Source organism: Amycolatopsis sp. WAC 04197, assembly GCF_003947475.1.
GTDB classification, from domain to species: Bacteria; Actinomycetota; Actinomycetes; order Mycobacteriales; family Pseudonocardiaceae; genus Amycolatopsis; species Amycolatopsis japonica.
On the sequence record NZ_QHJK01000008.1, the window covers coordinates 511,481 to 674,962 of the forward strand.

Below are 163,482 nucleotides of genomic sequence, written 5' to 3' on the forward strand. Positions count from 1 at the left end.
TCGCGATGCCGGAACAGCTGGACACCGGTGTAGATCAGCAGCAGCCCGAACAGCAGGAACATGAAGGAGAACAAGGAAAGCAGCGTCGCGCCGAGGGCGATGAAGATCGCGCGCATGATCAGGGCGACGACGATGCCGAACGTGAGCACCTTGTGCTGGTGTTCCTCGGGGACCGCGAAGGTGCTCATGATGATCACGAAGACGAAGAGGTTGTCGACCGACAGGCTCTTCTCCACGATGTAGCCCGCGAAGTACTGCTGCCCGAAGTCACCGCCGTGCGCCAGCGTCAGCCAGACACCGAACGCCACCGCGACCAGGATGTAGCCGATCGACCAGGCCACCGCCTCGCCGAAGCCGACCTTGTGCGGCCGCACGGCCGCGAGGATGAGATCGAGCGCCAGGAGCCCGAGCACCAGCCCGATCGTGACGATCCAGGTGAGGGCATCGATCTGGAGCATCCGGACCCTGTCTTTCCTTCGACGGCAGGTGCCCAGATCTTAAGTGCGACTCCCCCGCTCCGCATTCGCATGACCCGGCGCCGCGTCCAGCAACGCGGCGAGCACGGTCTTGAGCAACGGATGATCCGCGCTCCCCCGCCGGACGGCGGCGAACACCCGGCGCAGCGGCGGTTCGCCGCGCAACGGGACGGCCACCGCACCGGGAACCGCCGTGAAAGCATTACGCGGCACCAAGGCCACCCCCTCGCCGGCGGCGACCAGGGTGGTGATCGCGTGGAAATCGTCGGAGACGTGCCGGATCTCCGGATTGGCGCAGACGATCATCAGCACGTCGCGGCAGGGATTCCCGGGTTTCGGCGCGATCCACTCGTCGTCGGCGAGATCGTCGATGTCCACTTCGGACGCCCCGGCGAGCCGGTGCGCGGTGGGCAGCACGACGTCGAAGGGCTCCACGTACAACGGGAACCGGGTGAGCCTGCTTTCATCCGTCCGTGGCGAGAGCCGGTACTCCTCGGTGATCGCCAGATCGACCTCGCCGTCGAGCAGCAACGGGATGCTCGCGTGCCCCTCGACGTCCTGCACCTGCATGGTGACCCCGGGCGAACCGGCACGCAGTGAAGCGATCGCGGGCGCCACGACCATCGTGATCGCGGAGGCGAAACTCGCCAGCCGCACCATGCCCTGGACACCGGAATCGAGCGCAGCGAGGGTCGCCTGCGCCCGTTCCAGTTCGGCGGCGACGGCGTTGGCGTGCACCACCATCAATTCACCCGCCGGGGTCAGCGAGACCCGCCTGCCCCGGCGGCGAAGCAGCTGCTGGCCGCACTCGGCTTCGAGGGCGGCCAGCTGCTGGGAGACCGCGGACGGCGTCAGGTGCAGCGCCTGACCCGCCGCCGTCACGGTCCCGTGGTCGGCGAGGGCCCGCAGCACGCGCAGCCGTCGCGGATCGATCATTCGTCCATCATGGACCTTGCCGTCACGAACGCGTCGACGGCCCGGTTGACGTCCTCGGTCGAATGCGCGGCCGACATCTGCGTCCGGATCCGCGCCTTACCGTGCGGCACCACCGGGTACGAGAAGCCGATCACGTAGATGCCCTGGTCGAGCAGCAGATCCGCCATCTTTCCGGCCTTAGCGGCGTCGCCGATCATCACCGGGATGATGGGGTGCTCACCCGGAAGCAGATCGAAACCGGCCTCGGTCATCCGGCGCCGGAACAGCTCGGTGTTGGCGCGCAGCTTGCCCAGCAGGTCGCTGGAGGAGTCCAGCAGTTCCAGCGTGGCGAGCGCGGCCGCCGTGATCGACGGCGCCAGCGAGTTCGAGAACAGGTACGGCCGCGAGCGCTGGCGCAGCATCTCGACGATCTCCGCGCGGCCCGAGGTGTAGCCGCCGCTCGCGCCGCCGAGTGCCTTGCCGAGCGTGCCCGTCAGTACGTCGACCTTGTCCTGCACGCCGAACAGCTCGGGCGTCCCGCGACCGGTCGGACCGGTGAAACCGACGGCGTGCGAGTCGTCCACCATCACCAGCGCGTCGTAGCGCTCGGCCAGCTCGCAGATCTCGTCGAGCGGGGCTAGGTAGCCGTCCATCGAGAACACGCCGTCGGTGGCGATCATCCGGTACCGCGCGCCTGACGCCTCCTTCAGCCTGGCCTCCAGATCCGCGACGTCACGGTTGCGGTAGCGCATCCGCTTCGCCTTGCAGAGCCGGACGCCGTCGATGATCGACGCGTGGTTGAGCTCGTCGGAGATGATGACGTCCTGATCGGTCAGCAGCGTCTCGAACAGCCCGGCGTTGGCGTCGAAACAGGAGCTGTAGAGGATCGTGTCCTCGGTGCCGAGGAACTCCGACAGCTTCGCCTCGAGTTCCTTGTGCGGCTGCTGGGTCCCGCAGATGAACCGCACCGACGCCATACCGAAGCCCCAGCGGTCCAGCGCCTCTTGCGCGGCCTTGATCAACTTGGGGTGGTCGGCGAGGCCGAGGTAGTTGTTGGCGCAGAAGTTGAGGACGTCGCCGTCGCCGACGCTGACCGAAGCCCGTTGCGGTCCCTGGATCACCCGCTCGCCCTTGTACAGCCCGGCTTCCCGGATCTCGGCGAGCCCGGCCTTGAGGTCGTCGCGCATCGCGCCGTACATCAGTTCTCCGTCCAGTCCAGAATGACCTTGCCGCAGCGGCCTTCCCTGGCCGTCGCGAACGCCTTCTCGTATTCGGTGTAGCCGAACCGGTGGGTGATCACCGGCGAGATGTCCAGCCCGGCCTGCAGCAGGACGGACATCGAGTACCACGTCTCGAACATCTCGCGCCCGTAGATCCCCTTGAGCTGTATCATCTTCAGCACCACGGACGCGATGTCGACCGACACGTCGGAAGCGGGAAGGCCGAGCAGCGCGACGCGCCCACCGTGGGACATGTTCGCGATCATGTCGCGCAGCGCCTCGGGCCGCCCGCTCATCTCCATGCCGACGTCGAAGCCCTCGGCCATGCCGAGCTTCTGCTGCGCGTCGGCGATGGTCGCGGAGGAGACGTCCAGCGCGAGGTCGACGCCGACCTCGCGGGCCAGTTCCAGGCGGTGCTCGCTGACGTCGGTGACGACGACGTTGCGCGCGCCCGCGTGCCGCGCGATGGCGGCGGCCATGATGCCGATCGGGCCGGCGCCGGTGACCAGCACGTCCTCGCCGATGACGGGGAAGGACAGCGCGGTGTGCACGGCGTTGCCGAGCGGGTCGAAGATGGCGGCGATGTCGAGGTCGACCTTGGTGCGGTGCACCCAGGCGTTCATCTCGGGCAGCACGGCGTACTGCGCGAAGGCACCGTCGGTGTGCACGCCGAGGCCCTTGGTCCTGGCGCACAGGTGACGCCGCCCGGCCTTGCAGTTGCGGCAGCTTCCGCAGACGAGATGTCCCTCGCCGCTGACCAGGTCGCCCACCTTGACCGTGGTCACCGACCGGCCGATCTCAACCACCTCGCCGACGAACTCGTGCCCGATGACCAGCGGCGCGGCGATGGTGCGCGACGCCCAGTCGTCCCAGGAGTCGATGTGCAGATCGGTACCGCAGATCCCGGCGCGCAGCACGCGGACGGCGACGTCGCCGGGGCCGACCGCGGGGTCCGGAACGTCGGTGAGTTCCAGCCCGGGTGCTCGGTCGGCTTTGACCAATGCCTTCATGGCGCGAAGTCTGGCCCGCCCGTGCTGTTCAGTCCATCGCGAGTTTCTGAAATCCCTCGTTAGCGTGTCTTCACAAGGAGCCCGGGACCCGGACCGACACGAAGTCCGGCCGCGGCACCACCTCGAAACCGATCGATTCGTAGAGCCGGATGGCCGAGGTGTTCGTCGCCGCCGCGTGCATCATCGGGTGTTCGCCGCGGGCGCGGATCCCCGCCGCCACCGCGCGGATGAGCCGGGTCGCCAGTCCTTGGCCGCGGTACGCCGGATCGGTGCAGACTGCGCTGATCTCGGTCCAGCCGGGTGGGTGCATCCGCTCCCCCGCCATCGCGATCAGTTCGCCGTCGCGCCGGATTCCCAGATATGTCCCCAATTCGATGGTCCGCTTCCGGAACGGCCCCGGTTTGGTCCGCTCGACGAGGTCGAGCATCTCCGGGACGTCGTCGGGCCCCAGCACGACCGCTTCGGGATCTTCGGCGGCTTCGAGCGCGACGTCGACCAGCCGGACTCCGGCGATCCTGCCGAGGACTTCCCAGTCGGCCGGTACGGGCAGCGCGTTGTGGACGGTGACCGTCTGGCCAGGGCCCGCCAGCGCGGCGACGTCGGCCCACACGCCTTCGTCCGGCTCAGGGGGCAGGGCGAAGAACGGCGCGACGTCGACCTGGTAGCGCAGGACCTGGCCGGAGCGCTCCGCGAAATGGGCGTGCGGGCCGGTCAGCGAAGCCCAGGCCGGGTCGTCGAAAGGGGTGACCATGACCGCTCCGACACCGGCGGACCGGCTTTCATTCCCGCTCCCACATCCTGAGCGGTCAGCCGCCCGGTACGAGCAGCGGCGAATGCGGGTCGAGTTCGATCCCGCGTTCCCGGAGTGTGTCGTCGATGACCCGCCAGATCCACCGCACCAGCTGGCTCGCGAGCTCCGGGAGCTCGAGGCCGCCCGGATTCTCCAGCCAGCGCGCGGCACTGGCGTCGACGAGGCCGACCAGCCCGAAGGCGAGCGGTTCGGCGATCCGGCCGTCCAGGTCGAAGGTGGCGAGGTAGTGCTCGAACAGGATGGTGAGCTGCCTGGCGATCGCCGTTTTGACGTCGGTGATGGCGTCGCCGCGCCGCCCGGCCTGGGAATGCCGGGCGAGGTAGCGGTAGAGGTTCCCGTATTCGGCGAGCCAGCCGGTGTGCGCGCCCACCGCGACGGTGATCAGCTGCATCGGCGTCCCGCTCGGGTCCCACAGCGGGGCCAGTTCGGCGGTGATGAGGCGGACGGCGCGGTCGGCGATCGAGCGCTGCAGGTCGGCGGCGTCGTCGAAGTGCTTGTACACCCGGGTTCTGGCCACCCCCGCCTCGTCGGCGATCTGTTCGGTGGAGACCTCCGGACCGTGCTCGGCGATGGCGCGCAGCGCCGCGTCGACGAATTCCCGTCGACGGCGCTCCCGCTGTCCCGCCCAGCGCGCCGCCCGGCCGTCCGGCCGCGGCGCGTCGGCTTCAGGCGTCATCCCCCGGAGTTTATCGGTGGCCGGGTTACCGGTACACTGCCGTACCCGTTACTTCGGGAGACCGCGATGAGGAATGACGTCGACGACACCACAGCGGACGCCACGCTGCTCGACGCCTTCCGCGCCGGTGACATCGCCGCCGGCGAGACACTTTTCCGGCGCCACGCCGAGCCGCTCCGCCGCATCGCCGCCGGCTGGGTCGCCGACCCCGCCGAACGGGACGACCTCGTGGCCGAAGCCTTCGTGCGGGTTCTGAGCGTCATCCGCGACGGCGGCGGGCCGCGCGAAAACCTCCGCCCCTACCTCGCGGTCACCATCCGGAATCTGGCCGCCAAGTGGAGCCGTCACCACAAACGGGTCGAGCTGTACGGCACGACCCCGGCGGTCGAAGAGGCCACCGGAGTCGTGGGCGCGGAGGAACTCGTCATCCTCCGGTCGAACGCCCGGCTGGCGTGGACGGCGTACTGCGCGCTGCCCGGCCGCTGGCGGACCGTGCTGTGGCGGACCGAAGCCGAGGGCGATTCCCCGAAGGTGGTGGCGCCGCTGCTGGGCGTGTCGCCCAACGGCGCCTCCGTCCTCGCCTTGCGTGCCCGCGAAGGGCTGCGCCAGGCCTTCCTTCAAGCGCAGGTCCCCGAGGCGGGAGCGCCGTGCTGCCAGGAAGCGCGGCGCCGGATGGGCGCGTGGCTGCGCGGCGGCGTGCCGGGCCGCCGCGCGGATCTGATCGCCGAGCATCTGGCGGGCTGCGAACCCTGCCGGACCGTCGCCACCCGGCTCGACGAGGTCAACCGCGAGATGCCGCCGGGCGTCCGCGCCGTCCCCGCCTGAGGTCAGCCGGGTACCGGAGCGGCCTCCCCCGCGATCCTCAACGCCTCCACCAATTCCCGATACAGCGTGTCCGTGGCGAGCAGGTGCTCGTGGCTTCCGCTCGCCCGGACGCGGCCCGCCTCCATCACCACGATGGTGTCCGCGTCGATCACGGTGGACAGCCGGTGCGCCACGGTGACCACGGCACCTTCGCGGGCCAGCCGCCGGATGCAGTCGTGGATCGCGCTCTCGGTCCGGCCGTCGACCTGCGCGGTCGCCTCGTCCAGCAGCACCACGTCCGGCGTGCGCAGGATCGCCCTGGCCAGCGCGATCCGCTGGCGTTCCCCGCCGGACACCGACGTCGACGAAAGCGGCGTGTCCAGACCGTCGTCGAGTGCGGCGATCTTGTCGCTCAACCGGACCTCTTCGAGAGCCCGCCGCACTTCGTCCTCGGTCGCGTCCGGATGGGTGAAGAGCAGGTTCTCCCGGATCGTCCCCGGCACGATCGGCGTCTCCTGCTCGACGTAGGCCAGCCGGGACCGCACGTCCGCGTACGGCAGGTCCGCGTACTCGCGACCGTCCAACAGCAAGGAACCCGATTGCGGCCGCACGAACCGCATGATCAGCGACAGCATCGTGGTCTTGCCCGCGCCGGACGGCCCGACGATCGCCGTGTGCCCGCGTCGCGGGATCGCCAGCGAAACGTCGCGCAGCGCCGGGTCGCCGCCGTAGCCCGCGGTCACGCCGCGCAGTTCCAGCACCGGACCGTCGTGGTCACCCTCGGACTCCGTCTTGGCGGGCGCCCGGTCCTCTTCCACCTCCAGCGTGTCCATCTCCCGGATCCGCCCGGCCGCGGCGATCCCCGCCTGCAGCGCGGTCATGTTCTGGCTCAGTTCGGTGATCGGCTCCATCAACGCGAACGCGTACAACAGGAACGCGATGAGGCTCGACACTTCGAGCAAACCCGCCTCGACCCGCCAGGCGCCGAGGCCGAGGATCACCAGGATCGCGCCCTGGATCCCCGTCCAGGCCACCACCCAGGCGACGGCTTCCCGCCGCACCGCGCGGACGCCGTGCGCCGTGGCGGCTTCCGCGTCGACCAGGATCCGGTCGGCCTGCCGGGTTTCGGCACGGCTCGCCTTCACCGTGCGGATCGCCCGCAGCGCGCCCTCGAGGACGCCGCCGAGACGGCCCAAACGGTCTTGCGCCTTCTCCTGTTCCTTCGCGATCGCGGGCATGAGCCAGGCGAACAACGCGACGACGACGAGCACGGCGGCCACGGTCGTCGCCAGCAGCACCGGGTCGAGCACGCTCATCAGCACCAGAGTGCCGGCGAGCATCACCACGCCGTTGATCAAGCCGATTACGCTGGACGACGCCGCCTCGCGCAACAGCACCGTGTCCGAGGTGGCGCGGGTGACCAGCTCCCCCGCCGGCCGCTTCGTGATCGCCGGGATCGTCGCACGGAAGAACCGCCGCACCATCGATTCCCGCACCTTCAGCACCACCCGCTCGCCGATCGTGCCGAGCAGGACCCACTCCGCCAGCCAGATCACCGCGCCCACCAGCATCAGGCCGAGCAACGCCAGCACCGGCCCGGCCAGCGACGCCGACGAGCCGAGTGAATCCAGTACCCACTTCGTGACCATGGGTGAGGCGAGGCCGGTCGCCGAACCGAGCAGGGCGAGGACCAGGCCGATCGCGAGTGCCCCCTTGTGCGGTCGCGCGAACGACCACAGCACCTTCAATCGTGGAGTCTTCATGGTTCTTAATGGAACACGCGTGTTCTAAAATCGTCAACCGAGTTCCATATCGGGAGCGAGGTACGGTACCGCCATGAGTGAGGGTGTGGTCACCGAGACGGGTGTCCGGGCGAGGACCCGGCGCGCGATCCTGGACGCGGCCATCGAGACGTTGACCAAGCAACCGAGCGCGACGCTGGCGGATATCGCGGCGGCGGCGAACGTCGGGCGCACCACGGTGCACCGGTACTTCGCGGAGCGATCGGACCTCATCGACGCGATCAGCCACGACGCCCTCGACAAGATCTCCCGGAGCACCGAACGGGCCCGGCTCGACGACGGTCCGGCGCCGGACGCGCTGGCGCGGCTGTGCCAGGAGTACTTCGAACACGGCGACGTCTTCCAGTTGCTGTTCACCATGCCGGATCTGGTGACGCGGCCCGAATGGGCGGAGGAGAGCGACGACGACCGTCGCCTGCTGCGGCTCGTCGAACGCGGGCACGCCGAGGGCTCGATCGATCCGGCGATGACGAAGGAATGGTTGCTGCAACTGCTCTGGAGCCTGCTCTACACGGCATGGGAGCTGGTGCGGGAGAAGACACCGAAGCACGAGGCGCTCACGTTGTGCCTGCGCAGCCTGGAAAAGGTCATCGCGGTCGGCTGAAGTCCTCCGAAGTGATGACGCGGACTCGCGCCACTTCGAAGATCCTGGCCCGGTGACAGAAAAAACCGGCACCCGACCGGGTGCCGCCTGGGGAATCCTCTTCGGCGGGCTCGCGGTGTTCGCGGCCGCGCCCGTACTGCTGCTGGCCACCGGGCACGACGTGATCAAGCCGTCCGCGGATTCGGCCAAGGAGCTTTCCCTCGCGGGCGCCCTGGTCCCCGCGCTCGCCGGGATCCTACTGATCCACGGGATCCCGCTCCACGCGCCGAAACTGCTCCCCGAGGTGACCGACCGGCGCGGGCTGGGCAGACAGGCGACGGCCCTGGCGCTCATCGCGTTCGTGTGGCCGCTGGCGTTGTACCTGTTGTCGGCGGCGGGACAGCAAGCACTGGTCCGCGACATCTGGGCGCTCGCCAAACCGCTGGTTTTCCTGGCGCTGCCGGTGATTCTGCTTCGAGCGCTGCCCGCCCGGGATTCCTTCCGGCTCACGTGGCGGCCCCGGGAGACCTGGCAGTGGCTCGCGCCGGTCCCGGCGGTGCTCGTGTTCGGCTGGCTCTACGTCCTCGGCCCGCTCGCACCGCCGCTGCCCACTTCGGAGGACTACCCGGACCCGGTGTACCTGGCGGTCGGCGCGACGCTGACCTTCTTCACCGCGAACGTCCTCGAAGAGGTGTTCTTCCGCGGCATGCTGCAGACCCGACTGGAGGCGCTTTTCGGGCGGTGGCCCGGGATCCTGCTGTCGGCACTGCTGTTCGCGTGGCTGCATCTGCCGACGCACGGACAGGGATCACTGCCGCTCACCCTGGGCGCGATCGTCGCCTTCCAAGGGTTCTTCGGCCTGTTCACCGGCTACCTGTGGTCGCGCTACCGCAACCTGTGGGCGCCGATCGCCGCGCACACCGCGATGAACACGCTGCCGCTGCTGTTGATGTGACGCGCGGCGGGTCGTGAGTGGCGATTCGGATTGGGCAGCTGAAGCCGAAGTACATGAAAGCCCCCTTCCTGTACATAGGCGCAAGGATGGGGGCCTTCATGTACTTGGGAAGGTGTGAAGGTCGAATTTCCTCGGCTGAGCCGAGAGAAGGGCCTTCACGCGCGGATTCGTCCGTGTTTACCCACCTGTGGGTTCGGTGGACGAGTGCGCCCAATGTGGCATTGGGGACACTGAGCGTCTCCGATGCCACATTGGGCGCACCGACTGAGGCCTGCGTTGTCTCGGCGCCGGATGGAGCAGCGCCCCTGGGAAGGCTTGGTAGCAGGTAGAAAATGAAGGCCTCCTTGAGCGTCCATCCATGCCCCCGCCACCACCCTCAACGGAGGCGCTTCGCGCCGCAGCGCTGATTCAAGTCCCTCAAGGATGCCTTCACGGACAGCGAGGTCAGGCGCCGATGGTCGCCGCGTCGATGACGAACCGGTAGCGGACGTCGCTGTTCTCGACCCGGTCGTAGGCCACGTTCACCTGGTCGGCCGAGATCGTCTCGATCTCCGCGCCAATCCCGTGCTCGGCGCAGAAGTCGAGCATCTCCTGCGTCTCGGCGATCCCGCCGATCATCGAACCGGCGAGCACCTTGTTCCCGCCCAGCAGCGAGAAGGCGTTGTAGGACAGCGGTTCGCCGGGCGCGCCGACGTTCACCATCGCGCCGCCGACCCGAAGCATGCCGAGGTAGGAGTCAACGGGCAGCGTCGCCGAAACGGTGTTGAGGATCAGGTCGAAGCGGCCGCGTAGCGCCTTGAACGTCGACGCGTCGCCGGTCGCGAAGTAGTCCTTCGCGCCCAGCTTCAGGCCGTCTTCCTGCTTCTTCAGGCTCTGGCTGAGCACGGTGACCTCAGCGCCCATCGCGACCGCGATCTTGACCGCCATGTGCCCGAGCCCGCCGAGTCCGACGACGGCGACCTTCTTGCCCGGCCCCGCTCCCCAGCGGTTCAGCGGGGAGTAGGTGGTGATGCCCGCGCACAGCAGCGGGGCGGCGACGTCGAGGCCGATGCCTTCCGGGATGCGGCAGACGAAAGCGTCCTTCACGACGATCTGGCGGCTGTACCCGCCGTAGGTGTTCTCGCCGTCGAAACCGACTCCGTTGTACGTTTGGATGTTGCCCTTGACGCAGAACTGCTCGGTACCCGCGAGGCAGTACTCGCACTCGCCACAGGAATCGACCATGCAGCCGACCCCGACCCGGTCGCCGACCTGGTACTTCGTCACGTCGGAGCCGACCGCGGCGACGACGCCGGCGATCTCGTGACCGGGCACCATCGGGAAGATCGCGCTGCCCCAGTCCTCCTTCACCTGGTGGATGTCGCTGTGGCAGATCCCCGCGTACGCGATGTCGATCAGCACGTCGTCCGGACGCAGGTCGCGACGCTCGATCGTCGTCGGCGACAGGGCGGCACCCGGGGACGGCGCGGCGATGGCGTGCGTGGTCGTCGTCATGAAACCCTCCGAGAAACAGTGAGACCATGTAAGAGGTCACTTACAACCAGCGTAAGAGGGCTCTTACATATTCCGCGACCGGGACGGTGTGATCCACGACATGGGCGGCAAGTACCATCACGGCGACCTTCGCGCCGAACTCGTCCGGGTCTCCCTCGACCTGATCGCCGAACAAGGGCTCGGCGCGTTCTCCGTCGCCGAGGTCGCCAGGCGCGCGAAGGTCAGCCCCGGGGCGCCCTATCGGCACTTCCCGGACAAGGAAAGCCTGCTGGCCGCGATCGCCGCGAAGGTCGCCTGCCAGCTGGCGGACAGGGTGCACGACGCCATCGAGGCCGAAAGCGAACCGGTCGCCGCGCTCGCCGCGGCCGCCGGCGCCTACACGGGGTACCTGATCGAACGCCGGGCCGGGATGAACATCATCTACTCGGACGGGTTGCAAGGCCCGGAGCACGCAGCGCTACACGAGCAGACCCGGCGCCTGACCGACCAGTTCGTCATGCTCTGCCTCACCGTCGCCGACCGGCCGGAGGACGGGCTCGAACTGATGGAGCAGTTGTTCACCCAGGCCCACGGGTACGGCACGTTCTACCTCGACGGAGTGTTCACGAAACAGGGCTACTCCAAGGAGGTCGTCGTCCGGAAGTCGGTCGAGGCCGCTCGCGCCGCCATCGAGGGACGCACGAAAAGATGAGGTGAACCGCGGTGATCAGTTCCGGGAGCGCTTCACGCGCACGCGCGGGAGTGCTTCCGGACAGCCGCCGTCGCACCGGATGTGCGCCCAGACGATCTTCCCGCCGCGCACCGGCTCGCGCCGGACACCCCATTGCACGGCCACCCCGTCGACGACGAGAAGGCCGCGCCCGCGGGGATCCTCGAACTGCGAGCACCGCGCCCGCGGCTGTTCGACGCTGACATCCGCGACCTCGATGCGGACAGCACAGGGCGACACGCCACGCCACAGCTGGATGTGGCGTGCGCCACCCCCGTGCACATAAGCGTTGGCGACGAGCTCCGTCGCCGCCAGCAGGACGTCGTCGCGGTGTCCCTCGCCGAGATCGGGAAGGCATCTGACCACCCAGGCGCGCATGTCCGGCAACGCCCGTGGCGTCGTGGCCCGCAGGTCGAGCACCCAGGTTCCCGGCACCGGATGCTCCGCGATGTTGATCATGGAGCCACCCTTCCCCTCGCGCGCGACCTCCTTGCTGAAGTCGCACAACCGGGTTACCCAGAACACCCACTGATCAACCCGTGTCGAACGCGACACGGGCGTCAGCGCACCGCGATACCCTCCAGCACCGTCTTGACCACTGCTTTCACCGCGGGCGACGTGGCCACCCGCGGGCCATGCGGGAGCAGCGCGGTGAGCACCGATTCGTGACAGACGCCGACCAGCATCGACGCCGCCGCGTCGACATCGCCGTCCAGCCTGCCGAGTTCCTTCTCCGCGCGCAGATATCCGGCGAGGCGATCGCGCCAGGTCTCACCGTCCCCGGCCAGCTCGCCGAACCGCGCGAGCACGGCGGGGCGGGCGAGCAGCCCGGCGAAGGCGGGCAGGATCTCCTTGTGCAGAGCCAACCCGTACGCCAGCTGGGCGCGGAGATTGGCTTCGACCGTGGCCGAACCGGGCGCGGGCAGCTCGCCGAGCCCCGCTTCGACCCGCCGCACGTGTTCCGCCAGCGCGTCGGCCAGCAACTCCTCCTTGTCGGTGAAGTGGTTGTACAGCACGCCGTCGGCGACCCCGGCCGCCCGCGCGATGGCCCGGACCGTGAGTTCCGCGGTGCCGTTGGCGGAGATCAGGTCCGCGGCCGTGCCGATCAGATGCTCGCGCAGGCTCCGGCCGTCTTCGGTGTCGCGCAGTGCCGCCGCTTTCCTCGGTGCCATCAGGATTTCGCCTTGACCAGCCACGCGGCACCGCGCAGCCGCACACCGCCCGGTCCGGCAAAGGGCCGCAGCGCGGCCGAAAGCGCTTCTCGCGCGCCGTTCGCCGCTTCTTCGCCGGCCAGACCGAGGTGGTACCTGACCGGACCCCAGTCCGCGATGAACCCGGCGGCGTCGGCCACGTCGCTCCCCCAGACCTGATCGGCCTCGACGCGGGTGGCCGTGACCTCGCGGAATCCGGCGTCCGTCAGCACCGAGCGAGCCCGTTCGGGATCGGCGAACGCCGTCGGGCCGGTACCGTCCTCCCCGGTCGGGGTCGGCAGGAACGGTGACAGCGCACCGAAAACGGTGCCGAGATCGGTTCCGGCGAGTGCGGTCATGCACAGGAACGCGAGCCTGCCGCCCGGCTTCAGCGCCCTGCGCACATTCGTGAAGGCGGCGACCGGATCCGCGAAGAACGTCACCGCGAACCGGCTGAGCGCGACGTCGAAAACCCCTTCCCCCAGCGGAAATACCTGGACGTCGCCCTGCTCGAACCGCACGTTCGCCACACCCTCGGCCTCCGCGCGGGCCCGCGCCGTGGCGAGCATCGGCGCGGACAGGTCGATCCCGGTCGCCTCCCCGAGCGGGGCGCGGACGGCGGCGAGCCGGGTGACCTGCCCGTTTCCACAGCCGATGTCGAGCACCCGGTCCCGCTCGCCGATTCCGGCGGCGTCGAACAGGAACTCGTTGAACCCGCTGTTCACCGCGTCGTAGCGCCCGTCGTGCTCGGCCCAGTGCCGTCCCTCGTAGCCGTTCCACGCCTCGGACTGCGCGGTGTTGACGATGCCGGACATCGCAGAACCTCCTCCGTTATGAACACACGTTCATGAACACGTGTTCATACTGATCGAGGTCCGGTCTCGCCGTCAAGCGGTGACGGTGAATTCGGCGGTGCGGACCTTGCCCTCGTGCTGGAAATCGAGGAACAGCCGGTAAGTCCCCGCCGTCGGGAACCCGGCGAAGAACGTCACCTCGGGACCCGCCGCGGTCCGGCCGTCGCCGGGTTCGCCGTCGGGGTGGACGTGCAGGTACGCGAGGTCGCCACCGCGCAGCGCGACCAAATGCCCATACGCACCCAGATACGGCTGGAGATCGGTGACCGCACGGCCGTCCTTGGTGACGGTGAGGGTCACCTTCGACGGCATTCCCGGCGCGAGTTCGCCGTCGAGGTGGACCCGGTAGCCGTCGACCTCCGCGACGCGCGAAGTCCGGTATTCGACGGGGCGGAAGTCCCCGCCGGCGAAGAGATCGACCCCCAAGGTGATCCCCTCGCCGCCGCTGGGCTTGAAATCGGCGAACACGCGGTAGACCCCGGCGTCGGCGATGGTCAGCGGGACCGACCAAGTGCCGTCGTCGCCGAGTTCGGGGTGGATGTGCTGGAAGCCCGCGGTGTCACGGCGGACGACGATGAGGTGCAGCCGCTTTTCGTGCTCGACGTCGTAGGCGGTCACCGGCTTGCCGTCGGCGCCAAGGATTCGGAAGGTGAAGGGCGCCGTCGTTCCGGGGATGAGCTTCGTGGTGGTGGGCGCCAGGGTGTAGCCACCTTGGGCCGACGCGAGACCGGCGGGTTCGTGGCCATGCGTTCCGTGGTGCATCGTCATGTTCATGAGCTCACCATACATACCCCCCAGGGGTACCAGACCGCGATGCTCGTCACATACCCCTGAGGGGTAGCCGCAGTTCCCGTCCGGGCAAGGACCGCCGCCGGTCCGTCACCAGGATCATCGCCAGGGTCCCGATTCCCAGCCACACCACGAGCTGCACGATCCCCGACGTCAGTCCGTCCGTCCCGGTCAGCAGCGACCGCAGCGCCACCAAGGCGCCGTTGGTCGGCAGGATCCCCAGCACGGTCCCGAAAAAGCCAGGCACGGTCGAGACCAGCGAAGCGCCGACTGTGAGCACGAGGATCGCCAGGGCGGCGAAGCGGCCAGGACGTTTGAAGATCGCCACCAGCGCCTGGTTGACGACGGTGAACGTCCCCGCCGCGAGCACGAGCACCACCAGCAGCGTCACCGCCTTGCCGAAGCTCAGGCCGAGGAACGCCCAGAACACGCCGGTCAGGATCAGGGCGGTCAGCACCGCCAGCGTCGCGCCGGGGACGGCCGCGGCGAGGATGATCCGCCAACTCGGTTCGCGGGTGGTGAGCACGCTCGGCGGCACCGCCCGGATCACCTGGTACGTCGCCAGCGCGCAGCCCCACAGCGCCAGCACCAGGATCAGCGCCACCGCGCCTTCACCGAACGATCCCGAGCCCGCCGTGTCGGCGATCGCGGGGGTGGCGGCGACCTGTTTGAGGTGGTCGCGTTCGGCCTGGGTGTAGTCGGGCACCTTGCCCCGGCCCTCGTTGAGGCCCTTGGCCAGTTCCGAGGCGCCGGATTCGGCGCGCTCGGCGCCATCGGCGGCGGAACGGGCGCCGGTGGCGAGTTCACCCGCACCGGTGGACAGCGTCGTCGCGCCGCCGGCGAGTTGCCCGGAGCCGTCGGCGAGCTGTCGTGCCCCCGAGTCGGCGGCCTTGACCCCGGCGTCGAGTTTCCGCGCGCCGTCGGCCGCCGTACCGATGCCGCCCGCGAGTTCCTTCGACTTGTCCGCGAGCTGCTTGTTCCCGTCGGCGACCTTCTGCGAGCCCGCCGAAAGGTCTTGCACCGCCTTCTTCGTCTGGACGACGGCGTCGCGGATTTCGGCGCGTTTGCCGTCGAGGATCGCGGCGTCGGCCGTGAGCTTCTCCGAAGCGGCCTTGAGATCGGCGCAGAACTTCGTGTCCTGATCGCATTTTTGGGCCAACTCCGCGAACTTGCGAGCCGAGTCGCCCGCCGACGGCAGCGCGTCGATGATCCGCACGACCTTGTCCGCCAGCGGCGAGATCTTGTCGGACAGCTGCTTGTTGCCGTTCGCGACCTGCTGTGCCCCGTCGGCCAGTTCCCTGGTCAGCCGGGGCAGCTGCGCGGTGTCCTTCTCCGCCTGCGTCAGCCCCGACGACAACTGACCGGAACCGGTGGCGAGCTGCCCGGTGCCGTTCGCGAGTTTGCGCGCGCCGTCCGCCAGCTGCCCGGCGGCGCCGCTGAGTTTTCCCGCCCCACCGGCGAGTTCTCCCGCGCCCGCGGCCAGTTTCCCGGTCCCGTCGGACAACTGCCGCAGTCCGACCACGAGCTGGTCGCTGCCGTCGGCCGCCTGCACCAGCTGCTGGTGGATCGAGGAGAACCCGACGTACAGATTGTCCACATAGGTCTCGACGATCTGCCGGTTCAGCGCGGTGAGCGTCGCGTTCGCGACCTCGCGGCTCGCCACCGGATCGACCAGACCGGTACGCTGTGACGTCTCGACGCGCATGATCGCCTGCTTCGCGTCGAGCGGCTTACCCGACGTCGACGTGGCCTGCGCGGAGAAGTCCCGCGGAATCGTCACGACGGCCGAATACGTGCCGTCGGAAATGCCCTCCTTCGCGTCCTCGGCATCGGTGAGCACCCACGTGTACGCGGAATCCTCGCCGTGCACGAGGTTTCCGGCCAGTTCCCGGCCGAGCGGGATCAGCTGCCCGTTCACCGTCACCGGCTCGTCGTCGTTGACCACGGCGGCCTTGGCCGCGCCGTGGTTGTCCTCGGGCGACCAGAACGCCCACGCCAGCCCGAGCGCGACGATCACCGGCACGAGCACGATCCCGACCCAGGTCTTCCAGGTCAGCGGTCCGATGGCGGTCGCGCGGGCGGAACCGGTGAAGAAGCGGGACATCAGCGGACCTCGGCGGGGACGGGGGCGGGTGTCATGGCGAGACCCGCGACGGCGGTGGTGGGCACCAGATCCCGCACGATGGCGAGGCTCTGGCAGGACACGGCGAAGGTCGCGGCCCGGCTCGCGAACGAGGCTCGCAACCCCGCGCGCTGGGCGGTGTTGACGACGGTGTCCAGGTCGTCGAGGAAGACGAGCGCGACACCGTCGTCGAGTGCGCGGCGGACCTCGCCTGCCGGGTCGTCGGTCTCCTTGCAGGCGACGAAGGCGACGTTCCGCCGGACGGCGTGCGCGTGCTGCGGCAGCACCCGGCCGAGAACCTTCAGATCACCGCGGACGTTCGGCACCCGGCCGGCGAGCGCGTAGAGCAGCGCGCTCTTGCCCGCCGGGCCGGAACCGTGCACGGCGAGGATCTCGCCCGGGCCGAGATGCAGTTCGACGTCGCGGAAGATGGTGCGGCCCCGGTCGTCGTCGACCCGGAGACCGGCGGCACTGATCACCTCGGGCGAACCCGGCGCGGGCCAGTCGGCGAGCCGGAGTTCGTGGACGAGGCCGTCGCCCTCGGCGTCGAACACCGGGAGTTTGCGGTCCAGCCACGGCGGCAGGCCCCAGGCGCGCGGGCCCAGCAGCGCGAGGATCGCCGGGACGAGCGTCATCCGCACCAGGAAGGCGTCCACGAACACCCCGACCGCGAGACTGAACGCGATCGGTTTGATCGTGGCGCTGCCGTCGGGCACGAAGGCGGCGAACACGCCCAGCATGATCACCGCCGCCGCTGTCACGACCCTCGACGCGGACACGAAGCCCGTCTCGATCGCCTTGTGCGCGTCGCCGTGATGGACGTAGTCCTCCCGGATCCGGGACACGAGGAACACCTCGTAATCCATGGCCAGTCCGAAAAGGACACCCATCAGGATGATCGGCAGGAAGCTGATCACGCTGCCGGTGCGGGTGACGCCCAGCGCGTCCGCCAGATGTCCCTGCCCGAACACGAACGACGTCGCGCCGAACGCCGCACCGATCGACAGCAGGTAGCCGAAGGTGGCTTTGAGCGGCACGAGGATCGAACGGAACACCATCGCCAGCAACACCAACGAGAGCCCGACGACCAGGATGCCGAACGGCAGCAGCGCGTCGCCGAGCTGCGTGGACACGTCGATGCCGACGGCGGTGAACCCGGTGACCGCGGTCTGCACGCCGTACCGGTCCTTGAATTGTCCTTCCATGGACCGCAGCCGTTCGACCAGGTCGTCGGTCGCCTCGTCGAAGGCGCCGGTCGTCGGCACGACCTGGATGATCGCGGTGTCGCCCTTGGGGTTCGGCGTCGCGAGCGGGACGACGGCGACGCCGGGCACCTCGCGGATGTCGTCGGCGATGCCGTTGGTGATCCCGACCGGGTCGGTGGTCGACAGGATGTCCGCGGTGACGACGAGCGGGCCGTTGAAGCCGGGCCCGAAGTGCTCGGCGACGGCGTCGTAAGCGACCCGGGCCGGAGTGCCGTCCTCGTCGGTTCCGTTGTCCGGCAAGGCGAGCCGGAGATCCAGCGCGGGAACCGACGCGATCGCCAGCACCCCGACGATCAGCGCGATCGTGACCCACGGGGACTTCGTGGCGAGCCGGACCCAGCGGAGGCTGAACCGCGTCTTCTTCTTGGTCTTCCGTGCCTTTCGCGGCTTCTTGGGCCGCAGCCGTTCGCCGGCGAACGCCAGCAGCGCGGGGATGAGGGTGATGGCCACGATCACCGCGACCGCGACGCCGCCCGCCGCCGCGATACCCATCGTCGTCAGGAACGGGATCCCGGCGACGAACAGGCCCAGCAGCGCGATCACCACGGTGAGCCCGGCGAAGATGACCGCGGATCCGGCGGTGGCGGTCGCCCTGGCGATGGACTCCTCGACCTCGAGTCCTTCGGCGAGCTGATCCCGGTGGCGGGACAGGAGGAAGAGCGCGTAGTCGATGCCGACGGCCAGCCCGAGCATGACCGCGAGCATCGGCGCCGTGGAGGACACCGTCGCCACCGACGTCGCCGCGTAGACCAGCGCCACCGAGACGCCGACACCGAGGATCGCCGTCAGCAAAGGCATTCCCGCGGCGATGAACGAACCGAACACCATCAGCAGCACCACGAGCGCGATGACGAGGCCGATCCCCTCGGTGGGGCTGAGCTTCGGCACCTTGTCCGAGAACGCGTCGCCGCCGGTGAGCACCTCGGTGCCGTGGCCGATCCGGTTCTCCAGGTCCTGCGCGATGCCGGCGAGCGCGGTCCGGGTCGACGGCTGGATGTCGGCCAGTCCGACGTCGAGCTGGACGGTGACCAGCGCGGCGCGGCCGTCCTTGGACACCGCGTCGTGCACGGCCGGGTCGAAGGGATTGACCACCGTCGAGACCTGCGGTGATCCGGTGAGCTCCGGGACCACGGCGGAGACGGAGTCGCGCACAGCGGCGGAATCGGCCCGCTGCCCTTCGGGGACGAGCACCACCAGCTGCGCCGACGTCCCGCTCACCTGCGGGAAGACGCGCCCGAGGTGATCGAGCGCCTCCTGGGACTCCGAGCCGGGGATCGCGAACGTGTCGTCGGTGCCCTGGCCGAACAGCAGCGCCGCGCCGCCGGAGACACACAGCACGACCAGCCACAACGCGGTGACCAGTACGCGTCCGCGGGCGGCCAGCCTGCCGAGGCGGTAGAGGAATGACGACACGATCGGCTCCCGGCACTCGTTGGATACATGGCGTATCGTAATACACGCTGTATCCGATTCACGATGTATCCTGTCCCACAGCCGGGTGAACCGAGCCGATGCGAAAGAATGGCGAGATGACCGAGGAGCGGGGCGCCACCATGACCAGGCGCCGGGCGGACACCCGCCGACGGCTGATCGACGCGGCGTACGAGGCCTTCTCCGAACGCGGCATCCGGGACACCCCGGTCGAGCTGATCTGCGAACGCGCCGGCTTCACCCGTGGCGCCTTCTACTCGAACTTCAGCTCGAAGGAAGACCTCTTCCTCGCCCTGTTCCAGGAGGAGAACGCGATCCGGCTCGAGCGGTTCCGCGAGGCCACCGAGAGCGTGCTCGGCGACACCGTCGTCGGCGCGCACGAAGACCTCTCCCCCACGCTCGGACGGATCGCCGAACTGTTCATGGTCGCGCTCAACGCGGACAAGGACTGGTACCTGCTGTGCGCGGAATTCCGCACGCAGGGCCTGCGGCAGCCGGAGCTCCGCGACCGGATCGGCGCCGCGTTCCGGTATTTCCACACCGAATTGGGCGCGATCCTGGTCGGCACCCTGGACCGGATCGGCCGGAAGCTGACGATCTCGGCGGACGACGCGGTGCTCGTCCTCGTCGCCCTGTACGAACAAGGACTGCAGAACTATCTGCTGGCAGGCGGCGAACTCCCCGCCGACGGCCGGTTCGTCAGCGAACTGATCCCGAAGGTGATGGCGTCGCTCATCGTCCCGGTGCACTGACCCGTCAGCACCGGGGCGGAAGCCATCCGGGCGTGGTCACGACGCGCTCGGGAGCCACGGGCATCTGCGCGGTCTTCGACCCGAAGACGAAGCCGACGAGCCCGCCGGGACAGACACGCACCGCGCCGGGCCCGTCCTGGGTCCCGGATTCGCGCCAGGCGACCGGATCCAGCCCGACCCGCCACACCTTCCAGAACGACGTTCCGTCCCGATGACCGGTGCACGGATCGCCCTCGGGCAGGCCTTCGACGCGGCAGACGTAGCGGGAATCGCCGTACGGCCCCGATCCGTCCCCCAGTCGCACCGCGAGCCCGGAGCGTTCGAGCGCCGTCCGCGCGTCACCGGGTGAGCCGGCCACGCATCGCACGAGCACGCTGACCGCGACGGTCACCCCTTCCATTCCTTCGCAGGCACCCGTTCGCGCGACGGGGTCCACGGCGGGAAAGAGGGCCACCAAGCTGAGGAGCGCGGTCAAGATCGACATCTTCGAATGCTAAGGGTGTTCACTCGGATGCGCACAGTGAATCTTTACGAAATATAGACGCGGCCCACGCTTGCACATTCTTCGACACAGGAAAAAGATGTGTTCTTCTCGCGCGCACCACTCCATCGGGTGCGGCTCTTCGAAAGGTTCAGAGCGTGACGCGCAGGCGCCTTGTCGCATTCGTCGTTCCCCTCGCCCTCGCCGGATTCCTGCTCACCGCGGGCGGCACCGCCCACTCACGGCAGCCGTCACAGAGCCCGGTCGACATTTCCCCCGGCGCGATCAGGTTCGACCCGGCCCTGCCGAAACCGGACATCTCCTACGGGCACTCGCACCTGGACCTCGAATACATTCGAAAGGACGCGTCGGACGCCGACGGATGCAGTACGAGGAATCACGAAGAAACCGAAGAGGCCATCGTCAGGCCGGGCACCGGGCACGTCACACTCGCCGGGGTCCGCTACGAACTCGAACAGTTCCATTTCCACACGCCGTCCGAACACCGTTTCCTCGGCCGCACCGATCCGCTGGAAATGCATTTCGTGCACCGCAGCGCCGCCGGGAAACTGCTGGTGATCGGCGTGCCGCTGCGCTCGGGCGCCGCGTCGCCGGTGGATCGCGTCCTGGCGAAGCTCGCCCCGGAATGCGGCGAAACGGTGACGTTGGAGGACTTCGACCTCGCCACGCTGCTGCCCCGCGATCGGAGCACGCTGCGGTACGACGGCTCGCTCACGACGGCCCCGTTCACCGAAGGGGTGCAGTGGTTCCTGATGTTCGAGCAGACCGTTTCGCCGTCGACGATCGCGCGGTTCCAGGGCCTGTTCGGTGCGGGCAACGCCCGCGCGCCGCAGCCTCTCAACGGGCGGCGGCTGACCGTGGTGCCGCAGTTCTGAGGCCACCGGCGTTTCATCGGGATTTCATGGCTCCGCCCTACGGTTCCGGGCACGGATCCGCGACCGCGGACCGGTGGTCCACGAGGAGACGTGCATGAGCCCGGCGAGCCGGACCCCGTACAACATGGCGACGCCCCGGGACGACGCGCCGAGCCCCGGGCGACGGGACGGGGTCGTCGGACCGGGCTGGAGCTGGGCGGCGTTCTTCACCCCGTGGGCCGACGGCCGCCCGTCGCCGAGGTACCGGTGGACGCTGTTCGACACCGCCGCCGACGCCGTCGAAGACCTCCGTCGTTGTCTCGACGACGGCGCCGTCGGCCGGCGCGGCGCCCTCTGCTCCTCCGTGCTCCGCAAACGCGGCGCACCAAGGGAATTGGTGCTGTGCGACGCCGCGGAGTGGGCTTACGCCGTCCACGAGGTCCGCGCCGGCGTGCACCTGGCCGACGCCGCCGACACCTACTTCGCGCGCTGGCGGACGAGCATGGCGGGGCACCGGTTCACGATCGTCAACGCCGGAGTACCGACTGTTTGGTGAGCTCCAGCCCCTCCAGCGCGAGAGTGCGCTGAGCGGGATCGCCGTCGGGTCCGATGGTGGTGAGCACCCACTCGAAATGCTCCCTCGCCGCCACCGGGTCACCCGCCGCGAGATGGGTACGGCCGAGCCGGTTGCGGATCTCGGACTCCATCCCGACGATGGTCTCTTCGGTGACCGCGGTCAGCGCCCGCCGCTGGAGTTCGAACGCGGCGTCCAGATTCCCCAGTTCCAGTTCCGCGGCGCCCAGCCGGGCGAGACTGGTCGCGGTCAGAAGGCCGTCCGTGGTCTCCTCGGCGAGTTCGACGGACCGCCGGAGGTCGAGCGCGGCTTCGGCGAACCTGCCGGTTTCGAGCCGGACCGTGCCGCTGTGGCACAGCACCCTGGCCACCATCCCGGGACTGCCGATCTCCTCCCCCAGCGCCTGGGCGCGGCCGAGGTGGCCGAGCGCTTCTTCGTGCTCCCCCCGCATGTACGCGAGATAACCGAGCGCGGACAGCGATCTCTCGGCGAGCCACCTGTCCCCCACCTCGTCGGCGAGGACCATCACCCGCCGCATGCCGGGGATCGCCAGATCGTGCCGTCCCGCGATCAGATCCACCATGGTCAACCCGCCCAGTGCCCGCGCCTCCACACCGCGATCCCCGGAGGCCTGGCCCGCCCGCAGCGCGTCGTCGAACCAGCCGCGCGCCCGGTCCAGCTGCCCTTGCATGGCGTAGGCGTAGCCGAGGCAGAACCGCAGCGACGAGACGAGACGTTCGTCCTCGGCCCGTTCCGCCAGCGGGAGCGCGATCTGCAACGCCGTCCGGCATTCGTGGTACCGCTGCTGACGCGCGAGATAGTCGACCAGTCCCTCGGCGACCGCGCACGCGAGGTCGTCCAGCCCGGCTTCGGCCGCTTGCGACACCACCTCCGGCAGTTCGCCGACGGCGTCGAGCCAGGCGGAAGCGTCACGCTGGCCGGTGAAAGGACCGCCCGTCTCCAGCGGGAACCGCGCGACACCCCATTCGCTCGCCCGTCGAGCGGCGCCGAGATACAAGCCGTACACGCGTTTTCGTGCCGCTTCGGCGGCCTCCTCGGGCATCTCCCCGGCGAGTCGCCGGGCGTAGACCGCCACCAGGTCGTGCAGCCGGTAACGGCCGCTCGCCGGCTCCTGCACGAGGCTCGCGTCGACCAGGCTCTCCAGCCGCCGCTCGGCTTCGGCGGGCGAGCAGTCCAGCAGCGCGGAGACCGAGAGCCGGTCGAACTCGGCGGTCGGCGACAGGCCGAGCACGCTGAACGCGTCCTGCTCGGCGGGGCGCAGCTGTTCGTACGACAGGCGCAGTGCCACCTCGACACTGCGGTCCTCGGCGGTCAGCTCGCCGAGCCTGCGCTCGTCGTCCGACATCCGGTCCACCAGATCCTTGAACGTCCACATCGGACGGTTCTGCAGGCGGGCGCCCGCGATCCGCAGCGCGAGCGGCAAACGCCCGCACAGCCCGGCGAGCGCACGCACGGCGAACCGCTCACCCTCCGCCCTCGGCGCCCCGACGATCCGGCCGAGCAGCCGTTCCGCCGCTTCGATACCCAGCGCGCCAAGGGAAACGCGGCGATCGGCGTCCAAACCGGACAGACGGCGACGGCTGGTCACCAGCACCCGGCTGCCCGGTCCGGACGGCAGCAAGGGCCGCACCTGCCCGGCGGACTCGGCGTTGTCGAGTACCAGCAGCAACCGCAGCTGCGCGGTCGCCGCCCGCCACGACGCGGAGAGTTCGTCGAGATCGTCGGGCATGAGCCCGTCTTCGACCCCGACCGCGCGCAGCAGCCGCCGCAGCGCGCGCTCCGGCGTCACCGGCTCACGACCTTCGGTGTAGCCGTGGAGGTCCACGAACAACGCACCGTCCGGATAGGACTCGCGGAGCCGGTGGGCCGCGCGCACCGCGAGCGTGGTCTTCCCTGCTCCCGGGACGCCGTCGACGGTGTCGACCGAAACCGACTCCGGATCGCCGTCCGCCACGAGCAGCGCCAGTTCCCGGTCCCTGCCGACGAGTTCGCCGTTGGTGGCGGGCAGTTCGTTGCGGATCCGGCGAGCGGGCTCCCGGCGCGGGGCGACACCGAGCAGCGCTTCGTCCCCGCGCAGCACCGCCTCCTGTACCTGCCGCAGCTCCTCACCCGGCTCGACGCCGAGTTGCTCCACCAGCCGCTCGCGGACGTCGGTGAACACCTCCAGCGCCTCCGCCTGCCGCCCGCCGCCGTAGAGCGCCCGCATCAGCAACGCGGCCAGCGGCTCGCTCGGCGGATCGGCGGAGACCAGCGCCGAGAGTTCGCCGATCACCTCGTCGAACCGTCCGAGTTTCAGCTGGGCCTTCAGTTTCCGGCGCAGCAACAGCAGTTTGCGTTCCTCCAGCCGTCGCCGCTCGCCCTGGACGAACGCGCCGGGCAGTCCCGTCAGCGGCTCGCCGTGGAACAGCCGGAGCGCGTCGGCGAAGGTGTCCACCGCGGCGACGAGGTCGCCCGCTTCCTCGGCGGCGGCCGCGACGGCGGCGACCTCCTCCAGCCGGATCACGTCGAGACGCACCCCACCACCGGCGAACCGGTAGCCGCCGCGATCGGACACGATCACCGAGTCCCGCGGCTTCGTCCCCGACGTGTCCAGGCATTGCCGCAGCCGCCGGACGTACACCGGCAGCACGTTCGACTCCGGCGGTTTCTCCCAGAGCCCATCGGTGAGTTCGTAATGGCTGACGGTCACGTCCGGGCGCAGCAGCAGCGCGGCGAGAACGGCCTGCTGGCGGACCGGACCGAGGTCCAGCCGGGTCTCGCCGTGCCAGGCCCGCAACGGGCCGAGCACTTCGAACCGCAGTTTCGATTCCGACATGATCCCCCCTTCGTCCCGCACTAGCCCGGCACCACGATCCCGTGATCGAACGCGTACACGATCGCCGCCGCCCGGTCCCGCAACTCGAGTTTGGTGAAGATCCGGCCGATATGGCTTTTCACGGTCACCTCCGAAATCACGAGGGTCGCGGCGATCTCCGCGTTGGTCAGCCCCCGGCCGATCGCCCTGAGCACGTCCTGTTCCCTCGGTGTCAGCAGTTCCGGCGAGCGCCCGCCGCTGCCGTTCCCGGCGGCCTGCCGATAGGCGGCGAGCACCCGCCCGGTGACGCCGGGGTCCAGCCAGGCGTCACCCGCGGCGACCGCCCGCACGGCCCGGATCAGGTCTTCGGCGGGGGAATCCTTGAGCACATAACCCGCCGCGCCCGCCCGCAGCGCGTCGGCCAAGAGGTTGTCGTCGTCGAAGGTGGTCAGCGCGAGCACCGGCGGATGCCCGCTGGTCCGCCGCAGCCGCCTCGTGGCCTCGACGCCGCCGACGTTCTTCATCCGCAGGTCCATCACGATGACGTCGACCTCGTGCGCGGCCAGCGCCGCGGGCACCTCCGCGCCGTCGCCGCACTCCCCTGCGATGACGAACCCGTCGCGCCGCCGCAGGATGCGCCGCAGCCCGGACCGGACCAGCTCCTGGTCGTCGACCAGCAGCACCTGGATCTCGGCGGCGCTCACGGCTTGACCCCCGGCACGGTGACGCGCACGATCCACTGCCTGCCGCTGGGCCCTGCGCTGAGATCGGCACCGAGCTGCGCCGCCCGGACGGCCATCCCGGCCAGTCCCGAGCCGTCCTCGGCCGCGCGGCGGACGGTCGCGGGGAGGGTGTTGCTGACGACGAGGTTCAGCCCGGAACGGCCGGCGTCCAGCCGGACCTCCGCGGTCGCGCCGGGGGCGTGCTTGACGACGTTGACAAGTGATTCCTGCACGATCCGGTAGAGGCCCAATCCTTCCGAGGCGCCTACCCGGCCGAGGTCGCCTTCCTGTGTATAGCGCACCGCCAGTCCGGCGCTGCGGGTGCGTTCCACCAGCGTCGCGATGTCTTCCACGCCCGGTAGCGGGGCGCTGCCCGACGGGGAGTCGGCCAGTAAGCCGACCGTGCGGCGGATGTCGGCCATCGCCGCCCGTCCCACCTGCTCGGCTTCGGTCAGCGCTTCGATCGCCTCGTCGACGTCGCGGTCCTGCTGGAGCGCGTGCCGGGCACCGGTCAGGTGCAGCAGGGTGATGCTGAGCGAATGACCGACGACGTCGTGCACCTCACGCGCGATCCGCTGGCGTTCGGCGAGCAGCGCCTTGTCGCGCGAGACGTCGCGTGCGCCGCGTTCGGCGTCGAGCGCCCGGGTGTACCAGCGGACCACGAGCCCACCACAGAGGCCGAGCAGGACCGCGACCATGTACACGGGCCCGCCGATCAGCCCGCCCCAGATCCCCGCCACGACCAGGACCAGTTCACCCGCGGCGGTCACGAGGGCGATCCCCAGCGGCGTCCGCAGGATACTGCCCGCCTCGGTGGCCGCCATCAGAAGCAGCAACGGCGCGAAATCCGGAAGCACCGGCTCGATGAGCAGGATCGCGGCCGCGACGATCAGCGCGGCCATCCGCACCCACGGCACGACCCAATCGGTGGTGGCCCAGATCAGCGGTCTGACGATCACGACCAGCCCGGCCAGCGCCACCGGGCCCGGCGGCAGCAGGGCGTCTCGCTGGACCAGGGCGACCACCGCGAACACCGCGCTCACCAGGGTGGAACTCACCGGCACCCACCACGGCAGGGTCAGCCCGGCCCGGGCGAGGCTGACCTGCACCCGTGCCCGCAACCGGTCCCGCAAGATCTCCAGCACGGACATCAGCCTAGGAAGTCGCGGTGGGCGAGTCATCGTGCGGCGGTCGGCACCCGTCTCCGCCCACGGTAGGAGGCAGAGACCGATGAAATCCCGATGAAACCTCCGAGGGCCGCGGGTCGAGGTCGTGAGTGCCAATGCGTGTTCTAACCCGACTCGCCACTCACGACCACCGCAGCTGACGCGGTGAAGGACGCTTTACGGGTCCCTACTGGCGGTCACGCGAGTCGTCCGGACGATCACGCGAAAGGGCCGACCAGCCACAACGGCTTCGCCGCGCTCATTCCCGGCTGAGCGCGACCCAGTTCAGTTTCTCCTGTTCTCGTTTCGGCAGGCCCGCGACGACGAGGTCGTAGGAGTCCTCGATCAGCTCCCGGACGAAGTCGTCGGTCAGCGAACCGTCCAGTTCGACGGTGTTCCAGTGTCGTTTGTTCAGGTGGTAGCCGGGGATGATCGCCGGATGCTCGGCACGCAACCGGACGGCCAGGTCGGGCTCGCATTTGAGGCTGATCCGCAGCGGTTCCGCCTTGAGCGGACCGAGCGCGAACACCTTGCCCGAGACCTTGTACACGTTGATGTCCTCGCCGAACGGGAACTCCTCCCGGGCGCCGGGGAAGCCGAGGCAGATCTTCCGGAGGGCGGCTGGCTTCATGGCGTTCAGGCTAATCGCGACCACCGACAGAAACCTGTCCCGTCCGGGCCGTTGACCGCCTGTCGGTGATTCACTGACGATGGGTGGAGCCGACTGGGTGGAGGCGAAACCGACATGCGCGTGAAACAGCTCGCCGTAGCGGGAATCCTGGTGCTGGGTGTGGTGCCCGGGGTCGCAGCGGCGGCCCCGCCGTCCGGAGTGGAAAGTGCCGCCCCGAGCGGCTGGGTGGGCACCTGGGCGGCGGCCCCCGCGGCCGGGGTGGCCGGGACCGATAACGGCTACCCGAACTTCTCGATCCGCAACATCGTGCACACCAGCGTCGGCGGGCACGAGGTGCGTGTGCGGCTGTCCAACGCCTTCGGCCGGACCCCGGTCCTGTTCGGCCGGGTGACCGTCGCGGTCGCCGCCGGCCCGGACACGCCGCAGGCCGTGCCGGGCACGATGCGCACGCTGACCTTCGGCGGGGATCGCGAGGTCACCGTGCCGCCGGGCGCCGACGTCCTCAGCGACGGCGCGGCGCTGACGGTGCCGAGGGACGGCGATCTCCTGGTCACCACGTACACGCCGACGCCGTCGGGTCCGGTCACCTACCACCCGCTGGCCATGCAGAACTCGTACTTCACCCGGAACGGCGACAAGGCGGCCGACGAGTCGGCGGCGTCGTTCCCGGAGAAGACCGCGGTCTGGCACTACGTGTCCGGTGTGGATGTCCGGGGCCGCGGCCTGCGGGGCAGTGTCGTGGCGATCGGCGACTCGATCACCGACGGGGCGAACTCGACCTGGGGCGCGAACCTGCGCTGGCCCGATCAGCTCGCCGACAAGATCAGCGCGAGGACGGGTGTGCTCAACGCCGGGATCAGCGGGAACCGGCTGCTGCTCGACGGCGGCAACTACGGTGTCAACGCGCTGGCCCGGCTGGACCGGGACGTGCTCAGCCAGTCCGGCGTGCGGTCCGCGATCGTGTTCGAGGGCATCAACGACATCCAGCAGACCCCGCACCAGGCCGATCCGAACAAGATCATCTCGGCGTTGAAGCAGATCGCGAGCCGGGCGCACGACCGCGGTCTGCGCGTGCTGGGCGCGACGATCACGCCGTGGAAGGGCTGGGGTTCGTACACGCCGCAACTCGAGGAGACCCGGCAGGCGGTGAACCGGTTCATCCGGACGAGCCGGCTCTTCGACGGCTACATCGACTTCGACGCGGTGATCCGCGATCCCGCCGACCCGCAGCGGATGAAACCCGAGTACGACTCCGGTGATCACCTCCACCCCGGCGACAAGGGCTTCACCGCCATGGCGGACGCGGTCCCGCTGCCCGGGCTCCGCTGACCGTCAAGGGCTGCGCCAGGCGGTTCGGTGGGGCACGATGAACTGATGGCGAGCAGCGACAGCGGGATCCGGGAGACGGCGCGGCTGGTCCGGTTCGCCGAACACGAGGCACGTGCCGAAATCCTCCGGGCGCGGCTCGCCGATCTCCACGGGACCATCCGGCTGGCGAAGCGCACGTCGAACCTGTTCCGGGCACGGAAGGCGACCAGCACACCGGGGTTGGACGTCTCGGGATTCACGCACGTGCTCGACGTCGATCCCTTGGCGCGCACGGCCGACGTCGAAGGCATGGTCACCTACGAGCAACTGGTGGACGCGACCCTGCCGCACGGGCTGATGCCGTTGGTCGTGCCGCAGCTCAAGACGATCACGCTCGGCGGCGCGGTCACCGGCCTCGGCATCGAGTCGTCCTCGTTCCGCAACGGGCTCGTGCACGAGTCGGTACTGGAGATGGAGATCCTCACCGGCGACGGCAGGATCGTCGTCGCCAGGCCGGACAACGAGCACAGCGATCTGTTCCACGGCTTCCCGAACTCGTACGGGACGCTCGGCTACGCGTTGCGGCTGAAGATCGAGTTGGAGCCGGTCAAGCCGTACGTCCGGCTCGATCACGTGCGATACGAAGACACCGAGGAGTACTTCGCGGCGCTCGGCGAGGCATGCCGAAGCGGGTCGGCGGATTTCGTGGACGGAACGGTCTTCGGGCCGGGCGAGCAGTATCTGACGCTGGGCACTTTCACCTCCTCGGCACCGGTGACCAGCGATTACACCTGGCTCGACATCTACTACAAGTCGATCCGCTCCCGCGAGACCGACCATCTGAGCGTCCGGGACTACCTGTGGCGCTGGGACACGGACTGGTTCTGGTGCTCGCGGGCGTTCGGCGTGCAGCACCGGCTCCCCCGGCTGTTGCTGGGCAGGCGGCTGCTGCGGTCGTCGGTCTATTGGAAGGTCGTGGCGCTCGACCGCCGGTTCGGGATCGCCGCGAAACTGCTCAAGCTCCGTCGTCTTCCCCCGGAAGAGACCATCGTCCAGGACATCGAAGTACCGCTCTCGCGGGCCGCGGAGTTCCTGGACTTCTTCCGCCGCGAGATCCCGATCAGCCCGGTGTGGATCTGCCCGCTGAAGCAGCGGCCGGGCGGCGCGAACTCGCCGCTGTACGAAATGGACCCCGAGACGCTGTACGTCAACTTCGGGTTCTGGTCCGCCGTGCCACTGGACCCCGGCGAGGCGCCGGATACGCACAATCGGCTGATCGAGGCCGAAGTGACCCGGCTCGGCGGGCGGAAATCGCTGTACTCCGACAGTTTCTATGCCGAAGAGGAGTTCTGGCGGCTGTACAACGGCGACGCCTACCGGAAACTGAAGACGGCCTACGACCCCGACGGCCGCTTGCTCGACCTGTACGCGAAATGCGTGCGGCGGCGGTGATCGGGCCAGGGAAGAAGAGAGACGATCATGGCTGAGACGACCACCGTCGGGAAGATTTTCGAGCGGTTGCTCGGCCCGAGCGCCGAAGTGTCCATCACCGCCTACGACGGCAGCACGAGCGGCCCGGCGGACGCGCCGGTGTCGATCCAGGTGCGGTCGCCGTTGGCGCTGACGTATCTGATGTCGTCCCCTGGCGATCTCGGGCTCGCCCGTGCCTACGTCGCCGGCGCGCTCGACGTGGACGGCGATCTCTACTCGGCGTTGCGCGCGCTCGTGGCCCAGGTCGATCAGCTCAGCGCCGCGGACCGGTTGTGGCTGCTGCGCGAACTCGGACCGAGGCATCTGCGCCGTGTCGCCCCGCCCGCCGAAGAACTGCCGAGCCGCGCCAAGCGCGTCTTCGACGGGCTACGGCACTCGAAAGCACGCGACAGCAACGCGATCTCGAACCACTACGACGTCTCGAACCGGTTCTACGAACTGGTGCTCGGCCCGTCGATGGCCTACACCTGTGCCGCGTATCCGTCCGAAGGCGCGTCGCTGGAAGAGGCGCAGGCGCACAAATTCGACCTGGTGTGCCGGAAACTCGGGCTCCGGCCCGGCATGCGGCTGCTGGACGTCGGCTGCGGCTGGGGCGGGATGGTCGAGCACGCCGTCCAGAACTACGGCGTCGAGGCGCTGGGCGTCACCCTTTCGCGCGAGCAGGCGCAATGGGCGCAGAAGGACATCGTGACCAAGGGGCTCGCGGACCGCGCCGAGGTGCGGCACCTCGACTATCGCGACGTCACCGAAACGGACTTCGACGCGGTCTCGTCGATCGGGCTCACCGAGCACATCGGCGCGCGCAACCTGCCGTCGTACTTCCGTTTCCTCGCCGGGAAACTGAAGCCGCACGGGCGGCTGCTGAACCACTGCATCACCAACCCGGACACCTCCGTCCCGCACCGGTCACGCGGGTTCATCGACCGGTACGTCTTCCCCGACGGCGAACTGGAATCCGTCGGCGAGATCGTCACCGCGATGCACGACAGCGGGTTGGAGGTGCGGCATTCGGAGAACCTCCGCGAGCATTACGCCACCACCCTCGGCGCCTGGTGCGCCAACCTCGACGCGAACTGGGACGAAGCCGTCGCCGAAGCGGGTGCCGGCCGGAGCCGCGTCTGGGCGCTGTACATGGCCGCGTGCCGCCTCGCCTTCGAACGACGGGAAATCGAACTGCACCAGGTTCTCGGGGTGAAGGTCGGCCCGGACGGCGACGCGGGCATGCCGCTACGGCCGGACTGGGGCGTTTAGAGGACTCAATGCCGGAAGGCTTCGGCGAGCCACCACGAGCCGCCGTCGTCGGCGATCTTGGCGTCGACGACGAGCGGCGCGTCCCGTGGGCCGTCGAGCCAGTCCTCGACGGCGGCGAGATCCTCGACCGACCGCACGGTGACCCCGGCGCAGCCGAAACCGCGTCCGATCGCCGCGATGTCGGTGTCGGGAAACCGGACCGTCGTCATGTCCGCGGCGCCGAAATGGTGGATCTCGGCGCCGTACGCCGCGTCGTTGTAGACGATGACGACGAGCGGGATCCGTAGTCGTACGGCGGTTTCCAGCTCGGAGAGGGCCATGTGGAACCCGCCGTCGCCGACCCCGAGCACCGGCAGGCGCTCCGGCCGGGCCAGCGCCGCGCCGATCGCCGTCCCGAGGCCCAGTCCGATGCTTTGGAACGCCTGGGTGAAGCAGAAGCCGTTCTCGTCGGGCACGGACAGGTACGCGCTCGGGTAGCCCATGAAGTTGCCGGAGTCGATCGAGACCACCCGTTCGGCGGGCAGGATCTCGTCGAGGCGGCGGCTGAGCGTACGCGGATCGATCCTCCCGCCGCCGGATAGGTCGTTATACGGGACGTCGTTCCATCGGGTGGTTTCGGGAACTTCGCGGCTCCTGTGGTGGCCACGCCTCACGAGTTCGGCGTGCACGTCCGCGGCCGTGCCGGCGACGTCGCCGACGACGCCCAGGTCGATCGGCCGGTGCGCGCCGAGCGCCGCCTGGTCGACGTCGACCTGGACCAGGCGGGCGTCCTGGCCGAGCAGCGTGCCGTGCCGGGTGGTCCACATGTTCAGCGCGCATCCCCAGCCGATCACGAGGTCGGCGTCCCTGATGAGATCCGCCGCCCGCGGCGACGAAAAGCCACCCGAGATCCCGATCGAGAAGGGATCGTCGTGGAAAAGGCCGTGCGCCACCGCCGAAGTCGCCAGCAGCGCGCCGGAGACCTCCGCGAGTTCCCTAAGAGGCGTGGCGCTCCCCCGTGCGCCGCGGCCGGCGATGAACACCGACCGCCGCGCTTCGACGAGGAGATCGGCCAGTTTCACGATCGCGTCGGCACTCGGGCGGATCGACGCCGGGCCGGGGATTTCCGGAACCGTGACCGCTTCGGGCGCTTCCTGCGCTTGGACGTCGAGCGGAAGGTTGAGCAGGACAGTCCGTCGCTGCTGCACCGCCGTCCGATAGGCACGGACGGTGTCGGCGACCGCGGTCCGCGCGCCGTGCACCCGCTCGGATACAGCGCCGACGGCGCCCGCGAGCGCGTCCTGATCGACCCGGAAGTTCGACAGCACCGCGGACGCCGCGGTATCCCCGGCCAAGACGATCATCGGGGTCCGACTCTTGGCCGCCTCGGTGATTCCGGTGAGCGCGTTGGTCAGTCCACAGCCCTGATGGAGACTCAGTACCGAGACCTGGCCACTCATCCGGGCGAACGCGTCGGCCATACTCGCCGCGCCGCCCTCGTGCCGCGCGGCGACGAACCGCACCCCACCCGCCCGCAACCCGTTGGTCGCCTCGAAATTGCCGCTGCCCACCACCCCGAACGCGGCACCCACACCGAGTTCCGCGAGCGTGCGGCCGACCAGCTCGGCGACGTTCATACCCGCTCGACCAGCGCGTAGACCCTGGCGGGACTGCCGGAACCACCGACGATCGGGAGCGGGCTGACGACCAGCAGCGAGCCGGTGGCCGGCAGACTCGCCAGGTTCTGCAACTGGGTCAGGCCGTGTTTTCCGGCACCCAGAAGGAGTTCGTGGCACGGGAAGGCCGGTTCTAGCGAGAGGGCCTGCCCCGCGTCGGTGCCGACGGTCTCCACCCCGAACCCGGTGATCGGCGCCTCCTCCGCGAGCCAGCGAGCGCATTCCCCCGAAACACCCGGGGTGTGCGGGCCGTTCTCGTCGTTGTTGAGGAAGGCTTCCTGATCGTGCGAGCGAGCGTCCCAGCCCGTGCGGTAGAGCAGCCAGCCGCCATCGGGCAGTGGCCCGTTCACGCGCTCCCACTCACGGATGTCTTCTATGGACAGCAGGTAGTCCGGATCTTCGGCCGCGCGGGCGGACGCGTCGAGGACCACGGCCGGGGCGACCAGCGTGCGCAACGGCACCTCGGAGACGTCGTGGCCGTCCTTTCCCGACACCCAGTGCACGGGGACGTCGAGATGGGTCCCCGTGTGCTCGCCGGTGTGGATGTTGTTCCAGTACCAGCGCGGGCCGCGTTCGTCGTACCGGCTGATCTCCTCCAGGCCGAACGGGATCGTGTTCGCGAACGGCTCCGGCAACTGGAGGATCGGGGTGCTCGCGCTCAGCGGGGCGGTGAGGTCGACGACCTCGATCGCACCCGTGGTGATCGCGGAGTTCAGCTGGGCCAACAACGACATGCGTGCCTCCCGGGGATGACTGCGGCGTCTCGGCCACCTTAGGCGGATTTCGGGTTTGATGGTTGGCTGGGACGTCGCCGATACGCTGAGGAGGAGATCGATGGTCGAGGTGGCACTGCGGTCGGTCGAGGACCGCGACCTGGACACCTTGTACGAGCTGATGCGTGACCCCGAATCGGTCAGGATGGCCGCGTTCGTCGCGAGGGACCCCGACGATCGCGAAGCGTTCGACCGCCACATGGCGAAGTTGAGGACTTCTCCGGACCTCATCGTGCGTGCAGTGACCGGTGATGGCCGCTTCCTCGGCACCATCGGCAGATTCTTCATGGAAGGCGACGCCGAAATCACCTACTGGATCGACCGTGCCGTTTGGGGGCAAGGAATCGCGAGCCGAGCCCTCGCTCTGTTCCTGGAGACGGTCGAGGTCCGGCCTTTGTACGCCCGCGCCGCCAGCGACAATCTCGGGTCGCTTCGGGTGCTGGAGAAGGCTGGCTTCAGTGTCGTTGGGACCGAAGTCGCGTACGCGGCCGCTCGGGGTGGTGAGATCGAGGAAACCATTCTGCGCCTTGATCTTTGAGGGGTCGGCGGCCTGACGAGACTGCGCGTTGCTAAAGCCACTTTCGCAACGTTCAAGGTTGCGAAAGTGGCTTTCGCAACATGCCCTCCGAAAACTTCCCGAATCAGGTCAAGAATCTATTTCACATTCGCACACTTGTTCGATATGCGATATTCTTGTGGGGTGTCCGGACAACGTATCCTCGAACCGCCGCAGGAGCTGTGGCGTGCCGGTGCGCGGGAGCTCGCGCACGGTGTGGTGGAGCGGTTGTCGGTGGCACGGCAGGCGTTGGCGGAGGTCGGGCAGTTCCTGGTCGAGATCGAATCCCGCGGTCCGATGGAACTGTTCGGGCACGGCTCGACCGCGGGCTGGTTCGCTGAGACCGCGCGGATCAGCCCGAAAGAAGCCGGTGACTCGGTGGCCCGCGCTCTGGCTGTGAACGAGAGCCGGAATCTGGACGGCACGCCCGCCCCGGCGTTCGCCCCCATCGCCGGGGCCGCCGCCGCGGAGGGCGACCTGGGACATCAGCAGCTGGACCCGATCCTCGCGGTGCTGAAGAAAATCCCGGCCGAGGTCTCAGCCGACGACCGGACCGGCGCCGAGCAGATCCTGGTGACCTTGGCCCGTCACGCCGGACCGCAAGAGATCACCAACGTCGGCGCCGACCTCTTGGCCCATCTCGACCCCGACGGAAACGAACCCAAAGACGAAGACCTGAAACCGCCCTCGCGCGAGGTGCATCTGCACAAGCGTGACGACGGGTGGTGGCGGCTCAACGGCCTCCTCGACCCCGAGTTCGGGGCCCGCGCCAACGCCCTGTTCGAAACCTGGGGACAACGAAGACCCGTCGACGAGGACGGCAACCGCGACCCGCGTACCCCGGGCGAACGCAACGGCGACGCACTCTTTGACGCGATCCACTACGCGATGACCAACGACAAAGCCCCCACCCTCTCCGGAGACCGCACCACCGTCGTCGTCACCATCCCGCTGGAGACTTTGACCTCCGGGCTCGGGGCGGCCTGCGTGGACGGGGTCGCGCAGATCACGGCCCGGCATGCCCGGATGCTGGCCTGCGACGCCAAAATCATCCCCGCCCTCCTCGGCAGCGAGAGCGAACCCCTCGACATCGGCCGCGCCGCCCGCAGCGTCACCCCCGCTCAACGCCGGGCCTTGAACCTGCGCGACCACGGATGCGCGTTCCCCGGCTGCCGACGAAGACCGAAGCACTGCGAAGCCCACCATGTTCTGCCGTGGGGGCAGTTCGGCGACACCGATCTGAACAACCTCTGCCTACTCTGCCGCTACCACCACATGGTCATCCACGGCCAATCCGGCTGGAAAGTCCAGATCACCAACGGCCGACCCGAATTCATCCCACCGCAGTATCTAGATCCACTACAAACACCCCGCCGCAACCACCGCTGAACCCGAGGGAGCCCGCCGACCACCAGGCGACGGGCCCCTCGGCATGCGCTCGTTCAGTTGAACCAGGTTCCGAACATCGAATCTCGAATGTTCCCCTGACCTCACCATCCCCCGCATGCCGCGGTCGACCACACGAAGCAGGTCCCGGGTGCGCTTGTTCAGCCGCAATCGGTTCTTACGGGCGTTCAAACAAGAGAGAGACGACTCCGATCAGTCCACCATCACCAAATCCAGCCCCCGCACCCGTTCCCGGTCCGCGATGACGTCGATCTCGCTGATCTTCCCGTCCACGAAAGCGAACGCGAGCACCACCGAGGGCCGTCCTTCGTCGGCCATCACGAGGCCGATGCCGCCGTTCACCAGCGCGAGCTGGGTGACCGCCGCCCGCACCGAAGCGGCCGCAGCGCCGCGGGCCACCACACTGGCGCCGCGCAGGAAGATCGGCTCGCGCGAGGGGCCTGCCGCCTTGTCCGCGCGGAGGACGACATCGGGGTGCAGGAGTTCGAGGAGCGCGGCGAAGTCGCCGCCGCGAGCCGCGGTCAGGTAGGCGTCGACGACCTGGCGCCGTCGCGCGACGTCCGGTTCCGTCGCGATGGGACGCCCCTGGACCCGGCGCCGGGCCCGGCTCGCGAGTTGCCTCGCGGCGGCCGGGGTGCGGTCGATCAGCGGGGCGATTTCGTCGAACGGCACCGCGAACATGTCGTGCAGGACGAACGCGAGCCGTTCGGCGGGGGCCAGCGTGTCCAGGACCACCAGCATCGCCAGTCCCACCGAGTCGGCGAGCACCGCGTCGGCGGCGGGATCGACCGTGGAGTCGGCGGGCTCGGAGAACGCGGCGTCGAGCGGTTCCTCCCGCCGGTGGTCGCGCGAGCGCAGCACGTTCAGGCACACCCGCGCCACCACCGTGGTCAGCCAGCCGCCGAGGTTCTCGATCTCCGCCGCGTCGGTGCGGTTCAGCCGCAGCCACGTGTCCTGGACGGCGTCTTCGGCCTCGCTGGCCGAGCCCAGCATCCGGTAAGCGACCGCCCGCAGCCTGGTCCGGTGTTCCTCGAAGCGTTCAGTCAGCCGATCCACCGCTCATATCTAACAGCCACCGAGATCGTCACTGAATCGCACACCCGAAGACCGGTACGACGCGGCCCGGTCGGCGGCGGCCTGCGGCGTCAGCACCTCGTTCTTCGCGTAGTAGACCCAGTCCACCTGTTCGAGGTAGGTGCTCGTCCCGCCGCTGTGCTGCGTGAGGTCGATGAACCACTGGTTCACGTTGAGCGACATGTTCTGCCGCGGGTACACGTCGAACGGCCCGCTGCGGTCGTGATCGGCCACCAGGGCACCGTCGATGTAGTACCGCACATGGCCGTCGGACACCGTCGCGACGACGGAGTGCCAGCCGTCGATGCTGCGGCGCTGGCTGTCGCTCTTGTTCTCGGCGTACCAGGGATCCGGCGTGTAGGTGTGCCAGCTGGTCTGGAAGTTCACCGGCCCCGCCTCGCCCCATCCGCCGTTGGGCAGGTACTCCGAGAAGTCCAGCTCGCTGTAGAGCGGGTCGTTGTCGTAGCGGAGCGGGCTGATCGTGAAGAACGTCTGGTTGATCCGGTCGCCGTCGGGGCCGGACGCCGGCGCGTCGGAGAAGCGGATCCGGGCCGCGTAGGTCCCTTCGAAGAACCGGCGATCGGGCTGCATGATCTCGGTCTGCGTCGTCCCCGCGGGCGTGCCGTCGGTGGTGGAGGCGAGTTGCAGCACCTTGTCCCCGTCCGACGTCGGGAACGTGATGCCCTCGGGTGCCCAGCGCGCACCGCCGACACCGGGGCCGCCCGCCCCGGATCGCACCTGCCAGCCGTGCTGGGCGAGGAGACCGTCGGTATGCGAGCCGTAGTGGAAGTCGTCGAACAGCGCGCCGCAACCGGCCGCTCCCGAAGCGGCGCCCGGCGCCAGACCCAGTGCGGCGACCGACAACACCGCGACGGCGGCGGCGCGGAACTTCCCTGAGGTCGACATCTCGTCTCCTTTACCACTGGTCAGTTTCTTTCCACCGTCACCCGGTGAAGTGGTAAAGTCAATAGGTCTAGACAACTTGTCCACCAGCCAATTCTCCGTGACCACTGGGTAGGCTGTGGTCATGCGGCGAACAGAGGTCAAGGATCGGCTACGCCAGCTCATCGAGCGGCGGCAGCCGGGTGAGGTCCTGCCTTCGGAACGCGCGCTGAGCACCGAAATCGGCGTCTCGCGCCCCACCCTGCGGGCCGCGATCGACGAGCTGGAACGCGACGGTCTCGTGGTCCGCGAGCACGGCCGCGGCACGTTCACCGCGCCGCGCAAGATCTCCCAAGACCTCATGCCCGCCACCGGCGGTGAGCAGTTCGCGCCGCCCGCCGAGGGCCACTGGACCAGTCGCGTGATCGACTTCGCCACCACACCCGCCGGTGCCCGGCTCGGCAAACGGCTCGAGGTATCCCCCGGCCACATGCTGGTGGCCGTCACCCGCGTCCGTGTCGTCGAAGAAGCACCGATGGCGATCGAGCGGATCCTGGTCCCGCGCGATCTCGTGCCCGACATCACGGCCGCGGGTTTCGAATCCGGCTCGTTCTACGAACTGCTCCGCACGCGGTACGAGGTCGTGCCCGCGACGGCCGTGCAGATCATCGAGCCGACCGTCACCGACCCCGACGAGTCCGGCCTGCTCGGCGTGCCACAGCACTCCCCCGCGCTGCTGTTCGAACGCACCACCCGCGACGGCGGCGGCCGCGTGATCGAGTACACCCGCTCGATCTACCGGGGCGACCGCTACCGGATCACCTCGCACCTGACGTTCGACCACACCTCGGGCTGACTCCGGCGTGCCGGGGCGGTCGCGGCCGGAGTCCATGTAAGACTCCCGGGCGATGTACACCCCGTCCGATCTCGCCGACCTGCTCGAATGCGAGCACCGCAGCCTCCTCAACCAGGCGCTGGCCGCCGGCCTGCCGGGCGCGCCGCGGCCGGGTTCCGGGCCGGATCAGCTCGCGGTCACGCACGGGCGCGCGCACGAGGCCGCGACGCTGGACAAGCTGCGCGGTGAGCGGAGCGCCGTCGTCGAGATCGACGAACGAGACCCGGTCGTCGCCGCGAAAGCCACCGAGGAAGCGCTTCGGGCCGGTGCTCCGGTGATCTACCAGGCGGTCTTCCACGACGGCGAGTTCTCCGGCCGGGCCGACTTCCTGATGCGGGACGACGAAGGCCGCTACGAGGTCTACGACACGAAGCTGGCCAGGCACGCGAAGCCCGCCGCGGTCGTCCAGCTGACCGCATACGCCGACGCCCTGCGCCGGGCGGGCTGGCCCGCCGGTCCGCAGATGCACCTGCTGCTCGGCGATCACAGCACGCGTTCGTTCCGCGTCGACGACTTCCTTCCGCTGGTGGACCGGCTCCGCGCTCGGCTGCGGAACCGGCCGCCGACCCTGCCGGTCCAGCTCTGGGCCGACGAGCGGCCCGCGTGCGGCGGCTGCTCCTACGCCGCGCACTGCGCGAGCGCCCGCGAAGCCGACCGAGACCTTTCGCTGGTCGCGGGAATGCGCGGCGATCAGCGGCGCAAGCTCGTCGCCGCCGGACTCGGCACCATCGACGCGCTCGCGGCCGCCGCGCCGGAAGACCGTCCGCGCGACATCTCGACGACGTCGTTCACCACGCTGCGCGCCCAGGCGGCGATCCAGGTCCGGCAGGACGAAACCGGGCAGATCGCCTACGAGATCATCGATCCGGACGCGCTGGCCGAACTGCCGCCGCCCGCGCCCGGCGACGTCTTCTTCGACATGGAAGGCGACCCGTACGCGCTGGCGGGTGAAGGACTGGAATACCTCTTCGGCGCCGTGACAGCCGACGACGGCACGAAGTTCACCCCGTTCTGGGCGCACAACCGGTCGCAGGAGAAGCGGGCCTTCGAAGAGTTCATCGACTTCGCCACCGCGCGGCTCGCCGAGCATCCCGGCTCGCACGTCTACCACTACGCGCCGTACGAGGTCACCGCGATCAAACGGCTCGCCGCCGTGCACGGAACCCGTGAGGACGCCGTCGACCATCTGCTGCGCAGCGGCGGCCTGGTGGACCTGTATTCCGTGGTACGCAAGGCACTCCGGGTCTCGCAGCGGTCGTACTCGATCAAGTACCTCGAACCGCTCTACATGCCCGAAGCGCGCGACGGCGACGTCAAGACGGCGGTGTCGAGCATCGAGGCCTACGAGGAGTACCTGACGCTCACCGCCTCCGGCGAGACCGAGCACGCGGACGAGGTGCTGCGCGGGATCAGCGACTACAACGAATACGACTGCGTCTCCACCCTGCGGTTGTTCGAGTTCCTGCACAAGATCCGCGTGGACGAAGGGATCGCGCTCGCCGAGCCGCCCGAAGAGTCCGATGTGGACGCTCTGCTCCGCCAGACCGAAGAGGACGTCGCCGCCCAGAAACGCGCCGAACGCGCGGCGCAGCTGGCCGCGCTGGTCGATCCGCTGCTGGACGGGCTGCCCGACGATCCGGCCGAGTTCACCGGCGAGGACCGCGCCCGCGCGCTGCTGGCCGCGTCGGTCGGCTATCACCGCCGCGAGACGAATCCGGCGTGGTGGGAGTACTTCCGCCAGCTGGCCGCCCCGCTCGGCGATCTGGAGACCGACAACGCCTGCACCGTCCCGATCTCGCTGGAAGCCGGGGAATGGGTGCCGCCGTCGGGCCGGGTCCGCAAGGCGAAACGTTCGCTCGTGCTCCGCTGCGACCCGGACCGTCCGCACCCCTTCGCCCCCGGCGACGACGTCCGCCTGCGGTACGGCGCGGCCGCGCGCGACGCCAAGGTCGTCTCGGCCACCGCCGTCGAACTGACCCTCGAAGAGAGCTGCCCGCCGGACGAGACCACCGCCGACCGGCCGGTCGCGGTGCTGCCTGGGAGCCCGGTCCGTCCTTCCCCCAAGGACGACGCAGTCGCGGACCTCGCCCGCCTCGTCGTCGACCGGCTGCCGACGCTGCCCGCGCATCCCGGCGTCGATCTGCTCCGGCGCACGACACCCCGGCTTCGCGACGACAAGACCCTGCCCGAACCCGGGACCGACCTGGTGAACACGGTGATCGAGGCCGTCGAGGCGCTCGATGGCTCCACACTCGCCGTCCAAGGCCCGCCGGGCGCGGGGAAGACCTATCTGGCCGGCAGGCTGATCGCGAAACTCGTGCGGGCGGGCAAGACGATCGCCGTCACCTCGACCAGTCACAAGGCCGTGGAGAATGTGCTGTCCGCCGCGCTGAAGAACGCGCCGGACCTGCCGTGCGCGAAACGCGCCAAGCGCACCCCGGATCCGGCCGCGCCGTGGGAGCAGCCGAAGACCAATCCCGCGCTGGTGAAATGGCGCGAGGAGCACGACACCGGTCATCTGGTCGGCGGCACCGCCTGGACGTTCGCGAACGCCGCGATCCGGGAAGAGCCCTTCGACCTGCTGATCATCGACGAGGCGGGCCAGTTCGCCCTCGCCGACGCGCTCGCGGTGTCGATGTGCGCCAAGAATCTCCTGCTGCTGGGCGATCCGCAGCAGTTGCCGCAGGTCGTGCAGGGCACGCATCCCGCCGGTGCCGAGGCGTCCGCGCTCGGGCATCTGATCGGCGAGGCGGACATCATCCCGGCCGAACTCGGGTACTTCCTCGACGAGACCCGGCGGATGCATCCGGCCGTCTGCGCGCCGGTGTCACGGCTGTCCTACGCGGGCCGTCTGCACTCGCATCCTTCGGCGGCCGAGCGCGCGATCGACGGCGTCGAAGCGGGCCTGTACCTCGCCGAGGTCGACCACCACGGCAACACGACGCGGTCGGTCGAGGAGGCCGAGGCGGTCACCGCCCTCGTCGCCGAACTCCACGGCCGAGCCTGGACCGACCACGGCGAGCCCCGGCCGCTCGGCGACGAGGACATCCTGGTCGTGGCGCCGTACAACCTGCAGGCCAGGGTCGTCGCCCGCGCGCTGGACGAGGCCGGGCATCCCGGTGTCCGGGTGGGCACGGTGGACCGGTTCCAAGGCCAGGAGGCGCCGGTGGTGATCACCACGATGACCTCGTCCTCGGCGGTCGATCTGCCGCGTGGCCTGGACTTCCTGCTCTCCCGGAACCGGCTCAACGTCGCGCTTTCGCGGGCGCAGGCGCTCGCGGTCATGGTCTGCTCGCCGCGGCTGGTCGAGGCCGACATCCGCACGGTCGACCAGATGCGGCTGGTTTCGGGCATGCTCGGGTTGATGACCGAAGCCGTGCCGTGGCACGCAGGACGGAGTGGACGATGACCGAGAAAGACCCGGACAAGGAGATCCTCGACGCCGAGATCGTCGAAGAGTCCCCGACAGCCCCTGTCGAGGTCCCGGAGCCGGATTACAGCGAAGGCGGCGTGCCGTCGTTCGATCACGTGAGGGACCGGATCGAGCAGCGGTACACGACCTCGCTGGGCTCGACCGAGCTCGCCGGCCTCGGCGGCAAGGAAGACGTCGCTTCGCTGGACAAGAAGATCGCCGACCGTGACAAGGCCGCGAAGGACAAGCTGGCCGAGATCCGCCGCGCGATGCGGGAGCAGTGAGCTAACCCCAGTGCGGTGAACCGGCTTTCACCGCGATGGCCCGCGCCTTCCGGTAGTGCCCGGCCGCTTCCGGCAGACCGAGTGCCGTCGCCAGGTCGCCGAGGTAATGGGCGACCGGGCGGAGGGTGAGCATCCCGCTCCCGGCACCGGCGATCTCGCCCTCGGCGGGCAGAAGCTCGGCGTACAGGCGTTCCATCGACGCCCGGTCGCCGAGTTCGATCGCGACCACGGCGTGCAGACAGGTGCGGGCCTCGAACAGCAGATCCCGGGGCGAGTCCGGGATCGGGAGTACCGGACGGCACCAGCTTTCATAGGCGCCGTAGCTCTCTTCGAGCGCTTGCGGTGGCAGGCCGCGCTGGAGCCGGTCGCAGAACAGGGCGAGCGCGAGGATTCCGTTGTCCACTCCGGACATGGCCGTCCCGGCGAGTCCCGCCGCCGCGGCACGATAGGCGGCCGCCCCGCCCGGGCCGGTCATCGCGGTCCGCATCGCGCGGTACCACCGGGTGAACACGCCCACGAGCGGCAGGCCGTACTTCTCGCCGAGTTCGTCGGCCGACGCGGCGTGCCGGTCCGCGGCGGCGAACTCCGCGAGCGCGCTCTTCGCCTGCAGGAGCACGAGATGCCCGAGCACCTCGAACGTCACCAGCCCGTGCCGCGAGGCGAGGTCGACCAGTTCGGCGCCGATCGCCGCCCGCTCGGGCGCGAGCCCCGCGCGGTCGAAGGACTGCAGGAACCGGGCGTTGAGCGCGAACGCGAGCAGCGCCGGGTCTTGGAGCTCGCGAGCGAGCGTCTCGGCTTCCCTGGCCGCCTCGCGAGCCCGCCGTCCGCCCGCGTTGCGCAGTTCGACGGCGAGCGTGGCCAGCAGGCGGCACCGCTCCGCCCGCCGCTCCTCCGGTAACGCGGCGAGAGTTCGCTCGACGGCGCCCGCGATCCGGGACGCGAGCTCCCTGTCGTCGCTTTCGGTCCAGATGGCGGGGACGTCGAAGGCGCCGATCACCCGCGCGGTCAGCAGCGGATCGTCCAGCTTTTCCGCCAGTTCCAACGCTTCGGCCCGATGCCGCCGCGACCGGCCGAGGCCGCCGGCGACGGCCGACGCACGGGCCATGCCCATGATCAGCTCCAGCCGCTTCTCCGGGTCGGAGCCGCCGGATCGGTCGTACGCGGTGAGCGCCGCCTCCCAAAGCCGGGCCGCTTCCGTTGGGGCGAAACGACTTTCGGCCCGTTCCGCGGCCGCCCGCGCGTAGCGTGCGGCCCGGTCGCCATGCTCCTCCGCCAGCAGGAAATGGTGTGCCAGCGCATCGACGTCGTCCGGGCGAAGACGTTCCAGTGCCTCGGCGATCCCACCGTGCTCGCGAGCCCGTCGCGAACGGGAGAGGTCGTGGTAGAGCGTGTCCCGCACGAGCGCGTGCGCGAACCGGAACCGGTTCGGCGCCCGCTCGGTCAGGATCCCTCGCCTGGCCGCGACTTCCACCGCGTCGAGCGCGGTTTCCCCCACCAGGGCCTCGAGTACGTCCAGATCGACGTCCGTACCGAGCACCGCCGCGCGGCGCACCACACCGCGGACCTCGTCCGGCAACGCGTCCACCCGGTGCCGGACGACGTCGCGGACTCCGGGCGGCACCGCGGCCAAGGCGGCAGGCCCTTCGGCGGCCAGCAGGCGGGCGAGTTCGCGGACGAAGAACGCGTTCCCGCCACTGCGCCGATGGATCACCGCGGCGGTCTCCGGCTCGATCTCTTCCCCGGTCGTGGCTCTGACCAGCGCGGCGATCTCGGTCTCGGGCAGGCCGCCGAGATAGATCCGCGCCGGCTCGTGGCGTGCGGCCCGGCCGAGGAAGTCCGTCAACCGCGCGGGCGGGTCGGTGCCGCGATAGGTCGCGACGATCAGCAGCGGCTCGCTCAGCACCGAGGCCAGCAGCGCCAACGTCTCCTCGCCCGCCCAGTGCAGGTCGTCGAGGACGAGCAGCAAGGGTGCGGCACCGGACAGGTAGGCGGCGACCGCCCGGTGCCATCGCCAGCGCGCGGCCAGGGGATCCTCGGTCGCCGGATCCGCGGTCGGTGGCGCGCCGTACCCGGCCTCGGCGAGGGTCGCGAGGATCCGGCTCCAGGCGTAGGCGGGCGGCGCGCCCTCGTCGTCGGGGTTGCTTCCCCAGGCCGTGGTCCAGCCGCGCGCGGCGAGACGGGCGGCGAACGCCTCGGCGAGCGCGGTCTTCCCCACGCCCGCCTCACCTGACACGAGCACCAGCCGCGACCCCGCCGAGGCTTCTTCGAGCCTGGCCAATTCCGCGTCCCGCCCGATCAGCGGCCGCTCGGGGATCTCGGGCATGGACTGCTCCAGCCGGGGCGCTTGCGCGAGGATGTCGGCTTCCAGGTCTCGCAGGCCGGCGCCGGGATCGATGCCGAGTTCGTCGGCGAGCCGTTCCCGCGTCGCGCGCAACACCGCCAAAGCGTCACCTTGCCGTCCGGAGCGGTAGAGCGCCAGCGCCAGCAATCGGGAACCGTTCTCCCGCAAGGGATACTCGCGGACCCGGGGTTCCAGCTCGGGGACCACCTCGGCGGCCCGGCCGAGCGCGAGAAGGGCTTCGGCACGGAGCTCACCCGCCAGCAACCGGAGTTCGGTCAGCCGGGAGACCTCGCCGAGCGCCCAGCCTTCCTCGGCGAACTCGGCATACGCGGGGCCGCGCCACAACGCGAGCGCGGTGTCCACTTGAGACAGTGCCGCGTCGGCCCGGCGGGCGTCGAGGAGTTCACGAGCCGTGGCGACGGCGGCCTCGAAGTCCCACGCGTCGACGGAATCGGCGCGCAGGGCGTAGCCGCGGGCGACCGTGACGAGCAGCCGCGCGGGCTCACGAGGCGCGCGATCCGGTTCCAGCGCGCGGCGCAGGGCACCGACGAAGGTCTGCACCGCGCCGACCGCGCCCTCGGGCGGCCGTTCCCACAGGTCGTCGACCAGCCGTTCCACCGGCACGACCCGGCCGCGGGCGATCAGCAGCCTGGCCAGCACCGCGCGGTGTCGCGGCCCCTTGAGCCCGACCTCGCCTCGCGCGTCCTCGGCCACGAGCGGGCCGAGCACCCCGAACCGCATCGTCACCTCCTTCACCGACGGTGATCATCGTGCCCCGGCCGCTCGGTCGTCGCTGACCGGGTGCTGATCCGGGCCGGGAACGCTGGCGGTCGTCACGGAACGACCAGGAAGGTACCCATGCGCATCACCGGATTCGACTACCAGCGTGTGCCCGTCGCGGACGGCGTGGCACTGGACGTCGCCGTCGCCGGGACGGGCAGCCCGATCGTGCTGCTCCACGGCTTCCCCCAGACCCACCTCATGTGGCGGCACGTCGCGGCGGATCTGGCGGCCGACCACACCGTCCTCTGCCCTGACCTGCGAGGATACGGCGAAAGCGACAAGCCCGCCGACACCGGCGAGACCTACTCGAAGCGGTCGATGGCGGCCGACGTCGTCGCCGTCGCGAAGGCCTTCGGCCACGACCGGTTCGCCCTCGCCGGGCACGACCGGGGCGCACTGGTGGCCCTGCGGGCCGGGCTCGACCACGCGGACAAGGTCAGTCACCTCGCGATCCTCGACGTGCTGCCGACGCTGGACATGTGGGACGTGCTGCACGGCGCCGGCGCCGCGGTCGGCTTCCACCTCTATCTGATGGCCCAGCCGCCCGGACTGCCGGAACAGCTGATCGCGGGCGCGCCGGACGCGTTCTTCGGTCACTTCCTCGACGCGTGGACGCGCGACGGCGACGCGATCCCCGCCGACGTGCGGGCCGCGTACCTGGAGGCGTCACGGAACGCGGTGCCCTCCATCGTCGCCGACTACCGCGCGTCGGCGGGCATCGACATCGAGCACGACGAGGCGGACCGCGCGGCCGGCAACCGGCTCACGATGCCGCTCACCGTGCTTCAGCAGGACTGGGGCGCCGTGCTCGGCTACGACGCCGTCGCGCTCTGGCAGGCGTGGGCGACCGACCTGGACCACCGGACGGTCACGTCGGGTCACTTCATGGCCGAGGAGTCGCCCGCGGAGGTGGCGAAGGCGCTTCGAGACCTGCTCACGCGTTAGAAGGCGCTGGTCAAGTGAGCGGCGGAGGGGTCGTGAGTGTTTTGCGTCGTTCTAACCGCCCTTACCACTCACGAGGCCGTGGCACCGCACTCACGTGATCGAAGGCGTGACTCGCGTGATCGAAGGCGGAACTCGCGTGATCAGAGGCGGAACACCCCGAGTGCGGCCTCCAATCACGCGAGTCACGTCCCTGATCACGCGAGTCACGCCTTTGCGCACGCCGAGCCTGCGTTCCCGGTCCGCGAAGTGAGCCGAACGGCGCAACCCGCGCCCCCGCTCGCGCCAATCCGACAATCCCTCAGGTTTAGCCCGCGACCTGAGGGGTATCGGGAGTCGGCACACCGAACGAGGGGCCCGACATGACAGCCACCGCCAAACGCGCGCACACCGTCGCACGCGATCTCCTGTCGCTCACCAGATCAGGTGAAGCCGACCTGCTCGCCACCACACTGGTGTCCATCGCCTCCGCCACCCGGCGAGGACCGGCGCTCGACGACGTCGTCGGACGACTGGTCGACACGTTCTCGTTGGCGGCCAAGGATCGCCGCCGTTCGCTGCGGATCGGCGAACCGTTCACGCTGCGCCTGCGTGATCACGCGGGTATGACGGTCCGGCCCGACCGCCTCGAGCCGGGAGTGGCGGCGATCGTCCGCGCCATCGCCGCCAGTGTCCGCGACGACCGGGACACCTGCGCCGACCAGATCGGGCAAGCCTGCGAGAACGCGGATCTCGACCAGCGGATCCGGGTGCTCGCGCATTGCGTGGTCTGGACGTCGGATCTGCTCAGCACCGACACCACCGCCTATCCCCCGGTGCTGTCCTGTCTCAAGGTATCGCCGGATAACAGTCCATAGTAGACATTGCGCGGTTCGGATGACTTCCGGCCCGTCGTATGGACATCCCCTGCACGGAACGGCAAGCTGGACAACCGCGCACGAAGTCCCGGCCCCCGATGACGGGCGCACCTTGGCGGCCAGTTCCCCCGAACCAGGAGTGCAGACTTGGACGAGGTAGCGCCCTCGACGGTACCCGCGGACTCCCGTGCCGCCGCCACGGCGGGGCGGCTGCCCAACCCGGACAGCAGATTGGTCCGGGCGGCCGTGGCCGGTGACCCGGACGCGCTCCGGGAGCTGACCCGTTTCCTTTCCCCGCACGTGTTCCGGTACTGCGCGAGCAGGCTCGGGAGCGCCGGAACGGGGGCCTGCGACGCGCAGGACTGCGCGCAGGAGGTGTTGCAGGCGATGCTGATCGCCTTGCCCCGCTACCGGTACCGCCCGGACCGGTTCCTCGCGTTCGTCCTCGGGATCGCCGGGCACAAGGTGGCCGACCTGCACCGGCGCCGTTCCCGCGAACCGGTCGCCTCCGTGCCGGAGATCGGCGACGGGCTGACGGCGTGGGCGCGCCGCGATCCGGACGAGATCGAACGGCTGGAGCACCGGCTGCAGGCCGGCGTCCTGCTGGCTCGGTTGCCGATGCCGCACCGGCAGGTACTCGCGCTGCGGTTCGTGTTCGGGCTTTCGGCAGAGGAGACGGCGGAACGGCTCGGCCTGCCGAGCGCGGGGGCGGTCCGCGCGGCCCAGTTCCGGGCGCTCGCCCGGCTGCGGGTCCTGCTCACCGAGCGGAACGTCCGATACGCGAACGATGTCCCGATCATCGGGCAAATCCCCGAACCGGAGCTCGTCCCGGTATAGAAAAGTCCACTTAGGACGATCGTTTTCTTGTACGGCGCTTGTACGACGCTCCTCCATCCTGGCCCCCTATTCGGGGAAACCACTGGAGGACACAGATGAAGATCCGATCGAGGATCGCCAGAGGCGCCGTGGGCACGATCGCGCTGGCCGGGGCGATCATGCTCGGCGGCGCGGGCGAGGCGCTCGCGGCGACGGGCACGGTGAACACCGACTCCGGGGTGGCGGTGACCGTGCGGTCCAGCCCGAGCACGAGCGCGAGTTCGGTCGGCACCGTCGCGAGCGGCACCGCCGTCACGATCGACTGCCAGACGAACGGCACGACGGTGACCGGGAAGTACGGCACCACCGACATCTGGGACTACGTGCCGTCGAAGGGCGGCTACATCAGCGACGCCTACGTCTACACCGGTTCGGACGGCCGGGTCGCCCCGGACTGCGCCGGCAGCACCCTGTCCTGCTCCACCGCGGGCACCGGCAACCCGAGGAGCTGCGCCGAAGCCGTCGCGTGGGCGAAGGCGCACGTGCACACGAACAACGACCCGAACTACTACCGCTGGTGCGACCGGATCAACTCGTGGGCCTACGGCTGGACCGCGAGCGGTTCGGAAACGGCCTACGTGCACTGGACCCAGATCCCGGGTTCGTACAAGCACCCCGGCGACACCCAGGTCCCCGCGGGCGGGCTCGCGTTCTTCAGCAACGGCGGCACGGGACACACCATGATCTCGATCGGTGGCGGCAAGTTCCTGTCGAACGACATCCACGGTCCCGGCAGCTTCACCGAGACCACCATCTCGGAGATCAAGAACGCCTGGAACTACACCTATCTCGGCTGGTCGCAGCCGTGGTTCAAGATCAACCACTGACCGCACGAGTGGCCTCGAAACGCTGCCGGACGAAGGGGGCCCCGTCCGGCAGCGTTTCCTCCGCCCGCCAGGAGAAGCTCGCGGCGGTCAGCTCGGAGAAGATCCACCGGCGCCGGACGCCGTCGGTGTCCGCCTCGATCTCGAAGCCGTCCTCCGTCGACTTGCCGAGGAACGGGATCACCCAGCCGTTGCCGGGGCCGAGCCAGGTCGACCGGAACGCGTCGATCTTCTCGTCGTAGAAGCGCAGGCTCATCCCCCACTCGCCGTCCACGCCGCCGGTCCTGCTCGCCCGCGCGGGACTGATCCACACGTCGGCCAGCGCACGGCCGTCGAGCGCCCAGCCGAAATGCCATTCGCCATCGACGGTCCGGACGCTCCCGTCCTCGGCGTGGTTGTGCACCACCAGGTCCCAGCTGCCGATCAGCGGCTCGAACACACTCAGCCGTGCGGCGAGTTCGGGGCGTGGTCCGGCGGCTGTGAACACGGCGGCGATCTGCTCGGCGACATCCATGCGGCCAGAATGAGCACTTTGACAGTATGCTGTCAACTATGAGCGAGCTCGTCCACGACTACCGGTTGCTGATCGCCGACGTCTACGAGCTGGCGGGAGTGAGCCGCCGGATCAGCGAACGGGAGGCCGCCGGACAGGGCACGACCGTCGCCCGCTGGCACGTGCTGAGCGCGGTGTCCGAAGAACCACTGGCCGTCCCCGCCATCGCGCGACGGCTCGGCCAGGTCCGCCAAGCCGTCCAGCGTGTCGTGGACGACCTCACCGAAGCCGGCGAACTGTGCGCACGGCCCAATCCCGCCCATCGCCGCTCCGCCTTGTACGCCATCACCCCCGAGGGCGAGCGACTGCTGCAGCGGCTCTGGGACGCGAGCGAAACCCGGCGCGGAGACGTGCTCGACGACAGCGGTGTCACCCTCGATGACCTGCGGCGGGCCCGCGAAACCCTGCGCAGGTTGTCAACCGCGCTCAGCTCGTGAAACCGCCCTTTCGTCGCATCGTGATAAAAAGCGGCCGCTCCATCGGGTTAGAGTTGACGGATGGGCACCGAAGCTCTCGCTACTCCCGCACCCCGGGAGCAGCGTGTGCTCATGCAGGCGATGCTCACCCGGCTGCCCGAGTTCAGTGATCGCCTCGCCCAGCTGCTCAGCGACGAGGACGAGTTCTACCACCAGGTGGACAGCACCGCGCCGGACGAATTGCGCAAGGTCTGCCGGGCGAATCTCGAGCGGGCGCTGACGGCACTCGTCGAGGGACGGGGGCTGCCGCTCGACGCGGCCCGCAAGACCGGGCTGGCCCAGGCAAGGCAGGGTATCCCGCTGCCGTCCGTGCTCCGCGCGTTCCGCATCGGCGGGATCTTCGTCTACGAACGCCTGCTGGAACTGGCGGGCCCCGGCTTCATCAACCCGGCGCGCACGGTGGAGATCAACTCCAACGTCTGGAAGACCATCGATCTCTATTCCGACGCGCTGACCACCGCGTACAGCGAGGTCGCCGCCGAACTCTCCCAGGAGAAGCTCGCCCTGCTCGACGGTCTGCTGCAGGGCCGGTTCGCCACCCAGCCGGAACTCGAGAACGCCGCGAAAGAGCTCGACCTCCCGGCCGCGGGCACGTTCGTCGCCGTCGTGACGGAGGCCGTCGAGCCGGAGGAGCGGCCCGGCGTCGAGGCGCTGCTGCGGGCCCGGCGCTGGAAGTCGGCCTGGCGGCCGGGCGCCGAGGTCGGGCTCGTCGTGATCGACCGCGTCGAGGACGTCCGGCGGCTGCGCGACCTGCTGGGCACCCTGCCGCTGGCGGCGGGGATGAGCAGGCCGTTCAACGGATTCCTCGAAGTGCCGGACGCGGTCCATCGGGCCCGGATCGCCCGCCGCTCGCTGGCCGCGGGCGCCGCCGGTGTCGCCGTGTTCGGCGACTCCCCGGTCACCACGCTGGTCGCGAGCGCGCCGGAGATGTCGCGGGACGTGCTGCGTTCGGTGCTGGCCGGGCTGCTGGTGCTGCCCCAAGCCGAGCGGCAGGTCCTGCTCGACACGCTGATCGCGTGGTTCGCCGGGCACGGTTCGGCCAAGGAGGCCGCGGACCGCCTGATCGTCCACCCGAACACGGTCCGCTACCGGCTGCGGCGGGTGCAGGAGCTGACGCGGCGCGACCTGTCCGACCCGGTCGACGTCGGCGAGCTCTACGTCGCACTGGAAGCGGTCCGGCTGACGGACTCTTAGATCGTTCTTTCCGGCGCCATGTCGGCGTCGATGATCCTCGCGAGGTCCAGCAGCGTGTGCCCGAGACCGGGCCGCGCAGTGAGCCGCACCGCGAGCGTCCGGCCGCGCGAGGTCGTGGCGACCGGCAGGGTCACTTCGGGATTCGCGGATCTCGTCCACTGTGGACGGCGTCCGGCCGCGGACAGGACGATGTCGGGATGCGGCGACCGCCGTCCGGGACGCCACCGTGATCTCCTGGCGTCGAGATCGCGGATCACGTTGCCGTGCAACGAAAGCAGCGCGGCGACGTCGGCGACGGCGTCGCGGAGCTCGACGTCGGTGATGGAATCCGAGTACGCGCCGATGTCCAGCGCGCGGCGATCGTTCGGGTCCTGCGGCACAGAGTTCCTTTCCACGCACCGGAAGTCGTCCGATGGTGGTCCCCATCACGTTGTTCCGGGGAACAAACATGTTTGGCGGACTGCGCCGAATGGGTGCGCCCATACCACCTTCCGGTCGCACGGCGTGCCTGTGACCGTCGGTCACACCTTTGACGCCGACCGGCGCGCGGGACAGTATCTGGCGACTGATTACCGATGGGTAATGTGGATGTTTCCGTGGTCTCACCAGGAGGACCGTTGCGTCGAGCGTTGAGCCTGATCTTCTTGGCCCTAGGGGTGTTCTCCGTCGCCGGCGCGGTGTTGCTGCCGACCTACGTGAAACCCGAACTCGCCAAGGTGCCGTTGAACCAGGAATCGACGTCGGTCCTCGAAGGCACCGCGTCGAAGGTGCTCGCGGTGAAGAAGGTGGGCGACAAGACCGTCACGGAGATCCGTGACGACGCCAAGCTGAAGGCGACCGCCCACGTGGTGGCGAACTTCGCGCCGCCGGAGATGCAAGAGGGCACGGACGTCGCGGTGTGGCTGATGGCCGTGTCGGTCGTCGACACCAGCGACCAGACCGTGGTCAGCGCGAGCAAGCGCCAGGTCTGTTTCGACCGCCGCACCGCGGAAGGCTATGTGCCGCCGGGGGGCGACCAAGAGGCGAAGTGCTCGGCCAACAGCAGCTTCGTCACCAAACTCAAGGAGAAGGCCGAGAAGGAGAACGAAAAGCCCGAGGAGGTCCAGGAGTACAAGCCGCAGCCCGGCCTGAACTTCAAGTTCCCCTTCGACACCGAGCAGAAGGACTACCAGGTCTACGACGACAACACCGGCCGTCCCGTCCAGGCCCGGTTCAAGGGCGTCGACGAGATCAAGGGTGTCGAGGTCTACAAGTTCGTCCAGGAGATCCCCGACACGAAGATCTCGACGAAGAAGGTGCCGGGCTCGCTCATCGGGGCCACCGGCGATTCCGTCGAAGCCGGCCAGTTCTACAAGGGCACCATCACCAGCTGGATCGAGCCGGTGACGGGTATCCAGGTCAAGCAGGAACAGCAGTCGCACCAGGAACTGCGGTCGGCCGCCAACCCCACCCCCACGGTGGTCTTCGACGGCAAGCTGGAGTTCACCGACGCGACCGTCGACGCGATGGTCAAGCAGGTCGACGAGAACAAGGGCAAGCTGGACTTCATCGGGAGCACCGGGCCGATCGTGCTCGGCGTCGCCGGCGCGGCGTTCCTCGCCCTCGGGGTCTTCCTGTTGGCGAAGCGCCGCCCCACCCCCTCGCGCCACTAACGCTTGCGCAGCACCATCACCAGATTCCACGACGCGATCTCCCGGACACCCGGGACATACGCGATCCACTGGGCCCAGGAGGGGTGGTAGCGCGGGTAGACCTCCTGGAGATCGGCGAGCGGCGCGGCCTTCCCCCACCGGATGGCCGCGCCCGCCGAAAAGGCGAAAAGGCTCTCGCCGAATTTGTTCTTCGGCTCCTTTCCGTTCTTTTCGGCATAACGCCGCCGGGCGTAGTGGCCACCGAGGAAATGCCACGGAGCCGTCTCGTGCCCGCCCCATGGCGAATACCACGGCGTGAACGAGGCGAAAATCGTTCCGCCGGGTTTGGTCACCCGGCACATCTCGGCCAGCATGACCTCGGGTTCAGAAACGTGTTCGAGGACGTTCGACGAATAGCAGACGTCGACGGAATCGGTGCGCACGGGCAGTTTCGTCCCGCTGCCGCGCACCATGTTCTCCCCGGCCTCGCCGCGCGCCGTCAGCTCTCCGACGTCGGGATCTATGCCGAGATACGTGGCTCCGGCGGCACGGAACGCGTCGGAGAAATAGCCGGGACCGCCGCCGACGTCGACGATCGTTCGGCCGTTCAACGGAGTGTGCTGCGCCAATTGCCGGACCGAGTCCTCGGCGAGCACCGAGTAGAAACCGTCCGGATCCGTCTGTTCGGTGAGAAAAGCCCGGAACAACGTCACCGATCTGCGCAAAGTGGCGCGATGAGGCATCGTTGCTGGGGTCACCGACCGATTACCGACCATCGAACCATCGCTTTCCGAGAATGATTCATCTACCGTGTACGCACCGGTAACCTAGCATTGTCGCTAACAGGTTGGGAGAACCACGATGGAAAGGCCACGTGTGCTGCTCGTCAACTGGCGCGACACCGGGCATCCGGAGGGCGGCGGCTCCGAGCGGTACGTCGAGCGGATGGCCGAAGGGCTCGCCAAGGCCGGATACCGGGTGGAGATCCAGTGCGCGGCATACCCGGGAGCGAACGCCGGGGAATGGCGCGACGGCGTCCGCTATCGCCGCCGTGGCAACAAGTTCGGCGTCTACCTCCACGCGCTCCGGGCGATCCGGAAGGCGCACGCCGACCTCGTCGTCGACGTGCAGAACGGGATGCCGTTCTTCGCCAGGCTCGTCGCGGGCTGCCCGGTCCTCGTGCTGGTGCACCACGTCCACAAGGAACAGTGGATCAGCGCGCTCGGCGAGACACTGGGCCGCATCGGCTGGTGGATCGAGTCGAAGCTGGCGCCGTGGCTGTTCCGCCACTGCCGCTACGTCACGGTTTCCGAGATCACCAAGGGCGAACTGGCGGGCCTCGGCATCGAAGGCTCACGCATCACGGTGGTACCCAACGGTTTGGACACTCCCCCGCGCGGCAAGGCCGTCCGGGAGACCGAGCCGACGCTGGTCGCGGTCAGCAGGCTGGTGCCGCACAAACGGATCGAGCACGCGATCGACGTCGTCGCGGAACTGTCCCGGCGCTGGCCGACGCTGAAGCTGGAGGTCGTGGGCCAGGGCCCGTGGGAAGAGGTCTTGCGCAAACACGCCCGCGACAGGGGCGTCGAAGACCGGGTGCGGCTACACGGGTGGGTGGACGAGGACGAGAAACACGAGATCCTGGAACGCTCCTGGCTGCACCTGTGCCCGTCGGTCAAGGAGGGCTGGGGCATCGTCATCATGGAGGCCGCCGCGCACGGCGTTCCGTCGGTGGCCTACCGGGCGGCCGGCGGCGTGGCCGAGTCCATTGTGGAGGGTAAGACGGGTCTACTGGCCGACGACTTCGCCGATTTCACCGCGCAGGTCGACGGGCTGCTCGCCGACCGCGTACGGCGGACCGAGATGGGCCGGGCCGGCGTCACGTGGGCCGGTCTGTTCGACTGGGAGCACAGCGTGAACCGCTTCGAATCACTCGTGCGCGACGTGGCCGGGGTGGCCATCCCCCACCCTCGGGTCCTGACGTCGCAAGGATTCCACGATCCCGTCGGCCAGATCGGCGGTGGCGGCGTCGTCGAAGTCCTTGCGGCGTGCGCGCACGGTGACGGTGCTCGTCTCGCCGACGGTCACCGCGCCGAACGCCACGCCTGAGCGGCCGCTGGCGGCGGGATAGAACGCGATCGAGGTGACCGCGTCCGCCGCCGAGACGACGCCGAGGTTGGAAACGAGATAGGTCGAACCGAGCCTGCCCGCCAGCAGCCGGGTGCCCAGCCGGGCGATCCTGCTGCTGCGGGCGGGGAAATCGGGCTCCGGCGGCTGCGTGGCAAGCAGCGCGCCGACTTCGGCGACCGTGGGTTTCCCGCCGAGCCGCAACCGGAAGAACGCGCTGTCGTGCAAGGGTTCCGGGGCCGCGCCGCCTCGCCACGACGCGCCGACCGCGGCCACGACGCGGGCGGCTTCCTCGCCATGCCGGGCATTCCACGTCTCGGTCAAGTCCGCGGCGGCCGCGGCGAACGCGGACGACCCGAACCGCGAGCGCGGGAGGATCCTGGCGCTGAACACGTCCCCAGGGCCGCTTTCAGACCTCTCCGGGGTGATTCTCGCCGGGGGCGCGAAAAGCGCTTCAGCGAGCCGCTGGAAGGCGGACACGAGAAAGGATCGGTCCGCCGTGCGGGCGCCGATCCCCTTGGCGGCGGACGAAATCGGGACGTCGAGGGCCAGGCCGAGGACGGCGAGCAGGCCGAGACCGTCGAGCGCGCCGTGGTGCGCGGCGATCAGCACGACCGGTTCGTCGATGCCGACGGCGACCCGGAGCAGCGGGGCGCCGCGTTCGTACGCCGCCTCGGCGAACCGATCGCGGATCGCCGGAAGTTCTTCGCTCCGAACGGCTTCGACGTCCGGAGCGGCGCCCAGCCACGGCCGTTCTTCGACCGCGACCGCCAAGCGCATCCGCGCCTTTTCCGGCGTCAGAGCCGAAGACAGCCTCGCTTCCAGGAGGATGCTCCAGGAAACGGTGGGGTCGCCGTAGAGCCCGACGACCCGGCCGGCGTGGTCGGAAGCGAGCTCGGACACCGGCTCAGCGGTTGCCGTAAATGACGTGCTCGGGGCTCGAGTTCGGGTTGAACTGCTCCTTGATCTTCGCCTGCACCTGGGGTGCGGCGTCCGGATCGGCGGAGTTCGTCAGCGCGTAACTCCCCCCTGCGGCCGTTGCGAGCCCGATGATGACGGCGGCGGCCGCGCCGATGAGGGTGCCCAAGACCTACTCCTTCCGCGACAGGGAATTCCTGCGTCGGCTCAATGTACGCACCGGTAACTTGAGGCACAACAGTGCGGCCGCGATCGTCACCAGCGCTACTCCGTTTGCCAGCAGCACGGGGACCGGTGATCGCGTCCCGGTCACGGCGGGCTCACCGGGAGTGCGGTAAAGCGTGAGCCAGTCACCGGACCACACCGGTTCCGCGCCGGTCAGCAACCGCGGATCGACCCGCCCCGGCGTCCCGTGTTCGACGAGGATCCAGCCGATTCCGGCCGCCGACAGGTCTTCCGGCGACTTCGCCGCGCGGACACGGTCCATTCTGGAATCCTCGCCGGCGATCTCCTCGCCTCCGACTCGCAGAGTGTCGTCGACGAGCACGTTCTCGGGGAGTGCGCGTGGCGCCGGGTCCAGCTGGGTCCGGTGGTCGTTCCAGGCGAAACTCCGGAACGTGGACAGCGGCAGCGCGACGACGTCGCCGGGCCGGTCGTCTTCGGCGAGCACCCGGTGGACGGCGTTCCAGTCGTCCGGGTAGCGCACCGCTTCGAGCCTTCCCCAGCCACCCCACGCGAGATCGGGCATGGTGAGCAAGGGAAAGAGCGCGGCGGCCACGACGAGCGCCCCACGCGCCGCCCCGGTCCGCAGACGCGCGGCGGCGGCCTCGACCGCTAGCGCGAAGCCGAGCGCGACCGGAAGCGCCCACCAGGCCACCCATTTCTGCGCGTCCCGCAGCAGCCCCGCGCCGGGCACGTGCCCCATCGCCCAGGACAGCACGGGCTCGCCGAACGGCAAGGTCGCCAGCGAGGCGAGCACGACACCGAGAACCCCCAGCACCAGCAACGCTCTCGCCGGCGGGGTGCCCCACTTCCGCGCCAGCGGGCGGAACCCGGCCAAGGCCACGGCGACCGTGACGAGGATCAGCACCGGCGCCATCGGCGCGCCCCGGCTGCCGGGAACGACGTCGCCGTTCCAGATCCCGCCGAGTCCGAGCACGCTCAGGATGGCCGGGCCCCAGCTTTCCGCGCGGGCGCTGAACGCGGCCACCCCGGCGGGATCGGACAGCGTTCCGCCGTCGTGCAGGAACGTCGGGACGAGCCAGGGCAGGTTGAGCACGACGGCGAGACCGAGAGTGTGGCCCAGTTTTCGCGGGCCGGCCAGGGCGATCGCGGTGAGCGCGGCCAGCACTCCGCCGGGTGGGGTGAGCATCGCGGGGGCGCAGGCGAGGATCAGCCGCGCGAGCGCCCTCGGTTCGTTCCGGCGCAGGGAAAGCGCGGCGCGCACGATCCACGGGAGGCACGCGTAGGTGAGCAGGAGCGGCCAATGCCCGATGAACAACCGCTCCGCGAAATAGGCCGTCCACGCGTAACCTGTGGCGGCGACGACGCGCGTACCGAGTTGCTCCGTCGGGACCAGCCGCGCTGCGCCGTATGCCGCTCCGAAGAGTGCCAGGAACAAGACTGTTTTCTGGACGATGTCGCCGGGAACGAGTGCGGTCGCGAGCGCGATCACGGCGTCGGCGGGGACCGATCGCGGCAGCGCGGAACCGAGGCCGAGCGCGTCCGGGATCAGCGACTGACGCTGGGCGAACACCATGTCGTAGCTCAAGACGAAACCACGTCCGAGCACCGGCAGGAACACCAGCAGCGCCAGCCCCGCCGACACCGCGGCGAGGACGAGACGTTCGCGCCGTGCGTCCAAGTGCCCTTCCCTTTCCGCCTCGTTCGCGGTTATGGTCGCGGAGATTACTCGCCGGTAATGGGAGCTCTGTTGAGCGTAGACGCCGAGGTCGACCAGACCAGGACCGACAAGCGTGTCGCGGCGATCCTCGTCTCGCTCGCGCTGGCCGCGAACAACGCCGGCGCCTACGCGCTGAGCATCGTCGCCGCCCGGCTGCTCGCGCCGAGCGCGTTCGGTGAGCTGAGTTCGCTGCTGGCGGTGCTGGTGATCGGCGTCGTGCCCGCGATGGGGCTGCAAACCGTGGTCGCGCTGCGGGTGGCCCGGCTGCGTTCGTCAAAGGAGTCGCAGGACAGCGGGACACTGTTCGCGCTCGGCCTCACGACGAGCGCCGTCGTCGCGACCACCGGGCTGATCCTGGCGCCGGTGCTGGTCTTCGTGCTGCACCTGGATTCGGTGGTGCCCGCGCTGCTGCTCGCCGTCACACTCGGACCGCTCACGCTGCTCGGCCTCTTCCACGGTCTGCTGCAGGGCAGCGACCGGTTCGCGCTGCTGGCCGGACTCATGTCGCTCGAAGGCGCGGGCAAGGTCGGCGGCTCGCTGATCGGCCTGCTGATCGGCGGTGACGCCACCGGTGCGCTGGCAGGCACCGCGATCGGCTCGTACCTGGTGATCTTCTGCGGTTGGGTCCTCTGTGGACGGCCGCGGCCCCGCAAGGCGGGCTGGCACGCGGGCGAGGTCCTGCACGCGGCGCAGGCGATGCTGGCGCTGGTCCTGCTGGTGAACCTCGACCTCGTGCTGGCGCGGCACACCCTCCCCGCTGGAGAAGCAGGTGAATACGCGCTCGGCGCGATCGTCACGAAGATCGCGTACTGGCTCCCCCAAGCCGTCGGTGTCCTGGTACTGCCCCGCTTCGCGAACGGCGACGACCGGCGCCGAATCCTGCCCGCCGCCCTGGCCGTCTGCGCTGCCCTGGACGCCTTCGTGCTGTTGGTTTCTTTTGCTTTCGGATCGCGTCTGCTCTCGTTCATCGGCGGCTCCGGCTACGCCGCCAGCACCATGCCGGTCTGGCCGTTCGCCCTCGCCGGCTCGATGCTCGCGCTGGTGCAGATCCTGCTGTTCTCGCGCCTCGCCGCCGGAGACCGGCGGGTGACCGTGCTGATGTGGACGACCGTGGTGGCGGAGACGGTGCTGGTGACGACTTGGCTGCACTCTTCGGCCGCTCAGGTGGTGACTGTCGCTGCTTGCTGTGCCGGGGGGTTGGCGCTTTCTGGGGCGGTGTTGGAACTGCGGTCGCGGAGGTGAGGGACTCATCCGAGGTGCACGTCGGGTCGCGGACGACGCTGGGCACTGTGGAACGCGGCTCTGAGTTCCTGGAGAACCGCGCCGGGTTCGGTCCGGAGGCGGGACGGCAACGTCTGGAGAACGACGATCCCGGCCGCGGCGTAGCGCGCGTTTCGCGCGAGGGTCGCCCGGAAGTGGTCGCCTTTGGCGTGATAACCACGGGAATCGACTTCCCAGGCGAAGCCGACCTCATCGCACCACCCGTCCGGCTTCGCGACGAACCGGCCTGCCGCGTCGAAGACCTTCACATTCCACTGGAACTCCGGCAACCCCGACCGCTTCCACAGACTCCACGCGTCGGCCTCGGCGACCGAATGCGCGCCGCCCAAGATCGGCGCCAGCGCCCGTAGCAGTCTCCCGTCGAATCGGCACCGCTCGTCGATCTCGACGGCGAGCGCGTGCGGGAGGCAATGACGTTCTTGCACCGCTTCGGCCATCATCGCCACGACCGAGTCCGAATCGGGGGTTCGGCGTGCCGCGTCGATCACCGCGCGCGGCACGGGAGCGGTCGGCACACCAGCTCTGCTCAGCGGCGCGGGCAGCCGCCGCGTCCGTTCGATATGGACGAACCCGGTACTGGCGATCGCTCGTTCGGCCGGTACGAGGACATGCACGTCGTCGGTATCCGGCAGATTCCTCAGCCCGTACCGCCTGAGCGCGGGCACCCCGGTGAGCACCGAACCTTCGCGCGCCAGGAGCAGGCTCGCCTCGATCCGCTGTTCCTCGGTCGGCTCGCCGTTTCCGAGCAGCACGACTCCGGGCAGCAGCCTCCGCCAGACACCGCCGGGCTCGCACCTGCGCCAGATGGTCCTTCTGGGCACGCCGAGCTCTTCGAGTCGCTTGACCGCGGCCACGGCCGGGCCGTTCGTCATCAGTGGGTGCTGTGCCCACTCCCCTCTTCGCACTTGATCAGCTTGAACCCGGCCACCGACAGAACCCGCGGATTCACCTCGTGACCGGTCCGGTGAAGTGGGGGTGTGTGGAAATAGGGACATTCAACGTCCCTATTTCCACACACCCCTCACGTTCTGTCACCTTCAGGTTCGCGGCCCGCGAACCAAGGCACACACATCGCCACCATCGCCGCCGCGGCCAGCAGCAGCGAAGCCTGCGTCACCGGACCGTAAGCCCACTCCTGCCCATGCCCCAGCAGCCGCCCCACCACCGCGACGAGCGTACCCACGACCATCCCGCCGAAAGCGAGATATCGCGGCGCGCGTTCGCTGAACTGGCGGGCCAGCAGGACGGCGATCAGCAGCACGATCGGCAGCATCCCGCCCAGTACGGCCAGCAGTCCGATCAGGACCACCGGCACCACCGGCCCGGAACCGGCTTCCACCGAAATACGACGACGGCGGACCGGCCACAGCGCACCGATCAGCACCAGCAGGATCGCGACCGCCCCGATCAGCAGACCCGACCGGTACTTCCAGTCCGGCGTGAATTCCAGTCGCACCACACCGCCGGAGCCCGCGGGCAGGATCCAAGCCTGCTGCCAGCCGTCGACGCGCGTCTTCACCAGCGGGGTCCCGTTCAGCGAGGCGGTCCAGCCCGCGTTCGCGTTCTCCGGAACGGCCAAAATGGACTCGTCGCCGCCCTCGACGGTGACCGATCGGGAGGTCGCGTCCCACGAGTCCACGGTGACGGCGCGATGCGCGGCGGGCGGAACGGCCCGGCCGGCGGGTTTGAGCCAGAGGTCTTGGACCACGAAGGACTCGGAACGGTCGGTCCGCAGTTCGTGCCCGCCCGCCGCCAGGTCCACGCCGCCCGCCGAATCGGGGCACGCGGACAGCGTCAGCGGCCGGTGCGCGACAAAGTCGGCGAGCGTGCCACGCACCGAGGTGTCGTAGTCGAAGCCGTCCAGGCGGACGTTCGGACCCGATCCGCAGGGCAGGGCGAATTCCGCGGCCGGAGCGGGAAGTTCCGCCCCGGTCAGGGAAAGACTCCCGATCCCGAGCGAGTTCCGGGTCCGCTGGTCGTCGTCGAGGCCGGCGAACGCGATCTTCAGCTGCGAAGTCTCCATGGGCGGGAAAGTCGCCGCGCCGGAAGCGTCGAGTTCGACGGAACGGCTCGACGTGGGCGTGGTCAGTTCCAAGCGCGCGGGAGCACGCGAGTCGGCGGCGACGCGGATTCCGGAGATCGTCTGCGGTTTCGCCCAGTCCAGCGTCATCGTCGGCCGCAGGTCCGTGATGTCGGGCTGCCAGGCGGTCGCGGGATTCCCGTCCACTGCGGCGAACGCGCTCGCGGACGGGTCCCCGCCCAGTTGCGACGTCGCCGAAACCCTTAAGCCCGGAAGCTCCACCGGCACGCGGCCACCGCCCGCCGGCAGCACGGTGCCACCGAATTCGTAGGCACTCTGCGACGTCGTCGAGAACAGCCGCCGGATTCCGTCCGGTTCCTCACCGTCGCGGCCCGCGTTGGGGTCGCAGCGACCGGGCACACACGCGTACCTCGGCTGCTGCCCGCGCGTGAACGCGAACCCCGGCGCCGTTCCCGCCCCGAGGTCGGCGGGGACTTCCAGCGCGCGTTGCGGTTCGACGCCGGGGATCTTCAGGTCCGAGATCCCGACGTTCCCGTCCTGCCTGCCGACCACGAGCGACAGCAACGTGATCCGCACCTTGCGCGTCACCCCCGCCGGAACCGGGTACGTGTGCGCCCCCGCACCGCGGACGACCTGGTGATCGACGGAGCCGTTGTCCGTGGTGATCCGGATCCTGGTCGGCGGCCAGCCGACGCGGATGTCGTCGACCATCGCGAGATCGACCGAGTTCACCAGCCGAGGGGTGTCGAGTTCGACTTCGAGCCACTCCCCGATCGGGCCGGTGAAGCTCGACGAATGCCAGGCGGTACGCGGATCCCCGTCCAGCGCGGCGAACGGCTGGTGGCTCGGATCCGAGCCGCCGAACGCGTCCGCGAACGAAGCCGCCGTCGACGCGGTGACCGAGCGGATGCCCCGGTACGCGGCCACGGTCTGGTGCTGCTCACCCGGGAACGGCAGGACGTCCAGCGCGGCTCGTTGCTGGCGCGGGGATTCCCCGGCGGTCAGGGTCTGGCTCAGGTTGTCCCGCACGCCGCCGACGTTGCGTTCGGCGCGGCGCAGCCCGTCGGTGACCAGCCTCGGCCCGGTCGGGGAACCGCCATCCCCGGTCAGCACCGTCGGCGTGCCGGGTTCGAGCTGCCCGGAGTTCATCAGCGGCAACAGGTTCTCCGGCCCGCCGCTCACCGTCGGAACGTCCTTCGTGGACGTCGCGGTGACGAGCGGCACCGGGCGTTTCACCTCGAAGATCTCCAGCGGCCCGAACTGGGCCGACTTCTCGATCCCCGGCGATCCCGCCAGTCCGGCGCGCAACGTCGTGAAGTCGGGCGCGCCGACCTTGGCGCGGTCGACGTCGCCGCGCAGCAGCAGGAACCGGTAGCCCGACCGCGCGAGCAGCGCCGCGAGCCCGGAATCCCCTCTGCCGTCGGCCAAGGCCGCGTCGACCGAGTCCATCAGGCGGGTATTGCCCTCCGAGCCCAACGGGACCTGGTTGCGCACCGCCCACGGGCTGTCCGCGATGGCCTGCGCCGGTTCGTCCACCGTGCGGCCCCAGTCGTACTCGCCGAACCCGGTCGCGGGCAGCAGCAGCGTGCGCGCCGTCGCGTCGGTCTTGGCGACGTAGCCCATCGCGTCGTACCAATATCCCGGTACTTCGTCCCAACCCGGCCCCGGCCGCAAGGTCAGCAGCCACACCGGCGCGGCCATCGCCACGACCAGAAGGGCGCCCAGCGCGGGTCGCAGATTTCGCCGCAGCGCAGGGGCGGCGCTCGTAATGCCGTGGACGAACGCCAGCATCAACGGCAGCCGCAGCACCGGTTCGAATTTGTGCACGTTCCGCAGCGGCGCGAGCGGACCGTCGAGCAGATGCCGCACAGGTTCCGCCAGCGGGCTGTCGAGCGTCCCGACGTAGCCGACGGTCAGCAGCGTCAGCCCGGTCAGCACGCCGAGCACCAGGAACCGTCGTTCGGGCAGCCCACGCCGCGCGAGGCCGAACAGCCCGACCGCGGCCACCAGCCCGGTCGCCGCCATCAGCACCGGATTGTCGATCAGCGCCCAGCCCGAAGGCCACCACGGCGTGCCCTGCACGACGTAGGCGACCCACTGGTTCGTGCCGCGCAGCACCTCGAACAACGACATCGGCGCCGTGGTGTTCGTCGCGGACTCGATGTAGTCGAGGAACGGCAGGCTGTACTGGCCGAGCAGCACCAGCGGCAGGAACCACCACAGCACCACGCCGACGACGAAGACGAACCACCAGATGACCAGCGCGACGTGCGTACTGCGCCATTTCCGGGTCAGCAGCCACAATCCCGGAAGCACGAGCGCCATCACGACCATCGCGCCGTTGATCCCGCCCATGCACAACACGGCGAGCGCGGACAGCCCGGCGGCACGGCGCGGCGAGCCGATGCGATCGGCGAGGATCAACGGCAGCAGCACCCACGGGAGCAGGACGGCGGGCAGCATTTCCGAGGACAGCGAACCGATTTCGGTGACCATCCTCGGCGCGAGGGCGTAACCCACTGCTCCGATCAGCCGAGTCCGTTCGTTCCCAATTTTCAGCGCGCGGGCCACGAGCAGGGCGCCGCCGAACGCGACCGAGAGCAGGATCGCGCACCACAACCGCTGCGCGATCCACACCGGCATCCCGACGGCTTGGCACACCGCGAAGAACGGCCCCATCGGGAACAGGTAGCCGTAGGCCTGGTTCTGCAGCTCCCCCGCCGTCGCCTGGGGATTCCACAGGTGCAGCGCCCGGCCGAGGAAGGCCAGCGGATCCACCGCGAGGTCGAGTTTCGTGTCGAAGGTCGTCCTGCCGGGACGCTGCACAAAGGACAGCACGGTGAGTGCCAGCACGATCCACGTGCTCGGCCTCTTCACGAGCGCGCCGGGGGTTACCATCCGGTAGATACTAGGCGGAAACGTGGCTACTATGCGCCCTATGACAGACGGTTTCGAAGAAGCGTGGTCGCTCGCCGAACCCGTCAAGGGCTGGATGACGCGGGATCAAGGCCTCGCCCTGTGGAACGCCGCGTGCCGGCTGGACAAAGGCGATCTCATCGTGGAGATCGGCAGCCACCAGGGCCGCTCGACGATCGTGCTCGCGAGCGCCGCCCGCACGGTCGGGGCGCGGGTGGTCGCGGTCGACCCGTTCGTCGACGGCCGGTTGTTCGGCGGATCGCCAACACGCCAACGGTTCGAGGCGAACCTGAGAAAGGCAGGCGTCGAGGACGTCGTCGAGCTCGTGGCGGAGTACAGCACGAAGCTCCGTCCACGCTGGGACCGCCCGATCCAGTTGCTCTACATCGACGGCAAACACGACTACTGGACCTACACCGACGACCTGCGCTGGTCGGCGAACCTGGCCGACGGTGGGGAAATCCTGGTCCACGACTGCTTTTCCTCGATCGGCGTCACCCTGGGCACGATCGCGAAAGTCCTCTTCGGACGGCGGTACACCTACCTCGACCGCGCGACGTCGCTGGCCCGGTTCCGGCTCACCCCGCCGTCGGCGAGGGACAGACTGCGTGTGCTCGCGCAGCTGCCGTGGTTCGTACGCAACGTCGGGATCAAGATCCTGCTGCGGCTGCGCCTGGCTCCCGTCGCGAAGATCTTCGGCCACGACAGCCCGTACGACCCCTACTGAGTGAGCGGTCTGCCGACGTCGACCTTGGCGAGGCAGACGGGAGCACCCTTGGCGGACAACTGGAAGCCGACCTTGTCGAACAGGCCCTCGATCGGCAGGTACATCGTGTGCAGGCCGGGCTGGAACCATACCGGCACGCGGGTTCCGTCGCGATCCACGAACCCTTCGCCGCCGTCCGAGGTGAAGTAGTCGATCCGGAGCAAGTACCGGCCGAGAACGGGCGTGTCCAAGGGAACCCGGACCAGTTGCTCGCCGACGGTGTAGCCACAGCCCGCCACCGGACCGGGCAGGCCGCGGGAAACCGGTTCCACGCCGGTGATCGTCCTCGCGGTACCAGAATCGTCCAAAAGGGACATACGACTGGTCGGCTGATCGAACTGGAACCCGGGGATCAGGCCGACCACCCGGGAGGCGCGGGCATTCTCGCCGAACCAGCCGTGCAGGACGTCGTTCGGTACGGCCGTGTCGAACAGGACGAGGTCGGGGTCGCGTTCGATCGAAGCGCGCGCGTTGGCGAGGAAATCCCGGGAATGTTCGAACCGTAGTCCGGGCGCCAGCCGGGAGAAACCCACGGCGGAACTCGCGATCAAGGCGAGACACAACGCCAGGGCGATCGGGCGTTTCGCCGAGGACGGCACGGGATCCGACGACCGGTCGAGCGGTTTGGGTTCCAGGAAGGCGAAAGCGAGACACAGCGCGACGACGAGTGCCAGATCGGCGACGTAGCGGGGATCGCTGCCCAGTTCCGGGCCGACCTCGGTGAGCCTGGTGGCCGCCGAAAGCCCGATGTCCGCCACGAACACCAGGCCCAGCAGGATCCACGCCTTCCGGGCCCGGAGCCCGCCGACGCGGATCCCGAGGGCCAGCACCGCGACGGCCAAGAGCAGCACCACGATCCGCACCACCACGGGGGAAGCGGCGAACGTCGCGCCGGGGCCCGGACCCGACCACGGTCCGCCGACCATCCCGGGGATCAGGGCATCGCCGAGCATCCGGCCCGTCATGTCCGCGACCGTGCCGACGGTGACCGGACCGCCGCCTTGCCCGACCTGACTCGTGGTCAACGCCAGGAAAACGGCGGCGTAGCCCGCGAGGACGGCGACGAGGACACCCATCAGGACGAGGTGGCGGCGCAAGGAAATCCCGAGCAGGACAGTGATCCCGGCGATCAGCACCGGGATGAACACCGCCTTTTCGTAGAACGCGAGCCCGAAGACGGTCCAGGCCACGGTGGCGATCGCCCAGCGGCCGCCGTCGGCGAGATACCGCACGTGCGCGTGCAGTGCGGCGGTGGCGGCCAGCAGCACGGGCGCGATCTGGATGGCGTACGCCCACCACAGCGTCGGTACGAGCAGCAAGGTCGACGTCGTGAACATCGTGAACGGGACGAGAATCCCCCACCGGCGCCCGAAACAGCGCACCAGTACCGCCCACAGCAGCACCGACGCCGCCGCTTGCATCAGCAGGACCGGTGCCATCAACACGGCGAAGTTCAGCGGGGCCCACGCGGTCAGCACGTCGGCGAGCAGGAAGCCGCCGGGCGCGAGATGGCCGTGGTAGTCCTGGAAAAAGTAGCCGAAGTCGAACGGGCCCGCCTTCGCGGCGTGGTAAGTGATGACGAAGTCGTCCTGCGCGAGGCTGCCGCGCAGCGCGGCCCACACGTGCAGGACGAACGGGACCGCGCCGGCCGCGAACGCGGCGAGCGCGACCGGCGAAGGTCTTTTCCCCCGGAGAGCCACGGATCGCCTCAATTCTTGCAGGTCGGCGGCTGGCACATGATCTTGCTCAGCGCCTGGTAGAAGACGTCCGAGATCTTCCTCGGATCGGGGGTGGTGAACGATTCTCCGCCGGTGGCGGTGGAAACCTGCCGCAGTTCGGACGCGTCGATATCCGGCCCGATACCGATCCCGATGACCGGCAACGGTTTCCGCGGATCCTGCAGTTTCCCCAGTTCCTCCAGCAGCCGGGGCAGCCCGATCGTCTCGCTGTCCTCGTTGCGCCCGTCGGTGAGCACGACGACGAGGTTGATCCGGCCGGGTTTCCAGTTCTGCCTGGCGTTCTGATACGCGGCGAGGATCGAATCGTAGAGCCCGGTCGCGCCACCGGCTTTCGGTCGCACGGCTTGGAGTTGCGCGACACCGCCCGAGGCCTTCTGCTCGGCGATCGTCTTCATCGGCAACAGGACACGATGATCCTTGTCACCGTCCAATTTGGTCGAGAACAGCCACAAACCCAGTTCTGTCGTGGGTTTGAACAGGCCGAGCCCCTGCGTCGCGGCCTGCAGGGTGAGGTCCATCCGGCTCTTACCCGTGCCCGGCACGGCCGCGGCCATCGAACCGGAGACGTCGAGCAGCACCTGGACCCGGGCGCTCAGGTTCGTCCCCGCCCATGCCTGCAGCACGGCGTACAGGTCCGCGACCGGCGGGGCTCCCGGCGGGAGCGGCGCCGGATCGGTCCGGCTGTCCCGCGCCCGCGGCACCGCGAACTGACCGTTGGGCGCCCGGAATCCCGCGTCGGCGAAGATACCGCCGGCGAGCGGGTCGAGCAGCAGCCGCAGGAAGCGTTCCGCCGCGGTCCTCGACGCTTCGGACGCCTTGGGCAGCACGACATACGGGTAGTCGAACCCCTGCACCGGGACGCCCGGGTACGCCGCCACCAGGTTCCGCGCGAGGACGGATTGTTCGGTCGTGGGAAAGGCGGCCGGGAACCGATCCGGCGCCGGGTTCAGTTTCCGCATTGTGGCGGTGAACGCCGCGGCCGGGTCGGGCTCCTTCTCGGTCAGCTTCCGCAGCGCGAGCAACGTGCCGACGCCGAGCGGATCGCGCGCCGGATCCGGGATCCCGATCGGTGCGCCGTCGAGGATCTCCTGCCACGAGGGGGTTTTCCCCGGCCAGCCGAACCGCCGCGCGGTCTCGTCGGGAAGTCCCAGTACCACCGGGGAATTCGCCACCGACTGACCGGATTCCGGGAGGTTCCACGCACCGGCGTCCCTGGCCTGCGACAACATCGTGCTCGACTCGGGGATCCAGACGTCGGGCCCGCCGGAGGCGGTGGTGCCGAGCAGGTCGGCGGTCTTGGCCGACTCGCTCGCGGTCACGTTGACACTGAAGCATTCTTCCTGCGGCACGGTCTTCGCGAGCCGCGTGAGCACCGGCGCCACGTCGGGCGCCGCGGTGATCTCGACCGGCGTCAGCGCGTCACATCCGTTGCCCGCCAACCGGGCCCGCAGGTAGTCGACGCCCCACCAAGCGCCGAGCGCGATCACCAGCAACAGGCTCAAGACGACGACGGGCGCGTTGAACCGCCCGGCACGCCTCGGGCCGTCCTGCATGTGCGTGCCTCCGAGGTGCGGGGTGAGGACCTGGGATGTTGCCCAATCCGCCCGCGAACGTCAACCCTCGGGTAACTTAGCGCCTCCCGTTGCGGCAAACGGCCTAACGAAACCCGTGACTCACGTGATCAGAGTCGTAACTCGCGTGATTGGAGGCGTAACTCGTGAGTTACGCCTGGAATCACGCGAGTTGCGCCTCCAAACACGCGAGATCGGCCTAGCCGAAGTACCGTCCGGCGCCGATGTGGGCGCCGACGGACTGCCACCAGCCCGCGTCGCCGGTCGAATCGATGCCGTCCGCGATCACCGTCACGCCCGCCATGTTCGCGGTGTCGATGAGGTTCCGCAGCGTGCGTTCCGCGAGCGGTTCCGTCCGCCGCTCCACCAGCCGGGGAGCGATCCGGACCGTCCGCACGGGCACGTCGACCAGGCAGACGACGTCGCCGCCCGCGCCGAAGCCCTGCAGTTCCGCGTCCACGCCGATCTCGGCGAGGAGGTGCAGATTGTCGACCGTCTCGCCCGCATCCGAGAGCACGGCCTCGGTGGGAAAGCCCAGCCGGAGCCGTGACGGCCCGAGGCCGGTCGCGGCCAGGATGGTCCGCACCGACCCGACGAGATCCGGATCGGCGGCCTGATGCGGGGTCAGCCCCACGACCATCGGGAGCCTGTCGTCCGATTCCTCGCAGGCGGTGCGGATGAGCCATTCGCCGAGCGGCACGATCAGGCCGGTCTCGTCGGCGAAGCGGACGCAGGTGTCGTGCCCGATCCGGCCGTGACGCGGATGGTTCCACGCGAGCCTCGCCTCGATACCCGCCGGCGTGCTGTCCGCGAGCCACGTCAGCGGCCGGAAGCCGACCTCGATCTCACCGGTCTCCCAGGCACCCGCCATGGAGACGGCGAGGCCGAACTCGTGCCGCTCCCGGCTGTCGAGCACGGAATCGGACAGCGCCCATTGCCGGTAGCCGTTGGCCTGCGCCCGCCGCAGCGTCATGTCCGAGACGCGCAGCAGTTCGTTCGGCGCGATGTCCCTCGGCGGCCGGTGCACGACGCCGACACAGGCCGAAACCGCGACGCCGCTGCCGCTCTCGAGATAGACCGGCTCGGACAGCTCCTGGTTGATCATGCCGATGACGGTGGCGACGTCCGGGCTGGTCGCGGTGTTCTGGATGAGGATGCCGAATTCGTCGCCGCCGATCCTGGCGACGAGCGCGTCCTCGCCGCCGACGACGGCCCGCAGCTTCGCGGCGACGTTCTTCAGCAGATCGTCGCTCTGCTTCTGGCCGAGACCGCCCGCGATCAGCGAGAACCCGTCCAGGTCGAGGTGGTAGACCGTGACGCCGAAGGACGGGTCGGCGTGCCGCAACGCCTTCTCCAGGCGGGTGCCGAAGCACTGCCGGTTCGGCAGGCCGGTGAGCGGGTCGTGCAGAGCCTGACGGCTGAGCTGCCGCTGCAGCAGCGAGACGTCCGTGTCGCCGTCGACCAGGGTGATCAGCTGCTGGGCCTCACCGGCCGGATCGCGGATGACGGCGCCGGTGAACGCGGCCCACGGCGGTTCCTCGTCCTCGGTCACGAGTCTTCGCGACAGCTCCAGCCGCTGGCTCTCGCCTTCGAGCAGCTTCCGGTAGCCCTCACGCAGGCCGTCGGCGTCGTCCGGGTGCACGAGGTCGTAGAGGTTGAGCCCGCTCAGATCCGCGACGGGCCGGTTCAGCATTTCGGCGAACGCCGGGTTCACCCGCTGGACGCGGCCGTCGACCCTGGTGACGGCCACGCCGGTCGCGGAGCCGGTGAACAGCTGCTCGAAACGCGCCTGGGTCAGCACCAGCTCACGCCGCGTCTCGCGTTCGAGCGTAACCAGTGTGCGGCTCAGATCCTCTTGCTGCGTCTGGATGCTCTCGCGCAACGCCTCGCCGTAGCCGGACGCGAGCGCGCCGAGCACCTGCAACACCCGTTCGGGGAGCGACTTCACGCCCCGCAACTCCGGTTCGTGCAAAAGCCCCTTGCCGAGTACGTCCATCGTGCGACGCAGGCTGTCCGGCCCGACGCACCTGAGCGCGACGAGCCGCGCGCCGGCCTCGGTGGCCTGCGCGGGCTCGGCGTCGCCGCTCAGCACCGCGTCGAAGACCTCGTCCAGCAGAGCGGCGAAATGCTCTTCGATCTGGGCGTGGGTATACGGAAGATACGCCGTACCGGTGACCAGGTAGGCCCACTTGCGGGCCAGCGTGGCGCGGGTCGGCGCGGCGTTCTTCCGCTTCGGTGCCGCGGAGGATGAAGTTGGCTTCGGGGCGTCCGGCGATACGGGGAACTCATCGCCGTCCGGAAGTGGGGCAGTCACGTCCGCCGGTCCTGGGGTCGCTTTCGTATTCCGTGGTGGAGGAACATCCTCCACGATTCTGAAGCCGTACTCACGGTTTGACGGTCACCCAATCGGGTGGTGACCCTACGGTACTGCAACACCGACCTTTTCCCTCAGCCAATCGCGGGTGGCGTCCCGATACTGGGACGCGTTGCGATGTAACGCCAGCGAATGTCCGGCACCGGACAGAACATACGTGGAAAGCTCGGCCTCGGGCCGGTAGAACGGCGCTTCCGCCGGACGCAGCGACTCGGCGCTCGAACAGTCGCGTAGCGAGAAAAGGCCACAGAACAGGATGTCCTCCGACCCGACGGCCTGGAGTACGGGAACCCGGATCGCTTTCGTCGCGGGCAACACGATGCCGAACACGGCGACCGTCCCCATTCCCGGGACCGAAACCTGATCCTTGGTCGCCTCGTCCGCCTCGATGACCCGGGGGTCGGTATTTTCCGTCGCGTAGAACAGTCCGGCACGCGCTCCCGGTTTCGTCGTGAAATAGAGCGGATCGCTGCCCAGTGAACCGAGTCGTCCATCGGTGAACGCGGGCTGAAGGCCGAAAAGCACCCCGAACGTCAGCGCGGGAACCGACGGCAGATGCGTCATTCCGGTGAGGATCACGCCGTCGACGTCCTGATACGTCGAGGCCTCGGCCGCGACGATCCCCGAACCGACCGAATGCCCGACGATGACGACCTTCTCGAAAGGCGTGCCGCCGACCCGTCCCGCGCGGAGGTGACCGACCACCTCGTGCATCGACCGCGCCAGCACCGGCAGCAGGAGCGGAAGGCTCAACGGTTTGCTGCTCCCGCCCGAACCGAGCTGGTCCGCGGCGAACGTCGCGTAGCCGTGTTTGGCCATGTCCCGCTGGTAGGAATAGCGATCCGGGTCGTAGGGCAGGTCCCAGTAGGCGCTGTTGTAGGTGCCGCCGTGCACCAGCAGCTGGACAGCTTCGGGCGCCGGCCCCTCGGGCAGGCAGAACCGGCCGTGCACCGTGGCGGGTTCGCCGAGCGGGCCGGTGACCGGCAGATCCAGATCGGAACAGCGGACGTCGACGGCCTCGGCCGGGGCCGCGACCAGGAAACCGCCGAGGAGCACGCAGCAGGTGGCCACCGCCGTGGCCAGTTTGAGCGGCATTCTCACAGAACCCTCTCCGGAATCGGGACGCTCGGAAGGAGCATGAACCCTACACCTGGTGATCGAACGTTCACCGTCAGCCTCGGGTTCGCGGACGCGCGATCATCGGCAACCGGTTCGGCTGCATCGTCGCTTTGATCTTGGGGAACACCTTCACCCCCGGCACCGGTTCCAGCCGCCACCGCGCGCCGATCGTCGCCGCCACCAACGCGATCTCCGTGGGAGCGAACTGATGTCCGGGGCACAGCCGGGCACCGGCGCCGAACGGGATGAACGCGCCCTTCGGCACCTCGGCGGCACGCTCGGGTTCCCAGCGATCCGGGTCGAATCGTTCGGGATCGGGGAACCAGCGCGGATCGCGATGCACCGTGTGCTGGCTGACCGCGACCTCGGTACCGGCGGGGAGGCGCACGCCGCCGAGTTCGACGTCCTCCCGCGCCCGGCGCATCAGGATCACCGGCGGCGTCCGGCGGACGACCTCGTTGATGATCCGCTGCGTGTAGACCAACCGCGGCAGGTGTTCGAACCGCGCGGGCCCGTCCGCCAGCACCTCGTCGACCTCGGCGTGGAAGCGGCGCTCGATATCCGGCCTCGCCCCGATCTCGTGGAAGAACCACGCGAGCGCGACGGCCGTGGTCTCGGCGCCGGTGGTGAGGATCGTGATGACCTCGTCCTCCACCTGCCGGTCGGTCATCTTCTCGCCGGTCTCGTCGTCCGCGGCCAGCAACAGCATCGACAGCAGATCGCCCTGATCGCCGCCCTTCTCGCGCGCTTTGAGGACGGCGTCGCCGATGACCCGCCGCAGCCGTGCGGCCGCCGCGTCGAACTCGCGGTTCGCCGGGATCGGCAGGCGTTCCACGAACTTCGGCGAGAACGCCCGGACCATCACGTACTTCAACATGATCGGGATCGACCGCTGGATCTCGGTGAGCGCGTCGTCGCCGAGTTCGGTGGAGAACAGCGTGCGCCCGGAGATGGTCAGCGCGAGGTCCTGCATACGCCGGTCGAATTCGACGACCTCGCCCGGTTTCCACGAGTCGGCAAGGTCTACGGCGAGCTTCGTCATCGTCGTCTCGGCGTAGAGCGCGATCCGGCTTCGCTGGAAAGCGGGCAGCATCATCCGTCGTTGCCGCTGGTTGAAGGCACCGTTGGAAGTCGCGAGGCCGTCGCCGAACAACGGCCGCATCTTGTCGAACACGATGCCTTTGTCGAACTTCCCCGCGTCGATGGCGAGCAACCGCCACGCCAGCTCCGGCGTCGTGACCAGATAGACCGGCATCGGACCGAAGTCGAGCCGCACGACGTCGCCGTGCGAACTCAGTGAGGACAACAGTTTCAGCGGGTCACGGAGCATCGGCACGGTATGCCCCAGTACCGGCCACCGGCCCGGTGCGACGGCGACGTCCGGAGGTGCTGCCATCGTGCTCGTCTCCCGATGCCTGGACGGTGAACCCGGCCACCTTAGGGCCGCGAGGCCGCGGCGAGGCTTCCGCCGCCGCACATCCACACGATCGGACGATGGCAGCCCGGTCCCGCCAGACCGCTAGACTCCTGTGCCCCAACGGATCCCAACCGAACGGCGGCGACGACGGTGACTTCGAACCTGAGCTGGGTGCCTCCCGAGGTCGACACGACCGTGCCGAATCCCGCCCGGGTCTACGACTACTGGCTCAACGGCGACCACAACTTCCAGGCCGACCGTGAGCTGGGCGAACAGATCCTCAAGATCATGCCGGGTATCCGCGACGCGGCCCGGCTCAACCGCGCCTTCCTGCGGCGTGCCGCGCTGCACATGGTGGAGGCGGGGGTGCGGCAGTTCCTCGACATCGGCTCCGGTATCCCGACCGTCGGCAACCTCCACGAGATCGTCCAGGGGATCGACCCGTCCTGCCGGGTGGTCTACGTCGACCGAGAGTCGGTCGCCGTGGCACACGCCAAACTGCTGCTGCGCGGTAACGACCGGTGCGCGGCGATCCAGGCCGACCTCCGCGACGCCAACGACATCCTCGACGCGCCCGAGACCAGGGAACTGCTCGACCTCGACCAGCCGATCGGCCTGTTCATGTTGCTGCTGCTGCATTTCGTGCCGGATTCGTGGGAGCCGCACGCCATCCTGGCCCGCTATCGGGAGCGGATGGCCTCCGGCAGCTTCCTGGCGATCTCGCACGTCGCCGCCGACGCGAACTCGAGCGGCCTCGACGAGGCCATCGAGGCGTACAAGAGCACCCAGAACGACCCCATCCCCCGGACCCACGACCAGGTGCTTTCGTTCTTCGAGGGGTTCGACGTCATCGAGCCCGGCGTCGTCGGCTGCGCGATGTGGAACCCCCAGGGCGCCGGTGACATGTCCGAAGACCCGGAGATCAACTCGCTGCCGTACGCCGGGGTGGGCCGGAAACCCTGAGCCCAGGATGTCAGGAAAGGGTCGTTCAGGACATATTTCGTCCTGAACGACCCTTTCCTGACGTTTCCCCTCGCCTCCCCCGGCTCAGGGCAGCACGTCGGTCACGGTGTCCTTGATGACCTGCCACTTACCGTGCTCGCGCACCAGCGTCAGGCTGATCGTGTAGTGCCGGTTGATGTTCTGCGACGGCACCTTGTAGTACGCGTCGAGGATCGCGTAGCCCATCTTGCAGTCCTCGACGACGGTGTGGGTCACCGTCCACGGCATGCTCCACTCGTACGGGAGCTTGAACTGCACGTCGACCACCGGCTCCACATTGGCCTCGTAGCCGATGAACAGCTGCCCCTTGCGCCCGACGGTCACCATGTTCTGGTGGATGATCGCCCGGTAGCGGGCCTCGTCGCGTTTGTTGTAGCTGTCCATGTCCTCCCAGACCGCGCGGTCGAACGAGCGCTGGCACGCCTGCCGCTCCGACTCGGCCTGCTGCTCTCCCGCCGCCGCCGCGGCGGGCACACCGATTCCCGCCGCGGCCACGACCAGCCCGGCCAACGCCGCGTAATAGCGCTTGCGCATGGGATTCTCCTCATCACGTCCCGTAATCCGTCCAAGAGAAGGCTCGCCGGACGGCGCATCACAGCTGCATCACTTCCGCACCGGCCCGGGCGCGTGGCCGGTTAACCTCGCGGAAGGGGGTGCGATGGAGTTCCGGATCTTGGGGCCGGTGCAGTGCCGGAGCGGGGCACGGCCGGTGAAACTGGCCGGTCCGCGGCAGGAGCGGATCCTCGCCGCGCTGCTGCTCGGCGCCGATCGCGTCATCTCGGTCTCGCGGCTGGTGGACGTCGTCTGGGACGAGGATCCGCCCGCCACCGCCACCCGCCAGATCCGCAACCTCACCACCGCGTTGAAGCGCACGCTCGTCGCCGAGGGCGCCGCCGACGACGTCCTGACCGCCGAAGGGCCCGGCTTCGTCCTGCGTCCGAGCTCCTTCGACCTGCGTTCGTTCGAGGAGCACGTCTCGCGTGGGGAGTTCCGCGAAGCTCTCGCGTGCTGGAGCGGACCGGCTCTGTCCGGTGTGGACAGTGCGGCTTTGCGAGGCGAAGCCGAGGAACTCGACGAGCGTCGTCTATCCGTTGTGGAACGTTGCCTCGACGAAGAGATCTCCGCCGGGGAAGACTCCGTCGCGGAGCTGACGGCCTTGGTCGCCGAACACCCGCTCCGGGAACCGTTCGCCGGCTTGCTCATGCGCGCGCTGCACCAGCAGGGCCGGCAGGCCGACGCGCTGAACGTCTACCGGCAGGCGCGGACGCGACTGGTGGAGGAGCTCGGGATCGATCCGGGCCCGAAGCTGCGCGAACTCTACGAGCGGATCCTGCGCGACGAGCCGGAATACGGCAAGACCCGCTGCTTCCTCCCTTACGACGTCCCGGATTTCACCGGACGCGAGGCCGAGATCCGCCGTCTGCTCGACGCCGTCCGGCTCGGCCGCCCGGTCGTCGTCGACGGGATGGCCGGTGTCGGCAAGACGTCGCTCGCCGTCCACGCCGCCCATCGGCTCGCCGCCGATTTCCCCGACGGGCAGCTGTTCGTGGATCTGCACGGCCACTCCCCCGCCCGCGAACCGCTTCCGCCCGAGGCCGCGCTCGAAGCCCTGCTCGGGCAGCTGGACGTCCCGGCTTCGCGGCTTCCCGGCGGTGTCGACCGGCGGGCCGAGCTGTGGCGGACCAGGACGGCGGGCCGGTCGCTGCTCGTGGTGCTCGACAACGCCGCGAGCGCGGAACAGCTGCGACCGCTGGTGCCGGGTTCGGCGACGGTCGCCCTCCTGGTCACCGGGAGGCGCCGCCTCGCCGCGGTCGACGGCGCCGCGTCGATCAGTCTCGAAGTGCTGCCGGACGAGGAGGCGGGTGCCCTGTTCGCGGCGGCGTCCGGGCGACCGGACACGGGGGTGGCCGCGTTGTGCGGCAACCTTCCGCTGGCGATCCGCATCGCCGCCGCCCGGCTGCAGAATCGTCCACAATGGACCGTGCAGACGTTGGCCGAGCGGCTGGGCTCCGAACACGACCGACTGGCCGAACTGAAGGTCGCCGGACGCGACGTGGCCGCGGCCTTCGCACTGTCCTATCGGGAACTCGATACCGCGCAACAGCGCATGTTCCGTTTGCTGGGGCGCAATCCCGGTGCCGACATCGGCGTGCCCGCGGCCGCCGCGCTGGCCGGTGTCGGGGAGCGCGAGGCCGAACGCCTGCTGGAGGACCTGCTCGACGCCCACCTGGTCAGGCAGCCGGCGCTGGGCCGTTACGCGTTCCACGACCTGATCGCCGAGCACGCCCGCAATGCCGCCCGCGATGAGGAATCCGGCCCTGCCGTGCGTCGGCTCCTCGATCACTACCGCGACGGAGGCGGCCCCGACTGGTACCGGACGGAACGGGCGAACCTCGTCGCGGTGACCCGGCACGCGCTCGACACCGGTCTGGACGAGTACGCCTGGCGGATCGCTGTGGACACCGCGGACCACCTCCGGGAAAGCGGGCATCTCGACGAACTGCTCGCCGTGGCACGGACGGGGATCACCGCCGCCCGCCGGATCGGTGACCCGCGAGCGATCCAGCTGAGCCTGGCGAGCCTCACCCTGGCGTTCTGGGAGAACGGGCGGCTCACCGAGGGAATGGACTGCGCCCTCGAACGGCTGGACGTCGTCCGCGCGTCCGGCGATCGCGGGGCCGAGGCGATCGCGCTGTCCAGGGCGGGCGCGCTGCACGGCATGCTCGGCCGCTACCCCGAGGCGATCCGGTTCTACCGGGACGGCCTGGCCGTCGTCGGCGAGACCGGCGCCGCCACACTGTGGACCAATCTCAGCAACGCCCAGGAAGTCCTCGGCAGGCTGGACGACGCGCTGGCCTCCGCCCGGCGGGCGGTGGACCTGCGTGAGGACGAACGCGGCGTGATCCTGAGTTCGGCCCAGCTCGGCCTCGTCCTGTCCCGGCTCGGCCGTTTCGGCGAGGCCTTCGAGGTGATCGAACGGTCGATCACCGCCTCGCGGGATCTCGGCTACCTGTTCGGCGAGGCGTGGAGCCGGATCGACCTCGCCGACGCCCTGTTGCTCGCCGATCGCCCTGGCGACGCTCGCGAGCAGGCCGAACGCGCGTGCGCGATTCTCACGCGGCTCAACCATCCGTTGCTGCTGGCGATGGCGGCCAACAGCCTGGGCACCGCCTGCCTCGCGCTCGGCGAGACGGAGACGGGCCTCAGGCGGCATCGGCTCGCGCTCGAAACGGCGAAGCGGATCGGCTACCGGTTGCAGGAAGCCCGCGCGCTGGCCGGATTGGGACAGGTCGCAGCCGCGCGGGAGCACTACGCCGCGATGGGCCTGCCCACGGAACCCACCAGCAGGGAGACCATGGCGAGCGCCGCCGTACTCCACAGCAACAGCACGACACCCGCGCCCTCGACGACCAAGCCGCCGACGAAAGCGCCGAGGGCTATCGAACCGGTGAACACGCCGACGTAGAGACCGGTGACGTGCTCGACGCGATCCGGTGCGAGGGCGGTCATCCACAGTTGCCCGCCGACCGACAGTCCGCCGTAGGCCATCCCCCACAGGGCGATCGCGACCCCGGCGATGAGCGCGGAGGCACCGAAAAGCGCCAGAAGCCCAAGGGAGACGGCGATCCCGGCCGCCAGCAGCAGCACGGTCGCCCGCGGCCTGCGCCTGGCCGCGGCTCCGGCCACGAAGTTGCCGATCAGCCCGAAAACGCCGTAGACGAGCAACAGCGACGCGATCGAGCCCGCCGGCATCCGCGGCAGTTCTTCGAGGACCGGACGCACGTAGGTGTACGCGGCGAAATGCGCGGTCACCAGCAGAACCACCACGGCGAGGCCGGTGAGCACGGCGGGACGGAACAACGAGCGGCGCTGTCCGGCTCCGGTCTCTTCGACGACCGCGGGACGGCGCAGCTCGGGCAAGGCCAGCAGCAAGGCGGGGACGAGCAGCGACGCGCACACCGCGAGCGACCAGAAGGCCGCACGCCAGCCGAAAGCGTTGCCCACGAACGTGCCCAACGGCACTCCGAGCACCGAGGCGGCGGCGACGCCTCCGACGGTGAAGGAAACCGCCAGTGCGCTGTCGCGAGCCGCGACCACCCTGATGGCGACGGCCGAAGCCATCCCCCAGACGGCGCCCATGCCGACCCCGAGCACGATCCGCGCGACCATGAGCGGCCCGAAATCGACGGCGATCGCGGTCAGCCCGTTTCCGATGGCCAGCACCGCCACGGCCGCGGCCAGCACCCGGCGCCGGTCGAGATCCCCGAGCAGCCGCGGCACCACGGGAGCGGTGACCGCCGAAACCAGACCGGTGACGGTCAGGCTGAGCCCGGTCGCCCCCGCGGAGATGCCGAGACCGTCCGCCATCGGGGTGAGCATCCCGACCGGCAGCATCTCGGCGGTCACCACAAGGAACGTGCTCAGCGTCAGCACGCCGACGGCGGCCCACCGAGACAGGACCGGATCCGGATGAGAGACAGAGGAACTCATGCCGTCCAGCCCATCACCGCGCGGCACCGGCGAACAACGACGTCTTCCTCATCGATCGATGAGGAAAGCTCATCGATCCGGTGTTATCTTCCGGGAATGCACCAGGCGCATCTGCAGCAGATCGAATGCCTGCTCACGCTGGCGGAGGAGCTGCATTTCGGGCGTACGGCGGAGCGGCTCGGCTACTCGCAATCGCGAGTGAGCCAGCTCATCGCCACGTTGGAGACGAAGGTCGGCGCGCGGCTGGTCGAGCGCACCAGCCGCAAGGTCGGGCTCACCCGCGCCGGCGCGCAGTTCGTCAAAGAGATCCGGCCCGCCTATCGCACGCTGCTCCGCACCTTCGAACGCGCGCGTGAGCGGGCGATGCGCGGCGCCGTCGAAGAACTGCGGGTCGGGTTCACCGGCATGGTCTACGAGGAGGTCACTTCGATCTTCCGCGCGCTACGCGAGCGGCACGGCGTGGCCGTGCACACCCACGACGTCCCGCTCGGCTCACCGTTCACCGCCGTACTCGACGGCGAGATCGACGCCGTCATCGCCGAACTCCCGGTCCACGAAAGCGAGCTCACGGTCGGCTTCCGGTTCCCGCCGCAAGACCAGTACGTGATGGTCGGAGCCGATCACCCCGTCGCGGAGCGCGAGTCGATCGATGAGGAGGATCTCGCGAAACTCGACCTGCTCCACCGTGCCGGTGACGGCCCCGGCTACTGGAAGGCCGCGCGCACTCCGCCCGCCACTCCGTCGGGCACGCCGATTCCCTCGACGGCGGGGATCACGACCGTCCAGCAGGGAATGGCGCTGGCGGCGTCCGGGACGCACGCGATGCTGGTGTGCCGTCCGTTGACGGAACAGCACACCCGCACCGATCTGCGTTATGTCCCGGTTCGCGGCCTGGAAGAGTCCAGCCAGCTCGGTCTCGTCTGGCGGACCGGCCATATCAGCCCAGCTCTGACCGCGTTGGCCGAACTGCTCGAACAGGCCGAGCCCGTCAGCCGAGAAACCCGGTGAGCAGCTCGCGCAAGGTGTCCGGCTGGTGGAGGACTCCGTGGTCCTGCCCTGCGACGGTGGCGTATCGCGCGCCGGGGACCGTGTCGGCGACCGCGCGGGTGCCCGCCCGCATCCAGGCGTCGCTCTCCCCGCCGTCGATGACCAGCGTGGGCACCGAGATCTTGGCCAGCCGGTCCGCGGGCAGCACGTTCCCGGGACCGCAGAGCGCGAGGTCGTAGGGCAGCGTGTGGGCGAGGCCGGTGAACCACGCCCAGAACGGGTCGTCCCGCATGCCCTTGACGACCTCTTCCGGCGTCGCCGTCCCCTCGACCAGGAACAGCTCCGCCGCGCCGTCGCGGTCGCCGTCGGCGATCAAGGCGCGGACCCGGTCGAAGAGGTCGGCCGCGGGCCTCTCCCTGCTGTCGTCGACGACGTACGGCGGTTCGTACACGGCGAGCTTGGTCATGGCGACGCCTCTGGCGGCCGCCTCCAGCCCCAGGACCGCCCCCGACGAATGCCCGAACACGGCCGCCGAACCACCCACGTGCTCGATCAGCGCGGCGAGATCCTCGACCTCACGCTCCACCGAATAGACCGCGCCGGCACCGCTGTCACCCCGGCCACGCCGGTCATAGGCGATCACGGTGTGCTCCGGCGCCAACGTCGCGGCCAGGCCGGCGACGGTCGTCCGGTCGTTGAACGCACCGCCGACCAGGATCACCGGCGTGCCCTCCCCGGTGCGATCGAAGGCGATCGGGGTGCCGTCGGCCGAAGTCACGGTCTCGAACGAGGTGGTCATCAGGTCCTCCGCAGGGTCGCTTCACTCTAGCTTCGGCACTGGGTCGGAGCCGACGACCACCGCTCGACATCACTTCCGGAGATTTCCGAAGAATTCGCGGAGTTCGGCCACCACGTCACCCGGCACGGCCATCGCGACCATATGGCTCGGGCTCTCGTGATCCGCCCAGCGCACGACGTCGTTCTTGCGGGAGGCGATCGTGCGCAACGCGGACGGCCCGCCGTGGGAGACGCCGGTCGGCACCACCGTCTGGTCCATCGGCATCGCGGCCTGCCCCTCGTAGTACGGCCACAGCGAGGTGCCGCCGGTCCCGGTCAGCCAGTACAGCGTCGCGTTGGTGAGGAGCAGGTCGCGGTCGATCGGCTCGGCGGGCGCCGTGCCGTCGGGCCAGCCGTCGAACTCCTTGAACCGTTCCACCAGGTACGCCAGCTGCGCGACCGGCGAATCGAGGAAGCCGAAACTCAGCGTCTGCGGCCTGTTCGTCAGGTACGGCGCGTATCCGCTGCCGCCCGCGAAACGCTCCATCAGGCCTGCCAGCTCGGCTTGATCCCGTTCGGTGAGCCCGTCGAAGTCGGCGGGGTCGCCCATCGGCACACCGAGCCCGGACGTGATGTGCGAGCCGATGACGTGCTCGGGCGCGTGGGCCGCGAGACAGGGCGTCACCAGCGCGCCGGCGTCGTTCCCGTGCGCGCCATAACGTTCGTAACCGAGGCGGCTCATCAGCTCGGCCCAGGTCCGCGCCACCCGCGCGATGTCCCACGGACGTTCGTCGGCCGGCTCCGGGAACGGCGAGAAACCGAAGCCCGGCAAGGACGGCGCGACGACGTGGAAGGCACGCGAAGGGTCGAGACCGTGAGCTCGCGGGTCGGTGAGCGGGCCGAGCACGTTCAGGAACTCGGCGATCGAATTGGGCCAGCTGTGCGTCATGATCAGCGGGATCGCATCCGGTTCCGGCGACCGGACGTGCAGGAAGTGCACGCGCTGGCCGTCGATCTCGGTGATGTACTGCGGGAATTCGTTGAGCTGCTTCTCCCACGCGCGCCAGTCGTAGCCGTCTCGCCAGTATTCGGCCAGGTCCTTGAGGTACGCGACCGGTACGCCCCGGCTCCACTCGGCACCGGGCAGCGCCGACGGCCAGCGGGTGCAGGCCAGCCGGTCGGCCAGGTCGTCCAGATCGGACTGCGGGATGTCGATGCGGAACTGCTCGATGTCGGTCATGAGGCGACCGTAAGGCCCATTCAGGCCAGATCCTGACCTAAATCCCCCTTCGCACTTAGTCGACTAAACGCGCGCATGTTCGCGTCGTCCGTGAAGGCCTCCTTCCCTACCCTGAAAGTAGTGAAGGGGCCCTTCACGACGAGGCCGCCGCCGTCCCTGGCGTGCTCCTCGTCAAGACGTGTCGTGAAAGCCACTTTCGCGACATCTGGTGTCCCGAAAGTGGCTTTCGCGACCCAACCCCTGCCGATCGCGGAGGGGCGAAGGGAGCTTTCCCTGCATCCGATGCGACGAAAGTCCCCTTCGCAACACTGTCTTTGGCTCGCCGTGGCGATCGCCGCATTCGTCCGTGAAGGCCTCCTTGAGGGACCCAGAGTCCCTCAAGGAGGCCTTCACGGACCGGCCGACTCGCCGCGTTTAGTCGGCTAAATGCGGACGGTCTGTGTAGCGCCGAAGGCGTCCTTCACCGGCACCTCGAAGGTCTTCCGCCGCACGGTCACGCGCACGACTTCCTGTCGCTGCGTCGGATCCGAAACCGCCAGCTGCCAACCGTTCCCGGTCCGGCCGAGCGCCACCGACGCCGGACCGGACACCGACACCTCGTCGACCGAGCCGGCGGCGAAGAAGTTCGCCAATAGGGTCGCGTCCCACAGCCGGACCGCCTGCACGGTCGCGGTGTTCGACCGCACGCGCCACGACCAGGCCGAAGCGATCGTCTGCACCACAGACGCGGTCGGCAGGACGGCGTACGCGTAGGTCGCGTTCGAGGGCTTCTCGCCGTGTTCGATGACCAGCTTCTGGTAGCGCCGCGTGTACGGCACCGTGGTGCCCTTGGTGTTGGCGCCCTTGTCGATGTCGCGCCAGGTCCCCGTCCGGTCCTCGCGCAGCGCGGTGACCTCGGCGTCGTCGAGCAGGACGTAACCACCGACTCGTTCGAGATGCAGCCATCGCTTGCGCCGCAACGACTCCGAGCCCCCGACGAGATGCCCGTCGGCCAGCAGGACCCCGGTGCCGTTCTCGCCGAGGTTGCGGTTCTCGATCGTGGTCCGGATCCGGTCGCCGGAGGAATCGGTGATCCCGGCACCGAGGCACACCACGCCCGATGGCGTGAAGAACCACGACTTCTTCGCGGTCAGCGTGCCGTCCTGCGAGACGAAGTCGAGGGCGTGCGCGCCGTGCCGCGCGTCCCAGCGGACACCGCCGCAGTGGTCCTTGCCGGTCAGCGGTACCGACTCCAGTTTCGGGGTCGGGCCGCTCTTGGTGGTCGTCCCCGGCAGCAGCAGCGGATCGACCGTCGGCCAGTAGGCGTCGGTGAAGTGCCCCTTCGCCTTGGGCAGGAACAGATACAGCGAGCCGTCACCGACGTACCAGCCGTGCAGGTTCATCGAGTTGATCGACTCGTACCGCGCGATCCGCGTCGAGGCGACGCCGAGCGAGGCCGACCAGCCTTCGGTGATGTGCACCATCCGGTCCTGCTGGCCGAACACGCGATGCGTCGCGACCGTCGGCGTCGCCCGCACCTTGGTCGCCAGCAGCTCCTGCGCGAACTCGATGCCGGGGATGCCGACGAGGTCCGGCCCCGGCGCGAACCGCTCGGGGTCGGGGATCTCGAGATACGGCGCGAAAGTGTCTTCGGTGATCCATTTCGCGGCGAGACCGCCGAGTTCCTCCTTGCGCTTCCCGCTCGCCGACCGGGCCAGCAGGACCACCGCGCCGGTGAGCTGGTGCCCGATGTCGTGCGCGGATTCCCCTTGCCGGGAAAGGAACCGGCCGCGGACCGGCTCCATCAGCGCGCCCGCGTACACGAATGGCGCGAAAGTGTCGGCGACCAGCGCGTACGCCGCGTCGCGGACGTCGGCGGGCAGTTCGAACTCCGTGCCCTTGGTGACGTGGATGGCGGACGCGACCGCGGTGAGCAGGATGATCCCGTAGTGCCCGGGATACGGGACCGAATCGTGCTGCAGGAACGAGCCGTCGGTGTGGAAACCGTCGCCCGCCGCGCGGTGGAGTTTGGCGATGACACTCGCCGCTCCCCCGCCTTCGACGTCGGTGAACGCCGCGACGCCGCGTTTGATCCGCTCGGCGTCGCCCAGCATCGCGCCGGAGACGACGGAGATCGTCGATTTGTCCGCGCGGTTTGCGCCGGTCTCGACGACGCTCGGATTGTTCGTGCGGAGGTTCGGGTTGCCGGAGAATTTCAGCACCGGCTTCAGATACTTGGCGAGCTCGTCCTGGGTGAGCTCGTCGGCGACCGTGGCGAGGATGTGCAGCAGGTAGAGCGGGATGCCGATCTCGTAGGTGTACCAGTTGCCGATCTCGGCGGTCTTCTCGCTGTACTGATCGCTGGTGTACAACAGTTCCAGCGCGCCCTTGATCCGGGCGAGCACGGTGGGATCACCCGCGAGCGCGCCGCCGGGAGTACCCCAGTTGACCGCGATCGCGCGGAGCCGTGCGTACATCGATGTCGTGAAGTCGCTGCCGGGGCCGAGCGGGAGGTCTTTCCACAGTGGACCTTCGCCGACGGTCATGCTGTCGTGGTAGGCCTTCGCGACCCTGTCGAGATTCGCCAGCGCGGCCGTGCGTTCCGCCGACGGCCGGTCGATACCGGTCTGCAGTTCGCGATAGCCGGTCACGATGGACGACGAGCCCGAAGCGACGGGCTGCGCGGATGAAGTGCCCGCGAGTGCCGAGGTGAGCGCCACCGAAGCGGCCGCTGCCGCGCCTCCCCGCAAGGCCGTCCTCCTGTCGAAGTTACCGAATCCGGGCATGACAGTGCCTCCCAAAGGGTCGTAAGACGGCGATCAAAGGCGGCGGCGGGTGCTGCGGCTCGTGAGTGGCAAGGACGGTTCCAGCCGTCCTTGCCACTCACGAGGTTTACTGGCGCTTCCCGTCGGTCCTGCGGGGCAGGTCCCACGGGTTGTTCTCCTGCAACGGTTCCGGCAGCAGCGCGTCGGGGAAGCCCTGCCAGGCGATCGGTCGCAGGAACCGCTCGATCGCGGCGGTGCCGACCGAGGTACTGGTCGGCGCGGTGGTCGCCGGGTAGGGACCACCGTGTTCCTGTGCCCACGTGACGGTGACGCCGGTCGGCCAGTCGTTCCACAGCAGACGGCCGGCGACCCTGGTCAGCGACGGGAGGACCGGACGGATCCAGTCCACATCGGACTCTTCACCCTGGATGGTCGCGGTGAGCCCCGGTTCCATCACCCCGAGCAGGCTGATCAGCTCGGCCTGGTCGGTGTAGGTGACGATCAGCGACGCCGGCCCGAAGCACTCCTCGCGAACCGTGTCGGCGTCGGCGAGGAACGCCTTGGCGGTGGTGGCGAGCAGCGTCGCGCCGTGCGAGATCCCTTCCGCGCCACCGGATTCCGACAGCACCTCGACGCCGTCGACGTCACTGAGCTTCGCCAGTCCGTCGGCGAAGCCGGCCGCGATGCGCTCGTTGAGCATCGGCTGCGCCGGGATCGCCGCGACCGCCTCGCGCAGCGTGTCCTCGAGGCCATGGCCTTCGGGCAGGAACAGCAGCCCCGGTTTGGTGCAGAACTGCCCGGCACCGAGGGTGAACGAACCCGCGTACCCCTTGGCGATCGCCTCCCCGCGCGCGTCGATCGCGCCCTGGGTGACGACGACCGGGTTGACACTGCCGAGTTCGCCGTAGAACGGGATCGGCGACGGCCGCGAGGTCGCGATGTCGAACAACGCGCGCCCGCCCGGCACGGAACCGGTGAACGACGCCGCCTGGATCCGCGGGTCCTTCAGCGCCGTGACGCCGTTCTGCTGACCGTAGATGACCGCGAAGATCCCCTCCGGCGCACCGGCCTGGACCAGCGCGTCGCGCAGGACCTCGCCGGTGCGGGCGGACAGCTCAGGGTGCCCGGAGTGCGCCTTGAGCACGACCGGGCAGCCGGCGGCCAGCGCCGACGCGGTGTCGCCGCCCGCGACGCTGAACGCGAACGGGAAGTTGCTGGCGGCGAACACCAGCACCGGTCCGATCGGGGTGAGCAGACGGCGGATGTCCGGCCGCGGCCCCATCGGCCACGCGGCGTCCGCGTGGTCCACGGTGGCGCCGAGGAACTCGCCGTCCGCCAGCACCTCGCCGAACAGGCGAAGCTGGAACGTCGTGCGCTTCAGCTCGCCCTGCAGCCGCGGGGAGGCCGGGAGGTGCGTCTCCTGGTTGGCCAGCGCGATCAGCTCTTCGGCCGCCGCGTCGAGGGCATCCGCGGCCGCGTTCAGCCATCCGGCGCGCTGGGCTGGGGTCGCGGCCGCCGTCGTGCCTGCCGCATCGGCGGCGGCCGCGAGGATCTGTTCGAGCGTGGCGGGATCCGTTGCCTGGCTCATTTTCTTGCGTCTCCTAGAGTTCTTGCGCGGCGCTGACGGCGGCGATGAGATCCGCCCAGCGCCCCGGGCCGGCGAGGCCGAGGTGGTACAGGTGCAGCTCGGTGGCGCCTGCCTTGCCGAGTTCGGTGGTGTAGGCCTCGATGTCGGGCACCGGGCTCGCCGCCACCGCGGTGATGTAACTGCCGACGGCGACCTTTTCCGGCAGTTTCGCCCGTGCCGCCGCGACCGCGTTCACGCTGGGGTGACCGGGTGCCCAGTTCTGCAGCACCACCGCGTCGACGTCGTCCGGGGCCGACGGCGTCAGCCCCGGCAGCGCGCCGGTGACCCACGGGTCCATCGCGCCGTGCAGCACGATCCGGGGCCCGGACGGGATCTTCTCGAGCACCGCGCGCCGCAGGGCGTCGGTCGCGTTCTGGCGAGTGTCGAGCAGGACCTGCCGCAACGTGGGCAGGATCTTGTCCTCGGTGGCACGCAGGTCACCGCTGTCGATCAGCCGCCGGACCTCGGCCCGTAGCTTGCCCAGCGCCTTCGCCGGATCCTGACCGGCCGCGGCCCAGGCGTCGAGACAGTCGTCGCAGCAGCAGATCGACAGCAGCCTCGCCACCGCCGGTGACCAGACACCGTCGGTCTTCTCGTGCTGGTGCTGGTGCACGGCGCCGAGCGGACCGCAGGCTTCGAGGATGACCGTGGCGAAGTCGAGCCCGGCGAGGCTTTCCGCCGTCACGTTGGCCGCGTACTCGCGGACCGCGGGTACGCCGGGACACAGTGCCCACGGATACCGCTCGCCGAAACAGTTGCGCACGGTGAAATCCGGGAATTCCGTGCCCAGCTGGGAGTTGTGCGTCAGCACGATCCACGCCGCGGCCGGGATACCGGCCTCGTTCAGTGCCCGGACGGCGTCGCCCGCGCTGTCGCGGCTGTCCACCCAGTCCGGCTCGGCGGGCTTCAGCTCACCCCACGCCTCGTCGCGCACCGGCCGGTACAGCGCCGCGTGTCGCGCGACGACCGAGGTGCGCTCGGGCGACCAGGGCGTCGCCGCACGGGCGCTGTGGTACGACACGGCGACGGCGACCTCGTCGACGCCGAGTTCCCGTACGCGCTCGACGAAGCCGGGATCGTCGACGACGTCCCAGGGGTAGGCGTATCCGGTGACCTTCACCTCGTCACCACCGTGCCGTGTTCGGTTCGAAGCTTCCGACGAACTTCCGCATATAGGTCACGTCATCCCGTTTGGTCTGTCCACTTCGGACATAGTCTTCATGGGCCCGCGCCAGCGCGTCGGGGTCGAGTTCGACCCCCAGCCCCGGCTTGTCGGGCACCGCGACCGCACCGTCGACGAACTCCAGCGCACCCGGGGCGATGACGTCGGCCGTCTTCCACGGCCAGTGGGTGTCGCAGGCGTAGGTCAGGTGCGGCGTCGCCGCGGCCACGTGCACCATAGCGGCCAGACTGATCCCGAGATGACTGTTCGAATGCATGGAAAGGCCCACGTCGAAGCATTCCGCCGTGGTGGAGAGGGCCTGGGTGTCCCGCAGACCACCCCAGTAATGATGGTCCGAAAGTATGACCCCGACCGCTCGCTGCCGGAACGCGGGCTCGATGTCCGCGAAGCGCACGACGCACATGTTCGTGGCCAGCGGCATGTTCGCCTTCTCCGCGACCCGCGCCATGCCCTCGATACCTGGCGTCGGGTCTTCGAGGTACTCCAGGACGCCGTCGAGTTCTTCGGCGACCCGGATCCCCGTTTCGACCGTCCATGCCGCGTTCGGGTCGATGCGGAGCGGGTGGTCCGGGAAGGCGTCCGCGAGCGCGCGGATCCCGTCCATCTCCTGGTCGGGGTCGAAGGCGCCGCCCTTGAGCTTGATGGAGCCGAAGCCGTACTCCTCCACCATGCGGCGTGCCTCGCCGACGAGCGCGTCCGGCGTGGTCACCTCGCCCCAGGAGTCCTCCTCGGCGCCGATGTGGGCGCCGAACTTGTAGAACAGGTAGGCGGAGAAGTCGACGGCGTCGCGCGCCTTGCCGCCGAGCAGGTCCACGACCGGCCTGCCGAGGTAGTGGCCCTGCGCGTCGAGCGCGGCCACCTCGAACAGCGAGTACACGCTGGCCACGGTCTTGCTGACGGAGAAACCGCCGGTGAGCCCGTGCGCGTCGGCGAAGACGACCTCGCCCAGCGTGGTCGCGACCTTCCGGCGGAGACCGGGCAGGTCGAACACGTCGTGTCCCTTGAGCTCCGGCAGCACCTTCCGGACCTGGTCGAGGAACGCGAGGTCACCGTAGGACTCGCCGAGGCCGACCACCCCGTCCTCGCAGATCAGCTGGACGACCCCGCGCAGCGCGAACGGCTCGTGCACGCCCATCGCGTTGAGCAGCGGAGGGTCGGCGAAGGCGACCGGGGTCAGGACGACGTCGAGAACCTTCATCTTCAGGCACCGGCCTCGACGGACTTGAGGACGGAGAATCCGTCGTCGATGATCTTCTCCAGACGGGTGATCTGGTCCGCGGTGGGCTCGACCAGCGGCGGGCGCACCGAGCCGACCTTGTCCCCGCGCAGCCGTGCGGCGGCCTTGACCAGCGACACGGCGAAGCCCCGCCCCTCGTCCCGCAACGCGACCAGCGGGAGGTAGAAGCCGGCGAGCAGCGCCTCCATGACGGCGTCGTCGTTCTCCGCGAGCGCGCGGTGGAACCGGGCCGCGATCTCGGGCGCGAAGCAGTGCACGGCCGAGGAGTACCGCGCCACGCCGATCGCGGAGTAGGCGCGCGCGGAGACCTCCGCCGTCGGAAGACCGTTGAAGAACAGGAAATCCTTGGCCCGGTCGGTGCCGACGGAGCGGATCGTGGTGATGATCCGGCTCATGAGTTCGACGTCGCCGAAGCCGTCCTTGATGCCCACCACCGACGGGATGTCGAGCAGTTCCACCGCCGAGTCCGGGGTGAAGACGCCGGTGGAACGGTGGTAGACGATCACCGGGATCGAGGAATCGCCGACGGCGTACCGGACGTGGTCGACCAGCCCGGAGGGCGGGCCGGTGACCAGGTACGGCGGCAGGAGGAGGACGCCGTCCGCGCCGCCGGCCTCCGCCGCCGCGATCCCGGCACGGGCCGAGGCCGCACCGCCGCCGGCGCCGACCCAGACGGGCACGCGCCCGGCCACGACCTCACGAGCCTTACGCAGGATCGCTGCGTGCTCGTCCGGGGACAGCGAGCTGAACTCGCCCGTACCGCAGGCGACGAACAGCGCACCGGCTCCGGCGGCCACGTGGCTCTCGACGGTTTCCGCGAACGCGTCGAGGTTGAGTTCCAGCCCCTCGGTGAAGGGGGTCAGGGGGAACGCCAGTAGGCCGTCGAGTTCGATCTTGGGCTGTGCCATGGATTTCTCTTTCGTTCTTTGTGGATGGTCCCGGGTACGGGCCCGGTCAGGCGGGCACGGTGGTGCCGTCCTGCGACTTGCGGGGTAGGACGTCGTCGTCGCGGTCGATCGTGTCGATGATCTCGTCGGTGGAGGCCTTGCGTTCGGACATGAGGTAGCCGAGCCCGATGAACAGCGCCAGCGAGACCAGGATCGGGGTGGACACGGTGACCGCGAGGGTGGCGTTGTAGCCGTAGTAAGCGATCGCGTAGGCGATGAGACCGCCCGCCCACGAGATCAGGGCCGCGCGGGAGCCGGAGCGGCGGAACGCGGGGAGCATGCCGAGCAGCAGCGGCACCGAGATCGGGCCCATCAGGGCGGCGACCCACAGCACCACGATACCGAGCACACCACCGAGTTTCTCGGCCTGCGTGGCCACCACCATGGTGAGCACGACGAAGATCACCGTCGAGATCCGCGCGGCGAGCAGCCCCTGCGATTCGGTGAAATTGCGGGCCTTCTTCCACAGCACCGGCATCATGTCGCGGGTGATGACCGCGGAGATCGCGTTGGCGTCCGAGGAGACCATCGCCATGGTGTGCGAGAAGATCCCGGCCAGCACCAGCCCGACCAGACCCGGCGGGAGGAACGTCGTGGTCATGATCGCGTAGGCGTTGTTGGGGTTCGAGATGTTCGGGATCAGCAGCGGGGCGGCGAACATCGGGAACATCATCACCAGCGGCCACACCAGGTACAGGATCGAGGAGAGCCGCGCGCCGCGACGGGCCTCGTAGGTGTTCGGCGCGGCCATGTAGCGCTGCGCCAGGTTCCACATACCGCCGTTGTACTCCAGCGTCTTCACCAGCACGTAGACGAGCAACACGATGGTGGTGAACTTCGAAGTGGTCGGGTTCAGGTGGGCGGGCGGGAGGTCCCCCCACACGGTCCACAGCCCGGAAACGCCGCCGAGCTTGTCCAGCACGACCCACAGCATCACGATCGCCGCGATGGCCTGGATGACGAACTGGCCGAAGTCGGTGAGCGCGTCGGCCCAGAGACCGCCGACGGTGCAGTAGATCAGCGTGATCGTGCCGGTGATGATGATGCCCCAGGTGTAGGGCACGCCCGCGAAGACGTTGAGGATCGTCGCGACCGCGAACCACTTGGCCGCGATGTCGAAGATCTTCAGGAGGCTGCCGCTCCAGGCGAGCGCCTGCTGAGTGGGCACGTTGAAGCGCTTCGCCAGGTACTCGAGCGGCGAGGCGACACCGAGCTTCGACCGCAGGCGGTTCCACCGCGAGGCGAACAGCCAGCTGCCGATGCCGACACCGACGCCGATACTGGCCATGCCCCAGAAGTAGACGGTGATGCCGTCCGTGTACGCGACGCCCGCGTACGCGACGAAGAGCACGGCGCTGTAGCCGGACATGTGGTGGGAGATACCGGCCAGCCACCACGGCATCTTGCCGCCGGCCGTGAAGAAGTCACTGACCGTGTTGACCCGGCTGTGCGACCACAAGCCGATCACCACCATCAGGACGAAGTACGCGGACACCATGATCCAGTCCAGTGAATGCACCGCTGACTCCTTTCCGCGTTCACGAAGGCCCAGCCCGACCTGTTCACATCCATGAACGGAGTCTGTTATAGTGATTATGTTCATCCATAAGAACGCTGTTCGGGACGCTAATATGGCCGGAGTCACAAGTCAACGGCCGGATGGAGGAGCGCGGATGCCGCAGCAGGAAGCCGCTGTCACGGTGGCGAACGGCGCGCCTGAACCCGCCGGGGTGAAGTCGGCCAGGCGGGCGATCGACCTCATCGAGACCTTCGCCGCGAACGACGTGTGGCTTTCGCTCTCCGATCTCCACGCGCGGACCGGTTTCCCCAGGTCGAGCCTGCACGGCCTGCTCCGCACCCTGCTCGAAGCCGGCTGGCTGGAAGTGGACACCAACACCGCCCGCTACCGCCTCGGCGTCCGCGCGCTGATCTGCGGCACGGCTTATCTGGACCGCGACCCGGTCGTCCCGTACGCGACCGAAGCGCTGGAGCGGATCCGGGAGAAGACCGGCTACACGGCGCATTTCGCGCGCCGCGAGGGCACCGACGTCGTGTACCTGGAGACGCGTGAGTCCCGGCACTCGACGCATCTCGTGTCCCGCGTCGGCCGCACGCTGCCCACCCACGCGACCGCGCTGGGGAAGGCGTTGCTGGCCGAACTGACGCACGACGAGATCGACGGCCTCCTGACCGGAGAGCTGTCGGCGCTCACCCCGAACACCATCACCACGGCGGACGCACTGCACGCCGAATGCGCGAAGACCCGCGAACGCGGCTATGCCTCGGAAATCGAGGAAGGCAGCCTCGGCGTCCGCTGCGTCGCGGCCGTGATCCCGTACCGCATCCCCGGCACCGACGCGATCAGTTGCTCCATGCCGGTCACCGAAGTCACCGACGCCGACGCCCAGCGCGTCGGCGAACTCCTCGCCGAAATCACCGCGGAACTCGGCCAGCAACTGCGCCGCGCCGGCATCCGCTGACCTGATTCGTCCTTTCCTTCACTGACAAGGGGTTTCCATGGCAGACCAGCGCGTCCTGATCACCGGCTCGGCGGGTATCGTCGGCACCCTGATGCGGCCGCGGCTGCGCCGTTCCGGACGGGTGCTGCGCCTGCTCGACCTGGCCGCGCAGCCCGAAGCCTCGGGCGGCGAGGACGTCGAGCTGATCACCGCTTCGGTGACCGACCCGGAAGCGATGGCGAAGGCCTGCGCCGGCGTCGACGCGGTGATCCACCTCGGCGGGCACAGCCGCGAGAGCTCGTGGGAAGCCACGCTCGACGTGAACATCAACGGCACCCACACCGTCCTCGAAGCGGCCCGCGCCGCCGGTGTGCCGCGCGTGATCTTGGCTTCCAGCAACCATTCCGTCGGTTTCCGCCGCAACGACGAGGCGGGCCCCGACGGCCTCCCCGCCGACTCGACGCCCCGCCCCGACACCTACTACGGCGTCAGCAAGGCGGCCATCGAAGCGCTCGGCAGCCTGTACCACTCGCGGTTCGGCATGGACGTGATCGTCATCCGGATCGGCTCCTGTTTCGAAAGCCCGCTCGTCCTCGGCCCGCGCGGACTCACGACGTGGCTCTCCCCCGACGACGGCGCCCGGCTGTTCGAGGCCTGCCTGAGCTACCCCTCCCCCGGCTACCGGCTGATCTGGGGCGTCTCCGACAACACGCGCCGGATCTACTCGCTCGCCGAAGCCGAGGAACTGGGCTACAAATCGCTCGACAACGCGGAGACCTACGCCGAGCAGCTGGCGGACCTGCCCGCGCCGGCCGGGGTGGCGGCGGAGTACGTCGGTGGGCCGTTCTGCACCGCGCCGCTGGGGGCGCACAACCCGCTCTGACGTCTTGTCGCGCATGGGCTGAAGGCTCCCTTCACCGCGTCTGATGCGACGAAAGGAGCCTTCAGCCCCGGCGACACGCGCGTCGTCCATCCAGTCACGCGTGTCGTCCACCTGATCACACGTGTCGTCTCCGTAGCACGGTCGAGCGTGGAAGACTCAGGACGTTGAGTGTCCCGATTCCTGCATCGGCGAGCAGGCGATCATGCGTTCACCGAGCCGGCGCGCGAGGTCGGCCAATTCATCATCGGGGACGTCCAAGTAGCCACGGGCGGGATCGAACACCGCGGCCTGCTGCTGTTCGTACGGAACGCCGGGCGGCAAGGGCGCGAGGTGCCAGTGGACGTGCCGGTTGGCCTGTTGGCTGCCCAAGGACAAAACGTAGAGCCGTTCGACAGTCAGCAAGCCGCTCAATGCGCTGCCCGCAACGTGCACGACCCGCTGGATGGCCAGGTACTCGTCGGCGGTGAAGTCGCCGATGGCGTGCTCTCGATGTTTGATCGGGGCGACCAGAAAATGCCCGAGCACGGACGGGAAACGGCTGGCGAAGACCACCGCATCGGCATCGCGATAGGCGATGTGATGCGGGTAGTCGGGGTTGCCGTCGAGAAGTTCGCAGACGAAACAGGCTCGGCGGGCGAGATCGAGATAAGCGTCGGCCTGCCACGGAACACGGTCGGTCATGCCACCATGCCTACCCGACCTCACCGCGCTCGCCCCTGAACCCGCCCGGCCACCGCCAACACGAGCGGCGCCGCCACCCAGCACAAGTACGCCCAAGTACCCGAAGTAACGAACGAAACAGGAACCGAAACCCCGAACACCGCCGCCAGGCACACACTCCGCACCAGGTTCTGCCGGAACGCCCACGGCGGCGTGTCCGGGCGGTAAAGGTGTTCGCGCCGGATCTCCCGGATGATCAGCGCGAACGACGCGGACGCCAGCACCTGCACGATCGCGTACAGGCTGAACCGGGGCGGGAAGGCGCCGTCCGCGGTGATCACCCGGGTGGCGAACGGCGTCAGCACCTGCATGAACAGCCAGGCCAGCGTGAGGCTGATCAGGCGACTGTTCAGCGAGCGGACATGGCCGAAGATCTCGTGGTGGGCGCGCCAATGGGCGGCGATCACCACGAAGCTGACGCCGAACGCCAGATACTCCTTGCCGTGGTCCGCCACCGAACTCAGCATCGCCTCGGTGGTGTCGCCGGCGGGAACGGGGAGTTCCAGCGCCAGCAGGGTGAGCGCGATCGCGATCACCGCGTCGATGAACATGGTGAGCCGCTCGGGAGGGGCCTGAGTCGCCATGATGCGGAAATCTCCTTCCGGGTCAGGCGACGTTCGCCGGGCGGAGCTTCCGGGACCACACGGCCAGGATGATCATCACGGCGGGGATGAGCAGGTCGTTGGCGAGGACGCCGCCGGTGTTGCCGGGGCTGTGGACGCCGTTGGCGAACCACTGGTAGACGTGGCCGACCAGGGCTCCCCAGAGGAACATCCCGGCGCCGAGCCCGATGGTGACGCGTTCGCGCGCGGACGCCGAGGCGGCGCGGAATCCCATGACGGCCAGTCCGAGGTTCGCGAAGGCGATCTCGAACAGGAAGGGCGTCCGCTCGAAACCGATGGCGGTGGCCATGACGTCCGGGAACGCGAGGAACGCGACCGTCATCCACAGGCTGCCGAAGCCCAAGGCGCCGATCGCCCACCAGCGCTGCCAGATCTCCAGCCGTTCCCGGGTCGTCGGGGCGCGGCGGGCCCGCAAGAACGCCCCGATGGCCGGCACCAGCATCCAGACCAGCGGGAAGGCGGATTGGGCGAGGTAAGAGAAGTTGTCCATACCTCCAGTCTTACCTAGTTAATATTAACTCGTCAACAATCAGGTATAGTGATCCTCGTGGATGACGGACTCGCAGACCTGTTGCACCGCGTGGTCATGCTGCTGGGCGAGAACGCCCGGCGGCGCACCGAAGACACCGACGGCTTGACCTACAGCCAGATACGGCTTCTGGGCACGCTCGAGGAGATCGAGCCGGCGACGCAGCATCGGCTCGCGCAGGCGCTTTCGGTGTCCGACCCGGCGATCAGCCGGGCGCTACGACCACTCGAGGCGGACGGCCTGGTACAGATCACCGTCGACCCCGAGCACGCGCGCCGACGGCTCGTCCGGCTCACCGAGGTCGGCCGGAAAGCCTTCCACGCCGCCGGAAAACCGCTTTACGACGAGTTCCGTGCCGGGCTCATCGCGGCGGGTTTTCCTTACGAGCGCTACCTCGAAGACACCCTTCGGCTGGCCGAGATCCTCTCCCCCGATCAGGGAACGCGGCGCTGATCCGGAGCCGCCCACCCGTTGATCACGGCGAGCAGTTCGAGGTACCGCTCCCGCCGGGGATCGTCGGCGATGTCCAGCCAAGGCAGATCTCGTCGCGGGGCGGCGTCGTACCCTTCGGCGAGGCGTCGCATGAGGGCCCGGAAATCCGGATCCCTGGTCAGCCCGGCGAGTTCCACCCAGGCGTCGACCTGTTCGACCGCGGGACTTTCGGGTAGTTCGGGTGTCATCGAGCGGGCGATCCCGGCGAACCCGGGATGCTCGAGACCGCCGAAGACGGCGTCGAGGAAGTCGTCGATCAGACGGCGGCGCTCTTCCTCGGTCAGCTTGGCGAGGTCGTGCATGAGAGTGATCTCCTCGGGAGTGGTTCCGCGCCGGGTCACGGCTTTCAGCACCGCGTGACGGAGGCGCAGCACGTGGATCTGCGCTTCCAGCGCCCGCAGGTGCGCCTCGGCGACGTCGGGAAGAGCGGCTTCGCTTTCGAGGACCTTCCGGATCGTGGCCAGGTCGAGTCCCAGCTCGCGCAGGGTACGTACGAGCTCCAGGCGCGCGAGCGCGTCGACGCCGTAGCGGCGGTGCCCGGACGCGGTGCGCCCGGACGGGGCCAAGATGCCTCGGTCGGAGTAGAAGCGGATGGTCTTGACGGTCAGCCCGGTCCGCCGGGAGAGCTCGCCGATCGAGTACCGGGGGTCGTCCATTCGCCTACCCTCGCACCTCCCCTCGGGGGAGATACAAGAGCGATCACGCGCGCGGCGCGGGCCCCGTCAGACAGTGCTGCACGAGCGGGCCGAAGGTGGCGACCAGCTCGTCGACGGACGACGACGCGATCGGCTCGATGCGCATGAGGTACCGGGCGACCGCGAGCCCCAGGATCTGCACGTTGACCATGCCCGCCCGCACCGCGGCGTCCGGCGTGTCGAGCAGCGCCGCGAGCCTGCCGGTGATCTCCCGGTCGATGAACTCGCGCAGCAGCGCTTCGGCCCGAGAGTCGGTGGGAGCCGACCGCGTCAGCATCATCAGCGGCGTGCGGTCGGATTTGTCGAGGTTCTCCACCAGCGTCCGGACGAGACGCTCGCCGATGCCATCGAGGCCGCCGTCGAAAAGGGCCTCGACGGCGGGCGGGACATCGCCGGAGATCTCGATCGCGGCGCTGAACAGGCCTTGTTTCGTGCCGAAGAAGTAAAAGACCATCGCCGGGTCGACCTCGGCGGCGGTGGCGATCATGCGCACGGTCGTGCCGCCGTAACCGTGCTCGTGGAACAGCTCACGAGCGACGCGCAGGATCCGCTGCTTGCTCTCCGCACCGGTTCGCCAGCGCCCGGAGCGGCGGTTGTTCTCGTGTTCCGTCATGACGGCCGAAGCCTAACACCGTTTTCTTCACCACCCGATGAAGTTTTCGGTACCGTGTTCTTCATCAGGCGGTGAAGAATGGGGTCCGCCGCAACGGTTTCGCGAAGGTGGGCGGATGAGTCTCGACATGCTGACCCGGAAGTCGCTGTCGCTGTTCAGCGCGGTGGGCGGCTGGCGCACGGTCGCCGAAGGTGTCACGTCACGGGTGGTGTTCCTCGTCGCCTACCTGTCGACCGGGCACGTGCTGACGTCGGCGCTGATCACGGTCGGCGGCGTGGTCGTGCTGGCCGCGGTGCGGTTGTTCACCGACCGCAAGGTCTGGCAGCCGGCGATCGGGGTGATCGTGGTCGGCGTGTCGGCGATGCTGGCCGGGAACACCGGGCAAGCGGCCGACTTCTACCTCACCACCGTCTTCGTGCAGGCGGGTGCCACCGCGCTGTTCCTGGTGTCCATCCTGGTGCGCCGGCCGATGATCGGGCTGGTACTGGGCACGCTGCGGGGCGAGCGCCTCGGCTGGCGGCGTGATCGGCCTCGGCGGCGACGCTATTACTTGTGCACGGCGGTGTTCCTGGCGAAGTTCGCGATCGCCACGGCGGCGCTGGTGCCGCTGTACCTGGCGGGGACGGTGATCCCGCTCGGCATCGCCGCCACCCTGCTGGGTGGCGCGCCCGCGGCGGGCGTCTGCCTCTATCTGTGCTGGCGGATCCTGCGCGAAGAACCGCGAACCGCCGCGTGAGACGGCGGTTGCCAGGAAAGGTCCTTTCCTGGCAACCGCGGGTTCAGCCCACCGTGATGGACTGGAACTTCACCTCGATCCGGGGCGGACCCGTCCCGTCTCCGGAACCCTTCTCGGCGTCCGCGCCACCGCGCGCGACCTTGTCGAGTGTCTGGAGGCCCTCGTCGGAGATGCTCCCGAACACCGTGTACTCCGGCGGCAGCGGCGCTTCACCGAAGACCATGAAGAACTGGCTGCCACCCGAGTCCGGGTTCTGTGTCTTCGCCATGGCGATGAGCCCGCGGCCGTACTTGAGCTGGGGGAAGATCTCGTCCGGGATCGTGTAACCCGGTCCGCCCATTCCGGTGCCTTCCGGGTCGCCGCACTGGAGCATCTGCAGCCCCGAAACGCCGAGCCGGTGGCACGAGGAGCCGTCGTAGTAACCCTGCTGCGCCAGCGAAAGGAAGTTCGCCACGGTGCACGGCGCAAGACCGCGGTCCAGCGTCAGTCCGATGTCACCCGCGGTCGTCTTGACCGTGACCGCCGACGTGCCGGACGCCGGAGTCGGTCCCGCCGGCGGCGGGTTCACCTTCTTCGCCGCCTCCTTGGAGGTGTCCGCCGGGTAGGCGCACTCCGTCGGATCCGCGAGCGGCGTCGTGCGTTTCGGCAGTTCGGTGCGGGCGGACGGGATGTCCACCGGGCTCGGCGTCGCCGTGTCCTGGGTGCTGGACGCCGGAGCCGACGAGGACGACGCGACCGCGCTGTCGCCCTTCTTGTCCGACAGGAAGAACCCTGGCGCCACGAACCCGAGGATCGCCACGACGGCGACCACCACGACGAGTCCCAGCACCCCGAGCCCGACCCACAGCGCCGTCTTGTTCGAAGACGGCGGCGGCTGCTGCTGCGCGCCGTACCAGCCTTGTTGCTGGTACGGCTGCTGCGGATAAGGCTGCTGCGGGTACGGCTGCCCCGGCTGAGGGCCTGGGTCGGGCGCCTGGCCTTCGGGCTCGCCCGGCTGCGGCGGCTGGGACATCTGTGCTCCTGTCGTCCGGAGGAAGTACGGGAACACTCTTGCGTATCTCCGCTCAGCAGGTCACGGCATCCCCCACGGTGTGCCGTCCCCGTTCGCCGGGACGGGCCGGATCTCGAAATCCGGCCGGTCGCCCGCACGGTGCACGACGGCCTCTTCACCGCGCCGCAGATCGATCCGGACGTCCCCGTTCGGCAGCCGTCGCCAGCGTTTCGGCCTTCCCCACCGGTCACGGACGGTCAGCTCGCCATCGAGATCCGTCCGCAGCACGCACGGCGCCCCGGCCTCGCTGGTGATCTTGACCCACCGCGTCTTCCCGCCCTGCCGCGAGGCGCTGACCAGGAACGCCCCCTCCGTTCGGAAGTGGCGCAGCGCGGCGTCCGCCCATTTCGCGGGCACCGCCGGGAAGAGCCGGATCACGCCGCCCCAGCTCTGCACGAGCATGTCGTGCAGCGACTGCGCGGCCGAAAGCGGTGTCTCGATCACCGGACCGGATTCCTTGTACATCGTGTTCGGCTGGAGGTAGCGCCGCTGGAGTTCGCCGAGGTAGAACTCCGCCTTCTCGCCGCGCAGCATCTGCGCCGAGATCGACGCGGCGCCGGTGAATGTGTAGCCCTGCAACGCCCCCTCGAAGCCCACCCAGTGCTCGAGCGAGGTCTCGATGATCCGCCGGTGCTCCGGCCGCTCCCAGGTGATCTCGTACAGCGGGTAGATCTGCAGCAGATGCGAATAGTGCCGATGCGACTTCGCGAACGGCACACCCGCGCCGATCATGTAGCCGTTGGCATCGGCCGGATACGGGACGAGCGTGGCCAGGACCTCCCGCCACCGTCGCGCGAGCGGATCGTCGACGCGCAGTTCCGCCGACGCCTCCAGCAGGGTCTTGCAACCCCAGCGGATCAGCGCGAGGTCGTAATTGCAGTCGGGCGCGTTGACGCCGTACTCCGGCGAGAACGTCGCCGGAAGGTGCAGCTTCCCGTCCGCGCCGGGCGTCAGGAAATGGAGGTAGTAGTTGATCGCCTTGCGCAGCAACGGGAACAGGGTCTCCCGCAGCAGCCGCCGGTCCATCGTGTGCCGGTAGGACAGCCAGACGTTGTGCAGCGCCCAGGTGAGGTTCCCGACCTCCGGCGTCGGCGTCTCCTTACCGGGGATGCCGACCGGGAACCCCGCGTTCATCCCGACCGCGCCGTTGAGCAGGTTCATGTCCGTCGTCCGCGGGATGCCCGCCGAATCGTGCTGGTACGGCTCGGCGACCTGGCTCGTCAGGTTCGCCCGGTACTTGCCGAGCGCGTGGCCGACGGCGTCCAGTTCGAGATGGTTGGACCCGTGGATGAGCCAGTACTCGAGCTGGACGTTGAGGTTCCACCACGTCGCGGGCCACGGGGTCGGCTCCAGCCACGGCCCGCAGGTCGCCATCACCGGAGCTTCCCGGCGCGCGGCGGAGGCGATCTTGTACAGCTGGACCCAGTAGAAGCTCTGGAGCCGGGTGTCCGGAATGGACAGGAAGCCGTGCCGGTAGTAGTCGTGCCACCAGCGGCGGTGTCCGGCCGCCAACGCCGAGAACGGCTCGGCATGGCGGATCGTCTTCAACGCCTCCCGTGCGGCGGTCCGCTTCGGAAACGACCAGGCCACGGACGTGTACAACGTCCGCTTCGAGCCTTGGGCGACCTCACGCCAGGCCGTGACATGCTCGCCGCCCGCCAGCAGGCTCTGCACGGAAAGCCTGCTGTCACCGCTGCTTTCCAGACTCGCGGGCGGGTTGGCGACATACCCGGCGGGCGGCGGCTTCCCGAACTTCGGATCCGTCCGCGGGCTCACCGCCTCGGCCGGATGGAAGACCCACGCGAAACCGCGCTCCCCCTCGGTCGGTTCGACCTCGACGGCCAGCAGTGACTGTCCGGTGTGGACGATCGCCCGCAGCGAAAGGCTGCCCGCGGCCGTGGTGATCGTGCCCCTGAGTTCGGCGTTCCAGAGGTCCATCCGCCAGTCGATCCCGGTGATGGCACCGACCGGTTCGAGGGTGAAATACCCGATCGGCAGCCGCGCGAGCCCGAACAGGGAGCCGAACTCCGGCCGGTGGTCCTGCACCTCGCTGTGCTGGACGTTGAACCGGACGGCGTTCCGGCCGGGTTCGGCGTAGATGCCCGACCCGAGGAAACCATTGCCCAGGAAGGGGCCTTCGTACCAGGTCTTCGGCATCCGGCGCCAGATCAGATCGGCCTTGCCGAGGAAACCGGGCCAGTCGAGGCCGCCGAGCGCGAAGTCGTTCTCCACCGCCGACGCGGACGGCGTGAGGCCGGCCGTGGCCACCCCCGCCAACGCCCCGCCGAGCACCGTCCTGCGAGTGATGTCCATGCTCAGATCCCCCAAGCCGGAGTTCCGCGGTCGCCGGGCACGTCCCGCGCCTCCGGTTCCGGATGTGTGCCGCGCCGCGAGACGACGGCCGTCCCGCCACGGCGGAGCGGAATCGAGATCGTGCCAGGACCCGTTCGACGCCAAGGAAGCCGCCTTCCGCGCGCGTCACGGACCTCGATGTCTCCCGGGATCCCGTGCCGCAGGACGAGCGGCTCCCCCGCCTCGCTGTGGACACGGACCCATTCGGTCGCGCCGTTCCGACGCGACGCGTCCACGAGGAACGCCCCCTCCGCACGCAGGCTTTCGAAGGATGCGTCCGGCCACGCCGACGAGACCGACGGGAAGATCTTGAGCACACCGTGGTCACCCTGCAAGAGCATGTCCACAACGGACTGCGCGGCGGTGATGGGGCTCTCGATCGCGAGGTTCACCCCCTCGCGGTACATCGTGTTCGGCGTCAGCTGGGTGTTCGCGACGACGGTTCCGTCGAGGAAGATCTTCAGATAGCGCAAGGCTTCCTCGGGCTCGTCCATCACGGAACTCATCGACGACGCCGCCGCGAAGCTGTAACCGTGCCATTTCTCCTGCGCGCTCGACCAATGCGCGAAAGTCCGGCGCATGATGTCCCGGTCGCCGGGACGGTCCCAGAGTTTCTCGCGCAGCGGATAGAGCCAGAGCAGATGCGAGAAGTGCCGATGTGATTCAGCCAGCGGGACGCCGTCGCCGATCAGCACGCCTTGAGCGGGATCCTGGTGGTACGGCACCAGTTTGTCGCCGATCTCCCGCCACGCCGGCACCCGCGGATCGTCGATCCGCAGCTTGGCCGCGGATTCGACGAGGGTGCGCGCGGCCCAGCGGATCAACGACAGGTCGTAGGTGCAGTCGGCCGCGTCGGCGTACTCGGGCGACCTCGTCATCGGCAGGTGCAGGGCGCCGTCCGGTCCCGTCGCGAGGAAATGCCGGTAGTAGTTGAGCGCCTTGGCGAGCGTCGGATACAGGACGTCGCGCAGGACCAGGTGGTCCATGCTGTGCCGGTACGCGAGCCAGACGTTGTGCAGGCCCCAGATCAGGTTTCCGGTCTGGTCGTTCTTGGTGGCGGGGCCGGGGATCCCGACCGCGCGGGTGTCGCCGGGCCGCAGCCGCCAGTCGCCCGGATGCGAAAGCGCGTACGTGTCGCCGTCCCGGTAGGCGGGAGGCACCGAGAGTTCGAGGTTGGCGTGGTCACGGCGGAAGGTCGCGGTGACGGCGTCGAGTTCGGGATGGTTGCTGCTGTTGACGATCGGATACGTGACCTGGACGTTCAGGTTCCACCACACCGCCGTCCAGCTGTTGCCGACCTCCGGGAACCACGGCCCCCATTCGGCGACCACCGGACCGTTCGCGCGGGTGGCGCACGCGGTCTTGTACAGCTGGATCCAGTAGAACCGCTGGATCCGCTTGTCCGGAATGGACACGAAACTGCGCCGGTAGAAGGCGTTCCACCAGCGCCGGTGCCCGGCGACCAGCAGATCCGGGTTCACCACCGACGCCCGATCGACCCTCGTGATCGCTTCGGCGGTGTGCGTCGGCTCGGGGAACCCGTACGCGACCGTCGCCGCCAGGAGCCGTCGCGTGCCGACGGTCCGCTCACGCCACGCCGTCGTGTACCCGCCGCCCGCGTGCAGTGGCTGCTCGCAGTACCGGACGGCGCCCGCGCTGCCGAGCTTCGGATCGGGATTGGCCGTGTACTCGGGCGGTTTGCGGATCGTCCGGGTGGTGGCCGACGTGAGCGGCGTGAACCCCCAGTCCGCCGCCGCCTCCCCGGTGAGCGAGACGAGGAGGAGGTCCTGGTCGTTGTGGACCAGCGCGGAGAAGCGCACGGAGCCGCGGGTGGTGGTGATCGTGCCGCCGAGTTCGGCGTTGTACAGGTCGAGGTGCCAGTCCACCGCCGTGATCGCGCCCTCGAAGGTGAGGGTGAGGTAGCCGATCGGGAGCCGCGAGTAGCCGATGCCCGCTTCCCATTGCCCGCGCTGGTCTTGGACGCGCGAATGGCCGAGCATCACCTTGAGGACGTTCGGCTGCGCCCCCGCGTAGAACTGGACGCCGAGAAAGCCGTTGGCGAGGAACGGGCCCTCTTGCCAGCCCGTCGGCATCCGTTTCCAGACCATGCGCGCGTCGTCGACGATCCGGCGGTGGACGTCTTGTCCGGCGAGCGCCGGTGGCGCCCCCTGAGCCCAGAGGCCACCGAGCGCCGCCGCCCCCGCCGCGACCCTCAGCATCGATCGCCTGGACAGCTCGGCCATGGGTCGCCTCCAGATTCATACTACGTTTACCGCAGATCAAGTCCTGGCGACCGGCATGTTTCCAGAAATAGTCGAGCTTTGGCCACCCCCTTCACTCTCGTAGCGGTACAGACATCCGATGTCTCGTCGGACAATTCATCCAGCGTTGAGCAAACGCGCTTTCAACGTCCGGACCGCCGCATCGGGCACACCACGCTGCCGCGCCCAGCCGGCGAAGCCACCGAAATCGTCCTCGACGCTGTCCAGCAGAGCGTTGATCGTGCTCTCGGTGCACCGGAACAGTTCCTCCGGCAACCGGAGCGCGCGGAAGCGCTCGATCACCCGCGGAAGGCTGTACGCGCTGCGCAGGTAGTCCTGGACGATCATTTCCCGCGACGCCCCGGCGAGACCGAGCGCGAGGGCCGTGACGACCCCGGTCCGGTCCTTGCCCGACGCGCAGTGCACGACGACGGGCCGGGCCAGCAGGACCGCCAGGATCTCGATGGCGACCGGGAGATCGTCGTCGTGCCGGAGATGGTCGACGTAGATCTCCTCCAGCGCACTCGACCGTCCGTTTTGGACGGTCCGCAGCGGCACGTTGACGTAGCGGACGCCGGGCAGTTCCGCTCTGCCCTCGCTGAACGTCTCGGCGCTGGAGCGGAGGTCGAGAACGCCTTCGATACCGAACCGGTCGAGCAGGAGTTCTTTGTCCGTCCCGGTCAGGGCCTGCAAGGTGTCGCTCCGGAACAGCCGTCCCCGCCGGATCGGCCCGCCGCCGGCGTCGCGGAAGTTGAACGCGCCGGTGAGCACGGAAGCGACCGCGGTCACCGGGTCTCCTCGCCGAGGGTGATCGTCCCCGCCGAGCCGTCGACGGTGATCACCTGGCCGGTGGTGATGAGCGCGGTCGCGCCGGGAACGCCGACCACGGCCGGGATCCCGTGTTCCCTGGCCACGGTGGTGCCGTGGGAGATCATCCCGCCGGTTTCGGTCACCAGCGCGGCCGCGGTCAGGAACAGCGGTGTCCAGCCGGGGTCCGTCGTCGCGGCGACCAGGATCTCGCCCGGTTCGATCCGTGCCCCGTCGGGGTCGTGGATCACCCGCGCCCGGCCGGTCGCCACCCCGGCCGCCGCGGCAAGTCCGGTGAGATCACCTTCGCCCGCGACGGCTTCGACGGCCGGCGCGGTACCGTCGGAAAGCAGGACCGACGGCACCCGCGGCCTGCGCGCCTCCCGCTCCCAGATCTCGCGCCGCCGCGCCACGGTCGCGCGGAAGTCCCTGCTGTCCAAGGCTTCGCGGACTTCGGCGAGGCCGAGGAACATCACGTCATCGGCCCGGTCCAGCCGCTCCGCCCGGACGATCTCCTCGCCGACGAGGAGCAGCTGCTCCCGAAGCGCGGCGAAACCGCGCATCAGGCAGAACTTCGGGAACTCGCGCAGCCCACGCAATCGCCTCGACCTGCGAAGCAGGAAACGCGCCAAGATCGCCCGGTGCGCCTTGGTCGCCGGAAGCCGCCGGGTGAGTTCGACGATCCGCGCCTCGGCCGCCGCGGCCGCGTGTTCGAAGCGGGTTTCCGCGTTCTGCTCCTCGCCCTCCGCACGCAGCAGATTCACCAGCATCGCGAAGACCGGCTCGGGATCGTCGGTCCAGCGTGGAACGCCGAAGTCGATCTCCGAGGTGGCGCGGCAGCCGTATTCCGCCAGGAACGCGGCGATCCCGTGCTGGATCACGTCCGGCAGGCTCCCCGCGAGCTGTTTCGCGGCCAGTTCGTCGGGGGCGGTGTCCAGCAGCAGCCGGAAGGCTTCGTCGTCACGCCGGATCGCCTCACCCGCGCGCCACAACGCCAGATCCATCTCGGTGGTCGGATTATGCGGGACACCACGGAAAACGGTGGCGATCTCCGCCTCGTCCACGTAACCGCGCAGCAACTGCCCGGCCAGCTGCCCACCGGTCCCGCCCGCGGTGTTGGCGTCACGCGGGAGGTTCGCTTCGATCTGACAGACATCTCGCCGAACGGATTCCACAAAGGACAAACGCTCTTCCGCCGTTGCCTCGGCCGGACCCGCGAAAGCGGCGATCCGCCGTTCGGCGTCGCGGACGACCTTGGCGCGCGCCCGATCCGGCCACAGCCACGCGGGGATCATCCGTTCCCAGCGGCGGCGCCGTTTCTTCGGTGGGACGTCCTCTTCGGAACCGGGCGACACCGGAGGGAATCGCTGGTCGCGGCCGAGCTGTTCGACGAGCCTGCCCGACGGCGCCGCGAGACTGTCCACGAACGCGGCCATCTTCGGCCGCTTCGCCGGACTCCGCACGCCGTCGGTGATGTCCCAGAACAGCCATCCGTCCACATCGGTGATCTCGTCGGAAAAGCCGAGCGCGCTCATGTACACCGCCATGCCGCGCTGGCGCTCCCTGATCATGGACGCGCCCATCGGTGTGAAGGGGCGGCTGATCCCCTGATAGACGTTGACCGACCAGTACGCGCGCGGCGCCCCTTCACTCTCCGGGACCGGGAAGAGGGTGGTGATGTGTCGCGACTGGGTCAACCACAACTCACCCTCACCGTTGAACGCCCACTCGACGTCCTGCGGTGCGCCGAAGTGCTTCTCCAGACTCCTGCCGACCGCCGCGAGTTCACCCAATCGTGACGGCGTCAGGCAGCCGTCGCCGGGCCCTTCGACGGTTTCGCCCTCGACGCTCAACCGGTAGTGGTCCGGAGTCACCGCGCCGGAAACCACCGCTTCACCCAATCCGGGCGCGGCGTCGACGACGATTTCGGCCCGTTTGCCCGAAACCGGATTCGCCGTGTACAGCACGCCGGCGCATTCCGCGTCGACCAGACGCTGCACGATCACCGCGATGGCGGGGGCGCGATCGGTGTCGTGCGCCGCCCGGTACCTGGTCGCCCGGTCGGACCACAGCGAGGCCCAGCACCGGCGCACCGCCGCCAGCACCTCGCCCGCACCCTGGACGTCGAGGAAGGTGTCGTACTGCCCGGCGAAACTGGCGTCCGGCAGATCCTCGGCCGTCGACGAGGACCGCACCGCCACCGCCACCGGCCCGTCCGCCGAAAGCCGTTCGTACGCCTCGACGATCCCGGTTTCGAGCCGGGCCGGAATCGGCACGGTCAGCACGTGGGCCCGCAGCCGGTCCGCCAGATCGGCCAGCGCCCTCTCGTCACCGGACGGCACCCTGGTCAGCTCGTCGAGCAGCCGCGGCCCGTCACCACCGGCGAGCACCCGCCGGTACGCGGCGGTCGTGACGCAGAAGCCCTCCGGCACGGGGAAACCCGCCGAAGTCATTTCCGCGAGATTCGCCGCCTTGCCACCGACGAGGTCGCGCGGGCAGCCTCCCGCTTCGGCGAGCTCGAGAATCACTTTCGTTACCTCCCAGGGGGTCTTTGCTTAGCCTAAGCTTGCATCCTCAACCTGGGTTGAGTTCAAATACGTTCATGGAATCCGCATCGATCAGGGAAGTCGCCGACCGGTTCGATCTGCCGGTCTCGACCCTCCACTACTGGGAACGCCGCGGGCTGATCAAGCCGCACCGCCGGTCCGGCTGGCGCTACTACGACACCGATCAGCTCTACCGGATCGCACTGATCCGGCTGTGGCGGGACACCGGCCAGCTCAGCCTCGACGAGATCGCGACCGTGCTCGCCGGGCGTACCGCCACGCACGACTGGCGGGACACCGTCTCAGCCCGGATCGAAGCGTTGGAGTCGCAGCTCGAAAAACTCGCCACCGCGCGGACCTATCTGCGACATCTGCTCCGCTGCCCCGAAAACACACTGGAACGCTGCCCGGAGTTCCGGTCCACAGTGGAGCTTCCGGGCGCTTGACCTCAAGCCGGGTTGAGGAGGCAGGCTACCGGAGCATGACCGCCCGTGGCCTGATCGACACCACCGAGATGTACCTCAAAGCAGCCTACGAGCTGGAAGAGGACGGTGTCGTTCCGTTGCGCGCCAGGATCGCGGACCGGCTCGACCAGAGCGCCCCGACGGTCAGCCAGACCGTGGCCCGGCTCCAGCGTGACGGCCTCCTCCTGGTCGCCGAAGACCGGCGACTGGAGCTTTCGCCGGAGGGACGGCGGATCGCGGTGCGGGTCATGGGCAAGCACCGGCTCGCGGAAACACTTCTCTACCGGGTGATCGGCCTCGACTGGGCCCGGCTGCACGAGGAGGCCTGCCGCTGGGAGCACGTCATGTCCGACGCCGCCGCGCGCCGGATCTTCGAACTCTGCGGCGGCCCGCGCTTCAGCCCCTACGGCGGGCCGATCCCCGGGCTCGCCTTCCTCGGCCTGCCAGGGCTTTCCCCGGTGCCGGCCCCGCCGGGGATGCGCCCTGCCACGCACGCCGGACGGCAGGAGGTCCGGCTGCACCGGATCAGCGAGCGCCTCCAGGAGAATTCCACTTTCCTCGAAACGCTTCTGACCGCGGGCCTCACCCCTGGCGCGCGAATGACGCTCGTTCCCGCCGACGGGCGGCGATTCGAAGCACGTACGGCGACGGCGACCGTGCCCCTCGAGCGGCACCAGGCGTCCATGATGATCGTCTGTGACGCCGCCGCGGCGAATTCCGCCGTGAACACCCGCACCCGGTGCGTGGCCGGTCGCTGAGATCGCTCTTTCGCGCGCCACATATCGTTTTTCGACCGGGCGCGCCCGTCTTGTCCTGGCCAGGCAGTAAGATGTCATATGATCTGCCGATCTGATGTCCGTATCCGGGGGACGAAGGAGGGAGACCGCCATGCCACTTCGAGCGGCCAGCACAGCGAGACTCTCGTCCACTGTGGTCGAACAGTTCGAGGAACTGATCGAGACCGGCGAATGGCCGGTCGGCTCCCGTATCCCGCCGGAACAGGAGCTGGTCGAGCAGCTCGGGGTCGGGCGCAGCACGGTCCGCGAAGCCGTCCGCGCCCTTGAACACGCCGGTCTGCTGGAGCCGCGCCGCGGCGACGGAACCTACGTACGGGCGCGGCACGGCCTGTCCGCGGCCCTGCTGCGGCGCACCCGCGCCGCGAACGTGCTCGAAGTACTGGAAGTCCGCAACAGCATAGAGCGCCAGGCCGCCAGGACGGCGGCCGAACGGCGAAGCCCCGAGGACGTCACCAGGATCACCGAGGCACTCGCCGCCCAGCACGAAGCACGCGACGCCGGCGACGAGGACGCTTTCCTCGCCGCCGACAACGAATTCCACGCGGCGATCATCGCCGCCACCCACAACGCGGTACTGATCGAGCTGTGGGAAGGCCTCAGCTACGCGCTCAGCAGCGGGGTGGCGACGGTGATGGCCGAGCTGCGCCGTGAGCACATCGACTTCCCGGATCACGACACCCTCGCCGAGGCCATCACCGACGGCGACGCCGACCGGGCCGAACGGGCCGTCGCGGTCATCATCGACGCCGCCGTCGCGGTGCTGACCAAGGCGCAGAAGAAATCCGCGCCGCGTAAAAGGAAAAGCACGCCGAAACGCCGTTGAGAGCGGTGCTCAGCCGAGGCGTACGGACGGCCGGTAGAGGTCGAACCAATGATGCAGGTCCAGTACCCGGTCGAGCCCGTGCCGCGACTGGCCGGTCAACGTCGCCGCGTCGGCTTGGACGGCGTCGTACACCCAATCCCGGTTCACCAGCTCGAAAACCGGTGAATCGATGTCCGCCAGCACCTCCTTCGCCTGGGACTGAAGCGCGACCGCGTATCCGATGTCCTGTGTGGACGGATACGGGCTCTTGAGCCGTTCGGTGACCGAGGCAGGCAGAAGATGCTTCGTCGCCTGCCGCAACAGGCTCTTCTCCCGGCCGTCGAAGTTCTTGAACGCCCACGGGGTGTTGTAGACGTACTCGACGAGCCGGTGATCGCAGAACGGGACCCGTACTTCGAGCCCCACCGCCATCGACATCCGGTCCTTGCGGTCGAGCAGCACCCGGACCCAGCGGGTGAGGTTCTGGTGACAGATCACGCGCATCCGCTGCTCGAAGGCGTCGTCCCCGGACACCTGTTCGACCTCCGCGACCGCCGAGGCGTATTCGTCGGCGGCGTAGGCCGGCACGTCGAGCGCCTCGCGGACGTCACGGCGGAGCAGGTTCTCCCGGTCGCTGGTGACCGCGTTGCGGAACACCAGCCACGGGAACATGTCGGTGGTACGGGACTCCTCTTCGAAGAACCAGCGGTAGCCGCCGAACACCTCGTCCGCGGCCTCGCCCGACAAGGCCACTGTGGACTGCCGCCGGATGGCCTTGAACAGCAGATAGAGCGAAAGGTCGACGTCGCCGAGCCCGGACGGCATGTCCCGCGCGGCGACGCACGCCCGGCGCACGTCGGGATCCGTGAGTTCGGCTGGGTCCAGCACCACGTTTTCGTGCACCGAACCGACGAGATCGACGACGTCCCGGATGAACGGCGAATCCGGGGCGTCCCGCATCTCGTCCGGGCGGAAGTTCTCTTCCTGCCCCGCGTAGTCGACCGAAAACGTGCGCAGCGGCTCCCCCGTCTCCGCGAGCCGCGCCGCCGCGATCCCGGTGACCGCGCTCGAATCCAGCCCGCCCGAGAGCAGCACGCATCTCGGCACGTCCGAGACCAGCTGGCGGTGCACGATGTCGGTCATCAGCTCGTCGACCCTGGCGACCGTCGTGTCCTGGTCGTCGGTGTGCGGAGCGGTCCGCAGGCGCCAGTACGTGCGCGAACGGATCCCGCGGTCGTCGACGGTGACGATCGACCCCGGCTCGACCTCGTGCATGTCCTTCCACAGCGACCAGCCGGGTTTCTTGGTGAACGCGATCAGTTCGCGCAGACCGTCCGCGTCGACGACACGCGGCGCGCGCGGGTTCGCCAGGATCGCCTTCGGCTCGGAACCGAACAGCACACCGTCGGAGGTCGCCTGGTAGTAAAGGGGTTTCACGCCCATGCGATCCCGGATCAGCACCAGTTTCGCGGTGCGGGAGTCCCAGACGGCGAAGGCGTACATACCGTTCAGCCGTTCCGCGACTCCCGCTTCCCATTCCAGGTACCCGCGCAGCACCACCTCGGTGTCACTGTCGGTGTGGAACCGGTGGCCCTTGCCCCGCAGCTCCTCGCGGAGCTCGGTGTAGTTGTAGACCTCACCGCTGTAGACCAGCGCCACCTCACCGGCCGGGGTCGCCGCCGACATCGGCTGCACACCGCCGGGCAGGTCGATCACCGCGAGCCTGCGATGCCCGAGCGCGGCGTGCCGGTCGAGCCAGGCACCCCCGGCGTCCGGACCGCGGCAGGACATCGTGGCCGTCATCGCGTCGAGGACCGGCCGCCGGTTCCGCAGGTCGTCCTCGAACGACACCCAACCGGTGATTCCGCACATTTCGCCTCCCAGTACCTGTGGTGTCAGCCGAAAACGGGTTCCGCGGTCCGCGTCCGCTTCAGCTCGAAGAAATACTCGAACCCGGTGAGCGCCCGGACGCCGTCGAAGACCCGGCCCGCCGCCTCGCCGCGGGGCACCTGGGCGAGTACCGGCCCGAAGCAGGCACTGCCGTCGATGCGCACGACCGGCGTTCCGAGGTCGGGACCGACCGCGGCGATCGCCTCGTCGTGGCTCGCGCGGATCGTGGCGTCGAGTGTCGTGTCCGTTCCCGCGCCGGCCAGTTCGGACGGCAGTCCGGCCGCTTCGAGAGCGAGACCGGTGACCTCGCGGTAGTCCTCGTTCCCGCCGGGATGGATGCGCGTGCCCATCTCCGTGTACAACGGTTCGACGATCTTCTCGCCGTGGTCACGGGCGGCGGCCGCGACGACCCGCGAGAGATACCAGCCCTCACGCATCATCACTTCGTACTTTTCGGGCAGTTGATGACCTTCGTTCAGCACGGCGAGGCTCATCAGGTGGAAACGCAGGTCGATCTCGCGCACTTCGGCCGCCTCGATCAGCCAACGCGAGGTCTGCCACGCCCACGGGCAGATCGGGTCGAACCACAGGTCGGCCCGGACGGTGGTCTCGGTCATCGCTGTCCTCGTTTCTGGTGGTACTCAGGCGAAGGAAGCCGGCGTGTACGCGCCTTCGGTACGCGCGGCCTGGAGCACTTCCGGGTAGATGACCGATTTCGGGCGGTCCCCCGCCACGATGACGATCATCAGGCTCTCCTCCGTGCCGGGAGCGGCCTCCAGGTTCGTGAACCGGCGCTGGAGCCCGGCGGGGAGGGAGATCACGTCGAACGGGCCGAGGTCGACGTACAGATCGTCGTCGTCGTTGCAGCGGAAACGCCACGTGCCGCTGAGCGGGATGAACGTCTCGTTCGTGTCGTGGTTGTGCAGGATCGTGCCGTTCCCCGGCGTGGCCTTGATGTAGGCGAGGTTGAAGCCCTCGGCGATGTCGATCGGCGCGTTGCCCGAGCTCTTCGCGCCGATCGGGGAGATCACCTGGTCGTCCGCGGCGCCGTTCCGCTCCGGCGGGCGGAAGCCGATGACGTTGAACATCACCCGCGCGCAGCCGGCGAGCACCGTGTCCGGGGCACCGCCATCCGTTCCGACCAGGTCGGTGAACCTGGCGACCCTGGTACGAAGGTCATTCTCGCTGAACCGGATACTGGCCATGAGGTCGTTGGACATTCCCGTCTCCGATCTTCACTGGGGTCTTCCCGTTGCCGCCGGATTCGATGGTGGTGAGCACGAGGCTGTGTGCGGGAACCACGACGCCGTCCCCGATGGTCACGGGGCCGAGCACCGTCGCCTTGGCGCCGACGACCACCCGGTCGCCGATACGCGGATGCCGGGCCTCGCCTTCGGCCCTGGCGTTGTCCCGCCAGAAGCCGATGGCGCCCAGCGTCACCTGCTGATAGAGGGTCACGTCGTCGCCGATGACGGCGGTCTCGCCGATCACGACGCCGTGCCCGTGGTCGATGAAGAACCGTCTGCCGATCCGGGCCCCTGGATGGATTTCCACCCCGGTCAGGATCTTCGCCACGTTCGACAGCAGACGGGCGAGGATCCGATGGCCGCCGCGATGCAGCCGGTGCGCGATCCGGTGGCTCCAGACCGCGGGCAACGCGGGATGACAGAGCGCCTCCAGCAAGGAGGTCACCGACGGATCTTTGTCCATTGTGGTCACGAGATCTTCACGCAACCGGTTGAAGGGCCGTCGCATGTCAGCCCGCCGTCTGCTCGGCCTTGACCCAATCCTCCTCGGGGCCGGCGTCGGCGAACAGGGTCACGACGACCTCGCCGGGGCCGAACCGTTCGGCGACCTTCTTCGCGCTGAGCCACGCGGCCGCGGCCGAGGCGCCGATCGACGTACCGGTGAGCTTCCGGTATTCCACCATTCCCCGCAGCGATTCGGCGTAGGTGACGTGCAGCTGTTCCGCGCCCGGAAGCTGGGTGTCGATAAACGGCTGACGCAGTCCGTTGCCGAATCCGCCGGCACCGGCGAACCGGGGCTCGGAATGCGGAGCCCGCTCGGTGCCGTACGGCATTTCCGACGGCGTGACCCCGGCGACCACCAGATCCGGCCACCGCGTGCGCAGTGCCCGGCGGACGCCGGCAAGGGTGCCGCCGGTCCCGATCGCGCTGACCCAGGCGGCGGGCCGATGCTCCCCGAGCTGCTCCAGGATCTCTTTGCCGGTACCGAATTCGTGGGCCGCGACGTTGGCCATGTTCCGGTGCTGCACGAGCGGGGTGAGCCCGGGATCGTCGGCGGCGATCTTCTCGCACACCTTGATCATCCCGAGCAGGCCGCCCGCCGCGTCGGCGAGTTCGATCTCGGCACCCGTCTTCTCCATCGCGGTCAGCAGGCTCGGCGGGATGACGGACGGGATCACGAGCCGGGTCTGGATTCCTGCCAGTTCGCCGAGTCCGGCCAGCGCGCGGGCCATGTTCCCGGCCGACGCGTCGAGCAGTTTCAGCGGTTCCGGGCCGGTGTGCGCGGCGATCGCCCGGCAGACCAGCGCGAACGCGGTCCGGTCCTTCACCGAACCGAACGGATTGGCGAATTCGTACTTCGCCAGCACTTTCGCCCCGCCCGGCGGGCCGGGAACCTCGACCAGCGGGGTGTCGCCGAGCCTCCCGGCGAACTCCCGCAGCCCGGGATGCCGGTCCAGTGCGATCGCCTGATCCGGTGCCTCGGCGAGCGGTTGCTCCACGGTGAGAGCGATCTCTGGCTGAACGGTGTCGGTCATGCGAGTCCTTCCCCAGGCGCCACTAGAGCAGCGCGACGATCAGCGCGGCGTGGTGTTCGGGTGTGGATCCCCTCGGCGGATCCGGATTCTCCGGTGGCGGAAAACGCTCGTACCGGTGGTCCGCGGGGGCAGGGCCGCGCGCGGAACCTGGTTCAGGCTAGCAAGTAAACACCTGCTCTGTCGAACATCAGACGTTCAGTCATCCGCTTGCCCGATGGACAGCACGATCGGGTGGTCCGGTCCGCCCGAGTTGACCTCAACCCGGGTTGAGGGTCCAAGGTTAGGCTAACCACACCTGATGGATCGGAGGCGGACATCGGCACCACGTCCTTGCGCCCGCGCACCCTCACCGCCACCGCGGCGGCCCTGCGGGACGGCACGGTCACGAGCGTCGGCCTGACCGAGGCGGCGATGGCCGCCGCGGATCGCGGTGACGCGGTCTACGGCGCCTACCTGACCCGTCTCGACGAGACCGCCCTCGCCGCGGCGAGACGGGCGGACACGGAACTCGTGGCCGGGCTGGACCGCGGGCCTCTGCACGGGATCCCGATCGGCGTCAAGGACATCATCGCCACCGCCGAAGCGGCGACGACGGCGCAGAGTCTCGTGCACGACCGCGGCTGGCTGGCGGGGACGGACGCGACGGTCGCCGCCCGGCTCAGAGCGGCGGGAGCGGTACTGACCGGCAAGACGACCACCATGGAGTTCGCCTGCGGGATGCCGGAACAGGCACATCCCTTCCCGATCCCCCGCAATCCTTGGCGGACCGGACGCTGGGCGGGCGGATCGAGTTCGGGCGCCGGGATCGGCGTCGCGACCGGCATGTTCCTCGCCGGCATCGGGTCGGACACCGCGGGCAGCATCCGGGTGCCCGCGGCGTTCTGCGGCGTCACCGGTCTCATGCCCGGCTACGGCCGGGTGCCGAGAACCGGCTGCGTTCCGCTGGGCTACAGCCTCGACCGGATCGGCCCGCTGGCCCGGTCCGCCCGGGACTGCGCGGCGGTGCTGGAGGTCCTCGCCGGACCGGATCCGGCCGACCCCGATTCCGCGGCGAGGCCGATGCCCCGTCCCGAATTCCGCGGCGACCTCACCGGCCTGCGAGTCGGGGTCGTCCGCGACCGCCACTTCCCTCCCGGCCGCGATCCCGCGCTGGACGGTGTCTTCGCCGAGGCGCTCGCGGTCCTCGCCGGGCTCGGCGCGCGGCTGAGCTCGATCACGCTGCCGTACCAGACGGAACTGGTGACCGCCGTCCTGGTGACCGTCGCCAGCGAAGCGCTCGCCCACCACCGCGCGGACCTCTGCCACCGATGGCTCGACTTCGGCCGGGGTACCCGCGGGCTCCTGGCCACCGGCGCGCTGGTCACCGGCGCCGACTACGTCCAGGCCCAGCGCGTGCGACAGGTCGCGCAGCGGGCGGTCGGCGCACTGTTCACCGAGGTGGATCTCGTCGTCTGCCCGACGGCGTCCGTCGGCGCGCCCCCGTTCGCGTCGCTGCTCTCCCCCGCCGGGCTACCCGAGAACGAGGAACTCTTCGGCGTGATCAACACCCCGTACTGGAACGGGCTCGCCAATCCGGTGCTGGCGCTGCCCATGGGGTTCACCGCCGACGGACTGCCGCTCTCGCTGCAGCTGGCCGGGCCGGTGCACGGTGAACCGGAGCTGCTGGAGGCGGGCGACGCCTTCCAAACGGCCACCGGCTGGCATCTCATGACCCCGCCGGAGCCGTCATGAGCGAACCGGAGATCCGCGTCCTGCTCGGGGCCGCGACCCTGCCCGCCACCGAACCCGAGATCGCCGGGCTGGCCGCACGCTATTCGTGGCAGCGGGCGGCGATCGACGCGCTGTACGACGTCCCCGCGGCCCGCCACGCGCTACCCGTCCTCGGTTTCCGGACGGGCGAAGAAGACGCAGTAGGAACAGGAAAGGTTTCATGAGCACGTCCTCCCCCGCCCGCCGCCGCGACCATCTGGTGCTCGCGCTGGCCTGTCTCGGCTCGTTCGTGGTGGTGCTGGACGCCACGATCGTTTCCGTCGCCCTGCCCCGGATCCGCGCCGATCTCGGGTTCTCCGCCGCGACGCTGCCATGGGTGGTGAACGCGTACACGCTCGCTTTCGCGGGCTGCCTGCTGCTCGGCGGCCGGTGTGCGGACGTCTTCGGACGACGCCGGATACTGCTGGCCGGGATGGGCCTGTTCGCGGGGGCGAGCCTCCTCGCCGGACTGGCCGCGGATCCGGCGCTCCTGCTGGCGGCACGGGCCGGGCAGGGGGTCGGCGGCGCGCTGCTGATGCCGGCGACGTTGTCCCTGCTGACCGACACCTTCCCGGCCGGGCCGAGGCGCGCCCGCGCGTTGAGCACGTGGAGCGCGATCGGTGCCGTTGGTGCCGCGTCCGGTCCGCTGGCGGGTGGTCTGCTGACCCAGTTCCTCGGCTGGCGCTGGGTGTTCTTCGTCAACGTGCCGCTGGGACTGGTCGCCGTCGCCGGCACGGTGGTTCTGCTGCCCGGCCGATCCCGGTCCGGACCGGCGCGCCGGCTGGACGTCGTCGGCGCGGTACTGGCGACGACCGGGCTGACCGGCGTGGTGTACGCGGTCATGGAGTCGGAAGCCGTGGGCTGGGGCTCGTCGGAGGTGATCGGCCCGCTGATCGCGGGAATCCTGCTGTGCGGGCTGTTCCTGCTGCACCAGGCACGCTGGGCGGCGGCCCCGCTGGTCCCGCTCAGCCTGTTCCGGCACCGCGCGGTCCGCGGCGCGAATCTGGTGATGTTCCTGCTGGGCCTGGGTTTCTTCGGTGCGCCGGTGCTGATCTCGTTCGCTCTCCAGTACGTGCACGGCGCGGGCCCGCTCGGCGCCGGACTCGGCTTCCTGCCCGCGGGGCTGGCGATGTTCGCCGGCGCCAAGGCGGCAGGCCCGCTCACCATCCGCCTCGGCGCCCGGCGCGCGGCGGCGCTGGGATGCGCGTTCGGGGCGGCCGGGCTCGCCGGGGTGGCCGCTTCACTCGCCACCGGCGGTTCGTCCGCGGCGATGATCGTGCTGCCGAGCGTGGTGTTCGGTTTCGGGACCGCCTCGGCGTTCACCCCGCTGACGGTGGCGGCGACCAGCGGCGTGCCCACCACCTCGGGCGGGGTGGCCGCGGCCGTGCTCAACACGGTGCGGCAGACCAGCGGCGCCATCGGGCTGGCCGTGCTGACCACGATCGCCGCCGCGGCCGCCGGCCGTTCTCCGGCGGCGCAAGGACTCGCGCACGGATACGCCGTCGCGTTCGCCGTCTCGGCGGTCTGCGTGGCGGCCGCCGCCGCGGTCGGCGTGGTCGTCCTGCCACCGCGGACCGCGGAACGGCTCGCGGCCGCCACCGGACGGGTCCGCGGACTCGACGGCGATCCCGTGCCCGGCGCGGTGGTACTGCTGGTGAATCCGGACGGCGGCCGCGTCGTGCGCACGGTCACCGACGAGACCGGCTGGTACCACGCGGCCCCGACCGCGCCGGGGCCCCATCTGGTCATCTGCACCGCGCCCAGCCACCAGCCGTCGGTCGGGCGGATCATGGCCGACGACACGCCCGTGCGGCACGACGTCGTCGTCGGGCAGGCGGGGTCGTGAGCCGCGCGTCATCGTGCGGCCTCCGCGAGCCGCGGCACGATCCGCTCCGCGGTGTGGGCGAGCGCGAGGGCGGAAGGGAACGCGAGCGCCTGTGCCTCGGCCTTGTCGATCGCGAGGTAGGCACCCCGGCGCACGGCCGGGAGCCGCGCGAACAACGGTTCGGCCTCGAAGGCCCGCCTCTGCTGAACCGATTCGTAACTGATCAGCACGATGTCCGCGTCGAGCAGGTCGAGCCGCTCAGGGCCGACCGCCGCGACCCCCTTCGTCGTCGTGGACAGCAGCCGGGTGACCTTCTCCGAAAGACGCAAACCGAACTGCGCCAACGAAACCGCCAGCACGTCCTCGGGTGTGTTCTTGGTGTACACCTGTCCCCCGCTGCTCACCGAACTGCAGCTGAACGTCTTCCCGGTGAGTCCGGCGGTGTCCCTGGCCGCGGCGATCTTGGCGAGCGTTCCGGTGATCAGCTGTTCGGCAAGGGACTCTTTTCCGAGCGCCCGGCCGATCCGCCGGGTGGTGTCCTGCCACGGGTCGAGATTCGGGCCGGTGACGTAGCCGAGCACGGGCGCGATCCCGGTGAGCCGCTGGTACCCGGTTTCGAGGTAGTAGTCGCCGACGGCGAGGAACAGATCCGGCCGCAGGGCGGCGAAGCGTTCCAGTGGACGGTCCGGTCCCGCGCGGATCAGCTCGGGACGGGCGGCTCCGAGCAACGGCGCGACCCACGGCTGGATCCGCTCCGGGGTCGACGTTCCCTCCTGCATGGCCACCGGGACGACGCCGAGCGCAACGGCGGCGTCGGCGTCCTGTCCGAAGCCGAGCGCGATCACCCTGGCCGGCAAGCGATCCAACGTCGTGGCTCCGAGTTTTCCTTCCAGCCGCACCGAAAACCCGCCCGATGGGGCGGAGTCATCCGGCTTTCCGGGCGTACAACCGGCGAGCGCGAAACCCGCCGTTCCCACCAGGAAGGCACGCCGGCTCGGCCGGCCGGGTAGGTCCATCTGCTGCATCTACGCACTCCACGAAGTCGGACACGGAAACGGAGGTGCTCCCGGATCACCCCGGCGCGACATCGAGGTGACGGCAGGCGCGACCTACTTAGGTAAGGCTGCCAAAACATCGGTTGTTGCGCCAGTCATACGTCTGCTGTTAGGTTGAATCCTGCCCGCAATCGGGCGTGCTTCCCTTGCGAAAGGCTCACTGTTCGAGCCGATGCAGCGACGGTCGGGTTCCGGGCTTCGGCGGCTGCATGTTTTCGACGTTCGTCATCCACGCACTTGGGGGTGCAAGTGAACGAGGCCGCCGAAAGTACCAAGCCCCGCTATCAGATTCCTTCCGCTCGACGCGGATCCGTCGTCGACGACGAGGATTTCGCCGTGCTCAGAACGGTTCTGCAGAACGATCTCGCGTTGACGGCGGGTCCGTGGCGGGACCGGTTCGAAGCCCAGTTCGCCGCCTACACCGGTTCCCGGTACGCGTTGTCCGTCACCAGCGGCACCGTCGCGCTGGAAATCGCCATCCGGCTGCTCGACCTCCGGCCCGGCGACGAAGTGATCGCGACCACGCAAACGTTCCAAGCATCGATCCAGCCGCTGCTGGCCTCCCCGGCGAGCGTCCGATTCTGTGACGTGGATCCCGAAACGCTCAATCTCGACCCACGCAAACTCGAAGCGCTGATCACGTCGCGGACCAGGGCGATCATCCTGGTGCACTACGGCGGGAATCCGGCCGACATGGCGGAAATCTGCGCCATCGCGGCCCGGCACGACGTACTGGTGCTCGAAGACTGCGCCCACGCACTGGGCTCGGGCTATCGCGGACGGCGGCCCGGTTCCCTCGGCGACATCGGCACGTTCAGTTTCCATTCCTCGAAGAACATCACCACCCTCGGCGAGGGCGGCATGATCACCTTCGACCGCGACGACTGGGCCGTCCGGGTGGACCGGATCCGGTCGAACGAGGTCGACATGGTCGCCGGACCGGTCAGCGGGATCCTCGGCTCACCACCGGAAACACTGCCCTGGATGAAGTTCTCCGAAGCGGTGTACCGGGAATCGGTCACCGGGATCCACGGCGCCGGGACGAACGCGACCCTGTCCGAGGCCGCCTGCGCCGTCGGCACCGTGCAGATGCGGAAGCTGCCGGCACTGGTCCGGCGACGGCAAGAGATCGCAGCCAAACTCGACGAGGTACTCGGCGGACATCCACAGATCCGGCTGCCGCTCGTCGATCCCGGCAACGAACATTCGTACCATCTCTACACTTTCTTCGTCACCGGAGGCGACGAAGCCCGGCACGCGCTCGTACGGGCGCTCGATCGTCGCGGCGTCGAGATCCAGTTGCGCTATTTCCCCTTGCATCTCACGCCGGAATGGCAGTCCCGCGGGCATGGCCCCGGAGAATGTCCTGTGGCGGAACGAATCTGGTTCTCCGAGCATATGAATCTCCCGTGCCACCCCAGTCTGACCGACACCCAGGTCGCGCTCCTGTGCTCCGCGCTCCGAAGCAGCCTCAACGAGGTCTTCGGCAGGCGAGCCGTTCTGAGCCACAGCTGACCTGATCCCGCACGAAAGATCGGAGCGCGCTCCGCCATGCCCTACATCCATGTCCAGATCCTGGAAAACCGGATCACCGAGGAAACCGAGCCGAAACTGATCGCCGCGATCACCGACGCGGTGGTCGGCACCTACGGCGAAGAAATCCGTGAACACGTGTGGGTGGTACTGGACCCGGTACCCGCGCACCGCTGGGGGCTCGGCGGAAAACCCGTCGCACCCCGGCCTTCCTGACCGGCGCCCTTCCGAACAGCTGGGAGTACTGGTGAAATTCGGCTTGAACTTCTTCCCCGTCTTCTCCCCCGACCGCAAAACGGCGGGCGACTACTACCGCGAAGTCATCGATCTGGCCGAGCGGGCCGATCGCGCGGGACTCGAACACGTCCAGACCGTCGAACACTACGGATCTCCTTACGGTGGCTACAGTCCCGACCCGGTGACCCTGCTCGCCGCGATCGCCGCCAGGACCGAGCGGATCCGGATCACGACCGGCGCGGTGATCCCCGCCTTCACCCATCCGCTCAAACTGGCGGGCAAACTCGCCATGCTGGACAACCTTTCCGGCGGACGGCTGGACGCCGGTTTCGGCCGCGGCTTCCTCCCGGACGAGTTCGACTGGTTCGGCGTCCCGATGGACGAAAGCCGGCGCCGCTTCGACGAAGGCGTGGACGCCTGCCGTCGCCTTCTGTCCGAAGTGGACGTGAAGATCGAGGGCGAGTTCCACAGTTTCGGCCCGGTGACGCTGTTGCCCCGCCCGGTGCAGCGGCCGTACCCGCCGTTCTTCGTCGCTTCGGCCTCGAATCCCGAGTCGTGCGCCGCCGCGGGCGCCGCCGGCCATCATCTCCAGGTGGTCCCGTCGATCGTCAGCCAGGAAACGCTGACCGACATGATCCAGGGCTACCGCACGGCGTGGGCGTCCTCGGGACGACGGCCCGAGGACGGCCGCATCCAGATCAAGTACACCTGCTATCTCGCCGAGGACCGGGCGACGGCACTGGCCTGGGGCGAGAAGTTCGAGAACAACTACATCGAGCAGATGAGCGGCGCGATCGCCTCGTGGGCGTCGACCACGTCGGGCGCGTACCAGGGCTACGAGAAGCTCATCGAGAAGGTCCGCGCGTACGACTTCGAGAAGTCGTTGACACAGAACAAGGTTCTCGCCGGGACTCCCGACGACGTCGCCGGGCAGATCGGCTGGATCGCCGAGAACTTCGGCAGCGACCTCTCGGTCAGTGTCCAGCTGAGCCCCGGCTATCTCGACCACGAGCACGCCGTCCGCGCACTCGAGCTGTTCACCACCGACGTGGTGCCCCGCTTCGATGCCTGAGCCGGACACCGACGTCGTCGTGGTCGGGCTGGGCGCCTGGGGCTCGATGGCCCTGTGGCAGCTCGCGGCCCGTGGTGTGCGGGTGATCGGTGTCGAACGCCACGGCCGCGGCCACTCGCTCGGCGCGTCGCACGGCGGCAGCCGGATGTTCCGGGTCACCTGCCTGGAACATCCCGGCCTGGTACCACTGGCGCGCAGATCCGCCGAGCTGTGGGACCTGCTCGGCCGCCTGACCGGGAAACCGGTGCTGCACCGGTACGGCGGTCTCCTGATCGGCGCGCCGGATTCCGCGGTCGCGGGCGGAACGCTGGCCGCGGCCAGGGAGCACGGCATCGACGTCGAACCGCTCGGCCGCGCCCGGCTCACCGAACGGTTCCCCCAGCACACCGCGCTGGCCCCGGACGACATCGGCGTCTGGGAACCGTCGGCCGGGCTGCTCCGGCCCGAGGCGTCGATCCGGGCCGCGCTCGGCGCGGCGGAGACCGCGGGGGCGCGGATCTTCACCGGCACCGAGGTCACCGGGATCCAGCCGACCGACGACGGCGTCCTCGTGCACAGCCCGGCGAGGACCTGGCATGCGCGGCGCGTGGTGGTGGCGACCGGGTCGTGGCTCCCGTCGATGCCGACGCTGACACCGCTGCCCGGGCTCCGGGTGGTGCGGATGCCGGTCACCTGGTTCGAGCCCGAAGACGGCACGGATCGCTTCCGGCTGGCGGATTTCCCGGTGTTCATGCGGGAACTCGACGGCGGCACGGTGCTGTGGGGCTGCGGTGCGGATCCGCCTCACGACGTCAAACTCGGCCTGGAGCAGTTCGGCGCCGCCGCGGTCCCGTTCGATCCGCTCGACACCGACCGTTCGGTGACCCCGGCCGACTGGGCACCGTTGCGCGAAGTGCTCGCCGAGCATCTGCCCGGCCTGCGTCCGGAACCCTCGCGGGTGGCGGTCTGCATGCTCACGCTCACGCCGGACGGGCAGTTCGTGCTCGGCTCGCTGCCCGAAGCGCCGAACGTCATCGTCGCGGGTGGCGACAACGCGCACGGGTTCAAACACGCCACCGGGATCGGCGAACTGCTCGCGGATCTGGCCACCGACCGCGAACCGCGGATCGATTTCTCGTTCATGGACGTCAAGCGCTTCCGTTGACACGGGCATCTTCTGGAGGGAAAGCCGTGGACCTCGACATCTGCGGGCTCGGCGCCGTCTCGAGTATCGGCGGTGACCCCGAAACGATCCACGACGCGTTGTGCGCCGGGAAAAGCGGTCTCGGACCACTGCGCGTCTACGACACGACGAAATTCCGGTCGGGCACGGCCTACGAGATCGACGACCGGGCGGCCCCGGGCAAGGACGAACCCGGCCGATCGACGAAATGGCTGATCGACGCGATCGCGCAGGCGATCGCTGACGCCGGACTCGCCGAGTTGCCGGAGAACTGCCCGGTGCTGGTCGGCACGACCCACCGGGAGCAGCGCTCGATGGAACTGTGGTGGCGTGGTGAAGCGGCGGCGGATTTCGCCGATCTGCATTTCGGCACGGCGATCCGCGACCGGTTCGGCACGGTGGAGACGCACACCTTCGCGAACGCCTGCGCGGCATCGCTGACCGTGCTCGGCCTGGCCGCCGACCTGATCGCGGACGGCGAATGCGACACCGTCGTCGTGGCCGGGACCGACGGCCTGACCGAAGCCACCTTCGGCATCTTCGACCGGGTCCAGAGTGGTGTGCCGGGCGAAGTGCGCCCCTTCGCGAAGGAACGGCACGGGATGATGATGGGCGAAGGCGCTTCGGCGGTCGTACTCCGCCGGCCCGGACACGGCGGGCCGGTCGCGGCCAGGCTCCGGTCCGTCGCGCTCAACTGCGATGCCGACCATCCGACGGTGCCGGAGCCGGGCAGTGTCGCCCGAGTGGTGCGGCAGGCGCACGACCGCGCCGGGATCGGCGCCGGGCAGATCGACCTGATCGTGTTGCACGGCACCGGAACCGTCCGCAACGACCTGGTGGAGACCGGGATGCTGCACGACGTGTTCGCCGGTGCGAAACCGGCGCTCACCGCGATCAAGGCGTCGACCGGGCACACGCTCGGCGGCTCCGGTCTGCTGAGCCTGATCGTCGCCGCGATCTCGCTCCGCGAACGGCTGGCACCACCGATCCTCGGCCTCGCCGAACCGATGGACGAGGCGGAAGGGCTGGATCTCGTCCGCGACGAACCGCGGTACGGCGAGTTCCGGATCGCCCAGGTGGACGCCTTCGGGCTCAGCGGTATCAACGCCGTGGCGATCCTGGAGGCGGCGTCGTGACCGCCGTCGCCGTGACCGGGGCGGGGATCACCGTCGACGGACTGCGCGGACCGGCCGACCTGCTGGAGCCGTACCGGCGCCGCGAGGACGGCTTCGACCCGGAGACCGGATTGCGCGGCAGGTGGCTCCGGCACCGTGACCGGGCATCACGGCTGGCTTCCCACGCGGCCACCGCGGCACTGCGTGACGCGGGCCTGCTCGCCGAAGACGGTTCCTACCGCGGTGACTCACTCCGGACGGCGACCGTGGTCAGCACGAACACCGGGAACCTGGACAGCATCTGCTCGTTCCTGGACACGATCGCCGAAGAGTCCGCGAGCCTGCTGCCGCCGACCGGGCTGCCCAACACCTCCAGCAACGTGTCGGCGGGCTGGGTCGCCATCGATCACGGCCTGCGGGCACCCAACCTGACCCTCTCGAACGGTCCGACCAGCGGTCTCGACGCCTTGCACTGGGCGCGACGGCTGATCCGGTACGGCCGGGCGGACGCCGTCGTCGTCACCGGGGTCGAACCCGACAACCGCTATGTGCGCAAGCTTCTCGACGACAACGGCGAGACGCACTGGCCCGACGCCGCCGCGTCGGTCGTCCTCGAATCCGCTGACGTGGCCCGGCGCCGAGGCGCCCGGGTCCGGCTCGTGCTCGGCGGATACCGGCGGGCGGCCAGTGCGCGGGCGGCGGCCTCCGCCGTCCCGGACGAAGCCGCGGCGACCTTGGCCGAACCGGGAGTCCGGCCAGGCGACGTACTCGACCTTTCGGCTTGGGCGGGACGTCAGTCGGGGGCGCTCGGCGTCCTGCAGTGCGCCGCCGCGAGCGCACGGATCGACGGCGGCGAAGGCACCGCCCTCGCCGTGTCCTGCGGCCTCCCGGGTGCGGCGGCGGCCGCGATGGCGTTCGCCGGGCCGGGCGCCGGACAGACGTGAACGACCGAAATCGGGGACAACGACGAAGGAAGGGGCCTTCATGACCGGGAACAAGCTGATCGAGCCGGAGCTGGAAGACCTGCGGACCCTGGTGGCCCGCGTGCTGGAGGTCGAAGCCGCGGAGGTGACCGACGAGGCGAACCTCGTCGAAGACCTCGGTGTCGACTCGCTGCTGCTGCTCGAAGTCGCGGCGCGGATCCTGCAGCGCTACGGCATCCGGGTCGGCGACGCGGCGATCAGCGAGGTGGAGACGCTCGACGAGATCCATCAGCTGGTCCTCGCCGGGCAGAAGGGCTGACCGGGGATGACGCAGGACATGGACCGGTCCGACTGGCCCGGCTGGCCGGACGAGGCCGCCCGCCGGTACCGGGCCGTCGGCCACTGGCAGGGGACGACCTTCGGCGAACAGCTCTCCGGCTGGGCCGTCCGGTACGCCCACCGCGTCGCGCTCGTGGACGGCGACCGCCGGTGGACCTACGCCGCGCTCGACACCGCCGTCCGGCGCCTCATGACCGGTCTCATCGGGCTCGGGCTGAAACGCGGCGACAAGGTGATCGTGCAACTGCCGAACCGCGCGGAGTTCGTGCTGCTGTGGTTCGCGCTCACGCGGCTCGGGATCGTGCCGATCCACGCCATGCCCGCCCACCGGCGCAACGAGATCGCCCACCTCACGGCGATGGCCGAGGCCGTCGCGTACGTCATCCCGGACAGGCACGCGCGGTTCGACTATCGCGAACTCGCCGCCCGCGTGCGCGCCGAAGCCGGGATCCGCCACGTGATCGTCGCCGGTGATCCCGGCGGGCACGACGGCTTCCTCGCGATGGCGGATCTGCTCGACAACGAACCCGCGCCCGATCCCGTCGATCCGCCGCAGTCGGGTGATCTCGCCCTGCTGCTGCTTTCCGGCGGTACCACCGGCATGCCGAAACTGGTGCCGCGGACGCACGACGACTTCGCCTACAACTCCCGGCGGGCGGCGGAACTCTGCGAGCTGACCGAGGACTCGGTGTACCTCGCCGTGCTGCCCATCGCCTTCAACTACACGATGAGCTGTCCCGGCCTGCTCGGCGTCCTGCAGGCGGGCGGACGGGTCGTGCTCGCCCCGTCCCCCGGGGCGCGGACGGCGTTCGACCTGATCGAACGCGAGGGTGTCACCATCGCGGCCATCAACCCGCCGCTGGTGCCGCACTGGCTCGCCGAATTCGAACAGGGCGACACGGACCTTTCGAGCCTTCGCGTCCTGCAGGTCGGCAGTGCCCGGCTCGCCGACGACCTGGCGGCGGCGGTCACCAAGACCTTCGCTTGCCGTCTGCAGCAGGTGTTCGGCATGGCCGAGGGACTGCTGTGCCTGACCAGGCTCGACGATCCGGACGAGCTCGTGCACACCACGCAGGGCAGGCCGATCTCCGCGGACGACGAGGTCCGCGTGGTCGGTCCGGATGACGTCGAGGTCGCTCCCGGTGAGACCGGCGAACTCCTCACCCGCGGGCCGTACACCCTGCGCGGCTACTTCCGCGCGGCCGAACACAACGCGCGGGCCTTCACGGCCGACGGGTTCTACCGCACCGGAGACCTGGTCCAGCAGCTCCCGACGGGTCATCTCAACGTGGTCGGCCGGGCGAAGGACCAGATCAATCGCGGCGGTCAGAAGATCGACGCGACCGAGGTCGAAGGGCATCTCCTCGCCTGCCCGGGCGTGCTCTCCGCCGCCCTGCTTCCCGAAGCGGACACCGTACTCGGCGAACGATCGGTGGCGTTCCTGGTCTGCTCGGGCGAGCCGCCGTCCACGAGCACGCTCCAGACCTTCTTCCGAGACCGCGGTGTCGCCGCCTACAAGGTGCCGGACCGGGTCGCGGTGGTGGAAGAACTGCCGTCGACCGCGGTCGGCAAGATCGACAAGAAGGCACTCGCCCGCCGGTACCTCGGCTGATCCCGGTAGGAGGAAACGATGTTCTTCCCCTTCTCGGCCGAGTCGCCCGAACAGCTGGCGGCCGAAGCCGCCGTACTCGCGGGCCTGCCCGACCGTCTGCCTGCCCTCGCCGCCGAACTCACCGGACGGCGGCACGGCCCGTGGCGTGCCGTCGTCGTCGGCGAGGACCGGGACTCGGTGACCGGCCGCCTCCGCGCGGTCGCCGCCGGGGAATCCTCCAGCGGCACCGCCGTCGGCGAGGCGGTCTCGGCCGGGAACGCGGTCTGGGTGTTCTCCGGCCACGGTTCGCAGTGGCCGGGGATGGGCAAGGCGCTGCTCGACGGCGAGCGCGCCTTCGCCGAAGAGATCGACCACCTGGCACCGCTGATCAGCGCCGAAGCCGGTTTTTCCCTGTACGACGCGCTTTCCGGGACGGTGGACGGCATCGAGCAGGTCCAGCCGTCGCTGTTCGCCATGCAGCTGGGCCTGGCGGCGGCCTGGCGGGCACACGGCGCCGAACCGGCCGCCGTGATCGGGCACTCCATGGGCGAGACGGCCGCGGCGGTGGTCGCGGGCGCACTGTCCACAGCGGACGGTGTGGCCGTGATCTGCCGCCGGTCCCGGTTGATGCGGCGCGTCGCGGGCACCGGCGCGATGGCGATGGTCGCCCTGCCATGGGACACCGTCGAAACGGAACTCGCCGACGTGCCCGAGGTGACCGTCGCCGCGCACTCGGGCCCGACGTCGACGGTCGTCGCCGGTGGACGCGACCGGGTGCGATCCTTGGTGGACCGCTGGGCCGCGAGAGAGCTGATGGCCAAACTGGTCCCCGTCGAGGTCGCGTCGCATTCGCCGCAGGTCGAACCCATCCTGACCGAGCTCGGTGCCGAGCTGTCCGGCCTGCGCCCCGGACGCGCCCGCGTCCCCGTCTACACGACCGTGCTCCCCGACCCGACAGCCCCGGCCGCTTTCGACGCCGCCTACTGGACCGCGAACCTGCGCCGCCCGGTCCGCTTCAGCGCCGCCGTCCGGGCGGCCCTCGACGACGGACACCGCGCGTTCGTCGAGATCTCGCCCCATCCGCTGCTCGCGCACGCGCTGCGGGAGAACGCGGGCGACGGGAAGGTGGCGGTGCTCTCCAGCATCCGGCGGGGAGGTGACGCGCTGTTGCGTTTCCGGACGCAGGTCGGGGCTCTGCACTGCGCGGGTGCTCCGGTGCGGTTCTAGCGGCATCGAGCCTCATACGCCTGGCGAAGCTCTCGAGCTACGACCTCGGGCTCCGACCTGAGACGGCTGGGCAGGGTTTGCAGGACGGCGATCCCCGCCGCGGCGTATCTGGCGTTCCGGTCCAAGGTCTTCGCGTAGTCCTCCTTCGTGAAGTGGAAGTCGTAGGAGTCGATCTCCCAAGCGAGAGCGGCTTCCTTGAAGTAGCCGTCGGGTGTCGCGATGTACTCGCCGTTTTCGTCTCGGAGCTGGTGGTTCCAGAGCGGTTCGGGCAGGCCGGAGAGCCGCCAGACGCGCATCGCGTCGATTTCGGCGACAGATCGAGCCCCTTTGAGGACGTCGCGCAGCACCTGGCGTGGGATCGCCGTGCCACGATTGCTTCCCGCGTCGAGTTCCTCCAACAACTTCGCCGGGCTCAGCCCACCGGATTGCACCGCCTCGGTGAGCAAGGCCGAAATCGCGTTCGGTGAGCGGAGCCTTCTGCACAAGTCGAGAACGGCTCTGGCGAACGGCGCCACCGGAACACCATCGTCGAAGCGCCGTGGTGGCATCCGCGTCGTGCGCTCCACGATCACGAATCCGGAACTGCTGATCTTGTGTTCATGCGGGACCAGTAGATGCACACGGGTTGCTCCCGCGGGCACTGAGCGCAGCCCTCGGCGACGGCAGAGGGCAGCACCGGTGACCACGGCCTCCCGGCCGGCGTACAGCAACGCGGCGTCCACCAGCTGCCGATGATCGGGCTCGCCGCCACCGAGCAGGAGCACACCCGGCAGCAAGCGTCGCCAAGGACGGCCTGGCTGACAGCGCCGGTAGCAGGTCCTGGCAGGCACACCGAGCTCCACGAGCCGGGCGACGGTGATCACGCCACGGCGACTGTGCTGGTAGAGCCGCTCGGGATCGTCGGCCCATTCTCCGGTTTTCACTCCATGATCGTCCGGGCTTTCGATGACGTCTCGCCAGTGCCTCCAGCGATCTGTGGACAACTCGCCCCGTCAGCGCCGCCTGTGGACAACTCGCCGGATGTCCTGAAGGCCTCCTTTGAGACGTTGGATGTCTCAAAGGAGGCCTTCAGGACGCTCGCGTCAGGCAGGAGGAAGCGGAGGCAACGCCAACCCATCCAGCCAAGCATCGAAGAAAGAAGCAAGCGAACGCCCGGCAAAGCGTTCGGCGAGCGCCACGAAACCGTCGGTGGTCACCAGACCGTGCCGGTTCTCCACCGCCCAAGCCTTCACCAGTGGGAAGAAGACCTCGTCGCCGACGGTACAACGCAAGGCGTGCAACAAAAGCCCGCCGCGTTTGTACACCCGCTCGTCGAACATCCGCGCCACCCCGGGATCGGCGAGACGCAGGTCCGCGGGCTTCGCCTTCATCCGTGCGTGCCACGTCTTCGCCCACGCGTGCGCGCTCTGTCCGCCGGATTCCTCGGACCAGAGCCATTCCGCGTACGTCGCGAAGCCTTCGTTCAGCCAGATGTGCCGCCAGTCGGCGACGGTCAGGCTGTTGCCGAACCACTGGTGCGCCAGTTCGTGGACGACGAGCCGTTCGTGCGTGCGCCGTCCGTCCACGTGGTTGGCGCCGAAGATCGACATGCCCTGCGCTTCGATCGGGTCGTCGAGGTCGTCGTCGGTGACGACGATGACGTACTCGCCGAAGGGGTACGGCCCGAACAACCGCTGCAGCGACTCCATGATCTGGCCCTGCCGCCCGAAATCGCGCGAGAAGGCCCGGCGCAGGCGCGGCGGAACGGCGGCCCGCTGCGGGACACCGCCGGAGGCCAGCACGATGTCGTCGTACCGTCCGATTTGGACGCTCATCAGATACGTCGGCGTCGGCTCGGGCCGTTCGAAGACCCACTGAGTGGTGCTCGCGCGCGTGTACCGGGAGACGAGATTCCCGGTCACGGCCACGAGATACGGCGACGACGTCGTGAGCGCGACACGGTACGTCGCCTTGTCCGCCGGATGGTCGTTGCACGGGAACCACGACGGCGCCCCGACCGGCTGACTCGCGACGAGCGAGCCGTCGGTCAGTTCGTCCCAGCCGATGTCGCCCCACAGCCCCGGAAGCGGCCGCGGATTCCCGACGTAGTGGACCTCCACCAGGAACTCGCTGCCGAGCGCCAACGATTTCGCCGGCTTCACCTGCAGTTTGTGCGCGCGGCGCGTGTACTTGGCCGGTTTCCCGTTGACCAGCACCCGGTTGATCCGGAACTCGCCGAAGTCGAGCGTGAACCGTGACAGCGCCTGCGTCGCCTCCGCGGTGATGGCCGCGGCGGCCGACAACCGGTTGGGACCGATCTTGTAGTCCAGCTCCAGATCGTAGTGCCGGACCCGGTAACCGCCGTTACCGTGACGGGGCAGATAGGAGTCGCCGGAGGTTTCCGCGCCGGGCGAGGGCTGCGCGGATGCCTTCGAAATCACCCGGGAAGAACCCCGCTTTCCATTGTGTCTGTCTGTGAACCCGCGGCCGCGATCGACGTCGGCAGGGCGCTGGTTGGCAGAAGACCGTCACGGTGCGTGGACACGGCGCCCTGCCACCGCGATAGCGGGGCCTTCGGCCAGGGCGGGTTCACCCCTGTGGTCACCATTCCGAACGCACCTCAGCTCCGCCAGCCGTTCCTACTTCGTCCAGGCCGAGATGGGATTACCCAGCCAGCGCGAGTCGGCGGGAACCGCGTCGCCCCGGGTCACCAGGGAGCCAGGTCCGACGGTCGTCCGCGCGCCGATGCCCGCGCCAGGCAGCACGATACCGTGCGGCCCGAGCGTCGCTCCCTCGTCCAGGGTCACCGGCGACATCGTCATGATCCGGTCGTGGAACAGGTGCGTCTGCACGACACAGCCGCGGTTGATCGTCGCGCCGTCGCCGAGGCTCACCAGGTCCGACTCGGGCAGCCAGTACGTCTCCAGCCACACGCCGCGCCCGATCTTGACGCCCATGGTCCGCAGCCACGCCGGCAGCAGCGGCGTACCGCCGAGCGAACCGATCAGCCACGGCACGGCGAGCGCCTCGACGAAGGTGTCGGCGAGTTCGTTGCGCCAGACGAACGAGCTCCACAAGGGATGGTCGACCGCGCGGAACCGGCCGACCAGCAGCCACTTCATCGCGGTGGCGGTCAGCGCGGCGACGGCGCCGGCGGCGAGCAGCAGCGGCCCGCCGAGCAGCACCGCGACCAGGAAGCCGAAGGAGGACGCGAGCGCGAAGATCCCAGCGGCCACCAGCACGGTCAGCGCGACACCGCACATCACCGGCACGATGCGGCAGAGTTCGACGAGCGCGCGGGCCGCCTTCAGCCGCAGCGGCGGCGTGAAGGTGCGGCTCGTGTCGGCCTCGCCGACCGACCGGCGGACCGGCAGCGGCGGCATCCCGAGGTACGACGAGCCCTTCTTCGCCTTGAGCGGGGCCGACGACAGCACCCCGACCAGACCGCGTTTCGGCACCGAACGTCCCGGCGCCGCCATCCCCGAGTTGCCGAGGAACGCCTGCTTGCCGATCCGCGCCGGGGCGACGTGCAGCCAGCCGTGGCCGAGTTCGTAGGTGGCGACCATGGTGTCGTCCGCGAGGAACGCGCCACTGTCCACCTGGGTCATCTTCGGCAGCGCGAGCACGGTGGACGCCTCGACGTTGCGGCCGACCTTCGCGCCGAGCATCCGGAGCCACACCGGGGTGAACAGGCTGGCGTACAACGGGAACAGCCCTTCACGCGCCATGCCCATCAGCCGCTCGGTCGCCCAGACCTGCCATGCGACGCGGCCGTGCACCGGGTGGTAGCCCTCGACCATGCCGATGCTCAGCGAACGGACGCCGACGAGCACGAGCAGGGCGTACGTCAGGAAGTACGCGACGGTCGCGAGTGGCGTGAACAGCAGCGCCTGGTCGAGCGCGGCGCCCAGCGACGGCGCGCCGGCGATCGCGTAACCCAGCACCGCGACGGCGGGCAGGGCGGCGACGGCGGGCAGAAGCCCCAGGGCGACCGAAGTCACGCCGTAGACCGAAGCCCAGAACCGCGAGCGCGGCGGGCGGCTCGACGGCCACTTCAGCGCGTCCTTGCTGGCACGCGCGGCGGGCGCACCGGCCCAACGCTGCCCGGCGGGCACATTGCCACGGACGGTCGACCCGGCCGCGATCTCCGCGCCCTTGCCGATCCGCGCGCCGGGGAACAGCGTGCTGCGCGCGCCGATCCGCGCGTCGGCACCGATGCGGATCTTGCCGATGTGCACGAGATCGCCGTCCACCCAGTGCCCGGACAGGTCGACCTCGGGTTCGACGGCGGCACCGCGGCCGAGCTTCAGCATGCCGGTGACCGGCGGCGGGGAGTGCAGGTCGACGTCCTTGGCGATCCGCGCGCCGAGGGCCTTGGCGTACGTCGTCATCCAGGAAGCGCCCGCGACACTGTCCGCGCCACTGAACTCAGCGAGCTTCTCGGCGGTCCACAGTCGCAAGTGGACACTCCCGCCGCGCGGGTAGCTGCCGGGACGGACGCCCCGCAGCAGCAGCCGGGAGCCGGTCGCGGAGATCGCGATCCGCCCGGCCGGGCTGAACAGCGCGATCCACGCGACGGCGATCCACACCCAGTTCAGCGTCGGCGCCCAGGCGAACCCGGCCAGCGAAAGCACGTTCGACAGCGTCGCGGCGATCGTCGTCCAGCGCAGGCCGACGAGACCCATCAGCGGGATCATCAGCAGCGACTGGACGATCCCCGCCTTGCGGGGGGTGGGCGCGATGTCCCGGCGTTCGGTCTTCTCGCCGCTCAACGCGTCCAGCATCGACGCGAGCGCACCGAGCTTCGGGTTGGCGTAGATGTCGCTCACCGACACCTGCGGGTGCCGGGTGCGGATCCGCGCGATCAGCTGGGCGGCGGTCAGGCTGCCGCCGCCGTTGGTGAAGAAGTCGGCCTTCGGGTTGTCGACCGAGACGCCCAGGATCTCCGCCCAGCCTTCGGCGAGCCAGCTCTCCGTCGGCGACAGGCCGGACTTGGCGGCGTCCACAGTGGACAGCGGCCAGGGCAGCGCGTTGCGGTCGACCTTGCCGGAAGTGCGCGTGGGCAGGTCTTCGATCAGGGCAAGCAGCGGGACGAGCGCGGCGGGCAACTGCTCGCGCAGCCGGGTCGCGGCCTCGTCGTGGTCGAACCTCGTCCCCTCGGCGGGCACGACGTATCCGACGAGCACCTGGTTGCCCGCCTTGGTGCGGCGGACCGCGGCGGCGGCGCCCTGCACGCCGGGCAGCGCCTGCAGTGCGGCGTCGACCTCGCCGAGTTCGATCCGGCGGCCGCCGAGTTTCACCTGCTCGTCGAGGCGCCCGAGGAACAGCAGGCCCTCGGCCTCCGCACGGACCATGTCGCCGCTGCGGTACGCGCGGCGCCAGCCCAGCGAAGGCAGCGGCGCGAACTTCTCGGCGTCCTTCTCGGGGTCCAGGTAGCGGGCCAGGCCGACGCCGCCGATGACCAGTTCTCCGGTCTCCCCCATCGCGACCGGTTCGCCCGCCTCGTTGACGACGGCGAGCTGCCAGCCCACGAGCGGCAGGCCGATGCGGACCGGACCTTCTCCGGTCATCTGCGCGGCGCAGGCGACGACGGTGGCCTCGGTCGGTCCGTAGGTGTTCCAGACTTCGCGGCCTTCGACGGCGACGCGTTCGGCCAGCTCCGGCGGGCACGCTTCGCCACCGAAGATCAGCAGGCGGACGTCTTCGAGCGCGTCGGCGGGCCACAGCGCGGCCAGCGTCGGCACGGTGGAGACGACGGTGATGCCCTGCGCGACCAGCCACGGGCCGAGGTCGACGCCGGTGCGCACGAGGGAACGCGGCGCCGGGACCAGGCAGGCGCCGTGGCGCCAGGCGAGCCACATCTCTTCGCAGGACGCGTCGAACGCGACGGACAGCCCGGCGAGCACGCGGTCTCCGGGACCGATCGGCTCCTCGGTGAGGAACAGCTGTGCTTCGGCGTCCACGAAGGCGGCGGCCGAGGCGTGCGAGACCGCGACGCCCTTCGGCTTCCCGGTCGAACCGGAGGTGAAGATGATCCAGGCGTCGTCGGTCGGCGCGGGCGAGCCCTCGACGCCGCTCGGCGAGCCGAGGACGGTGATCGCGCCGCCGTCGGTGACGACCGCGGCGACGTCGGCCTCGCCGAACACCAGCTCGGCGCGCTCCTCCGGGTCGTCCGCGTCGACCGGCACATAGGCGGCGCCGACGGACAGGATCGCGAGGATCGCGACGTAGAGCTCAGCGGTGCCGGAGGAGATCCGGACGCCGACCCGGTCGCCGACGCCGACGCCGTTGGCGGTCAGCTTGCGGCCGTAGGCGTCGATCTCCTCGACGAGCTTGCGGTAGGACAGCGTGGTCTCGCCGTCGTCGATCGCGCCCGCGTTGGGGTGGCGGGCGGCGGTCTCGGCGAGGATGTCGATCAGGGTGCGCTCGCCCGCGCCGAGGCCGGACCAGAACAGGGCGCGGTCGGCGACCGGGGCGGGCGACGGCGCGACGGTGACGTCCGCGACGCAAGCGATCGGCCGTGAGTCGGCGGTCAGGGTCATCGGGAGATCACCACGGGCACGGCGGAACCATGGGCGCGCAAGCGCATCACACACCTTTCGCGAAGTGCGTCATTCGGGCTCGCTCTCCGAATGAGGCGCCCGCTAGCAGACCATCGACTTTACCGCAGGTGAACGACATATCTCGGGAGGGTCTCGGCAGAGTGTCGAAACTCACCGGTGGACACGCCGAAACCCGAGGTCATCGGCGTGTCCACCCTGTGAAATATTCACCTACATCGTGAGAAAATCAGCGCGCTTTTGGCTTACCCTGTGGTTTACCCGCCGCTTTACCACCGGCCTTGGGCTTTTGCTTCTTTTCCCGCACCCGGACATTCACCCGAACGGGGCTGCCTTCGAAACCGAAACGCTCACGGAACTTCCGTTCGATGAACCGCCGGTAGCCCGCCTCGAGGAAGCCGGTGGTGAACAGGACCAGCGTCGGCGGCCGGATACCCGCCTGGGTCGCGAACAGCACCTTCGGCTGCTTGCCGCCGCGCACCGGCGGCGGGGTCGCGGCGATGAGGTCGGCCAGCCAGCCGTTCAGCTGACCCGTGGGCACCCGCTGGTCCCAGGACTTCAACGCGGTCCGCAGCGCGGGCGCGAGCTTGCTCACCGACCGGCCGGTGAGCGCGGAGATGTTGACCTTGTCCGCCCACGGCACCCGCACCAGGCCGCGGTCCAGCTCACGGACCATGGCGTGACGGCGGTCCTCGTCGACGAGGTCCCACTTGTTGAAGGCGAGCACGCAGGCGCGGCCCGCCTCGACGACCATGGTCAGCACCCGCAGGTCCTGCTCCGAAAGCGGCTCGGCCGCGTCCAGCAGCACGATCGCGACCTCGGCCGCGTCGATCGCGGTCTTGGTCCGCAGCGACGCGTAGTACTCGGCACCGTTGGCCGAGTTGACCCGCTTGCGCAGACCGGCCGTGTCGACGAACCGCCAGGTCTCGCCGTCGAGCTCGACCAGCGAGTCGACCGGGTCGACGGTGGTGCCGGCGACCGAGTCCACGACGGACCGCTCCTCGCCGGAGAGCTTGTTCAGCAGGCTGGACTTGCCCACGTTCGGCTTGCCGACCAGCGCGACGCGGCGCGGGCCGGTGGTGGCGCGGTCGCCGTCGCGCGGCATCGACGGCAGGGCCTTGACGATGGCGTCGAGCAGGTCGCCCGAGCTGCGCCCGTGCAACGCGCTGACCGGGTACGGCTCGCCGAGGCCGAGCGACCACAGCGACGCGGTGTCGGCGAGCAGGCGGTCGTCGTCGACCTTGTTGGCGGCGAGCAGCACCGGCTTCTTCGAGCGGCGCAGCACCTTGGAGACGGCCTCGTCGGTGGCCGTCGCGCCGACACTGGCGTCGATGACCAGCAGCACCGCGTCGGCGGTGGCCATCGCCATCTCGGCCTGCGCGGCGACGGAGGCCTGCAGCCCGGTCGCGTCCGGCTCCCAGCCGCCCGTGTCCACCAGCGTGAACCGGCGGCCCGCCCAGAACGCGTCGTAGGCGACGCGGTCCCTGGTCACGCCGGGGACGTCCTGCACGACCGCCTCCCGGCGGCCGAGGATGCGGTTGACCAGGGTCGACTTGCCGACGTTCGGCCTGCCGACGACGGCGAGGACCGGCTGCGCGAGCTGCGCCTCCTCCTCGGCCTCGCCCGCGGCGATCTGCGCGTCGAGCGCGGTGAATTCGGATTCGTCGGACCAGGAGCCGTCGATCTCGCCGACTCCGTCAAGCTCTGTCATTTTCTCAATCCTGTCGCGTGTCTTGGAGCCCGTGCTCCAAGCGCCATTCGTCCAGTGCCTTCACGAGGTCCGCGAGCGCGATGCGAAGCCGCTCGGTTCCCTCCTCCAGCCCTGTCCTTCCCTTCCCGATCTCGGGAGTGAAAGGTTCGCCGACCATGATGTCGACGCGTGGCCGCCAACGCCGTTTGGCGCCGGCGGGTTTGTACGTCCCCCGAGTGGCGACCGGAACCACGGTCGCGTTCCCGGCGCGGACCAGGAAGGCCACGCCGCGCTCGAAGTTTTCGGCGTCACCGAGGCCGCGGGTGCCTTCGGGGAAGATCCCGACGGCGCCACCTTCCTCGAGCACCTTGACCGCCATCATCAGCGGTTTGCGGTCCACCGCGCCCCGTTTCACCGGGATCTGGCCCAGTTTCGGGAAGAACCAGCCGACGAAGCCCTTGAAGAGCTCCGCCTTGACCAGGAACGCCGTGCGCCGCGACAACATTCCGAACAGCAGCGCCGGTTCCGTCATCGAACTGTGGTTCGCCATGAACACCACCGGCCCGGACGCCGGTACCCGCTCGGCACCGTGCACCCGGACCCGGAACGCGGGCCGGACGAGGAATTTCGAGATCCCCCGGCCGAACGTGTGGATCGGGCCGCTCGCGCCTTCGGGAAGTCCCTTCGCGCTCACCTCGACGCCTCGGCGGGGCAGCCTTCGAGAAGACCGCGGTGCAGCGCGAGTTCCGCCAGCGCCACGATCACCTGGTCGATATTGAGCGCCGAAGTGTCCACCTCGACGGCGTCGTCGGCCGCGCGCAAGGGCGAAGCCGCCCGCGTCGAGTCGAGGCGGTCGCGCCGTTCCACCGCCGCTTTGGCGAGATCCACCGTGGACTCCCGGCCGGCGGCGGAGTCCTGCGCGCTGCGGCGGGCGGCGCGGACCTCGGCCGACGCGGTGAGGAAGATCTTGAGCGGGGCGTCCGGCGAGACGACGGTGCCGATGTCCCGGCCTTCGACCACGATGCCGCCGACGCGGCCGAGCACCTCGGCGATGATCTCGCGCTGCCGGGCGACCAGCAGTTCGCGGACGGCGGGGACGGCCGAAACCGGCGACACCGCGGTGGTGACGTCCGCGCCGCGGATCTCGGCGGCGACGTCTTCACCCGCCAGGGTCACGGTCGCTTCGTCCGGGCTGGTCCCGATGCCGAAATCGGCCTTCCGGGCGACGTCGGCGATCGCGTCCGGGTCGGTCAGGTCGGTCCCGGCGCGCAGGACGGCGAGGGTGACCATGCGGTACATCGCGCCGGTGTCGAGGTAACCGGCGCCGAGCTTCGTCGCGAGCTTCCGCGAAACCGTGGATTTCCCGGTTCCGGACGGGCCGTCCATCGCGACCACACCACGCAGGGCTCCCGCCACCGAAACACTCCTCAGCTCATCCGTCGCTCATCTGATCGACGTTCATTCTGCCTGGTGGTACGCGACACGCCTCAGCCGCCCACGGCGAACCGGTCGACGAGCATGCGGATGCGTTCCGCGCGCGCGTCCGCCGGGAGCCGCCTGCTGCGTTCGAGGGTGACCAGGCCGTGCAGGGCGGCCCAGAAGGTCTCGGTGTAGAGGGCGGGGTCGTCTCCACCGGCGACCGGGCCCACGACTTCGAGCAAGGCGCCGAACGCGTCCTTCAACGGCTCCGGACTGTCCGGGCTGGCGAAGCTCAGTTCGCTGGCGAGGGTGAAGATCGCGTCGTAGAGCGCCGGTTTGCGGTCGGCGAAGTCGAAGTAGTTGTCGGCCAGCCGCAGCAGAGCGTCTCGCGCACCTTCCTCCGCCACGGCCCCCTTCCGCATGTGGACGGCCATTTCGGTGCACCCTTCGAGCGCCGCGGCCGCCATGATCGCCCCCTTGCCGGAGAAATGGCTGTAGAGCACGGGCTGGCTGTACTCGATCTTCGCCGCCAGCCGCCGCGTGGTGACCGCGTCCCAGCCCTCTTCCTCCGCGATCTCACGGGCGGTGGTGACGATCAACTGTTCGCGTTGCGAGCGATCCCGCTCGCGCCGGGGGTTCGTGACCATACGGACATGCTAGCACCGCTAGACAAGCTAGCACTGCTAGCGCTAGTGTCGGCGTCGTTCCTAGCACTGCTAGCTTTTGGAGTCGGAGACCATGACCCGCACCAAGATCGCCTACATCCTGTCCGCCGCCCTCGTGCTCTTCGTCCTCTACTTCGGGAGTGGTTACGTGTTCTTCCCGGCGACCCAGACGGGTGGCTTCGGACTGCCGGTGATGCCGTCCGAGGGCGATCCGATCCTCGCGGTCAAGGGCGTCCGTGACATCGGCACCGCGCTCGTGGTGCTAGCGCTGATCCTGTTCCGGAACGCCCGCGCGCTGGGCTGGGCGGTGCTCGCGCTGGCGTTCATCCCGTTCGGAGACATGCTGATCGTGTTGACCCACAACGGTTCCGTCGGCGCCGCGCTCGGCATCCACGGCGCGACGTGCGCCCTCATGGTCGTGATCTCGGCGTTGTTCCTGATCCGTCCCGCGCAAAACGGACAGTGAGTTACTGTTGTTCACGTGAACGTCGAAGTGACCCCGCTCCCCGGAATAGGCGTCCGCAAGGACTTCGCCACCCGCAACGGCCGCCGTGTCGGGGTGGTGACCCATCGCGATGGACACGTCGAGCTGATCGTGTCCAAAACGGACGATCCCGACGCCTGTCTGGCGTCGCTTCCGCTCACCACCGACGAGGCGGGCGCGCTGGCGAACCTGCTCGGCGCGCCCCAGCTGGTCGCCCAGCTCACCGAAGAGCACCGGGACCTGCCCGGTATCAACACCAAGCAGCTGCCGATCAAGTCGTCGTCGCCGTTCGACGGGCGGACGCTGGGCGACACCGCCATGCGCACGCGGACGAGCGTCTCGGTGGTCGCGGTGATGCGGGCCGGTCAGGTCCACCCCTCCCCCACCCCGGACTTCAACCTCACCGCGGGCGACGTGCTCGTCGCGGTCGGCACCTCCGAGGGTCTCGAGGCCGCCGTCAAGATCTTGAAGTACGGCTGATCGCGGATGGATCACACCGCACTGTCCTTGATCGAACTCGGGGCGGTCTTCTTCGGGCTGGGCGCGTTGGGACGCCTCGCCGGGAAGATCGGGATGTCCCCGATCCCGCTGTACCTGATCGGCGGCCTGTGCTTCGGGCAGGGCGGGCTGATCCCGCTCGGCGACATCGGCGACTTCACCCATCTCGCCAGCGAGATCGGTGTGGTCCTGCTGCTGCTCCTGCTGGGCCTGGAGTATTCGGCGGCCGAGCTGTTCACCGGGCTGAAACGCTCGTGGGTGGCGGGCCTCGTGGACATCGTGCTGAACGCCGCGCCCGGGGCGATCGTCGCGCTCATCCTCGGCTGGGGGCCGATCGGCGCGATCGTGATGGCAGGCGTCACCTACATCTCGTCGTCCGGGATCATCGCGAAGGTGCTCGGCGATCTCGGGCGGCTCGGTAACCGGGAAACCCCGGTGGTGCTGTCGATCCTGGTGTTCGAGGACCTGGTGATGGCGCTGTACCTGCCGATCCTCACCGCGGTGCTCGGCGGGGTCAGCTTCCTCGGCGGGATGAAGGCCGTCGGGATCTCCCTGATGGTCATCACCGTGGTCCTGGTGATCGCGCTGAAGTTCGGCCGGTACGTCTCCGCGGCGGTGGACAGCCCGGATCGCGAGGTGTTCCTCCTCAAGGTCCTCGGCGCAGCACTGCTGGTCGCCGGTGTCGCTTCGGCGATGCAGGTTTCGGCCGCGGTCGGCGCGTTCCTGCTCGGCATCGCGATCTCGGGTTCGACGGCGGAGAACGCGACGCACATGCTCGAACCGCTGCGGGACCTGTTCGCCGCCGTGTTCTTCGTGGTGTTCGGGCTCAACACCAACCCCGCTTCGATCCCGCCCGTACTCGGCTGGGCGGTGGTGCTGGCGGTCGCGACCACGCTCACGAAGGTCGGCACCGGCTGGTGGGCCGCGCGGCGGCAGGGCATCGGGAAGATGGGCCGCGCTCGCGCCGGAGCCGCACTGGTCGCGCGAGGCGAGTTCTCGATCGTCATCGCCGGGCTGGCGGTGGCGGCCGGCGCGGTGACCGGCGAACTCGCGGCCCTCGCGACGGCGTACGTGCTGCTGATGGCGATCCTCGGCCCGACAGCCGCGCGGATCGTCGAACCGGTCGCCCGCGCTCTGCAGCGGAAGCCCTTCGGTTCGAAGAGCCCGGCCTCGCAAACCGGCTGACCCCGCCCCGCTCTGAGTGTCATGAAAGGGTCGTTCAGGACATATCTTGTCCTGAACGACCCTTTCATGACAGTGGCCTAGCCGCGCTCAAGCCCCGAAACAGTGGCAGGAGCGATCTGCGCCGGAGCCACCGGCAGCGCCGCCGGCACCGCCGACGGGCCCGCACCCGCGACGGGCAACGCCAGCGACGTCTTGCCCAGATCCACCGTGATCTTCGGGTACTGCGCCGGTCCCGAGATGAACGAGCCGTCCGTCCCGCCGATGATCAGCGCGAGCTGATGTCCCTGCGGGACGACGTGATCCGTGCTCGCCAGCCGGAACGTCATCGTGTACGGCTGCCCCGGCGTCAGCGGCGACTCCTGGCTCAGCGAACTGTGGTTGGCCAGATCCGCCCAGCCTCGGCTGATGATGTTCAGCCCCACGGAAACCGCGTCGGTGCTCGTGTTCAGGTAGCACGCGTCGTTGCCCGAAGCGCTCGAGCCCCAGCACGACTGGGTCAGCTCATTCTTGATGCCTTCCTTCGGTCCGGTGTAGTTCCGGATCGTCGCCGGACCGTAGTCCACCAGGATCGCCGAGAGCCGCGCAGTGGACGTCGACGGCGTCGCGGTCACAGTCACCTTCGCCGTTCCGGACACGTGAAGGTCCTTCGCCAGCGCGCCCGTGCTGAACAGCACTCGCCCGTTCGAAGTCTCCGTCGGCTTCGCGGCCCAGCTGTTCGAGGACTGACCGGAGGAGTCCGTGAACGACACCGTGCCCGTGCCAGGAGAGCTGCCGAGCGTGCCGACCCCCGGAGTGGTTCCGGACGCGGGGCGCAGGGTGACGGCACTGCCCGCGGGCCACGCCGGCTGGTCCACCCAGACATCGGGCTCGCGTTCCACGCTCGCGCTCGGGGTCTTCTCGATGCCGTTGTCCACGCCGAGCAGGTAGTGGTCGAACCACTTGTGCAGGGTGTCGACCCAAGCCGAGCGCCGGTAGTCGAACGGGTCGACGTGACCGGCCTGCGTCAGCCAGATCTTGCGTTCGACGTTCAGCGCTTCCCACCACTGCCCGAAGTTGATGGTCTTGACGTTGAGGTCGCCGAGACCGTGCGAAGCGAGCACGCTCGCCTTCACCTTCGATGCGCTCTGCACGTAGTCCCGGTCGAGCCAGAACGCGTTGTAGTCACCGTTCGACGTCGCGCCCGCGGTGAGTTTGCGGTTGGCCGCGCCGCAGTTCTGTCCGCCGTTGCGCTGCGAAACGGTCTGCGCGAGCCCGGCGGGGCTGCCTTGGCGCAGGTTCGCGCCGTCGGAACGGTAGTAGTCGTACCAGGAACTGATCGCGCCGATCGGCACGATGGTCTTGAGCCCCTCGACACCGGTCGCGGCGACACCGTTGGCCACCGTGCCGTCGTAGGACTTCCCGATCATGCCGACCGCACCCGTCGACCACGTCGCGTTCGTCCTCGCCGGACCGGTCGCCGTCGTGTAGCCGTTCGCCCGGCCGTTCAGCCAGTCGACCACCTTGCGCGCCGATTCGATGTCCGAGGGCCCGCCGATGTCGGTGCACCCGCGGGATTTGTTGGTACCGGCCAGATCCACCAGGACCACGGCGTACCCGCGAGGGACGAAGAAGTTGTCGTAGTAGAGCGGGAACCCGACCGGCCGGCCCGCCGAATCGTAGGTCTTGAGCTCGCTCTCGTTGCCGCGTCCGCAGCACGAGTAGTACGGGCTCGCGTCCATGATGACCGGAACCTTCTTGCCCTGCGCCGCCGGTTCCTTCGGGCGGATGATGTCGGCGGCGACCCGGTCGGAACGGCCGTCGCCGTCCCCGTCGAGCCCGATGTCCACCCAGGCCGTCTCGCGGACGGCCTGGGCGAAGTCGTAGACCGGTTCACTCGCCCGCGGTTTCGCCGCGGACTGCGGTGCCACGACCACGGCCGCGGCCACCGCCAAGATCCCTGCCAGCACAACTGTTTTCACGGTTGAGCCCTTCCCCGTCGGCTGAAAGCCCGTCAGGGAGAGCTAAACGCGATGATCACGCATGCAGTAGAGCGGAAAGTCTTAGAGATCGACGGCGCGGTACAGCGAACCGACCTCGCCGCGGTTCAGCCGCCGGATCGAACCCGACCGCTGGGCACCGAGCTGGACGTCGCCCAGCGCGGTACGGACCAGTTTGCGCACCGGGTGCCCGGTGGCCGCCATCAGCCGCCGCACGATGTGCTTGCGTCCCTCGTGGATGACCAGCTCGATCTGGGTGCGCCCGGCCAGCATGTCCTTGACGCGGAACTGGTCGACCTTGACGATGCCGTCCGGCAGCTCGAAACCCGCGCGCAGTTCCTTGCCGAGTCCGCGCGGGACGATGCCCTCGACCTCGGCGAAGTAGGTCTTCAGCACGCGGAACGACGGGTGCATCAGCCGGTGCCCGAGGTCGCCGTCGTTCGTGAGGAGCAGGAGTCCCTCGGTGTTCTCGTCGAGCCTGCCGACGTGCACGATGCCGGGCGTCTCCTCGTACCGGCCGCGCAGGTAGTCGCCGACGCACGGACGGCCGCGGTCGTCGTTCATCGTGCTGTGCACGCCCTTGGGCTTGTTCAGCAGGAGGTACACGAGGTCCTCGCGGACCTGGACGCGGGTGCCGTCGACGTGGATCACGGAGTTGTCCGGATCGACCCGGCGGCCGAGTTCGGTGACCACCTTGCCGTCCACGCTCACGCGACCGCGCACGATCAGGTCCTCGGCCGCGCGCCGCGAGGCCACGCCCGCCTGCGAAAGGACCTTCTGCAGCCGAATGCCGTCGGGATGCGGGTCAGATGTCATCGATGGTGTCCACTTCGGGTAGCAACGGAGCGATGGGCGGAAGGTCGGCCAGGGACGACAGGCCCAGTCGCTCCAGGAACAGCTCGGTCGTCACGTACAGCGTGCCAGTGGTTTCGGGGTCGGTCCCCATCTCCTCGATCAGGCCGCGCGCCAGCAGCGTCCTGATCACCCCGTCCACGTTCACCCCTCGGACGGCGGCGACCCTGGCCCTGGTCACCGGCTGCCGATAGGCGATCACGGCGAGGCTCTCCAGTGCGGCTCGCGTCAGCTTGGAACGCTGGCCGTCGAGCAGAAGCTTCTCCACGAACGGGGCATAGACGTCCCTAGTGTAGAACCGCCATCCTTCGCCGACTCGGCGCAGGTCGATTCCGCTGGTCCGCTCGGTGAACTTCTGCGCCATCGTGCGCAGCGCCACGGTCACCCGCGACACCGGCTGCGCGACCGTCTCGGCGAGCGATTCCTCGCTGATCGGCGAGTCGACGACCAGGAGCAACGCCTCCAGCGCCGCTTCGAGCGCCTCGTCCGAGGTGACGTCGGGATAGTCGCCGTCGCCGGCCGCGACGAGACCTTCGTCGGCGGGCGGCTCCTCCTCGGCGGCAGGAGTCTCCGCCTGGGTGTCTTCGGTCGTCTCTGTCTCTTCGGTGTTCTCCGGGGTCACCCGTACTCCTCGTCCTCGACGGCGGCGCGGTCCTGCTCGGCCGCCACCGACGCCTCCTCCACGGACCCGCCGGTCCAGCGCACGTGCAGTTCGGCGAGCGCCTCCAGCTGCTCGAACTGGACCGAGGACTCCCGGTACAGCTCCAGCAGCGCGAGGAACCGCGCCACGATCTCGACGGTGTGCTCGCAGTCCTCGACCAGTTCGCCGAAGGTCGCCTCACCCCGCTCCGCGAGCTTGAGCCGCAGCAGCGCGGCGTGCTCGCGCACCGAGACCCGGCCCATGTGGATATGCGCGATCGACACCGTCGGCGGCGGCTTCGGTTTGAAGACCGCGACCGCGATCTCGGAGAACTTCCCGACGTCGACGCCGAGCATCACCTCGGGCAGCAGCCCCATGAACCGGTCTTCGAGCGCGACCGAGCGCGGATACCGCCGCAGCGCGCCGGCCTCCAGCTCGCCGAACAGCGCCGCGACCTGCTTGTACGCCCGGTACTGCAGCACACGCGCGAACAGCAGGTCGCGCGCTTCGAGCAGGGCGAGGTCGTCTTCGCTCTCCACCTCGGCGGCGGGCAGCAGGCGCGCCGCCTTGAGGTCGAGCAAGGTCGCCGCGATGACCAGGAACTCGGTCGTCTCGTCGAGGTTCCACTCCGTGCCGAGCGCACGGGTGTAGGCGATGAAATCGTCCGTGACCCGGTGCAACGCGACTTCGGTGACGTCGAGCTGGTGCTGCGAGATCAGCTGGAGCAGCAGATCGAAGGGGCCCTCGAAGTTCTCCAGGTGCACCTTGAACTTGGACGTGCTCAGCTCTTCACTGGCCAGTCCTTCGGGGACCATCCCGCCGTGCACGGTCTCGTGCACGACGGGGGTCTCGTCTGCCTCTGTCCGCTCGACCGGCTCTGAGCCGCTGGGAGCAGCCGCGGCCGGGTCGTCCATCAGTTCTCGGTCTCTTTCCCGTCCTCGCTGCCCGCCCGCAGGCGTTGGACGAGGACCGAGTCCTCGCCCGCCGCGTCGAAGTCGGCCAGCAGCACGGCCACCGCCTCGCGGACCAGCCTGCCGCGATCGAGCACGAGACCGTGCTTCGCCCGGAGGTTCAGCCTGGCCTGCTCCATCGCCAGCAGTTCGTCGCCGGAGACGTAGACGGTGATCTTCGCGTCGTGCTTGGTCCGCCCGGAACCGCTGCGCGCGGCACGGGTCAGCTGATCCTTGTGCGCGCGCCCCGGCTCGGTCCCGGATCCGTTCCCGTTGCCGTTCCCCTTCGCGGGGGCGGGCTGTTCGGGCGCGGGCGGGAGATCGAGGGCGGGGCTGGAGGTGATCCTGAAGAGTTCGGACGCTCCGGGCAGGGAAGCTCGCCTGCTCACCGAGCGATCACCTCGCGTGCCAGCGCGCGATAAGCCGCCGCGCCCGCTGATTTGGGAGCCCAGGTCGTGATCGGCTCGCCCGCGACCGTCGTCTCGGGGAACCGCACGGTGCGGTTGATCACCGTGTCGAACACGGTGTCGCCGAATGCCTCCACCACTCTCGCCATGACCTCCTTCGAGTGCAGGGTTCTCGGGTCGTACATGGTGGCGAGAATCCCGGTGATGTCCAGTTTGGGGTTGAGGCGTTCCTGCACCTTCTCGATGGTGTCGATCAGGAGCGCTACGCCTCGCAGACTGAAGAACTCGCACTCCAGCGGGATGATCACACCGTCCGCGGCGGTCAGTGCGTTCACCGTCAGCAGGCCTAGCGAGGGCTGGCAGTCGACAAGAACATAGTCGTAGTCGTTCATGACCGGACGAAGGACCCGTAACAAAGTGTGTTCGCGTCCTACCTCTGCGACCAACTGGACCTCGGCCGCGGACAGGTCGATGTTGCTCGGCAGCAGGTCGACGCCGTCCACCCGGGTCTTCCGGATGACGTCGGTGATGCTGACCGAGCGCTCCATGATGACGTTGTAGACCGTCTGGTCCAGCTCGTGCGGCTGAATGCCGAGGCCGACCGAGAGCGCGCCCTGCGGGTCGAAGTCGACCAGCAGCACCCGGCGGCCGCATTCGGCCAGCGCCGCGCCGAGGTTGATGGTCGAGGTGGTCTTGCCGACGCCGCCCTTCTGGTTGCACATGGCCATCACCAGTGCGGGGCCGTGCCGGTCCAGCGGCGGCGGGTCGGGGATCTCGCGATACGGACGGCCGGTGGGCCCGATGCCGTCGTTGTCGCGTTCTTGCTGCTTGGCGTCTTTGGCTTCTTTGGCGCGCTTGGCCTTGCGGCCGCGGGAAGAGATCGTGTCCTCCGACGGTTCGTCGCCGTCGTGTTCGGCGGGGGTTGCGATGGTCACCTGGCTGAGGCTCGCGGCAGCCGAACCGGCGGACGCGGACGGCTTCGCCGGCTCGTTCGGTGTCGACATAACGCGAAAGCTCCTCTTCGGCAGGATCCTCGGCAGCCTATGCGCGATCCGGGAGTCGAGCCAACGAGGCACGCCGGGATCGACCGGGTCGATTAGCCGAGCGCGCGGGGATGTGCTGTCGCGTAAACCTCGCGGAGCGTGTTGACCGTGACCAGCGTGTACACCTGGGTGGTGGTCACCGAAGCGTGGCCGAGCAGTTCCTGCACGACGCGGACGTCGGCGCCGCCTTCGAGCAGATGCGTGGCGAAGGAATGGCGCAACGTGTGCGGCGAAACGCCCGCCGTGATCCCGGCGGATTCCGCGGTGTCCTTGAGAACCTGCCACGCGCTCTGCCGGGAAAGCCTGGAGCCGCGGGCGTTCAGGAACATCGCCGGCGTCCCCCGGCCGTGGGTGGCGAGGGCGGGCCGCGCGCGGACGAGGTACGCGTGCACCGCTTCCAGCGCGGGACGGCCGATCGGGACGATGCGCTGTTTGCCGCCCTTCCCGTCGAGCAGCACGGTCCGTTCGGCGTCGTCGATGTCGTCGACGTCGAGTCCGACGGCCTCGGAGATCCGCGCGCCGGTGGAGTAGAGCAGTTCCAGCAGCGCCCGGTCCCGCAGCGGTCGTTCGCCCTCGGGTGGCGGGGTTTCGAGCAGCTTCAGCACGTCGCCGACCGGCAGCGCCTTGGGCAGCCGTTTGGCCGCGGCGGGTGGCCGGACCTCGCGGGCCGGGTCGTTCTCGGTGATGCCGTCGGCGTGCGCGAACTTGTGCAGCCCCCGCACCGCGACCAGCGCGCGGGCCGCCGAGGACGCGGCCAGCGGGCGATGCTCCTCGTCGCCCTCGCGCAGCGCCGCGCCGAACGAGGTGATGTGCGCGGAGGTGACGTCGGCGAAGCGCTCGACGTCGGCGTCGCCGAGGTACGCGGTGTACCGGCGCAGGTCACGGGAGTAGCTGTCGAGGGTGTTCCTCGCGGTTCCGCGCTCGACCACCAGATGGTCGAGGTAAGCGGCGACCACCTGGGCGACTCCGCTACCGCCGGCCCGTGACACACGGACACTCTAGGACCACTCGCGACCCGATCGGGGGTTCGCCGCGCGTACCGCGCCGCGGGTGTGAAACGGGCTACCTTGGGAGCATGTCGCAGCAACCGGACCCGGAGGAGATGCGCGTCGGCACGGCCGAGCGCGAAGAGGCCGCGCGGCTGCTCGGCGACCATTACAGCCAGGGCAGGCTCACCCCGGACGAGTACGAGGGCCGCGTCCTCGCCGCGTACGAGGCCGTGACGCTCGGCGAACTCCGGCCTCTGTTCCAGGACCTGCCCGCGCCGCACCCGACGTACCTGGCGCCGCGGTTCGACCCGCCGCCGTTCGTCCCCGTGTATCAGCGGCCCGCCGCGGTCCTGCCTTACTCGCCGAAGTCGAAGATCGCCGCCGGGGTGCTGCAGATCGTGCTGCCGTTCGGGATCGGGCGGTTCTACACCGGGCACATCGGTCTCGCCCTGGGCCAGCTGGCGGTCGTGCTGGTCACCTGCGGCATCGGGGTGGTCTGGCCGATGGTCGACGGGATCGTGCTGCTGGCGAACGGCGGCACGGACGCGCAGGGCCGCCGTCTCCGCGACTGACCCCGGCTCGTGGGTTGCGCAGTTGATCGCAAGTCCGTGAAGGCCTCCTTGCCTACCCTGAAGGTAGGCAAGGAGGCCTTCACGGACTTCTCGATCGGCACCCGCGGCCTTGCGATGCGCGTGAAGGCCCCCTTCCCTCGGCTCAGCCGAGGAAACTCGACCTTGACACCTTCCCAAGTACATGAAGGCCCCCTTCACTGCGTCTAGCGCAAGGAAGGGGGCCTTCATGTACTGCAAGGGCCACTCGCGAGCGTCAGAGGCCGCGCGAAGCGAACTTCGTCGGCCGGTCCTCCCAAGGAGCGTCCGAAGGCCGCGACGAGGCCGCCCCCGAAAGCACCGCGTGCGCGGCGAGCACACCACCGACGGTCGCCCCGTTCACCAGCTCACCCGCCAGCGCCATCCGGACCGCCTCCGCGAGCGGGAACTTCCGCATGACGAGGTCGGCCTCCTCCTCGCCGAGCATCTCCCTGTCCACTTCGGACAGTTCACGGGCGAGGTAGACGCGGACGACCTCGTCGGTGAAGCCGGGCGACGCCGCGACGTCGACCAGGGTCTCCCAGCGTTCGGCGCTGAGCCCGACTTCTTCGACCAGTTCGCGTTTGGCCGCGCCGACGGGGTCCTCCCCCGCCTTGTCGATCAGCCCGGCGGGCAGTTCCCACAGCCGCCGCCCGATCGGGTGGCGGTACTGGTGGATCAGCGTCACCATGCCGTCCGCGTCCAGCGCGACGACGGCGACCGCGCCGAGGTGCTCGACGACCTCACGGCGGGCCGTGCCGCCGCCGGGCATCACGACCTCGTCGACCCGCAGCCCCACGACGCGTCCGATGTGGACGTCCCTTGTGGACGCGACGGTGAACTCGTGTTTGCCGGGCTCGGTCACCGGGCCACCGTCTGCGGGGCCTCGGGCAGCTCGACCGGCAGCCGCTCGGCGACCTTGCGGTCCACGACGGCCTTCACGAACGCGCTGAACAGCGGGTGCGGCCGGGTCGGCCGGCTCTTGAGCTCCGGGTGCGCCTGGGTGCCGACGAAGAACGGGTGCTTGTCGGCGGGCAGCTCCACGAACTCGACGAGGTGGTCGTCGGGCGAGGTGCCCGAGAACACCAGACCGGCGTCGGAGAGGCGCTTGCGGTAGGCGTTGTTGACCTCGTAGCGGTGACGGTGCCGCTCGGAGACCTCGGTGCTGCCGTACGCCTTCGCGACCTGCGAGCCCGGCTTGAGCTTCGCGACGTAGGCGCCCAGACGCATCGTGCCGCCCATGTCGCGCTCACCCGCGACGACGTCACGCTGGTCGGCCATCGTGGAGATGACCGGGTTCGGTCCGTCCTCGAACTCGGCCGAGTTCGCGTCCTTGATCCCGGCCAGGTTCCGCGCCGCGTCGATCACCATGCACTGCAGGCCGAGGCACAGGCCCAGCAGCGGCAGCCCGTGGGTGCGGGCGTAGGCGATGGCGCCGACCTTGCCCTCGATACCGCGGATGCCGAACCCGCCCGGGATCAGCACACCGTCCACATCGGACAGCGCGGCCGCGGCACCGGCCGGGGTCTCGCAGGAGTCCGACGGGACCCAGGCGATCTGGACCTTGGCGCGGTGGGCGAACCCGCCCGCGCGCAGCGCCTCGGTCACCGACAGGTACGCGTCCGGCAGGTCGATGTACTTGCCGACGACCGCGACCCGCACCGTCTCCGACGGGTTGTGCACGCGGTCGAGCAGGTCGCCCCACACGGTCCAGTCGACGTCGCGGAACGGCAGCCCGAGACGGCGCACCACGTAGGCGTCGAGCGCCTCACGGTGCAGCACCTTCGGGATGTCGTAGATCGACGGCGCGTCGGGGCAGGCGATGACGGCCTCGGTGTCGACGTCGCACATCAGGCCGATCTTGCGCTTGAGGTCCTCCGGCAGCTCGCGGTCGGCGCGGCAGACGAGCGCGTCGGGCTGGATACCGATGTTGCGCAGCGCGGCGACGGAGTGCTGGGTCGGCTTGGTCTTGAGCTCACCCGACGGGGCGAGATACGGGACCAGCGAGACGTGGAGGAAGAAGCACTGGTCGCGGCCGACGTCGTGGCGGACCTGACGGCAGGCCTCCAGGAACGGCAGCGACTCGATGTCGCCCACGGTGCCGCCGACCTCGGTGATCACGACGTCCGGGCTGTTCCCGTCCTCGTCGGCGCCCGCCGCGGCGGTGATCCTCGCCTTGATCTCGTCGGTGATGTGCGGGATGACCTGCACGGTGTCGCCGAGATACTCACCGCGGCGTTCCTTGGCGATGACCTCGGAGTACACCTGCCCGGTGGTGACGTTCGCCTTGCCGTCGAGAGCCCGGTCGAGAAAACGCTCGTAGTGCCCGATGTCCAGATCGGTTTCGGCGCCGTCGTCGGTGACGAACACCTCACCGTGCTGGAACGGGTTCATCGTGCCCGGATCGACGTTGAGATACGGATCCAGCTTCTGCATCGTGACCCGGAGCCCACGTGCGGTAAGGAGCTGACCCAGGCTGGAAGCCGTGAGTCCCTTACCCAGAGAGGAGGCAACGCCTCCGGTGACAAAGACATACTTGGTAGCCCGCGACTGAAGTCCCACGGGCTTCCACCTTATCGCACGCCCGCCGTAGCGCTCATCGGCCACGCCGCAAGCGTCCGATGGAGTGGAAAACCGCTACCCTCGCGGCGTGACAGACGCGCACGACACCTGGACCGCACCGGTCGCGGAAGGCCCGCTCGACGCGGACATCCGCGTCCCCGGTTCGAAGTCGATCACCAACCGGGCCTACGTCCTCGCCGCGCTCGCCAGCGCGCCGACGCGGGTGCGGACCCCGCTCGACTCCCGGGACGCGCGCCTCATGCTCGGCGCCATCTACGCCCTCGGCGCCCACTCGCAGGGCAGCATCGGCGGCTACCTCGTGCACCCGCTCGGCCCGGGCCGCGTCCATCCCGACGAGACCGTCCGGGTGGAACTCGGCAACGCGGGCACGGTCGCCCGGTTCACCCCCGCGCTCGCCGCGCTGGGCACCGGCCCGGCGCTGTTCGACGGCGACGAGGCCATCCGCCGTCGTCCCATCGGGCCGCTGCTGAAGGCGCTGCGCGACCTCGGCGCCCGTATCGACGACGACCGCCGCGAGGCGCCGCCCTTCACCGTCCACGGCGAAGGCGGTCTGCGGGGCGGCAGGGTCGATCTGGACTCCTCGGCGTCGAGCCAGTTCCTGTCCGCGCTGCTGCTCGCCGGGCCGTCGTTCCAGCAGGGTGTCACCGTGCGCCTGGTTGGCGGCCAGGTGCCGAGCGAACCGCATATCGCGATGACGGTCGAGATGCTGCGCCGTTTCGGGGCCACTGTGGACCGCGAGGGCACCGAGTTCCACGTCGCGCCGACACGGCTCTCCTGCCCCGAGTACATCGTCGAGCCGGACCTCTCGACGGCGGCGCCGTTCGTCGCCGCCGCGATCGCGACCGGCGGCACGGTGCGGATCGCGGGCTGGCCGCAGCGGACGACGCAGCCCGGGGACTGGCTGCGGAGCCTGGCGCCCGTTCTGGGCGCCACCGTCGAGCTCGACGCGGGCGGCCTGACGGTCACCGGCGGCGGCACGATCCCCGGCGTCGAACTGGATCTGCACGACGTCGGCGAGCTGACGCCGGTGATCGCGGCGCTGCTGTGCCTCGCCGAAGGACCGTCGGTCATCTCCGGGGTGGCGCATCTGCGCGGCCACGAGACCGACCGGCTGACCGCGCTCGCCACCGAACTGTCGTCGCTCGGCGCCGACGTGCGCGAGACCGAGGACGGCCTGCGGATCACGCCGGCGCCGCTGCACGGCGGGAAGTTCCACACCTACGACGATCACCGGCTGGTGATGGCGGCCGCGGTGCTCGGGCTGAAGGTCGAGGGCGTCGAGGTGGAGAACCCGGGGACGGTCGGGAAGACCTTCCCCGGATTCGCCGAGGCCTGGACCTCGATGCTCGGCTAACCCTCGAACGGCGAAGCGCGCCACAGATCGATCATCGGCTTCATTCCTTCCACCAGCATCGGCAGCTCGGGCGCCATCGAGAGGCACGCGACCATCTGCAGCCGTCCCGCGGCCTCGATCGTCTTCAGCACGGTTTCGTCGACCTTGCGCAGGCCCAGTTCCTCGGCGGCGGCGTTGTAGGCCGCGATGCCTTCGGGGCCGTTGAAGGCGAGATCGCGTTCGATCGGGCCGCGGTTGACCAGTTCGAAGTCGGAGTACAGCTCGCCTTCGGTGGTGACGATCAGGTTGTAGCCCGGCGCGTCACCGTGCACCGGCTGCACGGTGGCGTTCGGGAACGCCTTGGCGAAGGCCTCCTCCGACTCCAGCAGCGGCCGGAGGACCTCCCATTCGCGGCGGGCGCGGTCGAGGTCGCCCGCGTCGAGCAGGTCCGGCCTGCCTTCGAGCTGGGCGAGACCGTCGGGGATGAACGGGTCGAGGCCGTTCAGGAACGCCAGCTCGCCGGGATAGTCGCGGAGCGTGGCGTGCAGCTTCGCGACGAGCTTGGCCGAGTGCTCCACGGCGAGGTTCGCGTCCTCGACGAACTCGATCAGCTCCCAGAAGGTCATCGAGAAACCGTCGCGCCGAACCGGTTCCGCCGGCACCAGCGAGCTCGGCTTGACGACCGGAAGCCCCTTCTCGGCAAGCCAGGTGGCGACGGCGAGTTCGCGCCGCTGATCGGTCAGCTGCGTCTCCGGTGTCGTGGTGCGCGGCAGCACGGTCGGCACCCGCACGACGACCGGCGAAGGCGCCAGCCGCACGATGACGGAGAAAACGTCGTACAGGACCTCGGGTTCGGTGACGGTGATACCCAGGTCGCGTCCCGCGGAGACCGCGGCGGCCACCGCCCGCGCGGTGCGGGCGGCCCGTTGTTCGTCGGTGATCATGTCCGCGAGTCTGACATGTCCGATTCAGCCCGCGGAGCGTTCTCCGCCATCCTCGGGGAACAGCGTCTTCAACGTCACTTCGCGGTTGACCCGCACATGCTCGACGGCATGGGCCCGCGCGCGGTCGGCGTCACCTGAAGCGATCGCGTCGTAGAGGCGGCGGTGCTCGTCGAGCAGTTCGCCCCAGTGCTCGTTCTGGCTGGTCAGCCAGCGCAGCCTGCCCTCGAGGGGGCGGAGGATCTCGTGCAGCAGCCCGTTGCCCGCGAGCGCGACGATCTGGTCGTGGAAGCGGGTGTTGAGCTGGGTGATCCGGGCCGGGTCGCCGCTCTCGGTCGCGCGGGCGGCGTCGGTGAGCAACCGTTCGAGCGCGCGAAGCTCGGCTTTGCCCGCCCGTTCGGCGGCCAGCCCGGCGGCGAGCCCTTCGAGCGCCTCACGGACGTCGAAGAGCTCCTCGACGTCGGCTCTGGCCAGCTGGCGCACGACGATCCGGCGGGGCGACTGGACGGCGAGGAATCCTTCGGCCTCCAGGCTGCGGATGGCTTCGCGCACCGGCACGCGCGAGACGCCGAGATCCTCGGCGAGTTCGCGTTCGACCAGCCTGTCCCCCGGCTTCAGCCGTCCGGCGAGGATACGTTCACGCAGCTCGTCGCGGACCCGCTGCCGGGTCGCGGCCAGCGGCTGACGCTGTCCTTCCTCGGCCACCTGACCCCCTCTTCAACACCGCCGTAACAGCTCGTAACCCGAGTTTATCGGCAGAAACCTTGACGACGGGCCACCGCGGGGTGATATTTGGGATGCCAAATTTTGGGATACCAAATCGACCGGACTCCCCGTCGATCGGAGGCCCGCATGACCGCCGCCCCAGCAACCCGGTCCGAAGCGCCTACCACCGAGAACGCCGATCCCCGGCTCTGGAACGAAGACCTCGCGCCGGCGAAAGAACGCCGCTGGAAGGTCTACGACATCTTCGCGCTGTGGATGTCGGACGTGCACAACCTCGGCAACTACACCTTCGCGGCGGGCCTGTTCGTCCTCGGGCTTTCGGCGTGGCAGGTGTTCACCGCCCTGCTGACCGGTTTCGTGCTCATCTACTTCGGCATGAACCTGATGGGCCGGATCGGCCAGAAGACGGGCGTTCCCTTCCCCGTCGTCGCCCGCATCAGCTTCGGGACCTTCGGCGCGAACCTGCCCGCGCTGATCCGCGCGATCATCGCGATCTTCTGGTACGGCATCCAGACCTATCTCGCTTCCGTGGCCATCACACTGCTCGTGCTCGCGATCGATCCGGGACTGAAACCGTTGACAGAGGTCGGTTTCCTCGGTCTGCACGCGCTCGGCTGGATCTGCTTCATCGCGCTGTGGCTCGCGCAGGCGCTCGTGCTCACCCGCGGCATGGAGGCCGTGCGCAAGTTCCAGGACTGGTGCGGTCCGGGTATCTGGGTGGTGATGATCGCGCTCGCCGTGTGGATCCTGGCCGCCGCCGACTGGAACATTTCCTTGACCAGCAACCCGAAGGCACTGTCCACAGGGGAGCAAGTACGACAATGGTTCGGCGCCGTCGGGCTGATCCTGTCCATCTACGGCACCCTGATGCTCAACTTCTGCGACTTCTCCCGGTTCGCCCCGAACCAGAAAACGGTGCGGCGCGGCAACTTCTGGGGACTGCCGATCAACTCGACGGCGTTCGCGCTGCTGTCCGTACTGGTCACGGCGGGCAGCCTCCAGGTGTTCGGTGAGGCCATCACCGACCCAGCCGAACTGCTGGCCCGCATCGACAACACGCCCGTGCTGATCATCGGCGCACTGACCTTCGCGATCGCCACCATGGGCGTGAACATCGTCGCGAACTTCGTCTCCCCCGCCTACGACCTGGCCAACATCTGGCCGAAACGGATCACCTTCACCGTCGGCGGGATGATCAGCGCGGTCGCGGCGTTGTGCGTGCTGCCGTGGAAGCTGTACTCCTCGCCCGCGGTGGTCAACTACTTCCTCGGCGGCCTCGGGGCCTTCCTCGGCCCGCTGTTCGGCATCATGATCGTGGACTACTACCTGGTGAAGCGCGGCCGGATCGACGTGGACAAACTGTTCGTAGCCGGACCCGATTCGCCATACCACTACAAACGCGGCTTCAACCCGAGGGCGATGGTCACCTTCCTGCCCACGGCGGCGTTGTCCGCGATCATCGCGCTGGTGCCGTTCTTCGCCCCCGCCGCGCCGTACTCGTGGTTCATCGGCACCGCTTCCGCCGCGGCGCTCTACTTCGTGGTGTCACGCAAGCAGCGGGTCGCGTGATGCGGATCCTGGTCACCAACTGCAACACCACCGAGGCGATGACCAAGGAGATCGAGGCGGGTGCCCGCGCCGCCGCGAGCCCCGGCACCGAAATCCTGGCCAGAACACCGCTGTGGGGTCCGGAATCCGCCGAGGGCTGGCTGGACAGCTTCCTGAGCGCCGCGGCCGTCCTCGACCTTCTCAACGGGCTGGACGAGCCCTTCGACGCGCTCGTGATGGCCGGTTTCGGCGAGCACGGACGGGAAGGCGCCAGGGAACTGCTCGACGTCCCGGTCGTCGACATCACCGAGGCCGCCGCGCATCTGGCCTGTCTGCTGGGAAGACGCTACGGCGTCGTGACCACATTGGACCGGACGTGCGGGCTCATCGAGGACAGCCTGCACGCCGCGGGCGTCGCGCAGAACTGTGTCGGCGTCCTCGGTGCGGGGCTCGGCGTCCTCGAATTGACCGACGAACGCCGGACGGAATCGGCCCTGCTGACCGCCGGACGGCGCGCCCGCGACGCGGGGGCGGAGGTCCTGGTCCTCGGCTGCGCCGGGATGACCGGCCTCGATCGTCGCATCTCGGCGATGCTGGACATCCCGGTGATCGACGGCGTCGCCGCCGCCGTCCGCCTCGCCGAATCCCTCGTGGCCCTGAATCTCAAGACCAGCCGAGCCGGTTCCTACGCCCGCCCGCTCCCGAAAACCCGCCTCTGGCCCCGCATTTAGTCCTCTAAATGCGAGTCTCGACAGGTCCCGAGGGCGTTGAGGACCCGCGCGCCCGGCGCCCATCGCGCGCACCCACGCATTTAGTCCTCTGGATGCGGTCCTTGCACACGCAAGTACCGCATCCAGAGGACTAAATGCGGAAGGGGGGTCAGTTGCCGGCGGCGGCGATCCCGGGGGCGGGGGCCTGGGCGTTGCCCGCGATGCCGTAGCGCCCGGCGCCGCCTTCGAGCTGCTCCCGCAGCGCCATGATCGTGGTGACCCGGCCCGCCGCGGTCTCCGCGTTGTCCACAGTGGACAGGATGGACGTCGACGAGGTGTCGGCGCGCACGACGCCGATCGCGCCGGTGCCGTCGGCGGATCCCGCGTCGCCCGCCAGAACGGTGCCCGCACCGGAACGGTCGAGCTGCGCGGCGAACCGCGCGACGGTCGAGGCACGGTCACCGGCGCCGTCGCCGGTGTACTTGGAACCGGTGAGCACGATCGCGAGCTGCGCTGGCTTCACGTCCCCGCCGGTCTTGAGGAAACCGCCGTCGGTGAGCCCGCCGAGCGCGGCCGCCAGCTCCACCGGGGTGGACTGCGGCTGCGCGTTGTCCTTGTTCAGCAACGCCACGGAGCCGATCAGCGCGCCCGCGAGGGTGCCCGGGTCGCCCGCGGTCGGGAACTGGACACCGGCCGGCTGCAGCCGCGACACGACGTCACGCAGCTGATCCGACCGCATCGGGTCGGAGAACGCCTCGGTCAGCTGGATCTCACCGGTGACCGAGGCACCGGCCTGACCCACGAGCTGCTTGAGCGCGTCGCGGTCCGCGGGCTTCGCGTCCTCGGTGGTCACCAGCACCACCGAACGCTTGTCCAGCTGCCCCGCGACGACCTTCGGCCCCATCGCGCCGGCGAACGCGTCCGCGTCGCCGAGCCTGGCGTTGAGCGAATTGCGCTGTGCCTCCAGATCCGCGACCTGGGAACCCAGATCCTCCTTCTGGCTGGCGAGACCCGAAAGCAGGGAACCGTTCAGCGCCGTCGACCCGAGCACCACGCCGATGGCGAGCGCCAGGAAGCAGGCGGCGATGGAAACGATGTGGTACCGCAGTGAAATCACGTGAAGAGTCCCTTGCCCCAGGCGATGAACGAGTTCCAGGTGTCGCGGATCCAGTCGAGGTACACCGAACCCACGTCGGACACCAGCAGCGCGGCCGCGACGGCCACCAAGGTCGCGACGACCAGCAGGACGATGGCGCCGATGGACACCCGGCTGCGGTGCAGGGTCGCGACCGCCTTGCCGTCGACCAGTTTCGTGCCGAGCTTGAGCCTGGTGAGGAACGTCGACGGGTTCGACCCGGACCGGCCGTGGTCGAGGAATTCCCGCAGTGTCGCCTGGAATCCGACGGTGACCACCAGGCTCACCTCGTGCGCGTCGGCCAGCAGCAGCGCCAGATCCTCGGCGTTGCCCGTCGCGGGGAAGGTGACCGCGCCGATCCCGAGGTCCTGGATGCGCTCGACACCGGGCGCGTGCCCGTCCGGCTGCGCCGGGACCACGACCTCGCCACCGCTGCGCAGCGTCTCGGCGCCGATCCCGTGCGGGTCGCCGACGATGACGTCCGGCTGATATCCCTGCGCGCGCAAGGTGTCGGCTCCGGCGTCGACCCCGATCAGCACCGGCCGGTGTTCGGAGATGTACTTCTTCAGCTTCTTGAGGTCTTCGGCGTGCCCGTTGCCGCCCGCGACCACCAGGGCGTGCCGATCCCGCAGCGGGACACGGATCTCCGGGACGCCGACGCCGTCGAGGATGAGACTGCGTTCCCGGCGGAGGAATTCGATCGTGTTCGCGGAGAACGCCTCCAGCTGGGTGGACATCCCGGCCTTGGCCTCGATCATCTGGTCCGCGACGCTTTCCCGCGTCTGCTGGACACCCGAGCCGAGCTGCCGCTCTCCGATGTAGACGACGCCCTCGTGCAGGCGGAGTTTCGTGCCGTCCTTGACCTTGCGCAGCAGTTCGCCGCCGACCGAATCGACCAGCGGGATCCCGGCTTCGAGCAGGATCTCCGGGCCCAGGTTGGGGAACCGGCCGGAGATCGACGGCGAGGCGTTCACCACCGCCGCGACTTCGGCCTCCACCAAGGCATCGGCCGTCGACCGATCGAGGTCGAGCTGGTCGAGGACGACGATGTCGCCAGGGCTCAGCCGGCGGAGCAGCTCACGCGTACGCCTGTCGACCCTGGCGACGCCGGTGATCCCGGGAAGGGTCTCTTGGTTACGCGAGAGCAAGCCGGTGAGCTTCATGCGACCGATAGTGACAAATCCGCGCGGGCTTCCGTGTCCGCCACGCCGATGGAAACACGCCGATTAACCCACACCGGATCGGGCCACCCGGTCGTGACAGGGACTACTTCGCCTTCTTCCGCTTCCCACCGCGACGGGCTTTGGGCTTGTCCGGCGCGCTCTTGTCGGCCTCGGCGACGGCGAGCAGTTCCTCCGCGTGCGCCCGGCCGGTTTCGGTGCTTTCCATCCCGGCGAGCATGCGCGCGAGCTCGACGACGCGCTCCGACTGTTCGAGTACGCGCACCCCGCTGCGGGTCACCCCGCCACTGGTGCCCTTGTCCACCACTAGATGCTGATCGGCGAACGCGGCCACCTGCGGCAGGTGCGTGACCACCAGGACCTGGTGACTGCGCGCCAGCCGCGCCAGCCGCCTGCCGATCTCGACCGCCGCGCGGCCGCCGACCCCGGCGTCGACCTCGTCGAACACCAGTGTCTGCACGGTGTCCGCGTGCGCGAGGACGACCTCGATCGCCAGCATCACGCGGGAAAGCTCACCGCCGGAAGCGGCCTTGTGCACCGGAAGCGGCGGGGCGCCGTTGTGCGCCCGCAGCAGCAACTCGACGTCGTCGACGCCGTCGGGCCCGGCGTGCACGAGCCTGCCGCCGACCTTCACGGCGTGCGCGTCGCTCTCGTCGACGGTGCGCCGCTCGACGGTGATCTCGATCTCGGCCTGTCCCATGGCGAGCCCGGACATCTCGGCGGTGATCGCCTCGGCGAGCTCGGCGGCGGCCTCGACCCGCGCCTCCGACAGCGTGAGGGCGTGTTCGGCCAGCGTGACGGCGAGTTCGTCGCGGCGCTTGGCCAGCTCGGCCAGCGCCTCCTCGGAGGTGTCCATCGTGGACATCCGGCGACGGGCGTCGTCGGCCCAGGCGAGCACACCGTCCACGTCCGCCGCGTATTTGCGGGTGAGCCGCTTCAGATCGGCCTGGCGCGCGAGCACCTTCTCCAGCAACGCGGGATCGGCGTCGAGCGTTTCGAGGTAGCTGCCCAGCTCGGCGCCCACTTCGGACAACAGCACCGAGGCCTCGTCCAGCCGGGGACCGAGCTCACGCAGGACGGCGTCCTCGGAACCGGTCAGGTGGCGGCTCGCCTCACCGATCAGCCCGACCGCGCCGGGCGCGTCCGGGTCGCCGTCGGGCGAACCCGAGACGGCGGCCTGCGCGGCACTCGCCGCGGACCGCAGTTCGTCGACCGCGGCGAGCCGCTTGATCTGCTCGGTGAGCTCGGTGTCCTCGCCGGGTTCCGGCGCGACGGCGTCGATCTCGGCGAGCCCGTGGCGCAGCAGGTCGGCCTGCTGGGCCATCTCGCGGGAGCGGGTGGAGCGTTCGGTCAGTTCGGCGACGACGGCGAGCCATTCGTCCCGGACCGCGCGGTACTGCTCGAGCGGCTCGGTGACGGCCTCACCGGCGAACCGGTCGATCACCGCGCGCTGCTCGGCGGGCCGCAGCAGCCGCAGCTGATCGTTCTGCCCGTGGACGGCGATCAGCTGCTCGGACAGATCGGCCAGCACACCGACCGGCACCGAACGGCCGCCGAGGTGGGCACGGGACCGGCCGTCGACCGAGACCGCGCGCAGCGCGATGACGCTGCCGTCCTCGTCGACCTCCGCCCCGGCGTCGGTGACGATCCGGGTGGCGCCCTCGGCACCGCCCAGCTCGAATCGGCCTTCCACGAAGGCCTTCAGCATTCCCGTCCGCACCTTGGACACTTCGGCTCGGCCGCCGGAGAGCAGGTGCAACCCGCTGACGACCATCGTCTTGCCCGCACCCGTCTCACCGGTGACCACGGTGAAGCCCGCGTGCAGTTCCAGCAGGGCGTCCTCGATGACTCCGAGGCCCTGGATGCGCATCTCGGCCAGCACGACGCCCACCGTAGCGGCCCACCCCGACCATTCCCGCACCCGGCACGTCATGAAAGGGCCGTTCAAGACAGAAATTGTCCTGAACGGCCCTTTCATGACATCCGTCAGCGGGCGTGTCGCTCCCGCCAGCCCTTGATCGGCAACGAGAACTTGTGCACCAGCCGGTCGGTGAACGGGCCTTCCCACAACCGGATCAGCCGCACCGGCACCCGGCCGCAGGTGACCCGCACGGCCGCACCGGCGGGAAGATCGAAGGTCCGCGATCCGTCGCAGGTCAGGACCGCGGGCGAACCGTCGGGATCGATGGCGACGGTGATCTCCGAGTCCCGCGAGACGACCAGCGGCCGCGAGAACATCGCGTGCGCGTTGCTCGGGACCACCAGCAGTGCCTGGACGTCCGGCCAGATGATCGGCCCGCCCGCGGAGAACGCGTACGCCGTCGAGCCGGTCGGAGTGGCGCACAGGACGCCGTCGCAGCCGAAGGAGGACACAGGCCTTCCGTCGACCTCGATGAGCGCGTCCAGCACCCGCTCGCGCGAGCTCTTCTCGACGCTGGCCTCGTTGAGCGCCCAAGTGTTGACGGTCTCCTCACCGTCGACGGTGACGACGACGTCGACGGTCATCCGCTCTTCGACCTGGTAGTCGCCGTCGACGGCCCGCTGGACGGTGTCCGCAAGCTTGTCCGAATCGGCCTCGGCCAGGAAGCCGACGCGGCCGAGGTTCACGCCGAGCACCGGGACCCCGTTCGGCCTGGCCAGTTCCGCGGCCCGCAGCAGCGTGCCGTCACCGCCGAGCACGAACACCAGCTCGGTACCGGCGGCCGGATCCTGCTCCGGCGCCATGACCGTGCAGGGCGCACCGATCCCGCCGTCCGCCTCCAGCATCTCGCGGACGTCCTCGTCGAGTACCCGCAGCCGCACACCGGCCTTGGCGAACCGGGCCGACACCTCGCGTGCCGCGTCCCGGGTCGCGTCCCGGTCCGGGTGCACGACGAGCAGCACCTCGCGATCGCTCATTGGGGTCCCTCCAGGACTGCGGTCCGGACGAGCCGCTCGGCGTCGGTGCCGGCGGTCTCCCCCGCCCCGCGGGTAAGCCAGACGAAGTATTCGACGTTCCCCGACGGCCCGGGAAGCGGGCTCGCGACGACGCCGCGCAGGCTCAGGTCCAGCTTCTCGGCCTCGGCGAGCACGCCGAGCACCGATTCGGCCCGCAGCTCCGGGTCACGGACGACGCCGCCGCTGCCGAGCCGGTCCTTGCCGACCTCGAACTGCGGTTTCACCATCGGCACCAGATCCGCGCCGTCCCGCGCGCAGGCGGCCAGCGCGGGCAACACGAGTTTGAGCGAGATGAACGAGAGGTCCCCGACCACGAGGTCGACCTGCCCGCCGAGGTCCTCCGGGGTCAGGTTGCGGACGTTCGTCTTGTCGAGGACGACCACGCGGTCGTCGGTGCGCAGCCGCCAGTCCAGCAGGCCGCGGCCGACGTCGGCCGCGATCACCGTGGCGGCGCCGTTGCGCAGCAGGACGTCGGTGAAGCCACCGGTCGACGCGCCCGCGTCGAGGCAGCGCTTTCCTTCGGTGGAAAGACCTTGCGGGGTGAAGGCTTCGAGCGCGCCGAGCAGTTTGTGCGCGCCGCGGGAGGCCCAGCCGGGGTCGTCGTTGTCGCGCACCACGATCGGCGCGCCGGACTCGACACCCGTCGCGGGTTTGGTGGCCACCATCCCGCGCACGGTGACCTTGCCCTCGGCGATCAGCGCCGACGCCTGCTCCCGGGACCGGGCGAGACCCCGCCGGACGAGCTCCGCGTCCAGGCGGGCGCGTTTGGGCACGCGGTCAGACCTTGTCGATGGTGGACAGCGCCACCGTCAGCTCGGTGTGCACGGCCTCGAAACGGTCGACGTGCTCCGAAAGCGGAAGCGCCGCGAGGTCGTCGAGACCCGCCACGGCTTCGTCGATCCCGGCCCGGGGATCCGTGTCCTGCTGCGCGAACTGGTCCGGCGGCGGTCCCGGCACCGGCGGCGGGCCGGGAACCGGGGGTCGCGGAACGGGGTGGAAGTGGTCTTGCACCCCACCAAGTTAGCAGCGCTGGTCAGCCGAGGCGCAGCTCGCCGAGCGCGGCGCGGGCGGTGTCGCCCACACCACGGACCTCGGTGATCCCCGACTCCCAGGCCGCCGCGCACAACGCGCGCAACAGGTCGAGGGAGTCGCCTTCACCATCGGCTTCAAGCACGTCACCCTGTGCGGTGACACGCCAGCCGTCCTTGGGCCCGATCTCGAGCAGTTCCGCCCGGCTGCTCAGCCCGGACAGGTCCGCCGCGAGGTAGCGCGGACGCTCCTCGGGCCTCGCCGCGATGAGAGACGCCGCGTCGGCGACGCCGGTCAGGACGCAGAGCGCGTCGATCCCGGCCGCGACCGCGCCCTCGATGTCCGTGTCCAGCCGGTCGCCCACGACGAGGGCACGTTCCGCGCCCGCGTCCCGTGCCGCCGTCGTGAACAGTCCCGGTGCCGGTTTGCCCGCCACCAGCGGTTCGGCGCCGGTGGCATGGCGCAACGCGGCCACCATCGACCCGTTGCCCGGCAGCAGACCGCGCTCGCTCGGCAGGGTCGCGTCGACGTTGGTCGCCACCCAGAGCGCGCCCGCGCGGATGGCGAGGCACGCCTCCGCGAGAGCGGCCCAGGTGTTCTCCGGGGAATGCCCCTGGACCACGGCGGCCACGTCCGGACCGGCTTCCCGGACCGTCTCGAAGCCGACGGACTCGACCTGGGCGGCCAGCGAGTCCGTGCCCACGACGAGGACCACCGCGCCCTGGGGCAGCCGCTCACCCAGCAGGGCGGCGGCGGCCTGAGAGCTCGTGTGGACCTCTTCGGGGGTGGCGGGCAGCCCGAGTGCCTCCAGGTGCGCGGAGACCTCCGCGGGCGCCTTGGAGGCGTTGTTGGTCACCCACCGGACGGCCGTGCCGTGGTCCCGGAGCGCCCGAAGCGCTTCCGGTGCGCCCGGGACCACCTTGCTGCCGTGATAGACCGTGCCGTCGAGGTCGAACAGGACCGCGTCGTACCCGGCCGACAGGGCGTCAGCCATTCGTGAGCTCCGCGGCGCGCTCGGCGGCGTCGGTCTCGTCCTCCTCGTCGGCCTCCGCCGCGTTCAGGAACCAGCGGATCGCCTCGTCCTTGCGGTCGGCCGCGGCGAGGTTGTCGGCGTAGGCGTAGAACAGCCGGGCGCTCCACGGGTCGCGCTTCTCCGCCTTGAGGTCGTCGCTCTGCAGGGAGACGACGGCCGCGTCCAGCTGACCGAGGTCGCGCCGGGCGCCGGCGGCGACGATCGCGAGCTCGATCTGGGTCGCCTTGGACAGACGCTCCTTGTCGACCTCCTTCGCGAGGTCGAGCGCCCGCTCCGGGCGGCCGATGGCGCGCTCGGCGTCGGCGATGATCGCGATGTGGTCGTCGGTCCGGGTCATCCGGCGGACGGCCCGCAGCTCCGACAGCGCCTCGGACCAGTTGCCCGCGTGGTAGGCGACCAGGCCGAGCGCCTCACGGACGATCGGGACCCGCGACGCCTTGGCCTTCGCGTACTTGGCGTGCTCCATGGCGGCTTCGGGATCTTCGTCGACGAGGCCGCCGGCCGCTACGAGGTGCTTGCCGACGGTTTCGGCGAGTGCCTTGGGCAGGGTGCGGAGCTCCCGGCGGACGTCTTCGTCGAGATCGGAGAACTCGATGCCCTCGGGCAGTTCCGGAGCCTCGAGCAGCTCACGCGCCAAGGTCTCGTCGTCGACCGGCCTGTCGTCGGTGCGCGGCGAGGAACGGAAGTCCTTGCGGCCCTCGGAACGGTCACGCTGGGGACGGTCGTCGCGCTTGCGCTCGAACCGGCCTTCGCCGCGCCGGTCGTCGTACCGCTTCTCCGGACGGTCGCCGGAAGGGCGACGGTCTCCGCGGTTGTCGCGGTCGCCGTAGGACTTGCGCTCGTAGCCACCACCGCTGGGACGACGGTCGCCCGAGGACGAGCCCGAGCCGCGCCGGTCGCCGTTGTACCCTCCGGAACGGGAACCGCCGCGATCGTCACGGTCGCGGTAGGACGGACGCCGGTCGTCGCCGCGGCTGTCACGGCTGTCGCGGTCGCCGTAGGACTTGCCCTGGGGGCGTCCTTCGTAGCGGTTGCCGGAGGGGCGGTCGTCGGACCGGCCGCGGTTGTCCGAGCCGTAGCCGGAACGGGCCGGGCGGCTGTCGGAGCGCTTCTCGTAGCGGCCCTCGGAACGGTTGTCCGAGCGGCTGTCCGAACGGTTGTCGTAGCGACGCTCGGGACGGCTGTCGGACGAGCGGTACCCGCCGCGGTCGCCACCCCGGTTGTCGGACCGGTAGCCGCCGCGATCGTCGCCGCCCCGGTTGTCCGAGCGGTACCCGCCGCGGTCGCTGCCGCCCCGGTATCCACCACGGTCGCCGCCGCGGTTGTCCCGGCTGTCGCGGTTGTCGGACCGGTAGCCACCGCGGTCGCTGCCACCACGGCTGTCCGAGCGGTAGCCGCCACGGTTGTCACCGCCGCGGTAACCGCCACGGTTGTCCCGGCCACCGGACCGGTCGTCACGACGGTCGCCGCCACCGGGGCCACGACGGTCGTCGTTGTTGTAGCGCGGGCGGTTGTCGTCGCGGCCCTGGCCGCCGAACCGGCCGCCGGAGCGCTGGTCGCGGGAGCCGTCGCCGCTGCGCGCGGGGTAGCTGCCGGAACCGCGGGCACCGCGGTCGTCACGACGAGGGCGGCCCTGGTAGCCGCCGTCGCGGCCGCCCCGGTCCTGCCTGCCGCCGGCGGAACCGCGCCGGTCACCTCGCTGCGCGTCAGACCGGCCTCCGCGGGGACTGTCGTCCCGGCGACCCGACCGGCCGGACGCGCCATCATCTGAGTCACGTCGACCGAACTCGGACACCTGGCCTCCTGCCACTATTGAAAAGTTTCGACATACGCCCACCACGAGGCGGGCCAACGGACCATTCTAGTCCGTGCCTGGACATGAAAAGAGACAGGGCCCTGACCGGGGAGAACCTGTTGGGGTTCTCGACCCTGGTCAGGACCCTGTCCTGAAGTTAGTCCGGCGGTGTCCTACTCTCCCACAACCCTTCGGTTGCAGTACCATCGGCGCTGTCAGGCTTAGCTTCCGGGTTCGGAATGGGACCGGGCGTTTCCCTGACGCTATAACCACCGAAACACTA

General features: G+C 69.5%; 141 protein-coding genes, 1 rRNA gene and 1 pseudogene (1 of these 143 running past the window's edge). 54 read left to right on the plus strand and 89 right to left on the minus strand.

The features are described from left to right. The 6 genes from DMC64_RS29320 to DMC64_RS29345 all read right to left on the minus strand — a co-directional run. Positions 1-458 carry the 5' end (the start) of a TerC/Alx family metal homeostasis membrane protein gene (locus DMC64_RS29320; RefSeq protein WP_037339647.1) on the minus strand. Its footprint begins 538 nt before the window's first position, so 458 of the gene's 996 nt are visible here — the first part of the coding sequence; the start codon lies at positions 456-458; its stop codon lies off the left edge, out of view. A gap of 39 nt (positions 459-497) precedes the next feature. Next, positions 498-1,412 (minus strand): LysR family transcriptional regulator, encoded by a 915-nt coding sequence (locus DMC64_RS29325; RefSeq protein WP_125736136.1) that lies wholly within the window; start codon positions 1,410-1,412, stop codon positions 498-500. Then, positions 1,409-2,590, minus strand: coding sequence for a glycine C-acetyltransferase (locus DMC64_RS29330; protein WP_125736137.1), 1,182 nt, complete (start codon positions 2,588-2,590; stop codon positions 1,409-1,411). The genes DMC64_RS29325 and DMC64_RS29330 overlap by 4 nt, the downstream gene beginning before the upstream one ends. Then, complete coding sequence (gene tdh, locus DMC64_RS29335) at positions 2,590-3,621, minus strand: L-threonine 3-dehydrogenase (protein WP_125736138.1); 1,032 nt, start codon at positions 3,619-3,621, stop codon at positions 2,590-2,592. The genes DMC64_RS29330 and tdh overlap by 1 nt, the downstream gene beginning before the upstream one ends. Positions 3,622-3,691: 70 nt before the next feature. Further along, positions 3,692-4,372, minus strand: coding sequence for a GNAT family N-acetyltransferase (locus DMC64_RS29340; protein ID WP_125736139.1), 681 nt, complete (start codon positions 4,370-4,372; stop codon positions 3,692-3,694). A 55-nt stretch (positions 4,373-4,427) separates the two neighbouring features. Further along, a complete protein-coding gene (locus DMC64_RS29345; RefSeq protein WP_125736140.1) occupies positions 4,428-5,108 on the minus strand; it encodes a TetR/AcrR family transcriptional regulator in 681 nt (226 codons plus the stop codon). A 66-nt stretch (positions 5,109-5,174) separates the two neighbouring features. Here DMC64_RS29345 and DMC64_RS29350 point away from each other — a divergent pair, with 66 nt between their 5' ends. Continuing rightward, complete coding sequence (locus DMC64_RS29350) at positions 5,175-5,933, plus strand: sigma-70 family RNA polymerase sigma factor (protein ID WP_125736141.1); 759 nt, start codon at positions 5,175-5,177, stop codon at positions 5,931-5,933. A gap of 2 nt (positions 5,934-5,935) precedes the next feature. Here DMC64_RS29350 and DMC64_RS29355 read toward each other — a convergent pair whose 3' ends face one another. Then, on the minus strand, positions 5,936-7,675 hold the full coding sequence (locus tag DMC64_RS29355) for an ABC transporter ATP-binding protein (RefSeq protein ID WP_233629858.1): 1,740 nt from the start codon (positions 7,673-7,675) through the stop codon (positions 5,936-5,938). Between the two features lie 73 nt (positions 7,676-7,748). On the opposite strand from DMC64_RS29355, the gene DMC64_RS29360 reads away from it, so the two are divergent. Both DMC64_RS29360 and DMC64_RS29365 read left to right on the plus strand, forming a co-directional pair. Then, on the plus strand, positions 7,749-8,318 hold the full coding sequence (locus DMC64_RS29360) for a TetR/AcrR family transcriptional regulator (RefSeq protein WP_125736142.1): 570 nt from the start codon (positions 7,749-7,751) through the stop codon (positions 8,316-8,318). A 52-nt stretch (positions 8,319-8,370) separates the two neighbouring features. After that, positions 8,371-9,252: a CPBP family intramembrane glutamic endopeptidase gene (locus DMC64_RS29365; protein ID WP_125736143.1), complete on the plus strand. Its 882-nt coding sequence runs from the start codon at positions 8,371-8,373 to the stop codon at positions 9,250-9,252. A 444-nt stretch (positions 9,253-9,696) separates the two neighbouring features. On the opposite strand, the gene DMC64_RS29370 is transcribed toward DMC64_RS29365, so the two are convergent. Then, on the minus strand, positions 9,697-10,746 hold the full coding sequence (locus tag DMC64_RS29370) for an NAD(P)-dependent alcohol dehydrogenase (RefSeq protein ID WP_037339662.1): 1,050 nt from the start codon (positions 10,744-10,746) through the stop codon (positions 9,697-9,699). An 88-nt stretch (positions 10,747-10,834) separates the two neighbouring features. Between DMC64_RS29370 and DMC64_RS29375 the strand changes: the two genes are divergently transcribed. Continuing rightward, the gene (locus DMC64_RS29375; RefSeq protein WP_125736144.1) at positions 10,835-11,437 is read left to right on the plus strand and encodes a TetR/AcrR family transcriptional regulator; all 603 of its coding nucleotides are present in this window, start codon (positions 10,835-10,837) and stop codon (positions 11,435-11,437) included. 15 nt (positions 11,438-11,452) lie between these two features. On the opposite strand, the gene DMC64_RS29380 is transcribed toward DMC64_RS29375, so the two are convergent. From DMC64_RS29380 to DMC64_RS29405, 6 genes are all read right to left on the minus strand, one after another. Then, on the minus strand, positions 11,453-11,914 hold the full coding sequence (locus DMC64_RS29380) for an ATP-binding protein (protein ID WP_037339664.1): 462 nt from the start codon (positions 11,912-11,914) through the stop codon (positions 11,453-11,455). A gap of 101 nt (positions 11,915-12,015) precedes the next feature. Next, positions 12,016-12,627, minus strand: coding sequence for a TetR/AcrR family transcriptional regulator (locus DMC64_RS29385; protein ID WP_125736145.1), 612 nt, complete (start codon positions 12,625-12,627; stop codon positions 12,016-12,018). After that, positions 12,627-13,460, minus strand: a complete 834-nt coding sequence (locus DMC64_RS29390; protein WP_125736146.1) for a class I SAM-dependent methyltransferase — start codon at positions 13,458-13,460, stop codon at positions 12,627-12,629. The genes DMC64_RS29385 and DMC64_RS29390 overlap by 1 nt, the downstream gene beginning before the upstream one ends. A gap of 72 nt (positions 13,461-13,532) precedes the next feature. Then, entirely contained in the window at positions 13,533-14,273 is a 741-nt protein-coding gene (locus tag DMC64_RS29395; RefSeq protein WP_233629859.1) for a DUF748 domain-containing protein, read from the minus strand. Between the two features lie 46 nt (positions 14,274-14,319). Next, positions 14,320-16,392 carry a YhgE/Pip domain-containing protein gene (locus DMC64_RS29400; protein WP_125736147.1) on the minus strand — a complete coding sequence of 691 codons (2,073 nt, stop codon included), beginning with the start codon at positions 16,390-16,392 and terminating at the stop codon, positions 14,320-14,322. After that, positions 16,392-19,088, minus strand: coding sequence for an MMPL family transporter (locus DMC64_RS29405; protein WP_125736148.1), 2,697 nt, complete (start codon positions 19,086-19,088; stop codon positions 16,392-16,394). The genes DMC64_RS29400 and DMC64_RS29405 overlap by 1 nt, the downstream gene beginning before the upstream one ends. Before the next feature lie 116 nt (positions 19,089-19,204). Here DMC64_RS29405 and DMC64_RS29410 point away from each other — a divergent pair, with 116 nt between their 5' ends. Continuing rightward, a complete protein-coding gene (locus DMC64_RS29410; protein ID WP_125736149.1) occupies positions 19,205-19,858 on the plus strand; it encodes a TetR/AcrR family transcriptional regulator in 654 nt (217 codons plus the stop codon). 4 nt (positions 19,859-19,862) lie between these two features. On the opposite strand, the gene DMC64_RS29415 is transcribed toward DMC64_RS29410, so the two are convergent. Next, positions 19,863-20,342, minus strand: a complete 480-nt coding sequence (locus DMC64_RS29415) for a hypothetical protein (RefSeq protein ID WP_125736150.1) — start codon at positions 20,340-20,342, stop codon at positions 19,863-19,865. 155 nt (positions 20,343-20,497) lie between these two features. On the opposite strand from DMC64_RS29415, the gene DMC64_RS29420 reads away from it, so the two are divergent. Then, complete coding sequence (locus DMC64_RS29420) at positions 20,498-21,235, plus strand: carbonic anhydrase family protein (protein ID WP_158634271.1); 738 nt, start codon at positions 20,498-20,500, stop codon at positions 21,233-21,235. Between the two features lie 94 nt (positions 21,236-21,329). Beyond that, complete coding sequence (locus DMC64_RS29425) at positions 21,330-21,770, plus strand: hypothetical protein (RefSeq protein WP_125736152.1); 441 nt, start codon at positions 21,330-21,332, stop codon at positions 21,768-21,770. Here the strand turns inward: DMC64_RS29425 and DMC64_RS29430 are convergent. The 4 genes from DMC64_RS29430 to DMC64_RS29445 form a co-directional block, all read right to left on the minus strand. Further along, complete coding sequence (locus DMC64_RS29430) at positions 21,742-24,624, minus strand: BTAD domain-containing putative transcriptional regulator (RefSeq protein ID WP_199755135.1); 2,883 nt, start codon at positions 24,622-24,624, stop codon at positions 21,742-21,744. The genes DMC64_RS29425 and DMC64_RS29430 overlap by 29 nt on opposite strands. A 20-nt stretch (positions 24,625-24,644) precedes the next feature. Beyond that, entirely contained in the window at positions 24,645-25,307 is a 663-nt protein-coding gene (locus DMC64_RS29435) for a response regulator transcription factor (RefSeq protein WP_125736154.1), read from the minus strand. Continuing rightward, positions 25,304-26,470, minus strand: a complete 1,167-nt coding sequence (locus tag DMC64_RS29440) for a sensor histidine kinase (protein WP_037340367.1) — start codon at positions 26,468-26,470, stop codon at positions 25,304-25,306. The genes DMC64_RS29435 and DMC64_RS29440 overlap by 4 nt, the downstream gene beginning before the upstream one ends. Before the next feature lie 280 nt (positions 26,471-26,750). Further along, complete coding sequence (locus DMC64_RS29445) at positions 26,751-27,122, minus strand: MmcQ/YjbR family DNA-binding protein (RefSeq protein WP_125736155.1); 372 nt, start codon at positions 27,120-27,122, stop codon at positions 26,751-26,753. 114 nt (positions 27,123-27,236) lie between these two features. Between DMC64_RS29445 and DMC64_RS29450 the strand changes: the two genes are divergently transcribed. From DMC64_RS29450 to DMC64_RS29460, 3 genes are read left to right on the plus strand one after another with little or no spacing between them, the layout of a single operon-like run. Next, positions 27,237-28,451: an SGNH/GDSL hydrolase family protein gene (locus tag DMC64_RS29450; RefSeq protein ID WP_125736156.1), complete on the plus strand. Its 1,215-nt coding sequence runs from the start codon at positions 27,237-27,239 to the stop codon at positions 28,449-28,451. A 45-nt stretch (positions 28,452-28,496) separates the two neighbouring features. After that, complete coding sequence (locus tag DMC64_RS29455; RefSeq protein WP_125736157.1) at positions 28,497-29,882, plus strand: FAD-binding oxidoreductase; 1,386 nt, start codon at positions 28,497-28,499, stop codon at positions 29,880-29,882. Positions 29,883-29,909: 27 nt separating this feature from the next. Further along, positions 29,910-31,172 carry a class I SAM-dependent methyltransferase gene (locus DMC64_RS29460; protein ID WP_125736158.1) on the plus strand — a complete coding sequence of 421 codons (1,263 nt, stop codon included), beginning with the start codon at positions 29,910-29,912 and terminating at the stop codon, positions 31,170-31,172. A 5-nt stretch (positions 31,173-31,177) separates the two neighbouring features. Here the strand turns inward: DMC64_RS29460 and DMC64_RS29465 are convergent, their stop codons facing one another. Both DMC64_RS29465 and DMC64_RS29470 read right to left on the minus strand, forming a co-directional pair. Then, positions 31,178-32,788 (minus strand): thiamine pyrophosphate-binding protein, encoded by a 1,611-nt coding sequence (locus DMC64_RS29465; RefSeq protein ID WP_125736159.1) that lies wholly within the window; start codon positions 32,786-32,788, stop codon positions 31,178-31,180. Beyond that, entirely contained in the window at positions 32,785-33,561 is a 777-nt protein-coding gene (locus tag DMC64_RS29470) for a cyclase family protein (protein WP_125736160.1), read from the minus strand. Before DMC64_RS29470 ends, DMC64_RS29465 begins: the two co-directional genes overlap by 4 nt. A 100-nt stretch (positions 33,562-33,661) precedes the next feature. Here DMC64_RS29470 and DMC64_RS29475 point away from each other — a divergent pair, with 100 nt between their 5' ends. Continuing rightward, entirely contained in the window at positions 33,662-34,138 is a 477-nt protein-coding gene (locus DMC64_RS29475; protein ID WP_125736161.1) for a GNAT family N-acetyltransferase, read from the plus strand. 162 nt (positions 34,139-34,300) lie between these two features. Further along, positions 34,301-35,545, plus strand: a complete 1,245-nt coding sequence (locus tag DMC64_RS29480) for an HNH endonuclease signature motif containing protein (protein WP_125736162.1) — start codon at positions 34,301-34,303, stop codon at positions 35,543-35,545. A 210-nt stretch (positions 35,546-35,755) separates the two neighbouring features. Here the strand turns inward: DMC64_RS29480 and DMC64_RS29485 are convergent, their stop codons facing one another. Together DMC64_RS29485 and DMC64_RS29490 are read right to left on the minus strand one after the other, a co-directional pair. After that, the gene (locus DMC64_RS29485; protein ID WP_037348279.1) at positions 35,756-36,619 is read right to left on the minus strand and encodes a sigma-70 family RNA polymerase sigma factor; all 864 of its coding nucleotides are present in this window, start codon (positions 36,617-36,619) and stop codon (positions 35,756-35,758) included. A gap of 9 nt (positions 36,620-36,628) precedes the next feature. Continuing rightward, on the minus strand, positions 36,629-37,543 hold the full coding sequence (locus tag DMC64_RS29490; RefSeq protein WP_125736163.1) for a glycoside hydrolase family 16 protein: 915 nt from the start codon (positions 37,541-37,543) through the stop codon (positions 36,629-36,631). A 121-nt stretch (positions 37,544-37,664) separates the two neighbouring features. Between DMC64_RS29490 and DMC64_RS29495 the strand changes: the two genes are divergently transcribed. From DMC64_RS29495 to DMC64_RS29505, 3 genes are read left to right on the plus strand one after another with little or no spacing between them, the layout of a single operon-like run. Then, on the plus strand, positions 37,665-38,375 hold the full coding sequence (locus tag DMC64_RS29495) for a GntR family transcriptional regulator (protein ID WP_125736164.1): 711 nt from the start codon (positions 37,665-37,667) through the stop codon (positions 38,373-38,375). A 52-nt stretch (positions 38,376-38,427) separates the two neighbouring features. Then, positions 38,428-41,823 carry a TM0106 family RecB-like putative nuclease gene (locus DMC64_RS29500; RefSeq protein ID WP_125736165.1) on the plus strand — a complete coding sequence of 1,132 codons (3,396 nt, stop codon included), beginning with the start codon at positions 38,428-38,430 and terminating at the stop codon, positions 41,821-41,823. Then, positions 41,820-42,110, plus strand: coding sequence for a hypothetical protein (locus tag DMC64_RS29505; RefSeq protein WP_016335297.1), 291 nt, complete (start codon positions 41,820-41,822; stop codon positions 42,108-42,110). Before DMC64_RS29500 ends, DMC64_RS29505 begins: the two co-directional genes overlap by 4 nt. Position 42,111: 1 nt before the next feature. On the opposite strand, the gene DMC64_RS29510 is transcribed toward DMC64_RS29505, so the two are convergent. Then, the gene (locus DMC64_RS29510; protein ID WP_125736166.1) at positions 42,112-45,192 is read right to left on the minus strand and encodes a BTAD domain-containing putative transcriptional regulator; all 3,081 of its coding nucleotides are present in this window, start codon (positions 45,190-45,192) and stop codon (positions 42,112-42,114) included. Positions 45,193-45,309: 117 nt separating this feature from the next. Between DMC64_RS29510 and DMC64_RS29515 the strand changes: the two genes are divergently transcribed. From DMC64_RS29515 to DMC64_RS29530, 4 genes are all read left to right on the plus strand, one after another. Continuing rightward, entirely contained in the window at positions 45,310-46,179 is an 870-nt protein-coding gene (locus DMC64_RS29515) for an alpha/beta fold hydrolase (protein WP_037348270.1), read from the plus strand. A gap of 359 nt (positions 46,180-46,538) precedes the next feature. Beyond that, positions 46,539-47,033, plus strand: coding sequence for a hypothetical protein (locus tag DMC64_RS29520; RefSeq protein WP_125736167.1), 495 nt, complete (start codon positions 46,539-46,541; stop codon positions 47,031-47,033). A gap of 147 nt (positions 47,034-47,180) precedes the next feature. Beyond that, positions 47,181-47,870: a sigma-70 family RNA polymerase sigma factor gene (locus DMC64_RS29525; protein WP_125736168.1), complete on the plus strand. Its 690-nt coding sequence runs from the start codon at positions 47,181-47,183 to the stop codon at positions 47,868-47,870. A gap of 95 nt (positions 47,871-47,965) precedes the next feature. Continuing rightward, positions 47,966-48,736, plus strand: coding sequence for an SH3 domain-containing protein (locus DMC64_RS29530; RefSeq protein ID WP_125736169.1), 771 nt, complete (start codon positions 47,966-47,968; stop codon positions 48,734-48,736). Here DMC64_RS29530 and DMC64_RS29535 read toward each other — a convergent pair. Next, positions 48,726-49,247, minus strand: a complete 522-nt coding sequence (locus DMC64_RS29535; protein ID WP_125736170.1) for a hypothetical protein — start codon at positions 49,245-49,247, stop codon at positions 48,726-48,728. The two genes, DMC64_RS29530 and DMC64_RS29535, sit on opposite strands and share 11 nt — an antisense overlap. Before the next feature lie 38 nt (positions 49,248-49,285). Between DMC64_RS29535 and DMC64_RS29540 the strand changes: the two genes are divergently transcribed. Both DMC64_RS29540 and DMC64_RS29545 read left to right on the plus strand, forming a co-directional pair. Continuing rightward, positions 49,286-49,723, plus strand: coding sequence for a MarR family winged helix-turn-helix transcriptional regulator (locus DMC64_RS29540; RefSeq protein WP_037348263.1), 438 nt, complete (start codon positions 49,286-49,288; stop codon positions 49,721-49,723). Between the two features lie 60 nt (positions 49,724-49,783). Further along, on the plus strand, positions 49,784-50,956 hold the full coding sequence (locus DMC64_RS29545) for a CdaR family transcriptional regulator (protein WP_125736171.1): 1,173 nt from the start codon (positions 49,784-49,786) through the stop codon (positions 50,954-50,956). Here DMC64_RS29545 and DMC64_RS29550 read toward each other — a convergent pair. Then, complete coding sequence (locus DMC64_RS29550; protein ID WP_125736172.1) at positions 50,953-51,336, minus strand: hypothetical protein; 384 nt, start codon at positions 51,334-51,336, stop codon at positions 50,953-50,955. The two genes, DMC64_RS29545 and DMC64_RS29550, sit on opposite strands and share 4 nt — an antisense overlap. 237 nt (positions 51,337-51,573) lie before the next feature. On the opposite strand from DMC64_RS29550, the gene DMC64_RS29555 reads away from it, so the two are divergent. After that, positions 51,574-52,608 (plus strand): DUF3068 domain-containing protein, encoded by a 1,035-nt coding sequence (locus DMC64_RS29555; protein WP_158634272.1) that lies wholly within the window; start codon positions 51,574-51,576, stop codon positions 52,606-52,608. Here the strand turns inward: DMC64_RS29555 and DMC64_RS29560 are convergent. Continuing rightward, positions 52,605-53,300, minus strand: a complete 696-nt coding sequence (locus DMC64_RS29560; protein WP_125736173.1) for a class I SAM-dependent methyltransferase — start codon at positions 53,298-53,300, stop codon at positions 52,605-52,607. The genes DMC64_RS29555 and DMC64_RS29560 overlap by 4 nt on opposite strands. Before the next feature lie 163 nt (positions 53,301-53,463). Here DMC64_RS29560 and DMC64_RS29565 point away from each other — a divergent pair, with 163 nt between their 5' ends. Next, positions 53,464-54,696: a glycosyltransferase family 4 protein gene (locus DMC64_RS29565; protein WP_125736283.1), complete on the plus strand. Its 1,233-nt coding sequence runs from the start codon at positions 53,464-53,466 to the stop codon at positions 54,694-54,696. A 925-nt stretch (positions 54,697-55,621) separates the two neighbouring features. Here DMC64_RS29565 and DMC64_RS29575 read toward each other — a convergent pair. Together DMC64_RS29575 and DMC64_RS29580 are read right to left on the minus strand one after the other, a co-directional pair. Next, positions 55,622-55,801: a hypothetical protein gene (locus DMC64_RS29575; protein WP_037348252.1), complete on the minus strand. Its 180-nt coding sequence runs from the start codon at positions 55,799-55,801 to the stop codon at positions 55,622-55,624. Between the two features lie 3 nt (positions 55,802-55,804). Beyond that, entirely contained in the window at positions 55,805-57,496 is a 1,692-nt protein-coding gene (locus DMC64_RS29580; protein ID WP_125736174.1) for a hypothetical protein, read from the minus strand. 69 nt (positions 57,497-57,565) lie between these two features. Here DMC64_RS29580 and DMC64_RS29585 point away from each other — a divergent pair, with 69 nt between their 5' ends. Next, positions 57,566-58,777, plus strand: coding sequence for a lipopolysaccharide biosynthesis protein (locus DMC64_RS29585; protein WP_125736175.1), 1,212 nt, complete (start codon positions 57,566-57,568; stop codon positions 58,775-58,777). 5 nt (positions 58,778-58,782) lie between these two features. Here the strand turns inward: DMC64_RS29585 and DMC64_RS29590 are convergent, their stop codons facing one another. Continuing rightward, positions 58,783-59,688 (minus strand): hypothetical protein, encoded by a 906-nt coding sequence (locus DMC64_RS29590; protein ID WP_125736176.1) that lies wholly within the window; start codon positions 59,686-59,688, stop codon positions 58,783-58,785. Positions 59,689-59,837: 149 nt separating this feature from the next. Then, positions 59,838-63,755 (minus strand): alpha-(1->3)-arabinofuranosyltransferase, encoded by a 3,918-nt coding sequence (locus tag DMC64_RS29595; RefSeq protein WP_125736177.1) that lies wholly within the window; start codon positions 63,753-63,755, stop codon positions 59,838-59,840. Between the two features lie 40 nt (positions 63,756-63,795). Between DMC64_RS29595 and DMC64_RS29600 the strand changes: the two genes are divergently transcribed. After that, positions 63,796-64,500 carry a class I SAM-dependent methyltransferase gene (locus tag DMC64_RS29600; RefSeq protein ID WP_125736178.1) on the plus strand — a complete coding sequence of 235 codons (705 nt, stop codon included), beginning with the start codon at positions 63,796-63,798 and terminating at the stop codon, positions 64,498-64,500. On the opposite strand, the gene DMC64_RS29605 is transcribed toward DMC64_RS29600, so the two are convergent. The 5 genes from DMC64_RS29605 to DMC64_RS29625 form a co-directional block, all read right to left on the minus strand. Continuing rightward, positions 64,494-66,239: a hypothetical protein gene (locus DMC64_RS29605; RefSeq protein ID WP_125736179.1), complete on the minus strand. Its 1,746-nt coding sequence runs from the start codon at positions 66,237-66,239 to the stop codon at positions 64,494-64,496. The two genes, DMC64_RS29600 and DMC64_RS29605, sit on opposite strands and share 7 nt — an antisense overlap. Positions 66,240-66,247: 8 nt before the next feature. Further along, a complete protein-coding gene (locus DMC64_RS29610) occupies positions 66,248-67,831 on the minus strand; it encodes a substrate-binding and VWA domain-containing protein (protein ID WP_125736180.1) in 1,584 nt (527 codons plus the stop codon). A gap of 217 nt (positions 67,832-68,048) precedes the next feature. Next, the gene (locus DMC64_RS29615; RefSeq protein WP_125736181.1) at positions 68,049-70,163 is read right to left on the minus strand and encodes a bifunctional diguanylate cyclase/phosphodiesterase; all 2,115 of its coding nucleotides are present in this window, start codon (positions 70,161-70,163) and stop codon (positions 68,049-68,051) included. A 105-nt stretch (positions 70,164-70,268) separates the two neighbouring features. Continuing rightward, complete coding sequence (locus DMC64_RS29620; RefSeq protein WP_125736182.1) at positions 70,269-71,318, minus strand: alpha/beta hydrolase; 1,050 nt, start codon at positions 71,316-71,318, stop codon at positions 70,269-70,271. Positions 71,319-71,394: 76 nt separating this feature from the next. Further along, positions 71,395-72,738 (minus strand): cytochrome P450, encoded by a 1,344-nt coding sequence (locus DMC64_RS29625; RefSeq protein ID WP_125736183.1) that lies wholly within the window; start codon positions 72,736-72,738, stop codon positions 71,395-71,397. 171 nt (positions 72,739-72,909) lie between these two features. On the opposite strand from DMC64_RS29625, the gene DMC64_RS29630 reads away from it, so the two are divergent. Continuing rightward, the gene (locus tag DMC64_RS29630) at positions 72,910-73,722 is read left to right on the plus strand and encodes an SAM-dependent methyltransferase (protein ID WP_037348237.1); all 813 of its coding nucleotides are present in this window, start codon (positions 72,910-72,912) and stop codon (positions 73,720-73,722) included. 84 nt (positions 73,723-73,806) lie between these two features. Here the strand turns inward: DMC64_RS29630 and DMC64_RS29635 are convergent, their stop codons facing one another. Then, the gene (locus DMC64_RS29635) at positions 73,807-74,295 is read right to left on the minus strand and encodes a hypothetical protein (protein ID WP_037348235.1); all 489 of its coding nucleotides are present in this window, start codon (positions 74,293-74,295) and stop codon (positions 73,807-73,809) included. A 124-nt stretch (positions 74,296-74,419) separates the two neighbouring features. On the opposite strand from DMC64_RS29635, the gene DMC64_RS29640 reads away from it, so the two are divergent. Next, a complete protein-coding gene (locus DMC64_RS29640; RefSeq protein ID WP_199755136.1) occupies positions 74,420-77,227 on the plus strand; it encodes a BTAD domain-containing putative transcriptional regulator in 2,808 nt (935 codons plus the stop codon). 20 nt (positions 77,228-77,247) lie between these two features. Here DMC64_RS29640 and DMC64_RS43355 read toward each other — a convergent pair. Beyond that, a pseudogene (locus tag DMC64_RS43355) lies at positions 77,248-78,252 on the minus strand (MFS transporter); the annotation flags it as partial. Positions 78,253-78,348: 96 nt separating this feature from the next. Between DMC64_RS43355 and DMC64_RS29650 the strand changes: the two are divergent. Next, positions 78,349-79,260, plus strand: coding sequence for a LysR family transcriptional regulator (locus tag DMC64_RS29650; RefSeq protein WP_125736185.1), 912 nt, complete (start codon positions 78,349-78,351; stop codon positions 79,258-79,260). On the opposite strand, the gene DMC64_RS29655 is transcribed toward DMC64_RS29650, so the two are convergent. From DMC64_RS29655 to DMC64_RS29690, 8 genes are all read right to left on the minus strand, one after another. Beyond that, positions 79,241-80,038 carry an alpha/beta fold hydrolase gene (locus tag DMC64_RS29655; protein ID WP_125736186.1) on the minus strand — a complete coding sequence of 266 codons (798 nt, stop codon included), beginning with the start codon at positions 80,036-80,038 and terminating at the stop codon, positions 79,241-79,243. The two genes, DMC64_RS29650 and DMC64_RS29655, sit on opposite strands and share 20 nt — an antisense overlap. A gap of 69 nt (positions 80,039-80,107) precedes the next feature. Then, positions 80,108-81,256: an epoxide hydrolase family protein gene (locus DMC64_RS29660; RefSeq protein WP_125736187.1), complete on the minus strand. Its 1,149-nt coding sequence runs from the start codon at positions 81,254-81,256 to the stop codon at positions 80,108-80,110. 422 nt (positions 81,257-81,678) lie between these two features. Then, a complete protein-coding gene (locus tag DMC64_RS29665) occupies positions 81,679-84,021 on the minus strand; it encodes a polysaccharide lyase 8 family protein (RefSeq protein WP_125736188.1) in 2,343 nt (780 codons plus the stop codon). A gap of 106 nt (positions 84,022-84,127) precedes the next feature. Further along, entirely contained in the window at positions 84,128-85,588 is a 1,461-nt protein-coding gene (locus tag DMC64_RS29670; RefSeq protein ID WP_125736189.1) for an aldehyde dehydrogenase (NADP(+)), read from the minus strand. A 13-nt stretch (positions 85,589-85,601) separates the two neighbouring features. Further along, a complete protein-coding gene (locus DMC64_RS29675; protein ID WP_125736190.1) occupies positions 85,602-86,747 on the minus strand; it encodes a hypothetical protein in 1,146 nt (381 codons plus the stop codon). Between the two features lie 4 nt (positions 86,748-86,751). Next, entirely contained in the window at positions 86,752-88,008 is a 1,257-nt protein-coding gene (locus DMC64_RS29680) for a glucarate dehydratase family protein (protein WP_125736191.1), read from the minus strand. A 2-nt stretch (positions 88,009-88,010) separates the two neighbouring features. Continuing rightward, positions 88,011-88,955, minus strand: coding sequence for a 5-dehydro-4-deoxyglucarate dehydratase (locus DMC64_RS29685; protein WP_125736192.1), 945 nt, complete (start codon positions 88,953-88,955; stop codon positions 88,011-88,013). 46 nt (positions 88,956-89,001) lie between these two features. Then, positions 89,002-90,513, minus strand: coding sequence for a sodium:solute symporter family protein (locus tag DMC64_RS29690; protein ID WP_125736193.1), 1,512 nt, complete (start codon positions 90,511-90,513; stop codon positions 89,002-89,004). A 154-nt stretch (positions 90,514-90,667) separates the two neighbouring features. On the opposite strand from DMC64_RS29690, the gene DMC64_RS29695 reads away from it, so the two are divergent. After that, positions 90,668-91,474 carry an IclR family transcriptional regulator gene (locus DMC64_RS29695; protein WP_037348214.1) on the plus strand — a complete coding sequence of 269 codons (807 nt, stop codon included), beginning with the start codon at positions 90,668-90,670 and terminating at the stop codon, positions 91,472-91,474. 37 nt (positions 91,475-91,511) lie between these two features. Further along, complete coding sequence (locus tag DMC64_RS29700; protein ID WP_125736194.1) at positions 91,512-92,336, plus strand: NAD(P)-dependent oxidoreductase; 825 nt, start codon at positions 91,512-91,514, stop codon at positions 92,334-92,336. Between the two features lie 156 nt (positions 92,337-92,492). Here DMC64_RS29700 and DMC64_RS29705 read toward each other — a convergent pair whose 3' ends face one another. The 3 genes from DMC64_RS29705 to DMC64_RS29715 are packed head-to-tail and all read right to left on the minus strand — an operon-like array spanning position 92,493 to position 94,169. Then, the gene (locus DMC64_RS29705; RefSeq protein ID WP_125736195.1) at positions 92,493-93,017 is read right to left on the minus strand and encodes an HIT family protein; all 525 of its coding nucleotides are present in this window, start codon (positions 93,015-93,017) and stop codon (positions 92,493-92,495) included. Between the two features lie 20 nt (positions 93,018-93,037). Continuing rightward, entirely contained in the window at positions 93,038-93,640 is a 603-nt protein-coding gene (locus tag DMC64_RS29710) for a TMEM175 family protein (protein WP_125736196.1), read from the minus strand. 22 nt (positions 93,641-93,662) lie between these two features. Continuing rightward, positions 93,663-94,169 (minus strand): DUF6790 family protein, encoded by a 507-nt coding sequence (locus DMC64_RS29715; RefSeq protein WP_125736197.1) that lies wholly within the window; start codon positions 94,167-94,169, stop codon positions 93,663-93,665. Between the two features lie 57 nt (positions 94,170-94,226). On the opposite strand from DMC64_RS29715, the gene DMC64_RS29720 reads away from it, so the two are divergent. Continuing rightward, entirely contained in the window at positions 94,227-94,661 is a 435-nt protein-coding gene (locus tag DMC64_RS29720; RefSeq protein ID WP_037348294.1) for a MarR family winged helix-turn-helix transcriptional regulator, read from the plus strand. Here DMC64_RS29720 and DMC64_RS29725 read toward each other — a convergent pair. Further along, a complete protein-coding gene (locus DMC64_RS29725) occupies positions 94,643-95,356 on the minus strand; it encodes a MerR family transcriptional regulator (protein WP_125736198.1) in 714 nt (237 codons plus the stop codon). The genes DMC64_RS29720 and DMC64_RS29725 overlap by 19 nt on opposite strands. A 43-nt stretch (positions 95,357-95,399) precedes the next feature. Beyond that, complete coding sequence (locus tag DMC64_RS29730) at positions 95,400-96,008, minus strand: TetR family transcriptional regulator (RefSeq protein ID WP_125736199.1); 609 nt, start codon at positions 96,006-96,008, stop codon at positions 95,400-95,402. Between the two features lie 115 nt (positions 96,009-96,123). Between DMC64_RS29730 and DMC64_RS29735 the strand changes: the two genes are divergently transcribed. Next, positions 96,124-96,744 (plus strand): DUF3159 domain-containing protein, encoded by a 621-nt coding sequence (locus tag DMC64_RS29735; protein WP_125736200.1) that lies wholly within the window; start codon positions 96,124-96,126, stop codon positions 96,742-96,744. A gap of 43 nt (positions 96,745-96,787) precedes the next feature. Here DMC64_RS29735 and DMC64_RS29740 read toward each other — a convergent pair whose 3' ends face one another. The 5 genes from DMC64_RS29740 to DMC64_RS29760 form a co-directional block, all read right to left on the minus strand. Next, positions 96,788-97,756 (minus strand): peptidylprolyl isomerase, encoded by a 969-nt coding sequence (locus tag DMC64_RS29740; protein ID WP_125736201.1) that lies wholly within the window; start codon positions 97,754-97,756, stop codon positions 96,788-96,790. 60 nt (positions 97,757-97,816) lie between these two features. Then, positions 97,817-100,108 carry a glycoside hydrolase family 95-like protein gene (locus tag DMC64_RS29745; RefSeq protein WP_125736202.1) on the minus strand — a complete coding sequence of 764 codons (2,292 nt, stop codon included), beginning with the start codon at positions 100,106-100,108 and terminating at the stop codon, positions 97,817-97,819. Between the two features lie 2 nt (positions 100,109-100,110). Further along, positions 100,111-102,390 carry a glycoside hydrolase family 95-like protein gene (locus DMC64_RS29750; protein ID WP_125736203.1) on the minus strand — a complete coding sequence of 760 codons (2,280 nt, stop codon included), beginning with the start codon at positions 102,388-102,390 and terminating at the stop codon, positions 100,111-100,113. 135 nt (positions 102,391-102,525) lie between these two features. Then, positions 102,526-103,197 carry a tyrosine-protein phosphatase gene (locus DMC64_RS29755; protein WP_125736204.1) on the minus strand — a complete coding sequence of 224 codons (672 nt, stop codon included), beginning with the start codon at positions 103,195-103,197 and terminating at the stop codon, positions 102,526-102,528. After that, the gene (locus tag DMC64_RS29760; protein WP_125736205.1) at positions 103,194-105,743 is read right to left on the minus strand and encodes a PEP/pyruvate-binding domain-containing protein; all 2,550 of its coding nucleotides are present in this window, start codon (positions 105,741-105,743) and stop codon (positions 103,194-103,196) included. The genes DMC64_RS29755 and DMC64_RS29760 overlap by 4 nt, the downstream gene beginning before the upstream one ends. A gap of 74 nt (positions 105,744-105,817) precedes the next feature. Between DMC64_RS29760 and DMC64_RS29765 the strand changes: the two genes are divergently transcribed. The 3 genes from DMC64_RS29765 (at position 105,818) to DMC64_RS29775 (ending at position 107,845) form a co-directional block, all read left to right on the plus strand. Further along, positions 105,818-106,207: a MerR family transcriptional regulator gene (locus DMC64_RS29765; protein WP_037348190.1), complete on the plus strand. Its 390-nt coding sequence runs from the start codon at positions 105,818-105,820 to the stop codon at positions 106,205-106,207. Between the two features lie 35 nt (positions 106,208-106,242). Next, positions 106,243-106,983: a metal-dependent transcriptional regulator gene (locus tag DMC64_RS29770; protein WP_125736206.1), complete on the plus strand. Its 741-nt coding sequence runs from the start codon at positions 106,243-106,245 to the stop codon at positions 106,981-106,983. Between the two features lie 130 nt (positions 106,984-107,113). Next, positions 107,114-107,845, plus strand: a complete 732-nt coding sequence (locus DMC64_RS29775) for a FadR/GntR family transcriptional regulator (protein WP_125736207.1) — start codon at positions 107,114-107,116, stop codon at positions 107,843-107,845. A gap of 9 nt (positions 107,846-107,854) precedes the next feature. On the opposite strand, the gene asnB is transcribed toward DMC64_RS29775, so the two are convergent. The 5 genes from asnB to DMC64_RS29800 are packed head-to-tail and all read right to left on the minus strand — an operon-like array spanning position 107,855 to position 112,496. Next, positions 107,855-109,696, minus strand: coding sequence for an asparagine synthase (glutamine-hydrolyzing) (asnB, locus tag DMC64_RS29780; protein WP_125736208.1), 1,842 nt, complete (start codon positions 109,694-109,696; stop codon positions 107,855-107,857). 23 nt (positions 109,697-109,719) lie between these two features. Continuing rightward, on the minus strand, positions 109,720-110,331 hold the full coding sequence (locus tag DMC64_RS29785; protein ID WP_125736209.1) for a disulfide bond formation protein DsbA: 612 nt from the start codon (positions 110,329-110,331) through the stop codon (positions 109,720-109,722). 24 nt (positions 110,332-110,355) lie between these two features. Next, positions 110,356-110,934, minus strand: a complete 579-nt coding sequence (locus DMC64_RS29790; protein ID WP_125736210.1) for a cupin domain-containing protein — start codon at positions 110,932-110,934, stop codon at positions 110,356-110,358. Then, positions 110,891-111,469 carry a serine O-acetyltransferase EpsC gene (epsC, locus tag DMC64_RS29795; RefSeq protein ID WP_052121326.1) on the minus strand — a complete coding sequence of 193 codons (579 nt, stop codon included), beginning with the start codon at positions 111,467-111,469 and terminating at the stop codon, positions 110,891-110,893. Before epsC ends, DMC64_RS29790 begins: the two co-directional genes overlap by 44 nt. A 1-nt stretch (position 111,470) precedes the next feature. Beyond that, the gene (locus tag DMC64_RS29800; RefSeq protein ID WP_125736211.1) at positions 111,471-112,496 is read right to left on the minus strand and encodes a pyridoxal-phosphate dependent enzyme; all 1,026 of its coding nucleotides are present in this window, start codon (positions 112,494-112,496) and stop codon (positions 111,471-111,473) included. Positions 112,497-112,826: 330 nt separating this feature from the next. Between DMC64_RS29800 and DMC64_RS29805 the strand changes: the two genes are divergently transcribed. From DMC64_RS29805 to DMC64_RS29815, 3 genes are read left to right on the plus strand one after another with little or no spacing between them, the layout of a single operon-like run. Next, positions 112,827-114,227: an amidase gene (locus DMC64_RS29805; protein ID WP_233629861.1), complete on the plus strand. Its 1,401-nt coding sequence runs from the start codon at positions 112,827-112,829 to the stop codon at positions 114,225-114,227. Then, positions 114,224-114,430, plus strand: coding sequence for a hypothetical protein (locus DMC64_RS29810; protein ID WP_037348181.1), 207 nt, complete (start codon positions 114,224-114,226; stop codon positions 114,428-114,430). Before DMC64_RS29805 ends, DMC64_RS29810 begins: the two co-directional genes overlap by 4 nt. Beyond that, the gene (locus tag DMC64_RS29815; protein ID WP_158634273.1) at positions 114,427-116,091 is read left to right on the plus strand and encodes an MFS transporter; all 1,665 of its coding nucleotides are present in this window, start codon (positions 114,427-114,429) and stop codon (positions 116,089-116,091) included. Before DMC64_RS29810 ends, DMC64_RS29815 begins: the two co-directional genes overlap by 4 nt. A gap of 8 nt (positions 116,092-116,099) precedes the next feature. Here the strand turns inward: DMC64_RS29815 and DMC64_RS29820 are convergent, their stop codons facing one another. Then, positions 116,100-117,095, minus strand: coding sequence for an ABC transporter substrate-binding protein (locus tag DMC64_RS29820; protein ID WP_125736212.1), 996 nt, complete (start codon positions 117,093-117,095; stop codon positions 116,100-116,102). Positions 117,096-117,374: 279 nt separating this feature from the next. Here DMC64_RS29820 and DMC64_RS29825 point away from each other — a divergent pair, with 279 nt between their 5' ends. The 9 genes from DMC64_RS29825 to DMC64_RS29865 are packed head-to-tail and all read left to right on the plus strand — an operon-like array spanning position 117,375 to position 126,324. Further along, on the plus strand, positions 117,375-118,640 hold the full coding sequence (locus tag DMC64_RS29825) for a DegT/DnrJ/EryC1/StrS aminotransferase family protein (RefSeq protein ID WP_125736213.1): 1,266 nt from the start codon (positions 117,375-117,377) through the stop codon (positions 118,638-118,640). A 36-nt stretch (positions 118,641-118,676) separates the two neighbouring features. Then, complete coding sequence (locus DMC64_RS29830) at positions 118,677-118,874, plus strand: tautomerase family protein (RefSeq protein WP_037348177.1); 198 nt, start codon at positions 118,677-118,679, stop codon at positions 118,872-118,874. A 31-nt stretch (positions 118,875-118,905) separates the two neighbouring features. Then, positions 118,906-119,967 carry an LLM class flavin-dependent oxidoreductase gene (locus DMC64_RS29835; RefSeq protein WP_125736214.1) on the plus strand — a complete coding sequence of 354 codons (1,062 nt, stop codon included), beginning with the start codon at positions 118,906-118,908 and terminating at the stop codon, positions 119,965-119,967. Then, positions 119,960-121,111 (plus strand): N-methyl-L-tryptophan oxidase, encoded by a 1,152-nt coding sequence (gene solA / locus DMC64_RS29840; RefSeq protein ID WP_125736215.1) that lies wholly within the window; start codon positions 119,960-119,962, stop codon positions 121,109-121,111. The genes DMC64_RS29835 and solA overlap by 8 nt, the downstream gene beginning before the upstream one ends. A gap of 26 nt (positions 121,112-121,137) precedes the next feature. Beyond that, positions 121,138-122,265, plus strand: a complete 1,128-nt coding sequence (locus DMC64_RS29845; protein WP_125736216.1) for a beta-ketoacyl synthase N-terminal-like domain-containing protein — start codon at positions 121,138-121,140, stop codon at positions 122,263-122,265. After that, positions 122,262-123,188, plus strand: a complete 927-nt coding sequence (locus DMC64_RS29850) for a beta-ketoacyl synthase N-terminal-like domain-containing protein (RefSeq protein ID WP_199755137.1) — start codon at positions 122,262-122,264, stop codon at positions 123,186-123,188. The genes DMC64_RS29845 and DMC64_RS29850 overlap by 4 nt, the downstream gene beginning before the upstream one ends. 40 nt (positions 123,189-123,228) lie before the next feature. Beyond that, positions 123,229-123,486: an acyl carrier protein gene (locus DMC64_RS29855; protein ID WP_037348165.1), complete on the plus strand. Its 258-nt coding sequence runs from the start codon at positions 123,229-123,231 to the stop codon at positions 123,484-123,486. Positions 123,487-123,492: 6 nt separating this feature from the next. Continuing rightward, on the plus strand, positions 123,493-125,118 hold the full coding sequence (locus DMC64_RS29860; RefSeq protein ID WP_233629863.1) for a (2,3-dihydroxybenzoyl)adenylate synthase: 1,626 nt from the start codon (positions 123,493-123,495) through the stop codon (positions 125,116-125,118). 18 nt (positions 125,119-125,136) lie between these two features. Further along, positions 125,137-126,324, plus strand: coding sequence for an acyltransferase domain-containing protein (locus DMC64_RS29865; protein ID WP_125736217.1), 1,188 nt, complete (start codon positions 125,137-125,139; stop codon positions 126,322-126,324). Here the strand turns inward: DMC64_RS29865 and DMC64_RS29870 are convergent. From DMC64_RS29870 to DMC64_RS29900, 7 genes are all read right to left on the minus strand, one after another. Continuing rightward, complete coding sequence (locus DMC64_RS29870; RefSeq protein WP_233629864.1) at positions 126,321-127,247, minus strand: hypothetical protein; 927 nt, start codon at positions 127,245-127,247, stop codon at positions 126,321-126,323. The genes DMC64_RS29865 and DMC64_RS29870 overlap by 4 nt on opposite strands. Positions 127,248-127,406: 159 nt before the next feature. After that, a complete protein-coding gene (locus DMC64_RS29875) occupies positions 127,407-128,744 on the minus strand; it encodes a M1 family metallopeptidase (RefSeq protein WP_125736218.1) in 1,338 nt (445 codons plus the stop codon). 198 nt (positions 128,745-128,942) lie between these two features. Beyond that, positions 128,943-132,845 carry a Pls/PosA family non-ribosomal peptide synthetase gene (locus DMC64_RS29880; RefSeq protein WP_125736219.1) on the minus strand — a complete coding sequence of 1,301 codons (3,903 nt, stop codon included), beginning with the start codon at positions 132,843-132,845 and terminating at the stop codon, positions 128,943-128,945. A 247-nt stretch (positions 132,846-133,092) separates the two neighbouring features. Beyond that, the gene (gene der / locus DMC64_RS29885; RefSeq protein WP_125736220.1) at positions 133,093-134,574 is read right to left on the minus strand and encodes a ribosome biogenesis GTPase Der; all 1,482 of its coding nucleotides are present in this window, start codon (positions 134,572-134,574) and stop codon (positions 133,093-133,095) included. A 4-nt stretch (positions 134,575-134,578) separates the two neighbouring features. After that, entirely contained in the window at positions 134,579-135,247 is a 669-nt protein-coding gene (locus DMC64_RS29890; protein WP_037348151.1) for a 1-acyl-sn-glycerol-3-phosphate acyltransferase, read from the minus strand. Further along, positions 135,244-135,948 (minus strand): (d)CMP kinase, encoded by a 705-nt coding sequence (gene cmk / locus DMC64_RS29895; RefSeq protein ID WP_199755147.1) that lies wholly within the window; start codon positions 135,946-135,948, stop codon positions 135,244-135,246. The genes DMC64_RS29890 and cmk overlap by 4 nt, the downstream gene beginning before the upstream one ends. Positions 135,949-136,040: 92 nt before the next feature. Beyond that, positions 136,041-136,619 (minus strand): TetR/AcrR family transcriptional regulator, encoded by a 579-nt coding sequence (locus DMC64_RS29900; protein ID WP_073844424.1) that lies wholly within the window; start codon positions 136,617-136,619, stop codon positions 136,041-136,043. A gap of 91 nt (positions 136,620-136,710) precedes the next feature. On the opposite strand from DMC64_RS29900, the gene DMC64_RS29905 reads away from it, so the two are divergent. Genes DMC64_RS29905 through DMC64_RS29915 form a run of 3 tightly spaced genes read left to right on the plus strand, consistent with a single transcriptional unit; the run spans position 136,711 to position 138,804 of the window. Continuing rightward, the gene (locus tag DMC64_RS29905) at positions 136,711-137,103 is read left to right on the plus strand and encodes a DUF4267 domain-containing protein (protein ID WP_125736222.1); all 393 of its coding nucleotides are present in this window, start codon (positions 136,711-136,713) and stop codon (positions 137,101-137,103) included. A gap of 15 nt (positions 137,104-137,118) precedes the next feature. Beyond that, entirely contained in the window at positions 137,119-137,601 is a 483-nt protein-coding gene (locus DMC64_RS29910) for a cation:proton antiporter regulatory subunit (RefSeq protein WP_125736223.1), read from the plus strand. A gap of 6 nt (positions 137,602-137,607) precedes the next feature. After that, positions 137,608-138,804 (plus strand): cation:proton antiporter, encoded by a 1,197-nt coding sequence (locus DMC64_RS29915; RefSeq protein WP_037348144.1) that lies wholly within the window; start codon positions 137,608-137,610, stop codon positions 138,802-138,804. Between the two features lie 77 nt (positions 138,805-138,881). On the opposite strand, the gene DMC64_RS29920 is transcribed toward DMC64_RS29915, so the two are convergent. From DMC64_RS29920 to xerD, 7 genes are all read right to left on the minus strand, one after another. After that, the gene (locus tag DMC64_RS29920; protein ID WP_125736288.1) at positions 138,882-140,750 is read right to left on the minus strand and encodes a Xaa-Pro dipeptidyl-peptidase; all 1,869 of its coding nucleotides are present in this window, start codon (positions 140,748-140,750) and stop codon (positions 138,882-138,884) included. A 93-nt stretch (positions 140,751-140,843) separates the two neighbouring features. Beyond that, a complete protein-coding gene (locus DMC64_RS29925) occupies positions 140,844-141,596 on the minus strand; it encodes a pseudouridine synthase (protein WP_007035528.1) in 753 nt (250 codons plus the stop codon). Next, on the minus strand, positions 141,586-142,254 hold the full coding sequence (gene scpB / locus DMC64_RS29930) for an SMC-Scp complex subunit ScpB (protein ID WP_125736224.1): 669 nt from the start codon (positions 142,252-142,254) through the stop codon (positions 141,586-141,588). Before scpB ends, DMC64_RS29925 begins: the two co-directional genes overlap by 11 nt. Further along, positions 142,251-143,186: a ScpA family protein gene (locus DMC64_RS29935; RefSeq protein ID WP_037348138.1), complete on the minus strand. Its 936-nt coding sequence runs from the start codon at positions 143,184-143,186 to the stop codon at positions 142,251-142,253. The genes scpB and DMC64_RS29935 overlap by 4 nt, the downstream gene beginning before the upstream one ends. Further along, complete coding sequence (locus tag DMC64_RS29940) at positions 143,186-143,611, minus strand: hypothetical protein (protein WP_037348136.1); 426 nt, start codon at positions 143,609-143,611, stop codon at positions 143,186-143,188. Before DMC64_RS29940 ends, DMC64_RS29935 begins: the two co-directional genes overlap by 1 nt. Beyond that, entirely contained in the window at positions 143,608-144,633 is a 1,026-nt protein-coding gene (locus tag DMC64_RS29945) for a ParA family protein (protein ID WP_016335360.1), read from the minus strand. Before DMC64_RS29945 ends, DMC64_RS29940 begins: the two co-directional genes overlap by 4 nt. A 92-nt stretch (positions 144,634-144,725) precedes the next feature. Beyond that, positions 144,726-145,628, minus strand: a complete 903-nt coding sequence (gene xerD / locus DMC64_RS29950; protein ID WP_037348132.1) for a site-specific tyrosine recombinase XerD — start codon at positions 145,626-145,628, stop codon at positions 144,726-144,728. Positions 145,629-145,747: 119 nt separating this feature from the next. Here xerD and DMC64_RS29955 point away from each other — a divergent pair, with 119 nt between their 5' ends. Beyond that, positions 145,748-146,233, plus strand: a complete 486-nt coding sequence (locus DMC64_RS29955) for a DUF1707 domain-containing protein (RefSeq protein ID WP_125736225.1) — start codon at positions 145,748-145,750, stop codon at positions 146,231-146,233. Between the two features lie 253 nt (positions 146,234-146,486). Here DMC64_RS29955 and DMC64_RS29960 read toward each other — a convergent pair whose 3' ends face one another. Further along, positions 146,487-147,113, minus strand: coding sequence for an NUDIX hydrolase (locus DMC64_RS29960; RefSeq protein WP_037348129.1), 627 nt, complete (start codon positions 147,111-147,113; stop codon positions 146,487-146,489). Next, the gene (locus tag DMC64_RS29965; protein WP_081976085.1) at positions 147,110-148,810 is read right to left on the minus strand and encodes a CTP synthase; all 1,701 of its coding nucleotides are present in this window, start codon (positions 148,808-148,810) and stop codon (positions 147,110-147,112) included. The genes DMC64_RS29960 and DMC64_RS29965 overlap by 4 nt, the downstream gene beginning before the upstream one ends. A gap of 88 nt (positions 148,811-148,898) precedes the next feature. Here DMC64_RS29965 and aroA point away from each other — a divergent pair, with 88 nt between their 5' ends. Then, the gene (aroA, locus tag DMC64_RS29970; protein WP_125736226.1) at positions 148,899-150,185 is read left to right on the plus strand and encodes a 3-phosphoshikimate 1-carboxyvinyltransferase; all 1,287 of its coding nucleotides are present in this window, start codon (positions 148,899-148,901) and stop codon (positions 150,183-150,185) included. Here the strand turns inward: aroA and DMC64_RS29975 are convergent. Both DMC64_RS29975 and DMC64_RS29980 read right to left on the minus strand, forming a co-directional pair. Then, the gene (locus DMC64_RS29975) at positions 150,182-151,108 is read right to left on the minus strand and encodes an aminoglycoside phosphotransferase family protein (protein ID WP_125736227.1); all 927 of its coding nucleotides are present in this window, start codon (positions 151,106-151,108) and stop codon (positions 150,182-150,184) included. The genes aroA and DMC64_RS29975 overlap by 4 nt on opposite strands. A 24-nt stretch (positions 151,109-151,132) precedes the next feature. Further along, positions 151,133-151,810 carry a GntR family transcriptional regulator gene (locus tag DMC64_RS29980; RefSeq protein WP_125736228.1) on the minus strand — a complete coding sequence of 226 codons (678 nt, stop codon included), beginning with the start codon at positions 151,808-151,810 and terminating at the stop codon, positions 151,133-151,135. Between the two features lie 147 nt (positions 151,811-151,957). Between DMC64_RS29980 and DMC64_RS29985 the strand changes: the two genes are divergently transcribed. Both DMC64_RS29985 and DMC64_RS29990 read left to right on the plus strand, forming a co-directional pair. Next, positions 151,958-153,400 carry an NCS1 family nucleobase:cation symporter-1 gene (locus tag DMC64_RS29985; RefSeq protein WP_125736229.1) on the plus strand — a complete coding sequence of 481 codons (1,443 nt, stop codon included), beginning with the start codon at positions 151,958-151,960 and terminating at the stop codon, positions 153,398-153,400. Beyond that, positions 153,400-154,110 (plus strand): aspartate/glutamate racemase family protein, encoded by a 711-nt coding sequence (locus DMC64_RS29990; protein ID WP_037348121.1) that lies wholly within the window; start codon positions 153,400-153,402, stop codon positions 154,108-154,110. The genes DMC64_RS29985 and DMC64_RS29990 overlap by 1 nt, the downstream gene beginning before the upstream one ends. A 148-nt stretch (positions 154,111-154,258) precedes the next feature. Here the strand turns inward: DMC64_RS29990 and DMC64_RS29995 are convergent, their stop codons facing one another. From DMC64_RS29995 to rrf, 9 genes are all read right to left on the minus strand, one after another. Beyond that, entirely contained in the window at positions 154,259-155,206 is a 948-nt protein-coding gene (locus tag DMC64_RS29995; RefSeq protein WP_037348119.1) for a copper transporter, read from the minus strand. Continuing rightward, on the minus strand, positions 155,203-156,387 hold the full coding sequence (gene steA / locus DMC64_RS30000; RefSeq protein ID WP_125736230.1) for a putative cytokinetic ring protein SteA: 1,185 nt from the start codon (positions 156,385-156,387) through the stop codon (positions 155,203-155,205). Before steA ends, DMC64_RS29995 begins: the two co-directional genes overlap by 4 nt. 103 nt (positions 156,388-156,490) lie before the next feature. Then, positions 156,491-158,287, minus strand: a complete 1,797-nt coding sequence (gene recN, locus DMC64_RS30005; protein WP_037348283.1) for a DNA repair protein RecN — start codon at positions 158,285-158,287, stop codon at positions 156,491-156,493. Positions 158,288-158,391: 104 nt separating this feature from the next. After that, the gene (locus tag DMC64_RS30010) at positions 158,392-159,303 is read right to left on the minus strand and encodes an NAD kinase (protein WP_037303235.1); all 912 of its coding nucleotides are present in this window, start codon (positions 159,301-159,303) and stop codon (positions 158,392-158,394) included. Then, entirely contained in the window at positions 159,300-160,115 is an 816-nt protein-coding gene (locus DMC64_RS30015; protein WP_037348115.1) for a TlyA family RNA methyltransferase, read from the minus strand. The genes DMC64_RS30010 and DMC64_RS30015 overlap by 4 nt, the downstream gene beginning before the upstream one ends. A 4-nt stretch (positions 160,116-160,119) precedes the next feature. Beyond that, positions 160,120-160,299, minus strand: coding sequence for a hypothetical protein (locus DMC64_RS30020; protein ID WP_038511536.1), 180 nt, complete (start codon positions 160,297-160,299; stop codon positions 160,120-160,122). A 76-nt stretch (positions 160,300-160,375) separates the two neighbouring features. Continuing rightward, positions 160,376-161,365 (minus strand): HAD-IIA family hydrolase, encoded by a 990-nt coding sequence (locus tag DMC64_RS30025; RefSeq protein WP_037348113.1) that lies wholly within the window; start codon positions 161,363-161,365, stop codon positions 160,376-160,378. Continuing rightward, entirely contained in the window at positions 161,358-163,199 is a 1,842-nt protein-coding gene (locus tag DMC64_RS30030; protein WP_125736231.1) for a hypothetical protein, read from the minus strand. Before DMC64_RS30030 ends, DMC64_RS30025 begins: the two co-directional genes overlap by 8 nt. Positions 163,200-163,359: 160 nt before the next feature. Beyond that, positions 163,360-163,476: ribosomal RNA gene (gene rrf / locus DMC64_RS30035) — 5S ribosomal RNA — on the minus strand. Positions 163,477-163,482: the final 6 nt, after the last annotated feature.

What these genes read in the sequence shown, in the direction of transcription:
- DMC64_RS29325 (WP_125736136.1), bottom strand. Translation starts at nt 1,412, where the DNA reads ATGATCGATCCGCGACGGCTGCGCGTGCTGCGGGCCCTCGCCGACCAC.
- DMC64_RS29330 (WP_125736137.1), bottom strand. Translation starts at nt 2,590, where the DNA reads ATGTACGGCGCGATGCGCGACGACCTCAAGGCCGGGCTCGCCGAGATC.
- tdh (WP_125736138.1), bottom strand. Translation starts at nt 3,621, where the DNA reads ATGAAGGCATTGGTCAAAGCCGACCGAGCACCCGGGCTGGAACTCACC.
- DMC64_RS29340 (WP_125736139.1), bottom strand. Translation starts at nt 4,372, where the DNA reads ATGGTCACCCCTTTCGACGACCCGGCCTGGGCTTCGCTGACCGGCCCG.
- DMC64_RS29345 (WP_125736140.1), bottom strand. Translation starts at nt 5,108, where the DNA reads ATGACGCCTGAAGCCGACGCGCCGCGGCCGGACGGCCGGGCGGCGCGC.
- DMC64_RS29350 (WP_125736141.1), top strand. Translation starts at nt 5,175, where the DNA reads ATGAGGAATGACGTCGACGACACCACAGCGGACGCCACGCTGCTCGAC.
- DMC64_RS29355 (WP_233629858.1), bottom strand. Translation starts at nt 7,675, where the DNA reads ATGAAGACTCCACGATTGAAGGTGCTGTGGTCGTTCGCGCGACCGCAC.
- DMC64_RS29360 (WP_125736142.1), top strand. Translation starts at nt 7,749, where the DNA reads ATGAGTGAGGGTGTGGTCACCGAGACGGGTGTCCGGGCGAGGACCCGG.
- DMC64_RS29370 (WP_037339662.1), bottom strand. Translation starts at nt 10,746, where the DNA reads ATGACGACGACCACGCACGCCATCGCCGCGCCGTCCCCGGGTGCCGCC.
- DMC64_RS29380 (WP_037339664.1), bottom strand. Translation starts at nt 11,914, where the DNA reads ATGATCAACATCGCGGAGCATCCGGTGCCGGGAACCTGGGTGCTCGAC.
- DMC64_RS29385 (WP_125736145.1), bottom strand. Translation starts at nt 12,627, where the DNA reads ATGGCACCGAGGAAAGCGGCGGCACTGCGCGACACCGAAGACGGCCGG.
- DMC64_RS29390 (WP_125736146.1), bottom strand. Translation starts at nt 13,460, where the DNA reads ATGTCCGGCATCGTCAACACCGCGCAGTCCGAGGCGTGGAACGGCTAC.
- DMC64_RS29395 (WP_233629859.1), bottom strand. Translation starts at nt 14,273, where the DNA reads ATGAACATGACGATGCACCACGGAACGCATGGCCACGAACCCGCCGGT.
- DMC64_RS29400 (WP_125736147.1), bottom strand. Translation starts at nt 16,392, where the DNA reads ATGTCCCGCTTCTTCACCGGTTCCGCCCGCGCGACCGCCATCGGACCG.
- DMC64_RS29410 (WP_125736149.1), top strand. Translation starts at nt 19,205, where the DNA reads ATGACCGAGGAGCGGGGCGCCACCATGACCAGGCGCCGGGCGGACACC.
- DMC64_RS29415 (WP_125736150.1), bottom strand. Translation starts at nt 20,342, where the DNA reads ATGTCGATCTTGACCGCGCTCCTCAGCTTGGTGGCCCTCTTTCCCGCC.
- DMC64_RS29425 (WP_125736152.1), top strand. Translation starts at nt 21,330, where the DNA reads ATGAGCCCGGCGAGCCGGACCCCGTACAACATGGCGACGCCCCGGGAC.
- DMC64_RS29430 (WP_199755135.1), bottom strand. Translation starts at nt 24,624, where the DNA reads ATGTCGGAATCGAAACTGCGGTTCGAAGTGCTCGGCCCGTTGCGGGCC.
- DMC64_RS29445 (WP_125736155.1), bottom strand. Translation starts at nt 27,122, where the DNA reads ATGAAGCCAGCCGCCCTCCGGAAGATCTGCCTCGGCTTCCCCGGCGCC.
- DMC64_RS29450 (WP_125736156.1), top strand. Translation starts at nt 27,237, where the DNA reads ATGCGCGTGAAACAGCTCGCCGTAGCGGGAATCCTGGTGCTGGGTGTG.
- DMC64_RS29455 (WP_125736157.1), top strand. Translation starts at nt 28,497, where the DNA reads ATGGCGAGCAGCGACAGCGGGATCCGGGAGACGGCGCGGCTGGTCCGG.
- DMC64_RS29460 (WP_125736158.1), top strand. Translation starts at nt 29,910, where the DNA reads ATGGCTGAGACGACCACCGTCGGGAAGATTTTCGAGCGGTTGCTCGGC.
- DMC64_RS29465 (WP_125736159.1), bottom strand. Translation starts at nt 32,788, where the DNA reads ATGAACGTCGCCGAGCTGGTCGGCCGCACGCTCGCGGAACTCGGTGTG.
- DMC64_RS29470 (WP_125736160.1), bottom strand. Translation starts at nt 33,561, where the DNA reads ATGTCGTTGTTGGCCCAGCTGAACTCCGCGATCACCACGGGTGCGATC.
- DMC64_RS29475 (WP_125736161.1), top strand. Translation starts at nt 33,662, where the DNA reads ATGGTCGAGGTGGCACTGCGGTCGGTCGAGGACCGCGACCTGGACACC.
- DMC64_RS29490 (WP_125736163.1), bottom strand. Translation starts at nt 37,543, where the DNA reads ATGTCGACCTCAGGGAAGTTCCGCGCCGCCGCCGTCGCGGTGTTGTCG.
- DMC64_RS29495 (WP_125736164.1), top strand. Translation starts at nt 37,665, where the DNA reads ATGCGGCGAACAGAGGTCAAGGATCGGCTACGCCAGCTCATCGAGCGG.
- DMC64_RS29500 (WP_125736165.1), top strand. Translation starts at nt 38,428, where the DNA reads ATGTACACCCCGTCCGATCTCGCCGACCTGCTCGAATGCGAGCACCGC.
- DMC64_RS29505 (WP_016335297.1), top strand. Translation starts at nt 41,820, where the DNA reads ATGACCGAGAAAGACCCGGACAAGGAGATCCTCGACGCCGAGATCGTC.
- DMC64_RS29510 (WP_125736166.1), bottom strand. Translation starts at nt 45,192, where the DNA reads ATGCGGTTCGGGGTGCTCGGCCCGCTCGTGGCCGAGGACGCGCGAGGC.
- DMC64_RS29515 (WP_037348270.1), top strand. Translation starts at nt 45,310, where the DNA reads ATGCGCATCACCGGATTCGACTACCAGCGTGTGCCCGTCGCGGACGGC.
- DMC64_RS29520 (WP_125736167.1), top strand. Translation starts at nt 46,539, where the DNA reads ATGACAGCCACCGCCAAACGCGCGCACACCGTCGCACGCGATCTCCTG.
- DMC64_RS29530 (WP_125736169.1), top strand. Translation starts at nt 47,966, where the DNA reads ATGAAGATCCGATCGAGGATCGCCAGAGGCGCCGTGGGCACGATCGCG.
- DMC64_RS29535 (WP_125736170.1), bottom strand. Translation starts at nt 49,247, where the DNA reads ATGGATGTCGCCGAGCAGATCGCCGCCGTGTTCACAGCCGCCGGACCA.
- DMC64_RS29540 (WP_037348263.1), top strand. Translation starts at nt 49,286, where the DNA reads ATGAGCGAGCTCGTCCACGACTACCGGTTGCTGATCGCCGACGTCTAC.
- DMC64_RS29545 (WP_125736171.1), top strand. Translation starts at nt 49,784, where the DNA reads ATGGGCACCGAAGCTCTCGCTACTCCCGCACCCCGGGAGCAGCGTGTG.
- DMC64_RS29590 (WP_125736176.1), bottom strand. Translation starts at nt 59,688, where the DNA reads ATGACGAACGGCCCGGCCGTGGCCGCGGTCAAGCGACTCGAAGAGCTC.
- DMC64_RS29595 (WP_125736177.1), bottom strand. Translation starts at nt 63,755, where the DNA reads ATGGTAACCCCCGGCGCGCTCGTGAAGAGGCCGAGCACGTGGATCGTG.
- DMC64_RS29600 (WP_125736178.1), top strand. Translation starts at nt 63,796, where the DNA reads ATGACAGACGGTTTCGAAGAAGCGTGGTCGCTCGCCGAACCCGTCAAG.
- DMC64_RS29610 (WP_125736180.1), bottom strand. Translation starts at nt 67,831, where the DNA reads ATGCAGGACGGCCCGAGGCGTGCCGGGCGGTTCAACGCGCCCGTCGTC.
- DMC64_RS29620 (WP_125736182.1), bottom strand. Translation starts at nt 71,318, where the DNA reads ATGCCGCTCAAACTGGCCACGGCGGTGGCCACCTGCTGCGTGCTCCTC.
- DMC64_RS29625 (WP_125736183.1), bottom strand. Translation starts at nt 72,738, where the DNA reads ATGGCAGCACCTCCGGACGTCGCCGTCGCACCGGGCCGGTGGCCGGTA.
- DMC64_RS29635 (WP_037348235.1), bottom strand. Translation starts at nt 74,295, where the DNA reads ATGCGCAAGCGCTATTACGCGGCGTTGGCCGGGCTGGTCGTGGCCGCG.
- DMC64_RS29640 (WP_199755136.1), top strand. Translation starts at nt 74,420, where the DNA reads ATGGAGTTCCGGATCTTGGGGCCGGTGCAGTGCCGGAGCGGGGCACGG.
- DMC64_RS29650 (WP_125736185.1), top strand. Translation starts at nt 78,349, where the DNA reads ATGCACCAGGCGCATCTGCAGCAGATCGAATGCCTGCTCACGCTGGCG.
- DMC64_RS29655 (WP_125736186.1), bottom strand. Translation starts at nt 80,038, where the DNA reads ATGACCACCTCGTTCGAGACCGTGACTTCGGCCGACGGCACCCCGATC.
- DMC64_RS29660 (WP_125736187.1), bottom strand. Translation starts at nt 81,256, where the DNA reads ATGACCGACATCGAGCAGTTCCGCATCGACATCCCGCAGTCCGATCTG.
- DMC64_RS29665 (WP_125736188.1), bottom strand. Translation starts at nt 84,021, where the DNA reads ATGCCCGGATTCGGTAACTTCGACAGGAGGACGGCCTTGCGGGGAGGC.
- DMC64_RS29670 (WP_125736189.1), bottom strand. Translation starts at nt 85,588, where the DNA reads ATGAGCCAGGCAACGGATCCCGCCACGCTCGAACAGATCCTCGCGGCC.
- DMC64_RS29680 (WP_125736191.1), bottom strand. Translation starts at nt 88,008, where the DNA reads ATGAAGGTTCTCGACGTCGTCCTGACCCCGGTCGCCTTCGCCGACCCT.
- DMC64_RS29685 (WP_125736192.1), bottom strand. Translation starts at nt 88,955, where the DNA reads ATGGCACAGCCCAAGATCGAACTCGACGGCCTACTGGCGTTCCCCCTG.
- DMC64_RS29695 (WP_037348214.1), top strand. Translation starts at nt 90,668, where the DNA reads ATGCCGCAGCAGGAAGCCGCTGTCACGGTGGCGAACGGCGCGCCTGAA.
- DMC64_RS29700 (WP_125736194.1), top strand. Translation starts at nt 91,512, where the DNA reads ATGGCAGACCAGCGCGTCCTGATCACCGGCTCGGCGGGTATCGTCGGC.
- DMC64_RS29705 (WP_125736195.1), bottom strand. Translation starts at nt 93,017, where the DNA reads ATGACCGACCGTGTTCCGTGGCAGGCCGACGCTTATCTCGATCTCGCC.
- DMC64_RS29710 (WP_125736196.1), bottom strand. Translation starts at nt 93,640, where the DNA reads ATGGCGACTCAGGCCCCTCCCGAGCGGCTCACCATGTTCATCGACGCG.
- DMC64_RS29715 (WP_125736197.1), bottom strand. Translation starts at nt 94,169, where the DNA reads ATGGACAACTTCTCTTACCTCGCCCAATCCGCCTTCCCGCTGGTCTGG.
- DMC64_RS29725 (WP_125736198.1), bottom strand. Translation starts at nt 95,356, where the DNA reads ATGGACGACCCCCGGTACTCGATCGGCGAGCTCTCCCGGCGGACCGGG.
- DMC64_RS29730 (WP_125736199.1), bottom strand. Translation starts at nt 96,008, where the DNA reads ATGACGGAACACGAGAACAACCGCCGCTCCGGGCGCTGGCGAACCGGT.
- DMC64_RS29735 (WP_125736200.1), top strand. Translation starts at nt 96,124, where the DNA reads ATGAGTCTCGACATGCTGACCCGGAAGTCGCTGTCGCTGTTCAGCGCG.
- DMC64_RS29740 (WP_125736201.1), bottom strand. Translation starts at nt 97,756, where the DNA reads ATGTCCCAGCCGCCGCAGCCGGGCGAGCCCGAAGGCCAGGCGCCCGAC.
- DMC64_RS29745 (WP_125736202.1), bottom strand. Translation starts at nt 100,108, where the DNA reads ATGGACATCACTCGCAGGACGGTGCTCGGCGGGGCGTTGGCGGGGGTG.
- DMC64_RS29750 (WP_125736203.1), bottom strand. Translation starts at nt 102,390, where the DNA reads ATGGCCGAGCTGTCCAGGCGATCGATGCTGAGGGTCGCGGCGGGGGCG.
- DMC64_RS29765 (WP_037348190.1), top strand. Translation starts at nt 105,818, where the DNA reads ATGGAATCCGCATCGATCAGGGAAGTCGCCGACCGGTTCGATCTGCCG.
- DMC64_RS29770 (WP_125736206.1), top strand. Translation starts at nt 106,243, where the DNA reads ATGACCGCCCGTGGCCTGATCGACACCACCGAGATGTACCTCAAAGCA.
- DMC64_RS29775 (WP_125736207.1), top strand. Translation starts at nt 107,114, where the DNA reads ATGCCACTTCGAGCGGCCAGCACAGCGAGACTCTCGTCCACTGTGGTC.
- asnB (WP_125736208.1), bottom strand. Translation starts at nt 109,696, where the DNA reads ATGTGCGGAATCACCGGTTGGGTGTCGTTCGAGGACGACCTGCGGAAC.
- DMC64_RS29785 (WP_125736209.1), bottom strand. Translation starts at nt 110,331, where the DNA reads ATGACCGAGACCACCGTCCGGGCCGACCTGTGGTTCGACCCGATCTGC.
- DMC64_RS29790 (WP_125736210.1), bottom strand. Translation starts at nt 110,934, where the DNA reads ATGTCCAACGACCTCATGGCCAGTATCCGGTTCAGCGAGAATGACCTT.
- epsC (WP_052121326.1), bottom strand. Translation starts at nt 111,469, where the DNA reads ATGCGACGGCCCTTCAACCGGTTGCGTGAAGATCTCGTGACCACAATG.
- DMC64_RS29800 (WP_125736211.1), bottom strand. Translation starts at nt 112,496, where the DNA reads ATGACCGACACCGTTCAGCCAGAGATCGCTCTCACCGTGGAGCAACCG.
- DMC64_RS29810 (WP_037348181.1), top strand. Translation starts at nt 114,224, where the DNA reads ATGAGCGAACCGGAGATCCGCGTCCTGCTCGGGGCCGCGACCCTGCCC.
- DMC64_RS29815 (WP_158634273.1), top strand. Translation starts at nt 114,427, where the DNA reads ATGAGCACGTCCTCCCCCGCCCGCCGCCGCGACCATCTGGTGCTCGCG.
- DMC64_RS29820 (WP_125736212.1), bottom strand. Translation starts at nt 117,095, where the DNA reads ATGCAGCAGATGGACCTACCCGGCCGGCCGAGCCGGCGTGCCTTCCTG.
- DMC64_RS29830 (WP_037348177.1), top strand. Translation starts at nt 118,677, where the DNA reads ATGCCCTACATCCATGTCCAGATCCTGGAAAACCGGATCACCGAGGAA.
- solA (WP_125736215.1), top strand. Translation starts at nt 119,960, where the DNA reads ATGCCTGAGCCGGACACCGACGTCGTCGTGGTCGGGCTGGGCGCCTGG.
- DMC64_RS29855 (WP_037348165.1), top strand. Translation starts at nt 123,229, where the DNA reads ATGACCGGGAACAAGCTGATCGAGCCGGAGCTGGAAGACCTGCGGACC.
- DMC64_RS29860 (WP_233629863.1), top strand. Translation starts at nt 123,493, where the DNA reads ATGACGCAGGACATGGACCGGTCCGACTGGCCCGGCTGGCCGGACGAG.
- DMC64_RS29865 (WP_125736217.1), top strand. Translation starts at nt 125,137, where the DNA reads ATGTTCTTCCCCTTCTCGGCCGAGTCGCCCGAACAGCTGGCGGCCGAA.
- DMC64_RS29880 (WP_125736219.1), bottom strand. Translation starts at nt 132,845, where the DNA reads ATGACCCTGACCGCCGACTCACGGCCGATCGCTTGCGTCGCGGACGTC.
- der (WP_125736220.1), bottom strand. Translation starts at nt 134,574, where the DNA reads ATGACAGAGCTTGACGGAGTCGGCGAGATCGACGGCTCCTGGTCCGAC.
- DMC64_RS29900 (WP_073844424.1), bottom strand. Translation starts at nt 136,619, where the DNA reads ATGGTCACGAACCCCCGGCGCGAGCGGGATCGCTCGCAACGCGAACAG.
- DMC64_RS29905 (WP_125736222.1), top strand. Translation starts at nt 136,711, where the DNA reads ATGACCCGCACCAAGATCGCCTACATCCTGTCCGCCGCCCTCGTGCTC.
- DMC64_RS29915 (WP_037348144.1), top strand. Translation starts at nt 137,608, where the DNA reads ATGGATCACACCGCACTGTCCTTGATCGAACTCGGGGCGGTCTTCTTC.
- DMC64_RS29925 (WP_007035528.1), bottom strand. Translation starts at nt 141,596, where the DNA reads ATGACATCTGACCCGCATCCCGACGGCATTCGGCTGCAGAAGGTCCTT.
- DMC64_RS29935 (WP_037348138.1), bottom strand. Translation starts at nt 143,186, where the DNA reads ATGGACGACCCGGCCGCGGCTGCTCCCAGCGGCTCAGAGCCGGTCGAG.
- DMC64_RS29945 (WP_016335360.1), bottom strand. Translation starts at nt 144,633, where the DNA reads ATGTCGACACCGAACGAGCCGGCGAAGCCGTCCGCGTCCGCCGGTTCG.
- DMC64_RS29955 (WP_125736225.1), top strand. Translation starts at nt 145,748, where the DNA reads ATGTCGCAGCAACCGGACCCGGAGGAGATGCGCGTCGGCACGGCCGAG.
- DMC64_RS29975 (WP_125736227.1), bottom strand. Translation starts at nt 151,108, where the DNA reads ATGATCACCGACGAACAACGGGCCGCCCGCACCGCGCGGGCGGTGGCC.
- DMC64_RS29985 (WP_125736229.1), top strand. Translation starts at nt 151,958, where the DNA reads ATGACCGCCGCCCCAGCAACCCGGTCCGAAGCGCCTACCACCGAGAAC.
- DMC64_RS29990 (WP_037348121.1), top strand. Translation starts at nt 153,400, where the DNA reads ATGCGGATCCTGGTCACCAACTGCAACACCACCGAGGCGATGACCAAG.
- steA (WP_125736230.1), bottom strand. Translation starts at nt 156,387, where the DNA reads ATGAAGCTCACCGGCTTGCTCTCGCGTAACCAAGAGACCCTTCCCGGG.
- DMC64_RS30010 (WP_037303235.1), bottom strand. Translation starts at nt 159,303, where the DNA reads ATGAGCGATCGCGAGGTGCTGCTCGTCGTGCACCCGGACCGGGACGCG.
- DMC64_RS30025 (WP_037348113.1), bottom strand. Translation starts at nt 161,365, where the DNA reads ATGGCTGACGCCCTGTCGGCCGGGTACGACGCGGTCCTGTTCGACCTC.